Genomic DNA, 224,651 nt, shown 5'->3' with positions numbered 1-224,651 from the left:
GCAGGACGTCAATACGCCGATCCTTTACGTCAGCCACAGCATGGATGAAATTCTGCGTCTGGCCGAGCAGGTCATGGTGCTGGATAACGGCCAGGTGCGGGCATTCGGCGGGCTGGAAGAGGTGTGGGCCAGCAGCGCATTGCGGCCATGGTTGCAGCGAGAGGATCAAAGCAGCGTGCTGCGCGTCAGCGTGATTGAACATCACCAACGCTATGCCATGACGGCCCTGGCGTTGGGCGACCAACGTCTGTGGGTCAGCGGCGTCGATGCCGCGTTGGGTGCCCAACTGCGTATCCGAATCAATGCCGCCGATGTCTCGCTGGTGCTGCAGCCGCCGGTTAACAGTAGTATCCGCAACGTTTTACCGGCCAAAGTGACCGAATGCCTGGAAGTGGACGGGCAGGTGGAGGTAAAACTGGCGGTGGGAGAAAGCGTGTTGTGGGCGCGTATTACGCCGTGGGCACGCGACGAGCTGGCGATCCGGGCAGGGCAGTGGCTGTACGCGCAGGTGAAAAGCGTGTCGATCAGCCGCGAGGCGCGTTGAATAGCGCCCTCCCTGTGGGGGAGGGCAAACAGATTACTGACCCAGCACGCGCGTGCGGATCACTTCGGCGATGCCGGGTTGCAGGTGATCGGCGATCACCAGATCGGCGCGTTGCTTGATAGCCTCATCGGCATTGCCCATCGCCACGCCCAGACCTACCGCTTCCAGCATACTCAGATCGTTATAGTTATCCCCAAATGCCACCACCTGATCCATGCTCAGGCCCTGGGATTCGACCCATTGCTGCAGGCGTTTCCCTTTGCTGTTGCCGCCTTTGGCGATATCGACCTGATCGTGCCATGACCATTCACAGGCCAACCCCAGTTCTTTTTCCACCGTTTCGGCAAACTGGCGCAATGCGGGGATATCGGCGTGCGAGGTGGCGAACTTCCAGATGGATTGCACCTCATCGGCCGCCTCTACCAGGCTATTGACGTGCAGCAGGGTGGGGCGTTGCGCTTCCGGCAGGGTTTCCGCCCAGGCAAGAGAACGGGTGACGTGGCCGCTAGGCTCCTGATACAGCATGGCGTCGTCCACGTACATCAGGCCATGAATGCCGCTTTGTTTCAGCATTTGCAACACCAGTTTGGCCTGATCTTTTGCCAGCGGATCGGCGGCCAGCACTTTTTGCTGCTGGAAGTCATACAGATAGGTGCCATTGCAGCAGATCGCCGGGGTATCAATCTCCAGCGCCTGATAAAACGGGTGGATCGCCACGTGATGGCGGCCGGTGACCACCACCACTTTGATGCCGGCGGCACGCGCTTGCGCCAGGGCTGCCAGCGACTGCGGTAAGATGCGTTTTTGGTTGTCCAGCAGGGTGCCGTCCAGATCGAGGGCAATGACGCGGTAGCTCATAGGGATCTCATTATCGTTAGCAACAAAATTAAACTGATGGTACACCGGATAACCGGTGGATAAAACCGCACAGATTTCATCAGCAACACAGGGTTGTTATGTCACGGATGTGAGGTAAGCTAGGAGAAACCGAAAAACCTGAAACCGGTTTCTCTCTTACCCTATTCAAGGAGAACACATGAAGCAAATCGTTTATGTCGCCAGCCCGGAAAGCCAGCAAATTCACGTGTGGCAGTTAGGTGATGCGGGGGCCCTGGCGCTGCTGCAAACCGTCGAAGTCCCGGGGCAGGTGCAACCGATGGCGATCCACCCGGACAGAACGCACCTGTACGTCGGCGTGCGCCCGGCGTTCGGCATTGTCAGCTACCGCATTGGGGAGGATGGCACGCTGCAACAGGCCGGTATGGCACCGCTGCCGGGCAGCCCGACCCACATCTCTACCGATTTGCAGGGGCGCTATCTGTTCTGTGCCTCTTACAGCGGCAACTGCGCCAGCGTCAGCCCGATCGGCCATGACGGCGTGGTGGGCGCACCTCTCCAGCAAATTGACGGTTTGACTGCGCCGCACTCGGCCAACATCGACCCGACCAACCAGCTGCTGTTGGTGCCTTGCCTGAAAGAAGATCGCATTCGTCTGTTCAATTTGGACCAACAGGGTGAACTGACGCCGCATGCTCAGGAAGCGGTTGCAACCGCCACCGGCGCCGGCCCGCGTCACATGGCATTCCACCCTAACGACAAATATGCCTACTGCGTAAACGAGCTGGACGGTACGGTAGACGTGCTGGCCATTAGCGAAAACGGCGGTAAATATACGGTGGCGCAAACGCTGGATATCATGCCGGCCGATTTCACCGGCACCCGCTGGGCGGCGGATATTCACCTCACGCCAAACGGCCGTTTCCTGTACACCAGCGACCGCACCGCCAGCATTCTGACGATTTTCAGCGTGTCCGAAGACGGCAGCACCCTGTCGGTCGTCGGTTATCACCCGACCGAAGAGCAGCCTCGCGGTTTCAACATCGACCACAGCGGCCGCTTTGTGATTTCGTCCGGGCAGAAGTCCGATCATATCGGAGTGTATGAAATCGATCAGACCAGCGGCAAGCTGACCACGTTGGCACGCTACCCGGTGGGGAAAGGGCCGATGTGGGTAAGCGTGTTAGATACCCGTCATACTTGAAGCTGCCTCTGTGTTGGCTGCATTTGCTCACCCCAGTCACTTACTTAAGTAAGTGACTGGGGACTCACAAACTTGCCGCCTTGATGCAACTCCAATTATTTAGGGTATAGAAAGAGAGTATTACGTACGGTATGGCATGCGGGGGGTAAACAGGCTTTTGCTACATTATGTTTATTAACGCCGAATCCACTTTTCCATCGGGGCGGTTATACCCGCCCCGAGCCATATCAGTTGTACTTCACCGTCAGCGTGGCGCTGCCGAGGCTATGGAAGTGCACGTTAAAGCCGACCAGGGCACCGCTGGAACCTTCATCCACCTCAATGCTTGCTACATCCAGTGCATGGACGGTGAAATGATAGCGGTGGCTTTCCCCCTGCGGAGGTGCGGCACCGCCGTAACCGGCGGAACCAAAATCGGTGCGGGTCTGGACAGCGCCGGCCGGTAAGCCGCCCTTGCCGGAGCCTGCGCCCTGCGGCAGTTCGCGCGTGGCAGCCGGGATATTGGCCACTACCCAGTGCCACCAGCCGGAGCCGGTTGGGGCATCGGGATCGTAAACCGAAATCACGAAACTCTTGGTGCCTTCCGGCACGCCATCCCAGGCCAGATGCGGCGACAGATTATCGCCCTGATAACCCATGCCGTTAAATACCTGGCGCTCCGGCATTTTCGCGCCGTCCTGCAGATCGTTGCTGTACAAACGAAAGGCCATAATGACTCCATTGGTCGGTAAAAGCTGAACCCCTAAGCTAGACCGTTTTGGCGCGACAATACAAGTGTCATTGCATCTCGCCAGCGGCCTCACCTATGAGTTATCCTCGTTAACGCCGAAGTTACATTCGCGGCATCAATAATTCACAGATCGATAAAAGCAATCATGATTTCATTCAAAAAACGCACGCCGTGGTTTGGCTGGCTGCGCCGCTGGGCCAAGGGCATCAAGCGCGACATTTATGCACTTTGGCTGGCCGCTCGCGACCGGCGCACGCCCTGGTATGCCAAATTGGTCGCCCTGCTGGTAGCGGGTTACGCGGTGTCGCCCATCGATCTGATCCCGGACTTTATTCCGGTGCTGGGCTATCTGGACGACGTAATCATTGTGCCGTTGGGCATTATGTTGGCGGTGCGGCTGATCCCCAAACCCTTGATGGCGGAGTTCCGTGAGAAAGCGCAAAGGCGTATCGACAATCCTACCGGCCGCATGGCGGCGGTAATGATTATTTTGCTGTGGGTGCTGTGTCTGGTATTGCTGGCCCGCTATCTGGACCAGCATTGGTAGTCGATTACTGTACCGCTGCGCTGACTGCGGCGGTCAATTTGCTGAGCTGCTCAGGTTCGATGATGTAGGGCGGCATCAAATAAATCAGTTTGCCGAAAGGCCGGATCCACACGCCGCGCTCGACAAAACCCCGCTGCAGCTGCGCCATATCCACCGGTTCGCGCATTTCCACCACGCCAATCGCCCCCAACACCCGAACATCCGCCACTTTTGGCTGCATTTTCAGCGGTAATAGCTGCTGTTTCAACTGGGTTTCGATAGCGGCTACCTGCTGTTGCCAGCGGTTTTCCGCCAGCAGCGACAGGCTGGCATTCGCTACCGCACAGGCCAGCGGGTTGCCCATAAAGGTCGGGCCGTGCATAAAGCAGCCCGCCGCGCCGTTGCTGATGGTTTCTGCCACGTGGCGAGTAGTCAGGGTGGCGGACAGCGTCATATAACCGCCGGTCAATGCCTTGCCCAGACACAGAATATCCGGCACCACGTCCGCGTGTTCACAAGCAAACAGCTTGCCGGTGCGCCCGAAACCGGTGGCGATTTCGTCGGCAATCAGCAGCACCTGGTGGTGGTCACAGAGTTCCCGCACCCGTTTCAGGTAGGTCGGATGGTAGATGCGCATGCCGCCGGCACCTTGAACCACCGGCTCCAGGATCACCGCCGCCACTTCACCGGCATGCTGTTCCAGCAGGGCGGCGAACGGGGCAATATCCTTTTCATCCCAGGCTTGATCGAAACCACACTGCGGCGCGGTGGCGAACAGGTGCGGCGCGAGATAGCCCTGATACAGGCTGTGCATCGAATTGTCCGGATCGCACACCGACATCGCGCCGAAGGTATCGCCGTGGTAGCCGTGACGCAGGGTCAGAATACGCTGCCGCCGTTCCCCGCGCGCTTGCCAGTATTGCAACGCCATCTTCAACGACACTTCCACCGCCACCGAGCCGGAATCCGCCAGGAACACGCATTGCAGCGCTTCCGGCGTCATCGCCACCAGCTTGCGGCACAGTTCGATCGCCGCGGGGTGGGTAATACCGCCGAACATCACGTGCGACATTTTTTCCAACTGCTGCGTGGCGGCCAGGTTCAATTGCGGGTGGTTATAGCCGTGAATGGCCGCCCACCAGGACGACATGCCGTCAATCAGGCGTCGACCATCGGCCAGCTGCAGCTCAACGCCGCTGGCGGCTTCGACCGGATAGCAGGGTAACGGGTGACTCATCGAAGTGTAAGGGTGCCAGATATGGCGCTGATCGAATTCCAGGTCGGAGGCAGTGACAGACATACTTGTAAACCAAATCATGTGTGTAATGGTTGACAGTATATCCACAATATCTAAACTGACGACACTTTTTTCATTTTTGGAGACGCCGTGATGGCCGATCGCATTCACTGGACAGTGGGTCTTGCCCAGACCCTGTTTGATAAACCCCTGCTTGAGTTATTGTTTGAAGCCCAGACGGTTCACCGCCGGCATTTTGATCCGCGTCAGGTGCAGGTGAGCACGCTGTTATCAATCAAGACCGGCGCCTGTCCGGAGGACTGCAAGTACTGTCCGCAAAGCTCTCGCTACAAAACCGGCCTGGAGTCGGAGCGGCTGATGCAGGTGGAGCAGGTGCTGGAATCGGCACGCAAGGCCAAGGCGAACGGATCGACCCGTTTTTGCATGGGCGCGGCGTGGAAAAACCCGCACGAGCGCGATATGCCTTACCTGCAGCAAATGGTGCAAGGCGTGAAGGCGATGGGCATGGAAACCTGTATGACGCTGGGCACCCTGGACGGTACCCAGGCGGAACGTCTGGCGGAAGCCGGGCTGGATTATTACAACCACAATCTGGATACCTCGCCGGAATTCTACGGCAACATCATCACCACCCGCAGCTATCAGGAACGTCTGGATACGCTGGGCAAGGTGCGCGGTGCGGGCATTAAAGTCTGTTCCGGCGGCATCGTGGGGCTGGGCGAAACCGTGCGTGATCGCGCCGGGCTGCTGGTGCAGTTGGCCAACCTGCCAACGCCGCCGGAGAGCGTGCCGATCAACATGCTGGTGAAGGTGAAAGGCACGCCGCTGGCGGACAACGAAGACGTCGATCCTTTTGATTTTATCCGTACCATCGCGGTAGCACGCATCATGATGCCGACTTCTTACGTGCGTCTTTCCGCCGGTCGCGAGCAAATGAACGAGCAAACCCAGGCGATGTGCTTTATGGCCGGCGCCAACTCCATCTTCTACGGCTGCAAACTGCTGACCACGCCAAACCCGGAAGAGGACAAAGATCTGCAACTGTTCCGCAAACTGGGCCTGAACCCGCAGCAGACTGAAACCGAGCACGGCGACAATCAGCAGCAACAAGTGCTGGCTGCGCGCCTGATGCAGGCCGATACCGCTGAGTTTTACAACGCGGCGCTGTAATGAGCTGGCAACAACGGATTGAACAGGCGCTGGAGGAGCGGCAACAGAGCGCCGCTTACCGCCGCCGTCAGGTGAATCAGGGCGGCAATGGCCGCCATCTGCAACTTAACGACCACCGTTACCTGAATTTCTCCGGCAATGATTACCTCGGCCTGAGCCAGGATGCGCAGGTGATCACCGCCTGGCAGCAGGGTGCGCAGCAGTATGGTGTGGGCTCCGGCGGTTCCGGCCACGTGACCGGTTTTTGTACGGCTCATCAGGCGCTGGAACAGCAGTTGGCGCAGTGGCTTGGCTATCCGCGTGCGCTGCTGTTTATTTCTGGCTATGCCGCCAATCAGGCGCTGCTGGCGGCATTGATGCAGGAGGACGACCGCATTTTGGCGGATCGCCTTAGCCACGCTTCGCTGCTGGAGGCGGCGGCTCACTCACCGGCCCAACTGCGACGTTTTCGTCATAATCAACCGCAGGCATTGGCCGATTTACTGGCGAAACCTTGCGGCGGCCAGACGTTGGCGGTGACGGAAGGGGTCTTCAGTATGGACGGCGACAGCGCACCACTGGCGGATCTGCACCGTTTGAGTCGCGAAGCCGGTGCCTGGCTGATGGTCGACGACGCGCACGGCATTGGCGTTCACGGCGAGCAGGGGCGCGGCACTTGCTGGCAGCAGGGCGTGCGGCCCGAACTGCTGGTGGTCACCTTTGGCAAAGCCTTCGGCCTCAGCGGAGCCGCGGTACTGTGCGATGAGGCCACGGCCGAATACCTGCTGCAGTTTGCCCGCCATCTGATTTACAGCACCGCAATGCCACCGGCGCAGGCCTGCGCACTGCAAGCCGCCTTGCGCTGCATTCAGCAAGGCGACGAATTGCGTGCCCGGCTGCAGGATAATATTCAGCGTTTCCGTCAGGGGGCAGCCCAGTTGTCGCTAACCCTGACGGAGTCGGTTACTGCCATACAGCCCTTGCTGGTGGGGGATAACCAACGAGCGCTCGATCTGGCGCAAAGTCTGCGTGAACAGGGGCTGTGGGTGAGCGCTATCCGTCCACCCACGGTGCCACCGGGCGGCGCGCGTCTGCGCATTACCCTGACGGCGGCGCATCAGCCGCAGGATATCGATCGTCTGCTGGAGGTACTGCATGACGTCAGCGTTTGAGCAGGTTAATAAGCAAGCGGTCGCTTCGGCCTTCAGTCGTGCGGCCGGGAACTATGATGCGGCGGCGATACTGCAACGTGATGTGGGTGAGCGCTTGCTGGGGATGGGGCGGGATCACCGGGGTGAACAACTGCTCGACGCAGGCTGTGGCACCGGCCACTTCAGCCGCCGTTGGCGCGAACTGGGTAAGCAGGTGACGGCGCTCGATCTGGCACCGGGCATGCTGGCCTATGCTCGCCAACAGCAGGCGGCGGACCATTATTTGCTGGGCGATATCGAAAATGTGCCGCTGCCCGCGGCCGCAGTAGATATCTGCTTCAGCAGTTTGGTGGTGCAATGGTGCAGCAGCCTGCCGCGTGCCTTGGCGGAGTTGTATCGCGTTACCCGTCCGGGTGGCGTGATTTTGTTTTCTACCCTGGCGGAAGGGTCGTTGCATGAGTTGGGCGACGCCTGGCTGCAGGTGGACGGCGAACGGCATGTGAACGATTTTCTGCCGCTGGCGCAGATTGGCGCGGCGTGTGAGGGCTATCGCCACCGTTTGCAGGCGGAGTGGCAAACCCTGAACTACCCGGATGTGATGGCGCTGATGCGTTCTCTTAAGGGGATCGGCGCGACCCATTTGCATCAGGGGCGCGAGGCCGGGCTACTGTCCCGACAACGGCTTGCCGCCTTACAGGCAGCCTATCCCTGCCACCGCGGACAATTCCCGCTCAGCTATCATCTGGTTTATGGAGTGATTTATCGTGATTAAGCGTTGGTTTGTCACCGGCACCGACACCGAAGTGGGCAAAACCGTGGCCAGCAGCGCCTTGTTGCAGGCGGCTAATCTGGCGGGTTACCGCACCGCCGGTTACAAGCCGGTGGCTTCAGGCAGCGAGATGACCGACGAAGGTCTGCGTAACGGCGATGCATTGGCATTGCAGGCCAACAGCGCGGTGTCGCTGAGCTATGGCGAAGTAAACCCTTATGTGTTTGCAGAACCGACCTCACCGCACATTGTCAGCGCCGACGAAGGGCGGCCGATCGAACTGGCGCAGCTTTCCGCCGGGTTACGCCACCTGGAGCAGCGGGCCGACTGGCTGCTGATCGAAGGTGCCGGGGGCTGGTTTACGCCGCTTAGTGAGCAACATACCTTTGCCGACTGGGTGCAACAGGAACAACTGCCGGTGATTTTGGTGGTGGGGATCCGGCTGGGCTGCATTAACCATGCTGTGCTGACCGCACAGGCGATCCAGCAGGCGGGGCTGCCGTTGGTCGGCTGGATTGCCAATGATGTCTGTGCACCGGGCCGTCGTCATCAGGAATATATGTCCACGCTGTGCCGCATGTTACCGGCACCGCTGCTGGGGGAGATCCCGCATCTGCCCGAGCCCGAACGGCAGGCGCTGGGGCATTATCTGGATCTGAGCCTGTTATAAATGAACCGGGGGGAAACTGTCCTCCCCCGGTCTTGGCACTTCACACCGCCAGATAGGCATTGATCAGGTCCTCATCCAACTGTTCCAGCGTACCATCCGCTACGCTGCGTCCCTGGTCCATCAGGCAAAAACGGTCCGCCACGCGGCGTACAAACGGCAGCTTGTGTTCCACCAGCAGGATAGTCATGCCCAGCTCACGGTTAAGCTTGCGGATCGCGTTGCCGATATCGGCGGCGATGGACGGTTGAACACCGCTGGTGGGTTCATCGAGGATCAGCAGTTCCGGCTCCAGCACCAGGGCACGGCCAATCGCCAACTGTTGCTGTTCACCGTCACCCAAATCACCGGCTCGGCGGCCGCGCATCTCCCGCAGGTTGGGAAACAGACTGTAAATCAACGGCGGGATACGCCGCGACCTATCACGGCCTGCCATCAGCGCCACCTGCAGATTTTCCTCTACGCTGAGCTGCGAAAATATTTGCCGCCCCTGGGGAACGTAGCTGATCCCCAGCGCCGTGCGGGTTTCTACCGGCTGCTGTAGCAAGTTTTGCGGGGGTTCGTCCGCCAACTGCCAGGTCATGCTGCCGCTGACGACCGGCAAATGGCCCATAATGCAGTTGACCAGCGTGGTTTTGCCTACGCCGTTACGGCCGATAAGCACCGTACACTGACCGCGCGGCAGCTCCAGGTTGATATCCCACAGGGTATGGTTTTGCCCATAAAACTGATTCACTGACCTTAAACTTAACATCCGGCATTCTCCTCAAAGACCTGTATTCCACTCGTGGATGTGCGCCCATCGGGGGCGCCGGTGTAACGCGGCTTTAACAGGCCGCGCCAATTTTACCTGCTGGTGCCACAGGGCGACCGGTGCAGAGGTGGGTACCGAACCCCTGCTTCCTTGCTTTATCCCTTCCTTGCTACGGTTGCCGCGTTAGCGGTTTCTTTCCCGAGTGTTTCAATGTCCAGAACAAAATGCTGATCGACTACCTTTAACGAGGTAGTTCAGGTTTGGTAAAAATACGCAATACATGGGCAAAAATGGCAGCTAAGGGTAATTTTCCAGTGCTCTCTGGTCTTTGTGTCGTAAATGTCAGTTGATTATCACCGGACTGACGGTTAATGCAGAGCAGGTCATTCTGTTGTCACAGGCCGAAGATTTCCTCCGACCGCACTTTTGCCGTTGAAGGGTAATGCAACCCTTGGGCCAACTTTTTAATCAAATCAAAAGCGGGTTTGTTATTGCCTTGTTAACGGCTTGGCGCGCCGAGAGCGGGCTGAGTGGCGCGGGGGAAAAGAGGGCGAAAAGTTAACGCGGACAATTTTTGCACTCTTCCAGTGCTGCGGAGAATAGTTATGGTGCAAACTATTTAACCGGTCGCCGCAAGATGCAGCAGATGAAGGTAACAATGGGACAAATCTGTTTTTGGCAATGGGGCTTTTTAGCATTAATCGGCATAAACAAAGCGATATTTTTGTGAAAAAATAACTAAAAAAGCCATCTTGGCGAACAGAAACGGCAAAAAGCGTTCTTTCTGCAACTCCCGTCGGGGGCGGGGCGGTGAGAGTTATCCACCATTCCTGTGGATAACCTTGTGCATTAGATTTAGAAAACCGGTTTAAAGCGAGAGCGGACGCGGGTTCTGTTCGCTTTGTCCGCAATCTCGTCTTTTTTATAAAATCATTATTTATCAATAAATTAACTAAAATCAAGCGACTGATGTATTGATGAAGTTCCTATGTATGATTTTTCGCCGTAGTGCTATCAATAAGTTAATTCGTGACGGATTTTGGGGATAAATCTGTTATTGACAATAAAAATGTCACGCGACTGTAACCCTGACGGTGCATTCAGCCTGGTTTGGCGCACGCTAAAGCGACGAATCGCTTGAAGCTGGTTTTATATCCAGTATTATAGGCACTGGCGAAAATCGCCGGGGCTTTCCATAATTAGTGGCCATTCACCGAGCACCCGCGCCATGGCCGCCTGAGCGCGCACATCTCCAGGTAGGGGCGTTGCATGCTGCGCCTGCCCACTACGACAGCCGGTAGCAACGCGGCAATTTGAAAGACGAAGGGTATATGAGTAAAGTTTTCAAACTGCATTCCGAATTCAAACCGGCCGGCGATCAGCCGGAAGCCATCCGCAAGCTTGAAGAGGGCCTGGAAGACGGCCTGGCGCACCAGACACTGCTCGGGGTGACCGGTTCGGGCAAGACATTTACCGTTGCCAATGTGATCGCCGATCTCAACCGGCCGACCATGGTGCTGGCGCCCAACAAAACCTTGGCGGCGCAGTTGTACGGCGAGATGAAAGAGTTCTTTCCCGAGAATGCGGTCGAGTATTTTGTTTCTTACTACGACTACTACCAGCCGGAAGCCTACGTCCCCAGCTCCGACACTTTTATTGAAAAAGACGCCTCGGTGAACGAACACATCGAGCAGATGCGCCTTTCCGCAACCAAAGCGCTGCTGGAACGTCGCGATGTGATCGTGGTGGCGTCGGTCTCGGCGATCTACGGCCTGGGCGATCCGGATCTGTATCTGAAGATGATGTTGCACCTGACCAAGGGGATGATCATCGATCAGCGGGCGATCCTGCGCCGTTTGGCGGAGCTGCAATATACCCGCAACGATCAAGCCTTCCAGCGCGCGACTTTCCGCGTACGCGGTGAGGTGATAGACATCTTCCCGGCGGAATCGGACGAACTGGCGCTGCGCATCGAGCTGTTTGACGAAGAAGTCGAACGCCTTTCGCTGTTTGATCCCCTGACCGGTCAGATCGAACAAGAAGTGCAGCGTTTTACCATTTACCCGAAGTCGCACTACGTGACGCCGCGTGAGCGGATCCTGCAGGCGATGGAAGAGATCAAGGTGGATCTGGCCGAGCGGCGCAAGGTGCTGCTGGCCAATAACAAGCTGCTGGAAGAACAGCGTCTGACGCAGCGCACCCAGTTTGATCTGGAGATGATGAACGAACTGGGCTACTGCTCCGGTATTGAAAACTATTCGCGCTACCTGTCCGGGCGCGGCGAGGGTGAGCCACCACCGACGTTGTTTGATTATTTACCGGCGGATGGCCTGCTGGTGGTCGACGAGTCCCACGTGACCATTCCGCAAATCGGCGGCATGTACAAAGGCGACCGTTCGCGCAAGGAAACGCTGGTGGAATACGGTTTCCGTCTGCCGTCGGCGCTGGATAACCGCCCCATGCGTTTTGAAGAGTTCGAAGCGCTGGCGCCGCAGACCATTTATGTCTCCGCCACGCCGGGCAAATATGAGCTGGAGAAATCCGGCGACGACATTATCGATCAGGTCGTGCGCCCTACCGGGTTGCTGGATCCGCAAATAGAAGTGCGGCCAGTGACCACTCAGGTGGACGATCTGCTTTCCGAAATCCGCAAGCGGGTGGCGATCAACGAGCGGGTACTGGTCACCACGCTGACCAAACGCATGGCGGAAGACCTGACCGAATACCTGGAAGAGCACGGCGAACGCGTGCGCTACCTGCACTCTGACATCGATACTGTAGAACGGGTCGAAATCATTCGTGACCTGCGTCTGGGCGAGTTTGACGTGCTGGTGGGTATCAACCTGTTGCGTGAAGGCCTGGACATGCCTGAGGTGTCTCTGGTGGCGATTTTGGATGCCGATAAAGAAGGCTTCCTGCGTTCCGAACGTTCGTTAATCCAGACCATCGGCCGTGCGGCGCGTAACCTCAACGGTAAAGCGATCCTTTACGGTGACAAAATTACCGACTCGATGGCCAGAGCAATCAGCGAGACCGAGCGTCGTCGCGCCAAACAGCAGGCGTTCAACGAAGAAAACGGCATTGTGCCGCAGGGCCTGAACAAGAAAATTTCCGATATTTTGCAGTTGGGCAAACCGGGCAACCGCAGTAAGGGCAGAGGGAAGGGCAAGGCAGCGGAAAGCGCCGCTCAGTACCAAAACCTTACGCCGAAAGCCCTGGATCAAAAAATCCGCGAGCTGGAAGCTCAGATGTATACCCACGCACAGAACCTGGAGTTCGAGCAGGCTGCGGGCTTGCGCGATGAGATCCACCAGTTGCGTGAGCAGTTCATCGCCATTTCTTAAGGCACAGAGACACCAGAGGGTGTTTCAAGGGAATACCCAATGGATTTCGAGCTGCAGCCAACAACGCTGCAGTTTGAAAGACAAAGGGTATAAATTTCTTGTCGCCTCCGCCAAAGCTGATTATGGTGTGCGGCCATTTGACTACTGCGAGCCACAGACATGACCCAACACCAGTCCAAAGACCCGATGCACGGCGTCACTCTGGAACAACTTTTGAATAAACTGGTGGAGAACTACGGTTGGTCAGGGCTGGCTGAACGCATTCGCATCAACTGTTTCAGCAGCGATCCCAGCATCAAATCCAGCTTGAAGTTTCTGCGTCGCACGCCCTGGGCGCGCCAGCAGGTGGAAGATCTTTATCTCGATATGGTCAGCCGGGCCGCCAGCGATAACCCTTGGCTACGTGGCGGCGAGTAAGCCGTCAGGCGCGGGCGCCTAACTCGATCAACGCCTGATCCAGCGCCTGGCGCAGCAACTGGCGATCGTGACGGTAAGGAATGTCCGTCGCTTCCAGCGGTTGTTTGATCACCACCCGATCCTGCACTTCACGGGTATCTATCGTCGGTCCGACAATCACGGCATCGATCATCTGGCGGCCAATTTTCGCCTCCATCAATTCCAGTTTGTTCTTTAACGTCAAGGCTGCCGCCGCGACGCTTAATTCGCGTCCCAGATTGTCGATATAAATCATATTGGCGCTGCTGCGGCGCAGGGCCTGCGTAAGATCATCCAGCAACAGCAGAGGCATCAGGCTGGTCAGGAAGCTGCCCGGACCAATCAGGATCACGTCGGCCTGCGCGATGGCATCCAGCGCTTCGCGCGTCGCGTTAACATAGGGCGACAGCATCAGCTCCTGCGGCATATCGGTCAACTGATCGACATTCACTTCCCCGTAGACGTGGTTGCCTTCATGATCGTGCGCCATCAGATCCACCGGCTGTTCGGACATCGGGATCAGCGCCGCGTCCACTTTCAGCAGGCTGCGTACCAGATTGATCGCTTCCAATGGGCGCACGCTGAGGTGATCCAACGCCTTCAGCATCAGGTTGCCGAGGTTGTGCCCCGACAGTTCGCCATTGCCGCTGAAGCGGTATTCGAACATCGCGGAGGCCACGCTGGGTTCGGTGATCAGTTGATTCAGACAGTTACGGGTATCGCCCCAGGCAATGCCGCCTTCCGAACGTCGGATACGGCCGGTAGAACCGCCGTTATCGGTGGTGGTGACAATACCGGTTAAACGGGAGCCTAAAGACGACAGGGAAGACATCACGCGACCAAGACCATGGCCACCGCCCAATGCCACTACCCGATCGAGATCGGCCAGGGTTCGATTACGCATAAATTTCCTTACAAAGGGGCTTAACTGCCCGCATAAAGTAGCGGATTTGGCGTAAAAACGCGAAAAAGAGTGTGATTTGCGTGATTCCGGTCAATTCATCTTCGTAAAGGGCGTTTATCATGGTTTTCCAGATTTGTAACCGCGTAAAATCGCTGTATACACAATTATATAGCGAAATTGCACGTTGGCTATCGCGTTTGTTTAGCGCTAGAATTCTGGTGAAAACCACGGTTTCGTTCCGGCTACTCAAGCAGCGGGAACTGAGACCAAAACTCCTAGCCTCTGGGCCTACGTTGTTTTTGCGAACAATATGGCGCTTGGGCCGTGGCGAAGTCAGCCACCAGGGTGCAGAGCGGAAACGTTCGCATCTCCCGACTTTGGAAGGTGTTATGGTGCCGCAACTCATTGATGCTTATGAGCGCAAGTTCTATTACTTGCGCCTGTCGATCACCGACGTGTGTAACTTTCGTTGCACCTACTGTTTGCCGGACGGCTATCGCCCGAACGGCAGCCCGAAAACATTCTTGTCGCTCGATGAGATCCGACGCGTCAGCCGCGCCTTCGCCGAACTGGGTACCGAAAAGGTGCGCCTGACCGGCGGTGAGCCTTCGCTGCGTCGCGATTTTACCGAGATCATCGCCGCCGTGCGTGAAAACCCGGCCATCCGCCAGCTCGCCGTGACCACCAACGGTTACCGCATGGCGCGCGACGTCGCAAGCTGGCGTGACGCCGGCCTGACGGCGGTCAACGTCAGCGTCGACAGCCTGGATCCCCGCCAATTTCATGCCATTACCGGGCAGGACAAGTTCCGCCAGGTGATGGACGGCATCGACGCCGCCTTTACCGCAGGCTTCAGCAAGGTCAAAGTCAACGCAGTGTTGATGCGTGACGTGAACCATCAGCAGCTGGGCGCCTTCCTTAACTGGATCAAAGACCGCCCGATTCAACTGCGCTTTATCGAACTGATGGAAACCGGCGAGGGGGGCGATTTGTTTCGCAAACACCACGTGTCCGGCGAAGTGATCCGTGTGCAACTGGAACAGCAGGGCTGGCAGCGCCAGCCGCGCGGCCGCAGCGACGGCCCGGCGCAGGTGTTCAGCCACCCGGATTACCAGGGCGAAGTGGGGTTAATCATGCCTTATGAGAAAGATTTCTGCGCCAGTTGCAACCGGCTGCGGGTCTCGGCTATCGGCAATTTACACCTGTGCCTGTTCGGTGAGCAGGGCATTGGCCTGCGCGATCTGCTGACCGGTGACCAGCAGCTTGATGAACTGAAGGAGCGCATCCAGGGCGGGTTGTTGAGTAAAAAACAGACTCACTTCCTGCACCAGGGCAACAGTGGCATCACGCAGAACCTGTCGTTTATCGGCGGGTAACTTTTTCCAATTGCACGGGAGCAAGCAATGAGTCATGCCAGCAGTGAATTCGTTCCGGCACATATCGCTATCTTGACCGTTTCGGACACTCGCGGTGAAGCGGAAGACACCTCGGGCCAGTATCTGCAGGAAGCGGCACTTGAAGCCGGGCATCAGGTGGTGGATCGCGCCATCGTCAAAGACGACAAATATCAGATCCGCGCATGCGTTTCTGCCTGGATCGCCGATGAAACGGTGCAGGCGGTGCTGATTACCGGCGGCACCGGCTTTACCGCCAGGGACTATACCCCGGAAGCGCTACTGCCGCTGTTCGATCGTGAAGTGGAAGGGTTCGGCGAACTGTTCCGCATGGTGTCTTATGAAGAGATTGGCACCGCCACTGTCCAGTCGCGCGCGCTGGCCGGTATGGCCAACCAGACGGTCATTTTCGCCATGCCGGGGTCGACCCGCGCCTGCCGCACCGCCTGGGAACGCATTATTGAAGAGCAGTTGGACGCGCGCCATCGCCCGTGCAACTTCCAGCCACATCTGAAGAAATAACAATTATGACGCAGCTAACCCATATTAACGCCGCGGGCGAAGCCCATATGGTCGACGTTTCCGCCAAAGCCGAGACGGTGCGTGAGGCGCGAGCGGAGGCTTTCGTCGAGATGTTGCCGACCACGCTGGCGATGATTATCGATGGCAGCCACCACAAGGGCGACGTGTTCGCCACGGCACGCATTGCCGGTATTCAGGCGGCGAAACGCACCTGGGAGCTGATCCCGCTGTGCCATCCGTTGATGCTGAGCAAGGTCGAAGTGCAGTTGGAAGCGCAGCCGGAACACAGCCGGGTGCGCATTGAAACCTGTTGCCGACTGACCGGTAAGACCGGCGTCGAAATGGAAGCCTTAACTGCCGCTTCCGTGGCCGCGTTGACCATTTACGACATGTGTAAAGCGGTACAGAAAGATATGGTGATAGGGCCGGTGCGGCTGCTGGCGAAAAGCGGCGGCAAATCCGGTGATTTTAAGGTGGAGCTATGATTAATATTCTGTTTTTTGCCCAGGTACGCGAACTGGTCGGTACCGGTGACTTGTCGATGCCGGCGGATTATCCGACGGTAGAAGCGCTGCGCAAGGCGCTGTGCGCCCGTGGCGATCGCTGGGCATTGGCATTGGAGTCCGGCAAGCTGCTGACTGCGGTGAACCAGTCGCTGGTGGCCGCCGAACATCCACTGCGTGCCGGTGATGAAGTCGCTTTCTTTCCACCGGTAACCGGAGGTTAATGGTGGAAAATACCCGTATCCGCGTAGGTGAAGCGCCGTTCAACGTGGGCGACGAATATCAGTGGTTGGCGCAGTGCGACGATGATGGCGCAGTGGTCACCTTCACCGGCAAGGTACGCAACCACAATCTGGGCGATAACGTCAGTGCACTGACGCTGGAACACTACCCGGGCATGACCGAAAAAGCGCTGGCGGAGATCCTGGACGAAGCCCGTAGCCGTTGGCCCTTGCAGCGTGCGACGGTGATCCACCGCGTGGGCGAATTGTTTCCCGGTGATGAGATCGTGTTCGTTGGCGTGACCAGTGCGCACCGCAGCATGGCGTTTGAGGCCACCGAGTTCATCATGGATTACCTGAAAACCCGCGCACCGTTCTGGAAGCGCGAAGCCGTCGGGCAAGGCGACCGTTGGGTCGATGCTCGCGACAGCGATCGCCAGGCAGCGGAACGCTGGCATAAAGCGGATAAATAAAGGGTAAACCGCAGAAATATATCAATACCTTTGCAACTTCCAGCTTAGGTTTTCTGTGGTACGCTTATAACAGGCCGAGTCCTTTGGATACCCTATGAATTTCAAGTTACAGCTAGGCACCCAGCTCGCTCATCCCAGGCGCTTACTTAAGTAAGTAACTGGGGGGAGCGAGTGCAGGTAACAACGCTGTAGCTTGAAAGGCGACGGGTAATGGGGGTTCGAAATCTTGTTTCATACGCAAAAGGTAACCGTCATGGACCGATATCCACGCTCTAATGGTTCAATCGTCGAACGTGCCAACAGCGGCATTCAAGCTTATATGGCGCAGGTTTATGGCTGGATGACCTGCGGTATGCTGTTGACGGCGTTTGTTTCCTGGTACGCGGCTAACACGCCCGCGATCCTTAACTTTATCTTCTCCAGCCAGATCACCTTCTTCGGCCTGATTATCGCGCAGTTGGGTCTGGTGTTCGTGATTTCCGGCATGGTCAATCGTCTCAGTGGCACGGTCGCCACCTCGCTGTTTATGCTGTATTCGGCGCTGACCGGGCTGACGCTTTCCAGCATTTTCATCGCTTATACCTACAGCTCGATCGCCAGCACCTTCGTGGTAACCGCCGGTATGTTCGGCGCGATGAGCCTGTACGGCTACACCACCAAGCGCGACCTGAGCGGTTTCGGCAGCATGCTGTTTATGGCGCTGATCGGTATCGTGCTGGCTTCGCTGGTCAATATCTGGCTGAAAAGCACGGCGTTGATGTGGGCGATTACCTATATCGGGGTGGTGGTGTTTGTTGGCCTGACGGCGTACGACACTCAGAAACTGAAAGCCATGGGCGAGCAGTTGAACGCCGATGACAAAGACAGCTTCCGCAAATACGCCATTGTGGGCGCGCTGACGCTGTACCTTGATTTCATCAACCTGTTCCTGATGTTGCTGCGCATTTTCGGCAACCGCCGCTAAATCCGTCGTCTTTCAAGCTGCAGCGTTGTTGACTGCTTACAAGGCCCATCCGTGGGCCTTGCCCCTTTGGGGCCGCTGCAAGCAGCGTTCAAATCTGTTCCCGACAGATTTGTCGCATACCCCAGTTACTTACTTAAGTAAGCTCCTGGGGATACACGAGCTGGTCGCCTAGCCGCAGCATGAAATCCATAGGATTTCCAGTGAATAGAAAGACTCTGAGATCTCTATCGCAGAGTCTTTTTTTTATGCAATCTTGCGGCGGAACATGGCGTAGGCGGCGCTGCCGGTGGTGGCGGTGATTGCCAGTAGCGGCCACAGGCTGTGCCAGATGATGCCGAAACTGGCATCCTTCAAATAGATCTGTTTGGTGATATCGGTGAAGTGGCGGATGGGGTTAACCCAGGTCAGGTTTTGCAGCCACACCGGCATATTTTCCACCGGCGAGACATAGCCGGAAAGCAGGATCGCCGGCATCATAAACACGAACACGCCGATAAACGCCTGTTGCTGGGTGGCGCACAGCGACGAAATCAACAGACCGAATCCCACCAGCGATAGCCCGTAAATCAACATGGTGCCGTAGAACAACAACAGCGAACCGGCGAACGGGATCTGATAAATAAAGATGCCGATCAGCAACACGATGCTGGCCTGGAAGGTGGCGACGATCAGCGCCGGTACCGCTTTGCCGATAAAAATCTGCCAGGTGGTCAACGGTGACACCAGTAGCTGTTCCAGCGTACCCTGTTCGCGCTCGCGTGCCACCGACAGTGAGGTGACAATCAGCACGCCGATGGTGGTGATCATGGCAATCAGCGACGGCACCACGAACCACTTGTAATCCAGATTCGGGTTATACCAGTTACGCACCACCAGCTCGCTGTTGTTGGGCTTGGCGCGACCGCCGATCAACTCATTCTGATAGTCCTGCACAATCTGCTGCACATAGTTGGCAGCGATCTGTGCGCTGTTGGAGTTACGTCCATCGAGCAACAACTGCAGCGGGGCCGTATTGCCGCTGGCGATATCCCGTGAAAATTGTGCCGGGAAACGGATCAGCAGCAGGGCCTTTTGGTTATCGATGGTGGCTTGTATTTCCTGCGGGCTGCGCAACAGCAACACATGCGAGAAGGCCTTGGCTTTGGCGAAGCGCTGGGTCAGCTCGACCGAGGCATGACCGCTGTCTTCGCTGTACACCGCGATGGTGGCATTGGTCACCTCCAGCGTGGCGGCAAAGGGAAACAGCAGCACCTGCAAAATAACCGGCAAAATCAGGATGGCGCGGGTCTGCGGATCACGCAGCAACGATTGCATTTCCTTAATGATTAACGTCCAGAGACGGTGAAACATCTTAATTCCCCTTAATCCAGCCGCCGCTGGGTTTTCCAGGCCGTCAGGCCGATAAACACCACCGCTGAAGCGATCAGGAACAGCAGGTTAATCATCAACACTGTGCCGACGTTGCCCGCCAGGAACAGCGTTTGCAGCGTGCTGACGAAGTAACGCGCCGGAATGATGTAGGTTACGGCGCGGACGATGGCCGGCATGCTGTCGATCTGGAAAATAAAGCCGGACAGCATGATCGAAGGCAGAAAGGCGGCGTTCAGCGCCACCATGGCCGCGTTGAACTGGTTGCGGGTAATGGTGGAAATCAGCAACCCCATGCCGAGCGTGCTGGCGAGAAACAGGCTGCTGATGACGAACAAAATCAGCAGCGAACCGCGATAGGGCACCCCAAGCACCCAGACCGAAACCACCATGCACAGCACCATGGCGATCATGCCGAGGAAGTAGTAGGGCACCAGTTTGGACAGCAGCAGTTCGGCCCGCGTCACCTGCGTAGAAAGCAGCGCTTCCATGGTGCCGCGCTCCCATTCGCGGGCGATCACCAGCGAGGTGAGGATAGCGCCGATCACCGTCATGATAATGGTGATGGCGCCGGGAATGATGTAATGCCGGCTGATGGCCGCCGGGTTAAACCAGTAACGCATCTGCACGTCGATTAACGGCTTTTCTTCGCGCCCGCGGTCGGTGGCGCGCTGCTGTTGCCAGATTTGCCACACCCCCTGGGTATAGCCCTGAACAAAGTTGGCGGTGTTGGGTTCGCTGCCGTCGGTAATAATTTGCAGGGGAGCGCTGTCGTGCGGCCGCGCCATGCGTTGGGCAAAATCATTGGGGATCACCACCAGCCCGCGGATGCGCCCGGCTTGCATCAGTTGGATCAGCTGTTGGCGGTTGTCGCTGATGGTTGGCTCGATATAAGGCGAGCCGGTAAAAGCATTGGCCAGATCGCGCGCTTCCTCGCTTTGTTGTTCCATCAGGATCCCCAGCCGCAGCTTGCTGGAGTCCAGGTTGATGCCGTAGCCGAAAATAAACAGCAGCATCAGCGGAATGACGAAAGCGATCAGCCCGCTGCTCGGATCGCGCAGAATCTGCCGCGTCTCTTTCAGGCACAGCGCGCGCAGCCGCCGCCAGGAGAAACCGCTGTCGTCGCTGAGGGCCGTTTCGCTATTCATGCCTTTTCCTCCTGATCATACCCCTGCACCAGCTCGATAAACGCCTGCTCCATCGACGGATTAGGGTTCTCGCTGCTGGCCACCTGGTGTTTGAGATCGTCCGGGGTCCCGGCGGCGATGATTTTGCCGCGATACACCAGCCCGATGCGGTCGCAATATTCCGCCTCGTCCATAAAGTGGGTGGTGACCATCACGGTGACGCCCTTGTCCACCATGCCGTTGATGTGCAGCCAGAATTCACGCCGGGTCAGGGGATCGACCCCGGAGGTCGGTTCATCGAGAAACAGGATATCCGGTTCGTGCATCAGCGCGCAGGCCAGCGCCAACCGCTGTTTGAAGCCGAGCGGCAGCGAATCTGGCGTCTGGTTGATGATGGGATCGAAGTTGAAGGCGCGGGACATCTCACCGATTTTGTCGCGCTGCGCCTTGCCGCTCAGGCCGTAAACGCCGGAGAAGAATTTCAGGTTTTGCGCCACCGTCAGGTTGCCGTACAGCGAGAATTTCTGCGCCATATAGCCTAAATGCTGGCGCGCCTTGCCGGAGCTGGTTTTCAGATCCATCCCCAGCACCAGCGCCTTGCCTTCGGTGGGCACCAGCAGCCCGCACATCATTTTAAAGGTGGTGGATTTCCCGGCGCCGTTGGGGCCCAGCAGGCCGAAAATCTCACCGCGCTGCACTTTGAAATCGACGTGGTCGGTGGCGGCAAAGTCGCCGAATTTCTTCGTCAGCCCTTGCGCTTCGATCACGGTTTCAGTGCTTTCCCCTTCGACGGTCGGCATGATCTCCGCCAGCGCCGATTGGCTGTTCGGCCCGCCGCCGAGCAGATCGATAAACGCATCCTCAAAACGTGGTTCCGCTTCGCTCAGTTCGGCATCCGGCAGATCCAGCGCCTGCAATACCTGGCGGTGATCTTCGCCTTCTTTCAGGATCAGGCGCAGGTATTTGCCCTGGATCACGCCGTCGGTGACCGCAGGCAGGCAGATCGCCCGTTGCAGCAAGGCGCGGTGGCTGCCTGCGGGCGGGGCGATCAGCACCGTGCGCCCGGCCATGCGTTGGGTGAGATCTTTCGGTGCGCCGCTGAACAGCAACTCGCCTTCATTGAGCAGCAGCACTTCGCGACACTGTTCTGCTTCGTCCAGATAGGAGGTGCTCCACAGGATCAGCATGCCATCGTTGGCCAGTTCATGCACCATGCGCCACAGTTCGCGGCGCGAAATCGGATCGACGCCGACCCCCGGCTCATCCAGCAGCAGCACCTGCGGCTGCCCGACCAGCGTACAGGCCAGCCCGAGCTTCTGCTTCATGCCGCCGGACAGTTTGCCCGCCAGTCGGGTGGTGAAGCGGGTGAGATCGGTAAATGTCAGCAACCGATCAAACGTCTGTTTACGTAGATCGCCAGTGACGCCACGTAGATCCGCGTACAGCGTCAAGTTCTCCATCACCGTCAGATCTTCGTACAGGCCAAACTTTTGCGGCATGTAGCCGAGGATCGCGTGCAACTGGCGATCCTGAGCGATCGGATCCAGCCCGGCGACGCGCAATGTGCCGCTGCTGGGTTTGAGCAAGCCGGCCAGCATGCGCAGCAGGGTAGTTTTACCGGCGCCGTCCGGGCCAACCAGCCCGGTAACCGCACCGCTGGTCAGCCGGGTGGTCAGGCTGGCGACCGCCGGTTTGGGCAGCGACGGGAAACGTTTCTCCAGCGCTTCCAGCTCAATCACCTGTTCCATCACCGTCCCCTCAAGGTTGGGCAAAACGAACGGTGACCGGCATCCCCTGGCGCAGCGCGTCATCGGCGTCGGTGACGATCACCCGCAACCGGTACACCAGATCGGTGCGCAGGTCCGGGGTTTCGACGCTTTTCGGCGTGAATTCAGCGGTCGGCGAGACAAAGCCGATTTTGCCGTGATACGGCTTGCCCGGTCGGCTGTCGGTATAAATTTCCAGTTCGGTGCCCGGCGTCGCTTTACCCAGGTTGGCTTCATTTACGTAGGCGCGTACCCAGACCGGGCGGGTCAGCGACAGGGTAAACACCGTGCCCCCGGCGCTGAGCATGGTGCCCGGCTCGACCGCCCGTGTCAGCACGGTGCCGGCCGACGGGGAAACCAGCGTGGTGTCGTGTAAATTAAGCTGTGCCTGCGCCAGCGCGGCTTCGCTTTGCGCCAGGTTAGCTTTGGCTTCTTCGATTTCCTGCGGGCGGTTGCCGCTCAGGTATTGCGACAGTTTGTCTTTTGACGCCTGCAGATTGGCTTGCGCCTGGTTACGTGCGGTGCGGGCATCTTCCAGCGCGTCGGCAGAGGTGGCGTTTTTCGCCCACAGTCCCTGTTGACGTTTCAGGTAGCTGTCGGCATAGCTAAACGCCGACAGACGCTGCGCCATTTCCGACCGTACCTGGGCGATTTCTTCGGCCCGATAACCGGCCAGCAGCAGTGCCAGCTTGGCTTTGGCACTGCCGACGTTAGCCTGCGCCTGTTGCAGCGCATTGAGATACGGCGCCTCGTCCAGCTTGCCGAGCACCTGCCCCGGCTGAAGCGCATCGCCTTCATCCACCGTCAGCGACGCCAGCCGCCCATCGACGCGGAAGCCCAAATTCACCGTGCGGATATCCACGTTGCCGTACAGCGTCAGCGGTTTCTCCTGCTGCTGCTGGTAATACCAAACCCCGTAAACGGCCGCGGCGATCAGCACAATAACCGCCACAATGAGGGCACTGCGTTTCTTGTTCATAACACTCCCTGCCTGAATTTATGCGCCATAGCGTTGGCGCAGCCCATTAACCAGAATCTCGATATGTTCAGCCAGCACCTCACTGATTTGTTCCGCCTCGACTGCACCGATCTGCTGCCAGCCGGCCTGGCGGCGAACGGTTTCCCGCGCCACACGAAACGACAACACCTCGCCGATCAGCGCATGGGTGTGCAGCACTATTTTGGTCGACTGCGGATCGATGCCGGTGTAGGCCGCCAGCAGGCGGCAAAGTTTGTCATGCAGCGGCGCCACCACCTGCTGGTGGATCAGCGGATAGGCATCGGTGGGGGAAAGCTGCTCGCGCGACATGATTTTGCTCAGGTTCAGCGTCTGCGGTTGTGTCATCAGATCGCTGAACGCCAACAGGCCACGTTTCAGGTGGTCGAGGTAGTGCTCCGGCAGACGCTCGCCGGCCGGCAACTGCCAGAAGAGATCGATCTCGTCGGCCAACGGGCGAAACGCCAGCTGGATAAAATCGGCAATCCACTGTGCGACGGCCAGATAAAGGCCTTCTTTGGAATTGAAATAGTAGGTGATGGCGGCGATGTTGTGCCCAGCGCGCTGGGCGATATCGCGGGTGGTCGCCCCCTGAATGCCATATTCGCCAAACATTTCGATGGCGGCGGCGATCAGCTGTTGTCGTGCCTGCTCACCCCGTGCCCGGCTGGCGGTCTGATTATTTGGCATTGATGGCGTTCACTAAAGTTAATCAATCATATGATTAACTTTATGCCAGGTTGGATAAAATGCAACCAGAAGCCCGCATTTATTTAAGGTTATTTTTTCGGACTAGGCTGAATTCTCGGCATATTGTGCTTTGAGTCAGTAAAATTGCGTTTTCTTGTTCGAGTTCTGCTACAATCGCCCGCTTGGTGCACTGCAGTTTGTGCCAATCCCTCGTGGTCATGCTTAATGTCCCGTCTGATAATCCTCCCAGGAAACTGCACCGAACACTGTTAGGTTAGGGGGGATCTGGAGTTTTTCTCTTTATGTCATTTGAAACCCTCGGCTTAAGTGCTGAAATTCTGCGCGCTGTTGAAGAACAGGGCTATCGCGAACCTACGCCAATTCAGCGCCAGGCTATCCCTGTCGTATTGGAAGGTCGTGACCTGATGGCCAGCGCCCAGACCGGTACCGGTAAAACCGCTGGCTTTACCCTGCCGCTGCTACAGCTGCTGAGTAAGCATGACCATGCGGTCAAAGGTCGCCGTCCGGTACGTGCGCTGATCCTGACGCCAACCCGTGAACTGGCTGCGCAAATCGGCGAAAACGTCGAATCCTACAGCAAATACCTGCGCCTGCGTTCGCTGGTGGTATTTGGTGGCGTGAGCATCAACCCGCAGATGATGAAACTGCGCGGCGGTGTCGACGTGCTGGTGGCCACACCGGGTCGCCTGCTGGATCTGGAACACCAACGCGCGGTTGACCTGTCCAAAATTGAAATTCTGGTGCTGGACGAAGCGGACCGCATGCTGGATATGGGCTTTATCCATGATATCCGCCGCGTGCTGGCCAAGCTGCCTGCCAAGCGTCAGAACCTGCTGTTCTCCGCGACCTTCTCCGACGACATCAAGGGGCTGGCCAACAAACTGTTGCACAACCCGGCATCGGTTGAAGTGGCGCGTCGCAACACCGCGTCCGAGCAGATCGAACAAAGCGTGCACTTCGTTGACAAGAAGCGTAAGCGGGAACTGCTGTCCCAGATGATCGGCGAAGGCGACTGGAAGCAAGTATTGGTGTTTAACCGCACCAAGCACGGCGCTAACCACCTGGCCGAACAGCTGAACAAAGACGGCATCACTGCCGCAGCGATCCACGGCAATAAAAGCCAGGGCGCCCGTACCCGTGCGCTGGCCGATTTTAAAGACGGCAAAATTCGCGTATTGGTTGCTACCGACATCGCGGCACGTGGTCTGGATATCGACCAGTTGCCACACGTGGTGAACTACGAACTGCCTAATGTACCGGAAGACTACGTACACCGTATCGGCCGTACTGGCCGTGCAGAACGTACCGGTGAGGCGATCTCGCTGGTGTGCGTGGATGAACACAAGCTGCTGCGTGATATCGAACGCCTGCTGAAACGTGAGATCCCACGTATTGCTCTGCCAGGTTACGAGCCGGATCCAAGCATCAAGGCGGAGCCGATCATCAACGGCCGTCAGGGTGGTGGACGTGGTGCGCCGCGCGGCAACGGCGGTGGTCAACGCGCCGGTAACGGTGGCGGCCAGCGCAGTGGCAACGGCGGCCAGCGTGAAAACCGCAGTGGCGGCAGTGCCCGTCCGCAGGGTGATGGCAAACCGCGTTCAGGTGCGCCAGCGCGCCGTCCGCGCAGCCGCCCGGCTGAGTAAATTGCTCTGTTGTCAGCTGCTAATAGGCCACCTTTAAGGTGGCCTTTTTTATAGGCAAAAATCAGCGCATCTCAAGCTCCGGCACGACCGACATCCCGACTCGCAGCCTTGCCAGCTCCGGCTGATTCGGTTCAAGCACAATCTTCACCGGCAGGCGTTGCACCACTTTGGTGTAGTTGCCGGTGGCGTTATCGGCGCTGATGGCGGCAAAGGTGGCGCCGGTGGCGGGTGCGATGCTATCGACATGGCCCCGTAGCGTTACGTCGGGCAGCGCATCCACGCTGATCGACACCGGCTGGCCGGCAGAGACATTGGCCAGCTGGGTTTCCAGGAAGTTGGCGACGATATAGCTTTGCTGGAGCGGCACCACCGCCAGCAGGCGCGTACCTGCAGACACCCAGGCTCCCTGGCGTACGGCACGTTGGCCAACCGTACCGGCAATGGGCGCGACAATCTGGGTATAGGAAAGATTCAGTCGTGCCTGATCAACGCTGGCCTGTGAGGCGGCAATATCAGCTTCGGCCTGTTTCCTGCTGGCCTGCAATACCCCGACTTCTTTGCGCGCAGAGACCACGCCAGCCTGGTTTTGCTTCAGCTGCGCCGCGGCGGTTTGCATCGCGGAGGCGGACTTTTGCTGTTCATCAGCGGTTGCGGTGCCGGTTTTTAGCAGCCGGCGATAGCGATCGGCATTCTGCCCTGCGTAATTGAGCGTCGCCTGGCTGGCGCTGACACCGGCTTCCTGCTGGGCGATATTGGCCTGTTGTTGATCAAGCTGCGCCTGAATACTGGCCAGTTTGGCCTGGCTAATTTGCAGATTGGCTTCCGCCGTTTCCAGCGCGACGCGATAATCCCGATCGTCGATCGTGGCCAGGACTTCGCCGGGTTTGACCTGCTGGTTATCGCTCACGTTGACGCTGCGGATATAGCCGGAAACCTTGGGGGCCACCAGCGTGTAATCGGCTATCACCACCGCGTCGTCGGTACGAAAATGGTGGCGGTTAAGCGACGCGCGGATAAAGAAAGCGATCGCCAACAGGATAACCAGCAGCAGCGCCAGAATTAAGGTTCGTTTTGCAGGGGTGAAGCTCATGGTAATGATCCTGATGTTTTTGGAGCGGGAGGTAAAAGTGTTTGTGGCGGGTAGACGCGCGGCGGCAAACTGACGGTCAGCAGCACCAGCAATAGTGCACAACCAATAATTAGCAAATAGGCGTCACTGATACTGAGGATCTCCGCCTGATGTTTCACCAGCATCGAAAAATGCCTGAGATTTTCCGCAGAACTGACCGAGCCATCCGGCAACAATGGCAGGGTGCTACTGACTTGATCCGAGGAGCCTGCTGTCATTAACCACGGGCGATTGCCTAACTGATCAACCAGTGTCTGAGAGTGAAACTTCTCGCGATGGCTAATAAAATTCTCGACCAGGCAGCCTGCGGCAATGGTAGAAAAACCGCGAACACTGTTAAACATTGCCGAAGCGAAGGGGCCCTCCGGCGGCATGACGACGCTAGTGGCTCCCATCAAAACCGGCAAAATTATCATCGGCTGCCCAAATGTCTGCAAACTCTGGATCAACCAGAAGTTTTGCCGTGCCCAATCGTCAGTCAGCTGTGTGCCGAGCAGGCAGGAACAAATCATCAGCGCGGCGCCGGCAGTTAGTATCCAGCGGGAGTCAACCCAGCGAAAGTTCAACAGGGTGGCGATCAAAGGTGCGACCACCAACTGTGGCAGACCGATGGCCAGTGCCAAGGGGGCAAATTGCGCGGTACGAAACCCCTCTATCTGCGAGAAATAAAGCGAAGGCAGCATCGAACCTGATTGCGACAACATCAACACGCCCGCTAGCGTCAACAGACCGTGAGTGAAATTCTTTCGCCGCAACATTTGCAGTTTGAACAGCGGTAGCGGATGAAACCACTCGTTAATCAAAAACGTCACCAATAGCGCGAGGGAAGCCGGCAACATCAGGCTTATCAGCGGCGAATTGAACCAGTCGAGCCGCTCCCCCTGAGTCAGCGAGAGGATCAGCAGTGCAATGCCGCTGCAACCGGTCAGCATGCCGAACAGATCCATCTGGCGCAAACGCTCCAGGCGTAACGGATCCTGTGGCAATCCCCAACCAATCAGTAAAAAAGCGCCCAGACACAATGGGACCGATTGCCAAAAAATAAACTGCCAGCCCAGATTATCGGTCCACAGCGCAGCCAGCGGCGCTGCAACGTTGGGGCCAAAGGTGGCCGTGAGTGCGTAGGCGGCCAATCCGTAGAGTTTGATGCCCGGCGGCAGAAAGCGCAGCGCCACCGTCATCAGCAGCGGTGGCAGCGCGCCGCCAAACAGCCCTTGAACGACCCGCAGTGCAATAAACAGCGAGGGGTCAGAAATCAAGGGCTGGAGTACGCCGACCGCAGTAAAACCGCCAATCATCACCAAAGCAAAACGGCGCAGCGAGAAGGTCACGGCAAACCAGGGGGCAACCATCATCGCCGCGACCTCCGCCGCTTGGTAGGACGAGGTGATCCAACTGCCCTCGTCGTAACCCATGCCGATAGCCGCGCGAATATCTGCCAGCGCCAGATCGCTTAGCCGGTCATTCAGCCCTGAAGTCAGAGCGGCAATCAGTACCCCCACCAAGCCCAATGCCAGGCGCAGAGTGAAGGGATGCGGCGTGGGGGCAGCCGCAGGCTGACCATTCATAATATAACTCCAGAGATAAAACACGATGCACTGTATTGCATTGCGGTACAGCATGCGCATACTACATGGCGGTTCACTGTATTGCAATGTGGTGCGCTGTCCCGGTCGGAAGAAAAAGTGATACAGTGCGAGCCAAAAGCAAGGAAAGGGAAACTCTATGTCTGAACCCTCTACGATTTGTGATGATGAAAGGGCCGGTGGGATCCAGGTGATTACCCGAGCGGCGAAAATTCTCGACGCGCTGGGCGAAAAACCCAATGGCATGAGCCTGGGGGAAATCGCACAGGCGGTGGATTTGCCGCGTTCTACCGTGCAGCGCATTGTCAATGCGCTGGATTCTGTTCAGCTGGTGCGCGGTGGCGTCGGTGGTGTGCGGTTAGGGCCATCGTTGCTGCGCTTGATTGCTCGCGTACATACTGAGGTGGTCGCTATTGCCGAGCCTTGGTTGCAGGCGTTGAGTGATGCCACTGGCGAAACGGTCTCGCTGGCGCGCGCCAGTGGTTTGCAGTTGGCGATAGTGCATTACATTGTGGCTGATCGTGAGCTGCGGGTGGTGCCGCGTATTGGCATGAACTTGCCCCTATACAGTACTTCCGGCGGACGGGCGTTGTTGGCGTTAGACAGCGACGATGCTGCCCGAGAATTGCTGGGTGAAGCCTATATGGCGGTTACCGACCTGACCATACGTGACTTTCCTGCGTTGTTGGAACACTTAACGGAAATACGCCGCACCGGCCTGGCCTACGATCGGGAGGAAACTCTGGAAGGCATTTCGATGATAGCGGTGGCTATCGACACCATTCTGGGGCGTTTTTCCATCAGCCTGTTAGTGCCAAGCACCCGTTTTACAAAGAATGAAGCTCGTTATCGTGAGGAGATCCTTAAGTGCAAAGAGGCAGTGCTTGATGAGATTGGTAAAGTGGCTTCACGAGATTAAAGGGATAAAACGATGAAAACGCTGTTGGTTGCGGTTGATAATTCCGCCAATGCTTATAAGCTCATTTCGCTGGCTGCCGAACAAGCACTGGCTCAACAAGCTGCGGTATTAGTACTGTGCTGCGTGGATTTCAGTTATTCCATCGCAGAGCCTGATGAAATTGAAGCGGGTGAAGATCCGGCGGATTTTGGTTACGCGCAGGATGAACAACATACCGCCGAGGCGGTAGTACACCAGGCGCTGAGCGCACTGAAGGATGCCGGTGTCAGCGCTCGCGGACGAGTGGTGGCCGGTGAGCCGGCGGAAACCATCGTGGCGCTGGCTAAAGAGCTGAATGCCGCAATGATCATCATGGGCCGTCGGCATCTTTCACCCTTTAACCGTTTGTTGCGAGGCTCGCACAGTGCTTCGGTAATAGAAAACGCCGACTGCCCGGTGCTGATCGACGTTCGCGCCGATTGATAGCCTCTGCTTCCCGGAGCCGAAGATGAAACTGAAGTGTGCAATTCTTGATGATTATCAGCAGGTGGCGCTGGGTATGGCGGACTGGTCGGCTATCGCCGATCGGGTCGAGGTATTCGCCATCAGCCAACATTTTACCGATGAAGCGGAATTGGCGGTGCACCTGCAGGATTGCGACATTCTGGTGATCATGCGCGAGCGCACGCCGATGACTGCCTCGCTGCTGGTGCGTCTGCCTAAGTTGAAGCTGGTGGTCACCTCGGGGATGCGTAATGCGTCTATCGATTTGGTCGCGGCGACGCAGCGTGGCGTTGTGGTCTGCGGCACCGCCAGCGGCTCGGCCGCACCGATGGAGCTGACCTGGGCGTTGTTGCTTGGGCTGGCGAAGCATATCGTGCCGGAAAATACCGGGTTGCGTAATAACGGCCCGTGGCAGCAGGCGCTGGGCGTGACGATGCAGGGGAAAACGCTGGGCCTGTTGGGCTTGGGCAAGATTGGCAGCCAAATGGCGGTGGTGGCGCAGGCATTTGGCATGCGTGTGGTGGCCTGGAGCCAAAACCTGACGGCGGAAAAAGCCGCGCAGCAGGGCGTGATCCTGGCGGAGTCAAAGCAGGCGCTGTTCGAACAGAGCGACTTTGTTTCCGTTCATCTGGTGCTGAGCGAGCGCAGCCGCGGGTTGGTCGGGCAGCAGGAGTTGCAGGCCATGAAAAATACCGCTTATCTGATCAATACCTCACGTGCGGCGATTGTCGACCGCGCCGCGTTAATCGACGCATTGCAGAACCAGCGGATTGCCGGTGCCGGGCTGGACGTGTTCGACGTCGAACCGCTGCCGATCGACGATATCTTCCGTCGCCTGCCCAACGTGCTGGCGACGCCGCACCTGGGCTATGTGGCCGATGACAACTACGGCATTTACTTCCGCGAGGCTGTTGAGGACATCGTGGCGTTTCTCGCCGACGAACCGATACGCCGTTTGAACTAAGCGGCTTTTATTCCCCTGGATGCTTGTCTGATGCGGGTATTCGCCCGTATCATTGCGCGTCTTTTTTAGCAGGGGTGATCATGCGCGTATTATTGGCTCCGATGGAGGGCGTTCTCGATTCTTTGGTGCGTGAGCTACTCACCGAAGTGAACGACTACGACCTGTGCATCACCGAATTCCTGCGCGTGGTCGATCAACTGCTGCCCGCCAAGTCTTTCTACCGCCTGTGCCCCGAACTGCATCATGCCAGCCGCACGCCGTCCGGCACGCTGGTGCGCATCCAACTGTTGGGCCAATATCCGCAGTGGCTGGCGGAAAACGCCGCCCGCGCGGTGGAACTGGGCTCTTACGGAGTCGATCTCAACTGTGGTTGCCCGTCCAAACTGGTCAACGGCAGCGGCGGCGGGGCGACCCTGCTGAAAGATCCGGAGCTGATTTACCAGGGGGCCAAGGCGATGCGTGCGGCGGTGCCGGAGCATCTGCCGGTAACGGTAAAGGTCCGATTGGGTTGGGACAGCGACAGCCGCAGCTTCGAAATTGCCGATGCGGTCCAGCAGGCGGGGGCGACCGAACTGGCGGTACATGGCCGCACCAAAGAGGACGGCTATAAGGCGGAGCGCATTAACTGGGCAGCGATTGGCGAGATCCGTCAACGCCTGACCATACCGGTGATTGCCAACGGCGAAATCTGGGACTGGCAAAGTGCGCAAGATTGCCTGCAAACCACCGGCTGCGACGCGGTGATGCTGGGGCGTGGCGCGCTTAATGTGCCGAACCTGAGCCGGGTAGTGAAGTATAACGAACCCCGCATGCCGTGGCCGCAGGTGGTGCAGTTACTGCAAAAATACGTTCATCTGGAAAAGCAGGGCGATACCGGCCTTTATCATGTGGCGCGTATAAAACAGTGGCTGGGTTATTTACGTAAGGAATATGACCAGGCGACCGAGCTGTTCGGCGAAGTGCGCACCCTGAACAATTCAAAAGATATCGCCCGGGTGATTTGCCGCTCGGAATAGTTTCCCCCCGTCAACCCAGCCTTCATCGATACCCGGCGCAGGGGCGCTGCATGCTGCGCCCACTCAGCGTTTCAGTTGTCCAGATCAATCGAAAAATAACGCATCAACGCTTCACGGCGTTCCTGTTCAGAGTGCAGCGTCGACTCCCGACGGTGGTGATCTTCGGTGATAATCAGCTTGTTTTCGCTGATCGTCACCCGGCCATCTTCTGTCGCATGGGAGCACACCAGTTTTTGGGTGAAATGCGACTGCGGCGAGGTGCTGTGGTATTCGCACATGCCGGCAAAATCGTTGAGCTCGCGTTTTTGCAGGGTGAAACGGTACAGGGTTTTGGCGTGCGAGCGGTTGTCGCCGTTGCGGCGTTCCAGATAATAGATTTCGCCTTCCTGCTCCAGATGGAAGGTGCCGCTGGTTTGCGGCTGCTGCTCGGTGGTGGTGATCTTTAATGGCGTCAGGAACGAATCGCCAAACCCCACGTCCACCAGATAAGGTTGATCCAGCTCCACCATCAGCGCCATATGATCGAACGGCGCACCGAAGCTGCCGTCGCGCGCGCGGATCTCGCCGGAAATAAAATGCACGCTAAAACCGATGTCTTTCAGTAGCAGGGCAAACAGCCGATTCAGCTCATAGCAAAAGCCGCCGCGGTTGCGTTCGACAATTTTATTGAACAGCGCCTGTTCCTCCAGATGAATGCCCTGGTGATAAATAATACTCAGGTTCTCAAAGGGAACGTTCAGCATATGGCCGCGATGTAATTGTTGCAGCGTCAGGAGGTCAGGTTGGGGGATGCCTGCGAATCCAATATGTTGCAGGTAGCGTTGTCTATCCACGGTTTGTCTCGCAGCAAAAAATTTGATTATAAAATAGTTGGATTTTTCACAGTCGTGAGGGCAATTAGTGCTGCGTCAGAACGCCGGGGGTTTACCTGCCGCCTGTAGCAGCAAATTTACCCAACGGCGGGTGGTGGTGCTAACGAAGGCGCTGTCTGCCCAGCACAGGCGATAGTGATAGGCCGAGGGCAATTGTCGGCTTTCGTCAAACACCCGAACCAGCTTGCCGGCGGTCAGAGCATCCTGCGCGACCGCCAGGCTGCCGAGCACCACGCCATTGCCTTCTATCGCTTCCTGCAGCGCATGGCCGACGCTGTTGAAGGTGAGAATGCCGCGCGGTGCGGTGGCATCTTCGCCAAAGGCGGCGAACCAGTCTTGCCAACCGGCGACGCCCAGCTTCTGCCCCTCTTTCCACGGCGAGTGAATCAACTGCAACAACGCCAAATCGGCGGCGGTCAGCAGGTCAGGATGCGCAGCGAGAAAGGCCGGGCTTGCCAAGGGGGCGAAGGCATCGGCGAGGAGTTTGCGCGAGTGCGGCGGTGGGTTGGCCGTCGGGCTATAGCGGATGGCGATGTCGGCTTCGCCACTGGCCAGATCGCGCAGGCTTTCGTTGGCATCCAGCACCAGCGAAACATCGGGATCGGCACGGCGCAATGTGGGCAGGCGTGCCGCCAACCAATGGCTAGCGATCCCCAGGGTGCAGGTCAGTTTCAGCGTCTGCTGTTGTTCCGGTCTGGCGCGGTCGCTGGCTTTTTGCAACAGCGTCAGCGCCCGGGTGACGTCAGTCGCCAAGCGTTTTCCTGTCTCGTTAAGTGCGACCGCATTGCCCTTGCGGTGAAATAGCTCCACGCCCAGTTCGTTCTCCAGATGGCGTATCTGGCGGCTGACCGCCCCCAGCGTCACGTTCAACTCTTCCGCTGCCTCGGTAAAACTGGCGCAGCGCGCCGCGACCTCGAAGGTGTGCAAGGCTTTCAGCGACGGCAGGCGAGGTTGAGCGTTCAGCTTGAGTTTCATTCAACCATATTGCCAATCTATCGATGTTCCACAAGTGATTTTTTGCTTACTTTTGAGGCGAAAATCTGACGGGAGTATCGAGTGGACATTGTGATGGGGCTGACTGCCGCACTGTGCTGGGGCGGAACGGATTTTTTGATTGGCATCAATGCCCGATCGGTGGGGGTGCGCAGGGCGGTATTTTTTTCTCAGACGATCGGGTTTGTGATTTTTACCGTGCTGCTGCTGGCCACGGCGGTACCTGGGTTTGAGGCTTCCGCTCTCGTTTGGGGTCTGGCGTTGTTGGCCGCCTGCCTGACGGTGTGCGGCACCCTTGCGCTGTCGCAGGCCTTCGCTATCGGCAAGGCGGCGATGGTGGCGCCATTGGTCACCAGCTATGGGGCGGTCACAACGTTGTTGTCATGGCTTGGCGGCGAACGTCTGAGCGCGCTGACGTTGGCAGGGCTGACGGTGTGTCTGTCAGGGGTCATGCTGACCGCCGTGAGCCCGGGTCGTCAGCCGGACCGATCGCGGTCGGGCTTGCCGGCAATGGCGTTCGCGCTGATAGCCGCATTTTGTTATGGCGCCGGTTTCTGGCTGCAAGGCCAATACACGCTGCCGGTTCTGGGGGCGAGCGTGAGCCTGTGGCTCGGGTATACGGTGGGGCTGATGTCCCTGTTAACGCTCAATACTGACCGGCGGGCACTGATGGCTCGGCCCACTTGGCGGCAGAGCGGCCTGTTGCTGCTGGCCAGTCTGTTGAGCCTGGGGGGCTTTAGCGCATTTGCCGTGGGGGTCGGTGGCGGGTCATTGGCGATTGTGACGGTGCTCAGTACCCTGTCTGGGGGCATTGCCGCGCTGCTGGGGGCTCTGTTGTTGCGCGAACGGCTCTCTGCCTTGCAGTGGTCAGGGGTGTTGACGGTATTGGCAGGCGCCGTGGTACTGCATTTTAAAGCGAGCTAGTTCACCGCCTTATTCAAGCGGCATTCAATCTAACCCCGAATGCCGCTCTCGTCTGCTATTCACTGCTGAAACGAGTTGGTTGATAGCTCGCGGGGATTTCATTGTTTTTACCGCCAGGGTGCCGGAAGCTATTTCGCCAGTATTGCCCGTGGCCGGGTTTTCACCCCACATGCTGGGTGCGCCTGAGGTAAGTTAATGGATTTAAAGAACGCAGGTGCATTTGCAACACCGCGCCACGGCGGAAGAAGTAATTCAGCAGCGTCAGCGACAACAGCTCTGTCAGCAGGGTGCTGTAGGCGGCGCCCATCATGCCGTACTGGCGGATCAGGCAGTACGACAGCGGGATGTTGATAATAAATACCAGGAACATCTTCTTCGACAGGAAGCCGTAACCGGAGAAAATCACAATGTATTTGTAGGCTACGGTGCCCAGAGCGGAAAGCAGCGTTGAAATCGCCAAGACGCCCATGGCCGGATAAGCCGCCAAATATTGTTCCCCGTACAGCAGCACGATGACCGGTTTGCCGAGCAAAACGATACCGACCACGATCGCGGCGGCGATGGCCAGCACCAGCCCATTCAGTTTGGCGGCGGTACGCACCGCATCATCACGGTGATAGGCAAATATTTTGGCGAAGAATGAGGTGATCACCGCGTCGGTAACGAACATCCAGGCGGTCGCCAGAGTGATGGCGACGGAGTAGATGCCCAGCGCTTGCGCAGAGACGAACCACATCAGGAACAACTGCGCCAGCCGGGTATAAATGGCGATAGAAACATTGGATACCGCCAACGGCAGGCCGCTGGCAAGCAGGTAGCGCACATATTTGCGTCGCACACGCTTGGGCGCGACAAAACGCGGATGGCGACGATGATAGATATGGTGGCGAATCAGATAGGGGATCAGGTAAACCATCACGATCGGGATCGCCAGGAAATACAGGTGCAGATCAAGATAAACAATCAGATAACGCACCAGCAGCGCACTGCCCAGACCGGCCACGTTGGCCAGCGTATTGAAGCGGGATTCCAACCGGGCATCATGGTAAATGGTGAACACGTCTCTGAGCGAGAAGAAGCCGGCGACAAAGGTGGCGGCGCAAAAATAGAAGGTAATGAAATCCTCACGTAGCCCGGTGTAAATCAATATTGCCGCAGAGAACAACACAAAGCAGCCCTGGCGCAGCCGGTTGGTGGAAAACATCAGGGCGGTTCCAGAGCCTGGGTTACGGCTAATCCGCTTGAACAGGACGGTATCGGAGCCCAGCAGCGCCAGGGTCTGGGTAATGGCAAAAATAGCGGTGGCGAAGGTGATTTTGCCGAAGCTTTCAGGCCCAATATATTTCGCCATATAGGCAGTAATGAAAATAACCCCCAGAATAGACACCATTTTCTCTGATATCATCCAAAAAGCATTTCTCACGATATTGATATCTATAAATTTTAATTTCATTGGTACTTTCCCTGTAGCCTCTTATAATAGGAATTGTCCGATTATTCCCTTACCCTCTGTAAGGAATACCCCATTAGGTTTTATAATTGAGATGTCATAACCGGAATGTGAGAAGCATTTCTACCTATGCTATGTTCATGGAAGAAAGAGAAGAATGAGAAAACTCGCAAAACGACTCTATCGGGCCGCTCCCGATTTTATCTATTATCAAGTCAGCCATTACCTTGCCCATGGCTCTTTTGTTAACTTCAAAAACCCGAAGAAATTTTCAGAAAGGATATACCAGCGAATGCGCTATCCTATGTGTAATTTCAGTAGGTTAGCGGATAAGGTGGCGGTCAGGGAGTATATCTCCCAACGGGTGTCGGAAAAATACCTAACCCCTATCATTATGACGACGCATCATTTTACCGAGCAGGATTACCTCGCCTTGCCTCAATCATTTGTTATCAAGACAAATAATGCTTCGCAGCAGGTCAAGATAGTCAAAGATAAAGGTAATGTCGCCTACCAGGATATTACGAAGATTCTTAGTGAATGGTCCGAAATAACCTATTGGAAAAGGTACCGTGAAAAACACTACGCCAATATTCCGCAGGAAATTATCGTTGAAGAACTGCTGGATATTGAATGCGGTGGTGAATTGATTGATTACAAGGTCCATGTATTTAACGGCGAACAGTCTTATTTGTTCGTTGAGTTATTGCGTGGCGGGCCTGAGCCGACTTCGCTGGAGTTTTTGGACGAATATGCGCACCATTGCTTTTTTAGCCAGGCGGACATTCCGCAGATCAATACCCTGGATGAGAAGCCGGTGTTTTGGGATGAAATGATTCAGGTAGCGAAAGCCGTTTCGGCGGATCTGGACTATTGTCGCGTCGATTTTTATCTCACCCGCGATCAAATCTACATTGGTGAACTGACGCTCACGCCCGGCGCCGGCAATGAAGTTTATCTGCCGCGTGCCACCAACCTGTTGCTGGGCGAGCTGATGTCCAAAGCCGGGTAGCGGCGGCGGGGCTTATTGTCCGCCATCCACTGGCGTGATGCGCTGCAGCCACGCCAGAAACTCCGCCGCTTTGGGTTTGTCCAGCGTGCGTTGCGGATAAACCACGTAATAAGGCTTACTGAGCGGTAGCGCGGGTTCTGCCAGCGGCACCAGGGTTCCCTTGGCCAGTTCGCGCTGGATCAGTTGCCGTTGGCCGAGCAAAACACCCTGGCCTTCAACCGCGGCGTCAATCGCCAGCGAAGTCAGATTATAAGTCAGGCCGCGCCGCTGCGGCGGCGGTAATCCGGCGGCGCTGAACCACTCATGCCAGCCCGGCAGGAACTGGCTTTCCTTACCCCAATCCACATGGATCAGCGGCTGTTGGGTCCAGTCGCCGATCGTCTGCAATGGCGGGCGGCAAACCGGCTGCACGCAATCTTGAAATAACCGCACCTTTTCCAATAACGGGTAGCCCTGATCGCCAAAGCACAGGGCAAAATCCGCCGTTGAGCTGGCGAAATCCACTTTGGCGTGGGTGGCGTGCAGACGGATATCCATGTTGGGATGCTGACTTAGCCAGTCGCCGATCGCCGGATTCAGCCATTTCGACGCCAGCGCCGGCAAGGCGAAGATCGTCAGCGTCTCCTTGCCCCGTTGGCGATCAACATGCTGTTGCGCCACGCGCAGCGTCTCAAAAGCCTGCTGCACGTAGGCCAGATAGTCAGCCCCCTGTTCGGTCAGCGTCACGCCGCTTTTAGCGCGGATAAACAGCACGATGCCCAGATGTTGTTCGAGCTGGCGGATCTGTTGGCTGACGGCGGCGGCGGTCAGCGCCAGGCTGTCTGCCGCTCTGGCCAGGCTACCGGTGCGGGCGGCGGTTTCAAACGCCAAAATGGCGCTCAGTTTGGGCAGGCGGCTGCGGGAAGGTGCGTTCATGGGGGTTATCGCTAAGAATTGGTTAGCTCATCCTTAACGCATTTTTGTTATTACGGCAATCCGACATTCGCTACAGTGGGGCTATCCGGCCGTCACGCCTCCAGGAGTGCCCCATGCAGCAACTCGCTCATATCATTGATTTATCCACTAACCCGATTAGCGACACCGCCTTTCAGGCGCGATGCAAAGCCACGCTGGATGCGGCGGGGGCGCTGGTGCTGCCGGGCTTTCTGACGGCGGCGGCGCTGGCAACGGTGCGCCTGGAAGGCGCGGAGCACAGCCCTGCGGCGTTTTATGCCGCCAGTAAACATAACGTTTATCTGAAACCGCAGGATGAAGCCTTGCCGGCCGATCATGCCCGCAACCGGCTGGTGGTCTCGTCCAAGGGCTGCATTACCGATGAAGATATCCCCGCACAGTCGCCGCTGCGCACATTATACGACGCGCCATCCTTTCGCGATTTCCTCTGCGCGGTACTGGATGAGCAGCAGCTTTATCCTTACGCCGATCGGTTGTCTTCCATCAATTTGCATTATGCCCATCGCGGGCAGGAACTGGGCTGGCATTTCGACAATTCGTCGTTCGCCATCACCTTGTTGATCCAGAAACCGCAGGCCGGGGGGCGGTTCGAGTACGTAGAAAACCTGCGCGATGCCGATCGCGGGGAGATGAATTATGCCGGTGTATCGCAGGTATTGGACGGTGAACGCGCGGTCAAAACCTTGGCGATCGAAGAGGGGGACCTGGTGCTGTTTCGGGGGCGAAATGCCATGCATCGAGTCACCCCGACCGAAGGGGAGATTACCCGCATGCTGGTGGTGCTGGCCTACAATGCCCAGCCGGATATTGCGCTGTCGGAGAGCGCCAGAATGACCTTTTACGGCCGACTCTAAGAATAAAGAATTCAGATGGTTGACAAGCCCGCATAAGGGCTAAACCGGCAGGGGTCGAACATGTTCGACCCGATTTAACCTATTGATTATGCGGTAGGGCGCGGCATGCAGCGCCCCTGCTACGAAACAACAGAGCACGTTGTTAACGGCTTAACTGCCCCGGATGGGGCAGTTGAGAGACTCAGTGGTGGGTTTCTTCGTGAGCCTGCTGTTCCAGCTTCACTTCCTGAGCCCGCTTGCGCAGGCCGAACCAGCCCAGCGTCAGCAGCACCGCCAGCACCGGAATGGTGGCGATAGTCCAGGTGCCGTTCGGGTAGTCGAACGCCATCATGATGACGACCGCCAGCAGAAACGCCAGCGTCAGCCAAGAGGTGACGGGCGCGCCGGGCATTCTGAAGGAGACCGCTTGGGCGCGGCCTTCGCGCACGGCTTTGCGCAGGCGCATCTGGCACACGATGATAAACGCCCATGAGGCGATAATGCCCAACGAAGCGATGTTCAGCACGATCTCAAACACCCGCGAAGGCACCAGATAGTTCAGCAAAACGCCTATCACATAGATGCCGCAGGTCACCAGGATCCCGGCGTAGGGCACTTGCTGGCTGCTCATTTTTGCCATGAATTTCGGCGCTGAACCGCCCATCGACAGTGAACGCAGGATACGGCCGGTGGAGTACAGGCCGGAGTTCAGGCTGGAGAGCGCGGCGGTCAGCACCACGATGTTCATGATGGTGCCGATATAAGGCACGCCCAACTTGCTGAAGAAGGTAACGAACGGGCTTTGGCCCGCCTGATAGGCGTTCCACGGCAGCAGCAGCACCAACAGAACGACCGAGCCGACGTAGAACAGGCCAATGCGCCAGATCACGCTGTTAATGGCCTTTGGCATCATCTTGGCCGGATCCTTGCACTCACCGGCGGCAGTGCCGATCAGCTCAATCCCGGCGAAGGCGAAGATCACACCCTGCACCAACACCAGTGCAGGTAGCAGACCGTGCGGGAACATGCCGCCGTTCTCGGTAATCAGATGCAGGCCGGTGGTGTTGCCTGCCACCGGGGTACCGGTGCCGAGCAACGCCACACCGACCACCAGGAACAGCGCGATGGCGACGACTTTGATCAGGGCGAACCAGAACTCCATTTCGGCGAACCACTTCACGCCGATCATGTTCATGGTGGCGACCACCCCGAGGGCGCAGAGCGCGAACAGCCACTGCGGTACGTCGGCGAAGGTGCCCCAGTAGTGCATGTACAGCGCCACCGCAGTGATGTCGACGATGCCGGTCATCGCCCAGTTGAGGAAGTACATCCACCCGGCGACGTAGGAGGCTTTTTCGCCGAGAAACTCACGGGCATACGACACGAAGCTGCCGCTGGTAGGGCGGTGCAGGACCAATTCGCCCAATGCCCGCAGGATGAAGAAAGAAAAAATACCGCAAACCAGATACACCAATGCCAGCGCCGGGCCGGCCAATTCAAGACGACCGCCGGTACCGAGGAACAAGCCGGTGCCGATTGAACCGCCGATAGCGATCATCTGTATTTGTCGATTGCCCATGCTTTTGTGATAACCGGATTCATGGGAGTCTAACCATCGTCTTCTGGCTGCGTGTTTGTCATGCGCAGACTTTTTATTTGATTGCATCATCCGTCCTGTTTACCTGTCTATGGAGTTACCCTGCTCTGACTTCAGAGCAAACGATTGCTATGGACAATCGTTATGAGAATGAGGTCATGGCATCATTCTGCTGTTTATTGTGTATACAAGCCGCCAAGAAATAACGGCGAAGCATGCTACCTTTTCTCAGTAAATGTGGCAAAAAATCCTGCGCATAAATCGTGAGCAATTGTGTTTATTTTTTGTTCTATATATAAAAGAATATATTATTCAATAAGATGATTGATTTTATCAAGACGGAAATATCGAGGAATAAAAAGTGATTAAAATCACAAAATATTAATTAGCGCGCAAACTACAGGGAATTTTGCTTATTTATTCGCGACGTGAAAGAAGGGGATAATAAATTCCCCAGCCTGCGGCGAAATTATCCGCAGGGGGGAGATCATCAGAGGTGGGGTGTTGGCCGATTTTTAGGCAGATTCACCGGCCGGCAGGGCGGAAGTCGGCAGGCCGAATATCTTGTCGAAAACCCAGTTAAACACGAAGGTGTAGCACGGGATAATCACGATCAGCGCCATATCCAGCAGCAATGCCTGCCACAGCGTGATCCCCATCCACCAGGCAATCAGCGGGATCAGGTAAACCACTAACGTCAATTGAAAGCCCACTGCGTGCAGAATGCGGCGCTTGAGCGTACGGCCGCGTGAGGCCTGGCGGCTCTCCCACAGCTCAAACAGCGAGTTGTAGATGAAGTTCCAGCTTACGGCGATCGTGGTAATGATCACCGCCAGCGGCCCGGTACTGCTGGGGGCGCTGCCGGAAAGCAGTGCCAACCCGAGCGCGGAGATCGCCATGCCGATAATTTCATAGGCGGTGACATACACCAGTTTGCGTTTAACGCCTTGCATCACTCATCTCCTGACAGATTTTTTGGCTGGGCGGTCGGATGACCTTTTGCCGTCTGGCGAGTAAGATAACGTCAATCATATTGATAGAAAAAGTCAGGAGCTGTCAGTTTTACTGACAGGTAATGCAATGAACTTTTCCAGCGATAACATTGAGCTGTTTTTGGCGGTACTGGATCGCGGTTCGTTTTCCGCCGCGGCTCGCTCACTGCGGCGCGTGCCTTCGGCGGTCAGCATGGGGATCGCCAACATGGAGGCGGAGCTGGGGTTTCAGCTGTTTGATCGTTCGCACCGCGAGCCGGTGCCGACCCCGCTGGCATTGGCGTTGGCACCCCATGCGCGACTGATCGCCGAGCAGCTTAAACAGTTGCAGAATCATGCCATCGAACTGTCGCAGGGGCTGGAGAGCACCTTGTCGATTGGCGTTGCGTCGGACATCAACAGCGGCGGCTTGCTGGCAGCGGTCAAAACGCTGGCGGAGCGCTACCCGTTGCTGAATATCGAAGTGCTGACCGCCCCGCAGGATGACGTGGTGCACATGCTGCATCAAGGCCGGGTCGACGTTTGCCTGGCGTTCGGCGGGCTTAACGTCAACAGCCAGGAGCAGTTTCACTTCGTCGGCGCAGAGTCGCTGGTCGCCATGCTGTCGCCGCGGCACCCGGCGCTACAGGAGGTAGCGGATGAGCTGTTTCTCGAAGATTTGGTCAACGTGCGGCAGATTATGGTGGCCAGCCGTGACTTGCCGATCGCCGATCTGCGGCCGCGGGTGGCGGAATCTTACTGGCGTACCGACAGCCTGCCGATGGCGCTGAACATGGTGGAGGCCGGGTTGGGGTGGGGCAATTTCCCGCTGTCACTGACGGCTCCGCTGTTAGCGCAGGAACGCCTGATCCGGCTGAAATTCAAAAATACCAAAAATGAACTACGGCTGCCGATGCACCTGATCTGGCTGAAAAGCCGCCCGTTGGATAAAGCCGCTCGCGAACTGGTAGCACTGATGCGCGACGCGCCACAGACTGAATAATTCCTGCGGTCGGATTGCTTTTGTTTTCATCGCTGAGCTACTTTGAACCATGGGATCGACAAGGGGCGGAGAGCATGATCAGCGAGACGGCATTATCGGTATTGAGCATCACTGGCGCAATTACGCTGGGGGCGATGAGCCCGGGGCAAAGTTTTATTCTGGTGGCGCGCACGGCCGTGGCTTCTTCGCGACGCGACGGTATGGCGGTAGCGCTGGGCATGGGTGTCGGCTGTTTTGTTTTTGCCCTGGTGGCCCTGCTGGGGTTGCAGTCATTGTTGCTGGCGCTGCCGTGGCTGTACACCACGCTGAAAGTGTTGGGCGGAGCTTATCTGATCTACCTGGCGTTCAAAATGTTGCGCGGGGCGCGTCAGCCGCTGAACGTGGAGGCCGTAGGGGCGCAGCACCTGGGATTTCGCAAGGCATTCACCACCGGGTTACTGACTCAACTGAGCAATCCGAATACCGCCATCGTGTTTGGCAGCGTATTTGCTGCCTTGCTCAGCCATAAAATTTCGCCGCTGATGTACATTATTCTGCCGGTGATTGCCCTGACGGTCGACGTGCTGTGGTATGCCTTCGTGGCCTTTGTCTTGTCATCACCGCGCCCGCGCCGCGCCTACCTGCGCTTTAAAGCCTGGTTCGATCGGCTGGGCGGCGGGGTATTGGCCTTGCTCGGCGTGAAACTGATGATAAATCGCTAACGTTAATCGGCATGGCGGCGACGCCACCAAAACCGCAGCAGCAGGATGGCGGCGATCACCAGTGCGCAGAACAGCACGCTGGTCAGGCGTTTGTCGAAGCCCGAGATAAAACGGGCGATCGCCTCACCGCCAAAGTAGCCCAGCAGCACAAAGATGGTCGCCCACAGGATCGCACCCAGAATGTTCAATGGCACAAAGCGCGAAGGCGGCAACTTGCTGGCGCCGATCAGCACCGGGCCGATAATGCGGAAGCCATACATAAAGCGTACGCCAATCACGAACAACATCGGGTGGCGCGCAATCAGTTTTCTGGCGCGTTCGATGCGTTTTTCCTGGCTCTTCATGCGTGAAATTACGCGTCCGCCGAAGCGACGCCCCAGGAAAAACAGCACCTGATCTCCCAGCGTACCGCCCAATGCCACCACCGCAATCACCCAGGGCAGATGCAATAATCCCTGATGCGCCGCAATGCCGCCCAGCAGCGTGATGGTTTCGCCTTCGGCCAAACAGCCGATAAACAGCGCCCAGTAGCCGTAATCCGTAATGTAATGGGCTAAATCCGCCATTCTGATCCCCTATGTCCTTAACGCATAGGGCCAAGTATACGCCCTGTGCACTAGCCGCGGGCGGCAATCTGCGCGACCAGCGCCCGGCGTTGCTGCAGACTGTCGGCCATTTGCGCCTGCACCCGCGCCAGAACATGCGCCGGCGCCTGTTCCGGCGTCCCGCCCTGGAACGGAGGGGCGGGGGCATATTCCAGATACAGCTGGATCATTTGCGCGGTTTCTTCATCGTGCAATTCGGCAATTAACGCCAGGGCGAAATCGATGCCTGCGGTCACGCCGCCGCCGCTGATCACGTTACCGTCACGTTCTACTCGTGCATGGCTGGGGATGGCGTCAAACAGTGCCAGACTGTCGCGCATGCTCCAGTGGCAGGCGGCGCGTTTGCCCCGAAGCAAGCCGGCGGCAGCCAGGATCAGCGACCCGGTGCACACCGAGGTCAGATAGCGGGTATCAGACCCCAACCGACGGATCTGGCGCATAAAATCGTCATTTTGCAACGCCTGGGTGCAACCGGCGCCACCTGGCACGCACAGTACGTCGCAACGCGTGACCTCTTCCAGCTTCTGCAACTGGGTAAAATGCAATCCTTCGGCACTGATATCTACGCCACCGACGGAAGCCACGACAATTTCTGCCTCTGGCATGTGGCGCAAAAACTGCAGTGGGCCGGTAAAATCGAGCTGGGTGACGCCCTGATAGATCGGGAAAACAATCACTAATGGTTCAGACATGATATTCGCCTCAGTTTTGTTATTGGCTTTGGACAATAATAGCAGCCCTGTTTTTGGCTGATATGACGGATAACCCTCAAAAAGCGCCATGATGAAAAATATCGGCTTTGTGGTCTTCCCCGGTTTTAATCTGCTCGATTTTGCCGGGCCATTGGCGGCGTTTGATAACGCCAACCAGTTTACGGCGACGCAGGCTTACCGCTGCCTGCCGTTATCGGAACAGGGCGGCAGCGTGGCGAGTTCGTCGGGTGTGGAGGTACTCACTCAGCCGTTTGGCACGGGCCGCTTTGATACGCTGTTGATTGCCGGTGGCAGCGGCAATGTTGTCGCCACCCAGTCAATGGGGTTGCTGGCTTTTCTGCACCGGCATTGCCGACAGACGCGGCGTATGGCCAGCGTGTGTACCGGCGCATTTATTCTGGCTGCCGCCGGGTTGCTGGACGGCAAGCGTGCGACCACCCATTGGTACCATGCCGCACGATTACAGCAGAGCTACCCGCGTATCCGTGTCGACAGCAATCGCATTTATATCCGTGACGGCGCGCTATGGACTTCTGCGGGCATCACCGCCGGCATCGACCTGGCGCTGGCGATGGTCGAAGAAGATCTCGGTAGCGAACTGGCGGCCAGCGTGGCGCGGCAGCTGGTGGTGTACCACCGCCGTCCGGGCGGGCAGTCACAGTATTCGTTGTTGCTGGAGCTCAACCCGTCTTCGGACCGCATTCGCAACGCGCTCTCTTATGCCCGCGAGCATCTGCATCAGCCGCTGACGGTGGCCGATCTGGCCGATGCCGCCTGTTTGAGCGAACGGCAGTTTGGCCGCCTGTTCCGTGCTGAAACCGGGCAGACGCCGGCCAAAGTCATCGAGCAATTGCGGGTTGAGGCAGCCAGAGTGCGGATTGAAGAAGGTCACGAAGCGTTGGAGGCTATCGCTCGCGCCGTCGGGTTTAGCGATCCGGAGCGTATGCGGCGGGCATTCATCCGTTTGTTTGGCCTGTCGCCGCAGGCGATAAAGCGTCTGAGCCGCAGCGGTTAAATCATTCTGCCGTGCCCCGATGGCGCGGCGCAGTAGAGGAGCGACAGATGTATCAGGATTTTGAGAGTGAGCTGGATTGGGCGATGCGCCATATGCCACGTACCCGGGCGGCCGTCGCCGCGCTGCCGGAACTGAGCGGCGTGCGTCTGGCGTGCAATATGCACCTGGATCTGAAAATGGCGCCGCTGGTGGCGGGCCTGCTGGACAAGGGCGCGGCCGTTTATCTGACCACCTGCAACCCGACCACGGTGCAGGATGACGTGGTCGCCTGGCTGGAGCGTCGGGGAGCGCAGGCCCACGCCTGGCGTGATATGAGCGACGCCGACTGGTCGTCATCGTTCGACCGCGCGCTGGCCTGGGGGCCTACCCACCTGTGCGAAATGGGGGCGGACCTGACCACTCGTCTGCACCAGTCTGCCGACGGCCCGCAGATTGTCGCCGGGCTGGAGGCTACAGGTTCCGGCATCAGCCGGTTGAACGGTATGGCGCCGCGCTATCCTATCTTCAACTGGGATGACCTGCCGGTAAAAGAAGGGCTGCACAACCGTCATATGGTCGGGTTGACCGCCTGGCACACATTCTTCCAAACCACCCATTTGACGCTGCATGAAAAATGCGTGCTGGTGATTGGCTATGGCCTGGTTGGACAGGGCGTGGCAGCCGCGGCGAAAGCCTACGGCGGGCAGGTGATCGTGGCGGAAATCGATCCGGCGCGCGCATTGCAGGCGCGTTATGACGGCTGGGCGGTGGTTGATCTGGCCAGTGCGGTGGCTCAGGCCGATGTGATTGCCACGGCTACCGGGGCAAAAAACGTGCTGTCGGCGCAGCATCTGCAGCAGGTGAAGGACGGGGTGTTCATTCTTAATGTCGGCCACGTGACGGCGGAAATTGACGTCGGTTTTTTGCAGAACCTGCCGCACAGTGAGCCGATGCCGTTTGTGAACGCCTACCAACTGGGTGACAAGCAGGTTTATTTGTTGGCCAACGGCTCGATGTTCAACCTGACGGCGGGTTACGGCGACAGTCTGAATGCCTTTGATGTGACGCTGGCAGTGATGGCGGCGGGCATTGGGCATATCGTCGGCGACGGCACCCGCCAGGCACCCGGTTTGTACCTGTTGCCGCAGTCGGCCTGGCAGCCGGCACTGTAACTTTTTCATCGTGGGCGCTCATCCCAGAGCGCTCGCGGTTTACGCAATTCGCTGTCCGACAGAATTTGTCACAAATCGACTCACATAATCCCAGTGCCAACTGGAGATCCCTCACATATAATTCTGCCAAATAAGACCTTCATCTTCTTCAGTGACAGAGTAATGCATGTGAAAAAACGTGTTTTGATACTAGCCCTGCTCGCTTTGCAGGCAGGGGCAGGCTTTGCGCCGCGCGCACTGGCCAGCGAAAATAACGCCGTCACCCGAGCCTCCCAGCCGGAGCTGGCCTCCGGCAGCGCCATGGTCGTGGATATGCAGACCCATAAGGTGATGTATGCGCGCAATCCGGATGAAGTGGTGCCGATCGCCTCTATCACCAAGCTGATGACGGCGATGGTGACGCTGGACGCCCATTTGCCAATGGATGAAATGCTGTCGGTGGATATTCACCAAACGCCAGAGATGAAAGGTGTCTATTCACGCGTACGCCTGAACAGTGAGATCAGCCGTAAAGACATGCTGCTGCTGGCGCTGATGTCGTCTGAAAACCGCGCCGCTGCCAGCCTGGCTCATCATTACCCTGGGGGCTATGGTGCCTTTATCAAAGCGATGAACGCCAAAGCCAAATCGCTGGGCATGACCAACACGCGCTACGTGGAACCGACCGGGCTGTCGATTAAAAACGTTTCTACCGCACGTGACCTGACCAAGCTGCTGATCGCCACCAAGCAATACCCGCTGATTGGCCAACTCAGTACCACCACCGAACGCATGGCGAGTTTCAAGGATCCGAACTACACGCTGCCGTTCCGCAACACCAACCATTTGGTGTACAACCCGAAATGGAACATCCAGTTGACCAAAACCGGCTTTACCAACGAAGCGGGGCATTGCCTGGCGATGCGTACCATGATCGGCAGCCGTTCAGTGTCGCTGGTGGTGCTGGACGCCTTTGGCAAGTACACCCACTTCGCCGATGCCAACCGCCTGCGCAGTTGGATCGAAACCGGTAAGGTGACGCCGATCCCGGCGGCTGCCCGTGACTACCGTCGCCAAAAAGACGCCCGTCTGGCGAAGAACGAAACCGAATAATCGGTGCTGCGGCCTGCGGATCTTTCTCGCAGGCCGTTACCGTCCTTCAGGACGTCGGATAACAAAACCTCGCTCCCGATCGCCGTCGAACCTGGCGTGCAGATACAGTGCTTGCTGGTCGGCAAGATCGCTCAACTGGCCTGACGGTCATTTTTCCTCCTTTCAGTTGCCGTGAAGGCTTATCCATCCGCTATCATCAATGAATACCCTATTGCGCAGGAGGGCAGCATCCCATGAGCCACGTTTCTACCTTTGTCATGTTTCAGGGCGATGCCCAACCGGCGATCGACCTTTATAGCGAGCTGTTCACCGGTTTCAGGGTTCAGCAGTTAGTGCATTTTGACGAAAGCGATGGCGGGCCGCGACGGGTCAAGCACGCGACCATCGATTTTGAACGGCATAATCTGGTGTTTATCGACAGCCCGGTTAGCCATGATTTCAGCTTCACGCCGGCGGTCTCACTGCACGTTAATTTAGCCACCGAGGCGGAGCTGGAGCGGATTTTCGCCCGCCTGGCGGAAGGTGGCGAGGTGTTGATGCCAATTGATGATTATGGTTTCAGCGCCCGTTTCGGCTGGCTGAACGATCGCTTTGGCCTGTCCTGGCAGTTGAATGTGCCGGCCGGTGATGTTGGCTGAAACCTGCACCCCGCACGGTTGCGTGGCGCAGGGCGGATTATTTTCTGTTATCGATTTTGGTGCGTACGTAGAACCACCAGGTGACCAGCGTACAGACGACATAAAACACCAGGAAAACTTTCATCGCGCTGTCTGCCGCGCCGGTCAGCGCCAGTGAGGTGCCGAACGCCTTGGGAATGAAGAAGCCGCCGGCCGCGCCAATCGCCGAGATAAAGCCGAGCGCCGCTGCGGAGTCGGTGGCGGCTTCGCGCGCAGCCTCTTCATCGCTGCCGCCGTTGGCCTTGACTCTACGGGTGGTGTCGTAGCGGAAGATAATCGAGATCATCTGGAAGGTTGAGCCGCTACCCAATCCTGCCGTCAGGAACAACCCCAGGAAGACTGCGAAGAACGCCAGGAATGAGCCGCTGCTGTTACTGCCCGGTAAGGTCAGAAAGATCAGTGCAGCGAATACGCTCATCATGATGAAGTTCAGCAGGGTAACGCGTGCGCCGCCAAATCTATCGGACAACGCTCCGCCCACCGGGCGTGCCAGCGCGCCCAGCATCGGCCCCCAGAAGGCATAATGTGTAATCACTACGTCAGGAAACTGGGTTTTTGACAGCATGGCGAAGCCGGCCGAGAAACCGATAAATGACCCGAAGGTCGCCAAATAAAGCAGCGCCATCACCCACATATGCAGACGTTTCAGTACCGGTAACTGATCGCCTAATGACGCTTTGGCTGCGGCGATGTCATTCATGCCAAACCAGGCTGCAATGGCAAAAATCCCCAATGGGATCACCCAGATAAACGCCGCATTTTGTACCCATAACGTTTCACCTTCCGGCGTAACCTGACTGCCGCCGGCGAAAGCGCCGAAAATAGCCGTGGTTATTACCAGCGGGGCCACCAGTTGCATGACGCTGACGCCCAGATTACCCAGTCCGCCGTTCAACCCCAGGGCGCCGCCCTGATGGCTTTTCGGAAAAAAGAAGCTGATGTTAGCCATGCTGGAGGCGAAGTTTGCCCCGGCGACCCCACACATCAATGAAATAATCACAAACACCCAATAGGGAGTGGCGGGGTTTTGTACCGCAAAGCCCAGCCACAGGCAGGGGATCACCAAAATTATCGTGCTGAGCGCAGTCCAGCGGCGACCACCGAAAATCGGAATGACAAACGAGTAGGGTACGCGCATGCAGGCACCGGCCAGGGAGGGCAACGCGGTCAGCATAAAGAGTTCGTCGGTGGTGAATTTAAAACCGACGCGATTGAGGTTGATGGCGACGGCGCTGAACAGCATCCAGACGCAGAAAGCCAGTAGCAGACTGGGGATGGAAATCCACAGGTTGCGCCGTGCAATACGGTGACCGGTTTGCTGCCAAAATTGGGGATCTTCGGGGTTCCAGGTAGATAAAACGCCTTTTTCGGCAGGTTCATCGGGGTTTGGCAATGGCGACATGACCGTGGCTCCTCAATGCGCAAAATCGCTGCCATTAGTCTGGTCGACAGTTTCTGCATCCGCAAATAGGTTTCGTCGCTCCCCTTTTTTTTCTTGTGTGATCCCACGGCAATGTCATGGTTTTTGTCTATTCTGAAAAAAGTGCCGACGCATCTTGTTACGGCAGTTTTTCGCATAATTATTAATTACTATATTGATTTATATAAAATTTATTCACCTGCGACGGCAGTTTCGACTGGCGGCTTGATGGAGAATGTCGATGAGCAAATTTCTTGACCGGTTCCGTTACTTCAAGGAACTGGACGATAAGTTTTCGAATGGCTTCGGCCAAACGCTTGATACCAACCGAGATTGGGAGGACAGCTACCGTCAGCGATGGCAGCATGACAAGATTGTCCGATCAACGCATGGCGTCAATTGCACCGGTTCATGCAGCTGGAAAATCTACGTCAAAAACGGACTGGTGACGTGGGAAACGCAGCAAACCGACTATCCGGAGACTCGCCCCGACTTGCCTAATCATGAACCGCGTGGTTGTCCGCGTGGTGCCAGCTATTCATGGTATCTCTACAGTGCCAACCGGTTGAAACATCCATTGGTGCGGCTGCATTTGCTCGAACTGTGGCGCGAGGCCCGTCAGGTGCATGATGATCCGGTTGATGCCTGGGCTGCCATCGTCAGCGATCCGCAAAAGTCCCAGCGTTACAAACAGGCTCGTGGGCGCGGCGGGTTGGTGCGTGTCAGTTGGGATGAGATGAATGAACTGATCGCCGCAGCCAACGTTTACACTGCCAAAACCTTCGGCCCGGATCGGGTCACTGGTTTTTCGCCCATCCCGGCGATGTCGATGGTGTCATACGCATCCGGTGCGCGTTATCTGTCACTGATTGGCGGTACCTGCCTGAGCTTTTATGACTGGTACTGCGATTTGCCACCGGCCTCACCTATGACCTGGGGCGAGCAAACCGACGTCCCGGAATCGGCGGATTGGTATAACTCGTCGTATCTGATTGCCTGGGGATCCAACGTGCCGCAAACTCGTACGCCGGACGCGCACTTTTTCACCGAGGTACGTTACAAAGGCACGAAAACGGTAGCGATCACGCCGGATTACGCGGAGATCGTCAAGCTGTGCGATCAATGGCTGGCACCGAAGCAGGGAACCGACAGTGCGATCGCCCTGGCAATGGGGCACGTGATCCTCAAAGAGTTTTATCTGCAAAAGCCCAGCCAGTATTTTACTGATTATGCCTCGCGATACAGTGATTTACCGATGCTGGTATTGCTGGAGCCGCGTGAGGATGGCAGCTATGCCGCCGGGCGACAACTGCGTGCGGCGGATCTGGTCGATGGGTTGGGTGAGAGCAACAATCCGGAATGGAAAACGGTGGCGATTGACCAACTCAGCGGCGATCTGGTGGCACCACTGGGATCGATTGGCTTCCGATGGGGAGAGAAGGGCAAATGGAACCTTACCCAGACCGCCGGGCAGGAACAGCGAGAGGTCAAACTGCAACTTAGCCTGCTGGGACAGCAGGATGCGGTAGTCTCGGTCGGCTTCCCCTACTTCGGCGGCCTTGAAAGCGAACAGTTCCGCCCGGTGGCGTTACAGGATGTCTTGCATCATCCGGTGCCGGCGAAACAAATCACGCTGGCCGATGGTTCACAGGCGCACGTCGCCAGCGTTTATGACCTGATGATCGCCAATTACGGCATTGCCCGTGATTGGGGAAGCGCGCAGGCCGATAACTCGCTGGCCGCCACGGATTACAACGAAATCAAGGCTTACACACCCGCCTGGGCGGAACAAATCACCGGTGTGCCGCGAGCCAATATTATTCGCATTGCCCGTGAATTTGCCGACAATGCCGACAAAACCCATGGCCGCTCAATGATCATCGTCGGTGCCGGTATCAATCACTGGTACCACATGGACATGAACTACCGCGGTTTGATTAACCTGTTGGTATTCTGCGGCTGTGTCGGTCAGACCGGCGGCGGCTGGGCGCACTATGTCGGCCAGGAGAAACTGCGGCCGCAAACCGGCTGGTTGCCGTTGGCATTCGGATTGGACTGGAGCCGCCCGCCACGTCAGATGAACACCACCTCATTTTTCTACAACCACTCCAGCCAATGGCGTTATGAAACTCTCAATACCGAGGACCTGCTGTCGCCGATGGCGGATAAATCCCGTTTCGGCGGTAGTCTGATTGACTTCAATGTGCGCGCCGAACGCATGGGGTGGCTGCCTTCCGCACCGCAATTAAACGTTAACCCGTTGAATATCGCCAAGCAGGCAGAGCAGCAGGGTAAAACGCCGCAGGAATTCGTGGTCGAAGGATTGAAGTCCGGCAGCTTGCGCTTTGCTGCGGAGCAACCGGACGAACCGCAAAACAGCCCTAAAAACCTGTTCATCTGGCGTTCTAATTTATTGGGTTCTTCCGGTAAGGGGCATGAATACATGCTCAAGTATTTGCTGGGCACCGAACACGGTATTCAGCAGGTTGATCTCGGACAGCAGGGGCAGCAGAAACCGCAGGAGGTGGAGTGGCTCGATCAGGCGCGTGAAGGCAAGCTGGATCTGGTGGTGACGCTGGATTTCCGTATGTCGACGACTTGCCTGTATTCCGACATTATCCTGCCGACCGCCACCTGGTATGAGAAGGACGACATGAATACTTCGGATATGCATCCGTTTATTCATCCTCTTTCCGCCGCGGTGGATCCGTGCTGGGAATCGCGCAGCGACTGGGAAATTTATAAAGGGTTGGCGGCGAGTTTCTCAAAAGTTTGTGTGGGGCATTTGGGCGAAGAAACCGATGTGGTTTTGGTGCCGATCCAGCATGACTCGCCGGGTGAGCTGGCGCAGCCGCTGGAGGTGCTTGACTGGAAGCAAGGCGAATGTGAGCTGATCCCGGGGAAAACCGCGCCTTCGATAGCGGTGGTGCAACGCGACTATCCGAATACCTACGCACGTTTCACGGCGCTGGGTCCATTGCTGGATAAACTGGGCAACGGCAGCAAAGGCATCAACTGGGATACCCAGGAGGAAGTCGACCTGCTTGGTAAACTCAACCGCCGACACACTGATGGGCATGCCGAGGGACGGCCAGTCATTGGTACTGCGAAGCAGGCGGCCGAAGTGGTGCTGACGCTGGCACCGGAAACCAACGGTGAAGTGGCGGTAAAAGCCTGGCGTGCGCTGGGTGAGCTGACCGGCCGCGATCATACCCACCTGGCGCTGCCTAAGCAGGATGTCAAAATCCGCTTCAGCGATCTGCAGGCGCAACCGCGTAAAATTATCTCCAGCCCCACCTGGTCTGGCCTGGAGGACGATCATGTGTCCTATAACGCCAGCTATACCAATGTGCATGAACTGATCCCCTGGCGAACGCTCAGTGGCCGTCAACAGCTGTATCAGGATCATCCGTGGATGCGTGCTTTCGGTGAGAGCCTGCTGGTGTATCGACCGCCGATCGACACCCGAACCACGCGGCCGCTGTTCAACCAACGCCCCAACGGCAACCCGGAAAAAGCGTTGAATTTCCTGACGCCGCACCAGAAATGGGGCATCCATTCGACCTACAGCGACAATCTGCTGATGTTGACGCTGGCTCGCGGTGGGCCATTGGTGTGGATCAGCGAAACCGACGCCAAAGAGCTGGGCATCGAAGACAATGACTGGATTGAGGCATTCAACGTCAACGGGGCCTTATCGGCCCGTGCTGTGGTCAGTCAGCGGGTGCAGGCCGGCATGGTGATGATGTATCACGCGCAGGAACGCACCATTAACGTTCCCGGTTCAGAAATCACCGGTCAGCGTGGCGGTATTCATAATTCCGTGACCCGCGTCAGCCCGAAACCTACCCATATGATCGGCGGTTATGCCCAATTGGCTTACGGCTTCAACTATTACGGCACGGTCGGCTCGAACCGCGATGAGTTCGTTATCGTGCGTAAAATGCGGCGTATCGACTGGTTGGACGACGAAGGGCATGACACTGAACAACCGGCTGCAGTGGCCGGTGGGCGGGAGGCGGCAAAATGAAGATACGTTCGCAAGTCGGTATGGTGATGAATCTCGATAAATGCATTGGCTGCCATACCTGTTCGGTGACCTGTAAAAACGTCTGGACCAGCCGTGAAGGCACCGAGTATGCCTGGTTCAATAACGTTGAAACCAAACCGGGGTTGGGATATCCGCTGAATTGGGAGGATCAGGACAAATGGAAAGGGGGCTGGATCCGGAAGATTAATGGCCGCCTGAAGCCACGTCAGGGGGGGCGTTTTGCCGTGTTGGCGAATATCTTTGCCAACCCGCATATGCCGCAGATTGATGACTATTACGAACCCTTCGATTTTGATTATCAGCATCTGCATACTGCCGCCGATGGCAAAGTACAGCCGGTGGCGCGGCCTCGCTCATTGCTGACCGGCAAGCGGATGGACAAAATCACCGGCAGCGCCAACTGGGAGGACGATCTGGGGGGCGAGTTCGCCAAACGGTCGCAAGACAAGAACTTTGAAAACGTGCAAAAGGAGATGTACGGCCAGTTCGAAAGCACCTTCATGATGTATCTGCCGCGGCTGTGCGAGCACTGTCTTAACCCGGCCTGTGTGTCGAGCTGCCCAAGCGGTGCCATTTACAAGCGCGAAGAAGACGGCATCGTATTGATCGACGAAGACAAATGCCGTGGTTGGCGGATGTGCGTCAGCGGCTGCCCCTATAAAAAAATCTACTTCAACTGGAAAAGCGGCAAGTCGGAAAAATGCATTCTGTGTTATCCGCGTCTTGAAGCCGGCTTGCCGACCATTTGTTCTGAAACCTGTGTGGGTCGCATCCGCTATCTGGGTGTGGTGCTCTATGATGCCGACGCTATCGAACAGGCGGCCTCGGTAGAAAGCGACCAGGATCTGTACGAACGTCAGTTGGGGGTGTTCCTGAACCCGAATGACCCGGCGGTGATTGAGCAGGCACTGAAGGACGGCGTGCCAATGAATGTGATCGACGCCGCTCAGCGCTCCCCGGTTTACAAACTGGCGATGGACTGGAAGTTGGCGCTGCCGCTGCATCCGGAATATCGCACCTTGCCGATGGTGTGGTATGTACCGCCGTTGTCGCCGATCCAATCTGCATCGGATGCCGGTGTCTTGCCGCACAAAGGCGTGTTGCCGGACATCGATGCGTTGCGTATTCCACTGCAATATTTGGCCAACCTGTTTACCGCAGGAGATACCGCGCCGGTAGCACGTTCGCTGAAACGTATTCTCGCGATGCGCCACTACAAGCGCATGGAAACGGTAGAGGGAGTGCACGACACCAGCGCACTGGATGAAGTGGGCCTGACCGAAGCGCAGGTGCAGGAGATGTATCGCTATCTGGCGATTGCCAATTATGAGGATCGCTTCGTGATCCCGGCCAGCCACCGCGAACTGGCAAGCGATGCATTCCCTGAGCGTAACGGCTGCGGCTTTACCTTTGGCGACGGTTGCCAGGGGAGCGACAGTAAATTTGATCTGTTCAACTCCAAGCGTATCGATGCCATTGACGTTGGGGCAAAAACCGGAGGTCAGAAATGATGATTTCACTACGCATTATTTCGCGCCTGCTGGAGTATCCCGATGAAGCCTTGTGGCAAGGGCAGCGCGAGCTATTGGCGGCCGTAGCTGAGGCGAGTGAATTATCGTCGCAGCAGCAGGCGTCACTGATCGAAGTGATCCACTGGCGCTGCGAGGGGCGTCTGTTGGACGCTCAGGCACAATACACCGGTCTGTTTGACCGTGGGCGCTCAACCTCGTTGTTGTTGTTCGAGCATGTGCACGGTGAATCGCGAGATCGCGGTCAGGCGATGGTCAACCTGCTTGAGCAATATCGTCAGGCCGGCTTACAGCTGGACACCTACGAATTGCCCGATCATCTGCCGCTGTTCCTCGACTTCCTGTCGATGGGATCGGCGAAAGATGCTGTGGAATGGCTGGCAAGCATTGCACCGATCCTGGCCCTGTTGGGCGCGCGTTTGCACGAAAGAGAAAGCCGATATGGGCAACTGTTTGACTTGCTGATCCAACTGTCCGGTAGCCAGGCCCACAGTAAAAACCTGATGCCGAAAGTACGTGAAGAGGCGCGTGACGATACGCCGGCAGCGTTGGATGCGGTATGGGAAGAAGAGCAGGTGCGGTTTATGGTGGAGCAGGGCGGCTGCAGCGCGGAGGAGGCCAGGCAGCATCAGCGCCGCTTCTCCGGTTCGGTGGCCCCGCAGTATCTTGATGTTGGCGCCGCCGCGCCACAAACCAGAGGGGAGTGAGTGATGGCGCATTTCCTGGATGTGTTTTTCTTCGATATTTATCCCTATATCGCCGGCACGGTGTTTTTGCTCGGTAGCCTGCTGCGGTATGACTACGGCCAATACAGCTGGCGTGCCGGCTCCAGCCAGATTATGGACAAGCGCTGGATGCGGGTGGCTTCCAACCTGTTTCACGTTGGGGTTCTTGGAGTGTTGGCCGGCCACGCGTTTGGCATGCTGACGCCACACTGGGTGTATGAATCCTGGTTACCGATGCCGGTAAAACAACAGATGGCGATGTTTATGGGAGGCGCCTGCGGTGTGTTGATGCTGATTGGCGGACTGATGTTGTTGTACCGTCGATTGTTTAATCCTCGCGTGCGGGCGATATCCAGCGGGGCGGATATTTTGATCCTGGTATTGCTGTTAGTTCAGGTTTCGCTGGGGCTGGGTACGATCCCGTTTTCGGCGCAGCATCCTGACGGCAGCGAAATGTTGAAGCTGGTGAACTGGGCGCAGCATGTCGTGACGTTCCGTTTCGGTGCCTCAGAATTCCTGCAGGGCGTAGCCCCGATTTACCGGGTTCACCTGGTGTTGGGCATGACGTTATTCCTGTTGTTCCCCTTCACCCGGCTGGTACACGTGTGGAGTATTCCGCTGGAGTACCTGACGCGGAGGCCGCAATTGGTGCGTAAAAGAAGATGATTAAAGGTTGCCGGGGCAGTGACTTGCCCCGGCGATGATTACGCGCTCGGACATGCTCATCGGACAATTAAAGCATAAAGAGAAACGAGGTTGATTCATGGGCGGCGGTCATACCCGCACGACCTCTTTTATGTTATTAAGCGTTCAGAGGATTTGCGTGAGGATGGATGGAGTATGTTCAAGATCATGGGCTGGTTAGTTTTGGCTCTGCTTTCCAGTGGTGGGCTGACGGCCTATTTTTTACAGCAGCAATACGAAGAGAAAAGCGCTGATTTTCGCATTCTTTATCGCGACGTCACGGTCAAATTGTCACAGCACGATGCCATCATTCCGTTATTGCCGGCCAGCCAATACAGCCGGGAAGTGCAACGAATATTTCCGCAAATCATCCATTGGCGCTCTCATCCCGGCATTGAACCGCGGCGGCTTATCGTGGTGGAGCAGAATGGGCGTTACTGGCTCAATGCCGGCAACCAATCGTTGCTGATCGACCTGAATACATTGATGGCTGATTTGATGGGCGAAAACAGCTTCCGGCACCTGATTGTGCGCTGGAACGGCCAGATCTTGTTCGAGAGGGGGGCGGCGCAGGCTGCCTACTATTGGCAATGGGATAAGGTGATTGCCAGCCAGTCGCAACCTTTTGTGCTGACCGCCGGTGATGATCCAAACTGGTCGGCGTTACCCTGGCCGGTGATCCTGTCCCCAGCGTTGTTCTGGGGATTGGCGTTGTATTTGATCAACCAATACCGTGCCAACCGGCGGCGGCGCGATATCGCCGATCTGCGCGCCCATTACGCCGAGATCACGCGGCTCAATACCCTGGGCGAACTGACTGCCGGTATCGTGCATGAACTTAACCAGCCGCTTACCGCGATTTTGAGTTATAACCAAACCGCTTTGCGTCTGGTTCGGCAACAACACACCGAACAGTTGCCACAGTTGCTTGAGGCCGCCGTCGTCCAAATTAAGCGTACCGATGCCTTATTGCAGCAATTTCGACAAAAGCTGACCAGTGAGCGGGTCGATTATCAACCTGTGGTTCTGGGGCCGCTGTGGGCCAGAGTGATGACGCTGCTGGACAATGAAATCCGTAGCCAAAAAGTCAAAATCAACAGCAGCATTGCCGACAATTTACCCACGCTGTTTGCCCCGCCTCTGTGGATAGAGCAAATTCTGCATAACATCGTCAGCAACGCGATTCAGGCGCAAGAAAATAACCCGCCCGGTACGGTCTGGGTCCGTCTGACCGCCTCGGCCGGTAACGAGGGGATTTGTTTAACCCTCACCGACGGCGGCCCGGGATTGTCGGAGCAGGCCTTGCAGCATGTTTTCATGCCATTTTTCACCACCCGGACTCAGGGCATTGGATTGGGTATGGCCTTGACGGAGACGCTGATCCAGCGTCTTAACGGCACCATCGAAGCGTCGAATATTGCCGGGCAGGGGGCCTGCTTCCGGCTCTGGCTGCCAATACACTCTCAGGAGAGATGATGAACCAGACTATTTATCTTATTGACGATGAACCGGCCATTCTCTCCTCGCTCAGCGCCCTGTTGGGCACTGTCGGCTGGCAGACCCATACCTGCAATAGCGCGTTGGCCTTTCAACAAAGCGTGGGTGATTTGCATGGGTTAGCCGGTTGCCTGCTGCTGGATATCCGGATGCCGGGTAAAACCGGGCTCACGCTGTTGGATGAATGGCAACAGCAGGGGTTGGACATCCCGGTGATCATCATGACCGGACACGCAAACATCGATTTATGCCGTCGGGCCTTCAAAAACGGTGCTTTTGAATTCCTGACCAAACCGATCGACGCCGACTTGTTGTTTGAAGTGGTCGGCAGCGCATTGGAACAGCAGCAGCAGCGGCAGGAACGGCAACAAAAAATACGCTCGATGCAACACCGGCTTGCTACGTTGACCGCCCGCGAAAAGGATATTTTTGAGCACATTATGCAGGGGAGTTCGAGCAAGGAGATCGCCCGTGTTTTTGCACTGTCTCCGCGTACCGTGGAGGCCCATCGAGCCAATATCTTTGCCAAGCTGGAAGTCAATTCATTGCCCAAACTGATGAATGAGTATGGTGAGCTGGCGCTGCTGAAAAAAATATAAAGGCGTTGAGGCATTGGCGATGATGGGCTGCAAGTGCCAGTCCCGCCGGGGTTCTAGGTATAACTACCTACACAGGTAGGTAATCACGCCAATAGTTTGCGACTGCTGCCCCTTTTACTATCCCTGATATCCATAAGGGACAAGCAAGGGGCAAGCCAGTATGAAAATTATCATTTCCAGCGTCATTTTACTCAGCAGCATGGCGTCGTTCTCCAGTATGGCCGGCGGCGTGTTAAGCGAAAAGAACCTTTCCCTCGAGCTGGCCGATAAACTGGCTCAGAGCGCGATCCAGGCCTGCAGTGCGAAAAACTATAACGTCGCCGTGACCCTGGTCGATCGCGCCGGTATTCCGCTCGTCATCAAGAAAATGGATAACGCCGGTCCGCATACGGTCGAGGCCAGCCGCATGAAGGCGTTTACCGCCCTGAGCACCAAAAACCCGACGGAAAACGTGATGAAGAGTGCTCAGGCTAACCCCGGGGCGGCCAACCTGCGTGACATTCCCGGGTTCCTGTTGCTGGCTGGCGGCGTACCGGTGAAATCCGGGGACGCGACTATTGGCGCCATTGGCGTTGGTGGGGCACCGGGTGGGGATCTTGACCAACAGTGTGCGTTGGAAGCCTTGAAAAACAACCAGAGCAGCCTGAATGCCGGTTAATCCTTTCTGGCGGTATCGCTGCGTCTTGGTGTCCAACGCGTTCACCCTGGGCATGCGTTACCTGTTCTAAACTCAAGCTGGATTATTAGCCGCAACCGCATGGCCAATAATCCAGCAGTAAAGTCTGCTTATTCCTCGCCTCTCCCCCAATCGTTAATTCTCCACTAAAATATTCACTAGGAAATCGACAATCATTAATGTTGTAGTGGGGATCTCTGCAAAAAGACCCTGACTCGTGAATATGAAAAGGATGAATCACTTTGGCTGGAAGTAGCTTACTGACTTTGATCGACGATATTGCCTCACTGCTGGACGATGTCTCGCTGATGACCAAAATGGCGGCGAAAAAAACCGCGGGGGTATTGGGGGACGATCTGGCGCTCAACGCGCAGCAGGTCACCGGCGTAAAGGCCGATCGCGAACTGCCGGTGGTGTGGAGTGTGGCCAAGGGCTCGTTTATCAACAAGGCGATCCTGGTGCCGTTGGCGTTGTTGATCAGTGCCTTTGCGCCCTGGGCGATCACGCCGCTGCTGATGGTGGGGGGCGCTTACCTGTGCTACGAAGGGTTCGAAAAGGTGTTTCACAGCCTGACCCACAAAAAGCAGGCTGGGGAGGAAAGCCCAGAAGTGCTGGATGCCAATGAAGACGTGGCGGCCTATGAGCAACGCAAGGTGAAAGGGGCGATACGCACCGACTTTGTGCTGTCCGCCGAGATTATCGCCATTACCTTGGGTACCGTGGCCGGGGCGACCTTCAGCCAGCAGGTCATTGTACTGTGTGGTATCGCGATTGTGATGACTGTGGGGGTTTACGGCATTGTGGCCGGTATCGTCAAACTCGATGATCTGGGGTTGTATCTGAGCCGCAAAAGCAGTGCGCTGGCCCGTTCGATCGGTAGCGGCATTGTCAGTGCGGCACCTTACCTGATGAAGACCCTGTCAGTGGTTGGCACCGTCGCCATGTTTATGGTGGGGGGCGGCATTCTGACCCACGGCCTGCCGCCGGTGCATCATCTGTTTGAGGATTGGGCGTCGTACGCCACCGTGGTGCCGACCTTCGGGCAGATCCTGCAGGGCGTGATCCCCGCTTTGCTCAACGTGGTGTTCGGTCTGGTTGCCGGCGGTGTGGTACTGCTGGTGGTTTCGGCTCTGGGGGCGATTCGGGGACGTTTAAAGGCCTGAGTAAACCCCGCGCCGGTTGGCGCGGGGTCATTTAAAAGATCAGCTTGAAGACGCCGGTAATGATGAGCAGGCCAACGATAAAAATAATGGCGACAATCAGGGATGATTCGTGTCGCCTTCGCCCAGCGTACGCTGCATGATGTGGGTGTCGCGCCACTCGCCCAATTTAAACCCCACCGCCTTTAGCGTGCCCACGCTGCTAAATCCCAGTTTTTGATGCAAAGCCAGCGAACCGTGATTGTCCCTGGCATTGCCAACGATGGCCAACATTTGACGCCAGGGACCCCGCTCGCAGCGGGCGATCAGTTCGGCCAGTAGCGCTTGGCCGATGCCCTGTCCCTGCTGCCCCTCGGCGATATAGACCGATTCTTCCACGGTGAAGCGGTAGGCGGGGCGTGGCCGGTATGGCGTGGCGTAACAGTACCCCACGACCCGATTGGCCCGTTTGGCCACCAACCAGGGCAGCCCGGCCTCTTGCACCTTGCTCAGCCGCTGTTGCATTTCTTCCTGCGTCGGTGGCGTTTCTTCAAACGATGCGGCACCGAACAACACGTGGTGGGCGTAAATCTGCTGCACGGCGGCTATATCGTCTGGCGTAGCCTCGGTGAGGATCAGCGGAGCGGTGTGAGGCATAGCGGTTCCTGTTTACCTTGAAAATCAGAAGATAAGCGCATTATGCGCCGTGCCCGGCGACAAGGTAAATTGGGCTTTCTTATGCTCAAGATAAAAAAAACTATGCTCACCCGGTAGACCTCTGTAGGGCAAGGCGCGTTAACGCACCCGATGCCAGCAGGACACCGAGGATCACCCAGGCCGCCCCGGTCAGTTGCCAGACGTTGGGCGTTGCGCCGCTGAACGTAGCCACCAGCATGGTGAAGACCGGAGCCAGATTAAAGAAAATGGCAGTACGTACCGAGCCGATTTTTTCCAGCCCCTTGAACCACAACAAATAGGCCAGCACCGAGCCGCCCAACGCCAAATAAACCACGGCGGCGTGTACGCCAAGGCTGGCGGTGGTCAGGCTTGGCAGCGGGTTTTCAAACACAAAACCCAGCGGTATCAGAGCCAGGGTTCCGAACAACATCGAATAGCTGGTGGTTTCTATGGCGGTAGCATGGTGTACCAGTCGGCGGGTTCCCACCATATTCAACGCCCAGGCCAGGCTGCCAAGCAAAATAATGCCGTCGCCGGGGCGGACCTCCAGCCGCAGCAACGTTTGAATACGGCCTTGGGTGATCACCAATACCACGCCGATAAAACCGGCCAGCAGACCGGCGATCCGCGCGCCGTTCAATTTTTCATTTTCCCAGATCGCACTGAATACCAGGGTCCACAGCGGTGTTGTTGCGAGGATCAGCGCGCCATTGACCGGCGTGGTGGACTGCAGACCGAAGAAAGTACACAGATTGAATACTGTAAAGCCGAGTACGCCCAACCCCAGATAGGCCGGCCAGTTGTTTTTCAGTGTGCTGAAACGGAGCTGCCCGCGCAGGCCGAAAAACAGCAACAGCGTCAGTGTGGCCAAACTGAAGCGCTCAATTGATGCGGTGATCGGCGGTTGATGGGCGACGATGTAGGCACCGGCATTAAAGTTGGTGCCCCAGAAGAAGGTGGCGATAATTACGCCCAGATAGGCCAGCGGCAGTGAAGTTTTCATCCTGATTTCCTGTGATGACGAAATAGACAGAAAACAGTTTGCGCTCTAAACCTTTGCGGTAAAATTCCACAGATATTCACTGTCGATGTGAGAAAACACCCATGTTCAATTGGGAAGACCTGCACTATTTTATGGTGTTCGCGCGGGAAAGGTCGTTGTCGGCCGCAGCCCGTAGCCTGAAGGTGGATCACGCTACCGTTGCGCGGCGTATCGCCAACCTGGAAGCATCCCTGGCGCTAAAATTGGTGGATCGTCGTCCGCGCAGCTACCTGCTGACCGCCGACGGACAACGCATTGCCGCTCAGGGGGACAGCATGACTCTTAATGCCTTTGCCGTTAGCCGCGCTGCGCTCAGCGGGCGACAGGGGATAGCGGGTGAAGTCACCCTGAGTGTGCCACCGGTGATGGGGCTAAAGCTGATCGCACCTCGCATTGCTCAACTGCAACACCGTTATCCGGATTTGCAGCTCATCCTGCTGGCTGATACTGCTAACGTTTCTTTGCTGCGCGGTGAGGCAGATATTGCCATTCGACTCAGCAGAGTCAGCGAAAGCGATTTGGTGGCCAGAAAAATTGGCAGCGTCGAGTTTAGTCTGTACGCCAATTCGAATTATTTGCGGGCGACGCCGGAAGGGGAGTGCGGGTTTATCGGCTATCACGATGAGCGAGCGGCGTCGGTGCAGCAGAAGTGGTTGCAGCAGCGGGCCGGGGAGCGGCCCTTGGTGATACGCAGTAATGATCTGATGATCCAGGCTGCGGCAGCGGCGGCCGGGGCGGGCATTGCACTGTTACCACATTTTGTCGGGCAGGAACTGGGGCTTGAACGACTGACCGCGTCGGGGTCGCTGGAGCGTGAAATCTGGCTAACGGTACATGACGATATTCGCCATGCACCGGGTATCGCCGCGGTGACAGAGTTTTTACTGGATTGCTATGCGGGTGTCGCGGGCATTATCCGGCTGGTGGATAACGCAGGCTAGCCGCGCATTAACTGCGCCACGGACTGCTGCAGGTAGCCTAACAACGCTGGAGTCAGCCAGGTGCCTTCCGTCAGCGTCGGCTCTCGCTCCATGGCCTGACGGATTTTCATCTGGGTGGCCGGGTGGGGGCCGGCATAGGACTGGAACAGTTCAAGCCATTGGGCCGCCAGCTGTTTTGCCCGCTCTGACTCTGGCGGTATGCCGTCATTCAGCGCCTGATGGAACTGGGAGATCAGCGCCGGCCATTCCTGCAGCCGGGTAAAGTAGTGCCGGCGCACATAGGCATATTCTTCCTCGGACAGGTATTTCTGGTAGATCGACAGCTTGGTTTCGGCGAACGCCCGGGTGACATAGTCGGTCATTGCCGAGGTAATGCCGGTTTGTTCACGTATCGCGGGCTCATCGGCATGCATGGCGTTAAGCCGGGTGAGAAACGCCGGGTTACCGGCGGTATCGCGCTCCAGCATCTGCATCCAACGCCGAGCCAGCGCCTGTGCCTCCGGCGCTTGCGGTGCGACACCGCTGTCGATCAACTGGCGCATGTCGCTGACCAGTGCGTCCCATTCCTGATGGCGGGTCGGATCGGCTTGATAGAAAGGCAGCTGCGCCAGTTCGTCTGCGGTAAAATATTTATCGTACATGGTCATTAACTCCAACGTAGTCAGCCAGTCATTCAGTTCCGGTTCGTCCCCGGCGGTGAGCTGCGCATGCATCTGTTGCAGACGATCGCGCAGGGCGGCAGTCTGTACCAGTTGCCGCTCCAGCATGGTGATTTGCTGCTCGATAACCGAAGTGAGCGCCATCCCTGAACGAGCCAAAATTGCCCCGACCTCCACCAACGAGATCCCCATTCGGCGCAGTGCCTGAATGTGATGCAAGCGGGTGATGTCAGCCCGGTGGTATAAGCGATACCCGGCGTCGGAACGCGCAGAAGGAACCAGCAAACCAATGCTGTCGTAATAATGCAGCGTCCTGACGGTGATGCCGGAACGGCGGGCCAGTTCGCCAACTTTCAATAACATGAGGTGTGCTCCTGCCTTGTGCGTGCCGGAATACTAAAGCCTGACGTAGCGTGAGGGTCAATAGCGGGAATAGAGATATTTTCGGGAAGGTATCAGTAGGAGGATGAGCGAGGGAAAATGCGAGCCCTTGCGCAGGACTCGCAAATAAATTACCGAGTTACCAACCCTTAACCGCACCGCCGTTAAAGATTTTTTCTGCGGCTTTGGCCACTTCATCCGACTCGTAGGCCTTGATGAAGTTTTGCACGTTCGGTGCATCTTTGTTGTCTTCACGCGTCACTATGATGTTGGTGTACGGCGAATCCTTGTCTTCGATGAAAATACCGTCTTTGGTTGGCGTCAGACCCGTCTGGTTGATGTAGGTGGTGCTGATGATCGCCACGGTGACTTTCGGATCGTCCAGCAACTGCGGCAACTGCGCGCCTTCCAGTTCCATAATCTTGTAGTTATGTGGATTAGCGCTGATATCCAGCGAGGTGGGCAACAGTCCCTTGCCCGGTTTCAGCGTAATCAGGCCGGTTTTTTCCAGCAACAGCAGCGCGCGGCCGAGGTTGGTGGGATCCAGCGGGATGGCGATAACCGCGCCGTCCTGCAGCTCTTTCAGCGATTTGATTTTTTTCGAATAGCCGGCCATCGGGAACACGAAAGTGTTGCCTACCGCGACCAGCTTGTAACCGTGATCTTTATTCTGCTGTTCGAGGAACGGCCGGTGCTGGAAGACGTTGGCATCCAGCTCGCCTTTGTCGGTGGCGTCGTTGGGCAGCAGCGAACCGCTGAAACCGATCAACTCAACATCCAGGCCGTATTTCTCTTTCGCCACCTGTTTGGCGACTTCAGCCACGTCCTGCTCCGCACCGTTGATGACCCCTACCTTGATGTGATTCTGATCGGTTTTTTGTTCACAGCCTTGCAGCGCCAGTACGGCGGCGAAAGCCGCCAGCAGAGGGGTGAAACGCCAGCTTTGAGTCATCGACTTCTCCCTGAAAAAAACAATTAAATCAGTTGGTTTTGTGCTGTTAGCTAAGCCTGAACCCGTGGGGAAGTCAAATGCTTGCTCAGCACAAAGGCTTCTAGCTAATAACAGGAAGTTTTATTGCGCACTTTTATTTGGCGCGCAGCACCACGATGCCCGGTGTGGCCTGTACGTATTCCATAAACGGCGAGTCCACGACCTGCATATTTTCTTTGCGCGACGAGGCATTACGCAACACCGGGCCGTTTGCGGTCATGATATAGATGCCGGTATGGGTGACGTCCAACCCGGGCAGGTTGGTATAAATGCCGACGTAATCGCCGGTGTGCAACTGGGCCAGGACCTTGTCGTCAATAAACTCGCTGGGCAAGTAGGTAATGCTGCGCCGAACGTTTTTCAGCCCCGGCAGATAGTGGCTACCGTCTGACTTTTCATTGAGGTTTTTCACCAGCGTCACGGCGTGCGGACTGAGTGTGGCGGTGACGTCCGTCACGTTGGTTTTGGCCTGATGCGACCAGTCGGTGAAGAAGTGTTTGCGCTGCAGGAAGCTGATATCGCCATGGGCATAGCGGATTTGAATCAGCCGCTGAACAAAGTCTGCCTGGCTGTTTGCCTGGCGCAGCGCATCGACATAATCGATATAGGTAAAGCAATCCAGGCCGCGGAAGTCGATCACCAGTTGTTCCGGCGTCTCCTGCGAGCCAATCAGCCTGTTGGCGACGTAGGGCGTGCCAAGGAAGGGGCGGGACAACAGGTCGATCATGCGTCCGTTATTCTGCCGCTCTTCTGCGGGCGCGTTGGCGCGCAGGGCGAGAAGCGCATTGAGTTTGTTTAACGTGTCGTTGTCCATGCTGGCCTTGAGATCTGCAGGTGGGGTAGTGAGGGGTTCAGGGGAATGCCTGACCGGAATTTTATCTGCACAGCCGCCAAGCGCAATAGCCAATATCAATAAAACAGCCTTGTACATTTTACCCTCCAATGGTTTTGGCGCGTGATCATTACAAATGATAACAGTTCTCACTATGGCCAGAGGGGTTAATGTTTAAACATAGCCTCAACGTTAGGCGATCGCTTAATAACCGATTTCGCTGTTAAACGGCAGATACCAGAACAGGGCAATCTCGTGATCGGCGATGTCCGGTTGAGCGCGATACAGCAAATGGTCGATGCCACCCAGGATAAAACCAAAGCGTTGATAACAGTGGCAGGCGGGCAGATTGGTATTTTGCGTTTCCAGCATCAACCCGGAGGTTTCCTGGCGGTGCGCCCAGTGTCGAGCCGTTTCCAGCAGTGCGGTGGCGACGCCTAAACGGCGCACGTGGGCACTGACGACGATTTCCTCGATGAGCGCATAGCCATTCCAGTTGTTGCTCAGCGTGATATGGCCGACCGCCTCCCCGCGATGACGGGCCAGAAAGGTTTCGCTCTCATCATTGACGAACGGCGCCAGCGGATAGTGCTTGCGAAACGGCGTGACCGGCAGCAACGGCCAACTGTCGACCGGCGCATCAAAAAGCGGCTGGGCGTAGTGGGCAATCTGAAAGCTAAAGTCGCAGCCCGTCAGATACCCGTCGGGCAACTGGGTCACCGGGGTGATTTGAATCGCTTCGCTCATGGTGACAGATCCCTCAGCAAACGCGCCGGATTGCCGGCATAGATCCCTTTACGGGAGATGTTTTTGGTGACCACCGACCCGGCACCGATCACCACGCCGCTGCAGATCTCCACTGCCAGAACCGTGGCGCCGGACCCGATGGAGACGCCGTCGCCAATCCGCGTGCGGCCCCAGCTTGCGGCATCGGCATTGGGGGCGCCGTCTTTAAACAAATCGTTGGCGAAGGTGACGTTGTGGCCGATGAAACAGTCGTCGCCGATGGTGACATATTCACAGATAAAGCTGTGCGACTGAATTTTGCTGCGAGCGCCAATGCTGACGTTTTTTTGGATCTCGACAAAGGGGCCGACGAACACCCCGTCGCCGAGCCGGCAGCCGTACAGATTGCAGGGCTCTACAACGGTGACATTTTGTCCGGCGTCGACATCGACGATGCCGACCTGGCGAATACTAATGACGGATGACATGGCATTCCTCACGGCGGATGGCGCTGGCGGAAATTATAAAACAAACTGTCGCGGCGTCTGTGCTTTGCGAACGTTTTTTCAGCGAAAGACTATAATCAGTACAGGGGAGAGAGCCCCGTGGCCGCAATCCTCGTACGGTTAGCAATCCGTCAGAGGGGTAAATTCGTTCGCCGATCGCGACCTACGGCGATGGAGGAGGTGTCTCATGGTTAATCATGTTTGGGGACTTCTGGCGCATCCAAGCACCGAGTTCGAACACATTAAAAGCGAGAACGAAAGCGTCTCGCACCTTTACACCCATCACGTGCTATTGCTGGCGTTGATCCCGGTGATCTGCGCGTTTATCGGGACCACCCAATTGGGCTGGCTCTCCGGCGAAGGGCACGCAATCCGGCTCGATATGTTCACGGCTTCCTACACGGCGGTCGCGTTTTACCTGCTGATGCTGGCGGGCGTGGCGATCATGGGGAAAGTGATCCACTGGATGGCGCGGCGCTATGAGGTTCGCCCGAGTTTGCACCGCTGTATGGTGTTTGCCGGTTACGTCGCCACCCCGATGTTCCTCAGCGGCATTGTGGCGCTGTATCCCGTCGTGTGGTTATGCCTGTTCGTCGGCGTGATTGGCCTGTGTTATTCGGGCTATCTGCTGAATTTGGGCATACCTCATTTCCTGAATATCGACAGTAAAGAAGGTTTTATCTTCTCCAGTTCTACCTTTGCCATCGGCATCCTGTTGCTTGAGTTACTGCTTGGGGTAACGGTGCTGCTGTGGGGGTACGGTTCCTGGTTATTCTGAAGTGATTGGGTGTTAGCCCCCTAACGCCGGCCTGGCGTTAGGGGGCTTTTGCTATTCAGGGTTGGCGAAATACCAGCATCACGCCGCCCAGAATCGCCGCCATGCCCAGCATACTGATGGCCGCCAGCGCGTGGCCGAGCAACAGATAATCAAGCAGGGCAGTCACCGCCGGGATCAGGTAAAACAGGCTGGTGACCTGCACCAGATTACCGCGCTGGATTAGCCGGTACAGCAAGAAGGTGGCCAATACTGAAATCACCACCGCCATCCACAGCAGCGGCAGAATAAAGGCCGGGCCCCAATCGACCCGCAGCGGTTCAAACGGTAGCACCAGCGTACACATCAATAAGCCAACCGCGTATTGCAAGGGCAAGACCGCCAATGGCGGCTGAGTCAGGCCTTTTTGCAGCAGGGTGCCGGCGGTCATGCAGCCCAGTGCGGTAAAGGCGCACAGCATGCCGACCAGCGAGAAGTGGGCAATCATCAGGCTTTGATACACTACCAGCGTCAGCCCGGCCATCGCCAGCAGCAGCCCCAGGCCGCGCAGCCCTGAACAGCGGCGTTCAGTAATGAACTGGGTGAGTATCGGCTGAACGCCGAGCAGGGTCGCCAGTACGCCGGGGGTAATGCCCTGTTCCAACGCCAGCAGATAACCAATCTGATAGCTGCCGATCATCAGCAAGCCAACCAGCGCCACGCGAAGGCGGGTACCGGGGGCCGGCAGGCATTGCCGTTGCCACAGGCCGATAGCCAACAACAACGCCAGCGCGATAGCGCAGCGGAAAAATAAAAAGGCAAAGGCGGAGGCGTGCTCCAATCCCCAGCGCGAGAAAATGGCGCCGCTGCTCCAGAGCAGGACGAACAGTGTAGCCAGGCCGGCATTGGCCCAGTGAGCAATAAATCGCATTTTGTTTTCACCTGTCGTGAAAATAACAAGCTCCAGCACGCGCGGCGTCCAACGCCTGAGCGCAAATCAAATCATGCTGAAGATGAGAGTTCGGTTTGGCTTAGCGCACAACCACAGAGCGTGGCGGGTAAGCGGCTACCGCAGTAACGACAGAGAAAACGGCGGGTGGGGCAGAGGATGCGCACAGCAGAACGACGGCCGGAAGGGTCGTGTTCGCAGGATCGGTCGAGTGCGCAAACTGTGTCATGGATATTCCTGAACGCAGGGAGTGATTAACTTGTTAAATATAGTGAGGTTTGGCGGGGTGCGCAACATAAAATTTACAAGGCACGCCGACCGGTGAATTGGCCCCGAATGTCGGGGCGCAGGTTAATAAGGGGAGGTTAGTGACTCTCGTCAACCCAGTGCTTGCGTTTGCTGGTTTTGCCCAGCCCGGGGTTAAAGCTGTTGGTGGGATCGGCACTGCGGTAGAAAGCCTGCAGATCCGGCTTGGCGGGGTAGAGATGACCAACGTTATGTTCCGCCGGGTACTCTGCGCCGCGCCGGTCGAGGATCTCCAGCATTTTTTCTTTCAGCGCATGGCTGTCGACGCCTTTTTTCACCACATAATCCTGATGGAAGACGTGGCACATAAAGTGGCCGTAATACAGCTTATGGACCAGTTGGCTGTCGATTTCCGGTGGCAGAGTTTCGAACCAGTCGGTGTCGTTGCGGCGCAGCGCGATATCCAACGCCAGAATATCCTCTACCTTATCGGCATGCACCGCATGGTAACGCACCGCCGCGCCGGCGGCGGCAAAACGGTGCAGGAAGGCTTTCTTGCCTTCATCCGGGGTGCAAACGAAGAACTCGCCGTTGGCCTGGGCAAAATACTGGCTCAGATACTGTTGCGCCTCTTCGACGCCCGGACCGGCCATTTTCAGCAGCAGGTGGTGTTCAAAGCGCTCGCGGTACTCTTTCATCCGTTTCGGCAGATGGTTGGGAGCCAGGTGGCTCAGGCCCTGCATCAGCCGGTCGGTCAGGTTATGCGGCAGCAACGGCAGCTTGTTGAGGCTGGCGTCCATGCGGCCTTTCAGGGTGAAGAAGCTGGGCATCTGATCGGTGCCCAGCTTGTCGATCATCATAAAAGTGTCTTTGCCGTACACTTCGGCGATATCAAAAATATCGCGGTGCATGTATTCACCGGCGACCGGCAGGTTGGCAAACTGGCTCAGCATGTGACGGCGCAGCTCGGTTAATACGGCGGTGTCGTTGGTGCCGATGTAAAACACCTGTTCTTTGCCTTCTTTTTCGAAGGTGTCCAGCCGTACCGCAAATACCGCCAGCTTGCCCGCGCAGCCGGAGGCCTCGTACAGGCGACGTTTGTCGGCGTTAAACCGGGAGGGTGTGTCAGCGTCGACATCGCGCACACGGCTGGCGTATTCATTGTCGGAGGCGCGCAGTTCGCCGTGTTCGACGTCTTCCGGCCGATAGTCGCCTTTCTCCAGCCGGGTGAGGATCTCTTCCGGCGTATCCCCGAGGTTAATTCCCAAATGGTTGACCAACCGCAGTTGGCCGTCTTCACCCAGTTGGGCGTACAACGCCATCTCGGTATAGGCAGGGCCTCGTTTCACCAACGAGCCACCGGAGTTGTTGCACACGCCGCCGATCACCGAAGCGCCGATGCAGGAGGAGCCAATCACCGAATGCGGCTCCCGGCCATAGGGCTTGAGCAATTTTTCTAACTGATTAAGGGTGCTGCCGGGGAAACCGACCACCTGTTTGCCGTTGTCCAACACCTGCACATGATTGAGCCGCAGGGTGCTGATAATGACGATATCGCGATCGTAGTCGTTGCCGCTGGGCGTCGAACCTTCTGTCAGGCCGGTGTTCGCCGCCTGCATGATGACGATTTTATCGGCAGCGACGCAGGCTTCCAGCAGTTGCCACAATTGCAGCAGGTGCGTCGGGAACACCACCGCCAACGCCTGGCCCTCGCCGGAGCGAAAGCCCTTGCGGTAACGTTCGGTGCTGCGCTCACCGGTCAGCAACTGTGGGCCGCCGACGATGCTTTTGAGCTTACTGAGAAACGCCTGGTTGGTGGCGCTGGTGGACTGCGTCATGCCGATCTCCCTGTCGTCCCGCCGTCTTTCAAATCGCCGCGTTGTTGGCGGCGAGGTGAAATCCCTGGGGTGATTAATTTAGTAGCCTGTTAAGTGAGTAACTTAATGGCTTAATAACTTAATATTTGTCCGCATAGCCGGCCTGGCGTTCTTCGTCGCGCAGCGTCAGGATTTCCACGCCGTCGGCGGTGACCGCCACGGTGTGCTCCCACTGGGCAGACAGTTTTTTGTCGCGTGTGACCACCGTCCAACCGTCTTTCTTCTGTTTAATCCGGTGGTCGCCCTGGTTAATCATCGGCTCGATGGTAAACACCATGCCTTCCTGCAACACCATGCCGGTACCCGGTTGGCCAAAATGCATCACCGCCGGTTCTTCGTGCATGTCGCGGCCGATGCCGTGGCCGCAGTATTCCCGCACGATGCTGTAACCGGCTTTTTCTGCATGTTGTTGAATCGCATGGCCGATATCACCCAGCGTCGCACCTGGTTTCACCACGCGGATACCTTGCCACATCGATTCATACACGTTATTCACCAAGCGTTTGGCCAGCGGCGTGATCTGCCCGATACAGTACATTTTGCTGGAGTCGGCGATGTAACCGTCGTGTTCCAGCGTAATATCGACGTTAACGATCATGCCGGCGCGCAGTATTTTGCTGACTGACGGAACGCCATGGCAGATCACTTCGTCGATCGAGGTATTGAGCACATAAGGAAAACCGTACTGCCCTTTGGTCGACGGACGCGATTTCAGTTCATCGATGATAAAGGCTTCGGCACGGTCGTTGATCTCCATGGTGGAGATACCTTCGACAATCACCTCATCGAGCATAGCAAACACCTTTGCCAACAGCGCGCCAGAGTGACGCATTTTGACAATCTCTTCCGGTGTTTTGATCACAATCTGTTTCACCCGACAATCTCCTTTAACGTCATCGCGTTATCTTTCATCATTTTTTTTACCAGTTGGGGGTAGGTCAGTTCCGGATGGAACTCCGCCAGCATGCCAATCTTGATCCAGTATTCCGCCTGCGCGTTGATCGATCGCGTCATCGTCAGGCTGGCGAGGCGCAGATCGTCATGCAACGCGTCTGAAATTTTCACAATGCCCATAGGCTGCTCCTGAAATGAGTAATATACGAAGTGTATACGTTTTGGATGGTCGGAATTTGGCATTCCGTGGCGTAGCCGCTTTCCGGGGTCAAGGATTGCCGCCGCAGGGTAATGCGTTTATTGTGATAAACGACTTTTTTGCCATGATTTTTCAGAAGGATTAGGGCGTGACCAAATTACGTGTTGGGGTGATCTTCGGCGGTAAATCGGCGGAGCATGAGGTTTCTCTGCAGTCGGCAAAAAACATTGTGGATGCCATCGACAAAGAGAAGTTTGACGTCACATTGCTGGGGATCGACAAGCAGGGGCATTGGCACATTAACGATGCTTCCAATTACCTGCTGAATGCGGAAAACCCGGCGCTGATTGCGCTGAACCGCTCAAATAAAAATGTGGCGCTGATCCCCGGCCAGGAAAAACAGCAGTTAATCGAGTCAGGCAACGCCGGTGCGTTGGGCCAGCTCGATGTGGTGTTCCCGATCGTGCACGGTACGCTGGGGGAAGACGGTTCGCTGCAAGGGTTGTTGCGGATGGCCAATTTGCCGTTTGTCGGCGCCGGCGTGCTGGGTTCGGCGGTCAGCATGGACAAAGACGTCACCAAACGCCTGCTGCGTGACGCCGGGCTGGCGGTTGCGCCCTTTGTGACCCTGACGCGCAGCAACCATGCCAAATACAGTTTTGAACAGCTCAGCGAACGCCTGGGTTTGCCGCTGTTTATTAAACCGGCTAACCAGGGCTCTTCGGTGGGCGTCAGCAAAGTGCAGGATCGCGCCGGCTATGAGGCCGCGATGGCGCTGGCGTTCAGCTTCGATCACAAGGTGCTGGTGGAGTCGGCGATTGTCGGCCGTGAAATCGAGTGTGCAGTGTTGGGCAATGACGATCCGCAGGCCAGCCTGTGTGGCGAAATCGTACTGAGCGATGCCTTCTATTCGTACGACACCAAATACATCAATGAGCAGGGCGCTCAGGTGGTGGTGCCGGCGGCGATTGAGCCAGAGGTGAGCGACAAAATCCGCGACGTGGCGCTGAAAGCGTTCCGGGCGCTGGAATGTTTTGGCCTGGCGCGCGTTGACGTGTTCTTGACGCCGGACAACAACGTGGTGATCAACGAGATCAACACGCTGCCGGGTTTCACCAATATCAGCATGTACCCCAAACTGTGGGCTGCCAGCGGCATCAGCTACAGCCAGCTGATCACCCGTCTGATTGAACTGGCGCTCGAGCGCCATCAGCAGGATCGCGCGCTAGAACAGCTCGGTGTTTGACCGCTAAGCGGGCATAAAAAAAGAACCAGGTTGGTGGCCTGGTTCTTCTATTTTCGGCTCTGAAAGAGAGCGGTACTGCATGTATTTGTCATCCGGTTTTCAGTGTACCCGGTGTTTTGTTTGATTACAAATTGCGCAGTCTACTTTATAATCAATGGCGATGACAGGTGTGTCGGAGTAGTGCAAGACGGGTGGTTAATCACAAACGATTTCCATTAGTCCCAACTGGATACGGGTGGTGCCGTTCGGTTTGCTCCCATCCAAAGGTGTGCTGCATGTACTTGTCATCCAACGGGTACTCACTGTAAGGGGCTGCCCAAGAGCAATTACGGTGAAGTGCGCACCCTCCGTCACAAGGAGTGTGCCAAGTGATAACTGCAAGTCTTGTTCTATTGACGTTACAGACGGTTCTTGTCTGTTTGCAAATTATCGTTGTCATCAAGCAACTGACTCGTCGTCCATAGGGAAATGGCGGGAACTTAATCAAGAGCTGAGTTAACCACTCAGCTCTTTTTTGAAACTTGTTGCTTACTTCACCGTTACGTCAATATCGCCAAAATACTTCTTCGCCAGCTCACTCACCGTACCTTGCTGCTTCACTTTGACGATTGCCTCATTCAGCTTTTTCTTCAATGCCTCATCGCCTTTGCGCAGGCCGAAGGCAATACCTTCACCCAGGATCTTATCGTCGCTGACCGCATCGCCGACAAAAGCGAAACCCTTGCCGTCCGGGTGCGCCAGGAAACCGCTTTGTCCCGACGGTGCCATCACCAGTGTGGCGTCGAGGCGCCCGGCGGTCAGATCAAGATAGACCTGGTTCTGATCCTGATAGGACACCACGTCCACCCCCTTCGGCGCCCAGTGGGCCTTGGCATAGGTTTCCTGAATCGAGCCTTGCAGCACGCCGACGTGTTTGCCCGCCAGCGAGGTAGCGTTCGGCAGCAAGCCGCTGTCAGCCTTGGCGATCAGGCGGTTCGGCACCTGATAGATAGAGTCGGTAAAGTCTATGGCCTGGCGGCGTTGGTCGGTGACGTTCATCGCCGAGTTGATGGCGTCAAACTTGCGCGCCTTCAGCGCCGGGATCAGGCTGTCGAACGACGTCTCGACCCAGCTGCATTTTAACTGGGCGGCGGTGCAAACGGCATTGCCCAGATCGATATCAAAACCTTCAAGCTGGCCGCTGGCGGCTTTGGATTCGAACGGCGGGTACAGCGCTTCCAGGCCGAAACGCAGCGTGTTTTCCGCCGCCAGCGTGGAACCGGCGGCCAGCAGGCAGCCTGCGGCGATCAACGTTTTCAGTGATTTCATATTCAGAGCCCTTTTCCCATGGTCAAAGCAAAAGTGAATGCATTACACCTGACACAGACGGCGTGCGCCCTCCAGCAGGGTCTGGTTATCTTTTGAAAAACTCAGTCGAATAATGCCGGTATTGGTGCCGTCGCTGTAAAACGCCGACAGCGGGATGGTGGCGACTTTGGCTTCGCGGATCAGACGCACCGCAAAATCGTTGTCGCTTTCCTGGCTGAAGCCGCTAAAGCGGGCCAGCATAAAGAAACTGCCACGGCTGGGCAGTAATTCAAAGCGAGAATCTTGCAGGGCGCTCGCCAGCAAATCACGTTTCTGTTGATAGAAGGCCGCCAGCCCCAAATAACTTTGCGGGTTGCCCAGTGCTTCGGCGAAGGCGTACTGCATGGGAGTATCGGCAGAGAACACCATAAACTGGTGTACCTTGCGGATCTCGTCCATCAACGCCGCCGGGGCCATGCAGTAACCGACGCGCCAACCGGTGACGTGATAGGTTTTGCCAAACGACGAAACGATCACGCTGCGCTCGGCCAACTGCGGGTGGCGTGCCATGCTGTGATGAATATCGCCGTCGAACACCACGTGTTCGTAAACTTCGTCGGACAGAATGACGATATCGGTGTTGCGCGTCAGGGCGGTTAGCCGTTCGATGTCATGTTCACCGAATACGCTGCCGGTCGGGTTGTGCGGGCTGTTGACGATGATCATCCGCGTTTTGCTGTTGATGGCGGCGGCGACTTCGTCCCAGTCAATATGCAGATCTTCCAGCGACAGTTTGATGGCCACCGGGGTGGCACCCTGCAGACGCACGATCGGCGCGTAGCTGTCGAACGCCGGTTCGAAATAAATCACCTCATCGCCCGGGTGCACCAGAGCACTGATGGCGGAATACAATCCTTCGCTGGCGCTGGCAATGACCGTGATTTCTTCGTCAGCGTCGTAGCGTGCGCCATACAATCGTTCAACTTTATCCGCCAGCGCGGTGCGTAATGCCGCCACGCCACTCATTGGTGCGTATTGGTTATGACCTGCGCGCATGGCTTGTGCCACCGCCTCAACCAACTGCGGTTCACAGGCGAAATTCGGTGCCCCCTGCGACAGATTCAGGGCCTGATGTTCGGCGCTGAGCTGACCGATAACGGTAAAAATAGTTGTGCCGACGTCCGGCAACTTCGAGCGTTGTGCGCAGGCGCTCTGCATGAGTGGCTCCAGGGAAAGGGGGTATCGTTTGATTAAGCATCAATGACGGTAGGCCAACAAGGGAAAGTTTGTCATACTAGCCATGCACGCAGATCATGGCTTTTATCTTCTGCTCAGCGCCCCTACCATGCGGGATCGCCGTAGGGGACGCCTATATTCGTCCCGACCATTTTCTGACCTCTAAAGGTGCTCGCTATGTCGTCATCCTTACCTTCGCTCGACGTGTTGAAAACCTTTGTGGTGGTGGCCCAACGGCTTAATTTCACCCATGCGGCTCAGAGTTTGCACCTGACGCAGGGCGCGGTCAGCCGGCAGATACTCGGGCTGGAACAGCATCTGGGCTACCCGTTATTTAGCCGTCGTGCGCGCGGCCTGACGCTGACCCCACAGGGCGCCATGTTGCTGGCGCCGGTGCAGCAGGCTCTGGGGCAATTGGATGAGGCGCTGGCGAGAGTCGGGGCGCAGCCGGGCACCCTGCGCATCAAGTGCCCGACCTGTGCCATGCGCTGGGTGTTACCGCGTATTATCCGGCTGCAAAACGAACGGCCGGAAATGCACATTGAGTTGACTGCCTCGGTGTCGCACGGGCTGGATTTCGGTGCCGAGCACTTCGACGCTGCCGTGGTGTTCGGTCAGCCGCAGGGCAAAAAACTGGTGGTACATCATCTGTTCGATGAAATCCTCACACCGGTCTGCACACCGACATACCTGCCCGATTTATCCCGTCCACCCACGCCGGCCGATCTGGCGGAGAAAACATTGCTGCACCCCACGCGCGATCGCCGCGACTGGCTGTTGTGGTTGAAGGCGGCGGGGCAGGAGGTGCTGCCCTCCGGCAAGGCTCAGCATTTCGATACGCTCGATCTGGCAATGAGCGCCGCGCTGCAGGGTTTTGGCATTGCCATCGGCGATTTATGTTTGCTGGAGGAGGATATTCAGGCACAGCGCATCGTTACGCCGTTCCCGCTCAGCGTGGTCAGCGGCGCGGCTTACTATTTGGTCTATCCTGAACGGGCAGTGCTGCCGGTGACATTAGCCAAACTGGTCGATTTCCTCGGCGAGGAGGCGGCTTACAGCCGCGCCCGGCTGCAAAATTATCGCCCGGCCCCCGCTAACAGCTTGTAACTTTTAACATTACAAATTATTTCTGCGGTGAAAAAGAGTATGGCACACTGCCTTTTCACGTCGATTAATCATCTCCGTCGCCGTCTGCGGCGGGAACATGCCTGAGATAAAAAAATATGAAATGGCTTTGTGTGGTGAGTATGTTGTCCGGTCTGGCCATCAGCCCGGTTTTTGCGCAGGAAAGCAGCGTAACCCAGGGCGTTAATGCCCAGCAGCGCGATGCCTTTGTGTCCAACCTGATGAAACAGATGACGCTGGAAGAAAAAATCGGCCAGCTGCGGTTAATCAGCGTCGGGCCGGATAACCCGAAAGAGGCGATCCGCGACGGCATCAGCAAGGGCCAGATCGGTGCGATCTTCAATACCGTCACCCGGCCGGATATCCGCGCCATGCAAGATCAGGCGATGCAGCTCAGTCGCCTGAAAATCCCGCTGTTCTTTGCCTACGACGTGGTGCACGGCCAACGCACCGTGTTCCCGATCAGCCTTGGGCTGGCGGCCAGTTTTGATCTCGAAGCCATCGCACTCAGTGGCCGGGTGTCGGCTCAGGAAGCCAGCGACGACGGCCTGAACATGACCTTCTCACCGATGGTCGACATCACCCGCGATCCGCGCTGGGGCCGGGTTTCTGAAGGCTTTGGTGAAGACACCTGGTTGGTGTCCAAAATCGCTAAAGTGATGGTGGACGCTTACCAAAACGGCGACCCGTCCAAGCCCGGCTCGATCATGGCCAGCGTGAAGCACTTCGCGCTGTACGGCGCCACCGAAGGCGGTCGCGATTACAACACGGTCGATATGAGCCCGCTGAGAATGTATCAGGACTATCTGCCGCCGTATAAAGCCGCGGTGGATGCCGGCAGCGGCGGCGTTATGGTGTCGCTCAATTCGGTGAACGGCATCCCGGCCACCGCTAACCCGTGGCTGCTAAAAGACTTGCTGCGCGATCAGTGGGGCTTCAAGGGCATCACCATCAGCGATCACGGCGCGATTAAAGAATTGATCAAACACGGCGTGGCTGAAGACGCGCGCGATGCGGTGCGGCTGGCGATCACCTCCGGCGTCGACATGAGCATGAGCGACGAATATTACGATCGATACCTGCCGGGGCTGGTCAAAGACGGGCTGGTGTCGGAAAGCGACATCGATCGCGCCTGCCGCGACGTGTTGAACACCAAATATGACATGGGCCTGTTCAAAGACCCTTACACCCATCTTGGTCCGGTCGGTTCCGATCCGAAGGACACCAATGCCGAAAGCCGCCTGCACCGCGCCGAAGCACGCGTGATCGCGCGTAAGACCATGGTGCTGTTGAAGAATGACCAGCAGACATTGCCCTTGAGCAAGCAGAGCACCATTGCGCTGATCGGGCCGATGGCCGACAGCCAGCGTGACGTGATGGGCAGTTGGTCGGCGGCCGGGGTGATTAAACAGTCGGTGACCCTGCGCGAAGGGCTGGAACGTGCGGTGGGCGACAAGGCGAAAATCCTCTACGCCAAGGGGGCCAACGTCACCCAGGACAAGAGCATTATCGACTACCTGAATGAGTATGAACCGGCGGTGGTATTCGACACGCGTCCACCGCAGCAGATGATTGACGAAGCGGTTCAAGCGGCGAAGAAGGCCGACGTGGTGGTGGCGGTGGTCGGGGAATCGCAGGGCATGGCGCACGAAGCCTCCAGCCGTGCCGATATCACCATTCCGCAAAGCCAGCGCGACCTGATCGCCGCGCTGAAAGCCACCGGCAAACCTTTGGTATTGGTGCTGATGAACGGCCGACCGCTGGCGCTGAGTTGGGAAAGCCAACAGGCAGATGCGATCCTGGAAACCTGGTACAGCGGCACCGAGGGCGGCAATGCGGTTGCCGATGTGCTGTTCGGCGATTACAACCCGTCGGGCAAGCTGCCGATGACCTTCCCGCGTTCGGTTGGCCAGATCCCGATGTACTACAACCATCTGAATACCGGCCGTCCGTTCGGCAAGGAGAACCCGGGCAAGTACACCTCGCGTTACTTTGACTCGCCGAACGGCCCGCTGTATCCCTTCGGTTATGGCCTGAGTTACACCCGCTTCAGCCTGTCGGATTTGAAACTCTCCAGCCCGACAATGGCGCGCAATGGCAAGATCACCGCCAGCGTCACGCTGAAGAATACCGGCAAATATGATGGCGCTACTGTGGTGCAACTGTATCTGCAGGACGTGACCGCCTCGGTCAGCCGCCCGGTGAAAGAGCTGCGCAACTTTAAAAAAGTGATGCTGAAAGCGGGCCAGGTGCAGACCGTTGAGCTGCCGATCACCGAAGACGATCTCAAGTTCTACAACGCCAGCCTGAAATGGGGCGCGGAACCGGGCAAGTTTAACGTGTTTGTCGGCCTGGACTCTGACAACGTACAGGCGCAGAGCTTTACGCTGAAGTGATCCCCTATGGCCCTCTCTCATCGCGGTGGGAGAGGGTTTTATTCGCTGTTTAACGCCGCCTATCCTCCAATGCGTTACCTCGTGTGACACCCGTGCCGTAAATCCTGTTGTTTTGATCCCGCTGATTGTTTCGCCACGGCTATCGCTATATGATTTTATATATAACGATAACTCACCGGAATCACCCATGTTCAAACGCTTCCCACGCCTATTGCTGGTTTTTATCCTGTTCGCGTCAGCCGCGCAGGCGGATCGCCAGGTCACCGACCAACTCAACAGACAGGTCACATTACCCGATACCATCACCCGTGCGGTGGTGTTGCAACACCAAACCCTGAACCTGTTGGTGCAGCTCGACGCGCTACCGCAGGTGGTGGGTGTGCTCAGTAGCTGGAAGAAACAGCTGGGGCCGAATTATCTGCGGCTGGCTCCCGGGCTGGCGAAAATGCCGATGCCGGGCGATCTCACCTCGGTGAATATCGAAAGCTTGCTCAGCCTGCACCCGCAGGTGGTGTTTGTCGCTAACTACGCACCGCCGGAAATGATTGCCCAGATTGAACGGGCCGGGATCCCGGTGGTGGCGATCTCGCTGCGCCGTGAGGCTGCGGATCAGGCCGGGAAAATGAACCCGGTGCTGAACGATGAAGACCAGGCCTATAACCTTGGTCTGCAGGACGGCATTCGCCTGATCGGCACGGTGATGGGTCGCCAGCCACAGGCTGAAGCGATGATCAAGGACGTGTTCCAGCAAAGAACGCTGGTGGCCGACCGCCTGCGTGACCTGCCGGAGGACCAGCGGGTGCGGGTATATATGGCCAATCCGGATTTGACCACCTACGGTTCGGGCAAATACACCGGGCTGATGATGCAGCATGCCGGCGCACTGAACGTGGCGGCGAAGGACATTCAGGGCTTTAAGCAGGTGTCGATTGAAGACGTGCTGAAGTGGAACCCGGCGGTGATTTTTGTGCAGGAGCGCTATCCCGAAGTGGTGAAGCAAATCCTCAGTTCACCGCAGTGGCAGGGGATCGACGCGGTAAAAAATAAGCGTGTCTATCTGATGCCGGAATACGCCAAGGCCTGGGGCTACCCAATGCCGGAAGCGCTGGCGCTGGGGGAATTGTGGATGGCGAAAAAACTGTATCCGCAGCGTTTGGGCGACGTTAATTTGCAACAGCGGGTGGATGCCTATTACCGGCAGTATTATCGCAGCAGCTGCTGCCAGAGTGGGCAATGAGGCTTGGCTGGCTGCTCCTGTTGACGTTGCTTTGCGCGCTGTTGTCGTTGGGGATTGGCCGCTATCCGGTGTCGGTAACTCACAGCCTGATGATCCTGCTGGAGCCGTTGACCGGCCCGCACGAGGCTATTGATGCGGTTCAGCGGCAGGTGATCCTCGGAGTTCGCGTGCCCAGAGTGCTGCTGGCGATGGGGGCCGGGGCTGCGCTGGCCCTGTGTGGCGCGGCGCTACAGGGGGTATTTCGTAACCCGCTGGTGGATCCGCATATCATCGGTGTCTCTTCCGGTGCGGCCTTTGGCGGCACGCTGGCGATTTTACTCAGCCTGCCGATGGCCGCGCTGTTGCTGTCTGCATTTGTGTTCGGCATGGCGGCGTTGCTGCTGATTTTCGCCATTACCAGCGCCATCGCCCGGCGCAATATTTTGTCGCTGGTGCTGGCTGGGGTGATCCTCAGCGGCTTTTTCTCCGCCTGCGTCAGCCTGTTGCAATATCTGGCCGATACCGAAGAGAAACTGCCGAGCATCGTGTTCTGGCTGCTCGGCAGTTTTGCCACCGCCGACGACAATAAGCTGTTGATGCTTTTCCTGCCGTTGCTGTTGGCCGGCGGGCTGTTATTGGCATTGCGCTGGCGCATCAATTTGCTGTCGCTGGGGGATGAGGATGCCGCTGCGTTGGGCATTAACGTCGAACGCACCCGCTGGCTGATCCTGACGCTGTGCGCCGCGATTGTCGCCGCGCAGGTGGCGGTCAGCGGCAGCATTGGCTGGGTCGGGTTGGTTATTCCGCACGTTGCCCGGCTGCTGGTCGGCCCCGATCATCGTCGTCTGTTACCGGCTTCTCTGTGTTTGGGGGCGTTGTATATGGTGTTGATCGACGATTTGGCACGCACGCTGAGCAGCAGTGAAATTCCACTGGGCATTTTAACGGCATTGATTGGCGCACCGTTGTTTGCGTTGCTGTTGCGCCGTGCGCAACTGAGAGGTTGGCATGGCTGAGACATTACTGACGGTTAAAGATCTCAGTTTTGGTTGGCCCGGCCAGGCCCCTTTGTTTAACCAACTGAGTCTGCAATTGCCGCGTGGCGAAGTACTGGCGGTGTTGGGCCCCAACGGACGAGGCAAAAGCACCTTGATGCAACTGCTGCTGGGCACCTTGCCGCTGCAACAGGGGGCGGTTGCATGTGCCGACGGCATCGGCTTTGTGCCGCAGCATTTCACGGCGCCGTTTGCCTATCGGGTGCTGGATATCGTGCTGATGGGGCGAGCGCGTTATGTGGGGTTGTTTCGTTCCCCTTCGGCGCAGGATCACCGGCTGGCCAGAGAAGCCCTGCAGTCGCTGGATATGCTGGATTTTGCCGATCGCGAATTTGGCAGTTTGTCCGGCGGGCAGCGGCAACTGGTGCTGATTGCCCGCGCGTTGGCAATGAGCTGCGAGGTGCTGATGCTGGATGAACCGACCTCGGCATTGGATCTCCATCATCAGGACCGGGTGCTGAGCCTGATCGCGCATTTGGCTCGGGAACGGCAGATGGCGGTGATGTTTTCTACCCATCAGCCCAACCATGCCCATGCGGTGGCCGATCGCGCTCTGTTGTTGGGGGCGGCAGGGCAGCATCAAATAGGGCCGTGCGCGGCGGTGCTGACGGCCGAGAGGCTTTCGCCACTGTTTGATTTGGCGATTGAGCGGGTGGCCTTGCAGATCGAGGGGCGGCCATTTGAAACGCTGGTGCCGTTGTATCGCAGCCAGCGGGAGCGTCATCATGAGTAATATTCTGTTGTTCGCCGCCGGCAGCCTGCGTTCGGCATTTGGGCCCTTACTGACGGCATTTCAGACGCAATCCGGTGAAGGCGTGGACGCCGTGTTTGGTCCTGCGGGCCTGCTGCGTCAGCGCATTGAAGCCGGTGAACGGCCACATATTTTCGCGTCGGCCAATCTGGCGCATCCGCAGCGATTGGTCGATCTGCATTTATCGCCACGGGTACAAACTTTTGCCCGTAATCGGTTGTGCGCCACGGTACGTAATATTGCCGGACTAACAGAACGCCCGTTGCTGGAGGTGCTGCTGGACTCGCGCTGGCGGGTGGCGACCTCAACGCCGGGTGCCGATCCTTCCGGTGACTATGCGCTGCAATTATTTGAACGTATTGAATCCCTGGTGCCGGGGCAGGGGAAAGCCCTGCGACAACGGGCTTTGGCTTTGGTGGGGGGGCCAGATTCGGCGCCGCTGCCGCTGGGCCGGCCAGCGGCCGAGTATCTGCTTAACAGCGGACAGGCGGATATTTTCCTCGGTTACGCCAGCTACGGCGCAGCGTTGGCAAGGTTTCCCGAACTGGCGGTGCGCCAGTTGTCGCCGTCGCTGACGATTGAGGCAGATTATGGCCTGTGCCTGCTGGATGCACGGGCGCAGCGCTTGGCCGAGTTTATTCTGGCGGAACAGGGGCAGGCGATCCTGCGCGAACAGGGTTTTTTACCTGCCAACCTGATGAGCTAATAGCTTATTAAGTTGGCAGATTAAGAGGTTATTATTGCTTTTTCAGCAGTTGCAGCAGGTGCTCTTCGCTCTTCTCCGCCAGCCCGTCAATCGCCAGCTTGATGATGTCGGAACGGGTAATGCGTACCACGCCGTTGCGGGCCGCCTGCACAATGATTTCATCGATGGCGTCGACGTGGTTATCGGTCAGGCTGACCGAAATGGCTTTGTAAGTGCGTTTGCGGCCTTGTGGTTTGGCTTCAGGCGCGGGAGCCAACAAGGTGTGGGAAGTGGCGCTGTTGATAAACTCGTCTTCCGACATGCGGTGGGTGGGGGTGCGTTTTTTCACAGGATCACCTCCTTCACCAGGCTTTCGATTTCCGCCTGCGCTTTTTCGTTATGCGCCTCATGCACGGTAATAGCTTCACCCCAGGCATCGCGGTAAATCTTGCGATCGCACAGGCGGTTGCTGACCAGTGTCAGTTCTGGGTATTCGCTCAACACCTGCGCCGCTTCGTTGGCTTCATTAATGAAGATATTGGTCGGGCACATGTTCAGTACGATGTAGCCTTTCACCTTCTCATTATATTCCTGCGCCGTGGCGAACATTTCCGACAGATAGCCGACGGTGTCGAGATCCATCTGCGACGGGCGCAGCGGGGAGAGGAACAAATCGGCGGCCAGCAGGCCGGAACGCAGTTCGGCACTGTCGCGGCCGGCGGTATCGACAATCACATAGTCGTAATGGCGATCCAGCTCCAACAGCGTCTCTTTGATTTTGCCCGAGGCAGCGACCACCGGAATATGCGGCAGACCTTCTACATTCTGGCGATCGTTATACCAGGTCATGATTGATTTCTGATCGTCAGCATCAACGATGATGGCGGTTTTTCCCTGCTTGAGGATCAGATATCCGGCGATATTGACCGCCTTGGTCGATTTCCCTACGCCACCTTTTTGCGAGCCAATCAAAACAATCATGTTGCCATCTCTCAAGTTATTAAGCTGGTAACTTATTAAGTTAATATGCTTATTAGGTTGATAATTAAACAGGTTAACTGCAACAGAGCCTGAACAATATGCACCAACGGCAGCGGCTTGCCAAGCCAGTATGCGGTTAACTTTACAGCCTATTTTGCTGGTAACTTAGTAAGTGGGTAAGTAGGAATGTTCTGGGAAGGGAAGACAAGCAGAAGGTTTTTTTTAATTTAGCAGCTTAATAAGTTATTAAGCTGCTAATGATGGCGGCACGTGGAGAGCTACTTTTTCAACATCGATTTCAGGTTGGCGAACGGATTATGGGTCGCGAGGCCGACGTCTTTTTGCGCATCCTCACCGGCGACCACCGTTGAGCCGTACTGATCGGCTTCGGTGTATTTGGAGTGCTCATGGTCGTGGCAATACAGGCACAGCATTTCCCAGTTACTGCCGTCTTCCGGGTTGTTGCTGTGGTCGTGATCGATATGGTGAACCGTCAGTTCGCGCAGGTTGGAGTAAACAAACTCACGCGAGCAACGCCCGCAGACCCAAGGGAAGATTTTCAGCGCTTTTTCGCGGTAGCCGGTCTCCAGCCTCGCGTAGTTTTTTGGGATATATGCCATGGTGTGTGCCCGTCGGGTGATAACAATAATGCGTTAAATAATACCACAAAGCGCTGGGTTACAGCGTGCGACACATCACCGTAACGGCCTTGCCGCAAACCTCCCGCGGTTCAAACGCTTGCCGCTGGGGGCGACCAAACGGCGAGCTACCTCCCTTTCTCTTATTTGAAGCTCTCGACCGCCCAATCGATAAACACCCGCATCTTGGCGCTCAGGTGGCGGTTGGAGGGGTATACTACATACATCTGCTCGGCCGGTGGCTGCCAGTCGTGCAGCAGGCTAACCAGATCGCCACTGTCCAGATGCGGCTGCGCCATAAAACGAAAGGTTTGGATGATGCCGAGCCCAGCCAGTGCCGCCGCCAGCAGCGCATTGCTCTCGTTGACGCTGACGTGATAGCGGTGCTGGATATCGATTTCTTTACCTCGATCGACAAAGTGCAGCGGCAGGATACGGTCGTTCAGCGCATGGCGGTAGTGCGCCAGCGGATAACCCAGCTCCAGATCGCAGGGGTGCTGGGGTGTCCCGTAGCGTGTCAGATAGGCCGGAGTTGCGCAGGTTACCCATTCAAGCTCGAACAACCGGCGGGCAATCAGGCTGGAATCTGCCAGCGGACCGCTGCGGATCACGCAGTCGGCGCTGTCGTTAATCAGGTCTATCAGTCGGTCTCCCACGCCCAGATCGATCTGGATCTGCGGATAGCGTGCGATAAAGTCCGGTAGTGCCGGCAACAGCAGCTGGCGCGCGGTCGCACCGCCAACGTCGATGCGCAGCACACCCTGTGGCGCACTCTGCGACTCGGTCATGCTGCCTTCCATCTGCTCCAGCTCCGCCAGCCATTTTACCGTTCGTTGGTAGTAACATTCGCCTTCGGGCGTTACCGACACGCTGCGGGTGGTGCGCTTGAACAGCTTGGTTTGCAGGTGATCTTCCAGGCTTTGGATCAGTTTGGTGACGGTGGCTTTGGGCATCCGCAACGAGTCTGCGGCACGGGTGAAGCCGCCGGTTTCCACCACGCGGTTAAACACCCGGATAGCAAGTAAATGATGATCCATAGCGCTCTCAGTGCAAACCCCGGCGGCAAGCCGGGGTGAATTTGATGACAAACACCCGAAAAGCGTGGTTTTCGGATGTTTGGGGTAAACCTGAAGACATCATTCTTTGTTTTTATTAGTACACAAAACATGACTTTTAAGCACAGAGGACTTTGTCAGCCGTCTGACCCGGCGGCAAGCCGGGGGTGTTTCTGCCAGTAAATAATGATTATGACTGTTTAGCGCCAATCATGCCGGAGCGCAAGGTCAGGCCGAAAACCAGCGCGGCGGAGAGGGTCAAGGCACCGCCGAACAGCATGGCACTACTGACACCCTGCCAGTCGACCACTTCGCCACCCAGCAGCGCACCGGAGGCCAGGGCAATCTGGATCACGCAGACCAACAGTGCCTGGCCGGCTTCTGGTGCCTGCGGTACCGCAGCGAACATCCAGTTGGTGGCGCACACCGGCACGGCGCCGAACGCCAACCCCCATACCATCACCATCAGCGTAGCCCCGGCGATGCCGCTGAGGAACGGCGACACAATCAGGATGGCGGCCAACATGGCGGCAATCAGGATAAAGGTGGCGCGCAAGCTGCGTTCGGCCAGCCTCTCGCCGAGAAAGGTTCCAAGCAGGCCAATGGCGCCATAGGCCAGCAGCTGCAGCGAAATCGCCGACGGGCTGAGGACGAACACCTGTTGCAGCAGTGGTTTCAGGTAGGTATAGGCGGCAAAGTGGCCGATGAACAGCAGGACGATGGCGATAAGCCCGGTGCGCGCCATCGGCAAACGCAGAGGCAACAGCAGATCGCGTGGCGTCACTGGCCGGGTAGGGGGCACCGACGTCAGCAAGCGCAGTTGCGCCAACAGCACCCCGACCGCCAGCACGGCGCTGCCAAAGAAAGCGGCACGCCAGCCGAACAGGTCGCCAATCAAGGCCCCGGCGGGAACACCGCACACGGCACCGACCGAAATACCGCTCAGGATAAGCGCAGTGGCGCGGCCCTGACTGGCTTCCGGCACCAGATGGCGGCCATAGTTGGCGGCGAAGGCCCAAAAGCCACCGACGCAAATGCCCAGCAGCACGCGGCCCAACAGCATCATGGGGAAGTTCACTGCCAATGCGGAAACCAGGTTGGAAACCGTCAATAGCACGCTCAGTGCCAGCATCAACAGGCGACGATCGAGCCGACCGGCCGCCAGGCTGAGTGCGGGAGCGGCGATTGCCGCGACAATGCCGGGCACGGTGACCATCAGACCGGCTTTGCCGGTGGTGACGTCCAGCGATGGGGCGATATTGGTCAGCAGGCCAATCGGTAGAAATTCGGTGGTAACCATCACAAAGCAGGCGACCGTCAGCGAGAAGATCGCCAGCCAGGGTGATGGTGCAGGTTTATCATTATTATTCAGCATAGTACCGCTCGTCCCAGGTGAATGCGTAAACCGCACGATGGGTGCGGAGTGACAGAGATCACAATTTACGCAGGCACCTGCGGCGGATAAATCCGTTTGCGGTGGTTACACTGTTTCTGAGGAGGAACAATCTCTAGAGGCAAGCCAGGCGGGACTTTTGACCGCCTGTCGGCAAAAGGCTGAATCGGAATAAGCTTATGCGATGGGTGCAGCAGGCTGCACCCGGTCGTGTATTACAAGCCCGGCGCTTTCCACATCGAGGTGGTCAGGCCGTGGTCGACCAGGGTGAGCTGATCGGCATAGACCTGCCGCCAGGTCTCTTTTTGCCGCTGGTACAGCTCATGATTGGCCATGTCCGGCTGATACTCGTGTTCCCAACGCACCAGTTGTTCACCGGTTTGCGCCAGCGATTCATACAGCCCGGCTCCCACCCCGGCGGCAATCGCGCACCCCAGTGCGGTGGCCTCTTTCACCACCGGTACCCTTACCGTCAGGCCGGTGACATCGCTGAGAATTTGGCTCCACAGTTTGCCCTTCGAGCCTCCCCCGGCGAACACCAGCGAGCGCGCCTGTACGCCGGAGAAGCTGGCGATTTGTTCCAGGTTGCAGGCCGACACAATGGCGGCATTTTCTTCCAGCGCGCGGAACAGGGTCTGCTTATTGCAGCGTTCCGGGTCGAGCGACAGGTTAATAAACGATGGCGCGGCGTGATACCAGGTTTTGAAATGCATGGCGTCGGAAAATATCGGCATCACGCCGTAGGCTCCGGGCGGTACGCGTGCCGCCATCTCTTCCAGCAGGCTGTAGGCGTCCACACCCAACCGCTCCGCCAGCAGTTTTTCTTCAGCACAGAAAGCGTCGCGGAACCAGCGCATGGTCAACCCGGTGAAGAAGCTGATCGACTCCGCTTGTGCCATACCGGGGATCACGTGCGGATTGATGCGAATGTTCATCTCCGGATCGGTGGCCGGTTCCGGCAGATTGACGATCTGTTGCCAGAAGGTGCCCCCCAGCACCGCAGTCTGCCCGGCATGCACCACCCCAAGCCCCAGGCTACCCAGTTGCACATCCCCGCCGCCCATCACCACCGGCGTGCCGCGCAGCAGGCCACTTTGCTGCGCCGCCTGCTCGGTGATGTGTCCCAGCACACAGCCGGTCTCTTTTACCGGTGACAGCATATCGGCGCGTAGCCCGGCCATATCGAGCAGCGCCGGACGCCAGTCGCGGTTGACCAAATCGAGCATGCCGGTGGTGCCGGCGTTGGAGGGATCCACCGCCAGTTCGCCGCTGAGCATATTCGCCAGCCAGTCGCTGATCATGGTCAGCGTGGCCGCCTGACGGTAAATGTCCGGTCGGTGATGCGCCAGCCACAGCAGGCGCGGCATGGCACTTAATGCCAGCGTTTGGCCGGAGTACTGATAAACCTCGCGCTCGAAATTATGGTTATGCAGTTCTTTCAGTTCGCTGACTTCCTGACTGGCGCGGGCATCAACGTTGGCGCAGGCCCAGATCGGCACACCATCGCGATCGTAAAGTACGATGCCTTCACGCATGGAGCAGCAGGCCACGGAACGGATGGCTTGACCAGAGAGACCGGCGTTTTGCAGCGCCTGGCGGATGCACTGGCAGGTCAGTTGCCAGTTGTGGCTTAAATCAAACTCCATTGAACCGGGCACGCCCGGCACGGCCAAATGCCGCCATTCGGCCTGACCCTGAGCGATCTGGTTACCCGCCAGATCGAAGATTACCGCGCGAATGCTGCCGGTGCCTGCGTCCAGCGCCATCAAATAGTTATCCATAGCTCACACTCTCTGGGGAGGAGTTTTAACTATAGATGCCGTACTGTTCACCCCCGTGGGGGAAGCGCAGGGCCTGATGGGATTTGTGAGCCAGGCTGCAAAATTACCCTTGCAGGGGGGAAATCTGCGGGATTAAACCTATGGTTGGAAAGAACATTGACCTTCAAGGTTTAACAAGGAGTCGCCATGCACGTCACACTGGTAGAAATTAACGTTAAACAGGACAAAATCGACGAGTTTATTGAGGTCTTCCGCGCCAATCACCTGGGGGCGATAGAAGAGCCGGGCAACCTGCGTTTTGACGTGTTGCAAGATGAATCGATCCCGACGCGGTTTTATATTTATGAAGCCTACCGCGACGAGCAGGCAGTGGCCGCCCATAAAAAGACGCCGCACTATCTGCAATGCGTGGAAAAACTGGAGGCGCTAATGACCGGGCCGCGCAAGAAAACCAGCTTTATCGGCCTGATGCCGGGTTAGAACCGGCGTAGGGTAATTCTGTTCAATACAGTAACAAGCCAAGCCGTCAGTCTGGCATCTGTGAACTCTTTCTCAGGTGCCTTTAATGAATATCTATCTTTCCATGGCTGCATTTGCGCTGGCCTCTTCCATCACCCCCGGTCCGGTCAATATCGTTGCCCTGAGCGCGGGGGCGCAATTCGGTTTCAACGCCACTCTGCGCCATGTTTCGGGCGCCACGCTGGGGTTTACTCTGCTGTTGATCCTGCTAGGTCTGGGGCTGAACACGCTGTTGGTGCTGTGGCCGGTGCTGACACAGGTTATCCAGTGGGCGGGCATCGCATTTTTGTTGTTTATGGCGTATCAACTGGCGTTTGATGACGGCCGCTTGGGGCAGGGTAGCCAACCGCAAGCCCCTTCTTTCTGGTATGGCGCGCTGTTGCAGTGGTTGAACCCCAAGGCCTGGCTGGCATCGGTGGCCAGTCTGGGGGCGTTTGTTGCCGATGGCGATCGCCTGCTGCTGTGGCAGTTCGCGGTAATTTACTTTGTGATCTGTTATGCCTCGGTAGCCTGCTGGGCTTACACCGGCGCGATGTTGACCGGCCTGCTGCTGCAGGCACGCAACGTACGGCGTTTTAATCGCTTGATGGCGTTGCTGTTGGCAGCCAGCGCCTGCTATCTGCTGGCCGACGGCATTTAGCGTGGGTTTTGGTACTGGCCGGGAGTGGCGGCCAGCAACAGTTTGAAGGTGCGCTGAAAGTGCGCCTGATCGGCAAAACCGCTTTCGCTAGCCGCTGCGGCGATCGGATAACCGTGTTTCAGCAACCGGTGACCGAATTGAATACGTTGGTTAACCAGATAGGCATGCGGCGTCATGCCGTAACGCTGTTTAAAGGCGCGTATCAGGTAAGAGGGCGAAAGCGCTGCCGCCTGGCAGATGGCTTCCAGCGTGAGCGGTTGGGTACAATGCGCGTTGATAAAGGCTGCCGCGGCCGCCAATTTTGGGTGCTCGTAGGGGGGAACCGGTGTCTCCCCCAGAGAGGCCTGCAAATCGCTGAAGTATTCCACCAGAGCGATCTGTTTTTCCAAATGGCAGCGCAGTGGGTCGATCAGTAGCTCATACAGCCGCTTCAGGCCACCAAACAGTTCGGGGTCACGGCTGAGAACCTGAGTGAAGGGGATAAAACGGCCGTCGCCGCCGATGATTTCTTGCTGCAATTTACCCAGCCAGGCGGCATCGATATAAAACATGATGTATGACCAGCGCTGGTCGCCGATGGGATTACAGGCGTGGGCCTGCTGCGGATTGATGATTACCACATCGCCGGTGCTGACCTGCAACGCTTGGCTGCCGTTAATATAAATACTGGTGCCGTCGGTGATGGCGCCGATGGAAAAGATTTCATGGCTGTGCAGGGCGTAACAAACCTTACGGCCATCTTCAATGGCGCGGGCTTCCACGGAGGGGAGCTGCGGATCACGCCAGAACTGCGGCGCATTAGCGGTCATTGTCTTTCCTTTTCGATGCGGCGGGGCTAGCTTGTGTTATAGCCTAAAACGCGCTGGGGAGGGAATGCGGGTGATGATTTTTAATGTGTTCGGTCGCCTGCTGGGGGTCAAACGGGTAGGGGGGCAATGGCAGTTGTTTCGCGTGACGTTGCCGGAGCGCAAGTATGCGCGCAGTTACGACATCGTGTTGCCGGATGAATTGACCGAAAGCGAGATAGCCGGCTATCTGGGGGACATTTACCACGAAGCCGCGACGGAACGCCATCCTGATGTCTTAAGGATCGAATAAACCCCGGCCCGATAACAAGGGCCGGAGGATTAATCTTCTTCGTTGCGGGCCATTTGCTGGCGTTGGTGCTCTTCGCTGGCCGCCTGAATTTCTTCCAGAACGGAACCGACATCGGCGCGTTTGTTGCTCTCGACAAACTTGCCGGTCAGCACGCTGGCCGGTGTCAGATTACCTTCCTGGTACAGCGCCCAAATCTCTTTGGCATATTTGCTGCTGAGCAGTTCCGGTGCGTACTGACCGTAAAACTGCGACATGTTATTGATATCGCGTTCGAACATGCTTTTGGCGTGGTTGTTGGCGGCGGCGTCCACCACCTGCGGCAGATCGATAATCACCGGCCCGTTTTTGTCCATCAGCACGTTAAATTCCGACAAATCGCCATGCACCAACCCGGCGCACAGCATGCGCACCGCGTAGTTCATCATCAGCGCGTGATCGGCCCGCGCCTGTTCCGGCGTCAGGGTGACATCGCTCAGACGCGGCGCGACCAACCCCTCTTCGTCGGTAATCAATTCCATCAGCAGTACGCCATCCAGACAGATGTCCGGCTGCGGCACGCGCACGCCCGCTTTGGCGAGCAGGTTCAGTGCGTCGACCTCGGTGTTCTGCCAGGCTTCTTCCTGCTGCTGGCGGCCGAATTTAGAGCCTTTGCTCATGGCGCGTGCATCACGGCTGTTACGTACTTTACGGCCTTCCTGATAGTTCACGGCCTGCTTGAAGTTACGTTTTTCTGCTTCTTTGTAGACTTTGGCGCAGCGGATCTCTTCGCCGCAGCGCACGATAAAGACGTCGGCTTCTTTGCCACTTTTCAAACGGCGGATGACGTCGTCGATTAAACCATCATCTACCAATGGCTGGAGTCGTTTTGGAATTTTCATGCAGCCTTGTACCCTATTTAGGCTCTGGTGTGAATGGTTTGCTAAGGTGTTACCCTAATTTAGACCTGAAAGGCAAAAAATAGTTTGCCGCCGTTGCGACACCGGGCCGCAACGGCACACCCGCTACAGGGTTTCCGCCGGCACCCAAACGCTGACGCTGCCGCCGTTTACCGGAAAAGTCGCCTTTCCCTGCTCGTCGGTGGTGACCTCATCCTGGCGGTTGCCAAGCAGGTCTCGCCAGCTTTTATGCGCCAGGGCGTCGCCCAGCGAAACCGCTTTGCCGCTTTCGACCCCATTGGTGAGCACCACTACGCAGCCAGGTGCGTCGGCGGTGCCGCTGCGGGTGAAAGCCACGCAGTTTTTATCATCAAAATAATCGGTTTGCGCGCCGTTGGCAAAACGTTGACGCGCCTGGATCAACTTTTCCAACTCCGGGATGACCGGCATATCAATTTGGTACTCCTGGCCGTCGCTGCCTTCATCTTTGTAGCTGGCGCCATACAGGTCGGGATAGAACACGCAGGGCACGCCCTGTTCGCGCAACAGGATCAGGGCATAGGCCAGCGGTTTGAACCAGGGTTCGACCGGGGCTTCCAGCGATTGTAGCGGCTGGGTGTCATGGTTGGCGACCAGCGTGACCGAATGGGCCGGATCGGCCGCGGTCAGGGTGTCGGTGAAAATTTGCGCCATATCAAACCCGTCTCCCTGTTTCGATGCCTGATGAAACTTCAGGTGCAAGGCTACGTCGAACAGCATCACTTTGCCCTCGACCAGGTCAATATACTGCTGTAACGCCGGCAAATCGTGTGACCAGTATTCGGCGACGATAAACAGATCGCGCTGTGCGCTGTCACGCACGTGGTCAGCCCACTCCTTAAAGAACCAGGCCGGAATGTGTTTGGCCGCGTCCAGCCGGAAACCGTCGCACGGCAGGGTGTCCAGCAGCCAACGCGCCCAGTATTTCAACTCTTCCACGACCGCCGGATTGCGAAACTCAACGTCGGCACCCATCAGGTAATCGTAGTTGCCTTTTTCGTCGCCGACCTGCTCGTTCCAGCCGTCGTCGCCGTAATCGTTGGCGATTTTGAATACGCCTTTTTCATCGGGCTGCTCAACATAATCCACGCCGCCAAAGCATTTGTAATCCCAAATGAATTTGGAGTAGGTACCTTGTCGGCCCGGGAAGGTGAAACGGGTATAGGCCAGTGCGTCGAAGCCCTGATCATTAATATCGTTGCGGTTGTTGGCGTCCGCTTTATACACGTGGACCTGTTCTTTTTCGTCGGCACCGAGCTTGTGGTTGAACACCACGTCGTAAATCACCCGTATGCCGTTGTTGCGCAGCTGAGTAGCGGCATGTGCCAGCGCCTCTTTATCGCCATATTTGGTGGCGCGGCTGCCTTTTTGATCGAACTCGCCCAGGTCGAACAGATCATAACTGTCGTAACCCACCGAATAGCCACCGGAAGCGCCTTTGTAGGCCGGGGGCAGCCACAGATCGGTAATGCCCAGTCCGGCAATGTGCTCGGCGCGTTCGGCGGCTTCCTGCCATAACTTACCGCCATCGGGGTAGTACCAATGGAAAAACTGCAGCAACGTGGTTTTTTTCGTCATGAGCAAGCCGTCCTGTTTGCCAAAAGGAGGTGCAGGATGAGCCGCAACTCACCCCATCACTGTTACAGCATGGGCTACTTTTGGCAAAAGGGAAACCAGGTTTGGGCGGCCAGAGAGGCCGCCCTTGGGGTTAGCGTTGACTGGCGTAATGCGGTGAGCGTGGGCCATACAGAATGGCACCGTTCTTACCGTTTGCCGACAGCAAGCGGGTGTTGGCGATAGCGCCAACGTCGAAACCTTTGTCGCTGATAGTGTCGGCGATTTGCGCGATGGCGGCGCTGATCACCATCCCCAGCAGACCGCTGCCGGAGTTGTCGTTATTTTCATTGCTGGAGGCGGTAGCGCTGCCGGCCCAAAGTTGCTTGCCGTTGCGCAGATCGACCAACCGGGCTTTCACGGTAACGCGCGTTTCGCTGTTAATCACGATATAGCTGGTGCCGTATTGCGTGACATCCAGGTACAGCACTGCGTCGGCACCGAAGATCTTATGCAGTTTTTGAATGCTGACTGCGCGGATATCGTTGGCGTTGGTCAGGCCGTTTTGCTGGAAAGTCTCCTCGACCACGGCGACCGGCAGCACATAGTAACCGGCTTCCGCCAAAGGCAGTGTGGTGCTGGCAAGCACGCTGTGGCTGGCTTTGACATCCGGTGACTGATTGACCGGCGGCAGCACCAAAATGGATTTCGGCTTGCTCTCGTGGAAGGCTGCATAATCGTAAGGCGTTTGTTTGGCGCAGCCGCTCAACAACAGGGTGACGGCGACGCTGAATAAACCTAATGCACGCTTCATTTAAAGCTCCCCTTGTCCTTGGCCATCAGGAAATTCATAAACGGCGCTGATTCCGGGAACAGCGACTTCTCCGTATTGAACTCGGTCATTGCTTGCCCGGTATTGCCGGTTTTGCTGTACAGCAACCCCAGTTGAGCATGCAGGCCCGGCGGCACGGCTTTATTCTTGGCACGAGATTTTTCGGCGATTTCCTTTAGCGTCAAAATCTGTTGGTCAGGACTGAGTCCATCCTGTTGATAATATTGATAGATCGAGGTTTGGTACCCATCCCAATTGTAAAGCGTTTTTGGCGCGGCGCAGCCGGCCAGCAGGGTCACTGCGAACAGCGCCCCACTCATTTTTTTAGTTATCATATTGCTGCTTCTATTCCGTTAGTTAGCAGGACGCCATGCGCCACTTTCGATACCGGCAACCAGGTTATTGACCGCTTCACGCACGGCCAAATCCAGCACTTTGCCGTTGAGGGTAGAATCGTAGCTGGCAGTACCGCCGAAGCCGATAATTTCGCGGTTGGAGAGTTGGTACTCGCCGGCACCCTGAGTGGAATAAACCACTTCGGAGGTTTGTACGTTGACCACGTTCAGATTGACCTTGGCGTAGGCCACCTGCGTTTTGCCGCGACCCAGAATGCCCCACAGTTGATGATCGCCGACTTCTTTACGGCCGAACTCGGTCACGTCGCCGGTGATCACATAGTTGGCGCCTTTCAGCGTCTGGGTTTGGCCTTTAATGCCGGCTTCGGTTTTCAGCTCATCCATATTGGCGCGATCCAGCACGTTGAAACGGCCGGTTTGCTGCAAATGGGTGATCAGGATGGTTTTGGACTGGTTGCCCAAACGATCGACGCCATCGGAGAAGATGCCGTTCATGTAGCTGGAGCGGTTATCGAATTTGCCGACGGAGATAGGGCTGCGCTGACCTTGATAGCTGGTGTTGTAGGAGGCCACTTTAGGCACTTCCAGCGAGCGCGAGGATTCGGTGGCGCATCCTGCCAGCAGGCTGACAGAAAGGGCGGCCGAACAGATAACGAGTGATTTTTTCATTGGAACACAATCTCTCCATGATTATAAAACCGCGCAAGACATATACCGCCTTACGCCCAGGATTTAAATCGCCGGGGATCTGTGGCTATTTAAACGGGGCAATCCTGCCATGGATGTGTAACGAAATACAACAGAATATCGACATAATGGACGCTATTAGGGATTTAATAACTCATTCAAATACAATGAATTGAGTAAGGATATTGCGCCAGATTTATCTGCCTGGCTTAATTGCCCGCTTTTTGACGGGTTTATTCTTTATTAAACTCACATTAATTGGTTTTTTATTTTATCGAATTGACCTAATGAAGAATGTCATTCTGCAGGCCGTGACGAATTAGCACGAATGCCTCGTCGGATTGGGATTTATCACTGTTTGAAAATCCGTTATGGTAGTGAAAATTTAGGTAACACTATCAACTAAATGCTGGGCTTCACCGCCCAAGCCGACGGGGATACGGATTGTGAATATCAGAGATTTCAGGGCATTGTCGCGCAACCTGGTCAGAGAACTGGGCATGTTGAATAAACAGAGTAACGGCAGCCGTTTTTCGCCGTTGCAGATCCACATTTTGATTGAGATTAGCACGCTGCCGCTGGGCGTTACCGAACTGGCCACCCGCTTGTGCATCGATAAGGCCAGTGCCAGCCGGGCGGTGCGCAGCCTGGTTACCGCCGGCATGATTGAAGCGGTGGACTATCCGCACGACAAACGCCACAACCTGAATCAACTGACCCGCTTGGGCCGTAAAACGCTGGCGGGGATCGACGCCAATGCCGACGGTTTTATGCAGGATGCGTTGGCACAGCTGGACGATGATGAACTGGCCGCCACTACTGCCGCCATGAAAAAGATGACCGCGGCATTACGCAGTGCGCGCAAGCAGCGCGACGCCGCTTTGCAGGTTCGTCCGATAACCCAGAATGATGACGCAGCGATGGCCGGCATTATTTGCAACGTATTCCGTGAGTACGGCATGGACAAAATGGAGGGGGTCAGTTTGCACGATCCCGATCTGGATCGTCTGACCGGCGTCTATCATGACAACGGCGGCAAGTATTGGGTGCTGGAACAGGAGGGGCAGGTGGTCGGGGGCGTCGGTATCGCCCCCTTGACGGGCGGTGACGTCGGTTATTGCGAGCTGCAAAAACTGTTCTTTAAGCCCAGCGTACGCGGGTTGGGGATGGCCCGTTATATGGTGGTGCAGGCATTGAAAGCGGCACGGGCGGCGGGGTACCGCTACTGTTATCTGGAAACCACCGAGCAACTGAAAGAAGCGTTGGGATTGTATTACGCGCTGGGCTTCACGCTGTTGACGGAAAAGCGCGGCAACACCGGTCATCACGGCTGCAATATCTACATGCTAAAGAACCTGCAAAACGACTGAGCTTCGCCGAAAAAGCAAAAGGCGGCCAAGGCCGCCTCTTTGCACAATCACTGAATCAGCAATTAATTGTAGATAATCGCAGTACCGTGCAGCTTGTTGTCACCGGTAGTTGAGATGATCTGGAATGATTTAGCGCCTGCTTCATCTGCTTTGGCCGCCAGTTTGTTTTCCAGGCTGGTCAGGTCGGATGCACCGCTGACGGTTACCACGCCGGCTTTTTGCAGATTTGCCGGTTGAGCGTTAACCAGATCGGCGGCGAAGCTGCCGAAAGAAGCGGTGGCCAGTGCGATGGCTGCGATGGTGATTTTCAGGTTTTTCATAGTCTTATTCCTATCAATATCGTATTTATGAGGTTTTGTTTGTTAGGTCGTTAAATTAATTAACGATCGATAATTTAATGTTAGACGCCTGTTCGGCGCTTTGCAACTATTTTTTTAGTGTTCGTTAATTAATTTGTTTTTAACGCGCTTCCGCTGGAAGGTGAAAAACCGCTACCTGTCCAGCGTTTATAATTTAATTTATTGTTATTTATAGATTATTGCGGTTCCGTGCAGTTGGTTGTTACCCCCGGCGCCCGTGATACGAAATGATTTTGCACCCGCGGCATCAGCCTTGGCGGACAACCCGGCTTCCAGAGTAGTGAGATCTGACGCTCCACTGACGGTAATGACCCCGGCTTCCTGCTGATCTGCCGGTGGGTTATTAACCAAATCGGCGGCGAAGCTGCCGAAAGAAAGCGAGGTAAGAGCCAGGGCTGCAAGGGTTATTTTTAGGTTTTTCATGGAGTTAATTCCTTTCTTCAAGTCTTGACTGGGGGAGTTGATGTCTGTCGTTATTGTTTGTTTAACGATCGATAACTAAATGGTAATCGCTCCTCGACGGCAGCGCAATATTTTTTTATAATGATCGTTAATTTAAGTTACCAGCCTCTGCTGCGGGGCGGGATAAGAGAGGGTCTATGAGTATCAATGAAGAAGTCTGCGCCAAAAAAACGCGTGGCAGACCGAAGCAGTTTGATCGCGACCGTGCGCTGGACAGTGCACTCGATCTGTTCTGGCGGCACGGTTATGAATCAACATCGCTGGCGGATTTGGTGGAGGTGACCGGGGCCAAAGCACCGACGCTGTATGCCGAGTTCGGCAACAAGGAAGGGCTGTTCCGCGCATCGGTGGAACGCTACCTGCAAAAATACACCACTTGCACCAACCAACTGTTGGAGCAGGATCTGCCGATCGCGGAAATCGTCGAAGCCTATGTCCGCTCTTCGGCGGAAGTGTTTACCGATCCTAATACCCCGTCAGGCTGCTTTATGGTGTGTGCCTCCGCGACCTTGTCTTCATCATCCGATGAAGTCGCCGAGATGCTGCGTAAAAAGCATCATTCAAATGAAGCCAGCCTGCGGGCCTGTTTTGACCGCAAAGTGGCGCAGGGCGAGCTGCTGGCGAAAACCGATACCGCATTGCTGGCCAAATTTATCATTTGCACCATTGAAGGCATGTCGACGCAGGCGCGTGAAGGCGCAAGCCGCGCAGATTTACTTCGTTTGCTTGATGCATTGATGCTGGTTTGGCCGCGTCTCAGCCAGGTGGGCAATAAGGTCTAGGGAAGGGCGTATAAGGTCGCACCGCTGCGTAATGCCTGTCAGTTCAGGTGATATTGTTCCCTCTCCTTTGGGAGAGGGTTAGGGTGAGGGGATACATACCAACGCGAGAGCCCCTCACCCCGGCCCTCTCCCCCTGGAGAGGGGGATGCTCACTTTAGCAAAGTCGTACATTCTAATTCAGAACTTTGCTTATCTGATCGGCACGCCGCATCGCTGCGGCCTTACTATTAATTACTGGTTAACCGGGATCACCGCGCCCTGGTATTTTTCGCGGATGAAATCCTGAATGGCCTTGGAGTGCAGTACTTTCACCAGCGCGACAATTTCCGGCTTGTTCACGTCGGCCTTGTGCACGGTGATGATGTTGGCATACGGGTTGTTTTCGCCGCTCTCGACCGCAATCGGGTCTTTGGTCGGGTTCAGCCCGGCATCGATGGCGTAGTTGGCGTTAATCACGACCGCATCGCCCTCATCGTTGTTATACATCTGCGGCAACAGCGCGCCTTCCACGTTTGCCTGGAACTTCAGATGTTTCGGGTTTTCCACCACGTCGGAGATGCGTGCATCCACCTTGCTCACGCCCGGCTTCAGTTTAATCACGCCTTCTTTTTCAAAGATCGACAGGATACGTCCTTCCTCTGCCACCGCGTCGCGCATGATGATTTTGCCGTTGTCCGGCAAGTCTTTCAGACTCTTGTATTTCTTGGAGTAAATACCGATAGGTTCGATATGGATGGCGCCGGCGCTGACAAAGTCGTAGCTCTTGTCGTCGGCGTGATCCTTCAACACTGAATTCAGGTAAGGCACGTGCTGGAAATAGTTGGCGTCAATATCGTGACTGGCCAGCGCGGTGTTCGGCAGGATGTAATCCTGGAAGGGCTTGATCACCAAATCAATGCCTTCTTTCGCCAGAATCGGCTTGGCCTGCTCGAGGATCTCGGCGTGCGGCACATTAGAGGCGCCGACCACCAGCTTGGTTTCTGCCGCGGCACCAAAAGAGGCCAACGTGGTCAGTGAGGCGAAAGCCAGCATCATAATTTGCTTTTTCATCATCATTATTCCCTGGTTATTTATCGTTTATCGAGCGTGGTTGTAATGGTGTCGCCGATGAACTGGATAACGAAAACGATCAACAGGATCGTCAGCGTCGCGACCAGCGTCACGTCACCGTGGTTGCGTTGAAAACCTTCCAGATAGGCCAGATTGCCCAGCCCGCCTGCGCCGATCACCCCGGCCATCGCGGTGTAGCTCACCAGCGCGATCAGGGTGACGGTAATGCCGGAAACCAGCGCCGGTGAAGACTCCGGCAGCAGTACGCGAAAGATAATGGTGCTGGTTTTGGCGCCCATGGAACGCGCCGCTTCGATCACTCCTTTGTCCACCTCGCGCAGGCCAATCTCGACCAATCGGGCGTAGAACGGTGCCGCGCCGACAATCAGCGCCGGCAGCGCCGCGTCAGCGCCCAAAATGGTGCCGATCAGTGTCTTGGTGAACGGGATCAGCAACACGATCAGAATGATGAACGGGATGGAACGGAACACGTTGACCAGCACTGAAATCAGCGAATAGACGGCGCGGTTTTGCAACAGTTGGCCGCGGGACGTCAGGAACAGCAGCACCCCGAGTACCATGCCGAGCACCAGCGTCGCCAATCCGGCAATGCCGGTCATGTACAGGGTTTCCCAGGTGGCATTCAGCAACGAGTCAATGCGCAGGTGAGGGAACAGTGACTCAATCATGTTTAATGACCTCAACGGCGATCTCTTGTTCTTTCAATAACTTCAGCATGCTGGCGATTTGCAGATCGTTGCCTTCGGCGTGGATATACAGCTCGCCAAAGGAGCCATTCAAGGTTTGGCTGATTTTGCCGTGCAGAATGTTAATGCTTACCTTGTAGCGCAGGATCACGTCGGAAATCACCGCCTGATGGGTCTGCACGCCGACAAACGTCAGCTTGAAAATCGCACCCGACAGGTGTTGGCTCAGCAGGGGATTGAAGCTTTCCTCGGTTTCCTGATATTGCGAAACCTGTTTGACGAACTGTTGGGTAATCGGCTGCTGCGGTCGGGTAAAAACGTCGAGCACCGGGCCTTCCTCGACGATGCGGCCGTTTTCCATCACCGCCACACGGTGGCAAATTTTACGCACTACGTGCATTTCATGGGTGATCAGCACGATGGTCAGGTTCAACTTGCGGTTGATGTCCAACAGCAAGTCGAGAATCGAGTCGGTAGTTTGGGGATCGAGCGCCGAAGTGGCTTCATCGCACAGCAAAACCCCTGGATTATTGGCCAGAGCGCGGGCGATACCGACGCGCTGTTTTTGCCCGCCGCTCAGCTGCGACGGGTAAGCGTCCTCACGGCCTTGCAGGCCAACCAGCGCGATCAGCTCCGCCACCCGCGGTTTAATCTGCGCTTTGGGCACGCCGGCGATTTGCATGGAAAAGGCAATGTTCTGTCCGACGGTGCGTGACCACAGCAGATTAAAGTGTTGGAACACCATGCTGATTTTCAGCCGCGCCTGGCGCAATTCGCTACCTTTGGCCCCGGCGATATCGAAACCGTCGACCTCAATGCTGCCGCTGCTGGGCGTTTCCAACCCGTTAAGCAAACGGATCAGGGTGCTTTTACCGGCGCCGCTGTAGCCGATGATGCCGTAAATTTGCCCGGCCTCGACCGCCAGGTTGACATCATCCACTGCGACAACGCGGCCCTGTGCGCTGTCAAAAGTTTTGCAAACGTTCGAAAGAACGATCATAGAGAAGCGAATCCTTATTAATACATCACAGCGTTCCGCCCGGGGCGCCGGAAAGGGGTCGGCTTGTTGGGATAGGGGCAGACGGAACCTCTGTTGCTGGGTGAATACGGGCCAATCCTACCGGGGGTTGATAGTGACAGGAAGAATGTAAATTCTATTAGTTATTCTGATTTGGTATATCAGATGATGAGCGGAAGTGATGATGAAACGACGGCCAGGTAAACCCTGACCGAGGGGAGTGAGTTAACGTTTGGCGAGTTTCATGTGCAGCAGCGGGAAAGGGTTGCCCTGACCGTCGAGCGCTGAACGCCCGGTGATTTCAAAGCCGTAGTGGCGATAAAAGCCGCTGGGGTGGCCGGGACGTTCCCCGGATCGCGCCCCGCAGAGTTAAAAGCCGCATTTCGCGCCATGTTACACTGGCCGCCAGAGGGTAAACGGGGCCAGTCGGAATGGAAGTGATACGCGCAGCGATAGAAAAACAGGTGATCAGTCTGACCGGGTTGGCACTCGGCGGCATTGATTTCGAAAAACCGCCGGGCGATCCGGGCCTGTTCGGCCCGCAGTCGGTTATCTGGCAGGTACACAACGATTTTACCTCGATGCTGTGCGGCGGCGTCAGCGCCTTGCTGATGCAGATGTTGCACCCGTTGGCGTTGGCCGGCGTATGGGACCATTCCAACTTTCGCGAAGATATGCTTGGTCGCCTGCGTCGCACCAGCCAGTTTGTCTCCGTCACCACCTTTGGCCCCACCGCCGAAGCCGAACGCCTGATTGCCAAAGTCAAAGCCATTCACCTGCAGGTCAACGGCGTCAGCAGCGACGGCAGGCCCTATGCGGCCAGCGATCCTGAGTTGCTCACCTGGGTACACGTGGTGGAAAGCAGTCGCTTTTTAGCCAGTCATTTGCGCTACCGCAACCCGTCTTTTCCCCGCGAAATGCAGGACAAATATTACCGTGAGACCGCACGCGTAGCCGCGGCTTTGGGGGCGAGCGAGATCCCCACTTCCTGCGCGGAGGTGGAAGATTATTTACAGCGGATACGGCCGCAATTGGTGTGCGATGAGCGTACGCGGGAGGTCGCGCGCATTCTGCTGGCCGCCCCTGCGCCCAGCGCATTGGCCCGGCCTTTTGGCGCATTGGTGATGCAGGCGGGCATAGATCTGCTGCCGGACTGGGCGCAGCAACAGTTTGATTTCCATCCCGGAACCTTACGCCGCCGCCTGGTGCGTGCCGGTGCGGGCGGCGTCGGTAAAGTGCTGCGCGCCTCGATGCGCAATGGGTCCTACCAGCGTGCTCTGCGCCGAATTAACAAAGCTGCCGTAGCGCATTGACGATCAACGCAGATTAGCGGGGAAATCTGCCGGCAGTTCGCTGGCTGGACAGTTAATCACTTGCTCACCGTTTTCACCGCAGTCGCGTACAAAGGTGATACTGGCGAATTCGTCGATCACTTCAGTTGGGTACGCTGGACCGGCTTCACGATAGGCCGCCATTTGTGCCAGGTGTTCATTTTGGAAACAGATGGTGTGCTGTGGATTATTCATAACCCAGCGCGGGAAGAAAATGGTGCCGTGGAAAATCAGATCGCCCAGATTGACGATGAGGCTAACGTCAGTCCCGGTCGGCTCAGTCCATGAAATCTTATACACTTCTGCGGCCACCCGAACCACGTAGACCGCTTGATCTTTCACCCAGCGATTGCCCACTAACCCACTGTGGATCCGATAATCGATGGTTCCGGCATTCTTCAGGTAGATCTCATAATTCCAGCCGTTGTCATAGGTATACACCAGGTGTTTGCCGATAAAACCGCTCAGGTCGTGTTTGTCGAAGCTGCTCATTATGCGTTCCTTATGGAGAGTGTTTTAAGTCGATATGAGTAGCCTACGCTGATAAAAATCGATATAAAAACGCTGATATTGGTGATTAATAATCGAATTATTAGATATTTTTAGGAGGCGACGATGCGGGCACCCAAAACCACGCTGGATCAGTGGTACACGCTGCAGACCCTGATTGAGCAAGGGGGATATATTCAGGCTGCTGAATATCTGCACCGCAGCCAATCCTCGGTGAGTTACAGTTTGCATACCTTGCAGGAGCGGCTGGGCGTTAAATTGCTGATGATTGTAGGCCGTAAGGCGGAATTGACGGTGGAAGGCCGGGCTCTACTGGAACATGCCAAACCGCTGATTACCGCCTTCAGCCAGCTTGAAGCGCGGGCGGCGGCATTGACCCAAGGTGAGAAGGTGGCGTTAACGCTGGTGGCGGACAGCGTTTTTCCGAAACCCTTGCTGTTTCGCGCGCTGCGGCAATTTCAACAGCGCTATCCGCAAACTCAGGTCCGGTTACGTGAGATCCTGCGGGGTGAAAGCCGGGAACTGCTGGCGCAAGCTGATGCCGACTTATACATCACGACGTTGCCGCCGGATGCCTCAGTAGACGGCAGTTTTTTGATGGATGTGAATTTTATCGCCGTCGCCCATCATAAACATCCGTTGCATCAATTGAATGGCCCGCTGACTCAGGCCGAACTGGCCCGCTTTCATCGCGTAGCGATTACCGATCCTCTGCAGCAAGCGGATGCAGACACCGCGTGGAGTTTTACCACCTTTGATGCGGCGATACAGGCGATATGCCATGGCGTGGGCTATGGCTGGTTGCCGCAAGACCGGATCACCGAGCTGCTGGCCAGTGGTGAATTGCAGCCCTTGCCGCTTGCCGGCCAGCGGATCCGCGCCACGCCGCTATATTTAATTTATGGAAACCCTCAGGGGTATTTTGATCTGACGACCAGAGCCATGGCGGAAATGATCGCCGATGCGGTGCAATCCGACGATCAATTAGCCAACAGCCCGAAATTTTGAGACTTTTACGGGTGATCCGAGCGGTAATGCGCTTTACACTGGATAAAAGCCAATTTCCATTTTATTTAGCGTGCAGCATTATTCTGCGCCTTGAGCCTATTTGAGGTTATATGAACGAGTCACACGTACTTGCTGAAGTCAGTAATGAGAACCAGACGCTGGTCGCGGTGGTTCAGCAAGATCACCGGGCTGCTTATTTTTATATTTATCCTTCAGAAGAAAATAGCGAACGCTTTCAGGTACGCGCCTGTTGGCTGCGCAACCTGGCGGCCGCGCCGCATCAGGAAGACAGTGCGGCGCTGGCGCTGGGGCAGCCACCGATGCTGGCGGCCGAATTCTGCCGCAATCTGGAAGGGGAAGCGCCGCTGAACCCGGAAGGGCTGACGGTGGTTTGGACCGAGAGCGACGACGGCGCGGCACTGTGGTATTACGGCCAATTACTGGCGGTGATCCCCGGCTGGAGCCTGTATATCGACCATTCGGTGTGCTATTCCGCCAGTTGTATCAAAGAGAGCCCGCTGGCTTACCCGCTCGGCTCCGCTTCCACCAATACCCAGTACGCGCTGGCGGAAAGTACCCGTCAGTTCTGGCGCCGTTGGCAGCGGGAAGAGGGCAACCCCTGGCCCAAGATGCAGAGCGATTATCAGGCGCATTACGAGCAGCATTTTGGCCCTTCGGTGAAATACTACGCGATCGATCAGGGCAAATGGCCGCCGATGGCGATCACCCAGCATGAGCGCGACGGCATTTACTATTTTCTCACTATGGGCGTCAGCATCCGGCCGATGCCATGGGTGGAAATCCTGTTTAACGACGACGCTTCCCGCTATCGACGCATGGAAATGGGGATCGCTATCGACGGTCAATACATGACGGAAGAGAATGCGGTGCAGATGGCCAGCGCGCTGGCCGGGTTCGCTCACGTACCTTGGGCAAAAATCACCTGGTTTGGAGAAGGGCACACCCTGGAGTCTGAAGTGGCCCCGCAGGGTTATGAGGGCTACGTGCTGTCCTCCTCGTTTTACCCGTATCACGAGCATCTGAACTTGCCGAAACAGCATGGCGACCCGGTCAATGTCTTCTGGGCCAGCCCGGTATTTGAAGCCGAGCGCCTGCTGGCGCACGCTACACCGAACGGTGGTCACGACCTGGTCAATAAGCTGCGTGAACAGGGCGTCGACCATATCTTCCGTCCGCGTCAGCCGGTATGCTGAAACAGAATTTCTTCTCTGGGGGCAATCATGACGTCAGCGCTGTTGGTTATTGATGTGCAGAAAGGGCTGTTTACGCCGCCACCGGCGGATGCCGAAGCGACGATGGCGCGCATTAACACCTTAAGTGCCGCTGCCCGTCAGGCTGGCGTGCCGGTGATTTTTATTCAGCATCAAACGCCGGATGATGAGTTGGCGCACGGCAGTGAAGCCTGGCAGATTGACTCGCGCCTGCAGGTGAACGACGGCGATCACCGGGTGGAGAAAACCACGCCGGATTCATTCCTGCGTACTGGGTTGGGGCCGCTGTTGATTGCGAACGGCGTTTCGCATCTGGTGGTCTGCGGCTATTCCACCGAGTTTTGCGTGGATACCACCACCCGCCGCGCCGCCGCACTGGGTTACCCGGTGACGTTGGCGGCGGATGCGCACACCAGCCACGATAAAGCCCATGCCACCGGCCTGCAGATCCGCGCTCATCACAACGCCACGCTGTCGAATATCGAAAGCTTTGGCGTGCTGATCGACGCGTTACCGACGGCAGAAATCCGTTTCTGACCGCTGGATAAAAAGCCCGGAGCGATCCGGGCCGATCAAGATGATTTCAATCCTGCCCTGCGTGCCGCCACTTTGGCCAACGCCGACCAATCCAAATCCGCATCGCCCTGTGCCACCGCGTCGAGGAAGTTGTCCTTCAGCACGCTGGCGAATGGCATAGGCGTGTGGCTGTTGGCACCGGCCTCCAGTGCCAGGCCGACGTCTTTCATACCCAGGCTTAATTTAAAACCGGCCGGTTCAAACTTTTCTTCGGCGATCAGTGCGCCGTAGCCTTTGTAAGCCGGGGAGGCAAACAGGGTGCTGCTGAGCATGTGCAGATAATCCGCGCCGGAAACGCCGTAGTTGCGCACCAGCGCACTGCCTTCCGCCATTGCCTCAATGGCGCTGGCCAGCGTGAAGTTGGCGGCGATTTTAACGATATTGGCCTGCTCGGGCCGTTCGCCAAAATGCCAGGTCTCCTGACCGAGCACCTCAAACAGCGGCTGTACTTTGGCGAGCCATTGCGGTTCGCCCGCCGCCAGAATGTTCAGCTTGCCGGCTGCGGCGACGTCCACCCGCCCCAGCACCGGTGCGGCGATATAACCGACGTTGCGCTCCGCGTGCAGCAACGCCAGTCGTTTGGCCAGCGCCACCGAGACCGTCGCCATATTGACGTGGATCGCGCCGGGGAGCAGCCGTTGCAGCAGTCCGCTCTCCACCACTACCTGCTCGGTGGCGGCATCGTTGGCCAGCATGGTGATCAGCACATCCACATCCGCCAGTTCTTCCGGCTGCCGAGCCTGCAAGGCCCCGGCGCTCACCAAAGGCTGCGCTGGCTGGGGCGAACGGTTCCATACCTTTACCTCATAGCCAGCCTGCAACAGGTTGGCGGCCATCGCGCTGCCCATACCGCCCAGGCCGGCAAATCCGATCTTCATATTGCGTTCCTTCCTCAGGTTGTCTTCTTTCACCCTAACGCGCCGGTGTGAGAACGCAAATGGTGGAATGTAACGCTTTCTTAACCGACCCGCGCACCGCCGTTAATTGAGGTAATGGTGCCGGTGATGGCGTCAATGCGATCCTGCGGCAGGCCGGTACCCTATACGCTGGCGCTGGCGTTACGCACGCCATCCCCGTTGACCGAGGCATTCTGCCGTATCGCCGGCGAACAGGCGGCGGCCTGGCAGCGTGCGGTTATTGACAACCCGCGTACCGGGGAGATACCTTAAAAGCATGAATATGCCGATGCACCCCACTCACAGCCAGTCTTGGTGGCGCCTCCTCTGAAGGCGGCACGGGTATTCACACCTCTTTTCAATGCCGCCGGTTCTGGCGGCATTTTTATTGCGTTGATCCGGTGGTGTATTTACTTTCAGGAGCAAGGCAATGAGTTACACCATTCTGACCGGCGATCGCGCCACCGGATCCCTGCATTTAGGCCACTACGTCGGGTCGCTGCGCCAGCGTGTTGAGCTGCAACACCAGCATCGGCAAACGGTGCTGGTGGCGGATCTGCAGGGGCTGACCGATAACGGCAACCATCCTCAAAAAATCAGCGCCAACGTGCTTAATCTGGTCGCCGACTACCTGGCGGTGGGCATCGATCCGCAGAAAACCACGATTTGTCTGCAATCCGCGCTGCCGGCACTGGCTGAACTGACGATGTATTACCTCAATCTGGTCAGCGTGGCGCGGCTGGAACGCAACCCCACGGTGAAAAGCGAAATTATCGAAAAAGACTTTTCCCGCAGCCTGCCGGCCGGGTTCCTGGTCTATCCGGTCAGCCAGGCGGCGGACATCACCGCCTTCGGCGCGACCCATGTGCCGGTCGGCGAAGATCAATTGCCGATGCTGGAACAGACCAACGAAATTGTCCGGCGCTTCAATCGCATCGTCGACAGGCCGGTATTGACGGAGTGCCAGCCGTTGCTGAGCAACGTCAGCCGTCTGCCGGGGCTGGACGGGCAGGGCAAAATGTCGAAATCGCGCGGCAACACCATCACTTTGGGCGCGGACGCTGAGCAGGTTCACAAGGCCGTGATGAGCATGTTCACCGATCCGGGCCACCTGAACGTCAATGATCCAGGCCGGGTGGAGGGCAACATGGTGTTCACCTATCTGGATGCCTTCTGTGACGATGCCGAACATGTGGCGGAGTTGAAAGCGCACTACCGTCGTGGCGGGTTGGGGGACATGAAAATCAAACGCCTGCTGGAGGATTGCCTGCAAAGCCTGCTGGAGCCTATCCGTACTCGCCGGGCCGAGTATCTGGCCGACAAGGGTGAGCTGTTACGTATTCTGCAACAGGGGACGCAACGTGCCGATCAGGTCAGCAAGCAGACGCTGGCACAGGTGAAAGGCGCGTTGGGGTTGGATTTTTTTAGCCTGAGTTAAACGTACGCCCTCTCCTGCGGGAGAGGGCGCGTGGTGTCATCCTCAGGCGGCGCTGTCAACGATCGGGTGTTTGACCACGAAGATATATGACAGCGCACCTATCACGGTGAAGCAGGAACAGAGGGTCAGCGCCAGGCTGAAAGAGTGGGTGGTATCCAGGATCCAGCCGGTGACCACCGGCGCGAACGAGGCGAAGATAAAGCTGGCGAAGTTTTGAATGCTGCCGACCGAGGCGGTCATGCGCGAGGTGACCGCCACGTGGATCAAGCCCCAGCAGGAAGTACCGGCAAAGTGGATGCAAAACAGCGCCATGCCAATCAACAACACCGCACTGTAGGTGGTGGTGGCCTGGGCGACCACGGCGGTAAAGGACGCGGACAGCAACATCCCGGCCACGATGCAAATTTTACGGCTTTTCAACGGCGCCATACCGCGACGCACCAAAAAGTCGGTAACGAAACCGTTCGACAGCATGCCGGCGGCGCCAAACAGGAACGGGATGGCGCTCATCAGCCCGGTGCTTTTCAGATCCAGATGGTAAGTGGTTTGCAGATAACCCGGCAGCCAGGCCAGATACAGCCAGGCGGTGTAGTTGATGCCGCTAAAGCCGATCATCATGCCCCACATGGTGCGGTTCCTGAATAGCCCACGCCACTCGCGGAAGTTCATCGGTTCAGGCCGCGCGCTGACGCTGCCGGCGTTCAGATAGGCTTGTTCCTGAGCACTCAGGCTGACGTCCTGGCGGTTGCGGTACAGCATGTACCAGCCGATCGACAGGGCGATCCCCAACACGCCGATGGTGATGAACATGCCGCGCCAGCCGAAGGCCAGCATCATGGCGGTGAGGATCGGCGGGCTGATCGCCAGCCCGATGGTCGAGGCGGCATTGAAAATCCCCATGGGCATGCCGCGATCTTTGATGTTGAACCAGTCATTGATCACCTTCACGCCGCACGGGTTCATTGGCGCCTCGCCAATTCCCAGCCCGATACGGACCCAGATAAATTGAGTGAAGCTATGGATCATGCCGGACAGCGTCTGGAACACCGACCAGACAAACATGCCGAGACCGAGCATCAGGCGCGGGCCTTTTCGGTCCAGCAACGGGCCGCAGGGCAATTGGGCGATGCCGTAAGCCAATGAAAACGCCGACAGCAGCAGGCCGATTTCGGTGCCGCTCAACCCCATTTCCTCCCGAATGGTGGAGTTCGCTACCGAGAGTGAGCTGCGATCGAGAAAGTTGATTATTGCGGCCATAAATAACAAGAACATCGCCGTGGTTTGAATTTTCTTAATTTTCGCCGAGCGGACTAACATTCCCTCCGGCGGCATAGGAATTATGTGATCGGAATAGGGATCCGTCGGTTGTTTATCGCTATCAACGGTATGAGTTCTTTCCATCATTGCCTCCAGAATTTCGCATTAATAATATTTATTATTCCGGGTATTCCCCTGGATGGTGCATTAGCAGGTGGTCGGCAGTAAGCCTAGTGGGCGAAATATTGTTGGCGGTGTGTTTTGTCGCGGTTCCGTGCAGCAGCTAGTATTTTGCTGCTCTTTATCGGTTTTAACTGGCTTCGTGGTTTTTTTTATCGACAAAAAACACCACGGCAGGTCAGGCGATGCTCTGGTTGATGGAGCGGATCATCGACTGTTTGGCCGTATCCAGATGACGATGCAGACCGTTGATGGCCTCCTGATCGTTACGGCAGATCAACGCGCTGAGAATGGTCATGTGTTCTTCAATGGCGACGATATTGCGCTGTTTCAGATCGGTTTCATCCCACTGATAGTGGAAGTGGAAAATCACCGAAATGATCTCCAGCGACTGGTTGAAAAACGGGTTATTGGCGGCGGAGAGGATCAGCCCGTGGAAATCGCGATCCAACTGGGAAAACAGACGATAGTTGTCGCTGATGTTTTCCCGCAGCTGGCGGTGGCGGCTCAGCAACTCTTTGGCTTGCAGCCAGCGTTCGTCGTGTATCGGCAGATTGATAAAGTGGGTAAGGGCGTGTGTTTCCAGCATCTGGCGCAATTCAAACAGCTGTTCGGCATAACGCCTGTCAAATTTCTTCATGCTCCATTGCCCGCGTCGGACGCTGTCTATCAGGTTATACCGGCTGAAGTGCAGCAGAAATTCTCGCACCACCACGGGGCTGACGTTGACCATCCGCGACAGCTGCAGTTCGCTGAAGGTGTCCCCGGCGCGCAGCTGCTTCTGGTTGATCATCTGGTAGAACGCCTTTTCGAACTTTTTTCCCTGTTCGTCCAGGGAAAGGCTCTGGCAGTCGAAACCGTCTTCCGGCTGGGGGCGGCGTAAAATAACGTAGTCGCCGCCGACTTTTTCCAGCACGCCACACTGGGCTAAATGCGTCAGCGTATGGCGCACGGTGGTGCGGCTGATGTTGTACATCTCAGCCAATGCGGCCTGAGACGGCAGCGGCGAGTGCAGATGGCCATTATTGATGCTGTCGATCATCTGGTTTACCACGTTGTGCCGCAGGTTCTGGGTTCTGCTCATGCTGTGCCTCAGCGGTTTTTTATGCATTTAAAACCAATTTAAATCGGTTTATTTAGTGTTGCCTCACAGATTTGTCTGAAGACCCCGGCAGCAGGTCCGTTTTTATTGAATAACCTCCTCATCATGAGTGGAGGAAAAACGATGACAACAATGAAAACGTTAGTGTGCGAGCAGCCGACAAAATTAGTTTATCAACAACGTCCGGTACCTTTTCCTGCGGAACAGGAGGCGGTCATCAAAATAATGACCGTCGGTATTTGCGGAACGGATATTCATGCCTGGTCCGGTCATCAGCCTTTCTTTAGTTATCCTCGCGTATTGGGCCATGAAATATGCGGCGAGATTGTCAGTGTCGGCAATAAAACCACCGGCTGGCGGGTGGGCCAGCGGGTGGCGGTAATGCCGTATATTTCCTGTCACCGCTGCGGCGCCTGCCAAAGCGGCAAAACCAATTGCTGTGAGAATATTTCGGTGATTGGCGTTCACCAGGATGGCGGTTTCTGCGAATTCCTCAGCGTGCCGACCGACAACTTGCTGGCGGTGGATAACCTGGCGCCGGAGGCGGCGGCGCTGATCGAGCCTTTTGCCATCAGTGCTCATGCGGTACGTCGTGCGGCGATAGCGCCGGAAGATCCCCTGTTGGTGGTCGGTGCCGGGCCTATCGGGCTGGGCGTAGCGGCTATTGCCAAAGCCGATGGCGCGCAGGTGGTGGTGGCGGATACCAGCGCCGAGCGTCGGCGGCATGTCGAACAGGTGTTGCAGTTACCCACGCTTGACCCACGGGATGAACAGTTTGATGCGGCGCTGCGCGGCCAGTTCGGCGGCATGCTGGCGGCCAAGGTGATTGATGCCACCGGCAACCCACAGGCGATGAACCATGCCGTCGACCTGATCCGCCACGGCGGCAGCATCGTGTTCGTCGGCTTGTTCAAGGGCGATCTGCAGTTCTCCGATCCGGAGTTTCATAAAAAAGAAACCACCCTGATGGGCAGCCGCAACGCGACCGGCGAAGATTTTGCCAAGGTGGGGCGGTTAATGGCGGCAGGGAAAATCACCGCGCAGATGATGCTTTCACACCATTTTGATTTCGCTACCCTGGCGGAGCATTACGAAGCGCAGGTGATCAACAACAAGCAGTTAATCAAGGGTGTCATTCACTTTCAATAAGCCCCAGCGGGAAATGATGGCACGCGTCATTTCCCGGCCATAAAAGCATCATCCCGCTGTCATAAACTTATCCGTTAATAGGTGCCCATAATGATTAGTCACTGAAACCAGAGAAATCATATGGCTCAGGCACTGTTAAAACTGGCACCAACCGATTTTCCAGGGCAGCAACCGGTTCAATTACAAAAAGTGTTATCGGTTAAAGGTTTGGGAAAAGCGTATAAATCTCAGCATCGCGTGCTGGACGATATCAACTTCGATCTGCACGTCGGTGAGTTCGTGGCGGTGATCGGGCGTTCCGGCGCCGGTAAATCCACCTTGCTGCATACCCTGAACGGCACCATTCCTTCGAGCTGCGGCGAGATGCTGCACTTTGAAGATGACGGCGTAGCCCAGGATATCGCCCAGCTTTCCGCCCGACAGATGCGCCAGTGGCGTGCCCGCTGCGGCATGATCTTCCAGGACTTCTGCCTGGTACCGCGGCTGGACGTGATGACCAACGTGCTGCTGGGGCGACTGAGCCACACTTCTACTCTGAAATCCTTCTTCAAACTGTTTGACGATGCCGATCGTGCTCGCGCCATCGAACTGCTGCAGTGGCTCAATATGCTGCCACATGCCTTGCAGCGCGCTGAGAACCTGTCCGGCGGCCAGATGCAGCGCGTGGCGATCTGCCGTGCGCTGATGCAAAACCCCAAGATCCTGCTGGCCGATGAGCCGGTAGCGTCGCTCGATCCGAAAAATACCCGCCGCATTATGGATGCGCTGCAAAAAGTCAGCGAAAACGACATCGCGGTGATGGTGAACCTGCACTCGGTCGAGTTGGTAAAAGAGTATTGCACCCGGGTGATCGGTATTGCCCAGGGCAAGATCGTGTTTGACGGACACCCTTCGCAATTGAACGAACGGATACTGCACCAGCTGTACGGCGAGGAAGCCAATCAGATCCATTAACCACCAGAACCTTTATCTTCACTTTTACCTTTACACACACAAGGCATTGTAATGAAAAAAGTATTGAGTCTGACCACAGTGATGGCCGGCGCGATGATGGTATTTAATGCTGCCGCAGCGGATGCACCTAAAGAACTGAACCTGGGCATTCTCGGCGGCCAAAACGCCACCCAGCAAATCGGCGATAACCAGTGCGTGAAACAGTTTCTGGACAAAGAACTGAACGTCGACACCAAGCTGCGCAATTCGTCTGACTACTCTGGCGTGATCCAGGGCCTGCTGGGCGGCAAAATCGACCTGGTGCTGAGCATGTCGCCGTCGTCGTTCGCCTCGGTCTACATCAAGGATCCGAAAGCGGTAGATATCGTCGGCATCGCGATTGATGACGTTGACCAATCCCGCGGTTACCACTCCGTGGTGGTGGTCAAAGCCGGCAGCCCGTATAAAAAACTGGAAGATCTGAAGGGCAAAGCTGTCGGCTTCGCCGATCCGGATTCCACCTCCGGCTTCCTGATCCCGAATCAGGAGTTCAAGAAGCTGTTCGGCGGCACGGTAGACAACAAATATAACAACGCCTTCTCCAGCGTGACCTTCTCCGGCGGCCATGAGCAGGACATCCTTGGCGTGCTGAACGGCCAGTTCGAGGGCGCGGTGACCTGGGCGTCGATGATCGGCGATTACAACACCGGCTACACCAGCGGCGCGTTCAACCGCATGATCCGCATGGACCACCCTGATCTGATGAAACAGCTGCGCATTATCTGGCAATCGCCGCTGATCCCGAATGGCCCGATCCTGGTGAGCAACTCGTTGCCGGCCGATTTCAAAGCCAAGGTCGTGACGGCCATCAAGAAGCTGGATAAGGACGATCACTCGTGCTTTATCAAGGCCATGGGCGGTAAACAGCACATTGGCGACACCACTCTGGCGGAATACCAGAACATCATCGATATGAAACGTGAGCTGACCAAAGGCGACCGTTAATGCTGCCGGGGTTCGGCCAGGCCGGGCCCCGCTGATTTCCTCACGTCGGAAACCTATTTTGAATACAGATTTTGCGCACTACTACCAACAGATCCGCAGCAAGCAAAAGCGCGAGACGCTGTTCTGGTCGCTCGGTCTGGTGGCGCTCTACCTGGGCGCCGGCAACATTGCCGAGTTCAACCTGCACACCGTGTGGGTCTCCATTCCTCACTTCTTTGATTATCTGGCGGAAACCGTCCCAACCCTGCATTGGACGCTGTTGTTTGCCGATGGCCACACCGAAGGCTCTTTGGCCTACTGGGGTTATCGGTTGAATATCCAACTGCCGTTGATCTGGGAAACGCTGCAGCTGGCGCTGGCGGCGACGATTCTTTCGGTGCTGGTAGCCGGTGCGCTGGCGTTCCTGGCGGCCAACAACACTCACAGCCCGGCGTCATTGCGCCTGGCGATCCGCACGTTGGTGGCGTTTTTACGCACCATGCCGGAGCTGGCGTGGGCGGTCATGTTTGTGATGGCGTTTGGCATTGGTGCCATTCCCGGCTTTCTGGCCCTGGCACTGCACACCATCGGCAGCCTGACCAAACTGTTTTATGAATCGATTGAAACGGCCTCCAACAAGCCGGTGCGCGGGCTGGCGGCCTGCGGTGCGACACCGTTGCAACGCATGCGGTTTGGCCTTTGGCCGCAGGTGAAACCGTTATTTTTGTCGTACAGCTTTATGCGGCTGGAGATCAACTTCCGTCAGTCGACCATTTTAGGGCTGGTGGGGGCGGGCGGTATCGGCCAGGAGCTGATGACCAATATCAAACTCGATCGTTACGACCAGGTCAGCATGACGCTGCTGCTGATTATCCTGGTGGTTTCGCTGCTGGATTACACTTCAGGCGAACTGCGTAAACGGGTCGTGGAGGGGAAAAAATGATCACAGGACCCACGCTCACAGCGGAAGGGATGCAGGCACTCAAGCAACAGCACCCGGAAATATTCTCGCAGCAGCGCCGCTACCTGCGCACCGTCGGCATTATCGCGGTAGCGATCGTGCTGTATTACCTGTTCTTCTTCCAGTTTTTCGGCATTGCCTGGCCGCAGTTCGTGAACGGTTGTCACCAGCTTGGCCGCTACTTTATGCGCATGTTCGTCTGGCATGATTTCGTCAACTGGCCGTTCATGTACTATTTCCAGCAGATCTTCATCACCATCGGCATCGTGTTCGCCGGCACTATTACCGCTTCGCTGATCGCCTTGCCGCTGTCGTTCTTCGCGGCGCGCAATGTGATGTCAACGCCGCTGTTGCGACCGATATCGGTGGTGGTGCGGCGGTTTTTGGATATTTTTCGTGGCATCGATATGGCGATCTGGGGGCTTATTTTTGTCCGTGCGGTCGGTATGGGGCCGCTGGCCGGGGTGCTGGCGATCCTGATGCAGGACGTTGGGCTGCTTGGCAAACTGTATGCGGAAGGGCACGAAGCGGTGGATAAATCCCCGAGCCGTGGCCTGACGGCGGTGGGTGCCAACGGTCTGCAAAAGCACCGTTACGGCATTTTCACCCAGTCGTTCCCGACCTTCCTGGCGCTAAGCCTCTACCAGATTGAATCCAACACTCGCTCTGCGGCGGTGCTGGGCTTTGTCGGTGCCGGCGGCATCGGCCTGGTGTATGCGGAGAACATGCGGCTGTGGAATTGGGACGTCGTGATGTTTATCACCCTGATGCTGGTGGTGGTAGTGATGATTATGGATAAGGTGTCGTCGATCCTGCGCAACAAATACATTATCGGGGAAGACATTCCGCTGTATCAGCAAAAAAGCCAAATCGATTGAGAAACCCCGCTCCGATCCTTATACTGCCGCACATATTCAACTGTGCGGCCGTTTTTTGTCAGCCCCTCGCGTTAATTACCCGAAGTAATTGGAATTGCGGCAAGGCGGCAACTGAACGAATGCCAATGAGCTGACTAAAGTCAGTGACTTGGGTGAGTGAAGGCAGCCAACACCGCCACAGTTTCAAGTACAAAGGGTAAAGGCAATTCTATGATCAACAATGATGTGCTGCGCAGCGTGCGCTACATGCTGAGTATTAACGACGCAAAAATGGTCGAGATTATCAAATTGGATAATTTCGACGTTGCGGTCTCGGCGATGGCTGCTTACGTCATCAAAGAAGGTGAGCCCGGTTTCGAGAATTGCCCGGACGAAGTCATGGCGCACTTCCTGAATGGCCTGGTGTTTTTCAAGCGCGGCAAGGACGACAAGTTCCCGGCGCCGGAAGTGGAACTGCCGATCACCAATAACCTGGTGTTGAAAAAGCTGCGTGTGGCGTTCGAGTTGAAAGATACCGACATGCATCAGATTTTCACCGCCGTAGATTTCCGCATTTCCAAGCCGGAATTGAGCGCGCTGTTCCGCAAAGAAGGCACCAAAAACTTCCGTCCGTGTGGCGATCAGATGCTGCGTTATTTCCTCAAAGGGTTGACGCAACGCCTGCGCGGCGTATAAGTCACGCCGACATTCATGGCATCTGCCTCTCAACGCCAACATTCTGTTGGCGTTGTTCTCTGTGCAAAAACAGACTTAACTTTTATTTAGCGCCTTAAAAACGGCTCCAATTGTCACCGTCATCCTCAGCAACCGCTTTCACTTTCGGCACGGCAATAGCCTGCGGCTGAGGGCGTACCACGGCGGGTGTGGTGGTGGAGAGTTGGAAAACGCAGACGGTTTGATTCAAGTGATTGGCCTGATCTTCCAGCGCACCCGCGGCGGAAGCCGATTGTTCAACCAGTGCGGCGTTCTGCTGGGTCACCTTATCCATTTCGTTAACGGCCTGCGCAATTTGGGCAATTCCACGGCTCTGCTCTTCCGAGGCACTTGAAATCTCCTGCATGGTTTCCGTGACCTGGCCGATAGCGGTAACAATTTCCGTCATGGCTCCGCTCACGTTTTCCACCAAATCGTTGCCCTGGCTGACGCGCAGCACCGAGGTGTCAATCAGCGTTTTAATCTCTTTGGCCGCCTGAGCGCTGCGCTGTGCAAGGTTTCGAACCTCACCGGCGACCACGGCAAAGCCACGGCCTTGTTCACCGGCGCGAGCCGCTTCCACCGCTGCATTCAGGGCTAAAATGTTGGTTTGGAAGGCGATGCCGTCGATGACGCTGGTGATATCACCAATTTTACGTGAGCTCTCGGCGATATCGCTCATGGTAACGACCATTTTGCGAGTGATCTCACCGCCGTTGAGCGCACTTTGCGAAGCGCGTTTCACCAGAGAGGTCGCAGCACCGGCGCTCTCTGCGTTGTTTTTCACCGTAGCGGAGAGTTGCTCCATGCTGGCCGCCGTTTCTTCCAGCGAACTGGCCTGTTCTTCGGTGCGGCTGGAAAGGTCGTTGTTGCCTGCGGCAATTTCCTGCACGCCGGTATAAATGTTTTGCGTGCCGGCACGAACGGCGCTGACGGTATTAGCCAGCTCATTACGCATATTGACCAGACCCTGCATTAACCTGCCCATTTCGTTATTTCCGCTGGCATTAATTTCAATCGCCAAATTTCCGTGCGCAATTTCAGCCTGATAGTCGATGATCTGATTGATTTTGTTCAGTACATATTTCCTGATCCAAACCAGGACTGCTCCGGTCAGCAGAATAAAGATGAAAATAAACGTCAGCGATAAAGGCACCATTTGGCGATAGCTGGCCTGTGCCGCAGCGGCGGCGGGCGTAATAATATCGTTGGCGACGTAGGCAGAAGTATCGTCAAGCGCGGACATGAAAGACGTGGCCGAGCTATTGTGCATAATTGACTGGAAACGGTTGATGTCGCCATCTTCCAGGCTGATAATTAATTGCAGCAGATCGCCGCGTGCTTTTTCATACAGATTTTTGACGTTCTGGGTGCGATCGTTTTCACTCTGGTCAGACTGTGATAGTTGATAAAATTTTTCCATCAGTTTATCAACGTCAGCGAGGCGTCGGCGAAGTTCACCCAGGGAGTTTTTGGCATCACGACTTTGCGGTTGCGTCGTGAGCATCAGCGCATCTTTAAGCACTTCTTCGCGGATCTCGGTAACGGAAGCGTAAGCATTATCCATTGCCATGATTTGATTAAAACCGGAAGATATTTGCGTCAGGCGGTTATTGGTACCGGAGGCATCCAGCATGCTCCACACGCCGGAGAATATCTGAATAATACAAAATAGGGTCAAAATCCCCATTAACCCGTGGGAGATCTTTAATCGTTCAAACATAGTACAACCTGAAGTTTCAATGAGGAGCCAGTGCGGCAAATAACCCTTTTTTGCCGCGAGAAGTGCTGCTTGTTTTCGGCAGGTCAGGCTAAAACTTTAGCGATTAATGGGCGGGGGAATTTTGACATCGCTATTATCGGCGTTTTTTAACTTTCCATTTGTAATTGAAACATAAATACAACATGGTTTGAGCAGATGCCTATTATTCTAAAAAATAACAGGAAAGTAGCAGCGAGCCAAACAGGAAAAAAACACCTGAAGGCCTACCCCGGAGCCTATTTATTTCGTCGTCACTGTGATTAATCATGTTTCTATTTCGATGGTATTGCCAAGGGGGAATCGGTGTTGAATAGCCTGCCTTTAGATAAGGGGGGAAGGCGCGGATCCCCCGTCAACTAATCAGCGTCCTTGGGGGCACTCGGCGACCGCCCCAGTAACTGCTGCGCCAGCGATTCCGCGTGCTGGGCCACCTGTGGCAATCCCATCAGCTCACCGAAACGGCCTCGGGCGGCCGGGCCAACCACGTAGAGATGAGGGTTGCTCTGGCCCTGGTGATTAATCGTCCGGGAATGCGCATCGACCCAAATCCCCAGCGCCAGCGGATCGGGCAGGATAGTGCCGTCGGTGGCGAGTTGATTTAACAACGCATCGCCCTTGAGCAGCGCGCCGTGCGCCGGGCCGGTAGTGACAATCAGTTTATCCACCCGCAGGGTTGGCGTGGCATCGGTACCCCGTGCTTTCAATGTCAGGACGATCGTCCCGTTATCCAGCGAAACCTGCTTGAGGCTGGCGGCCAGCACTTTGAGGTTTCCATTCTGCTGCAAGTGGGACAATACCTCGCTGACCTGCGGTGCAATACGGTAACGGTGCACGTCCCACCATGGCCGCAGATGGCGCAGAAAGCGCCGCTGTTCTTTCAGCGACCACTGCTGCCAAATTTGCTGTCCGTTGAGTCGGATGTCATCCAGCACTCCTTGCCAGGGTTGGCCTTCTGCTGCGGCCTGCGCCACCTCCTGCCTGACCCGGCGTAGCCAACCACGGGCGCCGGCAGGTTGCGGACGCCGATAGTCAAGCTGACGGGCGGCATACTCACCGGTCAGGTTTGGCCGCGGAAGCTGACCGCGGCGCGAGAAAGCCAGGATCGGCCCACGGTGGCCCTGACGGTAAAGCGACGCCACCACGTCCGACATGGTCAAACCGGAACCGATAATCGCCACCCGCGCAGTGGGATTTACCCCGGCCAACGCGTCTGCCTGCCACGGGTTGGCTATCAACCCGGGGTGATCGTGCAGCACCTGCAGAAGCTGTTTCGGCACGGCAGGGGGAGGGTGGCTGATGGCCAGCACCACGTCGTCCGCGCGGTATTTATTCCCGGAAGCCGTCAGCACTTCCCCTTGAACCAGCGCCACCGCCTGGTCCTGAACATGGGTTACGCGGACTGCCGATGTTTCCAGCGCTGCGGCCAGCTTTTCGACGATATAGGCGGCGAACCTTCCCCGTTGCGGATAAAGGCTGCCATCCGTCCAGCGCGCTTTTTCATCCTGTTTGACGCTCGTGTCAGCACGCAGCCAGCGGTCGAAATCACCTTCTTCCGCGGCGGAAAGCTGCATCCGTGCGGCGGGGACGTTAATGCGGTGCGCCGGATCGACCGTGCCGTAAGCCACGCCCTGAGCCAATTGGGCGCGAGGCTCGATAATCGTCACCTTCAGCCCGGCGCCCCCCAGCCGAGCCAGATGAATAGCCAGCGCCGTACCGCTAAAACCGCCGCCAATGATGACAATCTGCCGATCAGCCATGACTCAGCACCGGCTGCTGTTGGCGTTCCAGCTCGCGAACCAGCGGGATCACTTCGCGGCCAAAGAACTCCACTTCTTCCTGGAAATGCAGGAAGCCCAGCAGCATCAGGTTCACGCCTGCCTGCTTCAGCGCGATAATCCGCTCCGCTATTTGCTGCGGCGTACCAATCAGGTTCGTTTTGAAACCATCGTTATATTGCACCAAATCCTCCAGCGTCGATTTCGCCCAGTTACCCTCACCCTCAGGGGAGGCGCTACCGGCATTTTTCACCTCAGACTGAAAGCCTTTCACCGCATCCGGATTAGCATGTTCCAGAATATCACGCAGTACGCTTTGCGCCTCTTGCTCTGTCTGACGGGCAATGACAAAGCCATTGACGCCGATTTTGACCTGGTGCCGGTTTTCGGCCGCCTTCAACTGGATATCTTCAACCTGCTGGCGGATGCCTTCCGGAGTGTTGCCGTTCGTGAAGTACCAGTCGGAAACGCGTGCCGCCATATCCCGCGCGGCTCTTGAGCTGCCCCCCTGGAAAATTTCCGGCTGCGGATCGAGCGGTTTCGGTTTCAACGAATAGTCGCGGAAGCGGTAAAAATCACCGGCAAAAGTGAAGCTGTCCTGCTGCCAGATGCCCTGCAGGCAGCGGATAAACTCCTCCGAACGCAGGTAGCGTTCCTCATGATCCAGCCAGGGTTCGCCAATCGCCTTAAATTCGCCCCGGAACCAACCGCTGACGATATTGACCGCAATACGGGCATTGGACAGGTGGCTGATGGTGGCGATCTGTTTGGCGGCCAGCGTCGGATTCCAGGGGCCAGGCAACAGGGCGGCGATCACCTTGAGTTTCTCGGTGGCGGCCAGCAAGTCCTGTGAAAAAGTCACCGACTCATGCTGATTATCGGCACCATAACCTGCGGTGAAGCGGATCTGCGTCAGGGCATAGTCAAACCCGGCGCGTTCGGCAATTTGCGCCAGTTTGCGGTTATAGTTTGCATCCCAGCCGGTGCGCTGAGGGATTTGGCTGATCACCAGGCCACCTGACACGTTAGGCACCCAGTAGGCGAACTTGATCGGTTCATTGCTCATGGTTTTCTCCTCAGTTTCACTTTTTCACCGGACGACGATCGCCACCGATGGTTTCTCCAAACGGCCCGGTGTTGACCGTGCGCTGACGTTTTCCTGCGTTGCTCGCCAGCGGCAGCAGGGGCATCACCAGTTCGGCAAACCGGTGCGCCTCTTCCAGATGCGGGTAACCCGAGAAAATAAAATTAGTGATCCCCAACGCCTGATATTCGCGGATGCGCTCGGCAACCTGCTGTGGATCACCGACCAGCGCAGTCCCCGCACCGCCGCGCACCAGTCCCACGCCTGCCCATAAGTTGGGCGCGATACGTAAACTCTCCTTCGAGCCGCCATGCAGTGCGCTCATGCGAGCCTGTCCGGTAGAGTCCATGCGCGAGAAAATTTTCTGTGCGGCGGCGATGGTCTCGTCGTCCAGATGGGCAATCAGTTTGTCGGCCGCAGCCCAGGCTTCCTCCTCTGTTTCCCGCACAATGACGTGCAGGCGAATGCCATAGTCCAGCGTGCGGCCACGCTCCTGCGCGCGCTGACGCACCACGGCAATTTTTTCCGCCACCTGCTCAACCGGCTCTCCCCAGGTGAGATAGGTGTCGATCTGGTTCGCCGCCACGTCCAGCGCTTCCTCAGACGAACCGCCAAAAAACAGCGGCGGCCCGTTCTCCTGCACCGGCGGGAACAGCACCTCCGCGCCTTCTACCCGCAGATAGTCCCCCTGAAAATCGACCTTTTCACCTTTCAGCAGACGGGAATAGACCTCCAGAAACTCACGCGTGACCCGATAACGTTCGGCATGGCTCAGGAAGATCCCATCGCCTTTGTTCTCTACCGGGTCGCCACCGGTGACCACGTTGATCAACAGACGGCCATCCGACAGGCGATCCAGCGTAGCGGCCATCCGCGCGGCCAGGCTCGGGGGTTGCAGTCCAGGGCGCACGGCGACCAGGTAGCGCAGACGTTTGGTGATGGGGGCCAGTGCGGCCGCGACCAGCCAGGAATCCTCGCAGCTTTTGCCGGTGGGGATCAGTACGCCGTAATAGCCGAGATTGTCTGCCGCCAGCGCGACCTGTTGTAAATAAGGCAGATCTACCGCTCTTCCGCCCTCGGTCGTGCCCAGATAACGGCCGTCACCGTGGGTCGGTAAAAACCAGAATACGTTGATGTTTTGCGCCTGTTGTTCGCTCATTATCCGTTTCCTATATAACGATATCTTAATTTATTCAATAGAATATCCAGACTTGGTTATAAACAACGTAGCAGGAAGCATGCCAACATCAGGAAGTCGTTTTTTTATTGGCTATTAGTGGGTTAGCGTTTTTTACTGTGAGGCGGTTTTGCTGCAAATGCAGCAGTGGCTGACGGCAACCTGTTGCATTTGCAGCAAAGCGGCGGTTGACCCCCTCGTCTTATCCCGCGCCTGCCGGTATGGTTTCTGTTCTGTTTCATGAAAGGTATCGACGATGCAAACCTCCGGCCCACACTTGATTGATCCCGCTTCTCTCGCCTTCCAGAGCGTTCTGGATCGGTTGGCTCCGACGGATGCCACGGTGCTCATCGTGGGGGAAACCGGCACGGGCAAGGAAGTGGTGGCCCGTTATCTGCATCACCACAGCCTGAGGCGTGATCGTCCCTTTCTGGCGGTGAACTGCGGGGCCTTGACCGAGAGCCTTGCCGAGTCCGAGCTGTTTGGGCATGAAAAGGGGGCCTTCACGGGGGCGGTGGAACGCCACCAGGGCTGGTTCGAGGCGGCAGAGGGCGGCACCTTGTTGCTGGACGAAATTGGTGAGTTAAGCCTGCCGCTGCAGGTGAAGTTGCTGCGCGTATTGCAGGAGCGGGAAGTGACCCGGGTGGGTTCCCATCGGTCGGTGAAAGTGAATGTCCGCGTGGTGGCCGCCACGCATGTGGATCTGGCGCATGCCATTCGCGAACGCCGGTTCCGCGAGGATCTGTACTACCGGCTGAATGTGGCGGCGGTTGCTTTGCCGCCCTTACGCCAGCGGCGGGAGGATATTCCGCTGTTGGCAGAACATTTTCTGACGCTGTACGCGCGGCGGCTAGGGCGACCTCAACTGCGTCTCAGTGAAGAGACGTTGGCCACCTTGATGGACTACCCGTGGCCGGGGAATGTCCGCGAGCTGGAGAACACCCTGCATAATGCGGTGCTGCTCAGCAAAGAGCCGCTGATTACGCCGCAGCAGTTGAGGCTGAGCGGCGGCCATGTCGGTTCACTGCCTCAGGGGGAGGATTCGCTGGATGTTTTCCTTCGCCAGCAGTTGGCGGGCAACGACAGCCCCCTCTACCAACGGGTGATCGACTCGCTGGTGCGCAATGCCTTTGAACTGAGCCAGGGCAACCAGTTGCAGGCTGCGGCGCTGCTGGGGATCAGCCGTAATACGCTGCGTACCCACCTGGGGCATCTTGGGTTAATCAAAGCCAGGCGAAGCGCCGGCGGCTCGGGGGGAAAATCAGACCGGGAGCCCGGCCGCCGTGAACGTGAGCTGCGCATTGGTTATCAGAAGTTTGGCAACCTGGGAATACTCAAGGCACGGCAGTCGCTGGAGGCGCGCCTGGTCGACAGCGGCGTGAGTGTGCTGTGGAGCGAGTTTCCTGCCGGGCCTCAGTTGCTGCATGCCCTGACCAACCGTGAAATCGATTTTGGCACCACCGGTGAGGTGCCTCCTTTATTTGCTCAGGCCGGCAACAGCCCGTTGCTGTACGTTGCCTGGGAACCTGCCGCCCCACAAAGCGTGGCGTTGCTGGTCGCCGATGACAGCCCGATCCTCACTCTGGCTGACCTGCGCGGCAAGCGGATAGCGGTCAATAAAGGCTCCAACGTGCATTATCTCCTGTTGCAACTGCTTGATGAAGCCGGGCTGACGCTGGAAGACGTGCGGGTGGTCTATGCCCCGCCCAAATACCCGCTAACCCCCAGCGACCATCATGCGGTGGATGCCTGGATGATGTGGGATCCGTTGCTGAGCGATGCCGAACAAAGCGGGCAGTTCAGGGTGATCGCCAATGGCGCAGGGCGGGTGAGCAACCACCAATTTTATCTCGCCCATCGTGATTTTGCCGGGCACTCTGCGGATTTACTGCATGGGCTGATGGCGGCGTTGGAACAAACCGGGCGCTATATTGATGACCATCGCGATGAAGCGGCGGCGCTGTTATCGGCTGAACTGGGGCAGGGCATAGCTTCGCTCACCCATGCTTTGGCGCGTCGTAGCCATCAGACTCGGCGGATGGATCTCAACATCATCCGTCAGCAGCAGGCGATAGCCGACCGTTTTTATGCCTTGGGATTGTTGCCCCGTGCGATTAAAGTTCGCGAGGCGGTATGGCAGTGAGGGGCTAATTTGCACTCCAGAGTAAGCACGGCGCAGGGCTGCTAACCCCGCGCCGTTTTCATTTAGCAAAGGTCACGCGCCAGAAGGTTAGTGGGCGGGTGCAGATTGATAATGATCTGCTTTTTCTCCGCGGTTTGGCGGTAATCGTTGAGCATGGCGCGAATATCGTCGTCGAGATAATTAACCCCTTCGCAATCGATAATCACCGTGCTGTTGTGCTCAATTTGCCCCAATAATTGCTTGAGGCGCATCTTGTTGAGGAACGTCAGGTTTTGCTGGCAGTGAAGCAGGTAATGATCGTCGTAGCGGGTCAGGCGCAGGGCGTGACGATTGCTTTGATACAGGCTCCACAGCAGTTGCGCCGCAAGGCCGATCGCAATTCCCGCCAACATGCCAAACGTCAGAATACCGCCGAGGGTCGCGGCAAAAGGGACGAACTGCTGCAGACCCTGACGCCACAGGGTGATAAAAATGCGGGGATGCGCCAGCTTGAAACCGGTGTAGATCAGGACTGCCGCCAGGCTGGCCAGCGGGATGCTATTCAGCATTTCGGCGAACAGCAACGCGCTGAGTAACAGCAGGACGCCGTGGAGCAGAATCGATACCCGGGTGCGTGCACCGGCCTGCACGTTGGCGGAGCTACGCACGATCACTGCGGTAATCGGCAGGCCGCCCAACAGCCCGCTGATCACGTTGCCTACCCCTTGGGCGCGCAGCTCCTTGTCGGAAGAGGGTTCCGGCATCATCGGCGCCATTTTTTTCAGTGCCTCTTGGCTGAGCAGCGTTTCCAGGCTGGCGACGATGGCAAGGGTAACGGCCACCAGATAAACCGCCGGGTTGCGCCACGCCTGCCAGTTCGGCAGGGACAATTGCGCCTGCAGGGCCTCCACGCTGGTCAGCGCGGGCAGCTCTATGCGCGGTAAGGCACCGGCGGCGGGCCAGATTTTTTGCCCGAGCCAGACAAACAGAACGCCCCACAGTACGGCGACCAGCGGGCCGGGCAGTGCGCTCAATCGCAGGCGCTGTTTGAGTGTGGAACTCCCCCAGAAGCCGATCAGCAGCAGAGCGCCCAGCGTCAATAACACCGCCGCCGGGGCGATATCCCCTTGCAGCTGCTCACCGGAAAATGTTTCGCTCAGGCCTTGCCCCGACGAGTAGCCCATCGCCAACGGCAGTTGTTGCAGGATCAGTAAAATACCGATGGCGGCCAGCATGCCGTGGATCACCGAACCGGGGATCAGCGCCGCCAGCTTGCCGCCACGCAGCAGGCCGAAGGCCAGTTGCAACGCGCCGGCCAGGATCAGGGCCAGCAAAAACGACGGGAAGTCGCCCAGCGTTGCCATGGCGCCGGTGACAATGGTCACCAACCCTGCGGCGGGGCCGCTGACCGAAAAGGGGGAAGGGCTGAGCAGGGTCACGACGATACCGCCGATCACGCCGGTCAGCAGCCCAACGAAGGGCGGTACGCCGCTGGCTTGCGCAATGCCCAGACTGAGTGGCAGAGCGACCAGAAACACCACCAGCCCGGCAGGCAGGTCAAAACGGAGATCGGCACGATTCATGTCACTCTCCCGTCAGCGTTACGCTGTTCCAGCACATTCAGAAAACCGGTGTGCATATCGTAAATGCAGCCGAACAGGGTCAATGCGGTATTGCGCCGCCAGGCCTTTTGAATTAACTGGGTTTTACTGAGGGCATGGAGCTGAAGTTGTACGTTGGTGTTTGCGGCTTTTTTCAGGTGGGAGGCTTCGTCGTGACTGGCCTCGCTGCCTGATGGCAAATGTTGTTCCAGGTTGTTGCGCAGGGTGTTGAGGCGACGGGTTAGTGAGTCCCTACCGGTGCTGTCACGGCTGCTGAGGGCGGACTGGATCCCGCCGCAGCCGTAATGCCCGCAAATCACTATCGCCTCTATGCCCAGTTGCTCGACTGCGTATTGCACCACGCTCATCAAATTATCATCCTGCTCTTCGACCATGTTGGCGATATTGCGGTGAACAAAGAGTTCGCCGGGTTGTGCCCGTACGATGGTTTCGGCGGGGACCCGGCTGTCGGAGCAGCCAATCCACAGAATATGCGGTTTCTGTGCCTGAGCCAGTTGCGGGAAGAAATCAGGATCGCGAGATTGTTGCTGAGTGGCCCAACTGCGGTTTTTAACCAGCAGATGATTAATGGATGTCATGAGGACTCCTTGGCTAAGGGGGTATTTAGCGGCGATACAGACAGACGCTGATATGCCGTCTGTCGTCGTTATCAATAACTCCAGCCCTAGGTTAGTCCAATTACCGTACCAATGATAAGCAGGGGTTGTGTAAAGTTTTCTATATTTACAATAAATCGGGCTGGCCATGCGCTAATTAAGTTTGCGGAAATGTAGTGGATTATTGGTATATTTCTGGTTTTTAATTCTGAGTTTTTGGTTTGTTTTGGAGTTTAATTAATATATTTATTGCTCAATATGATTTATCGTTCTTTTTGAAAAATGTCTTTTTACTTAATGCATTTCGTTGTTTAGTAACTAAATTATTTATCATATTGACCGACTAATTATTTCTGATTAATCGAAATTCGGTAGGATAATGCACATTAAATTACTGTGGTTAATAGCCTAAAGGCACTTCGAATATTAAGGAAATAACGCTTTATTGCACCTTTTTTGCTCGCAAATTGCCCGAGTCTGGTGCAGGTTTATACGTTTTTATCATAAGATTTACTTATAATTTATTGGAATCAGTGGATTAAAAATTGGCACGCTGGTTGCTCTATTGAATCCCATCTTGTGTACTAGATGGAATTCAGCCGATGACCCAGCCCGTTAATCTCCGCGGTTTCACCCTCAGTGAATGGCAGCACCATTACCACACCCGCCCGAGCGATGAGCGCATTGCCTGCGTGCGCACCACCCTGACGGCATTGATCGCCGATCTGCCGGCAGATGACAACGCCTGGCTGTATCTGGCTACTGACACACAGCGGGAGGTGCAGTACCAGAAGTTGGCGCAGCGGCTCGCAGCGGTTGCCGGCGACATCAGCCAATTACCGCTGTTTGGCGTGCCTTTTGCGGTTAAAGACAATATCGACGTCGGCGGTTGGCCGACCACCGCCGCCTGTCCGGAATTCGCCTATCAGGCCGCAGCGGATGCCAGCGTGGTGGCTAACCTGTGTGCCGCTGGTGCCATCGTGATCGGTAAAACCAATCTCGATCAGTTCGCTACCGGTTTGGTCGGCACCCGTTCTCCGCATGGCGCGGTGGTCAACAGTTTCGACAGCCGTTACGTCAGCGGCGGCTCCAGCTCCGGCTCGGCGTCGGTGGTGGCGCGCGGCCTGACGCCGTTTTCACTGGGCACCGACACCGCCGGTTCCGGACGCGTTCCGGCCGGGTTCAACAATATTGTCGGTCTGAAACCGACCAAAGGCTGGTTGTCGAACCGGGGTGTGGTCCCTGCATGTCGATTGAATGACACCGTGTCGGTATTTGCCCTGACGGTGGCGGACGCTGCGCTGGTGGCCGAGCTGGCCGGCGGCTATGACGCGGCCGACGCCTATTCCCGCATTCATCCCCGTACCGCCCCGGCGGATTTGCCCGCGGTGCCTCGTTTCGCGGTGCCTGCACAGCTCGAATTTTTCGGCGATGTTCAGGCCGAGCGGGCATTTAAACGAGCGCTGGCGCAGTTGAAAAACGCGGGCGTGACGCTGGAAACCCTCGATTTTACGCCGTTTCGCGTCCTGGCGGAGCAGCTCTATTACGGCCCCTGGGTGGCGGAACGCACCGTGGCGGTCGAAGCGATGCTGAGCGCCAACCCGCAGGCGATCAACCCGGTGGTGCGTGGCATTGTCAGTAACGGCCTGAAGTACAGCGCCTGCGATGCCTACAAGGCGGAATACCTGCGTGCCGAACTGTCGCGGCAGATTGAACAGCGCCTTGCGCCGTTCGATGCGCTGGTGGTACCGACCTCGCCGACGATCCGCACCCTGGCGGACATGGAACAAGAGCCGGTGCTGTTTAACTCGCAGTTCGGAACCTACACCAATTTCACCAACCTGGCCGATCTGAGCGCACTGGCGTTACCTGCGCCGATGCGTGACGACGGGCTGCCTGCCGGTATCACCCTGATTGCGCCCGCCTGGCACGATCGGGCGTTGTCGGCATTCGGCCTGCGCTGGCAGCAGGCTCAGGATCTGCCGCTGGGGGCGACCGGTCGCCCGTTGCCTGCTCCGCAATCTCTGACGCCATCGAACCAACACGTACGGGTGGCGGTGGTCGGTGCACACCTCAGCGATATGCCGCTGAATTTCCAGCTCACGCAGCGCGCGGCGACCCGTGTGGAACAAACCGCCACCGCACCCTGCTACCGCCTGTATGCCCTTGCCAACACTCAACCGCCAAAACCGGGGCTGGTCAAAGTCGCGCAGGGGGCCGCCATCAGCGTCGAGCTGTGGGATATCCCGCTGGCACGTTTCGGCGAGTTCGTGGCGGAGATCCCGGCACCCTTGGGTATTGGCACGCTGCTGCTGGCGGACGGGCGTCGGGTGAAAGGCTTTATCTGCGAACCCTCGGCGCTGCAGGGCGCTACGGACATCACTGAATTTGGTGGCTGGCGCCACTACATCGCCAGCCAGAAGGGGGCCTGATCATGTTTACTGCCGTATTAATCGCCAACCGCGGTGAAATTGCCTGCCGGGCAATCCGCACCTTGAAACGCCTGGGGGTGACCAGCGTCGCGGTCTATTCCGAGGCCGATCGCAATGCACCGCACGTGACCGAAGCCGATCTGGCGGTGGCGCTTGGCGGTGAAAAGGCTGCTGACAGCTACCTGTGCATCGACAAGATCCTGGCGGCGGCGGTGGCAACCGGCGCGCAGGCAATTTACCCCGGTTATGGCTTCCTTTCAGAGAGCGCCGAGTTTGCCGATGCCTGCGAAGCGGCGGGCATCGCCTTTATTGGCCCGACGGCGGCGCAAATCCGCGAGTTCGGGTTGAAACACCGGGCGCGTGAGTTGGCAGCCGTGGCCCAGGTGCCGATGACTCCGGGTACGGGCCTGCTGAACAGCGTCGAAGAAGCGGTCAACGCCGCCAGGCAGATTGGCTACCCGGTGATGTTGAAAAGCACCGCCGGCGGCGGCGGCATTGGCCTGACACGCTGCGACGACGAAGCCGCGTTGCGTGAGGCTTACGACAGCGTAAAACGGCTGGGCGAGCAGTTCTTCCGTGACTCAGGGGCCTTTATCGAACGCTTTGTCGATCAGGCGCGCCATGTGGAAGTGCAAATCTTTGGCGACGGGCAGGGTTGGGTGGTGGCGCTGGGCGAACGCGATTGCTCATTGCAGCGCCGCAACCAGAAAGTAGTGGAAGAAACCCCGGCACCGAACCTGCCGCCCGCCACCCGTCAGGCGCTGCATCAGGCGGCGGTGGCGTTGGGGGCATCGGTTAATTACCGCAGTGCCGGCACCGTGGAGTTCATCTACGACGGCGCCCGTGACGAGTTTTATTTCCTGGAGGTAAACACCCGCCTGCAGGTGGAGCATCCGGTGACTGAAAGTGTCACCGGGCTGGATCTGATCGAATGCATGTTGCAGGTGGCGGCGGGCGATGCGCTGGACTGGGCGGCATTGCAGCGAGCGCCGCAGGGCGCGTCGATTGAGGTACGTATTTATGCCGAAGATCCGCTGAAGAATTTCCAGCCCAGCCCCGGCGTATTGACCGAAGTGCATTTCCCGGACGACGTGCGTGTCGATGGTTGGGTAGCTACCGGCAGCGAAGTGTCGGCATTCTATGACCCGATGATCGCCAAGCTGATCGTTCACGGTGAAGACCGCCGTCAGGCACTGGAGAAAATGCGTGTCGCGCTGGATGCCACCCGATTGCACGGCATCGCCACTAACCTGGACTACCTGCGACAGGTGATCGCGACGGAGGAATTCCAGAGCGGCAGCGTCTGGACCCGCATGCTGGACAGTTTCCGTTTCCAGCCCAGCAGCATTGAAGTGTTGCAGCCGGGCACATACAGCAGCGTGCAGGATTACCCCGGCCGCCTCGGCTATTGGGATATCGGTGTGCCGCCGTCCGGGCCGATGGACGACTTCGCTTTCCGCCTGGCCAACCGCATTGTCGGCAACCACCCCAGCGCGGCCGGGCTGGAGTTTACCCTGCAGGGGCCGACTCTGCGCTTTCACTGCGATGCCATTATCGCGCTGACCGGCGCGGACTGTCCGGCCGATCTGGACGGTGAAACCCTGGCCTACTGGCAGCCGATCAGGGTACGTGCCGGTCAGGTATTGCAGCTTGGCCGCGCGCAGCATGGCTGCCGCACCTATCTGGCGGTGCGCAATGGTTTCGACGTGCCGGTGTATCTGGGCAGCCGGTCGACCTTCGCGCTGGGGCAGTTTGGTGGTCACGCCGGGCGCACCTTGCGGGTGGCGGACATGCTGGCGGTGTCGCAACCGGGATTGGCCGCTGCCACGACACCGGCGCCGATCGCCGCCCCGCAGGCAATGGATGAAAGCCTGATCCCGCAGTATGGCAGCCTGTGGAATATTGGAGTGATGTATGGCCCGCACGGTGCGCCGGACTTCTTTACCCCGGAGTCTATCGAGCGCTTTTTCGCCGCCGAATGGCAGGTGCATTACAACTCCAACCGGCTGGGCGTGCGCCTGTCCGGGCCAAAACCGGAGTGGGCGCGACAGGACGGCGGCGAGGCGGGGCTGCACCCGTCCAATGTGCACGACTGCGAGTACGCCATCGGCTCGATCAACTTCACCGGCGACTTCCCGGTGATCCTGACGCGCGACGGACCGAGCCTGGGCGGCTTCGTCTGCCCGGTGACCATTGCCAGAGCCGAGCTGTGGAAGGTCGGACAGGTGAAACCGGGCGATCGCATCCGTTTCCATCCTATCGGTTTTAAGCAGGCGCAATCGCTGGAGCAGGCGCAACTCGGCAGTATCGAAGCCCTGGCGGCGGTGAAGGCCATCACCCTGGCACCGCCGGATCTGATGCCGGGCGCCACTGCCTCCGCCACCATAGTCGCCGCGTTACCGGCCACCGACAACCGCCCTGCGGTGGTCTATCGCCAGGCCGGGGATGGCTACATTTTGCTGGAGTACGGCGACAACGTGCTCGATCTGGCGCTGCGGCTGCGCATTCATTTGCTGATGCAGTCGCTCAAGCAGGACGCGATCCCCGGCGTGGAGGAGTTGGCCCCCGGCGTGCGATCGCTGCAGATCCGCTATGACAGCCGCCGCCTCGATCAGGCCGATTTACTTCAGCGCCTGCTGGCACGCGAACAGGCACTGGGCGATGTCAGCCAACTGAAAGTGCCGACGCGCACGGTTTATCTGCCGATGGCGTTTGAAGATTCCGCCACGTTGGGCGCGGTGGAACGTTACCAGCAGACGGTGCGATCGTCCGCGCCCTGGTTGCCGAACAACGTCGATTTTATCCAGCGCATCAACGGGCTCAGCCGCCGCGAGCAGGTACGCGACATCATCTTTGACGCCAGCTACCTGATCCTCGGGCTGGGCGACGTCTACCTCGGCGCGCCGTGCGCGGTGCCGATCGACCCGCGTCACCGCCTGCTCAGTTCCAAATACAACCCGGCACGCACCCATACCGCCGAAGGTACGGTCGGCATCGGCGGCATGTACATGTGCATCTATGGCATGGATTCGCCGGGCGGTTATCAGTTGGTCGGACGTACCTTGCCGATCTGGAACAAATTCCTCAAAAACCCGCAGTTCAACGCCGGAGAACCCTGGCTGCTGCACTTCTTCGATCAGGTGCGTTTCTACCCGGTCAGCGAACAGGAGCTGGATGAACAGCGCGAGACGTTCCGCGAAGGGCGCGCGCAGATCCGCATTGAAGACAGCGAATTTGATTTTGCCGACCACTGCCGTTTCCTGGCGGACAACGCGGAAGACATCGACGCATTCCAGCAGCGCCAGCAACAGGCCTTCAATCACGAAGTAACGCGTTGGCAGGCGGAAGAAGGTGAGGCCGAGGCCCAATTGTTGCCACCGCAGATTGATGAGGAAGAGGTGGATGGCTATCTGGTCAGCGCCGATTTGAACGGCAGCGTGTGGAAAATCCTGGTCGAGCCGGGGCAGAGGGTCGAAGCCGGTCAGCCGTTGATCGTGGTCGAGGCGATGAAAATGGAACTGGCGGTCACCGCACCGCGCGCCGGGATCATCAAGCGTATCAGTTGCCAGCAGGGGCGGCCGGTGGGGCCGGGCGATGCCCTGCTGTGGCTGGAGCACGCCAGTTGACCGTCAATCTTTAATCGGCAGGGCACGGCATGCCGTGCCCACAGAGAGGAATGCGATGCAAATCACCAATCACCGCAGCAAGGCACGGCCGGAAGGGCTGGCGGAACGTATCTATCTGCAGCTCAAGGACGACATTTTTGATTTTCACCTGCTGCCGGGCGATCGCTTCAGCGAAAACGAAATCGCATTACGCATGGACGTCAGCCGGACACCGGTGCGTCAGGCCTTGTTTTGGCTGGAACGCGAGGGTTACGTAGAGGTGCATTTTCGCAGTGGCTGGCAGGTCCGGCCGTTCGATTTCGCCTACTTCGAGGAGTTGTATGATCTGCGCATCGTGCTGGAATGCGAGGCGGTGAAACGGCTGTGCGCCCGGCCGGCGGGAGAGATGCCGGAGCCGTTGGCGGCACTCCACCGTTTTTGGATTGACCAGCCACGGCTGGAGGACGGCAAAACCGTTTCGCTGCACGACGAGCAGTTTCATATGGCGCTGGTGGAGGCGGCGGGAAACGGAGAGATGGCGCGGATCCATCGCGATCTGACCGAGAAAATTCGCATCATCCGTCGGCTCGATTTTACCCAGGGAAGCCGGGTAGAGGCGACCTACAACGAACACGCCGCCATTTTGCTGGCGATTGTGCAACACCGAACCGAGGAGGCGCAAACGCTGCTCAATCACCATATTGCCGTCAGTAAGGCTGAGGTAAGAAAAATAACTCTGCATATGTTGCATCAGGCCCGCCTCCAGCTACCAGACAGTCCTACGTGAGTTTTTCTTAAAAAAGAAGGTTGGTTTTCTAACACACATCAGGAGTTTGAATTATGCAACGTCGTCACTTTATAAAAGTTTTTGCACTGTCCGCCACCATGATCGGCATGGGGATGGCCTGGGGAGCGCAGGCCGCCGACACCATCAAGGTCGGCATCCTGAGTTCACTGTCCGGCACCATGGCGATTTCTGAAACGCCACTGAAGGACGTGGCGCTGATGACCATCGATGACATCAACGCCAAGGGCGGCGTGTTGGGTAAAAAACTCGAGCCGGTGGTGGTGGATCCGGCCTCCAACTGGCCGCTGTTCGCCGAAAAGGCGCGTCAGTTGCTGAGCCAGGACAAGGTGGCGGCGGTGTTTGGCTGCTGGACTTCGGTGTCGCGCAAATCCGTGCTGCCGGTGTTTGAAGAACTGAACGGCCTGCTGTTTTATCCGGTGCAGTACGAAGGGGAAGAGATGTCGCCGAACGTGTTCTACACCGGTGCCGCGCCTAATCAGCAGGCGATCCCGGCGGTGGAATACCTGTTGAGCGAAGACGGTGGCTCGGCCAAGCGCTTCTTCCTGCTGGGGACCGACTACGTGTATCCGCGCACCACCAACAAGATCCTGCGCGCCTTCCTGCATTCGAAAGGGATCCAGGATAAAGACATTGAAGAAGTCTATACGCCGTTCGGCTACAGCGACTACCAGACCATTGTCGCCAACATCAAGAAATTCTCCGCCGGCGGCAAAACGGCGGTGATCTCCACCATCAACGGTGATTCCAACGTGCCGTTCTACAAAGAGCTGGCCAACCAGGGCATCAAGGCCACCGATGTGCCGGTGATCGCCTTCTCGGTCGGTGAAGAAGAGTTGCGCGGCATTGATACCAAACCGCTGGTGGGCAACCTGGCGGCCTGGAACTACTTCGAGTCGGTGGATAACCCGACCAACAAGCAGTTCGTCAGCGAATGGCGAGCCTATGCCAAGGCGCATAACCTGCCGAACTACGCGACCGCAGTGACCAACGATCCGATGGAAGCGACCTATGTCGGCATCCACATGTGGGCGCAGGCAGTTGAGAAGGCCGGCACCACCGACGTTGACAAGGTGCGTGCCGCCATGGCCGGGCAGACCTTCGCCGCGCCATCGGGCTTTACCCTGACCATGGACGCCACCAACCATCACCTGCATAAGCCGGTCATGATCGGTGAGATCGAAGACAACGGTCAATTCAACGTGGTGTGGCAGACCGATGCGCCTGTGCGTGCTCAGCCGTGGAGCCCGTACATTGCCGGCAACGACAAAAAGTCGGAAAGCCCGGTAAAAGGCGGTAAGTAAAACCTGATGCCGGTCAGTTAAGCAAAGTTCCAAGAATGTATGACGTTGTTTAAGTGGGCGTCCCCCTCTCCCGAGGGAGAGGGAACATTATCACCTTAACTGACAAGGATTAGGCAAGGAATGCCCGGCCCCCTGTTACTGCGGGGGCTGGCTGAGCCATGCCCCATTGCGACGAGACATCCGATGAAACTTTTATCTTTAAGCCATCTCAGGCATCTGTGGTTTCTGCTGTGCTGCCTGCCCATGTTCGCGCAGGCAGGGCCGGCCGATGACTTTGCTGCGGCCAATCGCGCGCAGCAGGCCAAATTATTGCAGGCCTGGGCCACTGCGCCGGAGGCTTCACGCCTGCCGTTGTTGCAAGCGTTGAAGCAAGAAAGCCTGGTGATCGACCAAGCCAAACATGCCTTTATCCAGCAGGGCGAAAGCTATCAACCGCTGACCGGCAGCGCCGCACCGGTCGGCACGCCGAAGAAACTGTGGCTGAATAACCGACTGCGTATCCTGATTGCCAATGCGCTGTCGGCGCATCGACTGGTCAGTGACGATCCGGCAGTGCGTTTGCAGGCGGCGCAGGCGCTGCAAAGCGAGGCACAAAGCGATCAGTTGCCGTTGCTGACCCAGCGGTTGGCGCAGGAAAAGGACGACCGGGTGCATGAGGCATTGAGTCTCGCGCTGGCGAATCTGCAATTGAGCGACGCTGATGCCGGGGTGCGCCTTAACGCCGTGCGATTGCTCGGCAGTTCGGGTGCGCCTGAAACGCAAACGCGGCTGCAGGCGTTGACGGATACCGCCCACGAGCCGGATGCCGCCGTGCGTGCCGAAGCGCTGAAAAGCCTGAGCAGCGTGAAGCATCGGCTGATGATCGGTGATCTGATCGGCCAGGCGTTTACCGGCCTGTCGCTGGGGTCGATCCTGTTGCTGGCGGCGCTCGGGTTGGCGATCACCTATGGCTTGCTGGGGGTGATCAACATGGCGCACGGCGAAATGCTGATGCTCGGCGCCTACTCGGCGTATCTGGTGCAGGGACTGTTTCAGCAGTTTGCGCCGCAGTGGCTGGCGCTGTATCCGCTGGTGGCTTTGCCGGTGGCGTTCGCCATCACTGCCTGCATCGGCATGGCGCTGGAGCGCACGGTGATCCGCCATCTTTATGGTCGGCCGCTGGAAACCCTGCTGGCGACCTGGGGCATCAGCCTGGTGCTGATCCAAGGGGTTCGGGTGCTGTTCGGCGCGCAAAACGTGGAGGTCGCCAACCCGGCCTGGCTGTCGGGCGGTATTCAGTTACTGCCGAACCTGGTGCTGCCGTGGAACCGCATCGCCGTCATCGTGTTTGTGGTGCTGGTGCTGGTTCTCACCTGGTTGCTGCTGAATAAAACTCGCCTCGGCATGAACGTGCGGGCCGTAACCCAAAACCGCGCCATGGCCGCCTGCTGCGGTGTGCCTACCGGTCGCGTCGATATGCTGGCGTTCGGGCTGGGATCCGGCATCGCCGGGTTGGGCGGGGTGGCGTTGTCGCAACTGGGCAACGTCGGGCCGGAGCTGGGTCAGGGGTATATCATCGACTCGTTCCTGGTGGTGGTGCTCGGCGGCGTTGGTCAATTGGCCGGTACGGTAGTGGCGGCCTTTGGCCTCGGTATCGTCAACAAAATTCTTGAGCCGCAGATTGGCGCCGTGCTGGGTAAAATCCTGATCCTGGCGCTGATTGTTCTGTTTATTCAAAAACGTCCTCAGGGGCTGTTCGCCTTCAAGGGCAGGGTGATCGACTGATGAGCCAACCATTGACTGTAACCGGCGTGCAGAAGGCACCCCGGCTGGCGCTGGGCATCGGCGGGCTGGCGTTGCTGGCACTGTTAATCATGCCGTTTCTCGCGCTGTTGCCGGCGGGCCATCCGCTGGCGATCTCCACCTACACTCTGACGCTGGTGGGCAAAATTCTGTGTTATGCGGTGGTGGCGGTGGCGCTCGATCTGGTGTGGGGTTATGCCGGGTTGTTATCGCTTGGGCACGGGCTGTTTTTCGCCCTCGGTGGCTATGCCATGGGCATGTACCTGATGCGCCAGGCGGCGGGCGAGGGCCTGCCGGGCTTTATGGCGTTCCTGTCGTGGAGCGAACTGCCGTGGTTTTGGAGCGGTACCCAGTATTTCGCCTGGGCGCTGTGTCTGATCGTGTTGGTGCCTGGGGTGCTGGCCTTCGTGTTCGGCTACTTCGCCTTCCGTTCAAAAATCAAAGGCGTCTATTTCTCCATCATGACCCAGGCGTTGACCTACGCCGGCATGCTGCTGTTCTTTCGCAACGAAACCGGGTTTGGCGGCAATAACGGCTTTACCGGTTTCACTACGCTGCTGGGCTTTTCTATCACCGCGACCGGTACGCGGGTGGCGCTGTTTCTGACGACGGTGCTGCTGCTGGCCGCCAGTCTGGCGATCGGCTTCGCCCTGGCGCGCAGCAAGTTTGGCCGGGTATTGACGGCGGTGCGCGATGCGGAAAACCGTCTGACGTTCTGCGGCTACGATCCGAAAGGCTTCAAACTGTTTGTCTGGACGCTGTCGGCGGTGTTGTGCGGGTTGGCCGGGGCGTTGTATGTGCCGCAGGTGGGCATTATCAATCCGGGCGAAATGTCACCGACCAACTCGATCGAGGCCGCTATCTGGGTGGCGCTCGGCGGACGCGGCACGCTGGTGGGGCCGCTGCTTGGCGCGGGTATCGTCAACGGCGCCAAAAGCTGGTTCACCATGGCGATCCCGGAATACTGGCAGTTCTTCCTTGGCCTGATGTTTATCGTCGTTACGCTGTTCCTGCCGAAAGGGGTCATCGGCCTGCTGCGCAGAGGGAAATCACAATGAATTCGCTGCAAATGACCGACGAGCTGTTCACTCAGCCGTTACCGGCGGATAAACACCGCCAACAAACCGATCCTGTGCTGTTGCTCGACAAGATCAACGTCAGCTTCGACGGTTTTCGCGCGTTGAGCGATCTGTCGTTGCAGATTGGCGTGGGCGAACTGCGCTGCGTGATCGGGCCAAACGGCGCGGGGAAAACCACGCTGATGGACGTGATCACCGGCAAGACCCGACCGGACAGCGGCAGGGTGTTTTACGATCAGACGGTCGATCTGACCGCGCTGGATCCGATGCAGATCGCTCAGGCCGGCATTGGTAGAAAATTCCAAAAGCCGACGGTGTTTGAGGCGTTGACGGTGTTCGAAAATCTGGAGATCGCCCAGAAAACCCAGAAATCGGTCTGGGCCTGCCTGCGCGCCAGGCTAAGCGGCGAACAGCGCGACCGGATCGATGAAATGCTGAAAACCCTGCGCCTGGGTCATGAGCGACATCGGCCCGCCGGGCTCTTGTCACACGGGCAGAAACAGTTTCTCGAGATCGGCATGTTGCTGGTGCAGGAGCCACATTTACTGCTGCTCGACGAACCGGCGGCCGGCATGACCGATGCGGAAACCGAATATACCGCCGAACTGTTCCGTGCGCTGGCGGGCAAGCATTCATTGATGGTGGTGGAACACGATATGGGGTTTGTCGAAACCATTGCCGATCATGTCACCGTACTGCACCAGGGGCAGGTGCTGGCGGAGGGCTCTTTGGCACAGGTGCAGGCCAACGAGCAGGTGATCGAAGTCTATTTGGGGCGCTGAGGAACCACTATGTTGCAAGTCAATGAACTGAATCAATATTACGGCGGTAGCCACATTTTACGCGGGCTGTCTTTTGAGGCGCGGATCGGCGAGGTTACCTGCCTGCTGGGACGCAACGGCGTGGGCAAAACCACGCTGCTGAAGTGTCTGATGGGGCTGATCCCGGCCAAAAGCGGCACCGTCAGTTGGCAGGGCGCGGCCCTTGACGGCAAAAAGCCGCACCAGCGGGTGCAGGCGGGGATCGCCTATGTGCCGCAGGGGAGGGAGATTTTCGCCCGTCTGACGGTAGAGGAAAACTTGCTGATGGGGCTGGCGCGTTTTTCCGGCGCAGAGGCGCGTAAGGTCCCGCAGCATATTTATGAGCTGTTCCCGGTTTTGTTGCAGATGAAAGACCGGCGCGGTGGCGATCTCTCCGGCGGGCAGCAACAGCAGTTGGCGATTGGTCGGGCACTGGCCTGTCGACCGCAGTTATTGATCCTCGACGAACCGACGGAAGGGATCCAACCTTCGGTGATCAAAGAGATCGGCGCGGTGATCAAGCAGCTGGCGGCGCGGGGTGATATGGCGATCCTGCTGGTGGAACAGTTCTATGACTTCGCCGCCGAGCTGGCGGACAGTTATCTGGTGATGTCGCGCGGCAGCATAGTACAGCGCGGCGCAGGCAGCGCGATGGAGCAGGACGGGGTGCGCGGGCTGGTGGCGATATAATTTCTGGCAAACAAAATGGAGTGACAGAAGATTAAGGACATAGTTCTTTCTCCCGACTAACAGGATGGATTAGGCTAAGTAAGCGATATGAACTTTATCGTTTTGGGACAAATAATTAAGGATAATTATGAACGAAATCAATATGTCACGCCTGTCTTGCATCGTCCTGTCACTGTTCCCGGCCCTGTGGGGCATTTTCAGCCTGCTGAACAATAGCGCGGATTTTGCCAATACCGCCCGGCAGGCCGTGGGGCCGCTGCTCACCATGCAGGACACTTACCAGGTGCCCGGTTTGATGTGGCGTGCTGTCACCACGCCCTGGGCCGGAATGCTTGGGTTGGCATGCATTACCCTGCTGGAATCTCTGGCCGGAATAGCGGCCGCCTTGGGCATTGTGTTGATGCTGAAACACCTGGGCCACCCTTATGCGCAGTTCGCCAAAGGTAAAGCTTGGGCGATGCTGGGGGCGTTGTGCGCCATTGCGGTGTGGGGGATTGGTTTTATGGTGATTGCCGGCGATTGGTTTATGGCCTGGCAGGCTAAAGACAATCCGCTGGCGGTTCAACTGGGTGCGCTGCTGTATATGGTCCCCAATACGCTGGCGTTGATAGTGTTGATGCTGCAACGGGACGCCCGATAAGCGGCGATAGGGGACAGTTTTCATAAAACTGCGGCGAAGTTCGCGAAAGTGTTGCCAAATGCTAACCTGCCGCAGTCTGTCACATTTCGTTCATAATTGTGCCCTAGCATAATGACTCTTAAATAAATTGATAATAAATCAAATAGTTAATTTTTTTTTGAGGGAACAGACATGAGCGATAAACCGCATAATGATTTGCCACCGTCGGCGCAAGACGAAGAGCAGCAGCCGAGCAATCCGGCGCGTCGGCGTTTCCTGGCAGGTGCGACGGCGTTGGGGGTGGGCGCTTCCATCGCTCCTTTGGCCAGGGCGGCGTCTGACGGCAATAAGAAAGTGTTGCTGGGGGCTTTGCCGACCGCGGCGCAAAATCCGTTGTTGCGACGCCATGTGAAAAATGTGGTGGTGATTTACGCCGAAAACCGCAGCTTCAATAACCTGTTCGCCAATTTCCCCGGGGTAGAAAAGCCGCTGTCGGCACTTAAACCGGAGGAGTACCAGCAGCGCGATCGCGATGGCCGGCTGTTGGATTCCCTGCCGCCGATCTGGAAAGGTCTGGTGCCGAAGGCGCAGGAAGTCGGGCACGTTAACTACAAAATCGATGAAGATGCGGTTTTCACCAATCAATTGCCGAATCAACCCTTTGTCCTGACCGGGCCACAGGGCGAGAACCTGCCGCATGGCGTGGTCACGCGCGATCTGTGGCATGTGTTTTATCAGAACCAGATGCAGATCAACGGCGGCAAAAACGACAAATTCGTCGCCTGGGCCGATTCCGGCGCCCTGACCATGGGCTATTACGGCGACGGTGCCTACAACCTGCGGCTGTGGACGTTGGCGCAGGAATTCACCCTGTGCGATAACTTCTTCCAGGGGGCGTTTGGCGGCTCTTTCCTCAATCACCAATATCTGATCTGCGCCCGCCCGCCGTTTTACCCCGAGGTACAAAACTCGGTTGCCAAAGACGGCATTGCCCAGTTGGAAAGCGACGACGTGACGGACTCGCGTCTGAAGCCGTTGAGTGACTCGCCAGTCAGCGCTTCGTTCGGCATTCCGCTGTTCGGCAAAAGTCTGCTGACGCCGGACGGTTACGCCGTCAACACTATGGCACCGCCGTACTGGCCGTCGTGGACTCAGGATGAGAAAGATCCGGCGCTGGCCGATGCCACCATGCCCAACGTGATGCCACCGCAGAAACACCCGCACATTGGCGATTTGCTCAGCCAGAAAGGGATCGACTGGGCCTGGTATGCCGGTGGTTGGCAGTACGCGCTGGACAACCGCAAAGATCAGGGCGATTTCCCCGGCGCACCGGATTTCCAGTATCACCATCAACCGTTCAATTACTTCGAAAATTTGGGGCCGGCCAACCCGCAGGCGCGTGAGGCTCATTTACGCGATGGCGGCATTGGTGATTCCACCGCCGGCAATAAATTCCTGGCGGCGGTGGAAGCGGGTACCTTGCCGCCGGTGGCGTTCTACAAGCCGCAGGGCAATCTCAATATGCACGCCGGTTATTCGGATGTGGAAGCCGGTGACCGCCATATTGCCCATATCATCAACAGCCTGCGTAATGGCCCGCAGTGGGACAACAGCGTGGTGGTGATCACTTTCGATGAAAACGGTGGCTGGTGGGATCACGTGGCGCCGCCGCAGGGCGATCGTTGGGGGCCTGGCTCGCGTATTCCGGCGTTGGTGATCTCGCCGTTCGCCCGCAAGGGGTATGTCGATCATGAGGTGTACGATACCGGGTCGATCCTGCGATTGATCAGCCGGGTGTTTGATCTGCCGACGTTGGAAGGGCTGGCCGAGCGCGATAAGGCGATGGCGGCGCGCAGCCAGAAACCGCTGGGGGATCTGACCGGCGCGCTGGAGTTTCCAGCTTAACGGAACGCATCAGGCGCGGTGGCTACAGCGTTTTCGACATATACCAGAGGCCGATGGAGCCTTGTGCGCTGGTGTAGCAGGTTTCGCCACAAATACTCAGCCCCTGGCGCTGATAAAAACGCTGGGCGCTGGTATTAAGCTTTAAGACCTCCAGCCACAGCGTGGCCTGTCGGCGCTCGATTGCCCGTTGCTGCACATGCTCAAAAAAACGCTGGCCGTAGCCCCGGCCGGCATATTCCGGCAGGAAATAGATTTTCTGCAGTTCGGCACCGGGCTGTTGAGTGGGTGCCAGCAGGCTGTTGAAGTTCAGCCGGGCATAACCCACCAGACACTCATCTTCATAAGCCAATAACCAACACACCTCCGGATCCTGCAGGGTCTGTTCCAATGCCTCAATCGAAAAATCCTGCGCCAGAAAAGCCTCCAACTCCGCTTTATGGTGCCAAAGTTCGCCAAAATGAGCCTGATAGGTACGGATACCGACGTCACGAACGAGCGCTAAATCACGGCTTAAAGCCTGGCGAATGCTGAACATGTAGACCTCTTGGTGGATTGTAAGGGGGCGTTGGTGAGAATTTAGACAACAAACTCCATACGATATATACTCAATATACTCAATATCCGCTTTATGGAGGGAGTATGACTGAGAAACAACACATCCATCGTCGACAAGGGCATCGCACGACCTTGCAGATGCTTACTGCCGATCAATTACAGCATCTTAAGCCAAGTAAACATTCGGCGCGATTCCTGGTGGTGGAAATTGATCCCGATGCCCAGCAAACGAAAGCGGAAGACCGGGGTAACGCCGGGAACAGCGCTCTGAGGAAAAAGCTGACGGACATGGTCAACGACCCTGCCGTGGATCCGAAAGCAGCGATGCAAATGCTGGAGATCGCGTGGGATATGGTGACAAAGTCCAGCGGAGCGAAAGTTCCGGCCGCAGTCGGTACCGATAGCGATACAAAGGAGTCTGCCGCTGATATTTTTGCCGGCTTTGACGAGTTCCGCACCAGAAATGAACTGCGGCAACAGGATCTCCGCCAGTATCTTCTGGCAGATGCCACCTGGCTGACGTCATCCGATCTCTCCGACAAGGCGGGTTTCAAAAATCGTAACCGCAGCGCCGGGCCAAACGGTTGGAAGCAACGCGGAAAAATTTTTGCGATTAACGTTGAGGGCCACGACCGTTATCCGGCTTACGCGTTGGATGAGGCTTACCAGCCGCTAAAAATCCTTAAAGAGATTTTGGCCGTGTTCGGTGAAGCCACCAGCCCATGGTCGATAGCGACCTGGATGGGGACCACAAATGGCTGGCTGGATGGCAAAAAGCCTAAAGACGTGTTGAAGCAGCAGCCTGCTGCGGTTTTGCATGCCGCGCTCAAAGAAAAGGCGGGGGCTCAGCATGGTTGATGATTTAATGCCGCCGGTAGGAAAGATCAATATAAATAAGAGTACCCTTAAGGCAGGGACGCCGCTTTATCGTATTCACAGAGAAAAATTCGCCGGCAATGCTTTTAATACCACTTCGGGCGGTGATGCGCGATTTAGCCCGATTTTTGATCAAGACAATAAGGTTATTGCGACCCTCTTTCCTGTCATCACTGGTATCGCATCAGTCCAAATACTTCGGCGTTTCGCGCCGGAAGCCCAGCCCGATAATCCGGCCAAATAAATGGGGCAACCAACGGCTGTTGCCGACCCGCCTCATCAGCTTGGATCCTCCGCTTGCGCGGCGTTTTTTCGGCCTGCGCTGGCTCATTTTGATTTGCAGGAACTGGGTGGCTTTGGTGGGGAAATTGCGGCGGCGCTGTACCTGCAACAGATGTTTTAGCTGCAAGCGCTGGCTGCGCAATGGGGGAATGATCGCGTTGGCGGTCGCGACCGCATCCTGAATCGCCAGATTCACCCCGACGCCGCCAATCGGCGACATGGCGTGCGCGGCATCGCCAATGCACAGCACGCCCGGTTTGGCCCACTGATCCAGACGATCGATACGGATGCTGAGCAACTTCACCTGATCCCAACTGACGATGGTTTGCAGGCGATGGTCCTGGAACGGGGCCACCTCGGCGATCTGCAGCAAAAACTTCTCCAGCCCTTCCCGTTGGATCGCCTCGAAACTGCCTTTGTCGATCGAGTAGCCGCACTGCCAGTATTCGCCCCGGTCGATCATGATGAAGTTTTGTTTCGGCCCGGTGTGGCCCATCGACCAGGCCGGGTCGCCGAGCTTTTTATCGATATTCATCCACAGCACGTCGCGCGGTGATCCAAAACTGCGGCTGCTGAGCGCCGCCTGTTCACGCACTACCGAGTTGCGTCCGTCGGTCCCGATCACCAACTGGCTGCGGACGCGGATCGGTCCTTCCGGCGTATCTGCCAGCACACCGCAGACCTGGCCGCGGTCGTACAGCAACTGGTGTACCTGCGCGGATTTGATCAGCGTGAATTCGGGAAAGGTGGCAGCCTGTTCCGCCAGAAAGTTGAGAAACTCCCATTGCGGCATAAAGGCGATAAATTTGCAGCGGGCAGGCAGGCGAGTGAAGTCTGCCAGCCGAATGTCACGCCCGGCGATCTCGGCATGCAACGTTTCCGCGCGCTGGTGTGGCAGAGCCAGCAATGCTTCCAACAGGCCGAGTTGATGCATGTTTTCCAGGGTGGAGGGATGAAGGGTATCGCCGCGAAAATCACGCAGGAAATCGGCGTGTTTTTCCAGCACCATCACGTTGATGCCTGCCCGAGCCAACAGATAGCCGAGCATCAACCCGGCGGGGCCGCCGCCAACGATGCAGCAACGGGTGACATAAGGCGTGATCAGGGACTGTGGCATGGCGGTGACCTCAACGAGTGGCATCCTGGCATTCGTCATTGAAAATTTAATTATGATAATGATTATCAATATCAAATTGGGCTGTCAACCCGTGGCGCTGTGTGGTCAAAGGGCATTGAAAGGTGGCCGATGCGATAAAGCTGGATGTTTGGCGTGAGCTCTGCTGGTGGTACTCGCCATAAATCTAGTCGGACTACCTGCCAGGCGGCAGGATCAAATGCCACTATGCTAGCCAGAGCATCGGCAGCCACCTGCTGCTGCTGGCGCAGAATAGGTAGATTACTGTAGGGCTCAATCGGCAGAATTAGGCGGGTAGCACAGGTGGCTTCACCGAGCCGTGGGTAATCAAAATGCGCTAACCACGGCAGCCATTGCCTAACTTGCGGCCAACCAAAGGCTTGGCTGAGGCCTTTAAAACCCTCACCGACCAGAAAGTCGCTCATGCCGATGCTGCTGTTCCACAGATAAAACGGCGCGTACAGATTTTCCTCCCCGTGTTCACCTTTCTGTGCGTAAAGATAGGCTTTAATCAGCAACTGTGGGGCGTTGTCCAGCAGATGGCCGAAACGGGCGATGCGGTCCTGAATAATGACCATATCGTAATCGGCGGGCAGGGTGAAACTGTATTGCATAGCAAGCATGGTGATTCTCCTGAAAGCGGTTGACTGGTTTAGCATGGCACACCATATTTGTTAGCAATATCGGTATTATTTTGATTAATGGTTCTTAAAAACAGGACGGTCAGAATGGGACGTGTCACCTTTGATCTCGAGGATCTGCGCAGTTACGTTACCGGCATTGAACTGGGTAGTTTCGCTAAAGCGGCAGAACGGCTGGGGCGCTCAACCTCGGCGGTCAGCGCGCACCTGAAAAAGCTGGAGCAACAGGTCGGCACCCCCATTCTGCGCAAGGTTGGGCGCAACATGGTGATGACCGAAGCCGGCGAAACCTTGCTGGCTTACGCTCGCCGCTTGCTGGAACTGAACGATGAGGCCGCTGCGGCGGTGCGCGGATTGGATCTGCACGGCACGGTACGGTTAGGGTTGCAGGAGGATTTTGGGGAAACCTTTTTGCCGCAGGTGTTGGGCAGTTTCGCCCGCGCGCATCCGCGAGTGCGTATCGAAGCGCGCATCGCTCGCAATGCGGAGCTGATCGACTGGGTGTTGAAAGGGCAACTGGATTTGTCGCTGGCGTGGGACGGGGGGAGCAGTACGCCGTTTCATCAGGCGCTGGGACAAAGGCAAATGCACTGGATCGCCTCGCCCGATTTTGATCTGACGCCCTGGTGCAGTGGGGATGAGCCGTTGCCGCTGGTGATGTTTGACGCTCCCTGCCTGATGCGCAGCGCAGCGACCCAGGCGCTGGATCGCGCCGGTATTGCGTGGCGTATCGCCTTTACCAGCCGCAGCCTGAATGGCGTCTGGGCCGCCGTCAGTGCCGGGCTGGGGGTGACGGTGCGCACCGACGCCGGGCTGCCGTCGGGATTGTCCCGTCTGCCGCCCGGCGTGTTACCGGCGTTGAGCCCGCTCGGCGTGGTGTTGCATCGTGCAGAAGAAAATCCCTCTGCGGCTATTCAGCGGCTGGCGCAGATCGTGACCGACAGGATCACAGATTAGTCTTGCTCGATCGGCTGGTTGCCGCTCAACGCACCCCATTCGCTCCAGGCGCCGTCATACAGTTTCACCTGCTGTGCATCAAGCGACAGCAGGCCGAAAGCCAGCACCGCGGCCGTCACGCCGGAACCGCAACTGGTGATGATAGGCCCATCGATATTGACGCCCTTGTCGCTGAAGGTTTTCTTGAGGGCTTCCAGCGATTTGAAGCGGCCGTTTTCCAGCAGTTCGCCGTAAGGAATATTGATGCTGCCGGGAATATGGCCGCGATGCAGGCCCGGGCGCGGTTCTGGCGCTTCAGCGTAAAAACGGGGCGCGGCGCGTGCGTCGAGGATCTGCACTTGCGTATTCAGCGCCTGCTCAACCTGCTGCATATCGACCACCGCGTCCGCATTGAAGCGGGCGTTGAAAGTGCGCGGCGTGCGTTGCGCTGCGCCGGTTTCCAGCGGTTGGCCCAGGGCAGTCCAGCCGTTCAGGCCTTCGTCCAGCACATAAACCTGCCGTGCGCCAAAGTTACGGAAGGTCCACCAGCCGCGCGGGGCAGAGAACTGATTGCCCTCGTCATAGAACACAATGGTCTGTTGATCGCTAATGCCCAACTTGCCCGCCGCCGCGCTGAAGGCTTCCGCCGTGGGCAGCATATGGGGCAGATCGGTGTTTTTGTCCGCGACGTCATCGATATCGAAGTACACCGCGCCCGGGATATGGCCGTGTTCAAATTCGGCCAGCATATCTTTTTTCGGTACCAGGCCGACCGGAGACATTCTGACATCGACCACGACCAGATTTTCATCGTTGATATGTTGTGCAAGCCATTGGGGAGTAACCAGAAACGGAGAGTTCATCGTCATTGTTCGCCTGTGGTGAAAACGGATTTTCACTATACACCAGCATGCAGACGGATGAGGTAAGATGTTCGTTCAATGGCGCGAACGGGGACCTGACGGGATGACGGATAAGCAGTTTGGCGGCGCAAAAATCGCGCTGTTGTGCGGCGACAGCTTGCTGACTTATCAGCGTGACGACAAACCTGGCATTCCGTGGCCTGGCTGCTGGGATCTGCCCGGTGGCGGGCGCGAAGGCGATGAAACGCCGTTGCAATGCGTGCAGCGGGAAACGCTGGAGGAGTTTGGCCTGCGGATTGATGCGGGACAGGTGCATCGCCAACAACGCTACGACGGCATTTTGACCGGGTATCCGCCGACCTGGTTTATGCTGGGCGAAATCACCCCGCAGCAGATTGCCGCCATTCGCTTTGGCGATGAAGGACAGCACTGGCAAATGATGGCCATCGACCGCTTTATCCATCACCCGCAGGGCATCTCGCACCTGCAGCAACGGCTGGCGGAGCATCTGCGGCGCTAAGGTGGTTCCACGGCAGCAACCCGGGCGATCAGCGCATCCAACTGACGGTCGGAAAAGACCTCAATCCCATTTTGGCGCAGCAGCTCGGCGGTAACCCCGCTGCCGGGCTTGGTCTGGCCGCTGAAAGAACCGTCGTAGATCAATTGACTGCCGCAAGAAGGGCTGCCGTCGGTGAGCAAGGCAAAGCGACAGCCGTGCCGCCGTGCCGTTTCCAGCGCCAGGTGAGCGCCAAGCAGATAGTTGTCGGTGACGTCACCGCCGCTGACTTCGATAACCCGTGCCCGTTGGGCGAGCACCGTGGCACCTTCGGCGGCCGGGGTGATTTCTGCAGAGGGACGTGGGGTGGAGAAACCGGCGGCCAGTTCCGGGCAGCAAACCACCAAACGACCTTCGCGCTGCCAACGCAGCAGGGTGGGGTGGGGCAACGGCTTATCGGAACCGTTGTAGCGAACTTTAAAACCGGCCAGGCAGGCGCTGAATAATATTTTTGACGGCATGGGGCTGTCTCTGTCGCAGTGGCGAAAGCGTGGCACAGGCGGCCCACGCGCGCGGCTTTAACATAGCAGAATCAGCTCGCCGAGGGCAGGGCCAGACGATTAATATCCACCGGCTCCAGGATGTGTAACCTTGTCTCGCGCCCTGACCCACCATGCCGCTGGCGCCGAATATTATCACTTTCATCCTCTGTTCTCCTGACGACTGGCCACGCGTTGGCTGCGCCAGCGGTTCGGCGTTTGCGATTCCCATTGCATAAAGGCACGACTAAACGAATTCAGTTCTTCGAACCCGAGCACAAAGGCAATTTCACCGGGCTCCAGATCGGTATCCGACAGTAGGTGACAGGCGGTGCGGTGGCGGGTTTTATCCAACAGTTGCTGATAGCTGTAGCCGTGCTGCTGCAGACGACGCTGCAGGGTACGCGGGCTGAGGTACAGTTCGGCGGCCACGCTGTTCACGCTGGGACGTTGGCCGCGCATGCTGCGAGTGAGGATCGCCATCACCTGCGCGGGCAAATTGTCACCCTGCTGCACCTTGGCCAACTCGGCTTCCAGCCCGGGCAGCAGCACGGCCAGCATGTCCTGGTTATAGGTGATAAAAGGCTGTTGCATCAGCGAACGGTCAAACACCAGAACGTCGAGCGGTGCGTCGAAGCGGATTGGGCAGCTAAAATGGCGCAGCAACGGCGAAGCGGGATCGTGGTGCCGCGTCAGCTCAATCGCCCTCGGTTGGATCGCCATGCCGGTGCCACGACGGCAAAGGGTGGTGATGGACGCAAACATGGCGTCCACCAACAGTTCGGGGGCATGACCTTCGGCCATGGTCCAGTGGGTGTGCAAGCGCACCGCCTCGCCGTCTTCCGTCAGCATCAGTTCTTCCGGACACACCAGGCGCTTATAGCGGGCGACCTTTTGCAAGGCCTCCCCCAGCGTGGCTGAATGCAGCGCCGCGACTGAAGCGATATCGTAATGCTCCGGCGCTACGTCACTGCCGAGGCGCAGGCCAAAAGCGGCATCGTCGGTTAGGCGCGGCAGCGCGCGCCAGATATCAAAGAACTGCCGGGTGGAAAGTTTGACCTTTTCACGCCCGTGGCTGAGCAGCCCACTGGGGAGACCGGCCCGTTGACCAAGCTGTTCAATATCCACCCCCAGCACCTTAAGGCGTATGGCCAATGCGCTGGAGACCGGGATTTGATCGCTGCTCATAGTGATCCTTATGATTTGCCGGCCACCAACGCGGCCATGGTTTCGCATTCCGCCAGGCTTGCCGGCATCAGCATGTGGATCGTCGCGCCGACCCGCTGCACCGCCTGTTCAATCTCTGGCGTCAGCTTGGGGGCATAGTTGATGCGCAGGCAGTTGCGGTATTTGCCGGAGGCGGAAAAAATGCTGCCGACGGCGATCTGTACACCCTGTTGCTCCAAATGGCGATTCAGCCGCAGGGTATCGAACTCTTCATCCAGCTCAATCCACAGCATAAAGCCGCCGCGTGGCTGGCTGACGCGGGTGCCTGGCGGGAAGTATTTCATAATCCAACCGGTCATCACGTCCCGGTTTTGCTGGTAGCGGGTACGCATGCGCCGCAGGTGTTGCAGGTAGTGACCGTGACGGATGAATTCGGCGATGGCCAGCTGCGGCTGAGTGGCGGTGGAGCCGGTGCCGATATATTTCATGTGCAACACGCGTTCCAGATAACGCCCAGGGGCAATCCAACCGATGCGCAGGCCAGGCGCCAGCGTTTTTGAAAAAGAGCTGCACAGCAGCACCCGCCCGTCCTCATCGAAGGATTTGATGGTGCGGGGGCGAGGATACTGGTAGGCAATATCACCGTACACGTCGTCCTCGATAATCGTCACATCGTAGCGCTGCGCCAGCGTCAGTAAACGCTGTTTGCGTGCCTCCGGCATGATATATCCCAACGGATTATTGCAGTTGGGGGTTAACAGAATGGTCTTGACCGGCCACTGCTCCAGCGCCAATTCCAGTGCCTCCAGGCTGATGCCGGTCAGCGGATCGGTAGGGATTTCCAGCGCTTTCATACCCAGCCCTTTCAGCGTTTGCATGGTGCCGTGAAAGCAGGGGGAATCCACCGCCACGATATCCCCCGGCTGGCACACGGCGCGCAGGCCGGTGAACAGCGCTTCGTGGCAACCGGTGGTGATCACCAACTGGTCGGCGCTGATCTGGCAGCCGGAATCCAGCAGCAGGCGGGCAATTTGCTCGCGTAACCCCATCACGCCCTGAATGCTGTCGTAGTGCAGGCTGCGCAAATCGCCGTGGCGGCCCGTATGACCCAGCGCTTTGGTCAGCGGTTTCAGCGTCGGTTCGCTGATATCCGGCATGCCGCGACCGAGCTGTATCAGATCTTCGCGCGGTTTGTTGCGGATCAGCTCCAGTACCTGCTCCCACTGCGAAATATCCACCGGGCGCTGTACCGGACGGGTGACGGCGGGCAGTTCAGCCAAGGTGCGTCGCCCCTGCACGAAATAGCCCGATTTGGGGCGCGCCTCCACCAATTGGCTCTCTTCCAACAGCCGATAGGCCTGTTGCACCGTGCTGATGCTGACGCCATGTTCCTGGCTCAGCGTGCGGACCGACGGCAGACGATCACCGGCCGGATAGAGCCCCTGTTCGATGCGTTGGCTGAGGATCGCGGCCAGCGTGGCGTAGCGTGTCATACAGATACCCAAAGTGAGAGCGCTTGAGGAAAAAACCGGTACAGATGAGATTAAATTAGACCATTCAGATAGGCAGAGACAGCTTTTGTATGGAAAAAATATCACCGCCCTGAATCTGTATTGTTTTTCGCTCGATCAGCATCATAGGTTTCGTGGCCAAATCGAAAGAGGATCTGTGATGAGCATTTCTGTTGAGGGCGAACCGGTACAGCGCCGGGCGAGATTTCCACTTTGGCAGTTGTATTTGCAGCGTTACAGTACGCGAACGGCTTTGTTGCAGTTGGACGAGGCTCAACTGGCGGATATTGGCTTATCACGAGCGCAGGCAATGCAAGAAGGGCGCAAGCCTTTTTGGAGAACATAAATGTTGAAATTGTTGGGTAAGGCCTCATCGATCAATGTGCGCAAGGTATTGTGGACCAGCCATGAACTGGCGTTGCCGCTGACCAGAGAAGATTGGGGCAGCGGTTTTCGTTCCACGCAAACGCCGGAGTTTTTGGCACTGAATCCCAATGGATTGGTGCCGGTGTTGATCGACGGTGAGCGGGTGCTGTGGGAATCCAACACTATTTGCCGTTATCTGGCGGGCCGGGAAGGGCGTCAGGATCTGTTGCCGATAGAACCGGGCGCACGGGCTGCGGTAGAAATGTGGATGGACTGGCAGGCCACCGATCTCAACAACGCCTGGCGTTACGTTTTCATGTCGCGAGTTCGCCAGGACGCCGCCTATCAGGATCAGGAGCGGTTGGCGGCGGCCGAGCGAGAATGGAACCGGTTAATGGGCATGCTTGAACAGCATTTGGCGCTGGGACACGCCTATGTTGCCGGAGCCGCGTTTAGCCTGGCGGACGTGGTGATTGGGCTGTCGCTTAATCGTTGGTTGATGACGCCTTTCTCGCGTCCGGATTACCCGAGGCTGCAGGCTTATTTGCAGCGGCTGAAGCAGCGACCGGGATTCTTGCTGTATGGTGCCAACGGTTTACCCTGAGATGAAATAAAATATTCATTTTAGAATTCTCCCCTTTGATGAAGTGCCGCCGCGTATGACCAGAGCAGCTCGTTACATTCCGGCCTGCATGGTTTCATGAACGGCATCACGGATATGAATTTTATTTTCTTCCTGGCTTGTTATTGAAATTTATATTTCATATAACCTTATCGCAGATGGCGCGTTTCACTGAATGGCGCGCTGACCAGGTTATGGATACAGGCAACGGGAGAGGGTGATGAAACAGGTACGCGTTGGTTTAATTGGCACCGGCTACATTGGGCGCTGCCACGCTATTGCTTATGCGCAGGTTGCTACGGTATTTCCCCTGAAGGGGGAACTGGTGTTGGAAATGCTGGCGGAAGTGACGCCGGAGCTGGCGCAGCAACGCGCCGCGGAGTTTGGTTTCTCACGTTCGACCGCTGACTGGCGCCAACTGGTGGCGGATCCGGCTATTGATGTGGTGGATATCTGCGCCCCGAACTTCCTGCATAAAGAGATGGCGCTGGAAGCGATTCGCCACGGCAAACACGTTTATTCTGAAAAACCGCTGGCGCTGGACGCCAAAGACGCCGCTGAAATGGTGCAGGCCGCCCGTGCCAAAGGCGTCAAAACGCTGGTGGGCTTCAACTATATGAAGAACCCGACCAGCCAGCTGGCGCGTGAAATTATCGCCAACGGCGAAATTGGCGAAGTGGTGCATTTTTACGGCACGCACAACGAAGATTACCTCGCCGATCCGCGTACGCCGATCGACTGGCACTGCCGCAAGGCGACTGCCGGGTTAGGCGCGCTGGGCGATTTGGCTGCGCACATCGTGAATATGGCGCATTACCTGGTGGGCGACATCGTGGCGGTTTCCGGCGATATGCAGACCATCATCAAACAGCGCCCGGATGCGAAAGATCCCACGCTGATGCACCAGGTTGAAAACGAGGATCAGGCCAGCGCATTGGTGCGTTTTGCCGGTGGCGCCATGGGCACCATCGAGACTTCACGCATTGCCTGCGGGCGCAAAATGGGGCTGACCTACGTGGTCACCGGAACCAAGGGCACGTTGAGTTACACCCAGGAGCGAATGGCGGAGCTGAAGCTGTATCGTCACGACGAACCGGCGGAGCGCCAGGGATTCAAAACGCTGCTGGTGGGGCCAAAACACCCGGATTACGCCGCCTTCTGTATTAGCGCCGGGCACGGTATCGGTTTTAACGATCAGAAAACGGTGGAGATCCGCGATTTGGTTAACGGCATTGCCGCCGGTGATCGCATGTGGCCGGATTTTGAAGAAGGCTGGAAAGTGTCGTGCGTGCTGGATGCGATTGCCGCTTCCGCCGAACAGCGGCGTTGGCTGGAAATCAATCGCGACTGACGAAATAAACTCTGACGTTCATCAGTTAACAACGTCAGAGTTTAGTGGGCCAATAAGTTAATTGGCTAGCAACTTAATAAGTTATCAAGTTGCTAGCCTGGCAATCAAAAGGCAAAGCAAGAACAGCCGAAGGCCCCCCAGAAGGCGTTATCGTCCGAGATTGGAATGCTGGATCGGCGGGCGACATCATGCTGATGCGCGTGCACCCCACAGGGGCCGCAGCACTGGTGCGCCTGACTCAGTACCCCGGTCCGGGTCGCGGCCGAAGGCGGTGCAGAGCGATAATGCCCCGGCACCTGAGTGACCGGCGACCAGTCCGGCAGCACCGGTATCGCCGGTGGCGCCAGCGATGAGAAGCTCCCGGCGGCGTAAACCACCTTGCCGTCCACCAGGGTCATCACCGATTCAATCCCCTTTATCTGCTCCTCGGGTACGCTGAAATAGTCTTGCGACAGCACGGCCAAATCCGCCAGTTGCCCGACCTTAATCTGCCCTTTTTTACCCTGTTCGGTAGAGAACCAGGCGCTACCCTGCGTCCACAGCATCAAAGCCGTTTCGCGATCCAACCGCGCCTGGTCATCGTACATCGCCATACCGCCGACGGTACGGCCGGAAACCAGCCAGTAGAGTGCGGTCCACGGATTGTAACTGGCCACGCGGGTGGCGTCGGTGCCCAACCCGACCGGCAGCTCGGCCGCCAACATTTTCGCCACCGGCGGTGTCTGTTGGGTGGCTTCCTTGCCGTAACGTTCGGCAAAGTATTCCCCCTGGAAGGCCATGCGGTGCTGCACGGCAATGCCGCCGCCCAACGCTTTTACCCGCTCGATATTACGCTCGGAGATGGTTTCCGCATGGTCGAAGATCCAGTGCAGGCCGTTAAACGGGATCTCGCGGTTCACTTTTTCGAAGACGTTCAGCATGCGGCTGATGGATTCGTCGTAGGTGGCATGCAGGCGGAATGGCCAGCGGTGCTCGACCAGATGACGCACCACGCGCTCGAGCTCGTCTTCCGTACCTTCCGGCAGGTCCGGACGCGGCTGCAGGAAATCCTCGAAGTCGGCGGCGGAAAATACCAGCATCTCGCCGGCGCCGTTATGACGGTAAAAGTCGGTGCCCTGGCCCGGTTTCAGCATGTCGGTCCACAGTTGGAAATCCTCCAGCTCCTGCTTGGGTCGCTGGGTGAACAGGTTGTAGGCGATACGCAGGGTCAGTTGTTGCTTCTCGTGCAGCTCGGAGATCACCTGATAGTCATCAGGATAGTTCTGGAAGCCGCCGCCGGCGTCGATGGCGCTGGTCAGACCAAGGCGATTCAGCTCGCGCATAAATTGACGGGTCGAGTTGACCTGCTGCTCCAGTGGCAATTTGGGGCCTTTCGCCAGGGTAGCGTACAGGATCATGGCGTTAGGCTTGGCAATCAGCATACCGGTCGGGTTGCCGTTGCCGTCACGCTGAATTTCGCCACCCGGCGGGTTTGGTGTGTCCTTGGTGTAACCCACCACTTTCAGCGCCGCGCGGTTGAGCAAGGCGCGGTCGTACAGGTGAAGGATAAACACCGGGGTGTCTGGGGCCGCCTGATTGATTTCGTCCAGCGTTGGCATCCGGCGTTCAGCAAACTGGAATTCGGTCCAGCCGCCGACCACCCGAACCCACTGTGGGCTGGGGGTGCGCAGCGCCTGTTCCTTCAGCATGCGTAGCGCATCGGCCAGCGACGGTACACCTTCCCAGCGCAGCTCCAGGTTGTAGTTCAGGCCGCCGCGGATCAGGTGCAGGTGCGAGTCGTTGAGGCCGGGGACGGCGGTGTGGCCGTGCAGGTCAATCACCTGAGTTTCAGGCCCCGCGTGTTGCATAACGTCGTTTTCACTGCCGACGGCGAGGAATTTACCGTCGCGGATAGCCACCGCCTGGGCGGTAGGTGCCTCGCGATCGACCGTGTGAAATTTACCGTTGGTGATAATCAGGGAAGCAGGATTACTCATAACGTTCTCCCGGCAGGCCGCCTAACGGCGGATGAGCCATTGATGAAATACGCGTGTCACGATCGGCATCCAGAGGAAAACCACCAGAGCGACTACGGTGGCGTCATTGAGAAAGTGGCCGCTCAGCGTGCCGTTCAGTTGTGGCAACAGCTTGCCCCAGAACCAGGGCACCAGATTGGTGGAGGGGAAAATCACCAGCAGGGTGATCAAAAACTGTTTCCATTTGGCAGGCTGGCGGGTGGTGGCACTCGGCGGTGTGAACCAGAATTCCGCACCGGGCCGAATTTCAATGCTGTCGCTCTCCAGCAGCAGCGGTGAAACTTCCTCGATATAGCGTTTGCGCAGCGGTGAGTTCACCCACTGGGACAGATTGTCGAGGTTGTCAAAGCGCACCAGTATGGTGTAGGCCTGTTCATTACCGCTGGGGCGGATCACGTCAACGCCGAGATGACCGGCAAAGTTGGCGGCCTCGGGCATAATGCGTTTCAGCCAGGCCTCATAGGCCTGTTCCTGCCCGGGGGCCAAATGGTGAGTGATGACTAACGTGACATGCTGCGGGTGGGCCATAGGAACCGACTCCAAAGAAACCCCGGCGAAGTAGCCGGGGTTAAGGTTTATTTCGCCACGCGCGCCGGAGCGTGATGTACCATGGTGTAAGCGTAGTCAACGCCCATACCGTAAGCACCGCTGTGTTCGCGTACCAGTTCCATCACCGCGTCGTAAGTCTCTTTGCGCGCCCAGTCACGTTGATACTCCAGCAACACCTGTTGCCAGGTGACCGGGATGGCACCGGCTTGCACCATGCGATCGATAGAACGCTCATGCGCGTCAACCGAGGTGCCGCCGGAAGTATCGGTGACCACGTAAACTTCATAGCCGGCCTCGAGTGCCATCAGCGCCGGGAAAGTCAGGCATACTTCGGTCCACAGCGCGGAGATCACCAGTTTTTTACGGCCGGTGGCTTCAACCGCTTTCACAAAGGCGGCGTCTTCCCAGGAGTTCATCGAAGTACGTTCAATCGGGGTCATTTCAGGGTGAACCGCCAGCAATTCCGGCCAGATGTAGCCGCTAAAGCTTTCGGTTTCAACAGAGGTGAAAAGGGTAGGAACATTAAAAATCTTGCCGGCTTTGGCCAGACCAACCACGTTGTTTTTCAGCTGCTGGCGATCAATATTGGCCACGCCAAAAGCCATTTGTGGTTGGTGGTCAATGAAAATTAGCGCAGAGTTGTTTTTGTCAAGCAATTGAAATTTAGACATTATTTACCTTCCCAGTGATACTTCGGTTTAACAACGGGTGAATGTAACGCCGATAAACCGCATGGTAGGCAGGGGCCAATTTCAAAGATAGCGCAGAATTTTTGCCGTCTTGTTGAGTTTTTTTATACACGGAGGGGGAGCGATGAGATTAAACCTGGAAGCGTTGCTGATTTTGGATGCGCTCGACCGACACGGTTCCTTTGCGGCCGCGGCCGCAGTGCTGTTCAAAACGCCGTCGGCGCTGAGCTATATGGTGCAGAAACTGGAGAACGATCTCGATATCACCCTGCTGGATCGCTCCGGCCATCGGGCAAAATTTACCGATACCGGCAAGTTGATGTTGGAAAAGGGGCGGGTATTGTTGCGTGCCGCGCAGGATTTGGAGCAGCAGGCGCGCTATGTGGAAAACGGCTGGGAAAGTGAGATCACGCTCGGCATCGATGCTTCATTTCCATTTGAACGCCTGTTGCCGCTGATTGAAGAGTTCTACCAACACAATCACCATACCCGGCTGCGTTTTAGCCATGAAGTGCTGGCGGGATCCTGGGAGTCGCTGGTTTATGGCTGTGCGGATATTATTGTTGGCGCGATTTGCGAACCCCCGTCGCGGGTAGGCTATGCTTTTAGTCCGTTGGGGCGGTTGAACTACGTGTTTGCCGTAGCGCCGCAACACCCGCTGGCGACGATGGCGGAACCCTTGCCGAAGGCGGAGATCCGCCGGCATCGGGCGGTCGTGGTGCGTGATACTTCACGGGTAAATGCGCCGCAGAACCTGAATATTCTGGAAGAGCAGGACACCTTGACGGTATTCGGCTTCGACGCCAAGTTACGGGCGCAGCTCAGCGGCCTTGGCTGTGGTTACTTGCCACGTTACCTGGCCGAACCTTACCTGAAAAGTGGTGAACTGGTAGCGAAAAACGTCGAATCAGAGCGCTTTAGCGACGCCGCCTATTTTGGCTGGCGAGAGAACAACGCCGGGCTGGCGTCCCAATGGTGGCGTGAACGTTTACAACAATATGCCAATGCCGGGGAGGTGTACCCGGCACACTGATGTTGCGCTTAGTGCTCTGCCGAAAATGGCTAATCAGACCGAGTACGCGCTATTCCACAGTACGGTGCTGGATTTTGTTCCCTGATGCCGATGACTTACCGCATCGGATACCATGATGCGGTAAGCAAAGTGCGAGTTACAAAATACCCTTCTGCGCAAAGGTGATACGAGTGGCCTCATTGAGGTCAAGTTCACCTATCTTGTCGGGCTGGATCCAGGCAACTTCCTGAAACTCTTCATTGAAGGTGATCTGACGATTGGCACTCACGCAATCGAAGATCAGATACAGCATGTAGATTGGTTCTTTTGTCCCATCAGGATAAGTCTTGATACGAACATCATCCCTGAAAGTCCAGGGGGCAATATGGGTGATCTGCAGTGCATCACCCAATTCTTCCCTGATCTCACGACGGAGAGCTTCCTCCATCGTCTCTCCTGGCTCCATACCTCCGCCGGACAATGCCCACTGGCCGGGAAAAACACCGCGGTCATCGGCCATTTTACACAGTAAATACTCGCCATTATTTTCAATAATCGGGCAGACGATGATCCTTTGACGCATGTAACCTCCTGATGTGACGAATTTTTATTGCTAACGTGGGCAAAGGCTTTTCGACTCGGATCTTACCAGCAATCGCTGCTGGCGGACGGAGTTGAATTCAATGAACGCGCGATAATGGGAGCGCCATCAATAAAAGCGGCATAAATAGCTGATTTTTAACTTTGCTTTACCGCTTTCGTTATTTTGAGCGCCTCTGTTGCTCGCAGATACTGAGGAAAATCATCCACAGCGAGCCGCCGCATGTCCTCTGCCAAAAGCCACAGCCACTATTTGCATTCCGCCCAACGCAGCTGGATCCAGCAGCTTAACCAGCGCTGGTACTGGCGATGCGAACTGCCGACCTGGGGCATTATGGCGGCGGTCTACGGCGGTTGGTTGGGTGTGGTGCACTACTGGCACACGCTGGGGCCGTGGTTGGGGGCGCCGCTGCTGATTTTGCTGGCCACCTGGTATATGTCATTACAGCATGAATTGATCCACGGTCATCCGACGCGTTGGCCTCGCATCAATCAACTGTTTGGTCTGCTGCCGCTGGCAGTCTGGTATCCCTATGGGCTGTATCGCGATTCGCATATTCAGCATCACCGTAATGAACATCTGACCGACCCGCATGAAGATCCCGAAAGTTATTACTTTAGCCAGGCGCAGTGGCAGCGTTATCCCAGATTGTTTCCGTTGTTGGCCAAGGTGCGCAATACGCTGAGCGGGCGGATTGTATTTGGCCCGGCGCTGGATATCGTCGCGACAGGGGTTAATGCCTTGAAAGCGATTGCCGCCGGTGAATGGCGCACCCTGGTGATGTGGTTGGTGCACCTGCTGTTGTTGGCGGCGGTGCTGAATTGGCTGGAGCAGCATGGGATTGGGGCGGTGTTTTACCTGCTGGCGATCGGCTATCCAGCGTTGGCGCTGACCAAGGTGAGATCGTTTTTTGAGCATCGTGCCGTTGAAGCTCCGCAGGCACGTTCTATTATTAATGAGGCGGGTTGGCCGTGGCGGCTGCTGTTTCTCAATCTGAACTATCATTTAGTTCACCATGATCTCCCCGGCTTGCCGTGGTACGGTTTACGGCAGGCGTATCTGGCGGAGCGCAGTGCTTACCAGCAACGCAGTCAGGGATTTGTGGTGCAGGGCTATGGCCAATGGGTCAGTGAATATGCGTTTACCCCAGTCGCCGTTGAGGTTCATCCGTTTTACGCCGGCGAGTCGCCAAGGGAAGTACAGGGCGAAAATGAAGCCTGGCCGGCGGAGACATTTATTGTGCGATGGAAGCGCACGTCTCAGGATTTTCCAATCGATCTGGCCAAATAGCCGGAAAATACACAACAAGAGGAAAAAGTATGGCAATCACCCCATTACGTGGTCGTGTTTTCGCTTTGGCGCTGAGTTTGCTCGCCGCGAGCGTTGGTGTGGCGCAGGCGGCCGACACGGTGCGCGTGGGCTCTAAAATTGATACCGAAGGCTCGCTGCTGGGCAACATCATCGTGCAGGTGCTGGAATCCAACGGCATCAAAACCACCAACAAATTACAGCTCGGCACCACCAAGGTGCTGCGCGGGGCGATCACCTCCGGCGAAATTGACATCTACCCGGAATACACCGGTAACGGCGCATTTTTCTTCTCTGATGAAAAAGACCCTGCGTGGAAGAACGCCCAGGCCGGGTTCGAGAAGGTCAAAAAACTCGATTACGACAAGAACAAAATTGTCTGGCTGGATGCCTCGCCGGCCAACAATACCTGGACTATAGCCATCCGTCAGGACGTGGCGGACGCCAACCACCTGAAAACGCTGGCTGACCTGGGCAAGTGGATCAACGGCGGCGGCAAGTTCAAGCTGGCGGCCTCGGCGGAGTTTATCGAACGCCCGGACGCCTTGCCGGCATTCCAGAATGCCTATGGTTTTAAGCTTAATCAGGACCAGTTGCTGTCGTTGGCCGGCGGTGACACGGCGGTGACCATCAAAGCCGCGGCGGAGCAAACCTCCGGCGTGAATGCGGCCATGGCTTACGGCACCGATGGCCCGGTAGCGGCATTGGGGCTGCAAACCCTGGAAGATCCAAAAGGGGTGCAGCCGATTTATGCACCGGCACCGATTATTCGTGAGGCCGCGCTGAAACAGCACGCCAATATCGCCGAATTGCTGAAACCGGTATTTGCCTCGCTGGACGGCCCGACGCTGCAAAAACTCAATGCGCAGATCGCGGTGGAAGGTCAGGATGCCAAACAGGTTGCGGCTGCTTATCTGAAAGAAAAAGGATGGGTTAAGGGATAGCGCTGATGCTCCCCCTTTCCCTGTGGGAGAGGGGGAGAACAGGGCCCATTGACTATGGAGCCGGAGAGTTTCTTTGATTATTGCCGTAAAAAACCGCGTATTACTGACGCTGCTTATTCTGTTGCTGCTGGCCGCATTGGGTCTGCCGTTCCTCAGTTATGCCCCCAATCGCCTGCTGTCGGGCAAGAGTATTTCCCTGATTTCTCTGTTGCACGGCCCGGCGCTGTGGTTGTTGGCGCCCCTGCTGGTGCTGGCGGTGCTCAGCCTGTTGGCGCCGCTCAGGCGCAATGCTCTCCTGACTGTTTTAGCGGCTTCGGCATTGCTGACGCTCACCTTCTGGCTAAGCGGACATGCCGCCCAACAGTTGGCGCAGGAAGGTTCCAAGCTGGCGCGCACCTCCTGGGGCAGCGGGTGTTGGTTGATATTGGCGTTAAGCCTGCTGATGGCCGCCGACGCCATGACCCGTATCACCCCCTCACATTTATGGCGCATGCTCGGCAATCTGCTGGTGATACTGCCGGCGCTGGTGCTGTTGTTCGGCCATCAGTTGGATCAACTTTCGCTGCTGAAAGAGTATTACAACCGGCAGGACGTGTTTGATGCCGCGCTGTTGCAGCACCTGACGATTCTGCTGGCGACGTTGGTGCCGACGTTGTTGATTGGCGTACCGCTCGGGGTGCTGTGTTTTCGTTCGTCCCGTTGGCAAACGCCGATTTTTTCCACGCTGAACATTATCCAGACCGTGCCGTCGATTGCGTTGTTCGGCCTGCTGATCGCGCCGCTGGCCGGGTTGGCAAAGGCGGTGCCTTGGTTGGCGGAACAGGGTGTCAGCGGTATTGGCATGGCACCGGCGATAGTCGCCTTGGTGCTGTATGCCCTGTTGCCGCTGGTACGCAGCGTGGTGGCCGGGTTGCAGAGCGTGCCTGCCAGCGTGATCGAGTCCGCCAGTGGCATGGGGCTGACGCGCGGGCAGATTTTCTTTCGCGTGCAGTTGCCGCTGGCGTTGCCGTTGTTCCTGACCGGCGTGCGTATTCTGGCGGTACAGACCGTGGGTATGGCGGTGGTGGCGGCGCTGATTGGCGCCGGAGGCTTTGGCGCCATCGTCTTCCAGGGCCTGCTGAGCAGTGCGCTGGATCTGGTACTGCTGGGCGTGATCCCGGTGATCGTGATGGCGGTTATCGTCGATTCGCTGTTTAAATTTATGGTTTCAATTTTGGAAGTGTCACGCCGATGATTCAGTTTAATCAGGTCAGCAAGATTTTTCAGGGCAAGCCGGCGGTGGACGATCTTACGCTGCAGATTGCCAAGGGCGAATTTGCCGTACTGATCGGCACCTCCGGCTCCGGTAAGTCCACCACCTTAAAAATGATCAACCGACTGATCGAACACGATCAGGGCAAAATTTACTTTGCCGACGAAGAGATCCAAAAATTCAAACCGCAGGATCTGCGGCGCCGCATGGGCTACGCCATACAGTCGATCGGCCTGTTTCCGCACTGGACGGTGGAGGAAAATATTGCCACCGTGCCGCAACTGCTGAAATGGCCGCGTGCACGCATTCGCGATCGGGTGACTGAACTGTTGGAACTGTTGCACCTGGAGCCGGAACTGTTCCGGCACCGTTACCCGCACCAGCTTTCCGGCGGGCAGCAGCAGCGGGTAGGGGTGGCGCGCGCGTTGGCGGCCGATCCGGAAGTATTGCTGATGGACGAACCCTTTGGCGCTCTCGACCCGGTGACCCGTACGGCGCTGCAGACGGAGATTGCGCGCATTCATCATCTCTCCGGGCGCACCATCGTACTGGTAACGCATGACATTGATGAAGCGCTGGCGCTGGCGGACCGCATCGTGCTGCTCGACCAGGGGCGTATTGTGCAGCAAGGTACGCCCCTGGAGTTATTGACCGCGCCGGCTAACGATTTTGTCCGTGATTTCTTTGGCCGAAGCGATCGCGGCATCAAGCTGTTGTCGCTGGGCACGGTGGCGGAACGGGTGCGTCCTGGCCATGCGGAAGGTGAACCGATCGCCGCCGCCATGAACCTGCGTGAAGCGCTGTCGGTGTTTGTGGCTCGCGGCAGCGAATGCTTGCCGGTGGTGGGTGAGCAAGGGGAGGCTCTCGGCGTATTGCATTTCAACGATCTGATTGCCCAAAAGGCGCTGTCATGAGTGCGCCTCAGGCCCTGCGCTGGCTGCGCGATCCGCTGCCCTGGACCTGTGCCCTGTTGTTGGCGCTGGTGTTTGGCATGACTCATTTACAGGGGTTGTTTGCCGCCTGGTTCCCCGAGCTGGAACGGCCGGTGTACCAACAGGACAGTTTTATCTCACTGGTTTGGGCGCATCTGTTGTTGGTGGCGGTCTCCAGCCTGATTGCCGTGGTGGTGGGGGTTGCGGCCGGGATCGGCGTAACGCGCCGTGCCGGCAAGGAGTTCCGTTCGCTGGTGGAAACCGTGGTGGCCGTTGGTCAGACTTTCCCACCTGTGGCGGTGTTGGCGGTGGCGGTACCGGTGATGGGCTTTAGCGAACAGCCGGCGATCATTGCGCTGGTGCTTTACGGTTTGCTGCCGATCCTGCAGGGCACGCTGGCGGGCATTGAATCAGTGCCCAGCGCCATCCGCGAGGTTGCACAGGGGGTGGGAATGAGTACCAGGCAGATCCTGTGGCGCGTTGAACTGCCGCTGGCGGCGCCGGTGATTGTCGCCGGCATTCGTACCTCGGTGATCATCAATATCGGCACGGCGGCGATCGCTTCCACCGTAGGTACCAAAACGCTCGGCTCGCCGATTATTATTGGTCTGAGCGGGTTTAATACCGCCTACGTGATCCAGGGCGCGGTGATAGTGGCGCTGCTGGCGATCATCACCGATATGCTGTTTGAGCGCTGGGTGCGCCATCTCACTGCCTGGCGTCAGCAGACGCTGGTGGCTTCTTCTGCGGGGTAAGGGAATAGGATGCAAGTATCTTTGCCGATGTACGGCGTGACTCACCAACCGGCCGAGTCCTTCTGGCAGGTGTTGCGAGGCAAATTGCTGAAGTTGGGCTTGCCGCAACTGCCCGAACGGCTCATCTGGCCGCAAGATTTGGCTCAGCACTGGCAGCAGAATGATTTATTGCTCAGCCAGACTTGCGGTTATCCGCTGGTCAGCAGCCTGCCGCAGGTGCAGTTGATCGGCACTTATCACTACCGCGTCGAGGGCTGTGAAGGCCCGAATTACCGCAGTTGGTTGGTGGTACGTGACGATGAGCCCGGTGAACGACTGGAGGATTTTCGCGGCCGGATCGCGGCCTATAACAGCACCGACTCTCAGTCAGGGCATAACAGCCTGCGCGCGCTGATCGCGCCATTGGCGCAGAACGGTAAATTCTTCAGCGCTGCTGTCGCCTCCGGTGCGCATTATCAGTCGCTCAGGTTGATCAAAAATCGGCAGGCGGATATTGCCGCCGTCGACTGCGTCAGCCTGGAACTGTTAAAACGGATGCAACCGCAGGCGCTGGCGGGGCTGAAAATCATTGGGCAAACGGCCGGCGTCCCGGGGCTACCTCTGATTACCTCGGCGCAGACTCCGCCGGAACAGCTGGAAATATTGCGTGCCGGGGCGCGGGCGATGTTGGGCGAAGCGGTAAGCGACAGCCTGTTGATCGGCGATTTCAGCCTGGTGCCGCGTTCGGCATACCAAAAAATCACCGAGCTGGAGCAACAGGCTGCCGCGTACGGAGTGACGGCGTTGTAAGGCTACGGCAGCCCATCGCTGTCAGTGTGCTTTAACGGGTTTCAGGCGGCACTAAAACGGGCATTTAATTTCTGGTCAACAATGATCTCAAAGTCGGTAAACAAGGCTTTGGGTTTGACCGTTCGGCCGCTTTTTTCCAGCGATACCAGACCATGGCCGCTAAGCGTTTTCAGCGTGGCGGAAAGATTGCTTATTTGCCGGCCGGAGAGTTCCGCCAATCGGCTCATGGTTTCCGGTTTTTCCGTATCAATCATCCGCAGCAAGGCGATATTTTCATTGCTGAGTACCTGGGCCAAAGCAATCATTGAGGTGAACCAGACCTGCGGCTCACGCTCTTGTGGCTGGTATTCGCCTTTTGCAATCGCCAGTATCCGTTTGCGGATCAACTCTTCAGGCATTACGCCAATCAGTGCTTTCATCTTCAACCTCGGTTTTCTCTCTCGCTGATGACTTCATCGATTTTAGTGAAGAAATCTTCCACCAACTGAAAAACGGAATGAAACTCATAGGGGGAGCCTTTATCCGTGGGCGTTTGATGTTGGTGGTCGTAAAATATTCGGCCCGAAAATAGACCTCTTCGAGGCACTTTAATGGCATGGGCATTGTCGATGCCAAACACTCGGGTGTTGTATTTGTCATGTAACGTCATGTTGTAGCGTATGCCATGGGGAATGAAAGCCGTTTTGGTTACCTTCCATGCTTCTATTTTCCACCAGTAGCCATCTTCACGGTTTACCCGAGTGCCATGAAGGCTAAGGATGTAGTCCAGTCCATTGCTTGCATCCATTTTCAGTGCTCCAGAAAGTTATGATCTAACCATAACTCTTGTTCGCGTCAGGATCAATGCAATTTGATGGCAGAGGTCGGCAGCCAGGTAAGGTAAGGTTTTGCATGCAGAATGGATTTGGGCGTAGAAATCCTGGCTCGCCTGTGGCCGGCGAGCAGCGAATATCCCCCCCGCGGTGGCGGAGGAAAAAGGGGAGTGACTATCGCAATGAGGAAACGGCGCGGATCAGGCCACAGCAGTGCTTTTTACAACAACACTGCCAGCGGCGGATGAGGTATCACTTGGCTTGAATGCTCTGCGCCGGAGTGGCGGTGGCAGCGGCTTCGTTGGACGTAGAGGTTTCTTCTTGCGGCGTGGTAGAACGGGTGTACATATTCAGCCCGGCCAGGAATACGCCGCCGAGTGAGCCAAAGGCACACAGAAAGATAACGATAATGAACGATTTTTTCAGCATTGGGATGATTTCGCAGGTTGCCCGGAACAGCGGGAATTATAGTCTCTTTGCCAAGTGAAACAAGAATCGTTTTGAATGGCGGCCCACAGACCGCCATTTTGGTCACTCTTTAATGCTGCTGCTCGGTTGAACTTTGGCAGGGCGCGCAAACAGGAATTTGCCCAGCGTCACCAGCACTACCGCCGCGACAATAATCACCAGTGCCGCCCATTCACGTGGCGCCAGCGACTCACCGGCGAAACCGATGCCAAGCAGCACCGCTACCACCGGGTTGACGTAGGCATAACTGGTCGCCACCGCCGGACGGACGTTTTTCAGCAAAAACATGTAGGCGCTGATCGCCAGCATGGAGCCGAAAATAATCAGGTATCCGAGTGCGAAGAAGCCTTTGGTGCTGGGCATCTGTGTCAGGCGTTCGCCGCTGACCTGGCTGACGACCAGCAGGACTACGCCGGCGACCAGCATTTCCGCAGCCCCGGCCATCGGCCCGGCGGGCAGCGAAATCCGTGACCCCAACACCGAGCCAAAGGCCCAACTGGCAGAGGCCAGCAGGATCAGCAGCGCACCGGTAGGGTTGCCAACCAGGTTATTGCCGGTATTCAGCAGCACGATCCCCACCAACCCCAGCGCAATGCCGGCCCACTCCAACCTGGTATTGCGCATCCCCCAAAACAGGCTGAAGCACAGCGTGAACAGCGGCACCGTCGCGACCATGACGGCGGCAATGCCGGAAGGCACGTGCTGGTGTTCCGCCACGGTGACCAGACCATTCCCCACCGCCAGCAGCAAAATGCCAATGGTACCGGCGGCCAACCACTGTTTGGGGGTAGGCAATGCATGGCCGCGCAGCGCTAAAAAGCTGAACAGCACAATGCCGGCGACCAGAAAACGGATCCCGGCCATCATCAGCGGCGGCCAACTCTCTACGCCCAGACGAATAACGAAGTAGGTAGAACCCCAGACAATATATAACGTGAACAGCGCCCCGATTAACGGCAGGACGTTACGGCTACTTTGGCTCAGCATGGATTATTATTCTGCAGGGAGATTATTATTAGAGGACTCAGTAAACTCGATCGGACAGAGGATAAGCAACGCTTTTCAGTACTTTTTTAAGCAGGCAACGGGCCGGCGAGCCGGTGATGATACACCGGGTGACGCCAGCCAGCAGGATGCCTTGCGCCGGGTGTCGGTTACAGCAGCGAAATACGGTAGGCACAGCGGCGTGCACCGGCCAGGATATGTTCGGAACGTTCAACCTGCGCCTGCAGCACCTCGGTGAAAATGCTCAGTTCCGCACGACAGAATCCCTGACAAACGGTGGCGGCTGCACAGATCGGGCAGTGGTTCTCTACCAGCAGGAAGGAGCCGTCTTCCTGAGTTCGGCATTCGGCCATGTAGCCTTCGCGGCAGCGAATGGCCGTCAGGCGTGCGACGCGTTCCTGCAAGTCGGTGGCACCGACCATCGCCTGTTTGTAATTAATCCGCGTTTCCTGCTCGCGGGTGTCGATCAACAACTCGATCGCCTGTTCACCCAGCTTGTCGCGTACGGTGCGCAGCAATTGCACCGTCAATTCCGAATGGGTATCCGGAAAGCGTGCATTGCCGGCGGCGGTCAGGTGCCAGAGCTGCACCGGTCGGCCGACGCCACGGGTTTCCGCCACGGATTCCACCAAGCCATCTTTGGCCAGCTTGACGAACTGCTGGCGTGCGGCTTCACCGGTGGTGCCAAGGACTTTTCCTGCATCAGACGCTTGTTGCGGGCCGCGGGTTTTTAATAGTGTCAGCAAACGGTCACTGACCGATTGTGCGGGACTACCGCCATTTTCCAAGTTTATTCTTGACATATTTCTCCGCCTCGCCCTACCATTATTCCAAGTCAACTCTTGTTAAATTTAACGCAATATCACGATTAACTCAATGCCATTCCTCTGAAAACAGGACGACAACTGTGATAACCCACGATGATAGCCGCTGGTCCGACTTATTTTCCGGCAAAAATGGCGCCAGTGCGATCGCGCTCTCACTCGGCGTCGCGTTGCATGCGATCAATATTCTGGTTGCCACCACCATTCTGCCCTCGGTGGTACAGGATATCGGCGGCTTGAATCTGTATGCCTGGAACACCACGCTGTTTGTGGTGGCGTCCATTCTGGGGTCGGCGCTATCCGCGCGCTTGCTCAGTGGTTACGGGGCTCGCAGTGCTTATTTGGTGGCGTCGCTGTTCTTTATCGCCGGGGCCATGCTGTGTGCATTGGCGCCGTCGATGCCGGTGATGTTGATTGGCCGAACCGTGCAGGGGTTCGGTGGCGGGCTGATTTTCGCGCTTTCGTACGCCATGATCAATCTGGTGTTTGAGCAAAAGCTGTGGCCGCGGGCGATGGCGCTGATTTCGGCGATGTGGGGCATCGCGACCCTGGTGGGCCCGGCGGTGGGCGGTATTTTTGCCGAGCTGGACGCCTGGCGCTGGGCCTTTGGTATCCTGTTGCCGATCATGGTGCTGTACGCCGGGTTCACCTATATGATCCTGCCGAAAGGCAAACCACAACAGCAGGCGGCGGCGCTGCCGGTAGCCCAGTTGCTATTGCTGACGCTGGCGGTGCTGGTGGTGTCTGCCGGCAGCCTGGCGGACAGCGCCTGGGTCAATTTAGGCGGCATCGTATTGGCTGTGTTGATGATGGCCTGGCTGATACGGCGTGAAGCGCACTCCCGCGCTCGTCTGCTGCCAAAAGGGGCTTTACGCCGTGGTTCACCTTTGGCCTCGCTGTATATCACCGTCTCTTTGCTGGTAGTGGGCATGACCAGCGAAATCTTCGTGCCTTATTTCCTGCAAACGCTGCACGGTCAGTCACCGCTGATTTCCGGCTATATTGCGGCCACCATGGCGGCGGGATGGACGCTGTCGGAGATCCTCAGTTCGGGCTGGCGCAGCGCAGGCATCCGCCGGGCGATCATCAGTGGGCCGGTGTTTGTATTGGTGGGGTTGTTAGCGCTGGGCGCGTTGATGCCAATACCTTCTGGCGGGCATTGGGCGGGGCTGACGCCGATTGTGATTGCCCTGACGTTGGTGGGGTTTGGTATTGGCTTCGGTTGGCCGCACCTGTTGACGCGGATCCTGCAAGTCTCACCTGAGGCGGATAAGGATATTGCCGGGGCGTCGATCACCACGGTACAACTGTTTGCGACCGCCTTTGGTGCTGCCCTGGCCGGGATGATTGCTAATCTGGCGGGGCTGAACGTACCGGGTGGATCGGCGGGGGCGGCCTCTGCGGCGCGCTGGCTGTTCCTGTTGTTCGCATTGGCGCCGCTGCTGGCAGTCTTCAGCGCCTGGCGTTGTGCGGCGATTACCCCGCCGGCCGCTGCAACCGGCGATGCCGAAACCATCCTGCCGGATCTATCGCTTCCTGTCCCCATAGCGAGTGAATATGTTCGCCACGATTAATACCAACTTAGCCTGCTGATTTTTATGGTTTTGCAGGTTTCAGCTGAAAATGTGATTGACGAATCCCGTATTTGAGATTATTTCTCTTATATGGGATTTTTTGTATCAGAGGCCAAATAAAGAATGGATAACGCAGTGGACAGCGCCGACCTCCGGCTGGCGCAACGCTTGTCTGATTTACGTCAACAGCAGGGCTGGTCGCTGGAAGAGCTGGCGCAGCAAACCGGCATCAGCCGGGCAACGCTGTCGCGGGTGGAGCGCGCGGAAACCAGCCCGACCGCTTCGCTGTTGAACAAGCTGTGCGCGGCGTATGGGCTGACCATGTCGCGGCTGCTGAGCGAAGTTGAGGACGAACCGCCAGAGTTGCTGCATCGTGAGCAACAGACGGTGTGGGTAGATCGCGCCAGCGGTTTTCATCGCCGCTCGGTATCGCCGCCTGCCGCCCTCTATAAGGCGGAATTTATCGAAGGCACGCTTGAGGCCGGGGCCGTGATTGCCTACGACGCCCCTTCGGTACATGCGCTTGAGCATCATTTATGGCTGCTGGAAGGCCGGCTCGAACTGACGCTGGAGGCGCGAACCTTCCAGCTTAAACCGGGCGACTGTCTGCGCTATCGCTTGTTCGGCGCTTCAAAGTTTCATGCTCCCGGCCCCGAACCGGCCCATTACACCCTCGTTATCTGCAGGCCATAATCATGATTGAGATACAACAATTGAACGCGGATGCGGCACAAAGCGCGATCCCCGAACTGGCCGCGATGCTGCAAGCCAGTGTAGCCCAGGGGGCGAGTATCGGTTTTGTCATGCCGTTTAGCCTTGAGCAGGCGCAGGCGTTTTGGTGCCGCCTGTTACCGGCGATTGAGCGAGGAGAGCGGTTGCTGCTGGTGGCTCGGGATGCCGGGCGGGTGGTCGGTACGGTGCAATTGCTGCTGGATATGCCGGACAATGGCTGCCACCGGGCAGAGGTGCTGAAGCTGATGGTGCATCCGGATGCCCGCCGCCAGGGCATTGCCCGCGGCCTGATGCTACGGGTGCAGCAGGTGGCGGTTGAGCATCGGCGGCATTTACTGGTGCTGGATACCCTGACCGGCGACACGGCGGAAGGCCTGTATCGCCTGCTGGGTTTCCAACTGGCCGGCAGCATTCCGCAATACGCGCTCGCCAGCAATGGCAGTGCGCTGGATGCCACCAGTTATATGTATAAATTGCTGTAATTTTCCCCGTCGTCTTTCAAGCTGCAGCGTTGTTGGCTGCAACTCGAAATCCATAGGGTAATAGACTCAGTGAGGGCACGGATTGCAGCATCTGTCTAATCCAACTACTGCCCGTTCCAGGCCTTGATAGCCTGTTGGCGTATCTGCAGTTTTTGCTCTGGCGTCAGCTTGTTATAGTCCTTCGCCATGCCGCTTTCCCAATCGCCGTACAGTGGGTTCGGCAGCACGATAAACTCGGTGCCGAACTTGCTTTGGTTGTCGGCGACAAACGCCCGGCGCTGCGCATTATCCTTGTGGTAGGTCGCGGCACCAAAGTCGTTCAGGTTGTCACCGGCGTACACCACAATGTCGTAACCGGCGTTTTTGATGGCATCGAAACGTGCCTGTTTGTTAGACGTGTCACCGCTCAGCAGCACGGTTTTTTCGGACATGCCGGTAAAGCCCAGTTTCTGCATATTGGCCAGCGTAGCGGCATATTCAGACTGTTTGCGGTTGGAGACGTAAAACATGGTGCCCTGATGACTGTTGACGTAACGGGCAAATTGCACGGCACCCGGTACGGCGCCAGCCTGCTCTGCCTGTGACCATTTCGCCCAAGTGGCGCCGGCGAAAGCTTGGCTCTGCTGCGCCTGCCAGCCGGAATACGGGCTGTTGTCCAACATGGTTTCGTCCAGATCCACCACCACGGCTTTCTTCTTGCCTGGCGTGGCCTTGGCCTGATCAAAGGCCCGCTTGGCGCTGTTGAAGGCCTGATGCGTCAGCGCCTGGTATTCTCCGGATTGCTGGAACCAGTTCAGCGCCAACACGGACTGGTCAGCCAATCGCTGTTGGGCCTGCTGATCGGTTTTGGGTGGCTGCACGCAGCCGGTCAGGGTCAGCAGCGCCATGCCGAACGTCGCGCCGAGGGCTATTTTTTGTCTGTTTATTCCTGCCATAAATGAATCACTCTCTGGTTGTTATTGTGGTGTGTCTAAGCTCATCGTCATTTCAAACTGGCGTAACGCATCTTGCTGCCAGCCGAGCCGGTCAAAGAATGGGGCCGCGACGTCGGGAACGTAAACGTTGGCCGCCAGCGGCAAGGGGGCAAACTTCGCCTGTAATGCGGCCAGCATTGCCCGGGCATGGCCCTGGCTGCGGTGTTGCGGCGGCACGTAGATCATGCGCAGAAAACATTTATCAGCACCCACCTGTACCACCGCATAGGCCTGGTGGCCAAGGCTGAAGGCATAGGGTTTACCGGGCAGCTTGAACAGCGTTTCCGGCGCGATCAGCCAGGGCAGGTTGGTGGCACCCTCGGCAATCAGACGGTGGGAGACGAACAGCGGGTCGATCTCTTGCAGCTCCGCCAGGTCAGCGGCTCTCGGTTCGCCTGCCAGGTGACCGGTCAGCGTGCGGACGATTTGCAGACCGGCCTGATGATACAGCGCCAGCGCAGGGTCGTTACCTTCGATCACCTCCAGCGACAGTTGGCGATCGCCGCGCTCACGGGCATCGGCGACAATGCGTTTCATCAGCGCTTTCCCCAACCCTTGGCCGCGCATTTCCGGTCGGATGGACAACGCCGATACCCGGCTGTGCAAGCCGCGGCGGCTAATCAGCGCCAGCGCGACCGGCTGCTGCTGATGGGTGACGATAATGCTGTCGTTCAGGCTGAGGTCTTCGGCGCCAAAGCGGCGGGCGAAGGTGTCGCCGTCAATTACAAACCGCACAATGTAGTTTTCAAAACAGTGGCAGAGGATCTGCGCCAGCTCGTCGCTGCTGTAGCGCAGGGCGCTTTGATACTCAAAGGGTCCATCGGTGTGCATGATCAGTTCCGGTCTGAGGGGGAAGCTATACATCTAGACCCGATTGTTTTATAAGGCAAGTTTCCGCGTGCGGTTACGGGAGATGCAGCGGCAAATTAGGCAGGAACAAGGCGGTAAAAAGCACCAATGAAAAAACCGGGCGTTGCCGCCCGGCGAAGATACTCTGGCTAACAAGTGAAGCTAAGGTTTGCAGTGGTGGTTATTCATCACATCAGAACTGATAAGTCAGGGCGACGGCAATAACGTTGTCGTCTTTCAGACCCAGCTTGTTGTCGCCGTCGAGTTGGTTGATTTTATAATCTACATAGGTCGACATGTTTTTGTTGAAATAGTAGTAAGCGCCGACATCAATATATTTCACCAGGTCGGCGTCGCCGATGCCTTCAATATCTTTACCCTTTTGCTGAACATAACCCAGCGATGGACGCAGACCGAAGTCGAACTGATATTGTGCGACCAATTCCAGACCTTCCGCTTTATTGGCAAAGCCGCTCACGGAAGTGGAGTTATTATTGATGGTCGCGGTGCCGGAAATAGGGGCAATGTTATGGCTTTGCGAATAAGTCGCCGCCAGATAAACGTCGTTATTATCGTATTTCAGACCGCCGGCCCAGATATCCGCTTTATCGCCTTTACCGAAGGTGCCCGCTTTTTGGCCGGCGGTACGGTTGGAGGACGCATAGGCGGCACCCACGCTCAGGCCGTCGATGATCTCATAGCTGGAAGACAGGCCCCAACCGTCGCCGTTTGCCTTGCTGTTGGCGCGACCGTCGTTTTCGTTCTTGCCCTGGTACTGTACCGCGAATTTCAGCCCTTCGACCAGGCCGAAGAAGTCGTTGTTACGGTAGGTTGCCACGCCGTTGGTACGGCCGTTCATAAAGTTGTCGGTTTTCACGTAGGCGTCATCACCGAACTCAGGCAGCATATCCGTCCAGGCGCCCACGTCATAGATAATGCCGTAGTTGCGACCGTAGTCGAATGAACCGAGATCTTTATATTTCAGACCGGCGAAGCCCAGACGGGTTTTGGTATCTTTCGCGCTGTCGGATTCAGAATGGTTGGCTGAAATCTGATATTCCCACTGGCCGTAGCCCGTCAGCATATCGTTAATTTGCGTAGCGCCTTTAAAACCGATACGCACATAGGTTTTATCGCCATCATTGCCGGCATCGTCAGAAAAATAGTGCAGTGCTTTTACGCGGCCGTAAAAATCAAGTTTATTGCCGTCTTTATTGTAGATTTCCGCTGCCTGTGCTGTCTGCGCAATTAAAAGAGCCGGAATAATAACGGCCAGAAGATTAGGTTTCATGATTTACCCTGCTTTATTCGATTGAAAGACGCTTATCATCAGTTGTACTGCTGTTTCACTGTGCCGCCTGTTTTTTCGCAGCGCAGGTTTTTTACCGCAGTTACATGATCTATTTATGACAAAATATTCATTTTCATATCGAACGATTAAAAAAGTTGCGGAAAGTATGAATTTCTTCCCCGGAAAAGTGTCCGCGGCTGGTCTACAGTTAGCGATACTGTTCCTGGTTTTTGGAGGAGTCATGCGTGAGACTTATACATTACTCGGTACCCGCGGTTGCGGATCTACCATTGTTGCCGCCGCGCTGGAGCTGACCGGTTTTCCCTGGGGCTATGAGGAGGTGGACTACCAGTTGGACAGCCCTGAACGCGATCGCCTGCTGGAACTGAACCCGTTAGGGCAGGTGCCGACTCTGATCCTGCCGAATGGCGAAGTGATGACGGAAAGCGCGGCAATCATCTTGCTGCTGCACGATCGCGCGCCGCACGCCGAGCTGGTGCCGCATACGGGTTCTGCACTGCTGCCCGCTTTTCTGCGTTGGCTGCTGTTCATCAACGCTGAAATTTATCCTACCTTTACCTACGCCGACCACCCTGAAAGATGGCTGCCAAAAGGGCCGGAGTCCGAGCGGTTGGCGGCTGAAGTTTTACGCTATCGCCAGCGGCTACTGTTGCAATTGGCCAGCGCTTGCGATGGCGGGCCCTGGTTCTTCGGCAAAAGCTTCAGCGCACTGGATCTCTATGTGGCGGTGATGTCTCACTGGCGGCCGGGGCCACTGTGGTTCCAACAGCATTGCCCGAAGCTGTATGCCATCGCCAGAAAGGTTGAGCAGCGCTCCGAATTTAACGCCTTGTTCCAGGCCCATTTCGATGATGTGGCGCCGTTGGCATAGGCTTGGCCCCCCAGGTTGAGCGGGGGCCATTAACCATCCTGTTTTTCTGAACATTTAATGCTAAAAATCCCGATTTTCACCTGCTTTGATTGCGAGTAGCGTCAGGCTATCCGCTCATCAACAGGAGAAAATAATGCAACCTTCCCAACAGGCCGGCCAGCAGGCGTTCGGCGATATTGCCCCCAAGCTGGCGCAGCTCAGCGACAGCGTATTATTTGACGACGTATGGCAGCGACCGGGGCTTACGCCGCGCGAGCGCAGCCTGATCACCGTGGCAGCGCTGGTGGCGCTCAACCGCGTGGAACAAATGCCTTTTCATCTGCAATTGGCCGGGCGCAATGGCGTGAGCTTTGAACAGCTTGCCGAGGTCATCACCCATCTGGCGTTTTATGCCGGCTGGCCAGCGGCGGCCTCTGCCGTGGCGCGCCTGCGCGAACTGAAACCGGAGTCGCCTCATGCCATTTAGCCGCATTGCCTTGCATCAGGGTAAATCAGCGCAATACCTGACAACCCTGTCCGACAGCCTGCACCAGGCGCTGGTCGAAACTTTCCATGTGCCGCCGGCCGATAAGTTTCAGGCTATAGATCAATACCGCCCGGGCGAACTGATCTACGATCGTGACTATCTCGGTGGCCCGCGTTCGGCGGATTATGTGCTGTTTTACATCACCATTGGCCGCCCGCGCGACACCGCCACCAAGCAGCGTTTTTATCAACGGCTGGCGGTGTTGCTGGAAGAGAATCTGCAATTGCGTCCGCAAGATGTGATGGTGGTGATCACCACCACGCAATTGGACGAGTGGTCGTTCAGTGCGGGCCGCGCCTCAATGATCGAAGGCTAGGCTGACGCAGCCGACGGTCTGTGGGACAATAGCGCCATCATTTCGTTGAGATATAGAGTTGAATGGCGCTCTCCCCCGCAGTTAAAGATCAGATTGGCCAGTGGTACAAAGCCCTGCAGCAACAAATACCGGATTTTATTTCCCGTGCCCCGCAACGGCAGATGATCGCCGAAGTCGCGAAAACCCTGGCCGGGGATTATCCGCGCCACTTGGCGATTGAGGCACCGACCGGCGTTGGCAAAACCCTGTCGTACCTGATCCCGGGGATCGCCGTGGGTCGCGCCGAGAGCAAACCCCTGGTGGTCAGCACTGCCAACGTGGCGTTGCAGGATCAGATCTACAGCAAGGATTTGCCGCTGCTGAAGAAGATCATTCCCGATCTGAAATTCACCGGTGCCTTTGGCCGTGGGCGTTATGTTTGTCCGCGCAATCTGGCGGCGTTGAGTACTGACGTCAGCGAACAGGGCGATTTGACGCTGTTCCTGGATGACGAACTGGCCCCTTCCAGTGGGGAAGAGCAGGCGTTGTGCCAGAAACTGAGCAAAGCGCTCAGCCGCCATGAGTGGGACGGGCTGCGTGACCATTATCAGCTGTCGATTGACGATCCGCTGTGGATCAAGCTGAGTACCGACAAGGCCAACTGCCTGGGGCGCAACTGCCATTACATCCGCGAATGTCCGTTTTATATTGCCCGCAAAGAGATTGAAACCGCCGACGTGGTGGTGGCTAACCATGCCCTGGTGATGGCGGCGCTGGAAACCGAATCGGTGCTGCCAAACCCGAAAGAGCTGTTGCTGGTGCTGGACGAAGGCCATCATCTGCCGGAGGTGGCGCGTGACGCACTGGAGATTGAGGGCGAAATCACCGCGTTGTCGACCAACCTGCAGCTCGACATGATCGTGCGCCAGGTTGAACAGTGCATGACCCAATACCGGCCGAAAAGCCCGCCGGGGCTGACCAACGACGAACGTTTGAAAAACCACTGCGAAGAACTGCGCGAACTGATCCAGATTTTCGAGCATCAGGTCAGCGCCTATCTGCCGACCGACACCGTGATTGCCGAGCACCGGTTCGAAATGGGCGAGCTACCGGCGGAGATGGTGGAAACCAGCGCGCGGTTGTTCAAGCTGACCGACGCTTTGCGTGGGGTGGCGGAATTCATCCTCAACGATCTCAGCGAGCAAACCGGCAAGCACGACATTGTGCGACTGCACCGTGCCATCATTCAGATGAGCCGCACCCTGGGCTACCTGGAGGCGATGAGCAAACTGTGGCGATTGGCGGCGCTGGACAAGTCTTCCAATGCGCCGATCTCCAAATGGGTCACGCGCGATCTGCGCGATAACGTGACGCACCTGTATTTGCACTGCGTAGGCATTCGCGTAAGCGATCAACTGGAAAAGCTGTTGTGGCGCAAGGTGCCGCACGTGGTGATCACCTCCGCGACGCTGCGTTCGCTGAACAGCTTTGCGCGCCTGCAGGAAATGAGCGGGCTGAGTGAAAAAGCCGGCGATCGTTTTGAAACCCTCTCCTCGCCGTTTAACCACGTCGAGCAGGGCAAGATTGTTATCCCGAACATGCGTTTTGAGCCGGCGATGGCCAACGAAGCCGAACATTTGGAAGAAATGGCGCGCTTTTTCCGCGCCGAGCAGGCCAGCGGCAAGCACAAGGGCATGCTGATCCTGTTCAGCAGCCACCGGGCGATGCAGACTTTCCTCAGCTACGTGACCGATCTGCGCCTGATGCTGCTGGTACAGGGCGATCAGCCGCGCTATCGCCTGGTGGAGGAGCACCGCAAGCGGGTCGAGAAGGGCACCGCCAGTGTGTTGATCGGCCTGCAATCCTTCGCTGAAGGATTGGATCTGAAGGGGGAATTGCTGACCCAGGTGCATATCCACAAGATCGCCTTCCCGCCGATCGACAGCCCGGTGATCCTGACCGAAGGTGAGTGGCTGAAATCGCTCAAGCGTTATCCGTTTGAGGTGCAGAGCCTGCCGAGCGCCTCGTTCAACCTGATCCAGCAAGTGGGCCGGCTGATCCGCAGCAACGAGTGTCATGGCGAGATCGTGATTTACGATCGCCGCCTGCTGACCAAAAGTTACGGCTCGCGCTTGCTGGCGGCACTGCCGGTGTTTCCTATCGAACAGCGCGAAGTCCCTGAAGCTGACAAGGCGCACCTGGCCGCGGTCAAATCTGCCGCTGCGGCAGAGAAAAAAGACAAAAAGCGCAAGAATCCGTTCGCCCGTCGGCGTACGCGTTAATCAAAGCAGTGGCGGCAGGCGGCGCTTCACCGGCGTGGTTTTGACGATGGAAGTGTTGCTTTGCGCACGCTCGGCCAGCCGATCGAGGATCTGGTCGAGTTGCTCCATCGAATGCGCCACCAGACGCACGATAAAACAGTCTTCGCCGGTGACCTTGTCGCACTCAATCACTTCCGGGATCTCCTGGATCATCTGTTCGACCTTTTTCAGCATGCCCGGCAGCGGTTTGATGCGCACCAGCGACTGAAAAGCGTAGCCCAACGCCTGCAAATTGACGTTCAGGGTATAGCCCTGGATCACGCCGTTTTCTTCCAGCCGCCGCAGACGTTCCGAGGTGCTGGGTGACGACAACCCCACGCTGGCGCTGAGGGTTTTCAGCGACACCCGTGCATCCTCTGCCAGCAGGCTCAGGATCTGGCGATCGATATCATCCATAGTCTCTCCATTAGGTCATTGTAAATTTATGCCTTCAATAAAAAGGCAGTTAAGCACTTTTGCCTTTTTTATGCCATGGAAACCGACGCAGGAAAGCCGCAAGCTAAGGGTATTGGCCTACTGTGAGGAAATAACGATGAACGCAGAGATAAAACGCGGCTCGCTGGAGATGATTGCCGCGATGCTGATTTCCGGCACCATCGGTTGGTTTGTGCTGATGTCCGGCCAGCCGGTGATCAATGTGGTGTTCTGGCGCTGTGCGGTGGGGGCGCTGGTGCTGCTGGCCATCTGTGCGGCGCTGGGCCAGTTGCGACGTGACAGTTTGACGCGCACGACGCTGCTGGTGGCGATTGCCGGCGGTATTGCGCTGGTGATCAATTGGCTGTTGCTGTTTGCCGCCTACTCCTATGCGTCGATCTCCATCGCCACGGCGGTGTACAACACCCAGCCGTTTATGCTGGTGGCGCTGGGGGCACTGTTTCTCGGTGAGAAGCTGACCGCCCGTAAGCTGCTGTGGCTGGCGTTGGCGTTTATCGGCATGATGCTGGTGGTATTGGCGCAACCGAAGCAGGCGGGCGGGCAGAACAACTACCTAATGGGGATTTTGTTGTCGCTGGGCGCGGCGTTTTTTTACGCGCTGATGGCGCTGGCCGCCAAACGCCTGAAAGGAACGCCACCGCATTTGATCGCGCTGATCCAGGTGACTGTCGGCGCGGTGATGCTGCTGCCCTTGGTGGATTTTCACGCACAGGCCAATACCGAACAATGGGGCATGTTGGTGGCGGTGGGGGTGTTGCACACCGGGATCATGTACGTGTTGCTGTATGGCGCGATCCAAAAGTTGCCAACCAACCTGATTGGATCGCTGTCGTTTATTTATCCGATCGCCGCCATGCTGGTGGATCGGTTGGCGTTCGGTCACCGGTTGGTGGCGCTGCAGTTTGCCGGTGCGGCGATCATCCTGCTGGCGGCCGCGGGCATGAACCTGCTGGGCGAACGCCGTGTTCGGCTGGCGGCGCTGCCAGGCAGCAAGCAGGCACCCGAGCAGTGATTGCACCATCAGCAGCGCGCCGTGGCCGTGATTTGGCGCTGGCAAACGGCGGCAGCGCGACTATGATAAAGCCAGCTTCCCGTCATGCTACGCTCAGGGCCATTTATGATTGATGCTTCCACGCTTTTGCTGTTTTCCGGTGCCTGTCTGGCGCTGACGGTCACACCAGGCCCGGATATGCTGCTGATTGCTTCGCGCAGCGTCAGCCAGGGACGCCGTGCCGGTTTCGCGTCACTGGCAGGGATCCAACTCGGTACCTATTGCCATACCCTGGCGGCGGCGTTGGGCCTGTCGCAACTGTTTGTCGCCGTCCCGCTGGCCTATGATGCAGTGCGCATGTTGGGTGCTGCCTATTTACTGTATTTGGCATGGAAAACATTGCGATCCGGCAGCAGTTTGCAGGCTTCTACGGGATTGGCCACGGTGCCTGCCGCACGAATTTTCCGGCAGGGGTTATTCACCAATATCCTCAACCCAAAAATGGCGCTGTTCGTGTTGGCGCTGTTCCCGCAGTTTATCGATCCGCAAGCCGGTTCGCTGGTGGTGCAAATGCTGTCGTTGGCAACGGTGTTGAATCTGGTGGGGCTGGTGATTAACGGCGGGCTGATCCTGGCGGTCAGCAGCATGAAAAGCCGTTTTGTCGGCCGTCGCTTCAGTGCGCGCTGGCCGAATTACCTGCTGAGCGGGGTGTTCGCCGGGCTGGCCTGCAAGCTGATTTTTGACAGCCGCAAATAACCTTACGCCTGCAGCAATGCTTCAAAAGCCGCACTGGCCGGACATTGTGGCAGCGCGCTGTACATGACCAGCCGCAAATGATTTTCCTCATCGACGATAAAGGATGCATGTTCGAAGGTCACCTGTCCGGCGCCCGCTACGTTGAAAGTGCGTTCTCCCTGGCAACGACCGTGGATGTCATGTTGCTGCCACAGCTGGCGGAATTGAGGCGATACCTGCCCCAGCGCCTCGACCCGCTGCTGCATGGTGGCATCTTCCGGCGCACGGGCATAGTCGCGGCGGAAGCTGGCGAGGATTTGCGGTGCCTGCGTTTGCCATTCCACCAGCCGTTGGTTGAGTTGCGGATCGGCAAACAGCATCCACAGCATATTGCGTTGCTCCGCCGGGCGATCGCCAATCGCGAACAGCCGCTCCGCCGCCGGGTTCCAGGCGATGATGTCCCAGCTCAGGTTCATTACGTAAGCCGGGCGCAGTTGCAAGTCGTCCAGCAGGCGGCGTACCAGTGGCGAAACCTGACACCATTGATGACCGACCGCCACCGGTGGGCGCTGATGTGCCAGCAAAAACAGATGGTAGCGCCCGGTCGCATCCAGCTTCAGCACCCGCGCCAGATTCTCCAAAAAATCTACCGAAACGTTGATTTCCCGCCCCTGTTCCAGCCAGGTGTACCAGGTCAGGCCGACGCCAGCCAGCGCGGCGACCTCTTCACGCCGTAGCCCCGGCGTACGACGTCGGGTGCCGCTTGGCAGCCCAACGGCCTGTGGTGACAATTTTTCACGCTTTTGGCGCAGAAAATCGGCCAGATCCTGACGGGTTCGATTGAGGGTGCGTGGCGGCATAGTGACGATCCTGTTGCTGATAGTAATAGTATAACTGGCTATATAGTAACAGTTTAAGACATGTTCCATACTGCCGCCATCTCAATCTTTGGAGGCCTGTATGGAACAGTCATTAGCGGAAGGCAATCGTCGTCTGTTGGGGTTGCCGGTGTTGCTGCTGGGCGGCTTTGTAACGGTGTTTGACCTGTTTGTGGTGAACGTGGCGGTGCCGGTGATCCAGCAGCAGTTCGCGGCCGATTTTGCCGGCGTGGGGCTGATTATTGCCGGTTACGAGTTGGCATTCGGCGTGTTATTGATTGCCGGTGGCCGCTTGGGCGATCGCTTTGGTCGGCGTCGCATGTTCAGCCTCGGCATGCTGGGGTTTGCGCTGACGTCGGCGCTGTGCGGCATGGCAACGTCTCTCAGTATGCTGATCGTAGCGCGCTTTCTTCAGGGGGCTGCGGCGGCACTGCTGTTTCCGCAGATTTATGCGCTGATGCGCGTATTGTACGATCCGCATCAGCGGCGGCGAGCCTTTGCCTGGCTGGGGATGACGTTGGGGCTGGCGGCGATTTTTGGCCAGATATTCGGCGGGTTTATTATTGAAGCCGATATTTTCGGCAGTGGCTGGCGCATGATTTTCCTGATCAACTTGCCGATTGGTGCGCTGGCGATGCTGGCGGCGCGGCATATCCCGGAATCACGCCTCAAACAGGCTCAACGGCTGGACGCTATTGGACTGCTGTTGGCGGCGGCGGGGTTGTTGCTGCTGCTCGTACCGCTGCTGGAAGGACCGTCGCGCGGTTGGCCCTGGTGGGTGTTGCCGACGCTGGCGCTCGGCATAGGAATGCTGTGGATTTTTATCCGCTGGGAACGGCGTCTGGCACAGTGTTGCGCAGATGCGGTATGGGATCCGGCGCTGCTGCGGCAGGGAAATTTTGCCCCTGGCGTGGCGGTGGTGTTAGCGATTTACTCGACCGCCTCTTCGTTCTTCCTGTGTTTTGCCCTGCTATTGCAGGCGGGTATCGGGCTGACGCCGTTTCAGGCCGGCAGTCTGTTTGCGCCTGCCAGCGCGGCCTTTATGCTGGCCTCGTTTCTGGCACCGAAGCTCGCCCTGCGTTGGGGTAATGGCGTGCTGGCGCTTGGCGTGCTGATTTATGCCGCCGGGATGGCGCTATTGGTGGCGCAGGTGCTGTGGGGCGCGGCGTTGGTGCAGCCGTTAGGGTTACTGCCGGGGCTGGTGATCCTGGGTTTTGGGCAGGCGCTGAGTATGACCCCTTTGCTTAATCTGGTGCTGGGGTTGGCGAAAGAGCAACAGGCCGGGATGGCCGCCGGGGTGATCTCTACCGTGCAGCAGGTCGGGGGCGCATTGGGCATTGCCGCCAGCGGCGCGTTTTTTGTTCCCTTATTGGCAGGCGGTGCGGGGGCCGAACGCTATGGACAGGCATTTGCCGGGGCGATGGTTTACAACCTGCTGGCGATGGTCGTCGCCTTTATCCTGTTGAGGTGGATCATCCAAAAACAGCGCAAACTGGCCCTTCAGTAAACCGGGATATTTGCTGCTAACCGAAAATGCCAAAGGAGCCAGAACCGCAGTACCGAAGATATCGACGGGCTGCACGCCGGTGATGCGGCCCAACGGCAACTGGCGGATGAGGTTGAGCGGCGGCGTGGATAAGGTATGCTGATCCCAGATTGAATCAGGGGAAAGCAGACGATGGATTACACCAAAATTATCAAAGAAATCGGCCGCGGCAAAAACCACGCGCGCGATCTGGATCGGGAAACCGCTTTTCAGCTCTATCAAAGGATGTTGGCCGGTGAAGTGGGTGAGCTGGAGTTGGGCGGTATCCTGATCGCCCTGCGTATTAAAGGCGAGGCCGAAGAGGAAATGCTCGGTTTTTATCAGGCGATGCAGCAGCAAGTGATGCGTCTGCAGGCACCACTGGCACGGCCGATGCCGGTGGTGTTGCCGAGCTACAACGGTGCGCGTAAACAGGCGAACCTGACGCCGCTGCTGGCACTGTTGCTGACGCGTGTCGGGTTGCCGGTGGTGGTGCACGGCGTGCTGGATGACAGCACCCGCGTGACCAGCGCGGAAACCTTCCAGGCATTGGGGCTGCCCTGGTCGCAAGACGCCGCGCATGCCCAACAGCGTTTGGATAAGGGCGAAACGGTGTTTATCCCGGTCTCCGCTTTGTCTGCCCCTTTGGATGTTCAACTTGGTCTGCGCTGGCGCATGGGGGTGCGTAACAGCGCCCACACGCTGGCTAAACTGGCGACGCCGTTTGGCGAACAGGATGTGTTGCGTATTGCCAGCGTTTCGCACCCGGAATACGTTGGCCGAGTGGCGTCTTTCTTCCGTCAGATCGGCGCCCGCGGATTACTGATGCACGGCACCGAAGGGGAAGCCTACGCCAACCCGCAGCGCTGTCCGCAGATCCATTACATCGTTAATGGCGAGCAACAAGTGTTGCTGGAACGACCGGCGCAGGACGAAACGCCGGAACTGCCGGCAAGCAAGGATGCCGAAACCACCGCCCGCTGGACCGAGCGTTGCCTGGCGGGGGAAGTGGCGATCCCGTTGGCAATCCAACGTCAGATAGCCTGCTGCCTGCTGGCCGCCGGTGAAGTTGACAGCCTGGAACAGGGGCTGGAACGGTTACGCAGCGCGTAACACCCTTGGCTATACTGGAATATTTCGCTCATCGGCTGAAAGGATGGTTATGCAACAGGCTCTCGATTATTTCAATCAATTGAATCAGGATTACCTCGACGTTCACCGCACCAAAGAAGACCTGTTCTGGCAGAACTATATGGGCATCGGCGGCGATGACGTTTCGGCACGCTTCTCGGCGGCAGAAAGCGCGTATAAACGTTTTATCGCCGAGCCGCATCGTCTGGCGGAAATCCGCCGGCTGCTGGCCGGGCTGGAGGCGCTGCCGCAGGACGCTCAGCGTGATGCGCTACAGCATGGACTGAATGGTTGGTTGCGTTTCTTTGACTGTAACGCGATTGAAGATCCCGAGGCCCAGAACCTGCTGGACCAAATCATCAGCGCCGAGGCGGACCTTTATACCCGGCGTAAGGCCAATCCGGTCAGCCACCTGAATGCCACCGGGCAGCGGGTAAATGCCTCACTCGGCGAGCTGTTGACTAACCAGGCCACCAATGAAAACGAAGAGTATCGCCGCAGCTCGCAAATGGCATTGCGTGAGCTGGAGCAGTGGTTGCTGCATAACGGCCTGCCGGAGCTGATTGGCCTGCGGAACCGTTTTGCGCGCCAGATGGGTTTTCGCAACTATTTTGATTATAAGGTGAACAAAACCGAGCGTATGACGCCGGAGCAGCTGTTCGCCATTCTTGACCGTTTCGAGCAGCAAACCCGCGAAGCCAATTCACGCAGCCTGCAACAGTTGGCGGCGGAGAAGGGCGAGCAGGCGCTGGAGCCCTGGAACCTCCGCTTTGCCAGTGCCGGTGATGTGACCCGCCAACTGGATCCTTACTTCCCGTTTGCCCAGTCGCTGGAGCGTTGGATCAACAGCTTCAAACGGCTGCATATCGGTTTTCGTGGCGCGCAGATGGATCTCGATCTGCTGGTGCGTGAGGGCAAGTATGAAAACGGGTTTATGCACGGGCCGGTGCCGCCGTTTATCCAGCAGGGCAAATGGCTGCCGGCGCGGATTAACTTCACCAGTCTGGCGCAGCCGGATCAGGTCGGCAGCGGGGCTCATGGGCTGAATACGCTGTTCCACGAAGGTGGCCACGCCGCGCACTTTGCCAACATTTGCCAGAACGCCCCCTGTTTCTCGCAGGAGTTCCCGCCGACCTCCATGGCCTATGCCGAAACCCAGTCGATGTTCTGCGACAGTCTGTTGGACGATGCCGATTGGCTGAAACGCTATGCGAAAAATGCGGCCGGCGAGCCAGTACCGGATGCGTTGATTGAGGCCAGTATCGCTGCGCGTCAGCCGATGCGCGCGTTCAATGAACGTCATATTCTGTTGGTGCCTTACTTTGAGTGGGCGCTGTATCAATGGGATGATGAGCAACGCACGCCGGAAGCCATCACCGCACTGGCGCGTGAGATTGAACAGAAAATATTGGGCATCAGCGGCAGTCCGCGCCCGACCTTGGCGATCCCGCATTTGTTGTCGCTGGAGTCGGCCTGTTCGTATCAGGGCTACCTGCTGGCGTTGATGGCGGTTGAACAGACGCGCCATTTCTTCCTGCAGCGTGACGGTTACCTTACCGATAACCCGGCAATAGGGCCGGATCTGGCTCGCCACTACTGGCTGCCGGGTAACAGTGTCAGCCACGACGATACGCTGCGTAGCCTGACGGGTGAAGGTTTCAATCCGGACTATCTGGCACAGGCTTGCAACCAGACCGTGGCACAGGCCTGGCAGGCGGCGCAGCAAACCATCGCTGCTGCGGTTGCCCGGCCACAGCCAGCGGCAGACTTCGATTTGGCGGCGCATATCCGCGTGGTGGATGGCGATCGGGTCCTGGCGGATAACGCCGAAGGCGATGAAAAAATGTGCCGTGATTTTGCTGCGGCGATTAACGCGCGCTTGGGCTAAACCGCATAAAAAAGCCCGCCGATAGTGCATATCGGCGGGCTTTTTCATTGTAATCAGTCAATCAGTTATAAATGACCGCAGTCCCGTGCATCAGGTTGTTGCCACCGGCGGAGGTAATGGTGAAGGCTTTGGCACCGGCTGCGTCGGCTTTGGCGGACAGTTGCGCTTTCAGGCTGCTCAGGTCAGTCGCGCCACTGGCAGAGATCACGCCGGCTTTCTCAAACTGGCCGGCATCCTGTGCGCTGACGTAGTCGGCAGCGAAAGAAGTGAAAGATACTAGGGTCAGTGCGATAGCAGCAGCAAAAGTTTTGATGTTTTTCATGATGGTCATTCCTGTCAAGTTTGTAAGGGAGAAAGGGGTTGCCTTTCGATGGAGTAATTATTACGCAACGACAGGAAGGATGAAATCGGAGAGTATTGATAATATCTTTCAGTTTTTTTGATTGTTAATTAACCCTTACTCCGCGGGGGGAGAAAGGGTCACTTGTCAGCGCTGTTTCGCATCCGGGCGCACCAGATCGAAACGGTGCAGTTCCGAGATGCCATAATAGGCGGTCGGGCCGCCGGCGCGCAGGATAGGTTCGGCAGCGGCGGTCTGATAGACGCCATGCTCGTCCAGCAGCGCCGGATCGATATGCACTGCCACGACTTCCCCCAGTACCAGCCAGGTTTCCACCTTTTTCCCGGCGGCGCTTTGTAACTGAATGCACTGTGACAGGCGGCATTCAAAATTCACCGGGCTTTCTGCGACGCGTTCGGCCTTCACCCGGCGACTGGGCAGCGGCGTCACGCCAGCAAAGGCAAACTCGTCTTCGCCACGTGCCAGGCTGGCGGAACTGTTGTTCATGGCATCGGCCAGTGGGCGCGTCGCCAGATTCCAGACAAACTCCCCGGTTTCGACGATGTTCGCCACGCTGTCTTTCCAACCGCTGCTGGCGAAGCCGATGATCGGCGGGCGGTAGTTGAAACAGTTAAAAAAGCTGTAGGGCGCCAGATTGCGCTGGCCGGTGGCGCTGATCGATGAGATCCAACCTATGGGACGTGGCCCGACGATGGCGTTCAGCGGATCGTGCGGCAGGCCATGGCCTGCGGCGGGTTCATAGTAATAACGTGACTCACTGCTCATAAGTGACCTGAGATGGCTAAACAGAGCTTTTATTCTGACGCGTTTCCCGTTGGCTGCAAGTTTGCCGCGGCTTTATGGTATCTTACGCGCCAGAAATACCTTTAAGAGAGCCCGTCACGGTGGAAAAAAAGAAAACCTTCCCGCAGCAGAAAAGCGGCCTGCACCCGCGTAACCGTCATCGTTCGCGCTATGATTTCCCGGCGCTGATCGCCAGCTGCCCTGCGCTGGAGCCGTTCGTCAAGCCGAACGCCTGGGGCGATATCTCGGTGGATTTTGCCGATCCGGCGGCGGTTAAAATGCTCAACCGTGCGTTGCTGCAACATTTTTATGGTATCGAACACTGGGATATTCCCGCCGACTACCTGTGCCCGCCGATCCCAGGGCGTGCCGACTACTTGCACCATCTGGCGGATCTGCTGGCAACCAGCAACGGCGGTGAGATACCCCGTGGTAAAGGCGTGGCGATCCTCGATGTGGGCATTGGCGCCAACTGCATTTATCCGATTGTCGGTTTGCGCGACTATGGCTGGCGTTTTACCGGTTCGGAAATCGACCCGGTGTCGCTCAATTCGGCCAAAATGATCGTGGAGATGAACCCGACGCTGAGAAACAGCGTGCGTCTGCGTTTGCAAAAGCAACCCGAGTTTATCTTTAACGGCATCATTGGCGTGGCGGAAAAATTTGATGCCACGCTGTGCAACCCGCCGTTCCACGGCTCTGAGCAGGAAGCGCGAGCCAGCACCCGTCGCAAACTGCACAAGCTGGGCAAAGGCGAAGTGGCCGATAAGCCGGTGCAGAACTTCGGCGGCAAAAATAACGAATTGTGGTGTGAGGGCGGCGAAGAAGCCTTCGTGCGTAAAATGGTAGAGGAGAGCGTCGGCAAGGCGCAGAACTGCCTGTGGTTCACCTCATTGATCTCCAAAAACACCACGTTGCCCTCGATTTATCACGCGTTGAAGCTGGCAGGTGCAGCCGAAGTGCGCACTATCGAAATGGCTCAGGGGCAAAAGATCAGCCGCTTTGTCGCCTGGACCTTCCATGATGCACAACAGCAGGCTGCCTGGGCGGCAGAACGCTGGGCATAATTTCCCGGGTGCCGGTGATTTAACCGGCACCAATAAAACTTCGCATTTCCCTTTCAATTTCTGCATGTTGCGTTATTCTCAAGATGTCCTCCAATAACAATAATCTTAAATAAATCATTTATTCAAAACATAATAGTTACCTTACTTAATTGATATTTTTACCCCGGTCAGTGTTATCTGCCAGGAGAATAAGGTCTGCCTGTTTCTCTGGCTGTTGCACGCCTGCGTGTGGGCGCAGCGTGCAGGAAAAATAAAATGAAAAGCACCTGTTTGCTAAATCATCTGCCAGAAGGATTTTTACCTTATGCTGTTACGATTCAGTCAGTTAAATACCCACAGCCGCGCTGAGTTGAGCGCGATAGAAAATGCCGTTGCCATGATCGTATTTAAACCCGATGGCACCGTGCTGCGTGCTAACGATTTATTTCTAAAAGCCATGGGATTCCAGCGGCAGGAAGTTATCGGTCGGCATCACCGCCTTTTTTGCTCCCCGGAATATGCCGCCAGCTCGGCTTACCGCCAGCATTGGGATATGTTAAATAATGGCAAGCCCATTACCGATAATATAAAACGCATTCGCAAAGACGGAGAGGCCGTGTGGCTGCAGGGCACCTATACCCCGGTCATGAATAAACAGGGGCGGGTGATGGAGATCGTCAAGATCGCCAGCGTGGTGACGAAACGCGTTACTCAGGCGCAGGAGCATCAGAGTTTATTGGCGGCGTTAAACCGTTCTATGGCGATGATCACTTTCGATGCGCAGGGAAACATCCTCGACGCCAACAGCAATATGCTGAACCTGATGGGGTACCGTCCAGAAGAAGCGCGCGGGCAGGCGCATGCGATGCTCTGTCCGCCAGAGTTTGTCGCTTCCGACGATTATCGCCAACATTGGCGGAGGTTGTCGCGCGGCGAGTTTATCACCGGGCGTTTTGAGCGCGTCAATCGGCGTGGGGAACGAGTATGGCTGGAGGCCAGCTATAACCCGATCCTCGACGATGACGGGCAAGTGGTGAAAGTGGTGAAAATCGCTCAGGACATCACCCGGCAAATGCTCCAGCAACAGCATGAAGAAGAAATGGTGTGTAACGTCCATCACCTTTCTCTGGATACCGATCGAACCGCGGCCCAGGGGGCGGTAATCGTTCAGCAAGCGGTGGCGGGGATGCGGCAGGTAGAGGAAGCTGCGCGCGAGACTTCTGCGGTGGTCAGCGAATTGGGCAATGGTTCACAGCAGATAGGAGCGATGGTAGAGGCGATCCGTAAAATCGCCTCTCAAACCAACCTGTTGGCCATCAACGCTTCGATTGAGGCTGCACATGCGGGCGAGCACGGCCGTGGGTTTGCCGTTGTCGCTAATGAAGTGCGAACCCTGGCGGAGCAGTCCCGCCAGGCGGCGACCGAAATTGAACGTATCACCAAATCCATTCAGCAGGGCGTGGCGGCGGCGATTGCCGGTATGGCGGTCTGCGTGGAGCAGGCGGACGGTGGCGTTATGCTGACCCACGACGCCGGTGAAGTGATCAATCGGGTGAATGTGGGTATGCAGGATGTGGTGAAGCTGATGCAGACGTTTACCTCTGTGAAGCAAAGTGAGGCGCTGCACTGAGCCTCTCCTGCGCCGGCTCCACTGGTCGGGGCTGGCGCAGGGCATGAGCGGTTTGACCGCTTGCCAACCAAGGCAGTTGATGGAAAAAGCATTTCATAAGAGGGAACCTAATGAAAAAAATAGCGGCCGCATTGTTGGTGTTGATAGTAGTGGCTTTGGCGTGGGTCATTTATATCAATGATTATCAATTTGTCAGCGAACCGATAGCGCTGAATGCCGGCGGGAATCGACTTACCGGCACGTTGGTATTACCTAAAAAAACAGAGGGTAAGCCGGGCGTCATTGTCTTTATTCATGGCGATGGCCCGGCCAATGCAGACCGGGATGAAGATTATTATAGTCTCTGGGAAACCATGGCTGAACAAGGGTACGCCGTTATGGCCTTCGACAAAGCGGGGGTTGGTGGCTCTTCCGGTAACTGGCTGCATCAAACCATGAGCGATCGGGCTAATGAAGCTGTCGATATTATCGACTGGGCTAGAAAAGACGGGCGTTTTAATTCGCAATGCACCGGGTTATGGGGGGCTAGCCAGGCTGGCTGGGTCATGCCTGGCATTGCCGCTCAACGGCCGGATATTGCCTTCACGCTGGCAGTGGCGCCGGCAATTAACTGGCTTCACCAGGGGCGCTATAACACCCGGGCGGAAATGGTGGCTGCGGGGAAAACGCAAGCGCAGATTAAGGCGCGCGAGCTCCAGGGCCAGCATTTGTTGTCACTGCTCGGTCAGCCTGACGGCTACGCACAGTATCGTAAAGAGTATGGCGCTTCAGCGACTATCAGCGTCGATCGCTGGCAGTTTATTCGTACCAATATGGCCAGTGACGCCACGGCGGGATTACACAATTTCAAAACGCCGGTGCATCTGATCGTCGGGGGGCGCGATCTTAATGTCGACGCCGATGAAACTGAACGTATTTACAGACAAAATATACCTGCGGATCTGCTGACGGTAACCCGTATTGAGCCTGCCGATCATCGAATGATGAAACCGCTGTTTGTGCGTTATCCGCTGCTGGTCAATGTTATTGGTTTGTTCGCCCCCCGTTCTGTGCAGGACGAAGCCTACCTGCGAGATATTGCGACCTTCCTTGGCGCTCAGCCTTGTGGCCATGTGCAATAATTGTTATTGGGCTGCGGGCGGTTCGCCAGTGCCCTGAGCATAAGAAAGTTGAATCGCCTGTTGCGGCGTGGCGATACCGGCTTGATCAAAGTGTATTTTTACCAGACGGTCCAGGGCGTACTGCACAACCCACTGTTTTAATGCCTGGGTACGCACGGTCACCCGGGTGGTGAAGGAACGATCGCCCAGCGCCACTACGCCGTTGAACACCGGCTCACCCACCAGGAAGTGTTTCACCTGTTCATCCTGTTTTAATGCGGCAACCGCCTGATGCAGCACCTCATGAACATGATCGATGTCTTGATCGCGGCTAACGCTGTAGTTGGCACGGTAAACGCCAAATTCTCGGGCGTAGTTTGCCAGCGTCGTGATCGAAGAGAAAGGGACGATATGATATACGCCATAATCGTCCCGCAGGCCGATAGAGCGGATGGTCATACGTTCCACCGTACCGGTGATGCCGCTGACGGTCACATATTCGCCGGTATTCATCCCGTTCTCAAACTGAATGAATACACCGGTAATCACGTCCTTCACCAGAGTTTGCGCGCCAAAGCTGATAGCCAGACCCAGCGCCCCGGCACCGGCCAGAAGGGGCGCAATGTTAATCCCCACCTGCGACAGCACAATCATAATGGTGATGGTGCTGATCACGATGGCCAGCACGTTGCGAAACAGCGTCAACAGCGTGCGTTCACGCGCACTTGGGCGGATGCCGTTACTCAATTCCAGTGCCAATCGATGCTCGATAATGCTGGCCATCAGGGTCCAACTGATGACGGCAACCACCAGGATCAGCAGGATATGCACCAGCCCGCCAATGATTTTTTCACCGTTCTCGCTGCCGGCCCATTGGTAGAGGTTGATCAGGTGCCAGGCGTCAAGCAGCAACAGCATTACTGCCAGCACCACCATCACCCGCAATATTTTCAACCCATTGGGAATATAGGAATTAATGCGTCGTTCCAGCATGGGGTAGCGCTGGTTGACATCATCCGGCAGTGAAATGCGGCGGAAAATCCAGCGGGTCAGCATACCGGATAGCAATGCACCGACGCCAATAACCAACAGGCTTTTCACCGTTGCGGTCATCATAAAGCTCAGGCTGTTGCCAATATCAAACTGCGACAGCACAAACAACGCCAGAAAATAAGCGATCGCCAGAAGGTGCCAGACATGCCCCAGACCACGCAAAATGATGCTGAAGAAGGCCATAGAGCGTTCGGCCAACAGGTTAATCTGTTGCTGTATCGGTTTGCGGTTACGCAGGATCAACGCCAGCGCGTACAGCGTCAGTGCCAGCATGATAACCAGATTGGCGGCGGCTGCTGCGGGGTAGCTGATTTGTGTCGCCACTACCGGCACCACCACCATCAGGCCGTAACCAATCAGACCGCTCAACCAGGCAAGGCGTTTATTCCAGTATTGGGCTACGGCATCGGTGAATGCAAAGGGGCGCAGATAATCAAAATTTGGTGCAAAAATCAGTCGCAGCACCGCCTTGAAGAATTCGATGACTGCAAAGGCACCAAGAAACAGGGTTTGCAAACGCAGGATGGTGGCGCTGTCGGCGTGGACATGGCGGGCAAACAGATTACCCGCAGCTAGCGCCAGCAATAGCACCAGCAGATCGATCGCGAAGGCCCCGAGGATCGCCGCCGGCAGTTTGTACCAGGATTCATGTTGCAGTTTGGCGTTATGCCCCCAATTTCCTATCCGTTTGTACAGTGGGCGGATGATCTGGCGGATCAGATGGAAGAGAGCGAAGGTCACCGCAACCGTCAGCAGAAAATAACCCAGCGCTTGAATAAAACGATCGAAATGAAAAGTACGCTTTGGCCCGGAATCGATCAGCTTTTGTCTTGAGTTTAACTTCTGGCTAAGGGTGCTAAGGCTGTCCTGCGCCAAACTGGTGAGGTTGTCGCTCAGCGAGTCGGACGGTGCCGGCGCTTCGGTTTTAGGCGGCGCAGCAGAAGATTCGCCTGCCGCCTGCCTGAGGTGGCTGATCAGCCCGGCACGGGCTTTATCGTCTTGCAAAATATCCGCCAGCGCGGCGTAAGAGGCCTTTTGCTGCTCGGTTTGGGCGCTTGAGTCGGCCTTCTGTGCGGGTTGCGCCGCAGTCTGCGGGGAAACTGTGCAGGTGATCAGCAGCAGTAACAGGGGAAACAGGTGTTCTCGCAGATGAGAACCTAATCGGGAACATGCGGTAGCGGGCATTTATCCTCTCTTGGTGCTCTGTCAATCGGCGGGTTAAATACAAATGTTAACAAAAACAAGGAATATAGTAGGAAATGAAGAGCCACATGGCGTGGTAACGAGTGCTAAATAGAAACGGCGGGCCTGGAACCGGCCCGCCGTTGAGCAGGATAAATCAGGAAACGTGCTGCAAGAACTCTTGCAAGCGCGGGCTTGGCGGGTTGTTGATCAACTCATGCGGGTTGCCGTCTTCCGCAATCCGGCCCTTATCAATAAAGATCAGTCGCGAAGCCACTTTTTCGGCAAAGCCGACTTCGTGGGTGACGATCACCATGGTCATGCCTTCCTCTGCCAGATCCTGCATGACTTTCAACACTTCATGGCGCAGTTCCGGATCAAGGGCGGAGGTAGGTTCATCAAACAGCATCATTTTCGGTTTTACCGCCAGTGCACGGGCGATTGCCACACGCTGCTGCTGGCCGCCGGAAAGCTCTGACGGATAGTGATGGGCACGTTCTGCCAGGCCCACTTTGGCCAGCAGTTCGCGCGCCAGTTTTTCCGCATCCGACTTTTTCAAACCGCGTACGCGGATAGGACCAAAGGCGACGTTTTCCAACGCGGTCAGGTGGGGGAACAGGTAGAACTGTTGAAACACCATGCCGGCTTCCTGACGGATCAGGCGATCGTCCACCTTGGGATCGTTGGCTTTCAGGCCATCGACGATCAGATCACCGCTGGTGATCTCTTCCAGTTTGTTGATGCAGCGCAGCAGCGTGGACTTGCCGGAGCCGGAAGGCCCGATAATCACCACCACTTCACCCTGGTTAATTTTCAGGTCAATGTTGTGCAACACCTGGGTTTGCCCAAAGTGCTTGGAGACGTTTTTAAATTCAATCACAGGATTTTCATCCTTCTTTCCAGACGACGCAGCACGAAGCTCAGCACCAGAGTAATAATCAGATAAATAACCGCCACGGCGCTCCAGATTTCCAGCGCACGGAAGTTACCGGCAATAATCTCCTGGCCCTGACGGGTCAGTTCTGCCACACCGATCACGATAAACAGCGAAGTGTCTTTGATGCTGATGATCCACTGGTTGCCCAGCGGTGGCAGCATACGGCGCAGCGCCAGCGGCATAATGACATAGCGGATGGTTTCACGGCGCGACAGACCCAGAGCCAGGCCGGCTTCACGAAAGCCGCTATGGATAGACAACACGGCACCGCGGGTGATTTCTGCAATGTAGGCACCGGAGTTGATCATTATGGTGACCACCGCCGCGCTAAAGGGATCGATGCGCAAATCGCTGAACGCCATTGGCAGGGCGAAGTAAATAAACATCACCTGCACTACGATCGGTGTGCCGCGGATAACTTCGATGAATACCAGGGCGACGTGGTTGGCAATCCAACCGCCGTAGGTACGGGCAAAACCGGCCACAAGGCCGATGATCAGGCCGCCAATCAGACCGAGGACCGAAATCCACAGGGTCATTTTGGCGCCTTCTAACAGGATAGGGATGGCGGGCCAGATGGCACTCCAGTCAAACTGCATGGTATTTTCTCCCGGTGATCCCAAACGTGGGAATCAGATACAACAAAGCGCAGGGGCTAAGGCACCACCCCTGTGCTTAAGTGAATCAGTGGCTGACTTCATCCGTTATTTAGGTTCGGTACCGAACCATTTTTTGTAGATTTCGTTGTAGGTGCCGTTGTCGCGCAGCGTTTTCAGCGCGCCATTCACCTTCACGCGCAGCTCGTCACTGCCTTTAGGGAAGGCGATGCCGTATTGCTGGGCTTCCAGTGATTCGCCAACGGTTTTGAACTTGCCGGCGCCGGCCGTTTTAATGAAGTACAGGATGTTTGGCGTGTCGTGCAGCACGGCGTCAGCACGTTTGGTGCCCAGTTCCATATAGGCGTTATCGATGTTCGGGAACTGGCGCAGGTCTTTGGTTTTGATGTGTTGTTTGGCGTAATCCACGGAGCCGGTGCCGCTCTTCACCGCCACCACTTTACCGTTCAGATCGTCAATGCCTTTGATGCTGTCGTCGTTGGCGTTAACCATCACCAGCAGGCCGCTTTTATAGTAGCCGTCGGAGAATTCGATGGCTTTTTTACGTTCTTCGGTAATGGTGATCCCGGCCAGCGCCAGATCGATATTCTTGGTTTGCAGCGCCGGGATGATGCCGCTGAAATCCATGGGTTTCAGGGTGTAGTCCAGTTTCAGTTCTTTGGCGATAGCGGCCCACAGGTCGATATCGAAACCTACGTATTTATCGCCTTGCTTGAATTCAAAAGGAACGAATGCGGTATCCGTGGCGACGACCAGTTTATCTGCTGCGTGGGAACTTACGGCAAAGGCCAGCGAAAGCGCGGCCAGGGAGACTTTAAAAATTGACTTCATGAGAGGAATTTCCTGTACAGGTTGCGGATTACCCATTTTTTATATTGCAGTTGGTGCCATGAAAAAATCGTGCCAGGTTTTCAACTACTATAAAAACAAAGAGTTGCGGTGTGATGTTGGGTTTGAATGTCGAATTATTATTTTTATGCACCAAATGGAGGCCCCAAAATAGTGCTTCGGGTTGCCTGTTGGTGCACGGGTCTATCATTAACCAAATAATGGGGCTGAAACAACCGATAGTTAACGGTTTCGCTTCAATATTGATAACTAACTCTAACTTTTGTGTCGCAAGGCAGTTGCATTTGGTGCAGGAGTGTTCGGTGAAAGAGGGGCAGGGAAGGTGTTTTGCGTTCATCACCTCAACGCAGCTGGCTGTCTTTGCTGCCGCGGCGGTTATACAAACTGTTGGCCGCCTGTTTTTTATCCAGCTCGGTTTGACAGGCCAGGCAATAACGCACACCTTTCAGCGCTTGCCGCCGTGCCAGAGGAATTTCTTCCCCACATTCCTGGCAATAATGCTCACTTTCACCCTGGCCCAGAGCCTGTCTTGCACGCTGTACGGCATCATCGACGGTGGAGTCGATTTGATCTTGCACGGCGCCGTCCGCCGCCCATCCGCTTGCCATGGTCACCTCACTGTTGCAACGTCGTTTGCAGTTTGATTTATTTACTATGGGCTGTTTTTTGAGCAATTCAAGCGGCATAAACGAAAAACAGGCCGGGGCAAAGCCCACAGCCTGTTCAATCCCGCAATGCGGACCGCTTTGATAATCTATCTATAGCGGGGTTTATTCGATGTTGGACTCGATAAACCACAGGAACTTGTCCAGGTCGCGGGAGGCGGCCGTGAACATATCAGCCGTATCTTCATCTGCGACTTCTGTGATGGCCTTGCGAATGTCATTCGCGACCACCGCATAACGATCGGCCAGCGCTTTCAGGTGTTCCTGTACGCTGTGGATATTGGTCGGATAGCTTTTCAGCGCGGTCTTATCGTTCACTACCTGTACGGTGCCCAGGGCTACGCCGCCTAACTGCACTACGCGCTCGGCAAAAGTGTCCAGGTGATCGATGATTGCGGTACGGAATCCGTCCAGCATTTCATGCACGGCGATAAAATTGGCGCCACGCATGTTCCAGTGTGCCTGTTTGGTGATCAACGACAGGTCGATAAACTGCACCACCTGATGGTTCAGCGCCTTGATGGCTTCCAGTTTGGTTTTTTCGTCCATGTCATTGCGAGTGTAGAGCAGGTCAGAAGATTTCGTTTTCACCAGTTTAGCGGTACTCATATCAGATATCCTCTCTATGGGTCATTGTCCTATTTTTGTCACGGGAGTAATTATAGCAGCGATATAGCGTTTTGCAGGCTGAAAATGGCTATTGGATTAATAGGTTTCAACGAGTTGAAAATTAATATCAACAAGGGTAGGGTTATAGGGTTGTGTTTATTTTAACTTATTAATGCTATGAATTATAAAGATATAATTAATTCATTGTTCGCTAGGATAGTTCCAGTCTGTAATAATTATATAACACAGTTTAATAACCACTCTCATTCCTGTTTTTGATTAGGATAATACTATCCTGGGCCATTGCGCTGCCCTTGTGTTAATTGTCTGTTAATTCATATTGATAGCTTAATAACATCTCGCTAAAATATTGATCTCCTTATTTCACAACCTCCCGTGCCTATGAAAATTAACGTCGTTGGAACCAGTGGCAGTGGTAAAAGTACGGTGTCGCGTCAGCTAGCGGAAAAGTTTGCGTTGCCTCATATCGAGCTGGACAAGCTGTTTTGGCGGCCGGAATGGCAGGGCACGCCCGATGGCGAGTTTTTAGCGCGGATCACGCAGGTGCTGGCTGAGGCCGATCGCGGTTGGGTGCTTGACGGCAACTACAGCCGAACCAAAGCGATCAAGTGGGAAAGTGTAGATTGGGTGGTGTGGGTGGACTATGGGTTCTGTCGTACGTTGTTTCAGGCGGTACGTCGGGCGGTCACGCGTGCATGGCGGGGTAGCGAGCTATGGCCCGGCACCGGTAACTGCGAGAGCTTTCGCCGCTCTTTTTTCAGCCGCGAGTCCATTATCTGGTGGACCATTAAAACCTACCGTAAGAACCGCACCGGCTATCTTGCCGACATGAACAATGCCCGGTATCAGCATATCCGCTTTATCCGACTGCGATCGCCGGAGCAGACCGAGAGGTTTATCCGCACCTTGTCGCCGCCTTGATCATGACGGCGTCAGAATAGCACGGTGAAAAGCCGGCCATAGAGACCGGCTGACCGGTTACAGCAGCAGGGTGTAATGCACTCTCACCACCGCTTTTTTGATCGGCATCGCTGCCTTCAGTTGGCAACCGACCTTATGTGGTTCATGGGGCAAAAATATGGCGTACATGCCGGGAAACATCGCCAGCGTCTGGCGGTGACGTTTGATATCCAGCAGTTGTAGATCCTGCACTTCGTCATAAGGCAACTCACTTTGCCAATCACCCGGCAAGCCATAATCCATGCGTTCTTCGCCGCTGAGGAGCAGATGGATAACGGCATATTCCTGATGCAGCTCTGCACGCTTGCTTTCCGCTAACCCGGTGGTTAGCGTCATCACGTCCATAAAGATCTTCTCACCCTTTAGCTCATGCCTTCCCTGCGCCAGCTCAGCGAGATCGTATTGACGCAAGGTGGTGAGGGTCTCGATCAGTATCGGTGACAGCCCACGGCCATAGCGTGGGTTAAACAGAGTGTTATAAATCACTTTAATTCTCCATGTGGTTAACCCTGCCGGGTTAGGTTCCATTACAACGTGGGGACTGCGGGGAAAAGTATGCCTGTTTGCCGAGGTGAAAACAGTTAACCCGCCTGCATTCCGCTTTGGGCAAATGCAGGCGTAGCCGATCCTCAGGACAAGTTTTCGATTTGCGGTTTAGGCTTGATGGTCAGGGTCGCCCCCATGGAGGCGGCGATGATTGCCGCCAATGCCAGCCATTGAACTGTCGTCAGGTGTTCATTAAGGAACAGCATGCCGGAAAGTGCAGCCAGAGCCGGCTCCAGGCTCATCAATGTGCCGAAGGTTCGTGCCGGTATTTTGGGCAGCGCAATGATTTCCAGGGAATAGGGCAGTGCCGTGGAGAGGATCGCCACGGCCAGTGCGACGGGCAGGATGTCGATATTGAGCAGCGCGCTGCCGGCTTGCCAGGCACCAATCGGGCAAAACACCACGGCGGCTATCAGTGAGCCCACCGCTACGGTACCCGGACCGTGGTCGCCGCCTGCCTTCTGACCGCAGATAATGTAGACCGCCCAACAGGCCCCGGCGCCCAGCGCGCAGGCTGCGCCAAAGGGATCGATACTGCCCATGTCGTGACCCAGCGGCAGCAGGAACCACAACCCGGCGATCGCCAGCGCCACCCATAAAAAATCTATCGCACGGCGTGAGGAGAACATGGCAACCGCCAGCGGGCCGGTAAACTCCAGTGCCACGGCGATGCCGAGCGGCAGGGTGCGCAAAGAAAGATAGAACAGGTAATTCATCGCACCCAGTGCCAGCCCATAGATGAACAGCGGCAGACGGCTACCGGCGGCAAAACGCATGCGCCACGGGCGGAATATAATAAACAAAATCAGCGTGCCAATACTCAAACGCAGCGTGGTAATGCCTTCCGCGCCGACCAGCGGGAACAGGCTTTTCGCCAGAGAGGCACCGCTTTGAATCGACACCATGGCGATGATCAACAGACAGATAGGCAGCAGCGCAGAAGACGCTTTTGTGGTGGCAGACGAGGACATCCTTTAGAGCCTTTTATGCGTTTCCCACAACCTGGGAAGAGGGTCGAAGTTCGGATGACGGCAGTGTAAATGAAATAGGGTAAATGTGTCTGCGAAAAGCGTTAGCCACGAAAAAAAGTGCTGGCTCAGGGGGCTGACCTGGGTTTTTTGGTCAAAAAGTGCGCTTTTTTTAGGAATAGTCTGGATATTAAATAGGTGATTGTTATCACAGAAACGAGTAGAATGCGGCTCGAAAATAGAGCGAAAAGAAGAAGATACACTGTTCTTGTAATCTAATGTTACACGATATAAAGCATTAGACACTCATTTTAAGGCAGAGTTTCACGCTAATTTTTGTTATATTTTCAATGCATGAACAAATGGATTTACTTAAAAATATAACGCGTTTGAGGTGGTTATGAAAAAAATTGCATGTCTTTCCGCAGTAGCAGCCTGTGTATTAGCAGTGACCGCAGGTACCGCATTCGCTGGTCAGAGCACCGTATCCGCTGGCTATGCGCAGGGTGATCTCCAAGGCGTTGCTAACAAAGCCGACGGTTTCAACCTGAAGTACCGTTACGAGTTCGACAACAACCCACTGGGTGTTATCGGTTCCTTTACCCACGTTGAGAAGAACGGTTCTGAGAACGGTTACTACGGTAAAGCTCAGTACAACTCTATCACTGCCGGTCCAGCTTACCGCTTCAACGACTGGGCAAGCATCTACGGTGTAGTGGGTGTGGGTTACGGTAAAAACATCGACAACGCTCAAAACGGTTCCGACCGTAACGGCAACAGCGACTACGGCTTCACCTACGGTGCTGGCCTGCAGTTCAACCCAATCCAGGACGTAGCGCTGGACGTTGGTTACGAGCAGAGCCGTATCCGCAGCGTTGACGTTGGTATCTGGAGCGTTGGCGTAGGCTACCGTTTCTAAGATTTCTCCATGCCTGTGGGCATGAGCATGTGGCGCAGTTAGCCGCATCAGATAAAAATCCGCCTTCGGGCGGATTTTTTTTGCCTGTTATTCAGCCCCGGTCATTGGCCCAATTTTTTCGCCGGTTCCGATGAAAAGCGTGCGCTGCGGGCATCTCGCTCATAGCCTTGCGGTTGCGTGAGGATGCCGTAAAGTGTCGGGCGGCGACCCTGGATCCAGCGACGACCCGTGCTGAGCGGGATCAGCGACAGATCAAGCGTGGCCGTAACCATCCGGTCTTCTGCCGCCCAGGTTTCCGCCAGAATACGGCCGTAGGGATCGAGGATCATCGCATTGCCGGTGCGCACTTCGTCATCGTCACGCCCGACACCGTTGCTGAACAAAACAAACAGGCCATTGTCATGCGCACGTGCCGGAAGCCAGCGCATCAGCCAGCCGCGTCCGTGTTCGCCACGAAACGCCGCTTCTATCGCCTGCGGATCCTCCTGTCGTCGTTGCCAAATCTCCAGTGGGATCGGCTTCATGCCGTGCGGGCTGCGTGAGTGAGTGCCACCGGTCTGGTGCGGAGCCAGCAATACCTCGGCCCCCAGCAGTGCGGTCGCCCGAACGTTCTCCACCAGATTATTGTCCCAGCAGATCAGCACCCCCATCCTGATCCCCCAAGGGGTATCGAACACGGTGAAACGGTCGCCGCTGGCTATCGCCGGATGTTCAAAGGCATGCAGTTTACGGTGAACGTGAAGCTTGCCGTCGGGCAGGCAGACGGCGTAGGCATTGTAATACTTGCCATCCTCACCCCGTTCAATCAGCCCGACGCCGATTGCCATGTTATAGCGTTCGGCCAGCGGGCGAATGCGCGCCAGTGAAGGGCTGTCGGCGATCGGTTCGGCCAGTGCGCCAATTTCACCGGCGCTGAGGTGCCGCACGTGCCAATAGCCGGTAATGCACATTTCCGGGAAGGTCAGCAGCTGGATCCGTTCGGCGGCGGCGCGGGCGATAAAGCCCTCGATCACCGACAGGTTGTAGTTTTTGTCATTGGCACGATGCTGGAATTGCACCGTCGCGGCACGCAGAGAGTCGGTCATAGGGTTACCTTTGGGCTGTTATCTGGCGTTGATTACAGCAAAGCCATTGATTACTGTATAATCAATTAAATTCCTTTTTTGATAACCTGATGGAATGGATATTCGACAACTACGCGCCTTTGTGGTGCTGGCCGAACAGGGCAATTATCGTTTGGCGGCAGAGCGGCTGTGCATCACTCAGCCGGCGCTGAGCAAACAGATCCAGGCACTGGAAACGCTGCTGGGTGCCCGCTTGTTTAACCGTGGCCGTCAGGGCGCCCAACTGACCGCCAGCGGCCAGCGGCTCTATCCCGAGGCGCAGACGCTGGTCGGCCAGCATCGGCAGTTTCAACAGCGGGCTCTGCGGGTGGTGCAAGGGGAGGCAGGGCGGTTGGCGATCGGTTTTGGCTTGTCCAGTTTCCATCTGGCACCGCAGCTGGTTGCCGCCTTCCGCCTGCGTTTCCCCGAGGTTGCCGTGGGGTTGGAAGACCTGCCTTCAGAGCGGCAATATCAACTGTTATTGCAAGGCGAGTTGCAGGTCGGGTTTGTACGGTTACCGGTGAGTACGCCGTTACGGGCCAGTGCGTTACTGAGTGACCGATTGGTGTTGGCTGCGCCTTCGGCGCTGGCGTTGCAGGCGGAGACGATCATGGCGCAATTCAATACTCTGCCTTTGTTGCAGTTGACGCCGAAGCGCGGCAGGGGGCTGAGCGATCAGTCGCTGCGTTTTATTGCCGCTCATCAACTGGCGCCCAACGTGGTGCAACAGGCCGGGGATATTCAGACCTTGTTGGCGCTGGTCGCCGCGGGCATTGGCGTTGCCTTGTTGCCGCACAGCGTTACGCATATTGCGCCGGCGGGAATCGATATTCTGCCGTTGAGTGGCGAACAGACCGAATGGCAAGTCGGTATCGCCTGGAACCCGCAGCAGCCTGATGCACTGCGGGATAATTTTATTCAGGTGGCACTGGCCACTGCGGCGAAGGCCCCACCTGCGTTATAGCGGGCAGTGCATCACCAGGATCGGGCTTTGGTGGTACTCGCTACGATGGCTTTCGCTAAAACCGACCTTCTTCGCCAATGCCAAAGAGGGCCGGTTTTCCGGTGAGATGATGCAGACCGCCTCATCACTCGGCAAATGGTCTTTTCCCCAGGCCAGGGCGGCTCGCAGCGCTTCGGTGGCATAGCCTTTACCCTGCGCCGACGTCACCAGGGTCCAGCCCATTTCGGGGGCATCAAGTGCCGGATGGATATGGCGCTGGAAGTCGGAAAAACCGATGCCGCCGAGGTAAGCGCCGCTGACCTTGTCGCGCACGGCCCAGTAGCCATAACCCAGCAGCGCCCAGTGGCCCGCGTAGCGCATCAGGCGACCCCAGGAGTCTTCGCGATCCCTCGGCGTACCGCCGATATAGCGCACCACTTCAGGATCGGCCCACATGGCGGCCAACGAGTCAAAGTCGTCCAGCGTATGCGCATCCAGGCGTAAACGTTCGGTAAGCAACAGCGGTGCGGCGGTGATAAGCGGCATTATTTTTTCCTGCACAGAGCCAAAGGCGGTCTGTGCAGTATGCCAGAGAAATTACACCGCCAGCCACAGCAACCAGGTGAACAGGAAGCCGCTCAGGCCGAGGATCGTCGTCAGCACCGTCCAGGTTTTCAGGCCATCGGCAACCGAAAGACCGAGGTATTTGGTGACGATCCAAAAACCGGAATCATTCACGTGCGACAACCCCAGCCCGCCGAAGCAGGTAGCGAGCGTGACCAACACCAGTTGCAGATGATTCAGTCCGCTGACCGCTTCCGACAGCAAGCCACCGGTCGTCAGGATAGCCACTGTGGCAGATCCCTGTGAGGCGCGCAGAGCCAGCGAGATGATAAAGGCCGCCGGGATCAACGGCAGGCCGATGGTGGTCAAAACGTCCGCCAAGGCCTTGCCCACGCCGGACTCCACCAACACTTTGCCGAACACGCCGCCGGCACCGGTCACCAGGATCACCACTGCGGCAGTCGGTAACGCGCCCCCCATGACGTCGCTGGTGTGTTGCAGGCTCCAGCCGCGACGGATGGCCAGGAAATAGAACGCCAGCAGCAGGGCGATCATCAACGCTACCGCCGGAGAGCCGAGCAGTGAAAGGGTGTCGCGCAGTGCCGAACCCGGCTCGAGCAACGTGGCCGAAACGGTACCCAGCATGATAATCGCGATAGGAATGACGATCAGTGCCGCTACCAACCTTGCGCCAGGTGGATTAATACGATCGTTTAACGGCGCTTTGCCTTCGGGTGCCGGTTCGGGCGCTGCCAGCTGCAGCTGCTCCAGTACCTCAATCGACAGCGGATAGGTTTTACGGTTCAGGTGTTTGGCCACGAAGTAGCCGATCACCCCAACCGGAATGCAGATCGCGAGGCCGATAATGGTCAGCCAGCCAATGTCGGCGTTCAACAACCCGGCGGCGGCAACCGGACCGGGATGCGGCGGCAAGGCGACGTGCACCGTCAGCATCACACCGGCCATCGGCAGGCCGAACTTCAGCGGTGAAACTTTAGCGACCTTGGCAAAACCGTAGATGATCGGCGCCAGGATGATAAAGCCGACGTCGAAAAACACCGGGATGCCGAGAATAAATGCGGCGAGGGTCAGTGCGGCCACGGTGCGTTTCGGTCCCATAGCCTTGCTGAAGCGTTGGGCCAGGGATTCGGCGCCGCCGGAATGCTCGATCATTCTACCGAGCATCGCGCCCAGGCCGATGATAATGGTCACCGAACCCAGCACGCCGCCCATTCCGGCCGTCATCACTTTCATCACTTCGCCGGTCGGAATGCCGCTGGCCAACGCCACCAGCAGGCTGACCACCAACAGAGCGACAAAGGGCTGGATCTTGGCCTTTATGACCATCAGCAGGAGCAGTACCACACCTAATACGGCAATCATCAAAAGCATAGAGGTAGACATGGAATAGCCTTTAATCGGGTAAGAGTCAGGCACCGCGATCGCCGGTTGGCGATACGGGTGCGTTTAATTTTTATGTTATGGAAATCCCTGGGGGGCGGCGGCGCCTTACTGGTAAGGCTTTAGCCAATCAAGCCCGGCGACGGTAGCGCCGCGCGGGCGATATTCGCAGCCTACCCAGCCTTGATAGCCGATGGCATCCAGTTGGGCGAACAGCCACGGATAATTCAGTTCGCCGTCATCCGGTTCATGGCGGTCCGGCACCGAGGCAATCTGAATATGGGCATAGCGCCCGGCCAGGGAATGCATCAGTCCGCTGATGTTGCCGTCCACCAGTTGAGCATGGAAAAAGTCGAACTGAACGAAGACGTTCGGGCGATCGATGGCTTCGATCAGCTCTGCCGCCTGGTGTTGGCTGGAGAACAGATAATGGGGTTTAACCGGTGGGCTGAGCGCTTCGATCAGCACCTTGACGCCGTGCCTGGCGAAGCTGTCGGCAGCATAGCGAATATTGTCGATAAAGGTATCGCGGTAGCGCTGCCAGTCTTCCCCCGGGGGAACCACGCCGGCCATCACATGTACGCTGGGGCAGTTCAGTTCAATGGCGTAGGTCAGGGCGCGATCGATATCCGCGCGTGCATCTTGTTCACGGCCCGGTACCGCCGCCAATCCCCACTCACCGGCTTCGGCGTTGCCGGGGGCGGTATTGAACAGCACCTGCTGCAAACCATTGCTGCGCAATTTCTCCGCCAGCAGCTCGGCCGGATAGTCATAGGGGAACAGGAACTCCACGGCTTTAAAACCCTGTGCGGCGGCGGCCTCGAACCTTTCCAGGAACGGCAGTTCGTTAAACATCATCGATAAATTGGCGGCAAACTTAGGCATGGTTCAGCTCCGTAACTCGGTAATTTCATCATCGGTCAAATAGCGTATTGGACGGTTGCCGAGGGTGAAAATCAGCTTGGCCGCATCTTCCATCTCTTCAGTGTTATCCGCCGCCGCCCGCAGATCCTTCCCCGTCACCACCGGGCCGTGATTGGCCAGCAAAAAAGCACGGTGGGTCGGCGCCAGCTTGGCCAAATCCTCCGCCAGCCGCAGATCGCCGGGACGGTAGTAAGGGACTACCGGCACCTTGCCGACCCGCATCACCACATAAGGGGTGAAAGGTTTGATCGCGTTCTCGACGTCCAACCCTTGCAGGCATGACAAGGCGGTGAGGTAGGTACAGTGCAGGTGCACCACCGCTTTGCATTCCGGGTTATTCAGATACAGCGCGCGGTGAAAGCTGATCTCTTTCGACGGTTTATCGCCGGACAGCCATTCGCCGTTCAGGCTGACTTTCGACAGACGTTCGGCCTGCAGTTCGCCAAGGCAGGAGCCGGTCGGGGTCGCCAGCAGCGTGCCGTCCGCCAGTAACAGCGAGAGGTTACCGGCAGAACCGGTAGCATAACCGCGCTGGAAGAACGAGGCCCCCAGGCGCACCATTTCTTCGCGCGCCTGCTGTTCAGTCGTCATGGTCATAATGGGAACTCCGTTTGCGCCCGGGCGAAAAAGTTTTCATCGCCAAAGTTGCCCGATTTAAGGGCCAATGAAATCGGTTGTTCGATGGCGCGCACCCAGGGCACGCCGGGAGAGATGCTGGGGCCGATATGGAAACCGCGAATACCCAGCGCCTGAGTCACTACGCCGGAAGTTTCGCCGCCGGCAACGATAAAGCGGCTGAATCCGTGCTGCCGGAGCTGTTTAACCACCCCGGCAAACAGTGACTCTACCGCCTGACTGGCGGCTGCCATCCCGTATTGTTGCTGCACCTGCTGCAATATTTCCGGCTCGGCGGTGGCATACAGCAGCGGAGCCAATGGCGCGTTCGCCTGTTGCTGTACCCAGTCGGCCAGTTCTATTATGTAAGCCGCACGGTCAGATTCGCTAAGGCAACGCGCCACGTCGATAGCCTTGGCGGCCGCCTGCCGGCGATAATGAGCCACCTGCCGGTTGGTCATGACGGAGCAGGATCCGGACAGTACCACCGCTTTTTCCCCCTGCGGGGCTCCCGCACCCTGCGGACTGCCTTGTCCCGGTTGGGCCCATTGACGAGCGAGGCCGATCGCCAGGCCGGATCCGCCGGTCACCAGCTTCGTATTTTTCAGCGCTTCACCCTGGGTCAGTAAATGCTGCTCATTCAGCGTATCCAGCACGGCATAACGCACCCCTTGTTGCGCCAGCAGTTGCAGCTTTTCCGCCACGGCTTCGGCACCGCGATCCATTTCTGCGGCCGTGACCAACCCGCACCGGCCCTGAGCCTGCGCCTCCATCAGCCGCAACAGGTTACTGTCGGTCATCGGCGTCACCGGGTGGTGGCGCATGCCGGACTCCGACAACAGCTGATCCAACACGAACAGATAGCCCTGATACACAGTGCGGCCGTTGACCGGCAGCGCCGGGGAGATCACCGTTTGGCTTTCGCCCAGCGCATCGAGCAGGGCATCGGTCACCGGGCCAATGTTCCCCAGGGCGGTGCTGTCGAAGGTCGAACAGTATTTGAAGTAAAATTGCCGGCAACCCTGGCGCTGCAACCAGGCCAGCGCCTGCAACGATTGTTCAACTGCCTGCGATGGCTCGCAGGATCTTGATTTCAGGCTAATGACGACCGCCTGCGCTTCGACCGGTATGTTCTCTTGCGGTACGCCGTTTAACTGCACCGTCGACAGGCCGTTTTCCACCAGAAAGCTGGCAATGTCGGTGGCACCGGTAAAATCATCTGCAATCACCCCGAGCAGCATCATGCGTTCTCCTTCTTTTGCGGCAGATCGATACCGGCGAAGATCTTGATCACTGCGCTGTCGTCTTCTTTACCGAAACCGGCATTGCTGGCGGCGGTGAACATAGTGAAAGCGGTCGAAGCCAGCGGCAGCGGGAAATGCAGCGCTTTGGCGGTATCGGTCACTAACCCCAGATCCTTCACGAAGATATCCACCGCCGATTTTGGCGTGTAGTCGCCGTCGACCACGTGGCGCATGCGGTTTTCGAACATCCATGAATTACCGGCGGCGTGGGTGACGACATCGTACATCACGTCCAGGGGGATGCCGGCGCGGGCAGCCAGCGCCATGGCTTCTGCTCCGGCGGCGATATGCACCCCGGCCAGCAGTTGGTGAATGATTTTCACCGTAGCGCCCAGACCGATCTCTTCGCCAATGCGATAGACCTTGCCGGCAATGGCGTCCAGTACCGGCTGCAACTGTTGGAATGTGGACTCTTTACCCGATGCCATCACCGTCATCTGGCCTTCAGCCGCCTTGGCCGCGCCGCCGGAAACCGGGGCATCCAGCATGTTCAGGCCGAGCGCCAGCAACTGTTGTTCAATCTGTTTGGCATCGGCGGCGGAGAGGGTGGAAGAGACCATGACCGGCGTATTGGGTTTCAGCTTCGCGGCCAGGCCATTATCGCCGAACAGGATCTGTTTCACCTGGGCCGCGTTGACCACCAGCAGCAGCAAGGCATCCAACTCTGCAGCGAAATCGTCTGCACGGGTGGCCGCCTGTTTCGCCCCAGCCTGTTGCAATGTGGCCAGCGCCTGCGGGTTAAGATCGACGCCGTAAGTTGTCAGCCCGGCATTAATGCACGACGTTGCCGCCCCCATTCCCATAGAGCCTAACCCTACGATGCAAACTGCAAAATCCCCTGGCTGTGTCATACGGCACCTCATGTTAATTTTAGTGATAATTTGTTTTGTTGTGTTAAATATAAGCGCGTTATTGCACGAAGTCAGCGATCGGTATCACAATTATTAACAGTATATGCAGCCTGAATACACTCGCTGAAAGAGGCTGATGTCGGGTTAACTCGCTGTTTTAAAAATAGTTAAAACAAATGACTAATATCATGACCGATCTCACGGGCTGTAAAAAGGCTGCTATCATCGAACGAAAATTGACGTAAAATCACAATTATTATCACTGCGGTAAAGAGAGGGAACCGTGATACCTGTAGAACGCCATCAGCAAATTTTAGCGCTGGTATCCGAACGCGGGGTGGTCAGCATTGCTGAATTGACCGAGCGGCTGGGCGTGTCGCACATGACGATTCGCCGCGACTTGCAAAAGCTTGAGGAGCAGGGCGCAGTACTGGCGGTGTCTGGAGGGGTGCAGTCCGCAGAACGGGTTGCGATTGAACCTTCGCATCAGGATAAGGAAGGGATGTACAGCCAACAAAAAGCGGCCATCGGCCAGTTGGCTGCCCGGCAGATCCCGCCCAACAGTTGCATTTATCTGGATGCGGGCACCACCACGCTGGCGCTGGCGAAGCACATCAGTGAGCGCGAAGATCTGACGGTGGTCACCAACGATTTCGTGATCGCGGGCTACCTGATCGAACACAGTCAATGCAAGATTATCCACACCGGCGGCACCGTCTGCCGTGAGAACCGCTCATGTGTCGGTGAAGCGGCGGCTCAGGCACTGCGTGGACTGTTTATCGATCTGGCGTTCATTTCCGCTTCGTCATGGGGCATGCGCGGCCTGTCGACGCCGAATGAAGACAAGGTGATGGTGAAAAAAGCCATTGTTGAAGCCAGCCGCCGCTGCATCCTGCTGAGCGACACCTCTAAATACGGCAAAATCGCCACCTATCTGGCGCTACCGATCGCGGTATTTGACGCGATTATTACCGATGACAATCTGCCTGCCGCAGCGCGCGAGGCGATCCTGCAGGCGGATATCACGCTGCTGACGACCGGAGAGTGAGAGGCTAAAACAGAAAACCCCCAGATGGGGGTTCAGATTATTGACAAAGGGGGATAAAAGCGTGGTTTTTCCCCCTTTGTGTTATCAGCCGAAAATCAATAAATTGATTTTCAAAACCTTTAGTGCCTGCCGCCAAACATTATATGTTTGTCAGCAGTCTCAACCCCCAGATGGGGGTTATGGCGTTTCGTTTGAACGGTAGCGGCTGATGACCCGACCCGGCGTACCTAGGCAACCTCGTTCGCGCCATTCCTGACATCTTTGTTCCCACCAGGCCTCCTGAAATGCTTTGAGGGCGAGCAGGCGCTGCTTTTTGAATGCGGCTGTTTCTTCCTTAGGGACTTCCAGAACGCTATGTTTCGATGACATATAAACCGTCCTCCACAAGATCCAATCTGTACAAGCAGTGTACTGATCTTGCATGTTTTTTCAACAGTCGATCATAGATTCTTGCGAGAGCCGGCCTGAGGGGAAAGCAGAGAATAACTTTGGCTTCGCTTTGCTTTTTGAAACGTAAAATGGCTTCACCAAGGCCATTGACGAAAAAGTTCTCACGTTCACGCAGGCTGTACCTCATTTTGCTGAAGGTATCAAACTGTGAACGTTGATTCATATCGCGAGCAGTCAGTGCTTTAACATCGTAAAATTCAATAAGATATATGTGATCTAAAATCTTCGAATGGGTATAAATATGTGTAAACCATAGACGCATTTTCTGCGTTATCTTATTAAAATCCAGGTAGTACTCTGCATTTTTACCATCGCTTTTTCTCACCGTTATTTGATATCTAAACTCAGTGGTCCGTTGTGCATCCACCTCAGTAACATCAATCTCCATGATAAAATCCTTTTTATTATTACTTTTCCAATAGTTACCTTCCTTTTTAGTGATGAATTATTAACAGCGTCGGAATACATGTACCAGCCGTCAGCGGGTTTTCTGCGCAGCGCCACGCAGAAAACTAAATTCCGCTGAACCAGTTATAGCCCTGATCTTCCCAGTAGCCGCCGGGGTTGGTATCGCTGACAAAAATGGCGGCGATATGCTTGGCGTTCTTAAAGCCCAGTTTGGTCGGCACCCGCAGCCGCAGTGGGTAGCCGTAATCTGCCGGCAGCGCCTGGCCGCCGAAATCCAGCGCCAGAATGGTTTGTGGATGCAATGCCGTGGCCATGTCGATACTGGAGTAGTAACGATCCGCGCATTTGAAACCCACGTAGCGGGCGTTCAGATCCGCCCCGATGTGCTGCAGGAAATTGCGCAGCGGGACGCCTCCCCATTGGCCGATGGCGCTCCAGCCTTCGATGCAGATCAATCGGGTTATCTGGCTTTGCTGCGGCAGGCGTTGCAGTTGTTCCAGTGTCCAGGGAGCCTTTTTTTCTACTTTGCCGGAGACTTCCAGCCGGTAGCCGGCGAGATCGACCTCAGGCACGTTGTACTCCGGGTAAAACGCGTTGAACGGAAACGGATGGGTGATCTGGTCGGGACGATAGGTTTGCGCCAGCTTCTGGCCGTTGAACAGCCAGGCTTGCACCCGATCGTTCCAGCGCGACATGGCCCACAACACTTTATCCACCTGATCGCCGTCCTGCAGATTACAGCCGGTCAGCATGGCGACGCCGCCCAGCGTCAGGCCGGAACGCAGCATCAGGCGGCGCTGCAGATTAACCAGTTGCTTCTTTTGCGCCGGCTCCAGCACCGGTGCCACAGGACGCTGTTTTTTATCCGTCATGTTTGCCCCCCATTATCATTGCCCACAGCGTGCGTGGCACGATAATCACCATCAGCAGATGAATCACCACAAATAAACCAATGCCGGACATGGCGAAAAAGTGCAGGTAACGCGCAATGTCAAAGCCGCCAAACAGACTCACCAGGCCTTGCAACTGCACCGGTTTCCAAATAGCCAGCCCGGAGAGCACCAGCAGCAGCCCCAGAACCAGCACTCCGAGGTACATCAATTTCTGAATGGCGTTATAGCGGCCATGCTGATGTTTTAGCCGCAACGTCAGCGCCTGCCAGATATCGCGCCGCAGCGCGCCGAGGCCAAGTGGCAGCAGATCGCGGCGGAAATGGCCGCTGAACAGGCTCCACAGCAGATAACACGCCGCGTTGCCGGCCAACAGCCACATGACCGCCAGGTGCCAGCCAATCGCACCGCCCAACCAGCCGCCGAGCGTGACCTGCGGCGGAAAACGGAAGCCGAACAGCGGTGAGGCGTTATAGATTTCCCAACCGCTCATGAACATGCAGACCATGGCGAACAGGTTAATCCAATGGGTCAGGCGGACCGGCCAACGATGCACCGGCCGCGGCGCGTTACTTTTCATCATGCACTCCCGAATTACATCGGTGGAACGGTACCGTCTTTGCCGGCAGAAATGCGCGTAGCGACGCGTTCACCTTTATCGTCAGTGGCGGAGAACAGCACGATATGCGCGCCCGGTTTCAACAGGCTGCGGTCACCCGGATCCAGAGTGACGATCGGCACATCTTCCGGCACGTTAACGGTTTTCTGCTGATTGCCGTAGGTCACGGTCAGGGTGCGGCCGTTGGACTTCACCAGTTTGCCCACGGTGCCGTTGGTCATGGTGTCGACCTTGCCGTCGGCGGATTCCCAGGCCGAGTGGCCTTCACCGGTGCCGCGCAGGCTGGCCGCGAACACATGCACTTCCAACGCTTTCAACGAGCCGTCCGGCTGCGGTACCGCTGCGGTACCGATAAAGCTGTCCGGTTTGATGTCGTCCAACGTGCCTTTCGACACGCTCAGCACTCGGGTCTGGTCGTTGAGTTTAACGCTGACCTTTTCCCCTTTGCGATCGGTGACCTGCAGGCTGCTGTCGCTGACCTGATCGATGACGCCACGCAGTGGGGCAATCACCTTGCCCGACGTTTGCGCTGCGGCGGCTGCACCGCTGCACAGCATGAGAGTGGAAAGCAGTAAACCGGCAAAACGATGACGGGTAATCATAAAGTTCTCCTCTGTTTAGGTTGCCGATTAAGCATGGTTGAACAAGGGGGACAGCACCATGTCCGTTTGATGACATTAATGTCATCAAGAATGTCCGCCGAAACTGCTAGTATTTCCGCAAGAGTCATGAGGTGACGACAATGCGAATACTGGTGGTTGAAGACGACATCAGCACGGGTGATTACCTGAAGAAAGGGCTGGGCGAGGCGGGGTACAGCGTCGATTTGGCGCGTAACGGCACCGACGGTTTGTTTCGGGCGCTGGAGCATGGCTATGACGCTATCGTGCTGGACGTGATGCTGCCGGGGCTGGACGGCTGGCAGATCATTGAGGTGCTGCGCAAGAAAAGCGACGTGCCGATCCTGTTTCTTACCGCCCGTGATGGGGTGCAGGATCGCATTCATGGTCTGGAGTTGGGGGCGGATGATTATCTGATCAAACCTTTCTCCTTCACCGAACTGGTGTTGCGTCTGCGTACCTTGCTGCGACGGGGCACGGTGCGTGAAGCCGACCACTATGTGATTGCCGATTTGCAGCTCGACGTGCTGCGCCGCAAAGCGGTGCGGCAGGAGCAGGTGATCCTGCTGACCAACAAAGAATTCATGCTGTTGCACCTGCTGGTGCGGCGCGAGGGGGAGGTATTGTCGCGCACCATGATTGCCTCCCAGGTCTGGGACATGAACTTCGACAGTGACACTAACGTGGTGGATGTGGCCATCAAGCGGCTGCGCGCCAAGATTGACCGGCCGTTTGACGTCAAACTGATCCACAGCGTGCGCGGTATTGGCTACGTTTGCGAGCCGCGTTCATGAAGGCCCTGGTCCAACGTTGGCGTACACTGTCGTTGACGTTGCGCAGTGCCATGCTGTTTGCGCTGGTGGCGGCGTTGGTGGTCAGCGGGGCGGGAGGGTACCTGTATGGCGCAATGCGCCAGGAAATGACCACCCGCAGCGACTTTCAGGTCACCGGCCGGGTGGAGTACTACCGTCACTTGTTGAGCCAGCGTTTCCCGCTGGATCGTCTGACGGCAAATACCGGCCTGTTCGAAAATATGCTGGGCAATGAACAGGACGTGCTGATTTTTCAACAGCCGGGGCAAAAGCCGTTAATCAACGTCAACCCCGCCAGGCTGAGTCTGCCGCCGATGATCCCGACGCCAGTCGGTGTGCCGCAGTTGTTAAGCGCGGTACAACGTGGGCAAACGGCGGAGGGCGTGCCATTGCGCGCCGTATCGGCCCTGGTCAGGCTGGAGGACGGCAACCTGCTGCAGATCTCGGCGGCCCACGTGATGGTCAATGAACAGAAGATGCTGGCACGTTATTTATGGCGGATAGTGGCTGCTGTCGCGGTGGCATTTATCCTGATCGCCTTGCTGGGCTATTGGGTGATGCGTCGAGGATTGCAGCCGTTGTGGCGTATGGCGGCACAGGCCGCGGTGATCACGCCCAATACGCTGTCCACCCGCCTGAGCGAGCAGGGAGCGCCGAAGGAGTTGCAGCAACTGACCCGTTCGTTTAACGCCATGCTGGATCGGCTGAACGAAGGTTATCTGCGGCTGACGCAATTTTCCGCCGATTTGGCGCATGAAATCCGCACCCCGGTGGGCGCGCTGATGGGGCACTGCCAGGTGGCGTTGTATCAGGCGCGCAGCGTGGAAGAGTATGAAACCCTGTTGTCGAACAACATGGAGGAGCTGGAGCGTATTTCGCGCATGGTGGAAAATATCCTGTTTCTGGCGCGTGCCGGTGAAGGGCAAGCGGTATTGAACTACCAGCGCCTCGATGTGGCGCAAGAGCTGCAACGGGTGGCGGACTATTTCGAAGGCCTGGCGGAAGAACGCGGCATTACGCTGGTTTGCCAGGGCGAAGGGCAATGGGTGGCGGATGCGATGCTGTTCCAACGTGCATTGAGCAACCTGGTGTCCAACGCGGTACGCTATGCCGATGAAAACAGCCAGGTACAGTTGCAGGCCGTCAGCCAGGCAAATGGAGGGCTGGTGATAAAGGTGATTAATCAAGGGCCGGCAATTTCACCGACGCATCTGGATAAGCTGTTCGACCGTTTCTACCGTGCCGATGCCGCCCGTAGTGCGGGCAGTCACGCCAGCGGTCTGGGGTTGGCGATCGTCCGTGCGATTATGACGTTGCATGGCGGTGCGGCGCACGCCCGTTGTGACGCGGGCGAACATTCTGCCCAGATAACCTTCAGCCTGCTATTTCCTGCCTCGGACTAATCTATTTCTGTCGTTCCAGATCACCCGCGGGTTTATGCGGGACGGCAACATTACCGGTGAAAAGGTTATTCGGAGCTTTTTGCTTTCACTTTTCCCTCTATTTACCCAATAAGCACCGAATCAAAAGATTAATTCTGCCCTGAATTCCGTCATTTTTGCGCTGTGAGCCCCATTTTGGGGGCGTGTCTAGCATTGTCAAAATTCACCCTTCGTTACTTTGCTATTAAAATTGCTTGCATTAAATGAATGACGAGAATTTTTAGCTTAAAGGCGGTAATTTACAAAATAAAAAACTAACTTTAAGATATTTTACATATAAATATATCAATGGTGGTGATGTTTGTATAATCTTTGGTTATGGGTTATGAGAAAAATCTTATATAAAAAATACCAAGGTGAAAAAAATCTCTTTTGTTAAATTAATTGATTTTCATTACGGTTGGCGGCAGAGCTTGACTAATTAAACTGATTAAATATTGCTTAATATTCTATTAACATTTAACGCCGGGCGATAAATAATCACTAGAGTGAAACCTGTGAAAAAATGAAATATAGATTAAATGACCACATCATTTTTGACGTGGATACGGGCACCCTGAGCCTGACGGAGTTCTCTGATGACCCCATCTCTATTTCCAATCCTTCGAAGCGGTTACTGCTGCTGTTGATTAACCATCACGGCGAGCCAGTTGGGCGTGAAGTGATATTCAAGAAGGTTTGGGATGATTATGGCATGGTCTCAGGCAACAATAATCTTAACCAATGTGTGAGCAAATTACGGCGGGTCATTAAAAACCTGGGCATTGAGGATGAGGTGATAGTCACCGTGCCCAAGGTCGGCTTTATGCTGCGCTATGAAATTATGGTTGAGTCCTGCGAGGGGCCGGAAGATCGCTTCGCAAATGAAGAAATCCCCTTTACCTCACGGACACCGGTTCAACCGGAAATAACGCCTTCGGCAGAAGAGTCTGCGGTAACAAGGTCTGTTTATGCGGGTTACTCCCGGCGCTGGTGGGCGATAGCCTGTGTGGTGGCACTGGGCGCGATTATGCTGGTGGCCGGCATTACCACCTATCTCACGGGCTCGGTTTCCCGGCAAGAAATCTATCTGGGCAAGGTCAGCAGTTGTAAGGTGTTTATGTCGATGCCAGGGGCCTCGACCGCGGTCAGTGCCGGTCTGAGCCGTGACATTCTGGCCTATGCCGGCCCGCAAACGGCAGAATGCAACGGTGACGAATTCTTGTTGGTGGTACGCAGCAATCAGGTGCGTTCTTACATTTCCGGCATTTCCCGGTTGTTTTTCCTGCGCTGTCGCATTTTGCGTGAGCACCGGGTAGAAATTTGTTCAGGTCTTGAAAGCGACAACGCGGCAATTATCAATTAAGCATCAATCGGTGTCAGGACGAACGCCACCCCCGGGGGAAAGGAATATGCCGCCAATTTTATTGTCTTGATATTAAATACTTAAATTTCACCATCTGGTTAATAATGCAGCATTTGTCTGGTGCAAGCCTTATATTTTGTTGGCCTGCGTTGTCTGGCATTTTCGCATCGACCGCTATTTTTATACCTAATTATGGTAATAGATTATGAAGAATATCTCTTTCAGGGAGGAAATTCTCTTTTTCGAACCCAACCCCTGGGTGAGAAAAGGATTACGGGCACTTATTGATCCCGAGCCCATCGGTTACCAATTTACCTACAGTATCAATGGAATAGAGACTTTGCTGAGGGAGAATGAGCAACGGATCCTCATTATGGAGTTGTTTAATGAAAGCGAGAGTTTGTATGATGTATTAAGTTTTATTCTGACGATAAATGATATTTGGCCGAAGACGCCACTGATCATATTTACTGAAGTGACCAACCCCAGCATATTGGCCATTCTGGCTGCACAAGCGCATTTATCCCTGGTGGCCAAAGACGACCCGCTGGATTGCCTGTTTAAGGCTATTGACGCCGCCGAGTCGTGGGTGAGATATCACAGCCCCTGCATTCAGGCGGCATTGACCTTGTCGGTGGAACCCCTTTCCCGCAGCGAATGGCGAATACTGGCAATGATGATTGCCGGTGCCAATCCGCGACATATTGCCAATGTTACCCATCGCAGTTGCAAAACAGTCAGTAGCCACAAATTGAATATCATGCGTAAGCTGGGGCTTAATCAGGCTGGTTTTATGCGTTTGATACTTGCCTTCAGAATTCAACACCCTGCCTGAAAATTAGCCGTCGGTCTGCCGTGCGTCAAAGGGTGCCGGCGGTTTAATATTTCCACCCTCAAAGACCCCATCCCTTTATCTGCCCGCCTGGTCCCCGCATTAATTGATCTAAATCAAATTAAACATCCTACAAAAATAAACCATCGACCCTATTTTTAATCTGGCTCAATAGTCCATTTTATATGCGGATCCAGTGGTTTTATGGATAAGAAAAACAATAAGCGTTTTGTTCTTGTTAAGGGCTATTGTTGGGTTTTCTAACTTATCAGGAAAGAAATAAACATTAAATGAAGGGTTAAAATCTAAATATTTGAGTATTGATAGTTAATGATTCTTTTTTGATTCAGTGCGGTTACTCTTTCCCCGTCAAGCAGACTGGCTAAAAACACTCATGTAAGTGACTGGTTAAGGCACGTCACGCTAATGGACGCACAATCATATTTTAAGTTGAAGGGAGTTTTACCATGAAGAAAATTACACTGGCTCTGGCAATCATTTCAGCCTTCGCTGCGGTCAGCACTGCACAAGCCGCCGACGTTACCGCTCAGGCGTTGGCTACCTGGTCTGCTACCGCGAAGAAAGACACTACCAGCAAATTGGTTGTTACCCCAATTGGCAGCCTGTCTTTCAACTATGCGGAAGGCATCAAGGGCTTTAATAGCCAGAAAGGTCTGTTTGACGTGACCGTGGAAGGGGATGCGACCGCTACTGCATTCAAACTGACCTCTAAATTGGTTTCCAACACGTTGACTCAGCTCGATACCTCGGGTTCAACACTCGACGTCGGCGTGAACTACAACGGTACAGCCGTAGAGAAAACCGCTGAAACCACCATGATCGACACCTCTGCCGGCATTCTGGGCGGCAACCTGAGCGCGCTGTCCAACGCCTACAACCAGGCTGGCCGCACCAGCGCACAAGATCAGTTCACCTTCAGCATCATTGGCGCCACGTCTGACGGCACCACGGCTGTGACTGACTTCAGCACCTTGCCGGAAGGTATCTGGAGCGGTGATGTGAGCGTGGAATTCAACGCCACCTGGACCGCTTAATTCCTGAGTCACCGGTTTGAAGCAGGGGGGTAACCCCCTGTTATTTACCGCCACTGAAGAATCCACTGGAATACCGTCATGAAACGCCTCTCTCTCGCCGCCTTCCTGTTGTTATCGCTGTCTCAATCTGTTTTCGCGCTCGATGTCGGTGAGATCAGCTCGTTCATGCACAGCGATAGCGCGCGTCTGAGTAAAGAAATCAAGAACACCACCGACAGCGGTCGCCTGGTGAACATCAAAATCGAACGTATCTCCAGCCCGCTGGAGTCCGGCACCCTAATCCCGATGGGCAGCAAAGATGAAATGCTGCTGTCGCCGGCCAGCCTGATTTTGCCGGCCAACGCCAGCGACGTGATTCGCTTTTACTACAAAGGCCCCAACGACAATCAGGAACGCTATTACCGCATTGTCTGGTTCGATCAGGCGTTGAGCGATGTGGGCAAAAACTCGGCTAAACGCAACGCGGTGGCGACGACCTCAGCCCGGATCGGCACCATTTTGGTGGTGGCGCCAAGGCAAGACCAATTCAACTACCAGTTTGCCGCCGGTCAGATCAAAAACACCGGCAATGCCACCTTCAAGGTGGTGGCTTACGGGAATTGCCGCAACAAGAAAGACGGCAATGACTGCAAGGAAAATTACTTCGTCATGCCGGGCAAGGCGCGCGGTTTCACGAAAGTGGACGTCAGTGACAAGAAAGGCCGCGTGGCGCTGTGGCATGGCGAACAGTTTATCCCCGTGAAATAGCGCATTGCGGAACCCACGGCAAAACGTATCCGGAATGGAACTCATAACCAGAATTCAAGGAGTGGGATGTGAAAGGTGTGCTGGATGATGTGCTGTTGAAAACGTTGTTTGCCGCCGGTGCCGTTGTGCTGCCAGCGGTATTGCTGCCGGGTCAGGCCGTTATCGCTGCCGGCCTGACTCAGATTGATGGCGTTCTGATCCCGCAGACTTTCAGCCTGGCGCTGCGCGAAGGTATGAGTATCCCGGTGCTGTTGCACTTTGAAAAGAACAGCGGCGTAAAAGATGACCGTCGTATCGGCCACGCCTTCTTGTACCTGGATAACGATCAACTGAAAATCCGCCAGATCACGTTGGAAGACGGTGACGACGGGACGCCGCTGAGCGCAGAGACCATCAAACAACTGCAGGCATTGCAGCAGGCTAAATTTGATTCTCAACAACGCATCACACTGACGCCTGACGCCTGGCTGGCGCTGGATTTCCGCCAGCTTAACTTGCAGTTGGTGGTGAAAGAGTCCGCGATGGGAACCCTGCTGCGTGCGCGCTCCAGCGACATCGGCGCTTCGAGCGTGAATGCCGTCAGCAGTACGCTGGATTATAACCTGGGCATTTACGATAACCGCACCCGGGCCAGCGAGGGCAATACCTCCAGCTACCTGTCGCTCAACAGCGTTACCGCTCTGCGTGAACACCATGTGGAAGTCAACGGATCGGTCTATGGCATTGGCAGTGGTGATGAGAACGCCACGTTGTATAAAGCGATGTACGAGCGCGATTTCGCCGGTCGACGCTTTGCCGCCGGTATGCTGGACAGTTGGAACCTGCAGTCGCTGGGGCCGGTCACTACCATCAACTCGAGCAAAATCTACGGCTTGTCCTACGGCAACCGCGCCAACTCGACCGTTTTCGATAACAGTCAGTCGTTGACGCCGATCGTGGCGTTCTTCCCTTCGGCGGGTGAGGTGCATTTGTCACGCGAGGGGCGACTGCTCAGCGTGCAGAACTTCGCTATGGGCAACCATGAAGTGGATACCGGCAATCTGCCCTACGGCATTTATGACGTCGAAGTCGAGGTGGTGGTTAACGGCAGAGTGATAGACAAGCGCATACAGCGGGTGAATAAATTGTTCACTCCCAATCGCGGCGCCAATGCCCCCCTGGCCTGGCAGTTCTGGGGCGGGATGATCCACATGGACGACTGGCGCGGGGATAACCAGCGTCAGCGAGAGGCGAAAGATTCCTACCTGATCGGGGCCTCGGCTACCGGCAATGTGCATACGCTCAACTGGGCGCTGTCCGGCTATTCGTTTGACAGCAATGCCGTCGGCGAAAGCCGCATCAGCGTGCCGCTGACCGAGTCGATTCAGTTCAACGTGCAGAACATGGCGGCATCCGACAGTTCCTGGAGCCTGGTCAACAGCGTCAGTGCCGCCCTGCCTGGCGGTTTCAGCAGCCTGTGGGTCAATCAGGAAAAGACGGTGATTGGCGACAAACTGTTGCAAAACGATGCGCATAACCGCGCGATTGGCGGCACGATGAATTTTGGCGCCCTGTGGTCACCGCTGGGGAGCCTGAGCCTCAGTTACAACGACGATAAAAAGAACAGCAGCCATTACTACAACGCCGATTATTACCAAAACGTTTTCACCGGTCGTTTCGGTACGCTGGGCGTGCGCGCCGGTGTCCAGCGCTACAACAACGGCAACAGCGGCTCGAATACCGGCAAGTACATCGCGCTCGATTTCTCATTGCCGATGGGTAACTGGCTCAGCGCCGGGGTCTCCAACCAGAACGGCTATACCACGGCTAACCTGGCCGCGCGCAAGGACATTCAAAACGGGCCGATCCGCACTGTCGGCGCTAACCTGTCGCGGGCGATCTCCGGCGATACCAACGGCGATAACAGCGTTAACGGCGGTGCCTATGCACGCTTTGATACCAAGTATTCCGCCGGTACAGCCACCGTCAGCAGTTCTGCCGACGGCTACGTTAACTCAAGCCTATCCGCCAGCGGCAGCGTGGGCTGGCAGGGGCGTGATATTGCGGTCAGCGGCAGAAACGAGGGCAATGCGGGCATCATCTTCAACACCGGTATTGAAAATGACGGCATGCTGACCGCCCGGGTCGATGGGCGGATGGTGAAGCTGACCGGCAATAAAAACTATGTGCCGCTGTCGCCGTATGGCCAGTACGAAGTGGAGTTGATGAACAATAAAAACTCGGCAGAAAGCTTCGACATCGTCACCAAACGCAAGAGCAAGCTGACGCTGTATCCGGGCAACGTGGCGGTGATCACACCGGAAATCAAACAGATGGTGACGGTGTTCGGCCGTATCAAGGCCGAAGACGGCACGCTGTTGGCTAATGCCTATATCAAAAACCACATCGGCCGCACCCGCACCGATGACAAAGGCGAATTCATTATGGACGTCGATAAGAAGTTCCCGGTTATCGACTTTACCCACAGCGGTAACCAGAGCTGTGAAGTGGATTTGGATCTGAGCAAGGCGCAGGGCGCCGTGTGGGTCGGTGACGTGGTTTGTACCGGGCTGAAAACCTATGCTGGCAATCTGCAGGCAGGAGAAATGATTAATGAAGGCTAAGATTGCACTGTTGGCTGTTCTGCTGACTTCGTTGCCGCTGCGGGCGGCGGTCACCGTCACCAACTGGCCGGATGCTTCGGCGGTGAAGTTCGTGTTCGTTGAGAACAACGCCGATGATAACTTTTTCGTCACTCCGGCTGGGGTACTGGATCCGCGCATGACCGGCGCCAATAAATGGACCGGGCTGAAATACGGCGGTTCCGGCACCATTTATCAGCAGAGTTTGGGTTATGTGGATAATGGCTACAACACCCTCTTAACATCGAATTACCGCTTTGACATGTGGCTGGAAAATGCGCCGATCAAGAACCCGTTCCTCGGGTTGCGCTGCATTAACTGGTATGCCGGTTGTAATATGGACACCAGCCTGATCCCGGCGGAAAGCACCGATGATAAGGGATTCTATGGCGCGGTCGTGACGCCGGGCGGCGCTAAATGGATGCACGGCATGATGTCGCCGAGCTTTTATCAGTACCTGAAACAGATGGCGCCTGGCGATGCGTTCAGCATGCAGATTAATAGTTGCCAGACCGCGGACGTTTACGATGCCGGTAGCGGGGGACGTTGTCAGGATCAGAGCAGAGGCAGCTGGTATAAACGTACCGTGACCCACAGCAAGGCGGCGCATCTGCGTTTTATCAACACCAATGCGGTGTCTGAGGTATTTATCAACAGTGACGGCGTACCGATCATCGGTGAGGGCAACGCCGACTGCAAGAACCAGACTATCGGTTCGCGCTCCGGCATCATGTGCAAAATGGTTAGCTATGACCTGCAAATCGACGGCAGCGTCAGCAATGTTTCTATTCACGTGTTTCCATCGATCAACAATGCGGCGCTGACCTCGGCAGTCAGTGCCGAAGACTTGCAGTTCAGCCTGAACGGCAACAACTGGGAACCCACCTCGGGAACCACCAGATACTATAATTTTAACCAATTGAAGAGCAGCAACGTCATTTACGTCTTTTTCTCCAGTAACTTCTTTAAGCAGATGGTGAAGCTGGGGATTTCCGACAGTGGGACGCGTGACCTGATTAACTTCCGTTTCCAGAACACCACTTCGCCGGAATCCGGCTGGTATGAGTTTTCCACTTCCAACCAGCTGATTATCAAACCGCGTGATTTCAGTATCAGCATCATTTCTGACGATTACGACAACACCCCTCATCGTGAAGGCTACGTGGGGCCGGGGGAGCCGCCGCTGGAGTTTGGTTATCTGGTGACCACCAGCGGAAAAACCGCCGCCGATGAGGTGAGGGTCATGGCAACCGGGCCAACGCAGGCCATCAACGGTATCAACTACTGTATTTTTTCCTCGGCGGATAACAGTGCCAAAGTGCCGTTCCCGGCCACGCTCAGCATTACCACCAGCACCAACGGCCAGCAGAGTTATGACGCCGGTTGCGACGGGCAGTGGCATGACATGACGAATGCACTATGGAGCAGTACGCCGTGGAACGACATTTCCGGCGAAATAGGGGTGTTAAACAAAACCCGGGTGAAATTCAGTATCCCGATGAATAACCCGATTTCGCTCAAGACGGTCGAGGGTGACGGTTGGTTCGGCGACGTCAGCGCTGCCGGCGAGATCCACGTTGAAGCCACCTGGCGCAATATTAATTAGAGGAAAGGCTGTGAGAGGCTTGTTGTTCTGGCTGCTGTGTCTGCCATTTTACGCCACCGCGATTAACGTCGGTACCCTGACGTTCGCCATGGATCAGGACCAATCGTTCACCGCCAAGCGGGTGCTGAACAACAACGGCAGTGCGCGTATTTATCAGGTAACCTTACGCGCCATTGACCGGCCGGGGGAAAGCGAAACACGCAGCAAGCCGGTGGACGGCGAGCTGCTGTTTGCTCCCCGTCAGCTCCAACTGCAGGCCGGACAGGGCGAGTATTACAAGTTCTTTTACCGCGGGCCGCAGGATAACCGCGAGCGTTATTACCGGGTGTCATTTCGCGAAATTCCGACCCGTTTATTTGACCCGGCGAAGCGCCAGGCCGCCGGCGTCAATGTCGAGCCGATCGTGGTGATGGACACCATTTTGGTGGTGCGGCCGCGCCAGAGCAATTTTGCTTATCGGCTCGATTCGCAGCGCGGCACCCTCACCAATACCGGTAATACCTACTTCAAGTTCTTGCTCAAGCCCGGCTGCGACAGTACCGACGAAGAGGGGATCACCGAATATCTGCGCCCTGGCGATACGCTGACCCATGCCGGTATTCGGCTGAAAGGGCAGAAATTTATTATCTATAACGACAAATTTATCAGCATCGATAAAAGCTGTATTAACCAGTAATCACGCGCTAACGCAGCGGGATCGAAAAGCGGAAGCAGGCGCCGCTTTGTGGCCGTTCGATCAGTTGGATATCGCTGTCGTGCAGCAGCAAAATACGCCTGACGATCATCAGCCCCAACCCGCTGGCATGACGGCGGGCGCTGCTCAGAATCGAAGGGCGAACGAACAGATCGGCGCGCAGCTCCTGCGGGATGCCGGGGCCACTGTCGTTAAGCTGAACCAGCACTTTACCTGCCTGTTGCCACAGGCGCACCTCTATTTCCCCGCCCTGCGGCGTGTGGCGGATCGCGTTATCCAGCAGGTTGGTCAACACCCGTTCAATCATGCTGACATCGGCAAACACCAACGGAATGCCAGGGGCGATATCGGCCAGCAGCCGTTGATGGCGAGCCTCTGCCGCCAGCTCGAACTTCTGGAAGACGTCCTGCACCAGCTCGCTGAGCGAAAACGGCTCTTTCTGCGGTTTCACCACGCCATACTCCAGCCGTGCCAGCTCGAACAGTTCCTGCGCCAGCCTGCCGACCTTGCTGCTCTGCGCCAGCGCGATCTCCAGATAGCGTTGACGATCGCTTTCGCTCAGGTTGGCGGATTTCACCGAGAGCGTTTCCAGATAGCCGTGCAACGAGGTCAACGGGGTGCGCAGGTCGTGCGAGATATTGGCGATAAACTCGCGGCGCTGTTGATCCTGTTGCGACAGCGACTGCCATTGTTCGGCAATGCGTTGCGCCATGCTGTTGAACGCTTGCTGTAGCCGGCTGACCTCGTCTCGTCCGACGGCTTCGATCGGCAGCGCGGCATAAGCCTGCACCGCCGCGATACCGCCACTGTCCAGTTCACTGACCTGACGCGTAAAGCGACGGATGGGCCGGGTGACCCAATAGAAAGCGAAACCGCCGGCCAACAGGCTGAACAGCACCATCAGGCCCGATGACCACAGCGCCATGGAAACCGCAGAGTCAAACAGCGCGTTGCTGGCCAGTGCGTCGTAATCTTCACCCAGCAGCACCACGTACAAATAGCCTTCAACCTGGCCATTGACCTTCAACGGGGCGGCGCTGAACACTTTTTTGGCATTCGGGTTGCGTGGGTCATCGCCGTAAACCGGCATGCTGGCCCCCTCGAACAGCGCCTGCAGCGGCAGCAGATCCACCGTCTGGCGTTTCAGATGGCCGGCCGGGGCGGCGTTGCCAATGATGTTGCCCTGTTTGTCGAGCAGGTACACCTCAACGCTGGGGTTTACCGCCATCAGTTGATCGAACAGGCTGCGAACCGACTGGGCGTTCGGCCCGTTTTGCCCCAACAGTGGGTTACTGTCGGCAATGTGTTGCGCCAGGTTACCGGACAGCCGTTGGATCACCGCCTGGCTGTACTGGGTGCTGCTGCGCACCTGCATCCAGCCCGCTATAGCGCAGCTGACCACCATCAGCAGTGTGAAGATCAGGGTCAGCCGTTGCGTTAACGTAAGATTTCTCATGATTCACTCTTGCGGTGTCGCCGCGAATTTATAGCCCATGCCCCACACGGTGAGGATGCGCTCGGGTTCAGCCGGGTTAGTTTCGATCTTGATGCGCAGCCGGTTGATGTGTGTATTCACGGTGTGCTCATAACCTTCATGCTGATATCCCCACACCTGGTTGAGCAGGCTGAGGCGGGAAAAGACCTTGCCGGGGTGTTTGGCAAAAAAATACAGCAGGTCAAATTCACGCGGCGTCAGGTCGATGGTCTGCTGGTTCAGCAGCACTTCACGCGCGATCGGATCGAGGGTCAGTCCGTCGAAACTCAGCGTGCCGGCGTCCATTTTCAGGTTGCGGCTCATGGCTTCCTGGCGGCGAAACAGCGCCTTGACCCGGGCCACCAGCTCCAGCATCGAAAAGGGCTTGGCGAGGTAATCATCCGCTCCCAGCTCCAACCCCAGCACGCGGTGGACTTCGCTGGAACGCGCGCTGGTGATGATGATCGGCGTGTAGCGCGTCATATTGCGTGCGCGGCGGCAGATCTCCAGCCCGTCGATGCCCGGCAACATCAGATCGAGGATCAGCGCGTCCCAGCCGCCCTGTTCCAGCATCGCCATACCCAGATTGCCGTCGGCAGCATGGCTGATGTCATAACCCTCGTCGCGCAGATGTAACTGCAGCAGCTCCGCGATATTGCCGTCATCCTCGACGATTAAAATTTTCTTTGGCTTTTCCATTCTTCTCACCGCTGATGGCCTGGTCTTATTGAAGTCTACACAACCGCCCGAGCCGGAGTTATCACATTTTATTTAACTTTGCGTGAGGTCTTGGGGAACAAATCGGACGGATACTCAGCGCATCGAAACCGCCACCGTCAGGAGAGACCCCATGGCCATGTCCATTACGCCGGAGAAACCGGTGTTGATCCATCCGCTGTGGCTGCGCCTGACGCACTGGCTGAATGCGCTGGCGATGCTGATCATGGTCACCAGCGGTTGGCGCATCTACAACGCTTCCCCCTTGTTCAACTTTAGCTTTATTAACGAGCTGACGCTGGGCGGTTGGTTGGGGGGCGCACTGCAGTGGCACTTCGCCGGTATGTGGCTGTTTGGGGTGAATGGGCTGTGTTACTTGCTGATTAACCTGTTCAGCGGTCGCCTGAAAC

222 protein-coding genes, 1 pseudogene and 1 riboswitch (2 of these 224 only partly in view) are annotated in these 224,651 nt (G+C 56.8%); of the genes and pseudogenes, 117 read left to right on the top strand and 106 right to left on the bottom strand.

Features of this window, described 5'->3' with window-relative positions; genetic code table 11:
- On the top strand, positions 1–544 hold the 3' portion of the coding sequence (gene modC, locus ACGS9J_RS10820; protein ID WP_442230919.1) for a molybdenum ABC transporter ATP-binding protein ModC. It extends 524 nt beyond the left edge of the window; the window shows 544 of its 1,068 coding nt (coding positions 525–1,068); the start codon falls outside the window, past its left edge; it ends in the stop codon at positions 542–544.
- Positions 545–577: 33 nt separating this feature from the next.
- Here the strand turns inward: modC and ACGS9J_RS10815 are convergent, their stop codons facing one another.
- Positions 578–1,402, bottom strand: a complete 825-nt coding sequence (locus tag ACGS9J_RS10815; RefSeq protein WP_442230918.1) for a pyridoxal phosphatase — start codon at positions 1,400–1,402, stop codon at positions 578–580.
- 178 nt (positions 1,403–1,580) lie between these two features.
- Between ACGS9J_RS10815 and pgl the strand changes: the two genes are divergently transcribed.
- On the top strand, positions 1,581–2,585 hold the full coding sequence (gene pgl / locus ACGS9J_RS10810; RefSeq protein WP_442230917.1) for a 6-phosphogluconolactonase: 1,005 nt from the start codon (positions 1,581–1,583) through the stop codon (positions 2,583–2,585).
- A 227-nt stretch (positions 2,586–2,812) separates the two neighbouring features.
- Here pgl and ACGS9J_RS10805 read toward each other — a convergent pair whose 3' ends face one another.
- Positions 2,813–3,295 carry a kinase inhibitor gene (locus tag ACGS9J_RS10805; RefSeq protein WP_442230916.1) on the bottom strand — a complete coding sequence of 161 codons (483 nt, stop codon included), beginning with the start codon at positions 3,293–3,295 and terminating at the stop codon, positions 2,813–2,815.
- A gap of 165 nt (positions 3,296–3,460) precedes the next feature.
- On the opposite strand from ACGS9J_RS10805, the gene ACGS9J_RS10800 reads away from it, so the two are divergent.
- Complete coding sequence (locus ACGS9J_RS10800; RefSeq protein WP_442230915.1) at positions 3,461–3,862, top strand: YkvA family protein; 402 nt, start codon at positions 3,461–3,463, stop codon at positions 3,860–3,862.
- Between the two features lie 4 nt (positions 3,863–3,866).
- Here the strand turns inward: ACGS9J_RS10800 and bioA are convergent, their stop codons facing one another.
- Positions 3,867–5,141, bottom strand: a complete 1,275-nt coding sequence (gene bioA, locus ACGS9J_RS10795; protein ID WP_442230914.1) for an adenosylmethionine--8-amino-7-oxononanoate transaminase — start codon at positions 5,139–5,141, stop codon at positions 3,867–3,869.
- A gap of 90 nt (positions 5,142–5,231) precedes the next feature.
- Between bioA and bioB the strand changes: the two genes are divergently transcribed.
- The 4 genes from bioB to bioD are packed head-to-tail and all read left to right on the top strand — an operon-like array spanning position 5,232 to position 8,838.
- The gene (gene bioB, locus ACGS9J_RS10790) at positions 5,232–6,269 is read left to right on the top strand and encodes a biotin synthase BioB (RefSeq protein WP_442230913.1); all 1,038 of its coding nucleotides are present in this window, start codon (positions 5,232–5,234) and stop codon (positions 6,267–6,269) included.
- On the top strand, positions 6,269–7,420 hold the full coding sequence (gene bioF / locus ACGS9J_RS10785) for an 8-amino-7-oxononanoate synthase (protein WP_442230912.1): 1,152 nt from the start codon (positions 6,269–6,271) through the stop codon (positions 7,418–7,420). Before bioB ends, bioF begins: the two co-directional genes overlap by 1 nt.
- On the top strand, positions 7,404–8,171 hold the full coding sequence (bioC, locus tag ACGS9J_RS10780) for a malonyl-ACP O-methyltransferase BioC (protein WP_442230911.1): 768 nt from the start codon (positions 7,404–7,406) through the stop codon (positions 8,169–8,171). The genes bioF and bioC overlap by 17 nt, the downstream gene beginning before the upstream one ends.
- Positions 8,164–8,838, top strand: coding sequence for a dethiobiotin synthase (bioD, locus tag ACGS9J_RS10775; protein WP_442230910.1), 675 nt, complete (start codon positions 8,164–8,166; stop codon positions 8,836–8,838). Before bioC ends, bioD begins: the two co-directional genes overlap by 8 nt.
- A gap of 40 nt (positions 8,839–8,878) precedes the next feature.
- Here the strand turns inward: bioD and ACGS9J_RS10770 are convergent, their stop codons facing one another.
- Positions 8,879–9,589, bottom strand: coding sequence for an ATP-binding cassette domain-containing protein (locus ACGS9J_RS10770; RefSeq protein WP_442230909.1), 711 nt, complete (start codon positions 9,587–9,589; stop codon positions 8,879–8,881).
- A 1,331-nt stretch (positions 9,590–10,920) separates the two neighbouring features.
- Between ACGS9J_RS10770 and uvrB the strand changes: the two genes are divergently transcribed.
- Both uvrB and ACGS9J_RS10760 read left to right on the top strand, forming a co-directional pair.
- Positions 10,921–12,933, top strand: a complete 2,013-nt coding sequence (gene uvrB / locus ACGS9J_RS10765; protein WP_442230908.1) for an excinuclease ABC subunit UvrB — start codon at positions 10,921–10,923, stop codon at positions 12,931–12,933.
- A gap of 159 nt (positions 12,934–13,092) precedes the next feature.
- A complete protein-coding gene (locus ACGS9J_RS10760) occupies positions 13,093–13,350 on the top strand; it encodes a VF530 family DNA-binding protein (protein ID WP_442230907.1) in 258 nt (85 codons plus the stop codon).
- A gap of 4 nt (positions 13,351–13,354) precedes the next feature.
- Here the strand turns inward: ACGS9J_RS10760 and yvcK are convergent, their stop codons facing one another.
- Positions 13,355–14,272: a uridine diphosphate-N-acetylglucosamine-binding protein YvcK gene (gene yvcK / locus ACGS9J_RS10755; protein WP_442230906.1), complete on the bottom strand. Its 918-nt coding sequence runs from the start codon at positions 14,270–14,272 to the stop codon at positions 13,355–13,357.
- Positions 14,273–14,532: 260 nt separating this feature from the next.
- Positions 14,533–14,675, top strand: a riboswitch (molybdenum cofactor riboswitch).
- On the opposite strand from yvcK, the gene moaA reads away from it, so the two are divergent.
- From moaA to ACGS9J_RS10725, 6 genes are all read left to right on the top strand, one after another.
- Positions 14,662–15,648 (top strand): GTP 3',8-cyclase MoaA, encoded by a 987-nt coding sequence (moaA, locus tag ACGS9J_RS10750; protein ID WP_442230905.1) that lies wholly within the window; start codon positions 14,662–14,664, stop codon positions 15,646–15,648. It overlaps the preceding riboswitch by 14 nt.
- A gap of 27 nt (positions 15,649–15,675) precedes the next feature.
- On the top strand, positions 15,676–16,188 hold the full coding sequence (gene moaB / locus ACGS9J_RS10745) for a molybdenum cofactor biosynthesis protein B (RefSeq protein WP_442230904.1): 513 nt from the start codon (positions 15,676–15,678) through the stop codon (positions 16,186–16,188).
- 5 nt (positions 16,189–16,193) lie between these two features.
- Complete coding sequence (moaC, locus tag ACGS9J_RS10740; RefSeq protein WP_126481028.1) at positions 16,194–16,673, top strand: cyclic pyranopterin monophosphate synthase MoaC; 480 nt, start codon at positions 16,194–16,196, stop codon at positions 16,671–16,673.
- Complete coding sequence (gene moaD, locus ACGS9J_RS10735) at positions 16,670–16,915, top strand: molybdopterin synthase sulfur carrier subunit (RefSeq protein ID WP_017891981.1); 246 nt, start codon at positions 16,670–16,672, stop codon at positions 16,913–16,915. The genes moaC and moaD overlap by 4 nt, the downstream gene beginning before the upstream one ends.
- 2 nt (positions 16,916–16,917) lie before the next feature.
- Positions 16,918–17,385, top strand: a complete 468-nt coding sequence (gene moaE, locus ACGS9J_RS10730; protein WP_442230947.1) for a molybdopterin synthase catalytic subunit MoaE — start codon at positions 16,918–16,920, stop codon at positions 17,383–17,385.
- 253 nt (positions 17,386–17,638) lie between these two features.
- Entirely contained in the window at positions 17,639–18,349 is a 711-nt protein-coding gene (locus tag ACGS9J_RS10725; protein ID WP_020825728.1) for a Bax inhibitor-1/YccA family protein, read from the top strand.
- A 243-nt stretch (positions 18,350–18,592) separates the two neighbouring features.
- Here ACGS9J_RS10725 and ACGS9J_RS10720 read toward each other — a convergent pair whose 3' ends face one another.
- The 5 genes from ACGS9J_RS10720 to cecR are packed head-to-tail and all read right to left on the bottom strand — an operon-like array spanning position 18,593 to position 24,297.
- Positions 18,593–19,699 carry an ABC transporter permease gene (locus tag ACGS9J_RS10720; protein ID WP_442230903.1) on the bottom strand — a complete coding sequence of 369 codons (1,107 nt, stop codon included), beginning with the start codon at positions 19,697–19,699 and terminating at the stop codon, positions 18,593–18,595.
- Between the two features lie 11 nt (positions 19,700–19,710).
- The gene (locus ACGS9J_RS10715) at positions 19,711–20,865 is read right to left on the bottom strand and encodes an ABC transporter permease (protein WP_442230902.1); all 1,155 of its coding nucleotides are present in this window, start codon (positions 20,863–20,865) and stop codon (positions 19,711–19,713) included.
- A complete protein-coding gene (locus ACGS9J_RS10710) occupies positions 20,862–22,592 on the bottom strand; it encodes an ATP-binding cassette domain-containing protein (RefSeq protein ID WP_442230901.1) in 1,731 nt (576 codons plus the stop codon). Before ACGS9J_RS10710 ends, ACGS9J_RS10715 begins: the two co-directional genes overlap by 4 nt.
- Before the next feature lie 10 nt (positions 22,593–22,602).
- A complete protein-coding gene (gene hlyD, locus ACGS9J_RS10705) occupies positions 22,603–23,589 on the bottom strand; it encodes a secretion protein HlyD (RefSeq protein ID WP_442230900.1) in 987 nt (328 codons plus the stop codon).
- Between the two features lie 18 nt (positions 23,590–23,607).
- Positions 23,608–24,297, bottom strand: a complete 690-nt coding sequence (gene cecR / locus ACGS9J_RS10700) for a transcriptional regulator CecR (RefSeq protein ID WP_442230899.1) — start codon at positions 24,295–24,297, stop codon at positions 23,608–23,610.
- A 302-nt stretch (positions 24,298–24,599) separates the two neighbouring features.
- On the opposite strand from cecR, the gene rhlE reads away from it, so the two are divergent.
- Positions 24,600–25,961 carry an ATP-dependent RNA helicase RhlE gene (gene rhlE / locus ACGS9J_RS10695; RefSeq protein WP_442230898.1) on the top strand — a complete coding sequence of 454 codons (1,362 nt, stop codon included), beginning with the start codon at positions 24,600–24,602 and terminating at the stop codon, positions 25,959–25,961.
- 61 nt (positions 25,962–26,022) lie between these two features.
- Here the strand turns inward: rhlE and ACGS9J_RS10690 are convergent, their stop codons facing one another.
- A complete protein-coding gene (locus ACGS9J_RS10690; RefSeq protein ID WP_442230897.1) occupies positions 26,023–27,051 on the bottom strand; it encodes an HlyD family secretion protein in 1,029 nt (342 codons plus the stop codon).
- The gene (locus ACGS9J_RS10685; RefSeq protein WP_442230896.1) at positions 27,048–28,658 is read right to left on the bottom strand and encodes an MFS transporter; all 1,611 of its coding nucleotides are present in this window, start codon (positions 28,656–28,658) and stop codon (positions 27,048–27,050) included. Before ACGS9J_RS10685 ends, ACGS9J_RS10690 begins: the two co-directional genes overlap by 4 nt.
- 157 nt (positions 28,659–28,815) lie before the next feature.
- Here ACGS9J_RS10685 and ACGS9J_RS10680 point away from each other — a divergent pair, with 157 nt between their 5' ends.
- The 4 genes from ACGS9J_RS10680 to dusC all read left to right on the top strand — a co-directional run bounded on the left by ACGS9J_RS10680 (position 28,816) and on the right by dusC (position 32,058).
- The gene (locus ACGS9J_RS10680; RefSeq protein ID WP_442230895.1) at positions 28,816–29,595 is read left to right on the top strand and encodes an IclR family transcriptional regulator; all 780 of its coding nucleotides are present in this window, start codon (positions 28,816–28,818) and stop codon (positions 29,593–29,595) included.
- 12 nt (positions 29,596–29,607) lie between these two features.
- Complete coding sequence (locus ACGS9J_RS10675) at positions 29,608–30,057, top strand: universal stress protein (protein ID WP_442230894.1); 450 nt, start codon at positions 29,608–29,610, stop codon at positions 30,055–30,057.
- Between the two features lie 25 nt (positions 30,058–30,082).
- The gene (locus ACGS9J_RS10670) at positions 30,083–31,042 is read left to right on the top strand and encodes a D-2-hydroxyacid dehydrogenase family protein (RefSeq protein ID WP_442230893.1); all 960 of its coding nucleotides are present in this window, start codon (positions 30,083–30,085) and stop codon (positions 31,040–31,042) included.
- Positions 31,043–31,122: 80 nt separating this feature from the next.
- Complete coding sequence (gene dusC, locus ACGS9J_RS10665) at positions 31,123–32,058, top strand: tRNA dihydrouridine(16) synthase DusC (RefSeq protein WP_442230892.1); 936 nt, start codon at positions 31,123–31,125, stop codon at positions 32,056–32,058.
- A 71-nt stretch (positions 32,059–32,129) separates the two neighbouring features.
- Here dusC and ACGS9J_RS10660 read toward each other — a convergent pair whose 3' ends face one another.
- Both ACGS9J_RS10660 and ACGS9J_RS10655 read right to left on the bottom strand, forming a co-directional pair.
- Positions 32,130–32,891, bottom strand: coding sequence for an arylamine N-acetyltransferase family protein (locus tag ACGS9J_RS10660; protein ID WP_442230891.1), 762 nt, complete (start codon positions 32,889–32,891; stop codon positions 32,130–32,132).
- Positions 32,892–32,966: 75 nt separating this feature from the next.
- Positions 32,967–33,905 carry a LysR substrate-binding domain-containing protein gene (locus ACGS9J_RS10655; protein ID WP_442230890.1) on the bottom strand — a complete coding sequence of 313 codons (939 nt, stop codon included), beginning with the start codon at positions 33,903–33,905 and terminating at the stop codon, positions 32,967–32,969.
- Positions 33,906–33,986: 81 nt separating this feature from the next.
- On the opposite strand from ACGS9J_RS10655, the gene ACGS9J_RS10650 reads away from it, so the two are divergent.
- The gene (locus ACGS9J_RS10650; protein WP_442230889.1) at positions 33,987–34,847 is read left to right on the top strand and encodes an EamA family transporter; all 861 of its coding nucleotides are present in this window, start codon (positions 33,987–33,989) and stop codon (positions 34,845–34,847) included.
- 160 nt (positions 34,848–35,007) lie between these two features.
- Here ACGS9J_RS10650 and ACGS9J_RS10645 read toward each other — a convergent pair whose 3' ends face one another.
- Positions 35,008–36,300 carry a flippase gene (locus ACGS9J_RS10645; protein WP_442230888.1) on the bottom strand — a complete coding sequence of 431 codons (1,293 nt, stop codon included), beginning with the start codon at positions 36,298–36,300 and terminating at the stop codon, positions 35,008–35,010.
- Positions 36,301–36,454: 154 nt separating this feature from the next.
- On the opposite strand from ACGS9J_RS10645, the gene ACGS9J_RS10640 reads away from it, so the two are divergent.
- Positions 36,455–37,309, top strand: a complete 855-nt coding sequence (locus ACGS9J_RS10640) for an ATP-grasp fold amidoligase family protein (RefSeq protein WP_442230887.1) — start codon at positions 36,455–36,457, stop codon at positions 37,307–37,309.
- 12 nt (positions 37,310–37,321) lie between these two features.
- On the opposite strand, the gene ACGS9J_RS10635 is transcribed toward ACGS9J_RS10640, so the two are convergent.
- Positions 37,322–38,224 carry a LysR substrate-binding domain-containing protein gene (locus tag ACGS9J_RS10635; protein ID WP_442230886.1) on the bottom strand — a complete coding sequence of 301 codons (903 nt, stop codon included), beginning with the start codon at positions 38,222–38,224 and terminating at the stop codon, positions 37,322–37,324.
- 113 nt (positions 38,225–38,337) lie between these two features.
- Here ACGS9J_RS10635 and ACGS9J_RS10630 point away from each other — a divergent pair, with 113 nt between their 5' ends.
- Complete coding sequence (locus tag ACGS9J_RS10630; protein ID WP_442230885.1) at positions 38,338–39,117, top strand: HalD/BesD family halogenase; 780 nt, start codon at positions 38,338–38,340, stop codon at positions 39,115–39,117.
- Positions 39,118–39,298: 181 nt separating this feature from the next.
- On the opposite strand, the gene ansP is transcribed toward ACGS9J_RS10630, so the two are convergent.
- Positions 39,299–40,762 carry an L-asparagine permease gene (gene ansP, locus ACGS9J_RS10625; protein ID WP_442230884.1) on the bottom strand — a complete coding sequence of 488 codons (1,464 nt, stop codon included), beginning with the start codon at positions 40,760–40,762 and terminating at the stop codon, positions 39,299–39,301.
- 446 nt (positions 40,763–41,208) lie between these two features.
- The gene (locus tag ACGS9J_RS10620) at positions 41,209–41,646 is read right to left on the bottom strand and encodes a PACE efflux transporter (protein ID WP_442230883.1); all 438 of its coding nucleotides are present in this window, start codon (positions 41,644–41,646) and stop codon (positions 41,209–41,211) included.
- Between the two features lie 127 nt (positions 41,647–41,773).
- Between ACGS9J_RS10620 and ACGS9J_RS10615 the strand changes: the two genes are divergently transcribed.
- Together ACGS9J_RS10615 and ACGS9J_RS10610 are read left to right on the top strand one after the other, a co-directional pair.
- Positions 41,774–42,667, top strand: a complete 894-nt coding sequence (locus ACGS9J_RS10615; protein ID WP_442230882.1) for a LysR family transcriptional regulator — start codon at positions 41,774–41,776, stop codon at positions 42,665–42,667.
- A 74-nt stretch (positions 42,668–42,741) separates the two neighbouring features.
- Entirely contained in the window at positions 42,742–43,368 is a 627-nt protein-coding gene (locus ACGS9J_RS10610) for a LysE family translocator (RefSeq protein WP_442230881.1), read from the top strand.
- A 2-nt stretch (positions 43,369–43,370) separates the two neighbouring features.
- Here ACGS9J_RS10610 and ACGS9J_RS10605 read toward each other — a convergent pair whose 3' ends face one another.
- Positions 43,371–43,934 carry a DedA family protein gene (locus ACGS9J_RS10605; protein WP_442230880.1) on the bottom strand — a complete coding sequence of 188 codons (564 nt, stop codon included), beginning with the start codon at positions 43,932–43,934 and terminating at the stop codon, positions 43,371–43,373.
- Positions 43,935–43,984: 50 nt separating this feature from the next.
- Entirely contained in the window at positions 43,985–44,665 is a 681-nt protein-coding gene (locus ACGS9J_RS10600; protein ID WP_442230879.1) for a DJ-1/PfpI family protein, read from the bottom strand.
- Between the two features lie 91 nt (positions 44,666–44,756).
- Here ACGS9J_RS10600 and ACGS9J_RS10595 point away from each other — a divergent pair, with 91 nt between their 5' ends.
- The 4 genes from ACGS9J_RS10595 (at position 44,757) to ACGS9J_RS10580 (ending at position 48,582) form a co-directional block, all read left to right on the top strand.
- Positions 44,757–45,701 (top strand): GlxA family transcriptional regulator, encoded by a 945-nt coding sequence (locus ACGS9J_RS10595; protein ID WP_442230946.1) that lies wholly within the window; start codon positions 44,757–44,759, stop codon positions 45,699–45,701.
- A gap of 47 nt (positions 45,702–45,748) precedes the next feature.
- Positions 45,749–46,852 carry an adenosylhomocysteinase gene (locus ACGS9J_RS10590; protein ID WP_442230878.1) on the top strand — a complete coding sequence of 368 codons (1,104 nt, stop codon included), beginning with the start codon at positions 45,749–45,751 and terminating at the stop codon, positions 46,850–46,852.
- A gap of 162 nt (positions 46,853–47,014) precedes the next feature.
- Positions 47,015–47,944 (top strand): D-alanyl-D-alanine endopeptidase, encoded by a 930-nt coding sequence (gene pbpG, locus ACGS9J_RS10585; RefSeq protein ID WP_442230877.1) that lies wholly within the window; start codon positions 47,015–47,017, stop codon positions 47,942–47,944.
- Between the two features lie 233 nt (positions 47,945–48,177).
- Positions 48,178–48,582: a VOC family protein gene (locus ACGS9J_RS10580; protein WP_442230876.1), complete on the top strand. Its 405-nt coding sequence runs from the start codon at positions 48,178–48,180 to the stop codon at positions 48,580–48,582.
- Between the two features lie 37 nt (positions 48,583–48,619).
- Here the strand turns inward: ACGS9J_RS10580 and ACGS9J_RS10575 are convergent, their stop codons facing one another.
- Positions 48,620–50,023 (bottom strand): NarK family nitrate/nitrite MFS transporter, encoded by a 1,404-nt coding sequence (locus ACGS9J_RS10575; protein ID WP_442230875.1) that lies wholly within the window; start codon positions 50,021–50,023, stop codon positions 48,620–48,622.
- A gap of 259 nt (positions 50,024–50,282) precedes the next feature.
- Here ACGS9J_RS10575 and ACGS9J_RS10570 point away from each other — a divergent pair, with 259 nt between their 5' ends.
- The 8 genes from ACGS9J_RS10570 to ACGS9J_RS10535 all read left to right on the top strand — a co-directional run bounded on the left by ACGS9J_RS10570 (position 50,283) and on the right by ACGS9J_RS10535 (position 60,965).
- On the top strand, positions 50,283–54,071 hold the full coding sequence (locus ACGS9J_RS10570; RefSeq protein ID WP_442230874.1) for a nitrate reductase subunit alpha: 3,789 nt from the start codon (positions 50,283–50,285) through the stop codon (positions 54,069–54,071).
- Positions 54,068–55,603 (top strand): nitrate reductase subunit beta, encoded by a 1,536-nt coding sequence (gene narH / locus ACGS9J_RS10565; RefSeq protein ID WP_442230873.1) that lies wholly within the window; start codon positions 54,068–54,070, stop codon positions 55,601–55,603. The genes ACGS9J_RS10570 and narH overlap by 4 nt, the downstream gene beginning before the upstream one ends.
- Positions 55,603–56,328 carry a nitrate reductase molybdenum cofactor assembly chaperone gene (gene narJ / locus ACGS9J_RS10560; RefSeq protein WP_442230945.1) on the top strand — a complete coding sequence of 242 codons (726 nt, stop codon included), beginning with the start codon at positions 55,603–55,605 and terminating at the stop codon, positions 56,326–56,328. The genes narH and narJ overlap by 1 nt, the downstream gene beginning before the upstream one ends.
- Before the next feature lie 3 nt (positions 56,329–56,331).
- Positions 56,332–57,012 (top strand): respiratory nitrate reductase subunit gamma, encoded by a 681-nt coding sequence (narI, locus tag ACGS9J_RS10555; protein WP_442230872.1) that lies wholly within the window; start codon positions 56,332–56,334, stop codon positions 57,010–57,012.
- 174 nt (positions 57,013–57,186) lie between these two features.
- Positions 57,187–58,506, top strand: coding sequence for a sensor histidine kinase (locus ACGS9J_RS10550; RefSeq protein ID WP_442230871.1), 1,320 nt, complete (start codon positions 57,187–57,189; stop codon positions 58,504–58,506).
- The gene (locus tag ACGS9J_RS10545) at positions 58,506–59,126 is read left to right on the top strand and encodes a response regulator transcription factor (RefSeq protein ID WP_442230870.1); all 621 of its coding nucleotides are present in this window, start codon (positions 58,506–58,508) and stop codon (positions 59,124–59,126) included. The genes ACGS9J_RS10550 and ACGS9J_RS10545 overlap by 1 nt, the downstream gene beginning before the upstream one ends.
- Positions 59,127–59,286: 160 nt before the next feature.
- Positions 59,287–59,784 carry a GlcG/HbpS family heme-binding protein gene (locus tag ACGS9J_RS10540; RefSeq protein WP_442230869.1) on the top strand — a complete coding sequence of 166 codons (498 nt, stop codon included), beginning with the start codon at positions 59,287–59,289 and terminating at the stop codon, positions 59,782–59,784.
- A gap of 260 nt (positions 59,785–60,044) precedes the next feature.
- Complete coding sequence (locus ACGS9J_RS10535; protein WP_442230868.1) at positions 60,045–60,965, top strand: DUF808 domain-containing protein; 921 nt, start codon at positions 60,045–60,047, stop codon at positions 60,963–60,965.
- 96 nt (positions 60,966–61,061) lie between these two features.
- Here the strand turns inward: ACGS9J_RS10535 and ACGS9J_RS10530 are convergent, their stop codons facing one another.
- Together ACGS9J_RS10530 and ACGS9J_RS10525 are read right to left on the bottom strand one after the other, a co-directional pair.
- Complete coding sequence (locus ACGS9J_RS10530; protein WP_442230867.1) at positions 61,062–61,598, bottom strand: GNAT family N-acetyltransferase; 537 nt, start codon at positions 61,596–61,598, stop codon at positions 61,062–61,064.
- A 106-nt stretch (positions 61,599–61,704) separates the two neighbouring features.
- A complete protein-coding gene (locus ACGS9J_RS10525; protein WP_442230866.1) occupies positions 61,705–62,622 on the bottom strand; it encodes a DMT family transporter in 918 nt (305 codons plus the stop codon).
- A gap of 101 nt (positions 62,623–62,723) precedes the next feature.
- Here ACGS9J_RS10525 and ACGS9J_RS10520 point away from each other — a divergent pair, with 101 nt between their 5' ends.
- Positions 62,724–63,602, top strand: coding sequence for a LysR substrate-binding domain-containing protein (locus tag ACGS9J_RS10520; RefSeq protein WP_442230865.1), 879 nt, complete (start codon positions 62,724–62,726; stop codon positions 63,600–63,602).
- Here the strand turns inward: ACGS9J_RS10520 and ACGS9J_RS10515 are convergent.
- The 5 genes from ACGS9J_RS10515 to ACGS9J_RS10495 form a co-directional block, all read right to left on the bottom strand.
- Positions 63,599–64,624 (bottom strand): MerR family transcriptional regulator, encoded by a 1,026-nt coding sequence (locus tag ACGS9J_RS10515; protein WP_442230864.1) that lies wholly within the window; start codon positions 64,622–64,624, stop codon positions 63,599–63,601. The two genes, ACGS9J_RS10520 and ACGS9J_RS10515, sit on opposite strands and share 4 nt — an antisense overlap.
- A 157-nt stretch (positions 64,625–64,781) precedes the next feature.
- The gene (locus ACGS9J_RS10510) at positions 64,782–65,594 is read right to left on the bottom strand and encodes a MetQ/NlpA family lipoprotein (RefSeq protein WP_442230863.1); all 813 of its coding nucleotides are present in this window, start codon (positions 65,592–65,594) and stop codon (positions 64,782–64,784) included.
- Between the two features lie 133 nt (positions 65,595–65,727).
- Positions 65,728–66,564, bottom strand: coding sequence for a DUF1460 domain-containing protein (locus ACGS9J_RS10505; protein WP_442230862.1), 837 nt, complete (start codon positions 66,562–66,564; stop codon positions 65,728–65,730).
- 105 nt (positions 66,565–66,669) lie between these two features.
- Positions 66,670–67,212: a GNAT family N-acetyltransferase gene (locus tag ACGS9J_RS10500; RefSeq protein ID WP_442230861.1), complete on the bottom strand. Its 543-nt coding sequence runs from the start codon at positions 67,210–67,212 to the stop codon at positions 66,670–66,672.
- On the bottom strand, positions 67,209–67,679 hold the full coding sequence (locus tag ACGS9J_RS10495; protein ID WP_442230860.1) for an acyltransferase: 471 nt from the start codon (positions 67,677–67,679) through the stop codon (positions 67,209–67,211). Before ACGS9J_RS10495 ends, ACGS9J_RS10500 begins: the two co-directional genes overlap by 4 nt.
- A gap of 205 nt (positions 67,680–67,884) precedes the next feature.
- Between ACGS9J_RS10495 and ACGS9J_RS10490 the strand changes: the two genes are divergently transcribed.
- Positions 67,885–68,475: a Yip1 family protein gene (locus tag ACGS9J_RS10490; protein WP_020825776.1), complete on the top strand. Its 591-nt coding sequence runs from the start codon at positions 67,885–67,887 to the stop codon at positions 68,473–68,475.
- A 55-nt stretch (positions 68,476–68,530) separates the two neighbouring features.
- Here the strand turns inward: ACGS9J_RS10490 and ACGS9J_RS10485 are convergent, their stop codons facing one another.
- From ACGS9J_RS10485 to ACGS9J_RS10470, 4 genes are all read right to left on the bottom strand, one after another.
- Positions 68,531–69,382: a DMT family transporter gene (locus tag ACGS9J_RS10485; RefSeq protein ID WP_442230859.1), complete on the bottom strand. Its 852-nt coding sequence runs from the start codon at positions 69,380–69,382 to the stop codon at positions 68,531–68,533.
- 383 nt (positions 69,383–69,765) lie between these two features.
- Complete coding sequence (gene dld, locus ACGS9J_RS10480) at positions 69,766–71,484, bottom strand: D-lactate dehydrogenase (protein ID WP_442230858.1); 1,719 nt, start codon at positions 71,482–71,484, stop codon at positions 69,766–69,768.
- Between the two features lie 118 nt (positions 71,485–71,602).
- Positions 71,603–72,397 carry a type I methionyl aminopeptidase gene (map, locus tag ACGS9J_RS10475; protein WP_442230857.1) on the bottom strand — a complete coding sequence of 265 codons (795 nt, stop codon included), beginning with the start codon at positions 72,395–72,397 and terminating at the stop codon, positions 71,603–71,605.
- Positions 72,394–72,597: a ParD-like family protein gene (locus ACGS9J_RS10470; RefSeq protein WP_020825782.1), complete on the bottom strand. Its 204-nt coding sequence runs from the start codon at positions 72,595–72,597 to the stop codon at positions 72,394–72,396. The genes map and ACGS9J_RS10470 overlap by 4 nt, the downstream gene beginning before the upstream one ends.
- A 167-nt stretch (positions 72,598–72,764) precedes the next feature.
- Between ACGS9J_RS10470 and ddlA the strand changes: the two genes are divergently transcribed.
- A complete protein-coding gene (gene ddlA, locus ACGS9J_RS10465; protein ID WP_442230856.1) occupies positions 72,765–73,862 on the top strand; it encodes a D-alanine--D-alanine ligase in 1,098 nt (365 codons plus the stop codon).
- A 528-nt stretch (positions 73,863–74,390) separates the two neighbouring features.
- Here the strand turns inward: ddlA and ACGS9J_RS10460 are convergent.
- Together ACGS9J_RS10460 and ACGS9J_RS10455 are read right to left on the bottom strand one after the other, a co-directional pair.
- On the bottom strand, positions 74,391–75,170 hold the full coding sequence (locus ACGS9J_RS10460) for an ABC transporter substrate-binding protein (RefSeq protein WP_442230855.1): 780 nt from the start codon (positions 75,168–75,170) through the stop codon (positions 74,391–74,393).
- A 42-nt stretch (positions 75,171–75,212) separates the two neighbouring features.
- Positions 75,213–76,367 (bottom strand): pyridoxal phosphate-dependent aminotransferase, encoded by a 1,155-nt coding sequence (locus ACGS9J_RS10455; RefSeq protein WP_442230854.1) that lies wholly within the window; start codon positions 76,365–76,367, stop codon positions 75,213–75,215.
- 195 nt (positions 76,368–76,562) lie between these two features.
- Between ACGS9J_RS10455 and ACGS9J_RS10450 the strand changes: the two genes are divergently transcribed.
- The 6 genes from ACGS9J_RS10450 to ACGS9J_RS10425 all read left to right on the top strand — a co-directional run bounded on the left by ACGS9J_RS10450 (position 76,563) and on the right by ACGS9J_RS10425 (position 83,634).
- Positions 76,563–77,492 carry a LysR substrate-binding domain-containing protein gene (locus tag ACGS9J_RS10450; protein ID WP_442230853.1) on the top strand — a complete coding sequence of 310 codons (930 nt, stop codon included), beginning with the start codon at positions 76,563–76,565 and terminating at the stop codon, positions 77,490–77,492.
- A gap of 116 nt (positions 77,493–77,608) precedes the next feature.
- Positions 77,609–79,906, top strand: a complete 2,298-nt coding sequence (gene bglX, locus ACGS9J_RS10445; protein ID WP_442230852.1) for a beta-glucosidase BglX — start codon at positions 77,609–77,611, stop codon at positions 79,904–79,906.
- Between the two features lie 187 nt (positions 79,907–80,093).
- The gene (locus ACGS9J_RS10440; protein ID WP_442230851.1) at positions 80,094–81,143 is read left to right on the top strand and encodes an ABC transporter substrate-binding protein; all 1,050 of its coding nucleotides are present in this window, start codon (positions 80,094–80,096) and stop codon (positions 81,141–81,143) included.
- Complete coding sequence (locus tag ACGS9J_RS10435) at positions 81,140–82,138, top strand: FecCD family ABC transporter permease (RefSeq protein WP_442230850.1); 999 nt, start codon at positions 81,140–81,142, stop codon at positions 82,136–82,138. The genes ACGS9J_RS10440 and ACGS9J_RS10435 overlap by 4 nt, the downstream gene beginning before the upstream one ends.
- Positions 82,131–82,910: an ABC transporter ATP-binding protein gene (locus tag ACGS9J_RS10430; RefSeq protein WP_442230849.1), complete on the top strand. Its 780-nt coding sequence runs from the start codon at positions 82,131–82,133 to the stop codon at positions 82,908–82,910. Before ACGS9J_RS10435 ends, ACGS9J_RS10430 begins: the two co-directional genes overlap by 8 nt.
- Complete coding sequence (locus ACGS9J_RS10425; protein ID WP_442230848.1) at positions 82,903–83,634, top strand: substrate-binding domain-containing protein; 732 nt, start codon at positions 82,903–82,905, stop codon at positions 83,632–83,634. The genes ACGS9J_RS10430 and ACGS9J_RS10425 overlap by 8 nt, the downstream gene beginning before the upstream one ends.
- Positions 83,635–83,665: 31 nt before the next feature.
- Here the strand turns inward: ACGS9J_RS10425 and ACGS9J_RS10420 are convergent, their stop codons facing one another.
- From ACGS9J_RS10420 to lsrK, 6 genes are all read right to left on the bottom strand, one after another.
- A complete protein-coding gene (locus ACGS9J_RS10420; protein ID WP_442230847.1) occupies positions 83,666–83,962 on the bottom strand; it encodes a hypothetical protein in 297 nt (98 codons plus the stop codon).
- Positions 83,959–84,594, bottom strand: coding sequence for an AAA family ATPase (locus tag ACGS9J_RS10415; RefSeq protein ID WP_020825793.1), 636 nt, complete (start codon positions 84,592–84,594; stop codon positions 83,959–83,961). Before ACGS9J_RS10415 ends, ACGS9J_RS10420 begins: the two co-directional genes overlap by 4 nt.
- 278 nt (positions 84,595–84,872) lie before the next feature.
- Positions 84,873–85,214: an HNH nuclease YajD gene (yajD, locus tag ACGS9J_RS10410; RefSeq protein WP_020825794.1), complete on the bottom strand. Its 342-nt coding sequence runs from the start codon at positions 85,212–85,214 to the stop codon at positions 84,873–84,875.
- 161 nt (positions 85,215–85,375) lie between these two features.
- Positions 85,376–86,269, bottom strand: a complete 894-nt coding sequence (locus ACGS9J_RS10405; protein ID WP_442230846.1) for a LysR family transcriptional regulator — start codon at positions 86,267–86,269, stop codon at positions 85,376–85,378.
- A gap of 208 nt (positions 86,270–86,477) precedes the next feature.
- Positions 86,478–87,662, bottom strand: a complete 1,185-nt coding sequence (locus tag ACGS9J_RS10400) for an MFS transporter (RefSeq protein WP_442230845.1) — start codon at positions 87,660–87,662, stop codon at positions 86,478–86,480.
- A 233-nt stretch (positions 87,663–87,895) separates the two neighbouring features.
- Positions 87,896–89,461 (bottom strand): autoinducer-2 kinase, encoded by a 1,566-nt coding sequence (gene lsrK, locus ACGS9J_RS10395; RefSeq protein WP_442230844.1) that lies wholly within the window; start codon positions 89,459–89,461, stop codon positions 87,896–87,898.
- A gap of 186 nt (positions 89,462–89,647) precedes the next feature.
- Here lsrK and lsrG point away from each other — a divergent pair, with 186 nt between their 5' ends.
- Both lsrG and ACGS9J_RS10385 read left to right on the top strand, forming a co-directional pair.
- Positions 89,648–89,941 (top strand): (4S)-4-hydroxy-5-phosphonooxypentane-2,3-dione isomerase, encoded by a 294-nt coding sequence (gene lsrG, locus ACGS9J_RS10390; protein WP_020825799.1) that lies wholly within the window; start codon positions 89,648–89,650, stop codon positions 89,939–89,941.
- Between the two features lie 85 nt (positions 89,942–90,026).
- Positions 90,027–90,620 carry a LysE family translocator gene (locus ACGS9J_RS10385; RefSeq protein ID WP_442230843.1) on the top strand — a complete coding sequence of 198 codons (594 nt, stop codon included), beginning with the start codon at positions 90,027–90,029 and terminating at the stop codon, positions 90,618–90,620.
- Here the strand turns inward: ACGS9J_RS10385 and ACGS9J_RS10380 are convergent.
- A complete protein-coding gene (locus ACGS9J_RS10380) occupies positions 90,617–91,429 on the bottom strand; it encodes an AraC family transcriptional regulator (protein WP_442230842.1) in 813 nt (270 codons plus the stop codon). The genes ACGS9J_RS10385 and ACGS9J_RS10380 overlap by 4 nt on opposite strands.
- A gap of 70 nt (positions 91,430–91,499) precedes the next feature.
- Here ACGS9J_RS10380 and ACGS9J_RS10375 point away from each other — a divergent pair, with 70 nt between their 5' ends.
- Positions 91,500–91,718 carry a DUF7661 family protein gene (locus ACGS9J_RS10375; RefSeq protein WP_442230841.1) on the top strand — a complete coding sequence of 73 codons (219 nt, stop codon included), beginning with the start codon at positions 91,500–91,502 and terminating at the stop codon, positions 91,716–91,718.
- Positions 91,719–91,747: 29 nt separating this feature from the next.
- Here the strand turns inward: ACGS9J_RS10375 and ACGS9J_RS10370 are convergent, their stop codons facing one another.
- From ACGS9J_RS10370 to ACGS9J_RS10350, 5 genes are all read right to left on the bottom strand, one after another.
- Entirely contained in the window at positions 91,748–92,596 is an 849-nt protein-coding gene (locus ACGS9J_RS10370; RefSeq protein WP_442230840.1) for a PA4780 family RIO1-like protein kinase, read from the bottom strand.
- 123 nt (positions 92,597–92,719) lie between these two features.
- Positions 92,720–94,210 carry an alpha-amylase gene (amyA, locus tag ACGS9J_RS10365; protein WP_442230839.1) on the bottom strand — a complete coding sequence of 497 codons (1,491 nt, stop codon included), beginning with the start codon at positions 94,208–94,210 and terminating at the stop codon, positions 92,720–92,722.
- A gap of 130 nt (positions 94,211–94,340) precedes the next feature.
- A complete protein-coding gene (locus ACGS9J_RS10360) occupies positions 94,341–95,000 on the bottom strand; it encodes a DUF799 domain-containing protein (protein WP_442230838.1) in 660 nt (219 codons plus the stop codon).
- A complete protein-coding gene (locus tag ACGS9J_RS10355; protein ID WP_442230837.1) occupies positions 94,997–95,353 on the bottom strand; it encodes a DUF4810 domain-containing protein in 357 nt (118 codons plus the stop codon). Before ACGS9J_RS10355 ends, ACGS9J_RS10360 begins: the two co-directional genes overlap by 4 nt.
- Positions 95,354–95,371: 18 nt before the next feature.
- The gene (locus tag ACGS9J_RS10350) at positions 95,372–96,043 is read right to left on the bottom strand and encodes a CsgG/HfaB family protein (protein WP_442230836.1); all 672 of its coding nucleotides are present in this window, start codon (positions 96,041–96,043) and stop codon (positions 95,372–95,374) included.
- Positions 96,044–96,507: 464 nt separating this feature from the next.
- On the opposite strand from ACGS9J_RS10350, the gene ACGS9J_RS10345 reads away from it, so the two are divergent.
- Positions 96,508–97,431 (top strand): bifunctional helix-turn-helix transcriptional regulator/GNAT family N-acetyltransferase, encoded by a 924-nt coding sequence (locus ACGS9J_RS10345; RefSeq protein ID WP_442230835.1) that lies wholly within the window; start codon positions 96,508–96,510, stop codon positions 97,429–97,431.
- Positions 97,432–97,493: 62 nt separating this feature from the next.
- Here ACGS9J_RS10345 and bhsA (ACGS9J_RS10340) read toward each other — a convergent pair whose 3' ends face one another.
- Positions 97,494–97,751 carry a multiple stress resistance protein BhsA gene (bhsA, locus tag ACGS9J_RS10340; protein ID WP_442230834.1) on the bottom strand — a complete coding sequence of 86 codons (258 nt, stop codon included), beginning with the start codon at positions 97,749–97,751 and terminating at the stop codon, positions 97,494–97,496.
- Positions 97,752–97,955: 204 nt separating this feature from the next.
- Positions 97,956–98,213 (bottom strand): multiple stress resistance protein BhsA, encoded by a 258-nt coding sequence (gene bhsA, locus ACGS9J_RS10335; RefSeq protein WP_442230833.1) that lies wholly within the window; start codon positions 98,211–98,213, stop codon positions 97,956–97,958.
- A gap of 176 nt (positions 98,214–98,389) precedes the next feature.
- On the opposite strand from bhsA (ACGS9J_RS10335), the gene ACGS9J_RS10330 reads away from it, so the two are divergent.
- Positions 98,390–99,034 (top strand): TetR/AcrR family transcriptional regulator, encoded by a 645-nt coding sequence (locus tag ACGS9J_RS10330; RefSeq protein WP_442230832.1) that lies wholly within the window; start codon positions 98,390–98,392, stop codon positions 99,032–99,034.
- Positions 99,035–99,265: 231 nt separating this feature from the next.
- Here the strand turns inward: ACGS9J_RS10330 and ACGS9J_RS10325 are convergent, their stop codons facing one another.
- The 4 genes and pseudogenes from ACGS9J_RS10325 to ACGS9J_RS10310 form a co-directional block, all read right to left on the bottom strand.
- A complete protein-coding gene (locus tag ACGS9J_RS10325; protein ID WP_442230831.1) occupies positions 99,266–100,087 on the bottom strand; it encodes a MetQ/NlpA family ABC transporter substrate-binding protein in 822 nt (273 codons plus the stop codon).
- 17 nt (positions 100,088–100,104) lie between these two features.
- Positions 100,105–100,773, bottom strand: coding sequence for a methionine ABC transporter permease (locus tag ACGS9J_RS10320; protein ID WP_442230830.1), 669 nt, complete (start codon positions 100,771–100,773; stop codon positions 100,105–100,107).
- On the bottom strand, positions 100,766–101,791 hold the full coding sequence (locus tag ACGS9J_RS10315; protein ID WP_442230829.1) for a methionine ABC transporter ATP-binding protein: 1,026 nt from the start codon (positions 101,789–101,791) through the stop codon (positions 100,766–100,768). Before ACGS9J_RS10315 ends, ACGS9J_RS10320 begins: the two co-directional genes overlap by 8 nt.
- A gap of 243 nt (positions 101,792–102,034) precedes the next feature.
- Positions 102,035–102,142: pseudogene (locus ACGS9J_RS10310) on the bottom strand (GNAT family N-acetyltransferase); the annotation flags it as partial.
- A gap of 98 nt (positions 102,143–102,240) precedes the next feature.
- Here ACGS9J_RS10310 and ACGS9J_RS10305 point away from each other — a divergent pair.
- Positions 102,241–103,122 carry an oxygenase MpaB family protein gene (locus ACGS9J_RS10305; RefSeq protein ID WP_442230828.1) on the top strand — a complete coding sequence of 294 codons (882 nt, stop codon included), beginning with the start codon at positions 102,241–102,243 and terminating at the stop codon, positions 103,120–103,122.
- 3 nt (positions 103,123–103,125) lie between these two features.
- On the opposite strand, the gene ACGS9J_RS10300 is transcribed toward ACGS9J_RS10305, so the two are convergent.
- On the bottom strand, positions 103,126–103,635 hold the full coding sequence (locus ACGS9J_RS10300) for a phenolic acid decarboxylase (protein ID WP_442230944.1): 510 nt from the start codon (positions 103,633–103,635) through the stop codon (positions 103,126–103,128).
- 120 nt (positions 103,636–103,755) lie between these two features.
- On the opposite strand from ACGS9J_RS10300, the gene ACGS9J_RS10295 reads away from it, so the two are divergent.
- From ACGS9J_RS10295 to ACGS9J_RS10285, 3 genes are all read left to right on the top strand, one after another.
- Positions 103,756–104,658 (top strand): LysR family transcriptional regulator, encoded by a 903-nt coding sequence (locus ACGS9J_RS10295; RefSeq protein ID WP_442230827.1) that lies wholly within the window; start codon positions 103,756–103,758, stop codon positions 104,656–104,658.
- Positions 104,659–104,768: 110 nt separating this feature from the next.
- A complete protein-coding gene (locus ACGS9J_RS10290) occupies positions 104,769–105,872 on the top strand; it encodes a suppressor of fused domain protein (protein WP_442230826.1) in 1,104 nt (367 codons plus the stop codon).
- Between the two features lie 27 nt (positions 105,873–105,899).
- Positions 105,900–106,427 carry a cysteine hydrolase family protein gene (locus ACGS9J_RS10285; protein ID WP_442230825.1) on the top strand — a complete coding sequence of 176 codons (528 nt, stop codon included), beginning with the start codon at positions 105,900–105,902 and terminating at the stop codon, positions 106,425–106,427.
- A gap of 35 nt (positions 106,428–106,462) precedes the next feature.
- On the opposite strand, the gene ACGS9J_RS10280 is transcribed toward ACGS9J_RS10285, so the two are convergent.
- The gene (locus ACGS9J_RS10280; RefSeq protein WP_442230943.1) at positions 106,463–107,362 is read right to left on the bottom strand and encodes an NAD(P)-dependent oxidoreductase; all 900 of its coding nucleotides are present in this window, start codon (positions 107,360–107,362) and stop codon (positions 106,463–106,465) included.
- Between the two features lie 108 nt (positions 107,363–107,470).
- Here ACGS9J_RS10280 and ACGS9J_RS10275 point away from each other — a divergent pair, with 108 nt between their 5' ends.
- Positions 107,471–107,635: a hypothetical protein gene (locus ACGS9J_RS10275; protein ID WP_442230824.1), complete on the top strand. Its 165-nt coding sequence runs from the start codon at positions 107,471–107,473 to the stop codon at positions 107,633–107,635.
- Positions 107,636–107,792: 157 nt separating this feature from the next.
- Positions 107,793–108,800: a tryptophan--tRNA ligase gene (gene trpS / locus ACGS9J_RS10270; RefSeq protein WP_442230823.1), complete on the top strand. Its 1,008-nt coding sequence runs from the start codon at positions 107,793–107,795 to the stop codon at positions 108,798–108,800.
- 42 nt (positions 108,801–108,842) lie between these two features.
- Here trpS and ACGS9J_RS10265 read toward each other — a convergent pair whose 3' ends face one another.
- Both ACGS9J_RS10265 and ACGS9J_RS10260 read right to left on the bottom strand, forming a co-directional pair.
- Positions 108,843–110,201 (bottom strand): MFS transporter, encoded by a 1,359-nt coding sequence (locus tag ACGS9J_RS10265; protein WP_442230942.1) that lies wholly within the window; start codon positions 110,199–110,201, stop codon positions 108,843–108,845.
- Positions 110,202–110,415: 214 nt separating this feature from the next.
- Positions 110,416–111,321, bottom strand: coding sequence for a GntR family transcriptional regulator (locus ACGS9J_RS10260; RefSeq protein ID WP_442230822.1), 906 nt, complete (start codon positions 111,319–111,321; stop codon positions 110,416–110,418).
- A gap of 141 nt (positions 111,322–111,462) precedes the next feature.
- Between ACGS9J_RS10260 and ACGS9J_RS10255 the strand changes: the two genes are divergently transcribed.
- From ACGS9J_RS10255 to ACGS9J_RS10230, 6 genes are all read left to right on the top strand, one after another.
- A complete protein-coding gene (locus tag ACGS9J_RS10255; RefSeq protein WP_442230821.1) occupies positions 111,463–112,488 on the top strand; it encodes a zinc-binding alcohol dehydrogenase family protein in 1,026 nt (341 codons plus the stop codon).
- 120 nt (positions 112,489–112,608) lie between these two features.
- Complete coding sequence (gene phnC, locus ACGS9J_RS10250; RefSeq protein WP_442230820.1) at positions 112,609–113,442, top strand: phosphonate ABC transporter ATP-binding protein; 834 nt, start codon at positions 112,609–112,611, stop codon at positions 113,440–113,442.
- Positions 113,443–113,493: 51 nt separating this feature from the next.
- Positions 113,494–114,426 (top strand): phosphonate ABC transporter substrate-binding protein, encoded by a 933-nt coding sequence (gene phnD / locus ACGS9J_RS10245; protein ID WP_442230819.1) that lies wholly within the window; start codon positions 113,494–113,496, stop codon positions 114,424–114,426.
- A 58-nt stretch (positions 114,427–114,484) separates the two neighbouring features.
- Positions 114,485–115,348, top strand: coding sequence for a phosphonate ABC transporter, permease protein PhnE (gene phnE / locus ACGS9J_RS10240; RefSeq protein ID WP_442230818.1), 864 nt, complete (start codon positions 114,485–114,487; stop codon positions 115,346–115,348).
- Complete coding sequence (gene phnE / locus ACGS9J_RS10235) at positions 115,345–116,244, top strand: phosphonate ABC transporter, permease protein PhnE (RefSeq protein WP_442230817.1); 900 nt, start codon at positions 115,345–115,347, stop codon at positions 116,242–116,244. The genes phnE (ACGS9J_RS10240) and phnE (ACGS9J_RS10235) overlap by 4 nt, the downstream gene beginning before the upstream one ends.
- Positions 116,245–116,454: 210 nt before the next feature.
- A complete protein-coding gene (locus ACGS9J_RS10230) occupies positions 116,455–116,919 on the top strand; it encodes a DUF1456 family protein (RefSeq protein ID WP_442230816.1) in 465 nt (154 codons plus the stop codon).
- Positions 116,920–117,013: 94 nt separating this feature from the next.
- On the opposite strand, the gene ACGS9J_RS10225 is transcribed toward ACGS9J_RS10230, so the two are convergent.
- The 4 genes from ACGS9J_RS10225 to ssuD all read right to left on the bottom strand — a co-directional run bounded on the left by ACGS9J_RS10225 (position 117,014) and on the right by ssuD (position 122,717).
- The gene (locus ACGS9J_RS10225) at positions 117,014–118,660 is read right to left on the bottom strand and encodes a methyl-accepting chemotaxis protein (RefSeq protein ID WP_442230815.1); all 1,647 of its coding nucleotides are present in this window, start codon (positions 118,658–118,660) and stop codon (positions 117,014–117,016) included.
- Between the two features lie 395 nt (positions 118,661–119,055).
- Positions 119,056–120,456, bottom strand: a complete 1,401-nt coding sequence (locus ACGS9J_RS10220) for an FAD/NAD(P)-binding protein (RefSeq protein WP_442230814.1) — start codon at positions 120,454–120,456, stop codon at positions 119,056–119,058.
- Positions 120,449–121,540: a dimethylsulfone monooxygenase SfnG gene (sfnG, locus tag ACGS9J_RS10215; RefSeq protein WP_442230813.1), complete on the bottom strand. Its 1,092-nt coding sequence runs from the start codon at positions 121,538–121,540 to the stop codon at positions 120,449–120,451. Before sfnG ends, ACGS9J_RS10220 begins: the two co-directional genes overlap by 8 nt.
- Before the next feature lie 16 nt (positions 121,541–121,556).
- Positions 121,557–122,717 (bottom strand): FMNH2-dependent alkanesulfonate monooxygenase, encoded by a 1,161-nt coding sequence (ssuD, locus tag ACGS9J_RS10210; RefSeq protein WP_442230812.1) that lies wholly within the window; start codon positions 122,715–122,717, stop codon positions 121,557–121,559.
- A 274-nt stretch (positions 122,718–122,991) separates the two neighbouring features.
- Here ssuD and ACGS9J_RS10205 point away from each other — a divergent pair, with 274 nt between their 5' ends.
- The gene (locus tag ACGS9J_RS10205; RefSeq protein ID WP_442230811.1) at positions 122,992–124,878 is read left to right on the top strand and encodes an aliphatic sulfonate ABC transporter substrate-binding protein; all 1,887 of its coding nucleotides are present in this window, start codon (positions 122,992–122,994) and stop codon (positions 124,876–124,878) included.
- 62 nt (positions 124,879–124,940) lie between these two features.
- Here the strand turns inward: ACGS9J_RS10205 and ACGS9J_RS10200 are convergent, their stop codons facing one another.
- Together ACGS9J_RS10200 and ACGS9J_RS10195 are read right to left on the bottom strand one after the other, a co-directional pair.
- Positions 124,941–126,440: a SulP family inorganic anion transporter gene (locus tag ACGS9J_RS10200; protein ID WP_442230810.1), complete on the bottom strand. Its 1,500-nt coding sequence runs from the start codon at positions 126,438–126,440 to the stop codon at positions 124,941–124,943.
- On the bottom strand, positions 126,437–127,057 hold the full coding sequence (locus ACGS9J_RS10195; RefSeq protein ID WP_442230809.1) for a carbonic anhydrase: 621 nt from the start codon (positions 127,055–127,057) through the stop codon (positions 126,437–126,439). The genes ACGS9J_RS10200 and ACGS9J_RS10195 overlap by 4 nt, the downstream gene beginning before the upstream one ends.
- 620 nt (positions 127,058–127,677) lie before the next feature.
- Between ACGS9J_RS10195 and atzF the strand changes: the two genes are divergently transcribed.
- The 10 genes from atzF (at position 127,678) to acpA (ending at position 142,096) form a co-directional block, all read left to right on the top strand.
- Positions 127,678–129,507: an allophanate hydrolase gene (gene atzF / locus ACGS9J_RS10190; RefSeq protein ID WP_442230808.1), complete on the top strand. Its 1,830-nt coding sequence runs from the start codon at positions 127,678–127,680 to the stop codon at positions 129,505–129,507.
- A gap of 2 nt (positions 129,508–129,509) precedes the next feature.
- Positions 129,510–133,133: an urea carboxylase gene (uca, locus tag ACGS9J_RS10185; protein WP_442230807.1), complete on the top strand. Its 3,624-nt coding sequence runs from the start codon at positions 129,510–129,512 to the stop codon at positions 133,131–133,133.
- A 55-nt stretch (positions 133,134–133,188) separates the two neighbouring features.
- Entirely contained in the window at positions 133,189–133,899 is a 711-nt protein-coding gene (locus tag ACGS9J_RS10180) for a GntR family transcriptional regulator (RefSeq protein WP_442230806.1), read from the top strand.
- A 53-nt stretch (positions 133,900–133,952) separates the two neighbouring features.
- Positions 133,953–135,221, top strand: a complete 1,269-nt coding sequence (gene urtA / locus ACGS9J_RS10175) for an urea ABC transporter substrate-binding protein (protein ID WP_442230805.1) — start codon at positions 133,953–133,955, stop codon at positions 135,219–135,221.
- A 183-nt stretch (positions 135,222–135,404) separates the two neighbouring features.
- Positions 135,405–136,985: an urea ABC transporter permease subunit UrtB gene (urtB, locus tag ACGS9J_RS10170; protein WP_442230804.1), complete on the top strand. Its 1,581-nt coding sequence runs from the start codon at positions 135,405–135,407 to the stop codon at positions 136,983–136,985.
- Entirely contained in the window at positions 136,985–138,061 is a 1,077-nt protein-coding gene (urtC, locus tag ACGS9J_RS10165; protein ID WP_442230803.1) for an urea ABC transporter permease subunit UrtC, read from the top strand. Before urtB ends, urtC begins: the two co-directional genes overlap by 1 nt.
- Positions 138,058–138,864, top strand: coding sequence for an urea ABC transporter ATP-binding protein UrtD (gene urtD / locus ACGS9J_RS10160; protein ID WP_442230802.1), 807 nt, complete (start codon positions 138,058–138,060; stop codon positions 138,862–138,864). The genes urtC and urtD overlap by 4 nt, the downstream gene beginning before the upstream one ends.
- A gap of 9 nt (positions 138,865–138,873) precedes the next feature.
- On the top strand, positions 138,874–139,572 hold the full coding sequence (gene urtE / locus ACGS9J_RS10155) for an urea ABC transporter ATP-binding subunit UrtE (protein ID WP_442230801.1): 699 nt from the start codon (positions 138,874–138,876) through the stop codon (positions 139,570–139,572).
- 127 nt (positions 139,573–139,699) lie between these two features.
- Positions 139,700–140,212, top strand: coding sequence for a DUF2165 family protein (locus ACGS9J_RS10150; RefSeq protein WP_442230800.1), 513 nt, complete (start codon positions 139,700–139,702; stop codon positions 140,210–140,212).
- Positions 140,213–140,383: 171 nt separating this feature from the next.
- Positions 140,384–142,096 (top strand): acid phosphatase, encoded by a 1,713-nt coding sequence (acpA, locus tag ACGS9J_RS10145; RefSeq protein WP_442230799.1) that lies wholly within the window; start codon positions 140,384–140,386, stop codon positions 142,094–142,096.
- Between the two features lie 22 nt (positions 142,097–142,118).
- Here acpA and ACGS9J_RS10140 read toward each other — a convergent pair whose 3' ends face one another.
- Entirely contained in the window at positions 142,119–142,631 is a 513-nt protein-coding gene (locus ACGS9J_RS10140; protein WP_442230798.1) for a GNAT family N-acetyltransferase, read from the bottom strand.
- 104 nt (positions 142,632–142,735) lie between these two features.
- Here ACGS9J_RS10140 and ACGS9J_RS10135 point away from each other — a divergent pair, with 104 nt between their 5' ends.
- Positions 142,736–143,509 (top strand): hypothetical protein, encoded by a 774-nt coding sequence (locus tag ACGS9J_RS10135; RefSeq protein WP_442230797.1) that lies wholly within the window; start codon positions 142,736–142,738, stop codon positions 143,507–143,509.
- Positions 143,502–143,771 (top strand): hypothetical protein, encoded by a 270-nt coding sequence (locus ACGS9J_RS10130; RefSeq protein ID WP_442230796.1) that lies wholly within the window; start codon positions 143,502–143,504, stop codon positions 143,769–143,771. Before ACGS9J_RS10135 ends, ACGS9J_RS10130 begins: the two co-directional genes overlap by 8 nt.
- Here the strand turns inward: ACGS9J_RS10130 and ACGS9J_RS10125 are convergent.
- Together ACGS9J_RS10125 and ACGS9J_RS10120 are read right to left on the bottom strand one after the other, a co-directional pair.
- Positions 143,712–144,926, bottom strand: coding sequence for an FAD-dependent oxidoreductase (locus ACGS9J_RS10125; protein WP_442230795.1), 1,215 nt, complete (start codon positions 144,924–144,926; stop codon positions 143,712–143,714). The two genes, ACGS9J_RS10130 and ACGS9J_RS10125, sit on opposite strands and share 60 nt — an antisense overlap.
- A gap of 71 nt (positions 144,927–144,997) precedes the next feature.
- Positions 144,998–145,567: a DUF4865 family protein gene (locus ACGS9J_RS10120; RefSeq protein WP_442230794.1), complete on the bottom strand. Its 570-nt coding sequence runs from the start codon at positions 145,565–145,567 to the stop codon at positions 144,998–145,000.
- A gap of 105 nt (positions 145,568–145,672) precedes the next feature.
- On the opposite strand from ACGS9J_RS10120, the gene ACGS9J_RS10115 reads away from it, so the two are divergent.
- Positions 145,673–146,542 (top strand): LysR substrate-binding domain-containing protein, encoded by an 870-nt coding sequence (locus tag ACGS9J_RS10115; protein ID WP_442230793.1) that lies wholly within the window; start codon positions 145,673–145,675, stop codon positions 146,540–146,542.
- Here ACGS9J_RS10115 and sseA read toward each other — a convergent pair.
- Positions 146,539–147,384 carry a 3-mercaptopyruvate sulfurtransferase gene (gene sseA / locus ACGS9J_RS10110; RefSeq protein ID WP_442230941.1) on the bottom strand — a complete coding sequence of 282 codons (846 nt, stop codon included), beginning with the start codon at positions 147,382–147,384 and terminating at the stop codon, positions 146,539–146,541. The genes ACGS9J_RS10115 and sseA overlap by 4 nt on opposite strands.
- 103 nt (positions 147,385–147,487) lie before the next feature.
- Between sseA and ACGS9J_RS10105 the strand changes: the two genes are divergently transcribed.
- Positions 147,488–147,904 (top strand): NUDIX hydrolase, encoded by a 417-nt coding sequence (locus ACGS9J_RS10105; RefSeq protein ID WP_442230940.1) that lies wholly within the window; start codon positions 147,488–147,490, stop codon positions 147,902–147,904.
- Here the strand turns inward: ACGS9J_RS10105 and ACGS9J_RS10100 are convergent.
- The 3 genes from ACGS9J_RS10100 to ACGS9J_RS10090 all read right to left on the bottom strand — a co-directional run bounded on the left by ACGS9J_RS10100 (position 147,901) and on the right by ACGS9J_RS10090 (position 151,079).
- Positions 147,901–148,401: a DUF523 domain-containing protein gene (locus ACGS9J_RS10100; RefSeq protein WP_442230792.1), complete on the bottom strand. Its 501-nt coding sequence runs from the start codon at positions 148,399–148,401 to the stop codon at positions 147,901–147,903. The two genes, ACGS9J_RS10105 and ACGS9J_RS10100, sit on opposite strands and share 4 nt — an antisense overlap.
- Before the next feature lie 180 nt (positions 148,402–148,581).
- Complete coding sequence (locus ACGS9J_RS10095; protein WP_442230791.1) at positions 148,582–149,607, bottom strand: AraC family transcriptional regulator; 1,026 nt, start codon at positions 149,605–149,607, stop codon at positions 148,582–148,584.
- 8 nt (positions 149,608–149,615) lie between these two features.
- Positions 149,616–151,079: an aminotransferase-like domain-containing protein gene (locus ACGS9J_RS10090; RefSeq protein ID WP_442230790.1), complete on the bottom strand. Its 1,464-nt coding sequence runs from the start codon at positions 151,077–151,079 to the stop codon at positions 149,616–149,618.
- 178 nt (positions 151,080–151,257) lie between these two features.
- Here ACGS9J_RS10090 and ACGS9J_RS10085 point away from each other — a divergent pair, with 178 nt between their 5' ends.
- The 3 genes from ACGS9J_RS10085 to ACGS9J_RS10075 all read left to right on the top strand — a co-directional run bounded on the left by ACGS9J_RS10085 (position 151,258) and on the right by ACGS9J_RS10075 (position 153,436).
- Positions 151,258–151,443: a DUF1127 domain-containing protein gene (locus ACGS9J_RS10085; protein WP_442230789.1), complete on the top strand. Its 186-nt coding sequence runs from the start codon at positions 151,258–151,260 to the stop codon at positions 151,441–151,443.
- The gene (locus ACGS9J_RS10080) at positions 151,444–152,067 is read left to right on the top strand and encodes a glutathione S-transferase family protein (RefSeq protein ID WP_442230788.1); all 624 of its coding nucleotides are present in this window, start codon (positions 151,444–151,446) and stop codon (positions 152,065–152,067) included.
- Positions 152,068–152,305: 238 nt separating this feature from the next.
- Entirely contained in the window at positions 152,306–153,436 is a 1,131-nt protein-coding gene (locus tag ACGS9J_RS10075; protein ID WP_442230787.1) for a Gfo/Idh/MocA family protein, read from the top strand.
- Between the two features lie 104 nt (positions 153,437–153,540).
- On the opposite strand, the gene ACGS9J_RS10070 is transcribed toward ACGS9J_RS10075, so the two are convergent.
- The 3 genes from ACGS9J_RS10070 to ACGS9J_RS10060 are packed head-to-tail and all read right to left on the bottom strand — an operon-like array spanning position 153,541 to position 156,671.
- Entirely contained in the window at positions 153,541–155,412 is a 1,872-nt protein-coding gene (locus ACGS9J_RS10070; protein ID WP_442230786.1) for an amidohydrolase, read from the bottom strand.
- A 21-nt stretch (positions 155,413–155,433) separates the two neighbouring features.
- Entirely contained in the window at positions 155,434–155,979 is a 546-nt protein-coding gene (locus ACGS9J_RS10065; protein ID WP_442230785.1) for an antibiotic biosynthesis monooxygenase, read from the bottom strand.
- 47 nt (positions 155,980–156,026) lie between these two features.
- Positions 156,027–156,671 (bottom strand): hydrolase, encoded by a 645-nt coding sequence (locus ACGS9J_RS10060; RefSeq protein ID WP_442230784.1) that lies wholly within the window; start codon positions 156,669–156,671, stop codon positions 156,027–156,029.
- A 142-nt stretch (positions 156,672–156,813) separates the two neighbouring features.
- On the opposite strand from ACGS9J_RS10060, the gene ACGS9J_RS10055 reads away from it, so the two are divergent.
- Complete coding sequence (locus ACGS9J_RS10055) at positions 156,814–157,722, top strand: LysR family transcriptional regulator (RefSeq protein WP_442230783.1); 909 nt, start codon at positions 156,814–156,816, stop codon at positions 157,720–157,722.
- Between the two features lie 136 nt (positions 157,723–157,858).
- On the opposite strand, the gene nudI is transcribed toward ACGS9J_RS10055, so the two are convergent.
- Positions 157,859–158,284 carry a nucleoside triphosphatase NudI gene (gene nudI, locus ACGS9J_RS10050; RefSeq protein ID WP_442230782.1) on the bottom strand — a complete coding sequence of 142 codons (426 nt, stop codon included), beginning with the start codon at positions 158,282–158,284 and terminating at the stop codon, positions 157,859–157,861.
- A gap of 240 nt (positions 158,285–158,524) precedes the next feature.
- On the opposite strand from nudI, the gene ACGS9J_RS10045 reads away from it, so the two are divergent.
- The 6 genes from ACGS9J_RS10045 to ACGS9J_RS10020 all read left to right on the top strand — a co-directional run bounded on the left by ACGS9J_RS10045 (position 158,525) and on the right by ACGS9J_RS10020 (position 164,282).
- Positions 158,525–159,592: a fatty acid desaturase gene (locus ACGS9J_RS10045; protein ID WP_442230781.1), complete on the top strand. Its 1,068-nt coding sequence runs from the start codon at positions 158,525–158,527 to the stop codon at positions 159,590–159,592.
- A 29-nt stretch (positions 159,593–159,621) separates the two neighbouring features.
- Positions 159,622–160,554 (top strand): glycine betaine ABC transporter substrate-binding protein OsmF, encoded by a 933-nt coding sequence (gene osmF, locus ACGS9J_RS10040; protein ID WP_442230780.1) that lies wholly within the window; start codon positions 159,622–159,624, stop codon positions 160,552–160,554.
- A gap of 73 nt (positions 160,555–160,627) precedes the next feature.
- Complete coding sequence (locus ACGS9J_RS10035; RefSeq protein WP_442230779.1) at positions 160,628–161,788, top strand: ABC transporter permease; 1,161 nt, start codon at positions 160,628–160,630, stop codon at positions 161,786–161,788.
- The gene (locus tag ACGS9J_RS10030) at positions 161,785–162,720 is read left to right on the top strand and encodes an ABC transporter ATP-binding protein (RefSeq protein WP_442230778.1); all 936 of its coding nucleotides are present in this window, start codon (positions 161,785–161,787) and stop codon (positions 162,718–162,720) included. The genes ACGS9J_RS10035 and ACGS9J_RS10030 overlap by 4 nt, the downstream gene beginning before the upstream one ends.
- Complete coding sequence (locus ACGS9J_RS10025) at positions 162,717–163,493, top strand: ABC transporter permease (protein WP_442230777.1); 777 nt, start codon at positions 162,717–162,719, stop codon at positions 163,491–163,493. The genes ACGS9J_RS10030 and ACGS9J_RS10025 overlap by 4 nt, the downstream gene beginning before the upstream one ends.
- Before the next feature lie 9 nt (positions 163,494–163,502).
- Positions 163,503–164,282, top strand: a complete 780-nt coding sequence (locus tag ACGS9J_RS10020) for a phosphate/phosphite/phosphonate ABC transporter substrate-binding protein (RefSeq protein WP_442230776.1) — start codon at positions 163,503–163,505, stop codon at positions 164,280–164,282.
- Between the two features lie 41 nt (positions 164,283–164,323).
- Here the strand turns inward: ACGS9J_RS10020 and ACGS9J_RS10015 are convergent, their stop codons facing one another.
- The 5 genes from ACGS9J_RS10015 to ACGS9J_RS09995 all read right to left on the bottom strand — a co-directional run bounded on the left by ACGS9J_RS10015 (position 164,324) and on the right by ACGS9J_RS09995 (position 167,370).
- Positions 164,324–164,701, bottom strand: coding sequence for an HVO_A0114 family putative DNA-binding protein (locus ACGS9J_RS10015; RefSeq protein ID WP_182821195.1), 378 nt, complete (start codon positions 164,699–164,701; stop codon positions 164,324–164,326).
- A 2-nt stretch (positions 164,702–164,703) separates the two neighbouring features.
- On the bottom strand, positions 164,704–165,069 hold the full coding sequence (locus ACGS9J_RS10010) for a hypothetical protein (RefSeq protein ID WP_442230775.1): 366 nt from the start codon (positions 165,067–165,069) through the stop codon (positions 164,704–164,706).
- A gap of 277 nt (positions 165,070–165,346) precedes the next feature.
- Positions 165,347–165,523, bottom strand: coding sequence for a hypothetical protein (locus tag ACGS9J_RS10005; protein WP_442230774.1), 177 nt, complete (start codon positions 165,521–165,523; stop codon positions 165,347–165,349).
- A 102-nt stretch (positions 165,524–165,625) separates the two neighbouring features.
- Positions 165,626–166,549 carry a drug/metabolite exporter YedA gene (yedA, locus tag ACGS9J_RS10000; protein WP_442230773.1) on the bottom strand — a complete coding sequence of 308 codons (924 nt, stop codon included), beginning with the start codon at positions 166,547–166,549 and terminating at the stop codon, positions 165,626–165,628.
- A gap of 167 nt (positions 166,550–166,716) precedes the next feature.
- Positions 166,717–167,370, bottom strand: a complete 654-nt coding sequence (locus ACGS9J_RS09995) for a helix-turn-helix transcriptional regulator (RefSeq protein ID WP_442230772.1) — start codon at positions 167,368–167,370, stop codon at positions 166,717–166,719.
- Between the two features lie 104 nt (positions 167,371–167,474).
- On the opposite strand from ACGS9J_RS09995, the gene ACGS9J_RS09990 reads away from it, so the two are divergent.
- From ACGS9J_RS09990 to ACGS9J_RS09980, 3 genes are all read left to right on the top strand, one after another.
- Positions 167,475–168,965, top strand: a complete 1,491-nt coding sequence (locus ACGS9J_RS09990) for an MFS transporter (RefSeq protein ID WP_442230771.1) — start codon at positions 167,475–167,477, stop codon at positions 168,963–168,965.
- 123 nt (positions 168,966–169,088) lie between these two features.
- The gene (locus ACGS9J_RS09985) at positions 169,089–169,658 is read left to right on the top strand and encodes a helix-turn-helix domain-containing protein (protein WP_442230770.1); all 570 of its coding nucleotides are present in this window, start codon (positions 169,089–169,091) and stop codon (positions 169,656–169,658) included.
- A 2-nt stretch (positions 169,659–169,660) separates the two neighbouring features.
- Positions 169,661–170,179, top strand: coding sequence for a GNAT family N-acetyltransferase (locus ACGS9J_RS09980; RefSeq protein WP_442230769.1), 519 nt, complete (start codon positions 169,661–169,663; stop codon positions 170,177–170,179).
- 104 nt (positions 170,180–170,283) lie between these two features.
- Here the strand turns inward: ACGS9J_RS09980 and ACGS9J_RS09975 are convergent, their stop codons facing one another.
- The 3 genes from ACGS9J_RS09975 to ompC all read right to left on the bottom strand — a co-directional run bounded on the left by ACGS9J_RS09975 (position 170,284) and on the right by ompC (position 173,293).
- On the bottom strand, positions 170,284–171,114 hold the full coding sequence (locus ACGS9J_RS09975; protein ID WP_442230768.1) for a 5'-nucleotidase, lipoprotein e(P4) family: 831 nt from the start codon (positions 171,112–171,114) through the stop codon (positions 170,284–170,286).
- Positions 171,115–171,135: 21 nt separating this feature from the next.
- Positions 171,136–171,984, bottom strand: coding sequence for a GNAT family N-acetyltransferase (locus ACGS9J_RS09970; RefSeq protein ID WP_442230767.1), 849 nt, complete (start codon positions 171,982–171,984; stop codon positions 171,136–171,138).
- Positions 171,985–172,195: 211 nt separating this feature from the next.
- Entirely contained in the window at positions 172,196–173,293 is a 1,098-nt protein-coding gene (ompC, locus tag ACGS9J_RS09965; RefSeq protein WP_442230766.1) for a porin OmpC, read from the bottom strand.
- Between the two features lie 241 nt (positions 173,294–173,534).
- On the opposite strand from ompC, the gene ACGS9J_RS09960 reads away from it, so the two are divergent.
- The 4 genes from ACGS9J_RS09960 (at position 173,535) to dinG (ending at position 177,288) form a co-directional block, all read left to right on the top strand.
- On the top strand, positions 173,535–174,185 hold the full coding sequence (locus ACGS9J_RS09960) for a glutathione S-transferase family protein (protein WP_442230765.1): 651 nt from the start codon (positions 173,535–173,537) through the stop codon (positions 174,183–174,185).
- A 133-nt stretch (positions 174,186–174,318) separates the two neighbouring features.
- Positions 174,319–174,651 (top strand): carboxymuconolactone decarboxylase family protein, encoded by a 333-nt coding sequence (locus ACGS9J_RS09955; protein WP_442230764.1) that lies wholly within the window; start codon positions 174,319–174,321, stop codon positions 174,649–174,651.
- Complete coding sequence (locus ACGS9J_RS09950; protein WP_442230763.1) at positions 174,641–175,027, top strand: tautomerase family protein; 387 nt, start codon at positions 174,641–174,643, stop codon at positions 175,025–175,027. Before ACGS9J_RS09955 ends, ACGS9J_RS09950 begins: the two co-directional genes overlap by 11 nt.
- A gap of 62 nt (positions 175,028–175,089) precedes the next feature.
- Entirely contained in the window at positions 175,090–177,288 is a 2,199-nt protein-coding gene (gene dinG, locus ACGS9J_RS09945; RefSeq protein ID WP_442230762.1) for an ATP-dependent DNA helicase DinG, read from the top strand.
- Here the strand turns inward: dinG and ACGS9J_RS09940 are convergent, their stop codons facing one another.
- Positions 177,289–177,723, bottom strand: a complete 435-nt coding sequence (locus ACGS9J_RS09940) for an Lrp/AsnC family transcriptional regulator (RefSeq protein ID WP_442230761.1) — start codon at positions 177,721–177,723, stop codon at positions 177,289–177,291.
- A 136-nt stretch (positions 177,724–177,859) separates the two neighbouring features.
- Between ACGS9J_RS09940 and ACGS9J_RS09935 the strand changes: the two genes are divergently transcribed.
- Positions 177,860–178,774, top strand: coding sequence for a DMT family transporter (locus ACGS9J_RS09935; RefSeq protein ID WP_442230760.1), 915 nt, complete (start codon positions 177,860–177,862; stop codon positions 178,772–178,774).
- A 105-nt stretch (positions 178,775–178,879) separates the two neighbouring features.
- Positions 178,880–179,509 carry a LysE family translocator gene (locus tag ACGS9J_RS09930; RefSeq protein ID WP_442230759.1) on the top strand — a complete coding sequence of 210 codons (630 nt, stop codon included), beginning with the start codon at positions 178,880–178,882 and terminating at the stop codon, positions 179,507–179,509.
- A 2-nt stretch (positions 179,510–179,511) separates the two neighbouring features.
- Here the strand turns inward: ACGS9J_RS09930 and ACGS9J_RS09925 are convergent, their stop codons facing one another.
- On the bottom strand, positions 179,512–180,348 hold the full coding sequence (locus ACGS9J_RS09925; protein ID WP_442230758.1) for a helix-turn-helix transcriptional regulator: 837 nt from the start codon (positions 180,346–180,348) through the stop codon (positions 179,512–179,514).
- A 100-nt stretch (positions 180,349–180,448) separates the two neighbouring features.
- On the opposite strand from ACGS9J_RS09925, the gene ACGS9J_RS09920 reads away from it, so the two are divergent.
- The 3 genes from ACGS9J_RS09920 to ACGS9J_RS09910 all read left to right on the top strand — a co-directional run bounded on the left by ACGS9J_RS09920 (position 180,449) and on the right by ACGS9J_RS09910 (position 184,910).
- Positions 180,449–181,873, top strand: a complete 1,425-nt coding sequence (locus ACGS9J_RS09920; protein WP_442230757.1) for an MFS transporter — start codon at positions 180,449–180,451, stop codon at positions 181,871–181,873.
- Between the two features lie 171 nt (positions 181,874–182,044).
- Positions 182,045–183,004 (top strand): DNA-binding protein YbiB, encoded by a 960-nt coding sequence (gene ybiB, locus ACGS9J_RS09915; protein ID WP_442230756.1) that lies wholly within the window; start codon positions 182,045–182,047, stop codon positions 183,002–183,004.
- A 49-nt stretch (positions 183,005–183,053) separates the two neighbouring features.
- Positions 183,054–184,910 carry a M3 family metallopeptidase gene (locus ACGS9J_RS09910; protein ID WP_442230755.1) on the top strand — a complete coding sequence of 619 codons (1,857 nt, stop codon included), beginning with the start codon at positions 183,054–183,056 and terminating at the stop codon, positions 184,908–184,910.
- Positions 184,911–184,971: 61 nt separating this feature from the next.
- Here the strand turns inward: ACGS9J_RS09910 and bhsA (ACGS9J_RS09905) are convergent, their stop codons facing one another.
- Complete coding sequence (gene bhsA / locus ACGS9J_RS09905; RefSeq protein ID WP_442230754.1) at positions 184,972–185,232, bottom strand: multiple stress resistance protein BhsA; 261 nt, start codon at positions 185,230–185,232, stop codon at positions 184,972–184,974.
- Between the two features lie 165 nt (positions 185,233–185,397).
- Positions 185,398–186,036: a flavin reductase family protein gene (locus ACGS9J_RS09900; RefSeq protein WP_442230753.1), complete on the bottom strand. Its 639-nt coding sequence runs from the start codon at positions 186,034–186,036 to the stop codon at positions 185,398–185,400.
- A 119-nt stretch (positions 186,037–186,155) separates the two neighbouring features.
- Between ACGS9J_RS09900 and rlmF the strand changes: the two genes are divergently transcribed.
- The 3 genes from rlmF (at position 186,156) to ACGS9J_RS09885 (ending at position 189,851) form a co-directional block, all read left to right on the top strand.
- Positions 186,156–187,121 (top strand): 23S rRNA (adenine(1618)-N(6))-methyltransferase RlmF, encoded by a 966-nt coding sequence (gene rlmF, locus ACGS9J_RS09895; RefSeq protein ID WP_442230752.1) that lies wholly within the window; start codon positions 186,156–186,158, stop codon positions 187,119–187,121.
- 304 nt (positions 187,122–187,425) lie between these two features.
- On the top strand, positions 187,426–188,730 hold the full coding sequence (locus ACGS9J_RS09890) for a methyl-accepting chemotaxis protein (protein WP_442230751.1): 1,305 nt from the start codon (positions 187,426–187,428) through the stop codon (positions 188,728–188,730).
- A gap of 110 nt (positions 188,731–188,840) precedes the next feature.
- Positions 188,841–189,851: an alpha/beta hydrolase family protein gene (locus ACGS9J_RS09885; protein ID WP_442230750.1), complete on the top strand. Its 1,011-nt coding sequence runs from the start codon at positions 188,841–188,843 to the stop codon at positions 189,849–189,851.
- 3 nt (positions 189,852–189,854) lie between these two features.
- Here the strand turns inward: ACGS9J_RS09885 and ybiO are convergent, their stop codons facing one another.
- The 6 genes from ybiO to dps form a co-directional block, all read right to left on the bottom strand.
- Positions 189,855–192,068, bottom strand: a complete 2,214-nt coding sequence (gene ybiO / locus ACGS9J_RS09880; protein ID WP_442230749.1) for a mechanosensitive channel protein — start codon at positions 192,066–192,068, stop codon at positions 189,855–189,857.
- Between the two features lie 154 nt (positions 192,069–192,222).
- Positions 192,223–192,945 carry a glutamine ABC transporter ATP-binding protein GlnQ gene (glnQ, locus tag ACGS9J_RS09875; RefSeq protein WP_442230748.1) on the bottom strand — a complete coding sequence of 241 codons (723 nt, stop codon included), beginning with the start codon at positions 192,943–192,945 and terminating at the stop codon, positions 192,223–192,225.
- On the bottom strand, positions 192,942–193,601 hold the full coding sequence (gene glnP, locus ACGS9J_RS09870) for a glutamine ABC transporter permease GlnP (protein ID WP_012005911.1): 660 nt from the start codon (positions 193,599–193,601) through the stop codon (positions 192,942–192,944). The genes glnQ and glnP overlap by 4 nt, the downstream gene beginning before the upstream one ends.
- A 105-nt stretch (positions 193,602–193,706) precedes the next feature.
- Positions 193,707–194,450 (bottom strand): glutamine ABC transporter substrate-binding protein GlnH, encoded by a 744-nt coding sequence (glnH, locus tag ACGS9J_RS09865; RefSeq protein ID WP_442230747.1) that lies wholly within the window; start codon positions 194,448–194,450, stop codon positions 193,707–193,709.
- Between the two features lie 359 nt (positions 194,451–194,809).
- Positions 194,810–195,076 (bottom strand): DksA/TraR family C4-type zinc finger protein, encoded by a 267-nt coding sequence (locus tag ACGS9J_RS09860; protein WP_442230746.1) that lies wholly within the window; start codon positions 195,074–195,076, stop codon positions 194,810–194,812.
- A 162-nt stretch (positions 195,077–195,238) separates the two neighbouring features.
- Positions 195,239–195,742, bottom strand: coding sequence for a DNA starvation/stationary phase protection protein Dps (gene dps, locus ACGS9J_RS09855; protein WP_442230745.1), 504 nt, complete (start codon positions 195,740–195,742; stop codon positions 195,239–195,241).
- Positions 195,743–196,144: 402 nt separating this feature from the next.
- Here dps and ACGS9J_RS09850 point away from each other — a divergent pair, with 402 nt between their 5' ends.
- Positions 196,145–196,684 (top strand): adenylate kinase, encoded by a 540-nt coding sequence (locus ACGS9J_RS09850; RefSeq protein ID WP_442230744.1) that lies wholly within the window; start codon positions 196,145–196,147, stop codon positions 196,682–196,684.
- A gap of 57 nt (positions 196,685–196,741) precedes the next feature.
- On the opposite strand, the gene nanQ is transcribed toward ACGS9J_RS09850, so the two are convergent.
- Both nanQ and rhtA read right to left on the bottom strand, forming a co-directional pair.
- Entirely contained in the window at positions 196,742–197,209 is a 468-nt protein-coding gene (gene nanQ / locus ACGS9J_RS09845) for an N-acetylneuraminate anomerase (protein ID WP_442230743.1), read from the bottom strand.
- 143 nt (positions 197,210–197,352) lie between these two features.
- Complete coding sequence (gene rhtA, locus ACGS9J_RS09840) at positions 197,353–198,240, bottom strand: threonine/homoserine exporter RhtA (RefSeq protein WP_442230742.1); 888 nt, start codon at positions 198,238–198,240, stop codon at positions 197,353–197,355.
- Positions 198,241–198,637: 397 nt separating this feature from the next.
- Between rhtA and ompX the strand changes: the two genes are divergently transcribed.
- Positions 198,638–199,156, top strand: a complete 519-nt coding sequence (gene ompX / locus ACGS9J_RS09835; RefSeq protein WP_442230741.1) for an outer membrane protein OmpX — start codon at positions 198,638–198,640, stop codon at positions 199,154–199,156.
- 101 nt (positions 199,157–199,257) lie between these two features.
- Here the strand turns inward: ompX and ACGS9J_RS09830 are convergent, their stop codons facing one another.
- Entirely contained in the window at positions 199,258–200,241 is a 984-nt protein-coding gene (locus ACGS9J_RS09830; RefSeq protein WP_442230740.1) for a nitrilase family protein, read from the bottom strand.
- 94 nt (positions 200,242–200,335) lie between these two features.
- Between ACGS9J_RS09830 and ACGS9J_RS09825 the strand changes: the two genes are divergently transcribed.
- Positions 200,336–201,223 (top strand): LysR family transcriptional regulator, encoded by an 888-nt coding sequence (locus tag ACGS9J_RS09825; protein WP_442230739.1) that lies wholly within the window; start codon positions 200,336–200,338, stop codon positions 201,221–201,223.
- Here ACGS9J_RS09825 and ACGS9J_RS09820 read toward each other — a convergent pair.
- The 6 genes from ACGS9J_RS09820 to ltnD all read right to left on the bottom strand — a co-directional run bounded on the left by ACGS9J_RS09820 (position 201,218) and on the right by ltnD (position 206,861).
- The gene (locus ACGS9J_RS09820) at positions 201,218–201,748 is read right to left on the bottom strand and encodes a GNAT family N-acetyltransferase (protein ID WP_442230738.1); all 531 of its coding nucleotides are present in this window, start codon (positions 201,746–201,748) and stop codon (positions 201,218–201,220) included. The two genes, ACGS9J_RS09825 and ACGS9J_RS09820, sit on opposite strands and share 6 nt — an antisense overlap.
- A gap of 51 nt (positions 201,749–201,799) precedes the next feature.
- Positions 201,800–203,170: a GntP family transporter gene (locus ACGS9J_RS09815; RefSeq protein WP_442230737.1), complete on the bottom strand. Its 1,371-nt coding sequence runs from the start codon at positions 203,168–203,170 to the stop codon at positions 201,800–201,802.
- 105 nt (positions 203,171–203,275) lie between these two features.
- A complete protein-coding gene (locus ACGS9J_RS09810; RefSeq protein WP_442230736.1) occupies positions 203,276–204,052 on the bottom strand; it encodes an HPr family phosphocarrier protein in 777 nt (258 codons plus the stop codon).
- 3 nt (positions 204,053–204,055) lie between these two features.
- Positions 204,056–204,688 (bottom strand): 3-oxo-tetronate 4-phosphate decarboxylase, encoded by a 633-nt coding sequence (gene otnC / locus ACGS9J_RS09805; protein WP_442230735.1) that lies wholly within the window; start codon positions 204,686–204,688, stop codon positions 204,056–204,058.
- Complete coding sequence (otnK, locus tag ACGS9J_RS09800) at positions 204,685–205,947, bottom strand: 3-oxo-tetronate kinase (RefSeq protein ID WP_442230939.1); 1,263 nt, start codon at positions 205,945–205,947, stop codon at positions 204,685–204,687. The genes otnC and otnK overlap by 4 nt, the downstream gene beginning before the upstream one ends.
- Positions 205,947–206,861 (bottom strand): L-threonate dehydrogenase, encoded by a 915-nt coding sequence (ltnD, locus tag ACGS9J_RS09795; RefSeq protein ID WP_442230734.1) that lies wholly within the window; start codon positions 206,859–206,861, stop codon positions 205,947–205,949. The genes otnK and ltnD overlap by 1 nt, the downstream gene beginning before the upstream one ends.
- Positions 206,862–207,144: 283 nt before the next feature.
- Here ltnD and ygbI point away from each other — a divergent pair, with 283 nt between their 5' ends.
- Complete coding sequence (gene ygbI, locus ACGS9J_RS09790) at positions 207,145–207,909, top strand: DNA-binding transcriptional repressor YgbI (protein WP_442230733.1); 765 nt, start codon at positions 207,145–207,147, stop codon at positions 207,907–207,909.
- 352 nt (positions 207,910–208,261) lie between these two features.
- On the opposite strand, the gene ACGS9J_RS09785 is transcribed toward ygbI, so the two are convergent.
- The 4 genes from ACGS9J_RS09785 to ACGS9J_RS09770 form a co-directional block, all read right to left on the bottom strand.
- Positions 208,262–208,747: a hypothetical protein gene (locus ACGS9J_RS09785; protein WP_442230732.1), complete on the bottom strand. Its 486-nt coding sequence runs from the start codon at positions 208,745–208,747 to the stop codon at positions 208,262–208,264.
- A gap of 124 nt (positions 208,748–208,871) precedes the next feature.
- Positions 208,872–209,639, bottom strand: coding sequence for a molybdopterin-dependent oxidoreductase (locus tag ACGS9J_RS09780; RefSeq protein WP_442230731.1), 768 nt, complete (start codon positions 209,637–209,639; stop codon positions 208,872–208,874).
- Entirely contained in the window at positions 209,629–210,237 is a 609-nt protein-coding gene (locus tag ACGS9J_RS09775) for a cytochrome b/b6 domain-containing protein (protein WP_442230938.1), read from the bottom strand. The genes ACGS9J_RS09780 and ACGS9J_RS09775 overlap by 11 nt, the downstream gene beginning before the upstream one ends.
- Before the next feature lie 14 nt (positions 210,238–210,251).
- A complete protein-coding gene (locus ACGS9J_RS09770; RefSeq protein ID WP_442230730.1) occupies positions 210,252–210,878 on the bottom strand; it encodes a hypothetical protein in 627 nt (208 codons plus the stop codon).
- A gap of 140 nt (positions 210,879–211,018) precedes the next feature.
- Here ACGS9J_RS09770 and ACGS9J_RS09765 point away from each other — a divergent pair, with 140 nt between their 5' ends.
- The 9 genes from ACGS9J_RS09765 to ACGS9J_RS09725 all read left to right on the top strand — a co-directional run bounded on the left by ACGS9J_RS09765 (position 211,019) and on the right by ACGS9J_RS09725 (position 222,032).
- A complete protein-coding gene (locus tag ACGS9J_RS09765; RefSeq protein WP_442230729.1) occupies positions 211,019–211,690 on the top strand; it encodes a heavy metal response regulator transcription factor in 672 nt (223 codons plus the stop codon).
- Positions 211,687–213,111, top strand: a complete 1,425-nt coding sequence (locus tag ACGS9J_RS09760) for a heavy metal sensor histidine kinase (RefSeq protein WP_442230728.1) — start codon at positions 211,687–211,689, stop codon at positions 213,109–213,111. The genes ACGS9J_RS09765 and ACGS9J_RS09760 overlap by 4 nt, the downstream gene beginning before the upstream one ends.
- A 544-nt stretch (positions 213,112–213,655) precedes the next feature.
- The gene (locus tag ACGS9J_RS09755; RefSeq protein WP_442230727.1) at positions 213,656–214,495 is read left to right on the top strand and encodes a winged helix-turn-helix domain-containing protein; all 840 of its coding nucleotides are present in this window, start codon (positions 213,656–213,658) and stop codon (positions 214,493–214,495) included.
- 205 nt (positions 214,496–214,700) lie between these two features.
- Positions 214,701–215,330 carry a helix-turn-helix transcriptional regulator gene (locus tag ACGS9J_RS09750; RefSeq protein WP_442230726.1) on the top strand — a complete coding sequence of 210 codons (630 nt, stop codon included), beginning with the start codon at positions 214,701–214,703 and terminating at the stop codon, positions 215,328–215,330.
- A gap of 464 nt (positions 215,331–215,794) precedes the next feature.
- Complete coding sequence (gene ecpA, locus ACGS9J_RS09745) at positions 215,795–216,382, top strand: common pilus major fimbrillin subunit EcpA (RefSeq protein ID WP_442230725.1); 588 nt, start codon at positions 215,795–215,797, stop codon at positions 216,380–216,382.
- A 78-nt stretch (positions 216,383–216,460) separates the two neighbouring features.
- Entirely contained in the window at positions 216,461–217,129 is a 669-nt protein-coding gene (locus tag ACGS9J_RS09740; RefSeq protein ID WP_442230724.1) for a hypothetical protein, read from the top strand.
- Positions 217,130–217,209: 80 nt separating this feature from the next.
- Positions 217,210–219,732, top strand: a complete 2,523-nt coding sequence (locus ACGS9J_RS09735; RefSeq protein ID WP_442230937.1) for a CS1-pili formation C-terminal domain-containing protein — start codon at positions 217,210–217,212, stop codon at positions 219,730–219,732.
- Complete coding sequence (gene ecpD, locus ACGS9J_RS09730) at positions 219,722–221,356, top strand: fimbrial adhesin EcpD (RefSeq protein WP_442230723.1); 1,635 nt, start codon at positions 219,722–219,724, stop codon at positions 221,354–221,356. The genes ACGS9J_RS09735 and ecpD overlap by 11 nt, the downstream gene beginning before the upstream one ends.
- A 10-nt stretch (positions 221,357–221,366) precedes the next feature.
- Complete coding sequence (locus tag ACGS9J_RS09725) at positions 221,367–222,032, top strand: fimbria/pilus periplasmic chaperone (RefSeq protein WP_442230722.1); 666 nt, start codon at positions 221,367–221,369, stop codon at positions 222,030–222,032.
- A gap of 7 nt (positions 222,033–222,039) precedes the next feature.
- On the opposite strand, the gene ACGS9J_RS09720 is transcribed toward ACGS9J_RS09725, so the two are convergent.
- Together ACGS9J_RS09720 and ACGS9J_RS09715 are read right to left on the bottom strand one after the other, a co-directional pair.
- Positions 222,040–223,506 carry an ATP-binding protein gene (locus ACGS9J_RS09720; RefSeq protein WP_442230721.1) on the bottom strand — a complete coding sequence of 489 codons (1,467 nt, stop codon included), beginning with the start codon at positions 223,504–223,506 and terminating at the stop codon, positions 222,040–222,042.
- A 3-nt stretch (positions 223,507–223,509) separates the two neighbouring features.
- Entirely contained in the window at positions 223,510–224,223 is a 714-nt protein-coding gene (locus tag ACGS9J_RS09715; RefSeq protein ID WP_442230720.1) for a response regulator transcription factor, read from the bottom strand.
- 151 nt (positions 224,224–224,374) lie between these two features.
- Here ACGS9J_RS09715 and ACGS9J_RS09710 point away from each other — a divergent pair, with 151 nt between their 5' ends.
- Positions 224,375–224,651 carry the 5' portion of a cytochrome b/b6 domain-containing protein gene (locus ACGS9J_RS09710; protein WP_442230719.1) on the top strand. 335 nt of this gene lie beyond the right edge of the window, so 277 of the gene's 612 nt are visible here — the first part of the coding sequence; the start codon lies at positions 224,375–224,377; the stop codon falls past the right edge of the window.

Source organism: Serratia quinivorans, from assembly GCF_052113645.1.
Classification (GTDB): Bacteria; Pseudomonadota; Gammaproteobacteria; order Enterobacterales; family Enterobacteriaceae; genus Serratia; species Serratia quinivorans_B.
The sequence above is the reverse complement of the archived record's forward strand: the minus strand, read 5'-3'. Positions and strand labels throughout refer to the sequence as shown.

Excerpts from the sequence above, each read along its gene's own strand:
- ACGS9J_RS09715 (WP_442230720.1), bottom strand. The coding sequence starts at position 224,223 with ATGGAAAAGCCAAAGAAAATTTTAATCGTCGAGGATGACGGCAATATC.
- ACGS9J_RS09785 (WP_442230732.1), bottom strand. The coding sequence starts at position 208,747 with ATGGAGATTGATGTTACTGAGGTGGATGCACAACGGACCACTGAGTTT.
- moaD (WP_017891981.1), top strand. The coding sequence starts at position 16,670 with ATGATTAATATTCTGTTTTTTGCCCAGGTACGCGAACTGGTCGGTACC.
- ACGS9J_RS09950 (WP_442230763.1), top strand. The coding sequence starts at position 174,641 with ATGCCATTTAGCCGCATTGCCTTGCATCAGGGTAAATCAGCGCAATAC.
- ACGS9J_RS10440 (WP_442230851.1), top strand. The coding sequence starts at position 80,094 with ATGTTCAAACGCTTCCCACGCCTATTGCTGGTTTTTATCCTGTTCGCG.
- ACGS9J_RS09755 (WP_442230727.1), top strand. The coding sequence starts at position 213,656 with ATGAAATATAGATTAAATGACCACATCATTTTTGACGTGGATACGGGC.
- ACGS9J_RS10290 (WP_442230826.1), top strand. The coding sequence starts at position 104,769 with ATGAACGAGTCACACGTACTTGCTGAAGTCAGTAATGAGAACCAGACG.
- ybiB (WP_442230756.1), top strand. The coding sequence starts at position 182,045 with ATGGATTACACCAAAATTATCAAAGAAATCGGCCGCGGCAAAAACCAC.
- yedA (WP_442230773.1), bottom strand. The coding sequence starts at position 166,549 with ATGCTGAGCCAAAGTAGCCGTAACGTCCTGCCGTTAATCGGGGCGCTG.
- ACGS9J_RS09900 (WP_442230753.1), bottom strand. The coding sequence starts at position 186,036 with ATGAGCAGTGAGTCACGTTATTACTATGAACCCGCCGCAGGCCATGGC.
- ACGS9J_RS10670 (WP_442230893.1), top strand. The coding sequence starts at position 30,083 with ATGAAACTGAAGTGTGCAATTCTTGATGATTATCAGCAGGTGGCGCTG.
- ACGS9J_RS10800 (WP_442230915.1), top strand. The coding sequence starts at position 3,461 with ATGATTTCATTCAAAAAACGCACGCCGTGGTTTGGCTGGCTGCGCCGC.
- dld (WP_442230858.1), bottom strand. The coding sequence starts at position 71,484 with ATGACGCAGTCCACCAGCGCCACCAACCAGGCGTTTCTCAGTAAGCTC.
- ACGS9J_RS10715 (WP_442230902.1), bottom strand. The coding sequence starts at position 20,865 with ATGAATAGCGAAACGGCCCTCAGCGACGACAGCGGTTTCTCCTGGCGG.
- otnC (WP_442230735.1), bottom strand. The coding sequence starts at position 204,688 with ATGACCATGACGACTGAACAGCAGGCGCGCGAAGAAATGGTGCGCCTG.
- ACGS9J_RS10545 (WP_442230870.1), top strand. The coding sequence starts at position 58,506 with ATGAACCAGACTATTTATCTTATTGACGATGAACCGGCCATTCTCTCC.
- bhsA (WP_442230833.1), bottom strand. The coding sequence starts at position 98,213 with ATGAAAAACCTAAAAATAACCCTTGCAGCCCTGGCTCTTACCTCGCTT.
- ACGS9J_RS10540 (WP_442230869.1), top strand. The coding sequence starts at position 59,287 with ATGAAAATTATCATTTCCAGCGTCATTTTACTCAGCAGCATGGCGTCG.
- ACGS9J_RS10090 (WP_442230790.1), bottom strand. The coding sequence starts at position 151,079 with ATGACACGCTACGCCACGCTGGCCGCGATCCTCAGCCAACGCATCGAA.
- ACGS9J_RS10060 (WP_442230784.1), bottom strand. The coding sequence starts at position 156,671 with ATGTCTAAATTTCAATTGCTTGACAAAAACAACTCTGCGCTAATTTTC.
- ACGS9J_RS10360 (WP_442230838.1), bottom strand. The coding sequence starts at position 95,000 with ATGAAGCGTGCATTAGGTTTATTCAGCGTCGCCGTCACCCTGTTGTTG.
- ACGS9J_RS10195 (WP_442230809.1), bottom strand. The coding sequence starts at position 127,057 with ATGACATCCATTAATCATCTGCTGGTTAAAAACCGCAGTTGGGCCACT.
- rhlE (WP_442230898.1), top strand. The coding sequence starts at position 24,600 with ATGTCATTTGAAACCCTCGGCTTAAGTGCTGAAATTCTGCGCGCTGTT.
- ACGS9J_RS09760 (WP_442230728.1), top strand. The coding sequence starts at position 211,687 with ATGAAGGCCCTGGTCCAACGTTGGCGTACACTGTCGTTGACGTTGCGC.
- ACGS9J_RS10230 (WP_442230816.1), top strand. The coding sequence starts at position 116,455 with ATGATCAACAATGATGTGCTGCGCAGCGTGCGCTACATGCTGAGTATT.
- ACGS9J_RS09850 (WP_442230744.1), top strand. The coding sequence starts at position 196,145 with ATGAAAATTAACGTCGTTGGAACCAGTGGCAGTGGTAAAAGTACGGTG.
- ACGS9J_RS10720 (WP_442230903.1), bottom strand. The coding sequence starts at position 19,699 with ATGTTTCACCGTCTCTGGACGTTAATCATTAAGGAAATGCAATCGTTG.
- urtC (WP_442230803.1), top strand. The coding sequence starts at position 136,985 with ATGAGCCAACCATTGACTGTAACCGGCGTGCAGAAGGCACCCCGGCTG.
- yajD (WP_020825794.1), bottom strand. The coding sequence starts at position 85,214 with ATGGCATATATCCCAAAAAACTACGCGAGGCTGGAGACCGGCTACCGC.
- ACGS9J_RS10575 (WP_442230875.1), bottom strand. The coding sequence starts at position 50,023 with ATGTCGCCATTGCCAAACCCCGATGAACCTGCCGAAAAAGGCGTTTTA.
- ACGS9J_RS10015 (WP_182821195.1), bottom strand. The coding sequence starts at position 164,701 with ATGAAAGCACTGATTGGCGTAATGCCTGAAGAGTTGATCCGCAAACGG.
- bhsA (WP_442230834.1), bottom strand. The coding sequence starts at position 97,751 with ATGAAAAACCTGAAAATCACCATCGCAGCCATCGCACTGGCCACCGCT.
- glnP (WP_012005911.1), bottom strand. The coding sequence starts at position 193,601 with ATGCAGTTTGACTGGAGTGCCATCTGGCCCGCCATCCCTATCCTGTTA.
- nudI (WP_442230782.1), bottom strand. The coding sequence starts at position 158,284 with ATGCGTCAAAGGATCATCGTCTGCCCGATTATTGAAAATAATGGCGAG.
- ACGS9J_RS10225 (WP_442230815.1), bottom strand. The coding sequence starts at position 118,660 with ATGTTTGAACGATTAAAGATCTCCCACGGGTTAATGGGGATTTTGACC.
- ACGS9J_RS10100 (WP_442230792.1), bottom strand. The coding sequence starts at position 148,401 with ATGCCGTCAAAAATATTATTCAGCGCCTGCCTGGCCGGTTTTAAAGTT.
- amyA (WP_442230839.1), bottom strand. The coding sequence starts at position 94,210 with ATGACGAAAAAAACCACGTTGCTGCAGTTTTTCCATTGGTACTACCCC.
- dusC (WP_442230892.1), top strand. The coding sequence starts at position 31,123 with ATGCGCGTATTATTGGCTCCGATGGAGGGCGTTCTCGATTCTTTGGTG.
- rhtA (WP_442230742.1), bottom strand. The coding sequence starts at position 198,240 with ATGTCCTCGTCTGCCACCACAAAAGCGTCTTCTGCGCTGCTGCCTATC.
- ompX (WP_442230741.1), top strand. The coding sequence starts at position 198,638 with ATGAAAAAAATTGCATGTCTTTCCGCAGTAGCAGCCTGTGTATTAGCA.
- moaC (WP_126481028.1), top strand. The coding sequence starts at position 16,194 with ATGACGCAGCTAACCCATATTAACGCCGCGGGCGAAGCCCATATGGTC.
- ACGS9J_RS10045 (WP_442230781.1), top strand. The coding sequence starts at position 158,525 with ATGTCCTCTGCCAAAAGCCACAGCCACTATTTGCATTCCGCCCAACGC.
- ACGS9J_RS10065 (WP_442230785.1), bottom strand. The coding sequence starts at position 155,979 with ATGGCCCACCCGCAGCATGTCACGTTAGTCATCACTCACCATTTGGCC.
- ACGS9J_RS10135 (WP_442230797.1), top strand. The coding sequence starts at position 142,736 with ATGACTGAGAAACAACACATCCATCGTCGACAAGGGCATCGCACGACC.
- ACGS9J_RS09985 (WP_442230770.1), top strand. The coding sequence starts at position 169,089 with ATGGATAACGCAGTGGACAGCGCCGACCTCCGGCTGGCGCAACGCTTG.
- ACGS9J_RS10510 (WP_442230863.1), bottom strand. The coding sequence starts at position 65,594 with ATGACTCAAAGCTGGCGTTTCACCCCTCTGCTGGCGGCTTTCGCCGCC.
- ACGS9J_RS09940 (WP_442230761.1), bottom strand. The coding sequence starts at position 177,723 with ATGGATGATATCGATCGCCAGATCCTGAGCCTGCTGGCAGAGGATGCA.
- ACGS9J_RS10630 (WP_442230885.1), top strand. The coding sequence starts at position 38,338 with ATGCAGCAACTCGCTCATATCATTGATTTATCCACTAACCCGATTAGC.
- ACGS9J_RS09860 (WP_442230746.1), bottom strand. The coding sequence starts at position 195,076 with ATGGCAAGCGGATGGGCGGCGGACGGCGCCGTGCAAGATCAAATCGAC.
- moaB (WP_442230904.1), top strand. The coding sequence starts at position 15,676 with ATGAGTCATGCCAGCAGTGAATTCGTTCCGGCACATATCGCTATCTTG.
- ACGS9J_RS10220 (WP_442230814.1), bottom strand. The coding sequence starts at position 120,456 with ATGGCTGATCGGCAGATTGTCATCATTGGCGGCGGTTTTAGCGGTACG.
- ACGS9J_RS10130 (WP_442230796.1), top strand. The coding sequence starts at position 143,502 with ATGGTTGATGATTTAATGCCGCCGGTAGGAAAGATCAATATAAATAAG.
- ansP (WP_442230884.1), bottom strand. The coding sequence starts at position 40,762 with ATGCAATCAAATAAAAAGTCTGCGCATGACAAACACGCAGCCAGAAGA.
- ACGS9J_RS10685 (WP_442230896.1), bottom strand. The coding sequence starts at position 28,658 with ATGAATGGTCAGCCTGCGGCTGCCCCCACGCCGCATCCCTTCACTCTG.
- ACGS9J_RS10655 (WP_442230890.1), bottom strand. The coding sequence starts at position 33,905 with ATGAAACTCAAGCTGAACGCTCAACCTCGCCTGCCGTCGCTGAAAGCC.
- ACGS9J_RS09815 (WP_442230737.1), bottom strand. The coding sequence starts at position 203,170 with ATGTCTACCTCTATGCTTTTGATGATTGCCGTATTAGGTGTGGTACTG.
- ACGS9J_RS10635 (WP_442230886.1), bottom strand. The coding sequence starts at position 38,224 with ATGAACGCACCTTCCCGCAGCCGCCTGCCCAAACTGAGCGCCATTTTG.
- ACGS9J_RS10710 (WP_442230901.1), bottom strand. The coding sequence starts at position 22,592 with ATGGAACAGGTGATTGAGCTGGAAGCGCTGGAGAAACGTTTCCCGTCG.
- ACGS9J_RS10690 (WP_442230897.1), bottom strand. The coding sequence starts at position 27,051 with ATGAGCTTCACCCCTGCAAAACGAACCTTAATTCTGGCGCTGCTGCTG.
- ACGS9J_RS10815 (WP_442230918.1), bottom strand. The coding sequence starts at position 1,402 with ATGAGCTACCGCGTCATTGCCCTCGATCTGGACGGCACCCTGCTGGAC.
- ACGS9J_RS10080 (WP_442230788.1), top strand. The coding sequence starts at position 151,444 with ATGTTGAAATTGTTGGGTAAGGCCTCATCGATCAATGTGCGCAAGGTA.
- urtA (WP_442230805.1), top strand. The coding sequence starts at position 133,953 with ATGCAACGTCGTCACTTTATAAAAGTTTTTGCACTGTCCGCCACCATG.
- bioB (WP_442230913.1), top strand. The coding sequence starts at position 5,232 with ATGGCCGATCGCATTCACTGGACAGTGGGTCTTGCCCAGACCCTGTTT.
- ACGS9J_RS09980 (WP_442230769.1), top strand. The coding sequence starts at position 169,661 with ATGATTGAGATACAACAATTGAACGCGGATGCGGCACAAAGCGCGATC.
- ACGS9J_RS10450 (WP_442230853.1), top strand. The coding sequence starts at position 76,563 with ATGTCGTCATCCTTACCTTCGCTCGACGTGTTGAAAACCTTTGTGGTG.
- pgl (WP_442230917.1), top strand. The coding sequence starts at position 1,581 with ATGAAGCAAATCGTTTATGTCGCCAGCCCGGAAAGCCAGCAAATTCAC.
- otnK (WP_442230939.1), bottom strand. The coding sequence starts at position 205,947 with ATGCTGCTCGGGGTGATTGCAGATGATTTTACCGGTGCCACCGACATT.
- ACGS9J_RS09750 (WP_442230726.1), top strand. The coding sequence starts at position 214,701 with ATGAAGAATATCTCTTTCAGGGAGGAAATTCTCTTTTTCGAACCCAAC.
- ACGS9J_RS10805 (WP_442230916.1), bottom strand. The coding sequence starts at position 3,295 with ATGGCCTTTCGTTTGTACAGCAACGATCTGCAGGACGGCGCGAAAATG.
- bioF (WP_442230912.1), top strand. The coding sequence starts at position 6,269 with ATGAGCTGGCAACAACGGATTGAACAGGCGCTGGAGGAGCGGCAACAG.
- ACGS9J_RS10760 (WP_442230907.1), top strand. The coding sequence starts at position 13,093 with ATGACCCAACACCAGTCCAAAGACCCGATGCACGGCGTCACTCTGGAA.
- ACGS9J_RS10030 (WP_442230778.1), top strand. The coding sequence starts at position 161,785 with ATGATTCAGTTTAATCAGGTCAGCAAGATTTTTCAGGGCAAGCCGGCG.
- ACGS9J_RS10385 (WP_442230843.1), top strand. The coding sequence starts at position 90,027 with ATGAATATCTATCTTTCCATGGCTGCATTTGCGCTGGCCTCTTCCATC.
- phnE (WP_442230817.1), top strand. The coding sequence starts at position 115,345 with ATGATCACAGGACCCACGCTCACAGCGGAAGGGATGCAGGCACTCAAG.
- moaA (WP_442230905.1), top strand. The coding sequence starts at position 14,662 with ATGGTGCCGCAACTCATTGATGCTTATGAGCGCAAGTTCTATTACTTG.
- ACGS9J_RS10070 (WP_442230786.1), bottom strand. The coding sequence starts at position 155,412 with ATGAGTAATCCTGCTTCCCTGATTATCACCAACGGTAAATTTCACACG.
- ACGS9J_RS09920 (WP_442230757.1), top strand. The coding sequence starts at position 180,449 with ATGGAACAGTCATTAGCGGAAGGCAATCGTCGTCTGTTGGGGTTGCCG.
- ACGS9J_RS09820 (WP_442230738.1), bottom strand. The coding sequence starts at position 201,748 with ATGCCGCTTATCACCGCCGCACCGCTGTTGCTTACCGAACGTTTACGC.
- ACGS9J_RS10025 (WP_442230777.1), top strand. The coding sequence starts at position 162,717 with ATGAGTGCGCCTCAGGCCCTGCGCTGGCTGCGCGATCCGCTGCCCTGG.
- ACGS9J_RS10260 (WP_442230822.1), bottom strand. The coding sequence starts at position 111,321 with ATGAGCAGAACCCAGAACCTGCGGCACAACGTGGTAAACCAGATGATC.
- ACGS9J_RS09910 (WP_442230755.1), top strand. The coding sequence starts at position 183,054 with ATGCAACAGGCTCTCGATTATTTCAATCAATTGAATCAGGATTACCTC.
- ACGS9J_RS09720 (WP_442230721.1), bottom strand. The coding sequence starts at position 223,506 with ATGAGAAATCTTACGTTAACGCAACGGCTGACCCTGATCTTCACACTG.
- ACGS9J_RS10055 (WP_442230783.1), top strand. The coding sequence starts at position 156,814 with ATGAGATTAAACCTGGAAGCGTTGCTGATTTTGGATGCGCTCGACCGA.
- ACGS9J_RS10125 (WP_442230795.1), bottom strand. The coding sequence starts at position 144,926 with ATGCCACAGTCCCTGATCACGCCTTATGTCACCCGTTGCTGCATCGTT.
- sseA (WP_442230941.1), bottom strand. The coding sequence starts at position 147,384 with ATGAACTCTCCGTTTCTGGTTACTCCCCAATGGCTTGCACAACATATC.
- ACGS9J_RS09830 (WP_442230740.1), bottom strand. The coding sequence starts at position 200,241 with ATGACCGACTCTCTGCGTGCCGCGACGGTGCAATTCCAGCATCGTGCC.
- ACGS9J_RS09960 (WP_442230765.1), top strand. The coding sequence starts at position 173,535 with ATGCGTGAGACTTATACATTACTCGGTACCCGCGGTTGCGGATCTACC.
- ACGS9J_RS10295 (WP_442230827.1), top strand. The coding sequence starts at position 103,756 with ATGCGGGCACCCAAAACCACGCTGGATCAGTGGTACACGCTGCAGACC.
- glnH (WP_442230747.1), bottom strand. The coding sequence starts at position 194,450 with ATGAAGTCAATTTTTAAAGTCTCCCTGGCCGCGCTTTCGCTGGCCTTT.
- ACGS9J_RS10120 (WP_442230794.1), bottom strand. The coding sequence starts at position 145,567 with ATGCTTGCTATGCAATACAGTTTCACCCTGCCCGCCGATTACGATATG.
- ACGS9J_RS09825 (WP_442230739.1), top strand. The coding sequence starts at position 200,336 with ATGGATATTCGACAACTACGCGCCTTTGTGGTGCTGGCCGAACAGGGC.
- hlyD (WP_442230900.1), bottom strand. The coding sequence starts at position 23,589 with ATGAACAAGAAACGCAGTGCCCTCATTGTGGCGGTTATTGTGCTGATC.
- ACGS9J_RS09885 (WP_442230750.1), top strand. The coding sequence starts at position 188,841 with ATGAAAAAAATAGCGGCCGCATTGTTGGTGTTGATAGTAGTGGCTTTG.
- ACGS9J_RS09775 (WP_442230938.1), bottom strand. The coding sequence starts at position 210,237 with ATGAAAAGTAACGCGCCGCGGCCGGTGCATCGTTGGCCGGTCCGCCTG.
- ACGS9J_RS10460 (WP_442230855.1), bottom strand. The coding sequence starts at position 75,170 with ATGAAATCACTGAAAACGTTGATCGCCGCAGGCTGCCTGCTGGCCGCC.
- dinG (WP_442230762.1), top strand. The coding sequence starts at position 175,090 with ATGGCGCTCTCCCCCGCAGTTAAAGATCAGATTGGCCAGTGGTACAAA.
- ACGS9J_RS10600 (WP_442230879.1), bottom strand. The coding sequence starts at position 44,665 with ATGTCTGAACCATTAGTGATTGTTTTCCCGATCTATCAGGGCGTCACC.
- ACGS9J_RS10495 (WP_442230860.1), bottom strand. The coding sequence starts at position 67,679 with ATGTCATCCGTCATTAGTATTCGCCAGGTCGGCATCGTCGATGTCGAC.
- lsrK (WP_442230844.1), bottom strand. The coding sequence starts at position 89,461 with ATGGATAACTATTTGATGGCGCTGGACGCAGGCACCGGCAGCATTCGC.
- ACGS9J_RS09930 (WP_442230759.1), top strand. The coding sequence starts at position 178,880 with ATGATTGATGCTTCCACGCTTTTGCTGTTTTCCGGTGCCTGTCTGGCG.
- ACGS9J_RS10150 (WP_442230800.1), top strand. The coding sequence starts at position 139,700 with ATGAACGAAATCAATATGTCACGCCTGTCTTGCATCGTCCTGTCACTG.
- osmF (WP_442230780.1), top strand. The coding sequence starts at position 159,622 with ATGGCAATCACCCCATTACGTGGTCGTGTTTTCGCTTTGGCGCTGAGT.
- ACGS9J_RS10770 (WP_442230909.1), bottom strand. The coding sequence starts at position 9,589 with ATGTTAAGTTTAAGGTCAGTGAATCAGTTTTATGGGCAAAACCATACC.
- uca (WP_442230807.1), top strand. The coding sequence starts at position 129,510 with ATGTTTACTGCCGTATTAATCGCCAACCGCGGTGAAATTGCCTGCCGG.
- ACGS9J_RS10435 (WP_442230850.1), top strand. The coding sequence starts at position 81,140 with ATGAGGCTTGGCTGGCTGCTCCTGTTGACGTTGCTTTGCGCGCTGTTG.
- ACGS9J_RS10485 (WP_442230859.1), bottom strand. The coding sequence starts at position 69,382 with ATGCGATTTATTGCTCACTGGGCCAATGCCGGCCTGGCTACACTGTTC.
- ssuD (WP_442230812.1), bottom strand. The coding sequence starts at position 122,717 with ATGAGCGAACAACAGGCGCAAAACATCAACGTATTCTGGTTTTTACCG.
- ACGS9J_RS10425 (WP_442230848.1), top strand. The coding sequence starts at position 82,903 with ATGAGTAATATTCTGTTGTTCGCCGCCGGCAGCCTGCGTTCGGCATTT.
- ACGS9J_RS10430 (WP_442230849.1), top strand. The coding sequence starts at position 82,131 with ATGGCTGAGACATTACTGACGGTTAAAGATCTCAGTTTTGGTTGGCCC.
- ACGS9J_RS09890 (WP_442230751.1), top strand. The coding sequence starts at position 187,426 with ATGCTGTTACGATTCAGTCAGTTAAATACCCACAGCCGCGCTGAGTTG.
- narH (WP_442230873.1), top strand. The coding sequence starts at position 54,068 with ATGAAGATACGTTCGCAAGTCGGTATGGTGATGAATCTCGATAAATGC.
- uvrB (WP_442230908.1), top strand. The coding sequence starts at position 10,921 with ATGAGTAAAGTTTTCAAACTGCATTCCGAATTCAAACCGGCCGGCGAT.
- ACGS9J_RS10725 (WP_020825728.1), top strand. The coding sequence starts at position 17,639 with ATGGACCGATATCCACGCTCTAATGGTTCAATCGTCGAACGTGCCAAC.
- ACGS9J_RS10605 (WP_442230880.1), bottom strand. The coding sequence starts at position 43,934 with ATGGCGGATTTAGCCCATTACATTACGGATTACGGCTACTGGGCGCTG.
- ACGS9J_RS10680 (WP_442230895.1), top strand. The coding sequence starts at position 28,816 with ATGTCTGAACCCTCTACGATTTGTGATGATGAAAGGGCCGGTGGGATC.
- urtB (WP_442230804.1), top strand. The coding sequence starts at position 135,405 with ATGAAACTTTTATCTTTAAGCCATCTCAGGCATCTGTGGTTTCTGCTG.
- ACGS9J_RS09955 (WP_442230764.1), top strand. The coding sequence starts at position 174,319 with ATGCAACCTTCCCAACAGGCCGGCCAGCAGGCGTTCGGCGATATTGCC.
- ACGS9J_RS10140 (WP_442230798.1), bottom strand. The coding sequence starts at position 142,631 with ATGTTCAGCATTCGCCAGGCTTTAAGCCGTGATTTAGCGCTCGTTCGT.
- phnC (WP_442230820.1), top strand. The coding sequence starts at position 112,609 with ATGGCTCAGGCACTGTTAAAACTGGCACCAACCGATTTTCCAGGGCAG.
- dps (WP_442230745.1), bottom strand. The coding sequence starts at position 195,742 with ATGAGTACCGCTAAACTGGTGAAAACGAAATCTTCTGACCTGCTCTAC.
- ACGS9J_RS10350 (WP_442230836.1), bottom strand. The coding sequence starts at position 96,043 with ATGAAAAAATCACTCGTTATCTGTTCGGCCGCCCTTTCTGTCAGCCTG.
- ybiO (WP_442230749.1), bottom strand. The coding sequence starts at position 192,068 with ATGCCCGCTACCGCATGTTCCCGATTAGGTTCTCATCTGCGAGAACAC.
- ACGS9J_RS10470 (WP_020825782.1), bottom strand. The coding sequence starts at position 72,597 with ATGGGCATTGTGAAAATTTCAGACGCGTTGCATGACGATCTGCGCCTC.
- ACGS9J_RS10085 (WP_442230789.1), top strand. The coding sequence starts at position 151,258 with ATGAGCATTTCTGTTGAGGGCGAACCGGTACAGCGCCGGGCGAGATTT.
- bhsA (WP_442230754.1), bottom strand. The coding sequence starts at position 185,232 with ATGAAAAACATCAAAACTTTTGCTGCTGCTATCGCACTGACCCTAGTA.
- ACGS9J_RS09925 (WP_442230758.1), bottom strand. The coding sequence starts at position 180,348 with ATGCCGCCACGCACCCTCAATCGAACCCGTCAGGATCTGGCCGATTTT.
- ecpA (WP_442230725.1), top strand. The coding sequence starts at position 215,795 with ATGAAGAAAATTACACTGGCTCTGGCAATCATTTCAGCCTTCGCTGCG.
- ACGS9J_RS10505 (WP_442230862.1), bottom strand. The coding sequence starts at position 66,564 with ATGTACAAGGCTGTTTTATTGATATTGGCTATTGCGCTTGGCGGCTGT.
- ACGS9J_RS10200 (WP_442230810.1), bottom strand. The coding sequence starts at position 126,440 with ATGAATCGTGCCGATCTCCGTTTTGACCTGCCTGCCGGGCTGGTGGTG.
- ACGS9J_RS10675 (WP_442230894.1), top strand. The coding sequence starts at position 29,608 with ATGAAAACGCTGTTGGTTGCGGTTGATAATTCCGCCAATGCTTATAAG.
- urtD (WP_442230802.1), top strand. The coding sequence starts at position 138,058 with ATGAATTCGCTGCAAATGACCGACGAGCTGTTCACTCAGCCGTTACCG.
- ACGS9J_RS10620 (WP_442230883.1), bottom strand. The coding sequence starts at position 41,646 with ATGCAAGGCGTTAAACGCAAACTGGTGTATGTCACCGCCTATGAAATT.
- ACGS9J_RS09740 (WP_442230724.1), top strand. The coding sequence starts at position 216,461 with ATGAAACGCCTCTCTCTCGCCGCCTTCCTGTTGTTATCGCTGTCTCAA.
- ACGS9J_RS09970 (WP_442230767.1), bottom strand. The coding sequence starts at position 171,984 with ATGCACACCGATGGACCCTTTGAGTATCAAAGCGCCCTGCGCTACAGC.
- ACGS9J_RS10285 (WP_442230825.1), top strand. The coding sequence starts at position 105,900 with ATGACGTCAGCGCTGTTGGTTATTGATGTGCAGAAAGGGCTGTTTACG.
- ACGS9J_RS09765 (WP_442230729.1), top strand. The coding sequence starts at position 211,019 with ATGCGAATACTGGTGGTTGAAGACGACATCAGCACGGGTGATTACCTG.
- ACGS9J_RS10610 (WP_442230881.1), top strand. The coding sequence starts at position 42,742 with ATGATCAGCGAGACGGCATTATCGGTATTGAGCATCACTGGCGCAATT.
- ACGS9J_RS10205 (WP_442230811.1), top strand. The coding sequence starts at position 122,992 with ATGCAAACCTCCGGCCCACACTTGATTGATCCCGCTTCTCTCGCCTTC.
- ACGS9J_RS10305 (WP_442230828.1), top strand. The coding sequence starts at position 102,241 with ATGGAAGTGATACGCGCAGCGATAGAAAAACAGGTGATCAGTCTGACC.
- ltnD (WP_442230734.1), bottom strand. The coding sequence starts at position 206,861 with ATGACACAGCCAGGGGATTTTGCAGTTTGCATCGTAGGGTTAGGCTCT.
- ACGS9J_RS10500 (WP_442230861.1), bottom strand. The coding sequence starts at position 67,212 with ATGAGCGAAGCGATTCAAATCACCCCGGTGACCCAGTTGCCCGACGGG.
- ACGS9J_RS10180 (WP_442230806.1), top strand. The coding sequence starts at position 133,189 with ATGCAAATCACCAATCACCGCAGCAAGGCACGGCCGGAAGGGCTGGCG.
- ACGS9J_RS10580 (WP_442230876.1), top strand. The coding sequence starts at position 48,178 with ATGAGCCACGTTTCTACCTTTGTCATGTTTCAGGGCGATGCCCAACCG.
- trpS (WP_442230823.1), top strand. The coding sequence starts at position 107,793 with ATGAGTTACACCATTCTGACCGGCGATCGCGCCACCGGATCCCTGCAT.
- ACGS9J_RS10005 (WP_442230774.1), bottom strand. The coding sequence starts at position 165,523 with ATGCTGAAAAAATCGTTCATTATCGTTATCTTTCTGTGTGCCTTTGGC.
- ACGS9J_RS10330 (WP_442230832.1), top strand. The coding sequence starts at position 98,390 with ATGAGTATCAATGAAGAAGTCTGCGCCAAAAAAACGCGTGGCAGACCG.
- ACGS9J_RS10515 (WP_442230864.1), bottom strand. The coding sequence starts at position 64,624 with ATGTTATTGAAAGTTGGCGAACTGGCCCGCCGTTCCGGCATCACCGTC.
- ACGS9J_RS10115 (WP_442230793.1), top strand. The coding sequence starts at position 145,673 with ATGGGACGTGTCACCTTTGATCTCGAGGATCTGCGCAGTTACGTTACC.
- ecpD (WP_442230723.1), top strand. The coding sequence starts at position 219,722 with ATGAAGGCTAAGATTGCACTGTTGGCTGTTCTGCTGACTTCGTTGCCG.
- bglX (WP_442230852.1), top strand. The coding sequence starts at position 77,609 with ATGAAATGGCTTTGTGTGGTGAGTATGTTGTCCGGTCTGGCCATCAGC.
- pbpG (WP_442230877.1), top strand. The coding sequence starts at position 47,015 with ATGCATGTGAAAAAACGTGTTTTGATACTAGCCCTGCTCGCTTTGCAG.
- ACGS9J_RS10520 (WP_442230865.1), top strand. The coding sequence starts at position 62,724 with ATGTTCAATTGGGAAGACCTGCACTATTTTATGGTGTTCGCGCGGGAA.
- ACGS9J_RS10265 (WP_442230942.1), bottom strand. The coding sequence starts at position 110,201 with ATGGAAAGAACTCATACCGTTGATAGCGATAAACAACCGACGGATCCC.
- ACGS9J_RS10275 (WP_442230824.1), top strand. The coding sequence starts at position 107,471 with ATGGCGTCAATGCGATCCTGCGGCAGGCCGGTACCCTATACGCTGGCG.
- ACGS9J_RS10020 (WP_442230776.1), top strand. The coding sequence starts at position 163,503 with ATGCAAGTATCTTTGCCGATGTACGGCGTGACTCACCAACCGGCCGAG.
- ACGS9J_RS10400 (WP_442230845.1), bottom strand. The coding sequence starts at position 87,662 with ATGCTGAATAATAATGATAAACCTGCACCATCACCCTGGCTGGCGATC.
- ompC (WP_442230766.1), bottom strand. The coding sequence starts at position 173,293 with ATGAAACCTAATCTTCTGGCCGTTATTATTCCGGCTCTTTTAATTGCG.
- ACGS9J_RS10640 (WP_442230887.1), top strand. The coding sequence starts at position 36,455 with ATGAGAAAACTCGCAAAACGACTCTATCGGGCCGCTCCCGATTTTATC.
- ACGS9J_RS10320 (WP_442230830.1), bottom strand. The coding sequence starts at position 100,773 with ATGATTGAGTCACTGTTCCCTCACCTGCGCATTGACTCGTTGCTGAAT.
- ACGS9J_RS09995 (WP_442230772.1), bottom strand. The coding sequence starts at position 167,370 with ATGTCAAGAATAAACTTGGAAAATGGCGGTAGTCCCGCACAATCGGTC.
- ACGS9J_RS09810 (WP_442230736.1), bottom strand. The coding sequence starts at position 204,052 with ATGCCTAAGTTTGCCGCCAATTTATCGATGATGTTTAACGAACTGCCG.
- ACGS9J_RS10075 (WP_442230787.1), top strand. The coding sequence starts at position 152,306 with ATGAAACAGGTACGCGTTGGTTTAATTGGCACCGGCTACATTGGGCGC.
- narI (WP_442230872.1), top strand. The coding sequence starts at position 56,332 with ATGGCGCATTTCCTGGATGTGTTTTTCTTCGATATTTATCCCTATATC.
- ACGS9J_RS09975 (WP_442230768.1), bottom strand. The coding sequence starts at position 171,114 with ATGGCAGGAATAAACAGACAAAAAATAGCCCTCGGCGCGACGTTCGGC.
- ACGS9J_RS10615 (WP_442230882.1), top strand. The coding sequence starts at position 41,774 with ATGAACTTTTCCAGCGATAACATTGAGCTGTTTTTGGCGGTACTGGAT.
- ACGS9J_RS10105 (WP_442230940.1), top strand. The coding sequence starts at position 147,488 with ATGACGGATAAGCAGTTTGGCGGCGCAAAAATCGCGCTGTTGTGCGGC.
- acpA (WP_442230799.1), top strand. The coding sequence starts at position 140,384 with ATGAGCGATAAACCGCATAATGATTTGCCACCGTCGGCGCAAGACGAA.
- ACGS9J_RS10010 (WP_442230775.1), bottom strand. The coding sequence starts at position 165,069 with ATGGATGCAAGCAATGGACTGGACTACATCCTTAGCCTTCATGGCACT.
- ACGS9J_RS10570 (WP_442230874.1), top strand. The coding sequence starts at position 50,283 with ATGAGCAAATTTCTTGACCGGTTCCGTTACTTCAAGGAACTGGACGAT.
- ACGS9J_RS10525 (WP_442230866.1), bottom strand. The coding sequence starts at position 62,622 with ATGAAAACTTCACTGCCGCTGGCCTATCTGGGCGTAATTATCGCCACC.
- ACGS9J_RS10370 (WP_442230840.1), bottom strand. The coding sequence starts at position 92,596 with ATGAAAATTCCAAAACGACTCCAGCCATTGGTAGATGATGGTTTAATC.
- ACGS9J_RS10315 (WP_442230829.1), bottom strand. The coding sequence starts at position 101,791 with ATGATCGTTCTTTCGAACGTTTGCAAAACTTTTGACAGCGCACAGGGC.
- ACGS9J_RS10490 (WP_020825776.1), top strand. The coding sequence starts at position 67,885 with ATGGTTAATCATGTTTGGGGACTTCTGGCGCATCCAAGCACCGAGTTC.
- ACGS9J_RS09935 (WP_442230760.1), top strand. The coding sequence starts at position 177,860 with ATGAACGCAGAGATAAAACGCGGCTCGCTGGAGATGATTGCCGCGATG.
- phnD (WP_442230819.1), top strand. The coding sequence starts at position 113,494 with ATGAAAAAAGTATTGAGTCTGACCACAGTGATGGCCGGCGCGATGATG.
- sfnG (WP_442230813.1), bottom strand. The coding sequence starts at position 121,540 with ATGAGCAATGAACCGATCAAGTTCGCCTACTGGGTGCCTAACGTGTCA.
- ACGS9J_RS10355 (WP_442230837.1), bottom strand. The coding sequence starts at position 95,353 with ATGATAACTAAAAAAATGAGTGGGGCGCTGTTCGCAGTGACCCTGCTG.
- ACGS9J_RS10415 (WP_020825793.1), bottom strand. The coding sequence starts at position 84,594 with ATGATTGTTTTGATTGGCTCGCAAAAAGGTGGCGTAGGGAAATCGACC.
- cecR (WP_442230899.1), bottom strand. The coding sequence starts at position 24,297 with ATGCCAAATAATCAGACCGCCAGCCGGGCACGGGGTGAGCAGGCACGA.
- ACGS9J_RS10530 (WP_442230867.1), bottom strand. The coding sequence starts at position 61,598 with ATGCCTCACACCGCTCCGCTGATCCTCACCGAGGCTACGCCAGACGAT.
- ACGS9J_RS10550 (WP_442230871.1), top strand. The coding sequence starts at position 57,187 with ATGTTCAAGATCATGGGCTGGTTAGTTTTGGCTCTGCTTTCCAGTGGT.
- ACGS9J_RS10645 (WP_442230888.1), bottom strand. The coding sequence starts at position 36,300 with ATGAAATTAAAATTTATAGATATCAATATCGTGAGAAATGCTTTTTGG.
- atzF (WP_442230808.1), top strand. The coding sequence starts at position 127,678 with ATGACCCAGCCCGTTAATCTCCGCGGTTTCACCCTCAGTGAATGGCAG.
- ACGS9J_RS09780 (WP_442230731.1), bottom strand. The coding sequence starts at position 209,639 with ATGACGGATAAAAAACAGCGTCCTGTGGCACCGGTGCTGGAGCCGGCG.
- ACGS9J_RS10095 (WP_442230791.1), bottom strand. The coding sequence starts at position 149,607 with ATGAGCAGCGATCAAATCCCGGTCTCCAGCGCATTGGCCATACGCCTT.
- yvcK (WP_442230906.1), bottom strand. The coding sequence starts at position 14,272 with ATGCGTAATCGAACCCTGGCCGATCTCGATCGGGTAGTGGCATTGGGC.
- ACGS9J_RS10255 (WP_442230821.1), top strand. The coding sequence starts at position 111,463 with ATGACAACAATGAAAACGTTAGTGTGCGAGCAGCCGACAAAATTAGTT.
- narJ (WP_442230945.1), top strand. The coding sequence starts at position 55,603 with ATGATTTCACTACGCATTATTTCGCGCCTGCTGGAGTATCCCGATGAA.
- ACGS9J_RS10455 (WP_442230854.1), bottom strand. The coding sequence starts at position 76,367 with ATGCAGAGCGCCTGCGCACAACGCTCGAAGTTGCCGGACGTCGGCACA.
- bioA (WP_442230914.1), bottom strand. The coding sequence starts at position 5,141 with ATGTCTGTCACTGCCTCCGACCTGGAATTCGATCAGCGCCATATCTGG.
- ACGS9J_RS10380 (WP_442230842.1), bottom strand. The coding sequence starts at position 91,429 with ATGACCGCTAATGCGCCGCAGTTCTGGCGTGATCCGCAGCTCCCCTCC.
- ACGS9J_RS10405 (WP_442230846.1), bottom strand. The coding sequence starts at position 86,269 with ATGGATCATCATTTACTTGCTATCCGGGTGTTTAACCGCGTGGTGGAA.
- lsrG (WP_020825799.1), top strand. The coding sequence starts at position 89,648 with ATGCACGTCACACTGGTAGAAATTAACGTTAAACAGGACAAAATCGAC.
- ACGS9J_RS10595 (WP_442230946.1), top strand. The coding sequence starts at position 44,757 with ATGAAAAATATCGGCTTTGTGGTCTTCCCCGGTTTTAATCTGCTCGAT.
- ACGS9J_RS10590 (WP_442230878.1), top strand. The coding sequence starts at position 45,749 with ATGTATCAGGATTTTGAGAGTGAGCTGGATTGGGCGATGCGCCATATG.
- bioC (WP_442230911.1), top strand. The coding sequence starts at position 7,404 with ATGACGTCAGCGTTTGAGCAGGTTAATAAGCAAGCGGTCGCTTCGGCC.
- ACGS9J_RS09770 (WP_442230730.1), bottom strand. The coding sequence starts at position 210,878 with ATGATTACCCGTCATCGTTTTGCCGGTTTACTGCTTTCCACTCTCATG.
- ACGS9J_RS10325 (WP_442230831.1), bottom strand. The coding sequence starts at position 100,087 with ATGATGAAAAAGCAAATTATGATGCTGGCTTTCGCCTCACTGACCACG.
- urtE (WP_442230801.1), top strand. The coding sequence starts at position 138,874 with ATGTTGCAAGTCAATGAACTGAATCAATATTACGGCGGTAGCCACATT.